Below are 180,034 nucleotides of genomic sequence, written 5' to 3'. Positions count from 1 at the left end.
CGTGCGGCACCGAGGGTGCGCTGATCGGCTGGACGGACGACCCGCCGTGCGACGACGAGCGCGAGCTGACCCTCCAGGAGCGCATCAGCGGGGACCCCGAGCCGGACGGGCGGGTCTGGCGAATCTATACCGCGCCACTGCCGCCGTCGACGGCTCGGCGCTGGGCGCGCGCCTGGCGGCTCGGTCATCGCGGCAGCGCCGTCGTCGAGATCCCGTGAGGGGCGGGGGAGCGGTCAAGGCTCCCCGCCGACCACTCTGCTCAGTGGTGCGGGCGGCACGTCGTGGTGCCCCTGCAGATCCACCCGGTGGATGCCGCACGCCGTGCACCGCACGTAGAGCACGTGGCCCGCCGACGTCGGATGGCGGGACTCCGTCGCCCAGGAGTGCTCGTGCCGGACGGCTGCCACGTGCTGGGACTCGGGTGCGCCGGTGCGCGGAGTGGTGTGGGTGTGGATCGCGGTCATGGATCCCACGATGATGTAATGGCCTTGTGCATCTCAACCCTTACGGCGAGTACGCCGTCCTGCTGGCCGCGTCCCTGGCGAACGAGTGGCCGGACGACCGGGCCGGGATCGAGGCGCGGACGCGCGACTTCGGCATGACGATGGAGTTCCAGGAGGAGCCCGAGGACCACGCGCGCTCGCGTCTCGTCATCGACGACTGGCTGCGGATCGTGGACACGGCCGATCCCGAGGGGCGCGCCGCGCTGCTGAACGCCCAGATGGCCGCGACCGCGGCCTACCCACGTCTCACCGATCACGACGGGGAGGGGTGGCACTTGCACTACCGGGACGAGAACCAGGTGCTGTCGTCGGTACTGCGGGCGGTGATCAGCGTCGGGACGTCGCTCCACCTGGTCACTCGCGGGATGCACAGGCTGGCGCGCTGCGCGTCGGAGCCCTGCACGGCCGTGGTGGTCGACGTCACGCGCAACGGGCGGCAGCGGTACTGCTCTGTGCGGTGTGCGAACCGGGCGGCGGTCCGGCGGCATCGGGAGCGGACCACTCTGTAACGCCGCTCCGTGACGCACGGCGTCTCGACGATCGGCAACGTTATATCCGTCAGTGTTACCAAATTGTGATTAATCACGCTTGACCGGACGTATGCATCGCTCCTACCCTCATGTTCACGTTAACTTGTTATCGTTAACATGAGCGACGATGCTCGATGGGCCTTCAACGGAGAGTGGCGCATGAAAGAGAACCCGGTCGACGCGCCGGCTGAACGGCAGTCGCTATGGCTGCCGCGCTGACGCAGGAGCGCGTCCAGCCGCGCGAGACATCAACGACAAAGAAGCCGAAGTCGCTGCTGAGAAGCATCGTCCGCAACAGGGTGCTGCTCCTCATGTGCCTGCCGGCGATCCTGTTCTTCGTCGTCTTCAGCTACGCCCCGATGCCGGGGGCGTGGATCGCGTTCACGAACTTCAACTACCGGGACGGGATCTTCGGGAGCCCGTTCGTGGGGCTGCGGAACTTCGAGTTCCTCATTCAGTCCGGGCAGCTCTGGCTGCTCACCAAGAACACGGTCCTCTACAACCTGGCCTTCATCGTGCTGGGGAACTTCCTCCAGATCGCGATCGCCATCATGCTGAACGAGGTCAGGTCGAAGTACTTCAAGAAGATCAGCCAGGCCGTCATGTTCCTGCCGTACTTCATCTCGGTAGTCCTCATCGGCGTGATCGCCTTCAACCTGCTGAACTACGACACCGGGTACGTCAACGCGCTCATCACACAGACCGGCGGCGACCCGATCAAGATCTACAGCATCGCCGGCGCCTGGCCGATCATCATCATCCTCTTCCAGCTCTGGCAGAGCACCGGGTACGGATCCATCGTCTACTTCGCCGCGATCATGGGCATCGACAACTCCCTGTTCGAGGCGGCCGCGATCGACGGAGCCTCGGCCTGGCAGCGAATCCGATACGTCATACTCCCGAGCCTGAAGCCCACGTTCATCATTCTTCTGCTGTTCTCGCTGGGCGGGATCATGAACGGCAACTTCGGGCTGTTCTGGAACCTGGTGGGAAACAACGCGGCGCTGTTCCAGACGACGGACATCATCGAGACCTCCGTCTACCGGATGATCATTTCCCAGAACAATTTCACGTCGTCCACAGCGGTCGGGCTGTACCAGTCCCTGTTCGGGTTCGCACTCGTCATGCTGGCCAACTGGATCGTGCGAAAGATCAACGAAGACTATGCGCTGTTCTGACCCCATGCGCTGTTCTGACCCGGAGGATGCACGATGAGTCACGTCGTCGCGGCGAAGCCGCCACGCAAAGCGGAGCCGCCACGCACAGTGAAGCCGCCACGCAAGGTCAGGCTCGACAGGAGCGACTACGTGCTGCGGGGTATCTCATACCTCACGGTCGCGACGTTCGCCACCTTCTGTGCGCTGCCCTTCATCCTCATCATCTCGGCGTCCTTCTCCAGTGAGTCGGCGATCATGAGGGACGGCTTCGGCCTGCTGCCCCGGGAATTCACGTTCGCCGCCTACGAGTACATTTTCCGAGCCCCTAGGCAGATCATCGGCTCGTACGTCGTCACGATCGTGATGACGGTGGCAGGCACGGCGATCGGCCTGTTCGTCATCGCGATGACGGGGTACGCCCTGCAGCGCAAGGACTTCCCGTTCCGGAACTCGATCTCGTTCTTCATCTACTTCACGACTCTCTTCTCGGCAGGGCTGGCGCCGACCTTTATCTGGGTCTCGCGCTACCTCGAGCTAAGGGGGAGCTACCTGGCGGTGTTCCTCCAGCTGCTGATGACCCCGTGGCTCATCATCCTGATGAAGAACTTCGTACGGTCCGTGCCCTACGAGATCGTCGAGTCCGGGAAGATCGACGGAGCGGGCGACTTCCGGATCTTTCTCCGGCTCGTGCTCCCCATGATGAAACCCGCGCTGGCCACCATCGGCCTCTTCCTGGCCCTGGGGTACTGGAACGAGTGGTATCTGTCCTCGCTCTACCTCGGGAGCACCGTGGAGTTCAAGCCGCTCCAATACCACCTGTACAACATCATCAACACGGCGAACGCGCTGAGGAATTCAGTGGCCGGCTCGAACGTCAGCATCACGGAGCTGCCGAGCAACACCCTGAAGATGGCGAGCGCAGTGGTTGCGACAGGTCCGATCGTGCTGGCCTATCCGTTCGTCCAGCGGTACTTCGTCAGCGGCATCACGGTCGGAGCGGTCAAGGGCTGACCGCTGACGACGGCAAAGACCCGTAGTACCCAACAAGTCAAAGCAGTCACGAAAACAAAGCAGTCACGAAACAGAGCAGTCACGAAACAAGGGAGTCTCAACGATGAGAAAGCCTCTGGCGAGGGTCGCGGCGGCAACGCTGGCCCTGGGCATGAGCGCGGCCACCCTGGCCGCCTGCGGACCGGCCGGCGATGAAGCCGAGTCCGGGGAACCGACCGAGATCACGATGCTGGTGCTGGGTGACAAGCCGACCAACGGTCGCCTCGAGGCGATGCTGGAGGAGCTGAACCCGATCCTGACCGAACAGGCGAACGCCACGCTGGACTTCTTCTACGTGGAGTGGGCCGACTGGCAGACCCAGTACAACACCCAGCTCCTCTCCGGCGACGACAACGTGGACCTGATCACCACCGCGACGGACTGGCTCTTCGCCTGGGAGAACGCGGAGAAGGGTGCCTTCCTGCCGCTCTCCGAGGAGATGCTGCAGGAGTACGCCCCGAGGACCTGGGAGCAGGTCGACGCGGAGGGGCACTGGGAGCTGACCAAGCTCGACGACGGGCAGATCTACTTCATTCCCGAGGACAACTTCACGCAGTGGACGAACCACGGGTTCTTCTACCGCGGTGACTGGGCCACGGAGGCCGGCTTCGAGGACGGCACGATCACGAAGTTCGAGGACTTCACGACGTACTTCAAGTGGGTCAAGGAGAACAAGCCGAAGGCGTACCCCTGGGACGTCTCGCTGTCCATCGACGCCGCGCTGACCGGGTACCTCCAGGGGCACACCGACTTCCAGACGATCCAGGGGATCAGCGCGGGCAACTACTTCCCCTTCCAGACCACCGAGGCAGACCCCTACACGGTGACCTCCTGGTACATGGAGGGCGACGAGCTCGTGGAGGCCGCCGAGCTGGCGAAGGAGTGGAACGACATCGGCGTCTGGCGCGAGGACGCGCTGAACTACGACGGCCAGACACGCGAGCAGTTCTTCGCGGGTCTCTCCGGCGCGGACCAGCACCACGCGCAGACCTTCATCGGCACGATCGTCGACAACATGAACAAGAAGCAGCCCGGGTCCGACCCGAAGTTCTTCTACTGGGGCCTGGAGAACGGGAACTACTTCAGGGACATCCTCACGCACGGCGCCATGGCCGTGAACGCCACCTCGGCCAACCCCGAGAAGGCGCTCGAGGTCTACGACGTCCTGCGGAACGACGAGGAGGCCTACAAGCTGCTCAACTTCGGCATCGAGGGCACCGACTACGTCATGACCGACGACGGCAAGCTCGGCTACCCCGAGGGCTACGACTCCTCCACCGACGCCCTGGGGTCGAACTTCTGGGCGGGCCGCATGGACGAGTTCGAGCCGGACCGGGTCACGGACGCCCCGAACAAGCAGGAGATCTACGACCAGCTCGACGCGGGGGCCAAGGACTACCCGTACTCGACGCTCATCGTGAACAAGGACCTGATCGATCCCACGCTGGCGGCCATGGGCGGCGTGCTCTCCGAGTACATCCCCCAGCTCCAGTACGGCAAGTTCGAGGACCCGGCCGCAGCCGTCGCCGAGATGCGGCAGAAGCTGATGGACGCGGGCTACGAGGACGCCAGGGAGTCCATCCAGACCGACCTGGACGCCTGGGCCGAGACCCAGGGCTAGCACGCCGTGCTGTCGGTGGTCGGGCGAGCTCGACCACCGACAGCGAGCTCGACCACCGACCACCCCCAGAGATAGGGCGATCGTGCGCAGAATCTTCGACGCGGACTCACCGCTCATGCGGTTCCTGACCAACGTCGCGGACCTGATGATCCTCAACCTCCTGTTCGTCTTTCTGTCCCTCCCGGTCGTCACGCTCGGGGCCACGCTGACCGCGCTGAACCACACCGCCATGAAGGTCGTGACGGGCGAGTGCGAGTCCGTGACGGGCGAGTTCCTGCGGTCGTTCCGGGCGAACTTCAGGCAGGCCACGATCCTCGGGCTGGCCGTCGGGTGCCTGGCGCTGGCCCTGGCGGGCTGGTACGTCGTCGTCGAGAACCTGGCCGTCCCCGCCGTCGTGCGGCTCGTCCTGCTGGCGGTCTTCTTCCTGGTGGTGTTCCGGTTCGTGCTGACCGCGCTCTACGTCTTCCCGTATCACGCGAAGTTCGAGAACAGCGTCTGGGAGGTGCTGAACAACTCGCGCCGGATGTCGGTCCGGCACCTGTTCTCGTCGCTGACCGTCCTCGCGGTCACGGCTCTGCCCGTCGTCATCACCGTCTTCTATCCGCGGATGACGGTGTACGGGCTGCTCTGGTTCCTCATCGGCTTCGCCGGGATCGCCGTCGTGAACGCGGTCCTGTTCACGAGGATCTTCGGCACGTACATCCCCCGTCCGGTTGAAGCGAAAGGTTGATATGACGACGCAGACGGACACCGCCGTCGAGCTGCGGGCCTCCGGGCTGGTGCTGGACGGCGCCGAGCAGGTGCACCTGTGCGCCTCGCTGTTCTACTTCCGGCTGCCGCGCGAGGTCTGGGCGGACCGCCTGGCGCAGGTGGTGGCGTCCGGCTACACGCTCGTGGACGTCTACGTCCCGTGGAACTTCCACGAGACGGCGCCCGGCCGATGGGACTTCACCGGGCGGCGCGACGTCGGGGCGTTCCTCGACCTGGCTCGCGACGCCGGGCTCGGCGTGATCGCCCGCCCCGGACCGTATATCTGCTCCGAGTGGGACGGCGGTGCGCTGCCCGCGTGGCTGACCCTGGAGGACGGCCTGGCGCCGCGGCAGGCCGAGCCGCGCTACCTCGCGCACGTGGCGGCCTGGTTCGACCAGGTCATGCCGCTGCTCGCGGCCCGGCAGCGCGACCGCGGCGGGGCGGTCGTCGCCGTCCAGGTGGAGAACGAGCTCGACTTCTTCGACACTGCCGACCGCCCGGCCTACCTGACCCGGCTGCGGGACCTGGCGCTGCGGCACGGCGTCGGCGTGCCGCTGGTGGCGTGCGCCGGCCAGGGCGACCTGCTGGGGGCCACCGGCGGGGTCGACGGGATCCTGCCCGCGTTCAACTTCTATCCCGACGACCGGTCCCGGTTCGTCGAGCCCGAGGTGCGGCGATACGCGGAGCTGGTGGCCGGGCGGGGCGAGCCGCTGCTGGTGACGGAGACGAACCGGCTGCACGCGACGCTGCGCCGGCTGCTGGTCAGCGGGGCGAAGCTGCTCGCCCCCTACCTCCAGGCGTCCGGGTTCGACTTCGGGTACACCCCGTCGGTGGGCAACTGGGGCGACCCGGGCGGGTACATGTCCCACGACTACGACTTCGGCGGGTACCTCGACCCCGTCGGCGCGCCGCGCCCCGAGATGGCCGACGCCCGGGTCCTCGCGAGGGTGCTGCGCACCCTCGGGCCCGCGCTCGCCAGGGCCACCCCCGCATCCGCCGACGGCGCGTACCGGGCCGACGTCACCACCAGCGCCGCACCGTCGCGGCTCCTGCTCGACGGCGGCGGCGAGCTCGTCGGCATCCCGAACCTGACCGACGACGCCGGGACGGCGGTGCTGCCGGCGTGGTTCGGTGGCCCGGAGGTGTCGGTACCGCTGCCCGCGGCGTCGTGCCTGCTGGTGCTCCGCGACCTGCCGCTGGACTCGTTCGGGCTGCCGGGCACGCTGCGCCTGGCGAGCGCCGACCTCGTGGGGGCCGGGCCGGACGGGCTCGAGCTGTCGGCGGTCGCCGCGAGCGTGATCGTGCTGGAGAGCCCGGACGAGGAGCCGGTGCTGACGGAGCTCGCCGCCCCGACACCCGGCGCGCCGGTCCGGGCCCGGGTCGACGCCGGTGTTGTGGGTGTGGGGTGGGATGTCGTCGTCCGGCACCCGCTGGACCTTGACGTGGACCTTGACGTGGACCCTGACGTGGACCCCGACTCGGACATTGCCGCATCCGCGGCGACCGACATCGGTCCGGCGGCCGAGCACCCGCCCCTCACCGTCCTGACCAGGCTCGATCTCGCCACGCGCACCGGGTCCACGGCGCGGCACGACCTGCCGCCGACGTCTGAAGCACTGGGCGTCTACCGCGGGCGTACGCACTACGCGGCCGACGTCGGCGGGGCCGACGAGCTGCTGGTCGAGGGCGCGTCCGACATCGTCGACCTCGCGCTGGACGGCGTCGCCCTGCCCACGGTCGCCGGCTTCGGGGCCACGTTCCTCCTGACCGTGGCCGGGGCGGCGCGCCTGGATGCCATCGTCGAGACCTGGGGGCACGCGAACTTCGACGACGTCCGCCTCCCGGCCCTGCGCCTGGGCGCGCTCCGCGGGATCGGCCGGGTGTGGTCGGTCGTCGGCCGGTCCGACGTCTCCGCGCTCTGGCAGGTGAGCGGGCAGGTGAGCGCCGCCGGCAGCTGGCCGGGCGATCCGGCCCCGCTGCGCACGCTCGGCGGATGGAGCAGCACGCGCGCGGGGGAGCCGATCACCTATACGCGCGGCCTGCCCGTCGACGGGACGCACCACCACGCCCTGCGCCTGGACGGAATCGCGGGATCGGTAAGCGTGACCGTGGACGGCGTGGCGCGCACCGTGACCGAGCACGACCCGTGGCTGCACCTGACACCCGGCGAGGGGCACGACGTCGCGATCACCGTGCCGCACCTGCCGGGAGCTTCGCCGGCCGCCGAGCTGCTGCTCCTCGAACCCGTCCGCGGCTGGGACGTGGAACCGCAGCCCGACGAGGCGATCCTCGCCCTCTCGCTCGCCGACGCCGTCGGCGAGCCGGTGCCCCTGCCGCTGGAGCTCAAACCCGGCGAGGAACGATGGTTCGACGCAGCGGTGCCGCCCGGCGGGCTCTCGATCGGGTTCGAGGGCGCCCAGGTCCGGGTCAGCGCGTTCGCCGGCGGGGAGCTGCTGGGCCGGGTGTGGCTCGACGACCCCGCGCGCCCACGCTTCACGGGCGGTGACGCCGGCCGGTTGTGGCTGCCCGCCGCGTGGAACGCCGGGACGATCCGGTTCCTGGTCCATGGTACCCGGGGGGAGGAGTCACCGGTCCTGAGCGGCGTGCGGCTCACCGCGACCCGGGAGTGAGGTCCTGCCTCTACCTCACGGCACGACACCCGGCGCCTGGACTCTCACGCCCCGCCTGACTCGCCTGACCCGCCTAGCCTCGCTCACGCCCGCCGCCCGTCACGCGCGAGCGCACCGGCGAGGTCCTCAGCCGTTGTCACCGGGCGGTCGCACACGAATCCCCTGCACACGTACGCGGCCGCTCGCCCGTCGACGAGCGGGCGGCCGGCGAGCAGGGGCATGCCCGGGGCGTCCGGCTCGCCGACGGCGACCACGAGCCCTGGCGTGATCGCGGCCCGCGCCACGTGCTCGAGCGCGGCGCGCGGCTCGTCGTCGTGCCCGACGACTGCGACCTGCAGTGGGCCGGCGGCCAGCGCCTCCGCGACGGCGAGCGCCCATCCCGCGAATCGTGGCGCCTGCCGGGCCAGCCCGCCCGCCGCGGCGACCGCGACCTCTGCGGCCTCGCGATGCCGGGGCGAGCCGGTCAGTGCGGCGAAGGTGCACAGCGCGCCGGCGAGAGCCGACTGCCCAGCGGGCTCGGCCCCGTCGGCGGGGTCCTTCGGCCGGCTCACGAGGCGCTCGGCGTCGTCGGCCACGTCGAAGAAGCCGCCGACGCCGTCGCCGAACCGAGCCAGCGCTACGTCGAGAAGGCCGCCCGCTGCTTCGAGCCACCTTGCCTCGCCCGTCGTCTGGTGGAGCGCGAGGAGCCCTTCGGCTAGGTCGCCGTAGTCGGCGGCGACGCCGGGAGCAGCCCCGACGACGCCCGCGCGCGACGCCCGCCGCAGTCGGCCGTCGACCAGGTGGAGCCGCAGGACGAGGTCTGCGCAGTCGCGTGCGGCGGAGACGTAGCCCGGGACGCCGAGCAGGATGCCCGCCTCGGCGAGCGCGGCGATCGCCAGGCCGTTCCACGCGGTGACGACCTTGTCGTCGCGGGCGGGCTGGGGCCGCGTGGCGCGGGCCTCGGCGAGCCGCGCCCGCACCCCGCTCCACCAGCTCGGTTCGGGGTCGTTGTGGAGCTGCAGCGTCGAGGTGCCGTGCTCGAACGTCCCCTCGGGCGTGACTGACAGGACCCGCGCGGCGCGGGCGCCGTCGTCGGGCCCGAGGACCTCGGCCAGCTGCTCGGGCGTCCACACGTAGGTGAGCCCCTCGACGCCGTCGGTGTCGGCGTCGAGCGCCGAGGCGAAGCCGCCCTCGGGCGTGCGCAGCTCCGCGCGGAGGAAGTCGGCGGTCTCGCGGACGACGCGCTCGGCGAGCGCCGAGCCGGTCGCGCGGTACAGGTGCAGGTAGACGCGCAGGAGCTGGGCGTTGTCGTACAGCATCTTCTCGAAGTGCGGCACTACCCAGGCGGCGTCCACCGCGTAGCGCGCGAACCCGCCGGCCAGCTGGTCGTAGATGCCGCCGCGGGCCATGGCCTCGCACGTGCGCTCGACGAGGCGCAGCGCCTCGGGGTCGCCGGTGCGGGCGTGGTGGCGCAGGAGGTGCTCGAGCGTCATCGACGGCGGGAACTTGGGCGCGCTGCCGAACCCGCCCCGTACCGGGTCGGCGTAGCGCGCCATGAGCCGCGTGGCGCGGTCGAGCGCGGCGTCGTCGAGCATCTCGGGCGTCAGCCGCGAGGTCCTGCGCGCGACCGCATCGGTGATCGCCGCCCCCTGTTGCACGACCGCGTCTCGACGCTGCGTCCACGCCTCTGTGATGGCGTCGAGCAGCGCGAGGAAGTTCTCGCGCGGATAGTAGGTGCCGCAGTAGAACGGTTTGCCGTCCGGGGTGAGGAAGCAGGTCATGGGCCAGCCGCCCTGCCCCGTCAGCTCGGTCGTCGCGGTCATGTAGACGGCGTCGACGTCGGGACGCTCCTCCCGGTCGACCTTCACCGCGACGAAGCGGGCGTTGACGGCCGCGGCCACACCTGCGTCCTCGAACGACTCGTGCGCCATGACGTGGCACCAGTGGCACGCGGCGTAACCGACGGACAGCAGGACCGGCACGCCGCGCCGCCGGGCCTCGGTGAACGCGTCTTCGCCCCACTCCCACCAGTCGACGGGGTTGCCCGCGTGCTGCAGGAGGTAGGGGCTCGTCGCGGTCGCCAGTCGGTTCGGCATCTCTCCAGCCTGGCACCCCGCGCCCGCAGTCGCGCCCTTGACCGCCGCCGGCGTGACGGGCGCGACGTCGCAAACGCGTTCCGCCGTCAGTCGAACAGGCGCCGGAACACGTTCGTGTCGGCGAGGTCGACGAGCTCGTCGCCGCGTCCCGACAGGATCGTGCGGATCGCGTAGAGCGTGAAGCCCTTGACCTGCTGGGCGGTGATCGCCGGCGGGATGGACAGCTCCTGCCGGGCGGTGACGACGTCGACCAGCGCCGGGCCCTCGTGGGCGAACGCCGCCTTCAGGGCGCCCTCCAGGTCGTCCGGCTGCTCGACCCGCTGGCCGTGGATGCCCATCGCGTTCGCGACGTCGGCGAAGTTCGGGTTGTCGAGCTCGGTCCCGAAGTTGACGAAGCCGGCGGCCTTCATCTCCACCTCGACGAAGTTCAGCGAGGAGTTGTTGAACACCACGACCTTCATCGGGAGCTTGTTCTGCCGGAGGGTCAGCAGCTCGCCGAAGAGCATCCCGAGCCCGCCGTCCCCCGACAGGGCGACCACCTGGCGGGAGGGGAACGCCGACTGGGCGCCGATGGCGTGCGGCACGGCGTTCGCCATGGTTCCGTGGCTGAACGACCCGATCAGCCGGCGCGCGCCGTTCATCGTCAGGTAGCGGGCCGCCCAGACGACGGGGGAGCCGACGTCCGGGACGAATACCGCGTCGTCGGTGGCCAGCTCGCTCACCAGCCGCGCGAGGTACTGCGGATGGATCGGCTCGCGGTTGCGGTCGTTGTCGGCGAGCTCGTCGAGGTCCTTGCGGGCCTTCACGTAGTGCTTGAGCGAGGCGTCGAGGTGCTTCCGGTTGGTGCGGTCGTCGAGCAGGGGCAGCAGCGCGTCCACGGTGTCGCCGACGTCGCCGACCAGCCCGAGGTCGACCGGTGCGCGCCGTCCGAGCTGCTCGCCTCGGATGTCGACCTGCACGATCTTCGCCTTCGACGGGTAGAACTGCTGGTAGGGAAAGTCGGTGCCGAGCATCAGGAGCGCATCGCAGTTCTCCATGGCGCGGTAGCCCGAGGAGAAGCCGAGCAGCCCCGTCATGCCGACGTCGTAGGGGTTGTCGTACTCGAGGAAGTCCTTGCCGCGCATGGCGTGCACGATGGGCGCCTTGAGCTTCTCGGCGATCTCAAGCACGCGCTCGTGGGCGCCCGCGGTGCCCGCGCCGCCGAGGATGGTCACCCGCTTCGCCGAGTTCAGGATCTCGGCCGCCTGCCTGAGCTCGTCGTCGCCCGGGCGGACGACGCTCTGCGTGGCCCGGATCGGCGCCGACTTCTTGCGGCCCGCGCTCTCGGCGAGGAACACCTCGCCCGGGATCACGACGACGGCGACGCCGCGCTTCTCGACCGCGGTGCGCATGGCGATCTCGAGCACGCGCGGCAGCTGCTCAGGCATGCTCACCAGCTCGGTGTAGACGCTGCACTCGCGGAACAGGTCCTGAGGATGCGTCTCCTGGAAGTAGTTGCTGCCGATCTCGGCGGCCGGGATCTGGGCGGCGATCGCGAGCACGGGCACCCGGCTCCGGTTGGCGTCGAAGAGCCCGTTGATCAGGTGCAGGTTGCCCGGTCCGCAGCTGCCGGCGCACACGGTCAGCTCGCCGGTGAGGGTGGCCTCGGCGGCCGCCGCGAACGCCGCCGTCTCCTCGTGGCGCACGTGCTGCCAGGTGACGCCGTCGATGGTGCGGATGGCGTCGGTGAACCCGTTGAGGGAGTCACCCGGGAGGCCGTAGACCCGCTCGACCCCCGCATCCTTGATGATCTCCACGATGGTCTCGGCAACATTCGGCATCGCGTGCACTCCTTGGGTGGGTCCGAGCAACGGTTCGAACATAAACCGGGTCGCAACCGGTCGCACAGTCGGAAGCGCACCTCGCGCGGCGGCCCGTCGTGCTGGCGCTCCAGCACCGATTTCACCCGGGTGACTCTGCCGTCGTCCGGGCGGTTTTCGGGTAACTGCTTCGGCGCGGCCCGTAGCCTTTTTGCTCGTGAGAGCGCCTGCTGCTCCGGTTGAACACCTGTCAGCCATGGGCGCGTCGGGTCGCGGCGAGGGGGAGCATGGTGGACGGTCGGGAGCCGGTTGACGGGCGCGAGCCCGAGCCGGCGCAGGATCTCGGATTCGCGATGCCGGACTCTTCGACGTCGGGCACGCGCCTGCCGGTGACGTCCGCGCCGCCTGACATCGCTGCCCCTACCGCTGCGCCCACCACTGCGGCGCCGTCCGGCATCCCTGGCCCTGCCGCGCAGGGGCCACCGATCCACCAGGCGCCGCCTCCGTACGGGCCGTACGCGCCCGCCGCCGGATCGAACACCCCGAGCAACCCGCAGGCGACCGCGAGCCTGGTCCTCGGGATCGTCTCGCTGGTCCTGAGCTTCCTGTTCGTGCCCGCGATCGTCGGCGTCGTGCTCGGCATCGTCGGGCTGGTGCGATCCGGGCGTACCGACCCGCCGACGGGCCGCGGGTCGGCGATCACCGGCATCGTGCTGTCGGTGACCGGTGCGGTCCTCGGCGTCGTCATCGTGGTGGTGGGGGCGAACGCGATCTCCGACCTGGCGGAGACGATCGCGGAGGAGAGCGCCTCCACGTCTGCGGACGGCGACGGTTCGGCCGGCCGCTCGGAGGCCGACGCCCCGGCGTTCGATCCGAAGGACTTCGAGACGGTCGACGCGGCGCAATGGAAGTCGATAGAGAAGCGTCCCGGCCGCGCCGAGGGCCGTGCGGTCGTGGTGTTCGCCGAGGTCGTGCGATTCGACAGCAGCACGGGTCCCGACCGGTTCCTGGCCGTCGCCGGCGTCGACCAGCCCGGCGCTGAGTTCGAGCTGCAGTCCAGCTCCGTCTTCATCGGGGAGGAGCGGCTGCTCGATGGCGTGGAGAACGGCGACGTGCTGAAGGTCCACGCGGTGGTGACCGGCTCGCTGGAGCTCGAGACGTCGCTCGGCGGCGTCTCGACGGTCCCGATGCTGACGATCGCCCAGGTCGAGGACGTCGGTCTGGCGGATCTGAGCAAGGACTTCACGCTGGGCAAGGCCGAGCGCAATCAGCTCGGCTTCGTCTCGGTCCCGGTCACCGTGACGAACAGCGGCGGGCAGACCTTCACCTACGCCGCCGAGGTCGTCGCCGAGAGCAAGGACGGCAAGACCGCCTACGGGAGGGGGACGGTGTTCGTCGAGAGCATCAAGCCTGGGCAGAAGCCGGAGGTCCTCGTCGACTTCTTCGAGGAGATCCCGGCCGACGCCGTCTTCCGCGTCGAGACGGCAGAGCGGTACATCGAGTGACGGCAGCGGAGTGGCACCCGGACCGCTCACCTGGCTGGAGGAGCGCAAGGAACGCGCCGAGGCCGCGGCCGGGTACACGACGACGGTTGGCGTCGCGACTGCCGACGAGGTGATGGTGGAGCGCGACGTGGTGGATCCGCGGTCCGCACGGGTGATCCGGCTGGCGGGCGAGCGGATGCCGAAGGTGTTCTTCAACGACCGGAAGGCGTTCATGCGGGAACGCATCCGTCAGGTGCGTGCGGTCGCTGCGGCGGCGGCCGATGAGAGTCGGCGTTGACAGGGCCGTGGGTCGGATGTCCGACAATGGGTCGATGATCTCCACCGAGCTTGCCACGAAGCTGCGTGACGCCGGCCTGGTCTGGAACCCGGCCGATGGCGACCAGTTCCGCATCGCCGCGCCCGAGCTCGCGGGCGACGTCTTCACCGTGAGCACGATGACCATCGAGGCGCACGAGTTCCCGACGGGCACGATCCTCGGCTTCAACGGCACGACCGAGTGGGCGCTCGACTCGGTGGCGATCGAGGACGCCCTCTGGCTGCCCCGCGAGGACCAGCTTCGCGCGCTGCTGCGTTCGAGCTTTCGCGCCCTGCGCCAGGTCGACGGCGTCTACGAGGTCGAGATCGAGACCCTCGGCCGGCGTCAGGTCTTCGCCGAACCCGAGCCGGCCGACGCCTACGGCCAGGCGCTGCTCGCGCTCATCGAGCTCAGTCGCTGACCGTGTGGTCGGCGTCGCTGACCGCGTGATCGGCGAGCCGGACGACGGCGTCCGCGATCCTCGGCCCGAACATCACGGCGTCGTTGTGCCCCGCCCCCGGGAGCACGACGTGCTCGACCAGCCGGGGCGCGGCGCGCGCCACGGCCTCGCTCTGGGCCGGCGGAACGACGTCGTCGCGGTCGCCATGCACGACTGTGACCGGGACCGGCGTCTCGGCCACGTGGCCCAGGACCGGGTAGTCGTCTCGCAGCAGAACCTTGACGGGCAGGAAGGGGTAGTGGTGGGCGCCCATGTCGGCGAAGGACGTGAACGGTGAGCGCAGCAGGATGCCGGCGGGCCGGACCTTGGCCTGGAGCGCGGCGACGACCCCGGTGCCGAGCGACTCGCCGAAGTAGATGGTCCGCTCGGACGGGAAGCCGCGCTCGGCCAGCGCCCGCTGGGCAGCCTGCGCGTCGAGCGCCAGCCCGGCCTCGGTCGGACGTCCGGGGTTCCCGCCGTAGCCGCGATACTCCAGTAGCAGGACGGCGAACCCGCGTTCGGCCAGCAGCTCGGCGAGCCCGGCGCGTCCGAGCCGGTTGCCGGCATTGCCCGGCGCGACCAGGACGGCGGTCTCCCGGTCACGGGTCTCGCGCGCGGGCGGGACGAACCAGGCCGTCAGCTTGAGCCTGTCGGTGGTGGCGAGGGTGACGTCGACGCCGCCGTCGAGCACGGACGCCGCAGGGCCTGGTGACGAGGGGTCGGGGTGGTACACGAGCGAGTCCTGGCCGAGCCACGCGCCGCCGACTGCTAGACCAGCGAGCCCTGCGACGACGCCGGCCGTCAGAGCCGCTGTCCGCATCGCGTGTCGCATCGCTGCCATGCCTTCATCGTCCGACGCCGTGGGGCTTTGTCGCCAGGTCCGTGCCGAATAGTGTGCCAAGCGGCCGGAAGGGTGTGCTGGAGACCGGGTGGGTGTTCACCGACGCCCGCGGCCACCGCATCCGCCTCCCCGACCCCATCGACGCTCTACCCCCGCCCACCGACCCGACCACGGAGCCACCGGCCGCCGAAGCCGCCTGACCTACGGGTCGACTGGCTCGGCGGCCTGACCGGCCGGACCGACAGACGCGGCCGGAACGGACCTGGTGGGCCGGCGGCCGGCCTGCCAGCACGTCCTCGACACCCAGCTGCCGGGCCGGACCCCGGCGACGCCCGGGCATGCCATGTCAGTACCGCACGCCGCGTCAGTACCGCTTGACGACGGTCCCGTCCTGGATGACGGCACTCAGCCGGGAGTCGGCCAGGACGTTGATGTCGGCAAGAGGGTCGGCGTCGGTGATCACGAAGTCTCCCGCCGCACCCGGGGCGATCACGCCGAGCTGGTGCTCGCGCTGCAGCAGGCGGGCGGCGGTCACCGTCGCGCCGCGGATCACGTCGATGGCAGGCATCACCTTGGCGCGGATGGCGAACTCCTTGGCCTGGTGGCGCTGCATACCGCCGAGCAGATCCGTGCCGAAGGCCAGGTTCACGCCGGCCCCGTGGGCCTTGTGCAGGGAGTCCATCCCGCCGTCGAGGACCGCGGCGACCTTTTCCCAGTTGGACTGCGACAGCCCGTACTTCCGCCCTTCGTCCTGCAGCGCCCAGTAGGTCACCAGGTTCATGGTGAGGAACGCGTCGTGCTCCAGGAAGAGCTCGATCGACTCGTCGTCGAGAAGGTTGCCGTGCTCGATCCCGCGCACTCCCGCCCGCAGCGCCCGGTTGATGGCGCGGCCCGTGTAGGCGTGCGCCGTGACGTAGCGGTTGGCGGCTGTGGCCTCCTCCACGACGGCCTCGATCTCGGAGACGGAGTACTGGGTGGAGTCGACCCGGTCGGTGGGGGACGCCACCCCGCCGCCGGCCATGATCTTGATGTGGTGGGCGCCCTTGCGCAGCTCGTCGCGGGCAGCCTGCCGGACGGCGTCCACGCCGTCCGCGATCCGCCCGAGGCCGGCGCAGCACTGGTGGGGGTCATAGGAGTGCTGACCTCGGGAGCGGCTGTCGCCGTGACCGCCGGTCTGGGTCAGCGCCTTGCCGCCGAAGAACACCTTCGGGGCTCGTAGCAGTCCCTCCGCCTGCGCGTCGTGGATACCGAAGTCGGCGCCGGCGACGTCGCGCACCGTGGTGAAACCCCGGTCGAGCATCTCGCCCATCAGCTTGGCCGCCCCGTAGGCCACGTAGCTGGGCGACCACTCGGTCAGCGCCGCGAGATCCGCCGTCACGGCCGTCACGTGGACGTGGCAGTCGATGAGGCCCGGCAGCACGTACTTCCCGGAGGCGTCGAACCGCGGGTGGTCCGACGGGGCCGCGCCGCCGTCGATGCCGCCGTCGATGCCGCCGTCGATCTGCTGGATCACACCGTCGACGACCCGGATGTCGCCCCGCCGGTACTCACCCGCCGGCACGTCCAGGTAGGTGGCATTGGTGATCGTCAGGCTGTCGCTCACTGAGGCTCCTCGCTCATCTCGTTGCTGCTCATCTCGTTGATCGTCGCTGCGACGACGTCCGCGGACCGGCTCGCGACCGCCAGTGCCTTCTCGACGTCGTCGTCACCGTAGGCACCCTCGGCGTCGAGGATGTTCAGTGCCCCGATGGTCAGGCCGTCGCGGACGACTGGCGCGTTGATGATCGAACCGCAGCCGAGGCTCTCGATGAGCGCCGAGTCGGCGAAGATGCGTCGCACATCGTCCCGCGTCCGCCCGAAGTACGGGGCCTGTTCGTCCACGCAGCGGGCGAGCCAGTCCGCGGCGACGTCCCTGGTCACGTCCTTCCTGCCGCCGACGGGGTACTCGTGCGGGTGCGACGAGTAGATGCGGTGCATCGTCCTGCCGCCGTCGGTGAACGCCAGGATCGTGAACAGCCTCGCGCCGGTCTCGGCCAGAACTGCCCGGTGGATCTCGACCAGGCTGCTGAGATCCGAAGAGCCGCCGAGGCCGGGAGAGTCAGGCATGGCTGCCTCGCTCGACCTTCGGCTCAGGCTCCGTTGGTGCGGTGGCCCCGAGCACTTCCTTCATCGTGATGTCCTCCAAAGACCGGTCCCTGGTGCGGACCGCGAAGAGCAGGGTGCAGGTGATGCCGAAGGCGAGCACCGCCGTCGTCATGCCGAACACGCCCGCGAAGCCCCACTGGACCGCGAAGACCCCGATGATCAGTGGCGCGGTGATGGACCCGATGCGCCCGAACGCAGAGCTCAGGCCGACGCCGGTTGCCCTGAGCCAGGTGGGGAACACCTCCGGGGTGTAGGCGTAAACACCGGCGTAGGTGCCGTTGAGGAAGAACGAGAGGGCGATGCCGGCGGCCATGATCAGCGCGGGCTCTGTCATCTGGCTGAGCCAGAGCGCGCTCACGGCGGATCCCCCGAGGTAGATGGCGATCGTGTACTTGCGGTCCAGCTTCTCGTTGACCCAAGCGGCGCTGAAATAGCCGGGGATCTGGGCCAGGTAGATGAACAGCGAGTAGGTGAAGCTGGTGGTGACCGTGAGGCCCTTGTCGACCAGCAGCGTGGGGATCCAGGAGAAGAAGCCATAGTAGGCGAACGTGATGCTGAACCAGATCAGCCAGGTCACCGAGGTGATCCGCCACATCTTCGGGCCCCACAGGTATCGGAGCGCCCGGCCGAGGGAGAACTTCTGTGGCGCCGGTTCGGCGGCGTGGTCGGGGTCGACGGGTGGGAGCTCCGCATCCGTGGCGCGCCGTACCCGCCCTTCGATGTCGGCCACCACCGCCTCGGCCTCCTTCGTCCGGCCGGCGTTGAGCAGGTACCGCGGGGACTCGGGCAGGTTCCTGCGCCACCACAGGAGCATCAGGATGGGCAGGAAGGTGATCACCTGGGCCCAGCGCCAGCCCTCGGGGAAGACGGGGACCACGAAGCGGCCGATGAGCGCCGCCGCGACGAACCCGAAAGAGAAGAAACCGGCGAGGGCGCCGATGAACCATCCGCGGCGGTGGCTGGGCACGAACTCGGCCAGGAACGGTGCGATGATGGCGCTCTCCGCGCCAGCGCCGGCACCGGCGACGATGCGGGCGCCGAGGAACACCTCGAAGTTCCAGGAGGCCGCCGCGAGGAGGGACGCGATGGCATAAACCGCGAGGGCGTACATCATCACCTTCTTGCGCCCGAGCCTGTCGCCGAGGTATCCGGCGAAGAAGGCGCCGAACAGGAAGCCGAAGGGGGCCGCCGAGGCGACCAGCCCCAGCTGGCCGTTGGACAGGCTGAAGACCTCCTTGACGTCGGGCATCAGGAAGGCGACGACGGCGCTGTCCATGCCGTCGAAGGTGTAGCCCAGGCCGCCGATGAGCAGGAGCAGCCAATGCGGCCGGGACAGTGGAAGCCGGTCGAGTCTTGCCGACAGACTGCCTGCGTGGGTTCCGAGCGACATGTGCAGCTCCTCTGCGGGGACGCGATGGAGGAAGACGGGGCGGAAAAGTAGGATGAGATTAGAGTGCAAGAGATTTTGCAGTCAATGGTTCTGTGGAATTGATCTTGCAGAAACATGCCGGTCACGGGAGGTTCGATGACTGACCAGACCACGCAGACTGAGCCGCTGGACGGGGCGGACACGGGGGAGGGGTGGCTGCGCACGCTGCTGCCGGACAAGGGCCCCGCGGCGCTCGGGGCCGGCGGCCTGCGCGTGTTCAACCAGTTGCTCGCCCTGCCCGGCAACGGCAGCTACGCGACCGCTACCGAGGTGGCGGACCAGGCGGGGACCAGCGTGTCCAGCGTGACGCGGCTGGCCCAACGCCTGGGCTACAAGGGCTGGCCGGACCTGCAAAGAGATTTGCGCGCCCACCACCTGGCGCACCTGTCCCTCACGGATGTCGCCAACGCGCACGGCGACAACGACACGCCGTTCCAGGCTTCGCTGCGGCAGGACGCGGACTCGCTGGCGGCCAGCCTGCGCAACCTGGACGAGGGGCAGGTGGTGCGTATCGCCGGGCGCCTGGCCGATGCGGCGAACATCTACGTGGCCGCCCAGGGCAGCTTTGCGGCGGTCGGTCTCTCCCTGATCCACAACATTCGGCTCGCCGGGTACCCCGCTCGGGCCCTGCTGGACGACCCCGCCGCTCTCGCGAACCACGTCGCTCAGTTCGGGTCCGAGGACCTGCTGATCATCTGCTCCTACTGGCGGCTGTACGACGTGGACGTCATCGCGGCGGCGGAAGCACACCGCCGCGGCGCCACCGTGATCGTCATCGCCGACAACATCTCACCCGCGCTCGAGGAGTCCGCGGACGAGGTGCTGCTCGTGCCCGCCGAGGGGACCTCCTTCTTCCCGTCCCTGACGGCGGCCATGTCCGTCCAGCAGGGGCTCGTGGCGACGCTGGCGCGGGTGGACCTGGAACGCACGCGCCGGAGCATCGATACCGCCGAGACCTCCTGGCAGCAGTTCAAGCTGCTGCACCGCTCGGTGCCGCGCATCGTCCGGGAGCCGTAGCCGAGTCCCGGACGGCTCGCGGGCCGACAGGTCGCACAGATACGCCCTCCGACGTACACGTGCGGCTCTGATCCGCGAAATGGTCGAGCGGTGACAACTCGCTGACGACACGCGATCGAAGAACCCGCTCGAAGGAAACGGAGAGGAACATGCGAAAAGTAGTGCTCTACGAGCTGCTGTCCCTGGACGGGGTCGCCGAGGAACCGGGCGACTGGATGCGCGACAGCGACCGGCCCATCTTCGACAATCTGGCAAGGGTCATCGAGCGGCAGGACGACGTTCTGCTCGGCCGAGGCACCTTCGACTACTGGGCGGGCTACTGGCCGGCGTCGGACGTCGAACCGTTCGCGAGCTTCATCAACGGAACGCCCAAGCACGTCTTCTCCTCGCATGAGCTGACGCAGCACTGGGCGAACACGCTGGTCGTCGACCGGCCGGCCGAAGAGTACGTCGCGGAGCTCAAGCAGGCGGACGGCGGCGACATCGGGATTCACGGCAGCATCTCCCTGGCCCAATCCCTGCTGGCCGCGGGCCTGGTGGACGAGCTCCGCCTGGTCGTCGCCGCCTCCATCGCCGGCAGTGGCCGCCGGCTGTTCGACGACGTGGGCAAACGGGACGGGCTCGAGCTGGCGGCCGCCGACCGGACACCGAAGGGAACTCTGCTCCTGACCTACCGCAGCGCCGGCTGAACCGGACCGACCGGGGCTGAGGCAGGAGAGAAGCAGGCCGGCGGCCGGACCCGAGCCGGGCCCATGCAGCCGGCACCCTGATCAGCCCCGGGCCGCTGGTGCCTGCCCGGCCAGCTCGCGCGCGACCTCGACGGCGATCTCCATGGTGCGGGCCGCGAGCGGCGACCGGGTGCCACGTCCGGCGCGCCAGTGGAGGTAGATCTCGCGCGTGGGGGTGGGATCGAGCTCGTGAACCTGCAGGTCCGGCCAGCCTTCCGGCCCGTGGATCGCCCCGCAGTCGCGGCATACGACGTGGTGGATCGCGAGCCAGGGCAGGACGGCGAGCCCCATCCCGGCGCGCACCATCGACAGTATCGTCTCGTCGCCGCCGGACCGGAACACGATGCGCGGGTGCGCGCCCGCGTGCGCGAGGGACTTCTCCAGCCGGGGCTGGTCGCTGGTCGCCGGCCAGGCCACCATCGCCTTCCCGTCCAGCTGCTCCACGGGCACGGGGCCGTCCGGCAGGTCCCCTGGCAGCGCCACCACCAGGTAGGGGTCTTTCATCAGCAGGACGTGTTCCGCCCCGTCGCCGATCGGTCCGTCGTAGAACAGGAGGTCGAGGTCGCCGATCCCGGCGTCGTCCGGTTCGGCTTCGGAGAGCCTGATCTCGGAGGTGGGGTGCTCGTCGCGAAGGCGGCGCAGCACGGCGGGCAGGATCACGTTGGAGACGCCCTGCAGGGTGCCGATGTCGATCCGGCCGTCGCCGGCCTTGAACCGGTCGACGGCGTGCCCCAGCGCTTCGGCCCGGGACAGCACCTCCCGGCCGTGCTCCAGCACCACGGCCCCGAGGGGAGTGAGCCGCACGGGCCGCGGACCTCCGGGCCGGTCGAACACCGTGCCGCCGAGCGCCCTCTCCAGCGCTGCGATGTGCTGGCTCACGCTCGACTGGGTGTAGCCCAGCCTGGTCGCGGCGCGCGAGAAGGTCCCCTCTTCGGCGATCGCGATCATCGTCGTCAGCTGTCGCAGGTCGACGTCGGCCATGGCCCTTGTATAACACAATGCGATGGACTTGATCGGAAACGTTCGCTTTTGTCGATCGCCCAACCTTCGTAGTGTCGATGGCATCGCAGTTGCCACACCGAGCCACACCCGAGACACCTCGAGACGAAGGGAAGTACCGATGACCACGATGACCGACAGCGAGTGGCGATCATTCCTCGCAGCGGGAACGAGGCTCGCCCACGTCGCCCTCACCCGCGCCGACGGGCGCCCCCACGTGACCCCGGTCTGCTTCATCGTCGACGGCGCCGAGCTCGCCTTCGCCCTGTCGCCCGGGAGCGTCAAGAGCAGGAGCCTGGCGCGGGACGGGCGCATCGCCGTCTGCGTCAGTGACGAACGGCAGCCCTACGCCTTCGTCTCTCTCGAGGGCCGGGCGCGGACCTCTGCCGAGCCGGAGCAGATCAGGCACGTCGGCACGGGCATCGCCGGCCGCTACTACCCCGATCAGCCCGCGGACGCCGTCGCCGAGTCGTTCGTGCAGGAAGGGTTCACCGCGGTTCGGATCACCATCACCAACGTCGTCGCGCGATCCGGCCTCGGCTGACTGTGAGGCTCCGGCCCGTGGGGCTCCGGGCTCACAGCGCGCGGCCCTACGTCGGCGCCTGCCCGACCACAGGGTCCCCGGCGCAGACCGGGCGCCTCCTCGACCTCGTGGTTCACGCGCTGCGCACACCTGGGGGTGCAGGTACGCCGACGAACGCGCCATGATGGCCGGTAGCACCCAATGGCGGGAGGCCTCATGGACGCGGCATCGACCACAAGTCACCGGACCGTCGCTGTCGTCGGCGCGTCGGGCTCCGGCAAGACAACGCTCACGGAGGCGCTGCTGCACCGCGCCGGCGCGATCCCTCGCGCGGGCCGCGTGGAGGACGGCAGCACGGTGACCGACCACGAGCCCGAGGAGATCGCGCGGGGCATCTCGCTCGGCCTCGCGCTCGGGACGCTCACCTGGACACGCCCCGACGGCACCGCGAGCATCCTGACCCTGGCGGACGCGCCCGGCCATCCGGACTTCACGGGGGCCGTCGACACGGCCCTGTCGATAGCGGACCTCGCGCTCGTCGTCGTCAGCGCGGTGGACGGCGTGCAGCCCGGCACCCGGACCGCGTGGACGACCGCCGAGGCCCTCGGCGTCCCGCGCCTCGTCGTCGTGACGCAGGAAGACCGAGCGCGCGCCGACTTCCGGCGTGTCCTCGCCGAGCTGCGCGAGGCGTTCGGCGAGCGTCTCTGGCCCATCGAGCTGCCGCTCGGCGAGGAGCAGGCGTTCGGCGCCGTCGCCGACGTGCTCGGCGAGCGCGCCCTCGTGTACGACGACGCAGGCCGGCACCACGACGAGGACCTGCCGCCCGAGGTCGTCGACGAGGAGCACCGGATGCACGTCGACGTGACCGAGGAGCTCGTGTCGCACGACGACGAACAGCTCGACGCGTACCTGTCGGGACGGGAGCCGGCCGTGGCCGACCTCGAGCGTGACCTCGCGCGCGAGGTGGTCGCGGGGGAGGCGGTGCCCGTCGTGGTCGCCTCGGGCGTGACCGCCTGCGGCGTCGACCGCCTGACGGACCTGCTGTGCGAGCTGGCGCCCTCGCCGGCCGATCGCGACAGCCGCATCGTCGTCGGCTCGGGCGCACCTGACGGCACACCCGCCGGCACGCCCGACGGCGACGGCGACCCGGGGCGCACCGTCGCAGTGGCCGCCGACCCGTCGGGCGTGCCGCTCGTGCACGTCTTCCGCACCGTGGTCGACCCGTTCGTGGGGCAGGTCTCGATGCTTAAGGTGCTCTCCGGGGTGGTGCACACGTCCGACCGGCTGCGTAACGCGACGACCGGCGCCGAGGAGCGCATCCACGGCCTGTTCCGGCTGCAGGGCAAGGAGCACATCCCGGTCGGCAACCTGTCGGCGGGGGAGGTCGGCGCCGCGGCCAAGCTGGGCGGATCACCGTCGGGCACGCTGCTCTGGTCGCGGACGTCGGGCCGGGCGCGACCGTTCCTGCCACCGCCGCGGCAGCCCGTCTACGCCGCGGCGCTCGTGCCCGCGTCGCAGTCGGACGACGAGCACCTGCCGACGGCGCTGGCCCGGCTCGTCGCAGAGGACCCGACGCTTGTCGTCGAACGGGTGGGCGACGCGACCGTGCTGCGCGGCCTCGGCGACACGCAGCTGGACGTCGCGATCGAGCGGCTCGCGCGCGTGTTCGGCGTCCACACCGAGCCCGGGCCGGTGCCCGTGGCGTACCGGGAGACGATCGCCCGGGCCACGCAGGCCGAGGGCAAGGTGAAGAAGCAGTCCGGCGGGCACGGCCAGTTCGCCGTGGTGCAGCTGCGGGTGGGCCCGCTGCGCGAGGGCGGCTTCGAGTTCGTCGACTCGGTGGTGGGCGGTGCGGTGCCGCGGCAGTACATCTCCGCCGTCGAGAAGGGGGCGCGCGACGCCATGGCGGCCGGAGGGCCGCAGGGTTACCCCGTCGTGGACCTGCGCGTCGAGGTGTACGACGGCAAGTCCCACTCGGTGGACTCGTCCGACATGGCGTTCCGCAACGCCGCGGCCGCGGGTGTCAGGGTCGCGCTGGCCGAGGCGGGGACCGTCCTGCTGGAGCCCGTGGCGACGGTGACCGTGACCGTCCCGCCCGACCACCAGGGCGCGGTGCTCACCGACCTGTCCGGACGGCGCGGGCGCGTCTCGGCGACCGAGCTGGCCGACGACGGCCGGGCGCGCCTGGTCGCGACCGTCCCGGAGGCGGAGCTCGCCCGCTACGTCCTCGACCTGCGATCGCTGACCGGCGGTCGCGCCGAGCTCACGATCCAGGACGCCGGCTACGAGCGGGCGCCAGGGAGGAGCCGGTCCCGCGCCTCGTCCTGAGCGATTTTGGCGCGGGTGCGGGACTCCGGCCCGCAGCTCTGCTGAGGATTCTGCTACTTGCGCCGAAATTAATCGTCACTCCCGCGTCATTTCGCCGAAACGGACCGTCCCTACCTTCATGAGTGGACACACGACGAGTGGGTTCGAATTCGCTACTAGTCAGCACAATGCTGCCTGGTGGCGCGCCCGCTCCGGGCTCTCACGATAGGAGTCTCCGTGCCGCTCTCCCGAAACCTGCTCTCCCGAAACGTGACGGCCCGGCTCGCCGTCGGCGCGGCCGTTGCCTCGGTCCTCGTGCTCACCGGCTGCGGCCGTAGCGCCGAACCCGCGTCGTCCGCGGCGTCGGCAAACGTCGACGACGGGTCCGCCACGGGCACCGTCGAGCTGTGGGCCCCGGACGGTGACGCGACGGTGCTCGACGACGTCCTCGCCTCCTTCAAGGAGGACAACCCGGACCTCGACCTGCAGATCACGCTCGTCCCGGCGGACGAGTACACGACCAAGCTGCAGTCGGCGGTCGCCGCGGGCGGCGGGCCCGACGTCGCGCAGCTCTACACCGAGTCCCAGGCACAGTTCACCGTGGGCGGCGCCTTCGCCCCCGTGCCGGAGGGACTGGTCGACAGCGACTCGTTCTTCCCCGGCGCGTGGGAGTCCGGCGTCGTCGACGGCGTCGCCTACTCCGTCCCGTGGTACGCCTACACCTACGCGCTGGTCTACCGGTCCGACTTCGCCCGGGCCGGCGGTGTCGAGGCGCCCGCCACCTGGGACGACGTCGTCCCGTTCTTCGAGGGCCTGCAGGACGGCGGGGCCGACAAGGGCCTGGGCGCGGACGTCGGCTGGGACGTCTACAACGGGCAGGACGTCACGCAGTATCTGTGGCAGGCCGGCGGCCGGCCGATGTCGGACGACGGCACCGAGTGGACCCTCGACACCCCCGAGATGGTCGACGCGCTGACGTACAACGAGTCCTTCTTCACCTCCGGGATCGCCGACCCCGACGCGCCGGGCTTCCTCGACGCCCAGCCGTACTTCGTCGAGGGCAAGACGGGCGCCATGATGACCGGCCCCTGGGTGATCGGGCAGCTCGACGACGTCGCCGGCGAGGAGGGCTGGACGCAGGAGCACGTCGCGACCGCCGTCCTGCCGGGTGATGCCGGAGGCGGCGTCGGCGCGATCGCGGGCGGGAGCTGGGGCGTGCTCGCCGACAGCGACAACGCGGACGCCTCCTGGAAGGTGCTGCGCCACCTCGCCGCACCCGAGACGCAGGTCGCCCAGTACGAGGCGGGGGCCTCGCTGCCCGCCGTCCGCTCCGCGTGGGAGGACCCCGCGATCGCGGACCAGCCGCTGCTGGACGCCTTCTTCGAGCAGCTCGAGAACACCGAGACCTACCCGCAGGTGCAGACCTGGGCGCAGATCGCGACGCAGCTCGGCGTCGAGATGGAGGCGGTGGCCAAGGGCAGCCAGACCCCGGAACAGGCCGCGACGGCCATCCAGTCGTTCGCCGAGAGCCTGGGCACCGGGGAGTAGACGCTCATGACCACGACCGTCTCGCAGACCGGTCCCCAGGGCACGGCGGTGAGCGCACGGCCCTCGCGACGTGCGAAGAGAACCGGCGCTCACCGCCGCACCCTGGTCGCCTGGCTGTTCCTGCTGCCCTTCCTGGCGGTGTTCGTCGTCTACACGGCGATCCCGACCGTCGCGGCACTGGGCTTCAGCCTCACGGACCTGCGGGGAACCGACTTGCGCAACCCCTTCGCCGTCGAGTTCGTGGCCCTGAGCAACTACGCCTGGCTCTTCTCCGACGGCCGGTTCGTCCGCGACCTCGGGAACACCGCGATCTTCGTGCTGGTCGGGGTCCCGCTCACCATGCTGCTGGGGTTCGCGCTCGCCCTCGCGCTGGACGCCGGGGTGCGGCGGCTGCGCGGCGTCTTCCGGACCATCTTCTTCGCGCCCGTGGTGACCAACGTCGTGGCGGTCGCGCTCATCTGGCAGTACGCGTTCAACAGGAACGGCACCGTCAACGAGGTGCTCTCGAACATCGGGTTCGCCGGCCCGAACTGGCTCGGCGACCCGAACCTGGCGATGCCGGTGGTGATCCTGCTCGGCGTCTGGCGCAACTTCGGCATCGCCATGGTGCTCTTCCTGGCCGGGCTGCAGGGCGTGCCGGAGGACGTGCACGAGGCGGCAGCCCTGGACGGCGCGGGGTGGTGGCGTCGCCTGTGGCACATCACGACGCCGCTGCTCGTGCCGACGATCCTGCTCGTCTCCGTGCTGCTCACCGTGTTCTACCTGCAGGTGTTCGACGAGCCGTACCTGCTCACCGACGGCGGCCCGCTGGGCTCCACCGAGTCGGTGGCGCTCTACACGTACCACCAGTTCGGCTTCGGCCAGTTCGGGCTCTCGTCCGCCGCGTCGTTCGTGATCCTCGTCCTGGTGGCCGTCGTGAGCATCATCCAGTTCAGATTGCTGAGGCCCCGCGCATGACCGTCGTCGCGTCCCCCGAAGTCGCTGATCAGGACGTCCCTGCAGAAAAGGGCGCGGCGGAGCGGGGCTCCCGCCCCGGGCCGCGCACGGTCCGCCCGTCCGAGGCGCTGCTGTACGCGGCGCTCGTGATAGTCGCGTGCCTCACGCTGCTGCCCTTCGGCTGGGTGGCGAGCGGCTCGCTGCGCAGCCTGGCCGACATCCGCGCGGATCCCGGAGCGTGGCTGCCGAGCGAGGTGACGTTCGACAACTTCGTGCGCCTGTTCGCGACCGAGGGGTTCAGCGCCTACCTCGTGAACAGCATCGTCGTCGCTGCCCTCGTCGTCGGGGGCAACATCGTCGCAGCGTCGGCCGCGGGGTATGCGCTCGCCAAGTTCGACTTCGCCGGCAAGCGGCTCGCGTTCGGCGCCGTCATGGCGGCGCTCATGGTGCCGTACACGGCCACGTTCGTCCCGCAGTTCGTCGTCACCATGAACCTCGGCCTCGTCGACACCCTCACCGGTATCGCCCTGCCGGCCATGGCCCTGCCGATCTCGATCTTCATCATGCGGCAGTACGCGTCGGCGGTCCCGGACGAGCTGCTGGAGGCGGCGCGTATCGACGGCGCGGGCGAGCTGCGCATCTTCTTCCGGATCTTCCTGCCGCTCGCCGGTCCCGCGCTCGCTACCGTCACGATCATGTCCTTCCTCGCCGCGTGGAACAACTTCATCTGGCCGCTCGTCGTGGCCCAGAGCACCTCGACCTACACGCTGCCGGTCGGGCTGGCCGCCACGAGCAACGCCGCGAACAACGTCACCGACTACGGGCTCATGCTCGCCGGCGCCATCGTGGTGATGCTGCCCGTGCTCGTGCTGTTCCTCTTCCTGCAGCGCTACTTCGTGCAGGGCGTCGCGGCCACGGGGCTGAAGTGACGGGGCTGAAGACGCCAGGGCTGAACCAGAGCGGCATCCGCCGGGTCAACACCTCCGCCGCGCTGCGGGCGCTCGCGGTCTCCGCCGAGGCCCTGACGATGACGGCGCTCGCCGAGCGCACCGGCCTGTCGCGGCGCACCATCGAGCTGATCCTCGACGCGCTCGTCGAGGCGGGCTGGGTCGCCGAGCTCGACCGGGTGCCGCTGACCGGCGGCGCCGGCCGGCCTCCGCGGCGGTTCGAGCTCCGGGCCCAGCACGCCCTGGTCGCCGCGGTGCGGGTGAACACGCTCGAGGGCGCCGCTGTGGTGTCCGACGTGCGCGGGAACATCCTCGGCCGGGCCCACCGCGCGCTGCGGGATTACCACGACCCGCCGTCCACGCTCGACGACGCCGCAGTCCTCGTGCGCGAGGCCTTGGTGGACGCAGGCGGGACCATCGAGCGCCTCCGCGCCGGCGCCGTCGCGAGCGGTGGCGCCATCGACGGGGACGGCGTCGTGCGACGGCTGGTCTTCACCGAGCACTGGCCGGGCGTGGACCTGCCCGCCGAGCTCGGCCGCCGCATCCGCATCCCGTGGTTCGCGGACAACGACGCCAACCTCGGCGCGCTCGCCGAGCGCTGGCGCGGAGCGGCCCGCGACCACGACGACGTCGTCTGGGCGCAGCTCGGCAGCCGCGCGGGCGTGGGCATCCTCATCCGCGGCACCGTGCATCGCGGCTTCGAGGGCGCTGCGGGAGAGATCGTCGAGGCCGTGTCGATGTCGGTCGGGTCGATCGAGGACCATCCCATCGCGTGGCTCACCTCCCCGGTCCAGGAGCAGCGCGGGTTCGCGCACGCGCGGGTGGACGCCGCGCGGGCCGGGGACGCGGCTGCCCTGGCCGAGATCGACGTGTTCGTCGAGCACATCGCCTCGGTCCTCACCACCCTGTCCTGGACGATCGCGCCGTCGCTCATCGTGCTCGGCGGCGGCATGGAGGACGCGGCGGATGTGCTCCTGCCGCGCGTCCGGGACCGGATGCGCGCGGCCCGCACCCCGGAGATCGAGCTGCGGCCCACCTCGCTCGGCCCCGACGGCCCGCTGGTCGGGGCGCTCAAGTTCGCCCTCGACCGCATGGATACGACGTTGTTCGGCCCGATCGTGCACGACGCGTGACAACCCACCCCTAGGAGCTGTCTCTTGACTCACTTCCGCCTGACTCATTCGGGCACGGCCGACGTCGTGGCCGACGGCGTGGCCGACGTCCTGATCGTCGGCAGCGGCATCATGGGAGCGACGGTCGCCCGGCTGGTCCGGGAGGCCGACCCGGCCGTCCGCATCCTCATGGTCGACGCCGGTACGACGATCGGGGACACTCCCGGCCTGCACCTGCACGACGTGCCCGACCCCGAGCTGTGGGAACGCTACAACGAGCGCGTCGCGAGCGGCATCCAGGGCATGTACACCGGGGCCGCCGTCGAGCGGGAACCGCTGGGCGACGTCGTCCAGCTTGGGCCGGGGATGTTCCACGCGCTCGCGTTCGGGGAGGACGCCGAGGCGATGCCGGGCGCCGCGATCGCGTGGAACGCGGGCGGTATGGGCGTGCACTGGACGGCGGCGACCCCCTGGCCCGCCGGTGCGGAGGTGTTCGACGGCGGCGACCCGGACGGCTGGTCCGCCGACCTGCGGACCGCGCGCCGCGTGCTGGGCGTGCATCCCAGTCCGATCGGGCCGACCAAGGCCGGGCAGGTGGTGCTCGACGTGCTGGGTGAGCACCTCGCCGGCGTCGGCCCGGACGAGCGGGCGCCGCAGCCGATGCCGATGGCGGTCGCGCCGGCCGCCGAGGGCCCGCTGGCGCGCACAGGTCCCTCGGTGATCTTCCCGCCGATCGCGTCCGGGGGCGACGACGGTTTCGAGCTGGTCACCGGCGCCCTCGTGACCGAGCTGCTGGTCGACGGCGACGGTGATGGCGGCCGGGTGCGTGGCGCCCGGATCCGGCGGGTCGCCGACGGGACGGAGCAGGAGGTGCTCGCGAACACCGTGGTCGTGTGCGCGGACGCGCTGCGGACGCCGCAGCTGCTCTTCGCCTCGGGAATCAGGCCGTGGGCGCTCGGGCGCTACCTGAACGAGCACGCGTTCGTCACCGGGCGTGTCCTGATGGACGTCGACCGGTTCGGGCTCGACCTCGCGACGCTGCCGCTGCCGCGGGTGGGGGAGTTCTGCACCGACTCGCTCTGGATCCCGCAGAACGGCCCCGACCAGCCGTTCCACGGGCAGATCATGAACACCACCTACGTCGACGCGCACGGCCGGCCACTGGCCCACTCGGTGGGCCTGTCGTTCTACTCGCCGGTTCAGTCGCGGCCGGCGAACCGCCTGGTGTTCTCCGAGACCGAGACGGACGCGGCGGGCATGCCGCGGATCAGCATCGAGTTCGAGTACTCCCCGGTCGACCTCGGGCTCATCGACCGTGCGCTCGCCCAGGTGCAGGAGATCGCGGAGCTGTTCGGGCCCTTCGACCCCGAGACGGAGCGGGCGCTTCTGGCGCCCGGGTCCTCGTTGCACCTCACCGGCACGGTCCGGGTCGGGGAGCACGACGACGGCACGAGCGTCGCGGACACCACCGGACGGGTCTGGGGCTTCGAGAACCTGTACGTCGCCGGGACCGGGGCGGTGCCGACGCCCGTCGCGGCGAACACCACGCTCACCGGCGCGATCACCGCGGTCCGGACGGCCCGTGCCGTCGCGGGCAGGTCTGCGGCGCTCGCTGACTGACTACCTCGCCCTGCTTCGCCACTTGACTACTTAGCCAGCCGACTACTTCGCGGAACTGAACAGAGGATGCCGAACATGCTTGCGCAGGACATCACCACCGAATACCGCTTGACCCTGCCTCCATGGGTGCGGGACGAGCTCGCCGACGTCCCGGACAGCATCCCGGGGGTGGACGACCGGATGCGGCTCGTGCACCGCCTGGCCGACCGGAACTGGCGGGAGGGGAACGGCGGCCCGTTCGCCGCGCTCGTCGCCGAGAGCGAGACCGGTCGCATCGTCTCGGTAGGTGTGAACGTCGTGCTCTCCAGCGGGGTGTCGAGCGGCCACGCGGAGGTCGTCGCGCTGGGGCTCGCCCAGACGCGGCGCGAGACGTGGGACCTCGGCGGCGCCGGGATGCCCGCGCACGAGCTCGTCGTCAACTGGCGGCCGTGCATCCAGTGCTACGGGGCGGCCATGTGGTCCGGCGTGCGCACCCTGGTCGTCGCGGGCGAGGGGCCGGAGCTCGAGGAGATCACCACGTTCGACGAGGGCCCGCTCGGCGGCGACTGGGCCGACCAGTTCGAGCGCCGCGGCATCCGCGTGGTGCGGGACGTGCTGCGGGACGAGGCGCTCGACGTCTTCCGTGCCTATCGCGCGGCGGTCGACGCGGATGCGCTGACCGTGTACAACGCCCGCCAGGGCGCGGCGGGGGGAGAGGCATGAGCCTGCGCGCCGACCGGGTGGCACTGAACCCGATCCAGTGGGTCAACGTCAAGGCCGATCCGTCCGACCCGGACAGCGAGGATCTCTGGCTCTTCGCCGAACCGTCCTTCCGGGACGACTATCCCGGTGTGCTCGCCCAGGTGCGGGCCGCGGGATTCTCCGCGGTGATGATGGAGGTGCTCGACACCCAGACGCTGCAGTCGTACGAGCGGATGGCGGGCGACGCGGGCCTGGTCCTCGCGCCCGGCTACGCGAGCGTCGCCCTGCCGGAGGACCACGGCGTGCTGCTGGCGCCGGGAAGCGCCGAGCAGGTGCGCTGGTACGACGGCATCCGCCGCAAGGCCGAGGAGTCGGCCTACTTCGGGCTGGACACCGTCTTCCTCTCGCCCGAGATGAGCTGGGCGCCCGGGACCCGGCGCACGCTGGAGCAGACGGCGGTCGGGGCGGACTTCGACGGCTCCCGCCTGGACCGACTCATCGACGTCCTCGGAACAGCGGCCGAGGTGCTTCGCGAGGAGGGCGTGCGCGCGGGGCTGCACAACCACGTGGGCACCTGGATCGAGACCGAGGACGAGATCGAGCGCGTTCTCGCCGCGATTCCCGCGTCCTCGCTGGGCGCCTCCTTCGACATCGGGCACCTGGCGTGGGCGGGGATCGATCCGGTGGGGATGCTGCGGCGGCATGCCGACCGGCTCGTCGACCTGCACATCAAGGACCTCGACCTCAGCGTCGCGGCGGCCAGCCGCGCCGAGCCGACGTCGTACAACGCGGCCGTCGACCGGGGCCTCTTCCGCGAGCCGGGGCTCGGGGATCTCGACCTGGACGCGGTGCTCGCGGCACTGCCGGACGGGTGGGACGGCTGGCTGATCGTCGAGGTCGACCGGGCGTCCATGGAGCCGAAGGCGAGCGCGGAGGTGAGCTGGGCCTGGATCGAGGAACGGCTGGGGGAGTAGTCGCCGAGGACCAGCTTCAGAACTGCTTCTCGAACTTCTTGGAGCGCTGCCCGTAGCCGAGCCGCTCGTAGAAGGCGTGGGCGCTGGAGCGGTGGAACGACGACGCGACGGTGGCGCGGAGGCTGCCCGCTGCCTTCGCCCACTCCTCGAAGGCGGCGACGAGTGCCCGGCCGGCCCCGCCGCCCCGGCTCCGTTCGGTGACGACGAGGGCGGTCAGCTCCGCCACGGGCCTGTCGAGCTCGTAGGGCCAGAAGAGGTGCCCCGCGGCGAATCCGAGGAGACCGTCCTCGGAGTGCGGATCGACCGCGACCCACGCGGGGTCGCTCTCGCTCTCGGCGAGGCGCGCGAACCGGGTGGTCACCGCCTCCACGGAGGTCGGGTACCCCAGCTCGCCGAGCAGCGGGGCGACGGCGGGAGCGTCGTCAGGGAGAGCACGTCGGACGAGCACGCTTCATCGTAGGCAGTGCTCGACCTATGCGGTACCCGAGGCCGCGGGGTGTGCCGCTCCCGTCGACTCCCGCCAGACGATGCGCTGGAGGTCGGATCCGCGCGGCGGCTCCTCGCCACGCAGCGTGGCGAGGAGGAGCTGCATGGCGTGGCGCCCGGCCGCCTGGAAGTCGACGTCCACGGTGGTGAGGGACGGCATGGTGTAGGCACCGAACTGGGCGTTGTCCCAGCCGGTCACGACGACGTCGCCAGGTGCGGACCACCCGCGCTCGGCGGCGGCGCGTAGGGCGCCCACCGCCAGGACGTCGTTGGCCGCGATCACGGCGACCGGTGGTGCGTCGTCGGGCAGCCCGAGCAGGGCCTGGCGGCCGGACTCCGCCGTCCAGTCCCCGCCGAGGACGCCGAGCGACTCGACGCCGAGCTGTTCGACGCAGGCCAGGTAGACGTCCCGGCGCGCGCGGGCGGACGTGAACTCCAGGTTCCCCGCGACGTGCACGAACCGGCGGTGGCCGGCCGCGGCGAGCGCGCGGACGAACACCTCCAGCAGGCTCGCGTCGGCCAGCTCGCCGGCGCTGTGCATCTTCTCGTCGAACGCCGTCGCGGCCAGGACCGGAGGCGTGCTCCGACCGTCCGACAGCGCGGCGGGCAGCACCGGGACGAACGTCAGCATGCCCTCGTACTGACCACCGGCCGCCAGCTCGAGCACCCGGTCGGTCCGGTCCTCGACGGTGCCGTCGACGCTGTGGGTCTCCATGATGTAGCCGGCGTCATGGGCCACCCGGCTCGCGCCGGTGAGCAGGCGGATCTGGTTCTCGTAGGCGACACCGGTGATCACGGCGAGACGTCCGGAGCGGCGCGTGCGCATCGACCGCGCGGCGAGGTTCGGGCGGTAGCCGATCGACTCGGCGACCTTCAGCACGTGCTCACGGGTGGCCGGGGAGATCGCGCCCTTGCCCGTGAGGACGTAGGACACCGTCGTCTGCGAGACGCCGGCAAGGCGCGCGACGTCGCGGCTCGTTGGCGGGCTCGTTGGCGGGCTCGTTGGCGGAACTGGCACGCTCACAATTCTCCATCCCCTTGACAGTGGCCGGTGCCACCACAACCATAGTGACACGTATCACCGGTGACACGTATCACCAACGCTGCCCGCACGCGGGCCATGACCCTCAAGGAGGAGGTGTCCATGTCTGTCGCCGAGCTGCAACGGCTGACCCGAAGTACGTCACGCATCCCGCAGGCCACACCGGACAACAAGGCGGCGCTCGCCTTTCTGGGCCCCTGGGTGCTCGGCGCGGCCGTGCTCACCCTCGGCCCGATCCTGGCGTCCCTGTACCTCGCGTTCACCGACTACAACCTGCTGCAGAACGCGAACTGGATCGGGCTCGCCAACTTCGAGCGCATGCTCACCGACACGCGACTGCACCAGTCGCTGGTCGTCACGTTCGTCTACGTACTGGTGGGGGTGCCGGGCCAGCTCCTCGTGGCGCTGGCGCTCGCCCTGCTGCTCGACCGCGGGCTACGCGGCCGGGCGCTCTACCGGTCGGCCTTCTACCTGCCCAGCCTGCTCGGCGCCTCCGTGGCGATCGCGGTGCTCTGGCGCCTGGTGTTCGGCGGCTCCGGTCTGGTCAACGCGATGCTCGGCGTGGTCGGCATCCATACGACCACGAGCTGGATCGGCAGTCCCGACACCGCCCTCGGGACGATCATCCTGCTGCACATCTGGACGTTCGGCTCGCCGATGGTGATCTTCCTGGCCGGCCTCCGGCAGATCCCGGTCGAGCTCTACGAGGCAGCCGCGACCGACGGCGCCGGGCCGTGGCGCCGGTTCCGAGCGATCACGCTGCCGCTGCTGACGCCGATCATCTTCTTCAACCTGGTGCTCGCGACCATCAACTCGTTCTCGTCCTTCACCCAGGCGTTCATCGTCTCGGGCGGAACGGGCGGGCCGTCCGACTCGCTGCTGTTCTACACGCTCTACCTCTACCAGGAGGGCTTCTCGTCCTTCCGCATGGGGTACGCGTCGGCGCTCGCCTGGCTGCTCGTCCTGATCATCGGCGCGTTCACCGCCATCAACTTCTGGCTCTCGAAGTACTGGGTGCACTATGAGAACTGACTCCACGAACCGACCCGGGGCGCACGCCGCCGTCGCGACGGCGCCAGCGGTGCCGCCGAGCGCCGCCCGGCGGCCCGTCGACGGACGCCAGGTCAGGCTGACGCTGCGCAGGGCGGGCAAGCACACCTTGCTGATCCTGGGCGTCCTCACCACCCTGTACCCGGTGCTGTGGATGGTCGTCAGTTCCCTGCGGCCCGACGGCGACATCTTCGGCAACCCGTCGCTGCTGCTGACCACCTTCCACGCGGAGAACTACGTCTACGGCTGGACGGCGCTGGGCAGGCCCTTCAGCGCGTACCTGCTCAACTCGGCAATCGTCGTGATCGGCTCGATCATCGGCAACCTCGTGAGCTGTTCGATGGCCGCCTACGCCTTCGCCCGCCTGCGTTTCCGGTTCCAGCGTCCGGCGTTCGCCTACATGCTCGTCTCGATCATGCTGCCGATCCACGTCGTGATCGTGCCGCAGTACATCCTGTGGGCGCAGGCGGGGCTCGTGAACTCCTTCTGGCCGCTCATCGTGCCCAAGCTGCTGGCCACCGACGCGTTCTTCATCTTCCTGATGATCCAGTTCATCCGGGGCCTGCCCCGCGAGCTGGACGACGCCGCCCGCATCGACGGGGCCGGGCACGGCCGGATCTTCTTCCTGATCATCCTGCCGCTGATGAAACCGGCCCTGGCCACCACAGCCATCTTCACGTTCATCTGGACGTGGAACGACTTCTTCTCCCAGCTCATCTACCTGACCGACCCACAGAAGTACACGGTCCCGATCGCGCTGCGCTCGTTCATCGACGCGCAGTCGACCTCGTCGTTCGGCGGGATGTTCGCGATGAGCGTCGTCGCCATCGTGCCCCTCGTCCTCGCCTTCGCGCTCGGCCAGAAGTACCTGGTCCAGGGCATCGCCACCACCGGGCTCAAGTGAGCCCCCGCACCAGAAGGAACCCGTCATGAACCGGATCCGTCGTACCGCCGTCGGCAGCGTCGCCGCGGCTATGGCCCTCGCGCTCGCCGCGTGCGGCGTCGCACAGCCCCAGGGATCGACCGAGCTCGCCGACGAGCCCGTCACCCTGCGCGTCACCTGGTGGGGCGGCGACACCCGCCACGCGCGCACCCAGGAGGTCTTCGACCTGTTCGAGGAGAAGTACCCCGACATCACGATCGAGCCGGAGTTCTCCGACTGGACCGGGTACTGGGAGAAGCTCGCCACGGCCACCGCCGGTGGCAACGCGCCCGACGTCATCCAGATGGACCAGGTCTACCTCGCCTCGTACGCCTCGCGCGGCAGCCTCGTCGACCTGGGCGGCCTGTCCCAGCTCGACACGTCGCGCCTCGACCAGCCCGTGCTCGACATGGGCATGTGGAACGACACGCTCTACGCGATGCCGATCTCGACCACGTCGACCGGCCTGCTGGTGAACATGGACCTGATCGACGAGCTCGGTACGCCGCTGCCCGACACCTCGACCTGGACCTGGGACGAGTACGAGGCCTGGGCCAAGGAGGTCACCGAGAAGTCGCCGGACGACACGTACGGCACCGGCATCATGACCAACGAGTTCGCCCTGCAGCTCTTCGCCCGCCAGCAGGGCGACCAGCTCTTCTCCGAGGACGACATCGTGATCAAGCCCGATACGCTGGCCGGGTACTTCCAGCTCGCCCTGGACTGGACCAAGAGCGGCGCCGCGGCGCCGGCGTCCGCCCAGGCCGAGAACGCCAGCCTCGCACTCGACCAGACGCCCTTCGCGACCGGGAAGACCGCGGCCATCTTCACGCCGTCGACCATGATCACCGCGTACGCCGCAGCCAGCGGGGCCGAGCTGGAGCTGCTGCCGCTGCCGACCCCCGACGAGGACACGACGAAGTACGACTACTACAAGCCAGGGATGTACTGGTCGGTGTCGGCCAAGTCCGAGCACCCGGCCGAGGCAGCGCTGCTCATCGACTTCCTGGTCAACGACCCCGAGGCCGCCACCATCATCGGCACCGAGCGCGGCATCCCGGCCAACCCGCAGACGCTCGTCGACCTCGGCGACGACCTCACGGCCGAGGAGCGCAAGGCCGCCGACTTCGCCGAGCAGCGCAAGCCGCACCTCGGCGAGGCGCCCGCGATCGTCCCGAACGGTGCCTCGGACATCGAGACGATCCTGGCGCGCTACATGCAGGACGTCATGTTCGAGGAGCAGACCCCGCTGGACGCGGCCAACGCGCTGATCGCCGAGGTCCAGGGCTCCACCAACGCCGCCAAGTAACCGGAGGAACAGTGCTCAAGATCGGGATCATCGGGACCGGCGGCATCGCCGCCACCCACATCGACGGCTACCTGCGCTTTCCGCAGGAGTGCGAGATCGTCGCCCTGTGCGACGTCGCGCCAGGCAGGGCCGCCGCGCTGCTCGCCGAACCCAGCCTCACGTCCGCGCGGGCGTACGAGCGGATCGAGGACATGCTCGCCGCCGAGGACCTGGACCTCGTCAGCATCGCGACGCCGCCGTCCACCCACGCCGAGCTGACGATCGCCGCGCTGCGGGCCGGCGTCGACGTGCTCGTCGAGAAGCCCATGGCGCCGTCGCTCGAGGAGTGCGACGCGATGATCGCGGCCGCCGCCGAGAACGGCCGGATCCTCTCCGTCGTCGCGCAGAACCGCTTCCGCGACGACATGGCCACCCTCAAGACCGTGCTGGACTCGGGCCTGATCGGGCCCGTCTCCCACGCCCAGGTCTCCTCGGCCTGGTGGCGCGGTACCGCCTACTACGACCTGTGGTGGCGGGGCACGTGGGAGTCCGAGGGCGGCGGGTGCACCCTCAACCACGCCATCCACCACCTGGACCTCACGCTCTGGATGCTCGGCGCGCCCCGCGCCGTCACCTCGGTGCTGACCAACGCCGCCCACGAGAACTCGGAGGTCGAGGACCTGTCCGTGGCAGTCCTGCAGTACGACCGCGCGCTCGCCGAGGTGACCAGCTCCGTGGTGCACCACGGGGAGGAGCAGGCGATCGTCGTGCAGGGACGGCACGCCCGGGTGTCCCAGCCATGGAAGGTCGTCGCCGACACCGCCGGCCCCAACGGGTTCCCCCTGCCCGGCGGGGACCCGGGCCGCGCCGCCGAGATCGAGGCGCTCGCAGCGGCGCACAGCCCCCTGGAGCACGAAGGCCACCCCGGGCAGATCGGGGACGTGCTCGGTGCGGTGCGCGAGCGCCGTCGGCCGGTCGTGGACGGCGCGGACGGACGCCGCGCCATCGAGCTCGTGACCGCGATCTACGTCGCGGGCATCGAGCGGCGCACCGTCGACCTGCCGCTGCCGGCCGACGACCCGTACTACCGCGCGGGCACGCTAGTGGCGCGCGCTCCGCACTTCTTCGAGAAGACGGCGGCGGTGGCCGACCTGCCCGGTGCGATCACCGTCGGCAGCTCCGCCGTCGACGACTGAGCTTCCACGAGTTCCACGAGTTCCACGAGTTCCACGAGAGAAGGACCAGAGAACTGATGACGACGACCAGTGGCGCCGCCTACGCGCCGGCACCGATCCCCGCACCCGTGGTCGGCCCGGGAGAGTTCGTGTTCGGCGCGGTGCGTCTCGACCACGGGCACATCTATGGGATGAGCGAGGGGCTGGCCGCCGCGGGCGCGACCCTCAAGTGGGTCTACGACCCGGACCCGGCGAAGGTCGCCGCGTTCTGCGAGCGGTTCCCCGACGTGCGGGTCGCCCGGAGCGAGGAGGAGGTGTTCGACGACGACGAGGTCCGCCTCGTCGCCGGTGCAGCGGTCACGTCCGAGCGCTGCGCGCTGGGCCTGCGGGCCATCGAGGCCGGCAAGGACTACTTCACCGACAAGGCGCCGCTGACCACGCTCGAGCAGCTCGCGGCGGCCCGGGAGGCGACGGCACGGACCGGGCGCAAGTACGCCGTCTACTACTCGGAGCGGATCCACGTGGAGGCCGCCGTCCTGGCCGGGCAGCTCATCGACGCCGGCGCGATCGGCCGCGTCGTGCAGGTGATGGGGCTCGGCCCGCACCGCCTGGGTACCGGCCGGCCCGACTGGTTCTTCGAGAAGGAGAAGTACGGCGGGATCCTGTGCGACATCGGTAGTCACAACTTCGAGCAGATGCTCCACTACGCCGGTGCCAAGGACGCCGAGGTCGGGTACTCGGCGATCGCCAACTACCACCACCCCGAGCATCCCGAGCTGGACGACTTCGGCGAGGCCACCATCGTCATGGACAACGGCGCGACCGGGTACTGCCGGGTCGACTGGTTCACCCCGGACGGCCTGAGCACGTGGGGCGACGGGCGCACGTTCGTGCTCGGCACCGACGGCTACCTGGAGCTGCGCAAGTACGTCAACGTCGGCACACAGGAGGGACCCGGCCACGTGTTCCTGGTGGACGGGAAGGACGAGCACCATCTCGTCGCCGACGGGAACGTGGGCTTCCCGTTCTTCGGCGAGCTCATCGTCGACTGCCTCGAACGCACCGAGACCGCGATGACGCAGGAGCACGCGTTCAAGGCCGCGGAGCTCAGCGTGCGGGCCCAGCTGGGTGCGAGGTCCCTGACGGCGTGATGTTGTCGGCAGGCGGGCGTCCGTCGGGGCGCCCGCCTGCCGTTAGGCTCTGCCGGTGTTCTCCGTAGCGCCCGACCGCGCGTTGTACCAGGTCATGACGGGCATCTCGCAGCGAGTCCTCGCGCCCGGCAGCGACCCGTACGAGATCGGCCTGGAGGCGATGGGCGAGATCGTGCACGGCGTGATCGACACCGCGGAGCACGGCGCCGGGGCGTACATCCTGTGGGCCGAGCTCACGGACGTCGCGGACCACCCTCGTATCTCGGCCCGGTCATGGTGCGTCGCGCTCACGAGGCTGGCCGCCGGCGAGTGGCTCGAGGTCGATCCGAAGGACCGCGAAGCCGTCGTCCGGTACTTCGACCGGTGGCAGGACCCGATGCTGCGCACGCGGGACCTGTCCGACGAGCCGGACGGCGGCTGGCGCCTGGAGTACTACGCGTTCCTGGAGCGGACCATCCGCGAGGTTCTCGGCGACGCCGGCGACCTGCTCGCACCGGTCGACGCGGAGATCGCCGTGGGCTATCTCGACGTCGGCGACTACGGGCTCGCGCTCGACTACGTGGCCCTCGTCCTGTGCGAGTACGAGATCCCGATCCCGGACCGCACGCTGCGGCGGCTGGGCCACGTCGCCGACATCATGTCCAGCGACCAGGCACTGCGGGACATCGCGGAGATCCCGGTGGCGGGCTAGCGCTCGCGGCCCCGGCCGCCCTCAGGGGACGACCGCCAGCGGATGCACGGCGCCGGTTCCGGCGTCGATCAGCGCGGCGTGGGTCATCGTGCAGGTCAGGGGCACGATCTCGTAGGCTGCTTCGAGGACCAGCGGGGTCTGCTCCAGGCGCACGCGTGTCGCCAGGGTGACGTGCGGCGTCCAGATCCCCGGGACGTAGTGTTTGTGCAGCTCGTCCTCCGACGCGCCGAGCGCCTCGACCACCTGTTCCTGGCGTGCCGCGAGAGTGCTCGTCACGGCCGGGACCAGGCTCATCCGGCCGCGTCGGAAGGCCGCGACGGCGTCGAACCGGACGGTGGTCGGGCCGGCGTCGGGCAGCGCCTCGATGGCGGCGCGCACCTTGTCCAGGTCCCAGGAACGCAGCACCGCCAGCGACAGGTGCGGCACGTGCCGGCCGTGGGTGTGCGTGGCGAGCGTCGGCACACCCTTGTCCTCGAGTCGCTGCCACAGCTGCCGCAGGACTCGTTCGGTCGGCCTGTCGAACAGCAGGCATACGGCCAGCGCCACGAGGCCAAGCCTATGGCGCGGGAGCCCTGCCCGCGCTGAGCGCGCCGAAGCACACCAGCGCGACGAGCTCGGCCCCCGCGGCGACGAGCATCGCGCCGGGCAGGTCGGACGCGAGCACAGCGGCTGCGGCTCACCGCGCACGGTGGGACGGCCCGGCACCTCCATCTCGACCGCGACGACGACGGCCCGATCGGCGAGTGGTTCCTGGCGTCGGCCTGCCTGGCGATGGCCGTACTGATCTGGGACCGGCAGCAGCTGCCCGGTAGGGTCTGCCAGGCGACCGGCTGCGATCACGTCTTCCTCGCTGTGGGCAGCGGGCCGGACCAGCGCTATTGCTCCCGGCGATGCGCGACCCGGGAGCGGGTCGCCGCCCATCGCGCGAGGGTTGCCGGTCGTGCGAAGCCGCTTGACGCCTCAGCCGGGGAACGCCTTGCCGGGGTTCAGCAGCCCGCGCGGGTCCAGCGCGTCCTTGATCGCCCGGTGCATCGCGAGCGTCACGGGGCTGAGCTCCGCGGCCGCACCCGGGAGCTTGAGAAGCCCGACGCCGTGCTCGCCCGTGACCGTGCCGCCGAGCGCCCGGCACTCGTCGACGATCCGGTCGAAGGCGGTCTTCGCGCGGGCCTTCGCCGCGTCGTCGCCGTCGGGCGCGATGATGAGCGGGTGCAGGTTGCCGTCACCGGCGTGCGCGATGTTGGCGATCACGACGTCGGCCTCCGCGGCGATGCTCTCGATGCGGCTGAGCATCTGGGGGACGGCGCCGCGCGGGACGCAGACGTCCTCCGTGAGCACCGGGCCGAGCCGTTCGAGCGCGGGGTACGCGAGACGGCGGGCGAGGAAGAGCCGGTCGACCTCGTGCGCGGTGAAGGCGCGCTCCACGTGGGTGCCGCCCGCGTCCTCGAAGAGGGCGGCGACCTGCTCCGCCAGGACTTCTCCAGCCCCGCCGGGCTCGTCCACCTTCGCGAGGAGCAGGGCGGCCGCACCCTCGGGGAGCGTCCACTCCTGCCAGTCGGCGACGGCGCGCAGGCAGGTGCTGTCGATGAGCTCCAGCGCCGCCGGCACGATGCCCGCGGCCGAGACGGCGGCCACGGCGTCGCCGGCGTCCGACAGCGACGGGAACCAGCCGACGATCGCCCGGTCCTCGCGGCCACCGAGCGGGCGGAGCTTGAGGGTCACGTCGACGATGACCCCCAGCGTGCCCTCGGAGCCCACCAGGAGCCCCGTCAGGTCGTAGCCCGTGACGCCCTTCGCGGTGGTCCGGCCCAGCCGGGCGACCGAGCCGTCGGCGAGCACCGCCGTCATCCCGAGCACGTAGTCGCGGGTCACGCCGTACTTGACACAGCAGAGCCCGCCCGCGTTCGTCGCGACGTTGCCGCCGATCGTCGAGATCGCCTGGCTCGCCGGGTCCGGGGGATACCAGAGCCCGTGCCCGGCCACGTGCTTGCGGAGGTCGTCGTTGAGCACGCCGGCCTCGACGACGGCGTAGCGCTCCGCGGTGTTGACCTCGAGGATCCGGGTCATGCGTTCCAGCGACAGCACCACGGCGCCGGCCATCGCGTTCGCACCGCCGGACAGGCCCGTGCCGGCGCCCCGCGGGACGACGGGCGCGTCGTGCTCGGCGGCGGTCCGCACGGCCGCGACGACGTCGTCGAGGCTGGTGGCGAGCACGACGGCGGCGGGCGTCGCGTAGTCGGCCCACTCGGCGTCGTCGTGGGCGTAGGCCGCTACGGCTTCAGGGTCGGTGAGCACGGCGCCGTCGGGCAGGGCGGTCTGCAGGGCCGCGGCCAGCGCGGACGATTCGGTACGGATCATCGGTCTCGGATCGTATCTTCCCGGCGACGTGGGCGGTATGGACGCCACATCTGACCGATCTCGCCGTCGGAAAGGGTGCATGGGACCGAAGTCACCGGCTGGAGGAGGCCCGTCAGTCCTCGCGCCGGGGCTTCGACGACCGCAACCGCTTGGTCGCGGACCGCTGCTTCTTGGCGGTCAGCCGGCGCTCCTGCGAACCGCGGGTGGCACGCGTGGGGCGGCGGGTTCGCGGGGGAGGGGCCAGTGCATCGGCCACGAGACTCGCGAGGCGCCGGGCGGCGGCGTCGCGGTTGCGCCGCTGCTCCCGGTGCTCGGAGGCGACGACCGTGAGGACGCCGTCGACGAGGCGGTCCGCGCGCCGCTCCGTGACGCGCTCGCGCTGGATATCGCTCAGGACGGCCGACCGGCCGACGTCCCAGGACAGCTCGACGCGCGAGTCCGTGGTGTTGACGCCCTGGCCGCCCGGGCCGGAGGAACGGGAGAACCGCTCGGTGAGCTCGGCCCGGGGGATGGCCAGCGCCGGGGTGACCGGAAGGCCGGGGCGCACGGGTGAGGGCATGCGCCCATCGTCTCAGGCGGTCGGGTCTCAGGCGGTCCGGGGCGTCACCGCCGTGCGCCCGGCGCGTAGAACCAGCCGTGGAACGCCGAGCGCGCGGGCTGCGGCAGCAGCCAGGCGGTCGCGACCATCGCCTTGGCCTGCAGGCCGGGAGCGATCTCCGCCCGGCCGTCCAGGAGCGCGTCGACCGCGCGGCGGGCCACCATCCGTGGACTGGCCTTCGGGGCTCGCCCGATGTGCGTGCGTTCCATCTCGGCCGCCCGGAAGAAGGGCGTGCGGGTCGCTGCCGGCAGGACGGTCGTCACCGTGACGCCGGTGCCGGCCAGCTCGTCGCGCAGCGACCAGGCGAACGAGCGGAGGAAGGCCTTCGACGCCGCATACGTGGCGAAGAGCGGGGCGGGCATGGTCGCGGCGATCGACGACGTGACGAGGATCCGCCCCGTGCCTGTCCGGACCAGGTCGGGGACGACGAGGTGCGCGAGATGCACCACGGAGCGGACGTTGAGGTCCACGACTCGCAGCTCGTCCTGCAGCGTGGTGTGCAGGAAGGGTCCATGGACCCCGATCCCGGCGTTGAGCACGAACGTCCGCGCCCCGAGGTCCCGTGCCCGAGCCACGGCCTCCTCGACGCCGGAGGGCGTGGCGAGGTCGACCTCGAGGCCGGTCACCCGGGCGTCCATGTGCTCGCTCAGCCCGCGCACGGCCTCGTCCACACCACGCTCGGCCACGACGATCACGTCGTGACCCCGCCGCGCGAGCTCATGCGCCATGGCGAACCCGATACCGCTGGACGCGCCCGTGACAAGCGCGGCCTCGGGCAGCTCCGCCGGTTCCTTGTCCTCGGTCATCGGGCGCTCCCGTTCTCGTGTCCGCTCCTCGTTTCGAAGCCCGTCCTGCTGACCTTGGCACGGACTGCATCCGCCCGCACGCCGCCCCACGTCGTTCGCCCATGTGCGGCCGTGGGCCGTACCTGTGGCCAGTTGCCAGTGCCCGGTACGCCGCTACAGTCGGACCATGGTGACCGTCACGCGGACTGCCCGGTGCACTCCTGGCGCGGTCCTGGCGGTGCTCGCCGACGGCTGGTCGTACTCGACGTGGGTGGTCGGCACGGCGCGCATCCGGGCTGTCGACCCGACGTGGCCGGAGACCGGCAGTCGAATCATGCACTCCGTGGGCATGTGGCCCGTCCTGCTCGACGACGAGACGGTCGTACGCGCGTGGGACCCTCAGCGCTCGATCGAACTGCAGGCGCGGGGCTGGCCCGCGGGCGAGGCGCGGGTCCTGATCGAGGTCGACCCCGCACCGACCGGCAGCGGGTGCCGGATCCGCGTCACGGAGGACGCGAACAAGGGTCCCGGCATGCTCGTGCCCAGGCCGGTCCGCAGCGCCGTGATCAAACCGCGGAACGTCGAGACGCTGCGGCGACTCGCGCTCATCGCGGAGCGACGAGCTCCCGAGCAGCACCCGGGCTGACCACTGACCACCAGGCAGGAAACCGTGCGGCGGGTAGTGCGGCGCACGGCGAGGCCCGCCCTCAGACGTCGCGCAGCAGCCGCCCCCACGCGCTGCGCACGAGCGCCCGCGGGAGCACGCCCCACCGGTTCGACGCCGCCAGCGCGACGCGCGCGGCGTTCCACCCGCAGGCGCCGTGCACACCGCCGCCGGGGTGGGCCGACGCGCTCGCGAGGTACAGCCCATCGACCGGCGTCTCCGGTCGGCCGAGTCCCGACGTCGGCCGGAAGACCAGCTCCTGGTGGACCGCCGAGGTGCCGCCGTTGATGGCGCCGCCGACGAGGTTGGCGTCCGCGGCCTCGAGGTCCACCGGGCCCTGGACGCTCCGGCCGGCCACGGTGTCGCGGAAGCCTGGCGCGACACGGTCGAGGGCGTCCTCCATGCGGTCCGTCTGCTCGGCGACCGCGTCCGCCGTCCAGTCGACGCCGTGGGGCACGTGCGCGTACGCCCACGCGGACTCGGTGCCGCGAGGGGAGCGGGTCGGGTCCGCCGTCGTCATCTGCCCCAGCACGAGGAACGGCCGCTCGGGGACCTCGCCCTTCGACAGTGCGGCGGCGACGTCGACGAAGCCGTTGCGGTCCACGCCCAGGTGCACCGTCCCGGCATCCCGTGCCGCCTCGGCGGCCCATGCCAGCGGGCGGTCGAGCGCCCAGTTGACCTTGAACGTCGGGTGGTCCCACTGGAAGTGGTCGAGGTCGCGCACCAGGCGGGGCGGCAGATGCGCCGTCCCGACGAGGTCCCGGTACAGGGCGGGGGCACTCACGTCGGCGAGCACCGCGCGCCGGGCCCGGATCCGCTCGCCGTCCGCGGTCCGGACGCCGACCGCCCGGTTGCGCGCGACCAGCACCCGCTCGACGCGCGACCCGGTCACGACCTCGCCGCCGCCGGCCCGCACCCGCGCGGCGAGTGCGTCGGCGAGCGATCCGGCGCCGCCCACCGGCACCGGGAAGCCGACGTCCTGGCCGAGCATCGCCAGCAGCCAGCCGAACAGGCCGCTCCCTGCCGCGTCAGGCGGGACGTCGGCGTGCATCGCGTTGCCCGTGACGAGGAGCCCGCCGCCCTCGCCGCGGAAGGTCTCGTCCGCGAACCGCCGCACGGGCAGGACGGCGAGGCGGCCGAGGTCCAGCGCTCCACCGACGCGGAGCCGGCGGAGCAGCCGCAACGCCGGGCGCGCTGCCAGCAGTGGGCTGAACAGCGCGTCGAGCAGCGGGTCGCGCACACGCTCCCAGCCGGCGAACATCTTCAGCCACGCGTCGCCGTCGCCCGGGGCGTCTGCGTCGAGGGCCGCGGCGGTGTCCTCGGGCTCGGCGTGCAGCACGGCGGCCCGGCCGTCGTCGAGCACGTGGGCCAGGACGGACGGTGCGCGCGACCACGCGAGCCCGTGGTCCTCGAGGTGCAGGTCCCGGATCACCGGCGAGCCGGCGGCAAGCGGGTAGAACGCGCTGAACAGGTCCGTACGAAAGCCGGGCGCCGTCACCTCGGCGGTGCGTACCGCGCCACCCAGGGTGTCCTGCGCCTCGAGCACCAGCACGTCCCACCCGGCGTCCACGAGCGCGTTCGCCGCCACCAGCCCGTTGGGCCCGGCCCCGACGACGACCGCGTCCACGACGATGTCCACCATCCGCCTTCCCCCTCGGCTCCGGTCCAGCGTGCCCACGATCGACGCCCGTCGCCAGTGCGCCACGCCAGGTTCAGCGGGCCACCGCGATGTCCGTCGCCGCCAGGGCCAGCAGCACCACGCACACCACGGCGACCCCCATGCTGAGGGCGAACGGTGCACGGCTGTGCGGCCGCGCCAGAGCGATGGCACCCGCGGTGAGGGCGAGGCAGGCCGCGACCGCGCCGCCGGCCCACGCGGCGGGTCCCGGGGAACCGGCCGGGCCGGTGACCACCACCGCGACCGCCGTCACGAGGACGCACGGAGCGAGCACGCCGGAGGCGCGGCGGCCCAGCCGATGCGGCAGGCCGCGCACCCCCGTCGCGGCGTCGTCCTCCAGGTCCGGCAGGGTGTTCGCGACGTGTGCCCCGACGCCGAGCAGCGCCGCCGCTACCACGGCCCAGCCCGCCGGGACGCGTGACCCGGGCGCCGCCAGCACGACGAACACCGCCAGGAGCCCGAAGGACAGTGCGTAGGGCAACCAGGACCACACGGTCGCCTTGAGGCGGGCGTTGTACGCCCAGGCGCCGCCCACCGCGACGAGATGGGCGGCCCCTGGCACGACGCCCAGCGCCAGCGACGCGACGACGCACGCGGCCAGCGCCGCGAACGCCGCCGTGCGCAGGATGCGGGCGGTGACCAGACCGGCCACGACCGGCTTGTCGGTGCGCCCGACGGCGATGTCGCGGGCCGCGTCGATCCAGTCGTTGGACCACCCGACCGAGAGCTGGCCGGTGCCGACCGCCAGCGTGACCAGCACGATCGTGAACCCGTCGGAGCCGAGCGCGGCGGCAAGGGCCGCGGCCAGCCCGGTCACGACGACGGCCGGGGCGGCGTGGCTCGCGACCACGAGGCCGCGGGCCAGGCGGCGGGTCTCCGTGCCGGTGAGCATGGACCGCACGCTAGTCGTGCCGGGGCCTCGCCGCGCGGGTGGTCGGGTCCTGCGTCACCATGCTGAGATGTCGTATGTCGTGGCGGTCGAGCCCGTTCTGCCTGGGAATGTGTACGCCCAGGAGGCGATCACCGACGTCGTGGGGCCGCTGGTGACGCCAGATCCGGCACGGATCACGCTGCTGCGCCGGCTCCACGCGAGCGCCGGAGTCGATCACCGGCACCTGGTGCTACCGCTGGAGGAGTACGCGGGGCTGCACTCCCTGGGTGCCACCAACGCGGTCTTCGTCCGGGAGGGCGCCCTGCTGGCGGAGCGCGCGTGCCGGCGGGCGCTGGCCGCCGCCGGGCTCGAACCGGGGGACGTCGACCATGTGTTCGCCACCTCGGTGACCGGGGTCGCGGCACCGTCGCTGGACGTGCTGCTCGCCGAGCCGCTCGGCCTGCGCAGCGACGTGCGGCGCACGCCGTCGTTCGGTCTCGGCTGCGCGGGCGGCGCCGGTGGGCTCGCGCGCGTGCACGACCACCTCCTGGGCCGGCCGAGCGACGTGTCCCTGCTGGTGTCCGTCGAGCTGTGCTCGCTGACCCTGCAGCACGGCGATGCCTCCACGGCCAACGTGGTGGCCTCCGGGCTGTTCGGTGACGGCGCCGCGGCCGCCGTCGTGGTCGGTGCGGCGCACCCCCTGGCCCGGGCCGAGCCGGGTGACGGTGCACCGCGGCAGGCGGCGGGCCGACGGCGGCGCACGGCCACCGTGGTCGACACGCGCTCGCGGCTCTACCCGGGCACGACGGGCGCGCTCGGCTGGGAAGTACGCGACACCGGGTTCGCGATAGTGCTTTCCGCCGGGCTGCCGGACCTGCTGCGCGCGCACCTGCTCGCCGACGTGAAGAGCCTGCTCGCCGAGCACGACCTCACGCCCGCCGAGGTGCCCACCTGGGTGGTGCACGCGGGTGGGCCGCGCGTGATCGACGCCGTCCGGGACGCCCTCGGGCTGCCCGAGGACGCCGTCCGGGAGAGCCGGGCGAGCCTGGCCTGCGCGGGCAACCTCTCGTCGGCGTCCGTGCTGGACGTGCTGGCCAGGACGCTCGCGCACTCCGACGCTCCGCCCGGTTCGCCCGCCGTGCTGATGGCCTTCGGCCCGGGCGTCTCGTGCGAGCTCGTGCTGCTGAACCTGGGGGACCGCTGACATGCTCGGGTTCTACATCGCACTGGTGGGCGCGACGGCGGTCGAGCGCCTTGCCGAGCTCGTCGTGTCGACCCGCAACGCACGGTGGTCGTTCGCCCGCGGCGGTGTCGAGTCGGGGCGGGGACACTTCCCGGCGATGGTGGCGCTGCACAGCGGGCTCCTGGTGGCCTGCGTCCTCGAGGCCGTGCTCGCCGACCGGCCGTTCCTGCCATGGCTCGGCTGGCCGATGTTCGTGCTGGTGCTGGCGAGCCAGGCGCTGCGGTGGTGGTGCGTGGCGACGCTCGGGCACCGCTGGAACACCCGCATCATCGTGGTGCCGGGGCTGCCGCTCGTGTCCGCCGGACCGTACCGGTGGATGCGTCACCCGAACTACGTGGCGGTCGTGGTCGAGGGCTTCGCGCTCCCGCTGGTGCACACGAGCTGGGTCACGGCTGTGGCCTTCACCGTGCTGAACGCGATGCTGCTGGCCCGCTTCCGCATCCCGGCCGAGGAGCGAGCGCTCCGGTCGGCCCCGCGCGGGGCCATGGACGCGGGCCCGGACGGCGCCGTGGACGCGACCCCGGACGGGGCACGGTGAGGAGCGTGCGCCACGGCGGCCTGGACGCGGATGTCCTGGTGGTGGGTGGCGGACCGGTCGGACTGGCGGCGGCGATCCACGCGCGGGCCGCCGGGCTCGACGTCCTGGTCACGGACCGGCGGACGGGCACGCTCGACAAGGCATGCGGAGAGGGTCTGTTCCCCGGCGCCCTGTGCGCCGTGCAGGCGCTCGGCGCCGACCCGCCGGGCCATCCGCTCGCCGGGATCAGCTACCGGGCCCCCGGCCGGCACGCCGACCACCGGTTCGCCGCCGGGCCGGGCCGCGGCGTCCGGCGCACCGCTCTGCACGAGGCCCTGTGGAAGCGCGCGGCCGACGTCGGTGCGTCGTTCCTGCACGGCCGGGTCACGGGCCTGCGGCAGGACGCCACGGGGGTCGAAGCCGAGGTGGCGCCCGGCGGCGCGGACGGCACAGGCGCGCACGGCGTCGGTGTGGACGGCGTCGGCGCGGGACGAGCCCCGGTCACGCTGCGGGCCGGCTGGGTGCTCGGGTGCGACGGCCTGCACTCCACGGTTCGCCGGCTCGCTGGGCTCGACGTCGGCACCGGCCCGCGCGCCGCCCGGCCGGCGTCCCACCGTTACGGCCTGCGCCGGCACTTTCAGGTCCAGCCGTGGACCGACCTGGTCGAGGTGCACTGGTCGCCGCACGCCGAGGCCTACGTGACACCGGTTGGCGCCGATACCGTCGGCGTCGCGCTGCTCGGGCCTCGTGCGGTGCTCGGTACGGGGTTCGACGCGCTGCTGCGTGCGCAGTTCCCGGAGCTCAGCGCACGGCTCGCCACCGCGACGGACACCGGTTCGCTGCTCGGTGCGGGTCCCCTGCGCCAGCGCTCGCGTCGGCGTTCCGCCGGACGGGTGCGGCTCGTGGGCGACGCGTCGGGCTACGTCGACGCCCTCACCGGCGAGGGCGTCCGGGTGGGGCTCGCCCAGGCGGACGCCGCCGTCCGGCACCTCGACGACGCCGACGCGTACGAGCGCGCGTGGCGGACGGCTACCCGCGACTACCGCGCGCTCACCACCGGGCTGCTCGCCTGGGCCTCCAGCCCTGCCCGCCGGGCCATCGTGCCCGCCGCGTCGCGGGCGCCGTGGCTCTACGGCGCCGTCGTCGAGCGGCTGGCACGCTGACCTCCGGCGATGTGGTCCTGCTCAGGACACGACGCCGGTAGGGTTTCGACGTGAGCCGGTGCGGAGGTCGGCGCGGAGAACGAGGGGGCGGGCCGTGAGCGTGACGTTGCAGGATGTCGCTCGCCTGGCCGGCGTCTCGACCAAGACCGTGTCCAACGTGGTGCACGACTTCCCGCGGGTCGCCGACGAGACGCGACGCCGGGTGCAGTGGGCGATCGACGAGCTCGGCTACCGGCCGAACCTGTCCGCGCGGGGGCTGCGGTCGGGCCGGACGGGTGTCATCGAGCTGTCGGTGCCGGAGCTGCGGCAGAACTACTTCGCGGAGCTCGCCGACGAGGTCATCAGGGCCGCGGAGCAGCGCGGCCTCGGTGTCCTGGTGGAGCAGACCGGTGGCGACCGGCAACGCGAGATCGATGTCGTGACCCGTCGGCGGCCGTACCTGACGGACGGGCTGCTCTACGCGCCCGAACGGCTCGGGACCGAGGACAAGGAGCTGCTCACCGACCGGTTCCCCAGTGTGCTGCTGGGCGAGCGCATCTTCGGCGGGCCGACGGATCACGTCACCATGCACAACACGAGCGCGGCGAAGGCCGCCGTGCAGCACCTGATCGAGGTGGGGCGCAGCCGCATCGCCGTCATCGGCGCCCATCCGGACGGTCAGGTGCAGATGCGCGCGGCCGACCTGCGCATCAAGGGTTACCGCGAGGCGCTGGCTGAGGCCGGGCTGCCCGACGACCCCGAGCTCGTCCGCGTGGCGGCGCCCTGGTTCCAGTGGAACGGCGCGGAGGCGACGCGCGAGCTGCTCCGCTCCACGGTGCCGTTCGACGGTCTCTTCTGCCTCAACGACGGCCTGGCGCTCGGCGCCCTGCGTGAGCTGGCCGCGGCGGGCGTGCGGGTGCCGGACGACGTCGCGGTCATCGGTTTCGACAACATCGACGAGAGCCGGTTCTCCGTCCCGTCGCTGACGACCGTGGACGCGGGGCGGGCCGAGATCGCGCGGATCGCCGTCGACCTGCTCGTGGAGCGGATCGACGAGCAGGGGCCTCGGCAGGAGCCGAGGCTGATCAAGCCGCCCTTCCGGATCGTGCGCCGGGAGTCCACGGGATTCGCCGAGCCGGACGCCGCCGACGCCGCGGTGTAGGTGAGCCCTGTGCTCGACGCTCTTCGACGCGATGGACACCGCCCAGCAGGCGGTCCTGCTGGGCTCCGTCGACGAGGCGCTGCGGGACGTCCAGGACCAGGTCCAGCCACAGATGGAGCAGTACTGTCCCTACGCGCTGCCGAGCGACTGCCGGCAGGGTGCCCGAACGAGGTAGACGCCGTCGGCCCGGATCCCGGTGCGACGCCTCAGCGGCCCCTCGCCGTGAGGAACTGTTCCGGCCGCAGCGCGCGGGAGACGATCCTCGTGTCGCCGATCCAGCCGTAGAAGCCCTGCTCGTACCGCTCGGCGGACTGGGTGGCGCCGATGACGAACGGCTTGCCCAGCGTGGAGATGCCCCGCGACTCCTCGGCGGCGTTGCGCACGATCTTCGAGCCGTCGACGTACATCACCGTGTGCCGCCCGTCGTTGACTATCGCGACGTGCATCCACCGGCCCACCGGGATCGCGTGGCTCCAGGAGGTGGGGTCGGCGTCGACCGGGACCGGATAGACGACGAACTGCAGGAACCGCTCGCCCGACAGGTTCAGGCTGCACGTCGGCTCGTCGTCGGACCAGCCGCTGTGCTTGCCCGCGTCGCCGGCACGACCCTCCCAGCTCAGGATGCCCATCCAGGAGTGGTCACCCTCGAACGGCTCCGGCAGCTTGAGGAACGTCTCGATCGTGTAGCCGGACTCGAACTTCGCGCTGTTGATCGGCGAGTCGGGGCCGGTCCGCAGCACCGCGCCGCGGTCGGGCTGCTTGCCGCCGTCGAACCGAAGGCTCGCGTGCGCCGGCTGGGCGTCGTGATGCTCGGCCGACCAGGTCAGCGCCTCCGGGCGGCTGGTGTGCAGGAGCTCGGAGGTCAGGTCGTTGCCGTTGCCCGTCAGGTCGCGGGCGACGGTGCCCGGCGCCACCGGGGCGCCGTCGGCCACCGCCGCGGCGACCCCCGCCTCGTCGAACCGCCAGTACGCGACGGTGCCCCGCGGCATGACGGCCGACGGCGGGCGCGGCGCCGGCAGCAGCGGCGGGGCGAACGCGGCGAACCGCTCGTCGAAGTCGATCTCGACGGTGAACCGGTCGACATCGCCGCTGAGCTCGACGTGCTCCGCCTCGAGCGGCGTCGGATCGCCCTTGGCCAGCAGCCAGGGCGAGAACGTCTCGACGTCGATCACGCCGCGGGCCAGGTCGAAGGAGTAGTACCGCACCATGCCCGCGCCGCCGTAGTAGCGGTCCTGGTAGTTCGTGATGTGCAGGTGCACGGGGTTGCCGTCGTCGTTCGTCATCGTCGTGCGGCCCGACGGCCAGTAGTGCCCACCGAGCGCGAGGAAGATCTGGTCGTTGCCCCGGATCAAGCGGTCCCAGAGGCGCTGCCCGTGGTCGGACAGGTGGGCACGGCCGTCGTCCTCGGCCCAGACCAGGTCGTGCGTGGTCAGGATCGCCGGCAGCGTGGCGTGCTCGTCCAGCACCCCCTGGGCCCAGGCGAGCCCGGCGTCGGACAGGCGCCAGTCCAGCGCCAGGACCAGCCACTCCCGCCCGCCGCCGCGGACCACGTGATAGCTGTTGTAACCGTCGGCGGACGAACCGCCGTAGGTGCTCATCCGCGAGAACCGCTGCGGCCCGAACGTGCGCAGGTACGGTGTGTCACCCCGCTGGTCGTCACCCGAGACGTCGTGGTTGCCGGCCAGCACGCTGTACGGCAGCCGGCCCGCGGCGTCGAACGCGCGGCTCGCCGCCCGCATCTCGGTCGCGGTGCCGTGCTCGGTGACGTCGCCGAGGTGGGTCATGAAGACGACGTTGTCCCGCGCCTGCCCGCGCACCAGGTGGCGCAGCGTGGCATGCACCGGCTCGGCGTCGGAGCCGCCGTCGTCCAGGAGGTACTGGGTGTCCGGCAGGACGGCGATCGTGAACTGCGGAGCGGTCGTGTCGGGCCGGCCGCCGTTCGGCGTCGTCGGCGCGGCGGGTGCCTGCGCGGCGGACGCCGACGTCGTCGCGGCGCTCGCGGAGGCCGCTGAGATGATCGGGACAGCCGCTGCGGCCCGGAAGAGGGACCGGCGGGAGAGCTTGTTTTCCACGCCTCGATCGTGGCGGGGCTTGCTGGCGCCGGGGTGACGCGCAGTGGAACGGGGGCTGACCAATCAGGGCGGCGGTGTCACTCGCGCCGCCCGCCCCGTCGTCAGGGTGAACACGTATTCACCACAGGACGGGAACACTTCATGACCAAGACGTGGTTCGTCACCGGTACGTCGCGGGGCCTGGGCCGCAGCTTCGTCGAGGCCGCGCTGTCCCGGGGCGACAGGGTGGCTGCCAGCGCCCGGGACGTCACCAGCCTGGACGATCTGTCGCCACCCGGAGCGGCAAGAACCCGGACCCGCTCGACAACGGCCACATGGCCACGCTGAACCCGGCCTACGACGGGCTGCGCGTGCGCCTGGCCGGAGTCATGAAGGACCAGCCCGCCGGCGATCCGGCAGCCGCGGCGCAGGCCCTCCTGAAGGTCATCGGCGCGGGACTGCCCCGCACGGGCACCAGCTCGCTCGAGGCGGCTCTGGATCGCCCCGGGTTCGGGCCCACGTAACACATGTTCGAGCTCACGCGGCATCCCGAGGCGAACGGGCATAGCGCGAGAACCGCGGCGTCGTGGGCGTGTGCCCACGACGCCGCGGCCTGCGGACTGAACGCGGCTCAGACTCAGCGCGGCTCAGTACGAGCAGTTCAGTACGAGCAGGTGTTGAGCATGCTCTGCAGCGCGGACTTCTCCGCGGACTGCAGGTGCAGGCCCCAGCTGTACTTGGTGTGGATCCACCACTTCGAGTACGCGCAGCGGGCGCCGGACCGCGGCGGCTGCCAGGTGGAGGGGTCCTGATCGCCCTTGGCCTGGTTCACGTTGTCGGTGACGGCGATCAGCTGCGGGCCGTTGAGGTCGTTGGCGAAGCTCTGTCGCTTGCTGGTGGTCCAGTGCTGGGCGCCGGAGCGCCAGGCCTCGGCCAGGGCCACGATGTGGTCGATGTCCAGGTCGGAGGCCTGGGTCCAGGTGGCGCCGTCGTAGTAGCTGTACCAGCTGCCGGAGGTGGGGTAGCAGTCGGCGCCGACGGTGACCGAGTCGGCGTCGCGCTTGAGCACCGTCTCCCGCGTGTTGCAGTTGCTGCCCTGGCTGATCCAGTGCGGGAACAGGTCGCGGGAGTAGCCGGTCATCGACTCCTCCGAGCGGACGGTCAGGGCGTTGAGCTCGGACTGTGCGGTGGCCTTGGACGGCGTCCCGGGCGGCAGCGCACCGGCGGGCGGGGCGGCGACGAGCGTGATCGCGGCGAACAGCAGCAGCGTGATGACGGCGGTGAGCAGACTGTTCAGGGAGATTCTCGGCGAGAGCGTCACTGGGGACCCTTCGGGCAGACGATGCGACGCTCACACTGTGCCCGCCTCGGGTAAAGAGTCCGTTTTGTGGCAATGGCGCGGGTGTGAAATCTTCGCGCGGCGGTTCCGGCGCAGGTCGCCAAAGCCGACCTAGGGGCCCCAGCACGGAGCGAGCTGACCACAGCACTTTCTGCCAGGCGGGGTCCCCTTCCGGCAGAAAGTGCTGTGGTCAACTTGGGTCAGACGACACGACGATTCTTGGAGGCTGGCAGCGTGGGACTGGTGGACGATGCGGCGCTGATTCTTGACGACCTGGTCGCCCTGCGGCGGAGGCTCCATCAGCACCCCGAGCTGGGCCTGCACCTGCCCAAGACCCAGGCGGCGGTCCTCGAGGCGCTGGGCGGTCTGCCGCTGGAGATCATGACGGGTGCAGGGCTCAGCTCGGTGGTGGCCGTCCTGCGCGGGGACCTCCGAGGGGCGGCGGGGCAGACGCCGACCGTGCTGCTGCGCGGCGACATGGACGGCCTGCCGATCGTCGAGGACTCGGGCGAGCCGTTCGCCTCGACCACCGGAACCATGCACGCGTGTGGGCATGACCTGCACGTGGCCGGCCTGGTCGGCGCCGCGCGGCTGCTCAGCGCGCGGAAGCACGAGCTCGCGGGCAACGTCGTCTTCATGTTCCAGCCGGGCGAGGAGGGTCCCGGAGGGGCGCTCCCGATGATCGAGGAGGGCGTTCTCGATGCGGCCGGCACGCCCGTCGACGCCGCGTTCGGGATCCACGTCACGGGCCTGTACAACAGGGGACTGTTCGTCTCGAAGGCGGGCCCCGCCTGGGCCGGCAACGGCATCCTGAGCGTGACAGTCCGCGGGAAGGGCGGTCACGGCTCGTCGCCCTGGATGGCGGTCGACCCGGTCACGGTCGCGGCTGAGGTCGTCATGGCGCTGCAGTCCTACGTGACGCGGCGGATCAACGTGTTCGACCCGGTGGTGATCACGGTGGGCCAGTTCCATGCGGGAACGGCGTCGAACGTGATCCCGTCGACGGCCCAGCTCCAGGCGTCCGTGCGGACCCTGTCGAACGCGTCGCTGGAGCAGCTCGCGGCCGAGCTGCCGCGGCTCGTGCAGGGCGTGGCGGGCGCGCACGGCTGCACCGCTGACGTCGACTTCCAGCAGGAGTACCCGGTGACGGTCAACGACGTCGACATGTGGGAGCACGCGAAGACCGTCCTCACCGGGCTGTACGGGGCGGAGCGGGTCTTCGAGCGGCCCGACCCGATCATGGGGGCGGAGGACTTCTCCTTCGTCCTGGAGCGGGTGCCCGGATGCTTCATCCAGCTCGGCGCCCGGCCCGACGACGTGTCCGCGGAGGGCGCGCCGTCCAACCACTCGGCGACCGTCCGGTTCGACGACTCACTGCTCGGCGAGCAGGCGGCGGCCCTGGCCGAGCTGGCGGTCACGACCTTGGCGAAGCTGGTCGAGCTCCGGCCGGACGCCGCCGCCGGCGTTGCGCACTAGGCCCTAGAACGACGGGGTAGGCGCCTTTCGACTTCGGTCGGTTGCACGGTACTGGTCTGACTTCGGTGGGTTGCGCGGTGGCTGGTCCGACCGAAGTCGGATCAGCCACCGTGCACTGCCGTGGTCAACTCGCGGGGTCAGCCCCGGCGCCAGAGCTGGGCGTTTGCGCCGTTGCAGGTGTACATCGACAGGCGCGCGCCGTTGGCGGTGTCCCACTCGTAGTTGTCGAGGCACAGCCCGCTGGTGCGGTTGCGCAGCGAGAACCAGCCGTTGCCCCGGTCGATGACCGACCAGTCCTGGTTGGTGCCGCCGGTGCAGGTCCAGAGGCCGACGTCGGCGTTGAGCGCCGTCGAACCGTTCAGGTTGTCCAGGCACTTGGCCGCGTGGAGGTTCTTGATGCGGTAGTACCCGCCGACGTAGCTGAACTCCCACTTCTGCGCCGCAGCGTTACTGCACGTGTAGAGCTTGACCAGGGCGCCGTCGGCGGTGTTCCACTCGTAGTCGTCGACGCACTTGTCGCTGTGCCGCCCACGGATGCCCGGCTGTCCGGAGCCGGTCGCCTGCGGCTGGCCGAAGAACGGGTGGCCGTCGGCCGCCCAGTAGAGCTGCTGGACCCGGGTGTGCCGATTGGGGTCCGTCAGGGCGTCGGGGTTCGGCGTCGCGTAGTTGCGGGCGTGGTAGACGAGGATGTCCGTGACGCCGTCCTCGGCGACGGTAAAGCTTCCGTGGCCGGGCCCGTAGACGCCGTTCGCCGTCTGGAAGACCGGCGTCGACCGCTTGGTCCACGAGGACGGCGACAGCAGGTCGGCCGACGCCGACGCGGACACCACGCCGAGCTTGTACCGGGAGTCGGTGGCGGACGCCGAGTACGCGACGAAGACCCGCCCGTTCTTGACGATCGGGGACGGTCCCTCGACCACGCCGGCGACCCCCTCCATCTCCCAGGAGTGCGTCGGCCGGGCGATCTCGATCGCGGTGGCGGTGTCGATCGTCGTCGGCGACGTCATGCGCGCCAGGTACATGTGGCTGTTGTAGCTCGTGCTGGGGCTGTCCTGCGCCCATGCGAAGTACCGGGTGCCGTTCAGGGTGAACGACGCCGGGTCCAGCTGGAAGGACTCCCAGCCCGTCGTCATGCGCTGCGGTGCCGACCAGGTGCCCGTCGTCGGGTTCGCCGACGTGTTGCGGATCCAGTACAGACGCTGCGCGAACCGCGACGAGTCCGGCGACGCCGAGAAGTACATGTACCAGGCGCCGTCGACGTACTGGATGTCGGGCGCCCAGATCCAGCCGCTCAGGCTGCCGCTGGACGGCGCGGTGAACGCGGTGACCGGGGTGGCCGAGCCGAGGCCCGCGAGGGTCTGCGAGCGGCGCAGCTCGACGCGCTTGTAGTCCGGCACGGACGCGGTCATGTAGTAGTAGCCGTCGGTGTGCTTGTAGATCGCCGTGTCGGCGCGTTGTTCCACGATCGGGTTCGGGACGTCGATGTACTGGGCGGACGCCGGAGCGACGGGTATCAGGGCGAGGGCCACGAGGGCGGCGGTGCCCGCCGCGAGCAGCCGACGGCACAACCGCGGCAGTGCGGTGGCGAGGGGCGATGAGGGCACGGGATGACTCCTTCGTCATCGGCGATGTGAGCGCTAACATGGCGAACTCTGGCGGAGTCGGGGCTGTTTGGTCAAGGCGGATGGTGCGCGGGTTGCTGCGCCGACGAGCGGTTCATGGGGCGCGACGTCTGGTGAGCAGATCAGCATCGCTGACGATCCCTGCCAGGTGCACCGCCAGCCGCAAGATTGTGCGGGGCGATACCGCGGAGGCGACGCGGTTGGGACCCCTCCCGGGTGCGAGTCGGTAGAAACGCAGATGTCGACCGACCAGGAGGATCTGATGCTTCGCCACCCTGCCCCGCTCGTCATGGCCGGGCTCGCCCTGGCGCTCTCCGCGTGCACGGGCGGTGCCGCTCCCGATGCCGTCCCGTCTGCGCAGGACCCGACGCCGTCCGTGTCGTCACCCGCCCCCACGGCGTCCGCCGCAAGTCCCACGCCGGAGCCAGAACCTTCGTCACCGGAGCCCGAGCCGAAGCCCGAGCCGCTCCGCGCTGCCGACGGCCAGCGGTACAAGGCCTGCGCCGATGGCGCGTGCGAGGTGCTCGTGACGGTGGGGACGAAGTTCGCGCTGGACCCGAGCGTCGCCGGCGGCATGGAAACGTTCGAGATCACCGATATCGAGAAGGACAGCGTAGGTGCGGACTTCGACGGTCCGGGTCAGAACATCCACGCCGTCGGTGTGGTCGGGGGCTTGTTCACGGCGAACGGCCTTCCCTATTCGGTCGTCGACGTGCGGGGCAACCAGGCGGTGATCCGTCTCGGCAAGTGACGAACGCAGTCGGGCACGGCACCCGACCCGCGACGAGGGATGACATCGAGTCAACCGTCGTCACAGGTCAGGCGCCGCGCCCGTAGTGGGAACCTCAGGGCTCCTGGTGCTCCCCTTCCGAACCGGACGCCGCCAGCTCAGCCTGCCCACCTGCGCGCCGGTACCGGGACCACAGGATGAGCGCCGCGCCCGCAGCGATCAGCAGGCTCGCGACCAGCACCGCAGTACCGGTACCCGACGAACCGGTCGCGGCGAGCTCACCGTCGTCGGGGCCGTCCGCGCCGTCCGCGGGCGGCTGCACCGGGTCCTTGGTCGGCGACGGCTCGGGCTCAGGGCCGTCCCCGGTGCCGGGCGGCGGAGCCGGCGTCGGCGGACCGGACGGCGGGGGCGTCGTCGGCGTGGGCTTCGGGCCGGGATCGCTCACGACCACGGTGTCCCCACCGAGGTAGCCGGTGCTGCTGTCGGTGTCGCCGTACCGCACGGTCTCCAGCGTCGACTGGCTCGTGGTGACCGGCATCTCCGGGTGTTCTGCCTGGAAGCGCACCCGGTTGATGTTCTCCTTGGGCTGCTTGTCGAACATCACGCCACCCGTGTAGAACTCGTACTCGAGCACCACGCCGTCCTCCTCGTACTCCCGGGTGAAGTGGAAGTCGCCCTCGTAGTACGACTTGCGGTACTCGGCGAAGATCTCGTCCCGGTCCCATTCGGTGCGGGACGGCCACTCGGTCGCGTCGTCGGAGCCGATGATCGAGTTGTAGGCACCAGCACGCTCCGCGTTGCGCTCCTTGACCCACTCCGCTGCCACACGGGACGTGTAGACCGTGCGCAGCTCGGCGTACCGCGCGTCCGCGTTCACGATGTCCTCGACCTCGGGGGCGATGATCTCCTGGATCTGGCGGTCGTTGTGGTCCTGGACCCACTGCGGCTGGTCGCACGCCGGGCCAGGAAGCGTGTCCCACGGCTCGACGCTGACGTTCAGCGGGGCGTCGATGATGTAGAACCTGCCGTCCTCCTCGCGGACCTGCGCCGGGTGGGGCTCGATCCACATGCGGTACCCGCTCCAGCACGGGGCCCCGTTCTCGTGCTCGAGGGAGTCCCAGAAGCGGTCGCCGACCGGGTTGCCCGGCGCCATCAGGCGGGCGAAGTCGTGCTTCATCTCCAGGTCCGCCTCCAGCAGGACCCGCCCCGCGTCCGTCTCGGCGAACTTGTCGTCGACGATCACGTCCGGCTGATCGGGGTGCAGGTTCACCCAGAAACGGTTCGGGTGCAGCGCGAGCCAGGTGAAGAACGAGTCGGACGCCAGGTCGAGCCTGCCCTGGCCGCCCCAGGACGGGTTGGCCTCGTCGTCGTTCAGGCCGGCCTTGAAGGAGTACTCCATGCCCTCGCCCTCGACGGGCTCGGTGATGTACCGCAGCTCCAGCGAGGTCCAGTCGATGCCGCCCGGGGCTCGGACGGCGTTCCCCGCGCTCGGCGCCCTGCGGAACGCGTCAGCGATGCGCCGGGCGTCGTCGGGGGTCCGGCCGGACTGGCGCGCCAGATCGGCCACCGGGCTCTGGGGGAACATGTGCAGGTTCGCCCCGGGGATCCGGTGCGTCCGGAACGCGTTCGGCACCGCTGTGGACTTGGTGGGCACGTAGACCCTGCGCTCGACCGGGGCGTACGTGTGGTGCCCGATACCACGGCCGGCGAGCCGCTGCTGGTCGGCGGGTGTGACGTTCCGGCCGACGACGGTCGCCCGGGCACTGGTCTTCTGTGCGAGCTTCTGGTCGAACCGCTCCTGCCACGCGTTCTGCACCTTGCCGGCCTTCGCGTCCATCACGTGCTTGATGTTCTTGGCGGCGTCTCGCCGGGCGAAGTCGACCACCCGGTCCTTCTTCACGAACTTGTCTGCGAGCCTCTTGGCCTCGCGGTCGGTCTTGCCCGCCGCCTTGTGCCGATCGAACTCCTCCTTGTGGATCTCCGCGCGGATCTCCTTGAAGAGCTTGGGGTGGTTCTCCTTGATCGAGTACTGGCAGTACCACTCGTCACCGCCGAGCTCCATGAACTCCGCGACGTCCTGCTCGTACGCCGGGCCTCGGCGGCCGTTCCCCTCACCGTTGATGTAGCTGTACGCGAGGTAGTCCTCGAACGTGCCGGGGTCGGTGCCCTTCTCCGTGTGCTTGTCTACGTGCTTCTTCCAGTGCTGGTAGGCGTGGTCCGGCGTCGCGTTGTCGTACTTCTTGTCCACGTCGATCTTGGCGAGCTGGCCGCGTGTGGGCGGCTTCAGGCCGGACAGCGCCAGACGGGGCCAGTTGAGGTCGTACGTCCGCGCGATGTCCCCCTGGCTGCGGTACTGGTACGGACCTCCCGGGCGTTCGCCCGGCAGAGTGCCGGGCCTCGGCGTGCCCTTGACGTTGTACGTGTCGCGGCAGGTCTTGGCCACCTTCGGAGCCGCGAGCGGGTCGATGCCGTTCGGGTCGTCCTGGGCGCTAGGACCCTTCGCCGCGGGACGCTCACCGGCCTTGCCGGTCTCGTCGGCAGGCTCCGAGGCGCCGTCGGTCGGGTCCGGCGTGCCGCCGGCCGCCGGTTCGCCGTCGCTGCTGGACGGGCTCGGAACGGGGGAGCTGCTCCCCGGATCCGGCTCGTCGCTCCCAGGCCCGACGAGCCCGTCGAGAAGCCCGTCGAGCAGGCCGCCCTGGTCGTCCGAGGTCTCTGCCTGCACCGACTTGGCCTGCACCGACTGGGAAGCCGACGCCGTTGCCAGGCCCGGCGACAGCACCAGCAACGCTGCCAGGATGCCGACGAACCACCGTCTTGGTCGGCCGCCGAATCTGTCACTTCTCCGCACCATCACGCGCCCCTGTCTGAGGGCACACCGACGACTCAGCGCGATGTGCGTGCCCTCTGAGGCAACACCGCCGCGGATCAAGTTACGGGCGAAATGGTGGCATTGCCACGAAATTCGGTCAGGCCTGAAGTTGGTCGATCGATCGGGCGATGCCTTCGGACATGAGGGCCGAGAACAAAGGCTTCCGTCGTCCTGGTGGTACTCGCCGGTGTTGATCGCCCTCCCTACGGATATCGGAAGGTCCCGAACTGTCGGAGGAGCCCGACATGGGTGAAAACACGAGCCCGCCGCCCGGCCCGGTCCCTGCTGCGGTCACCGACGATGTCGACCGGGTGCGTGCCGCCATTGCGGCCCAGATCCCCGCCAAGGCGAGCAAGAACTTGTTGATCGGGACGTGGAACCTGCGCGCGTTCGGCGACCTCACCCACAAGTGGCAGTCGACCCAGGACGACAGTCCCAAGCGTGACTGGCACGCCTTGGCCTGCATCGCCGAGGTGGTCCAGCGGTTCGACGTGACCGCAGTGCAGGAGACCCGGCGCAACACCACGGCCCTGTTCGCGCTGCTGAACCTGCTCGGCCCGCGCTACAAGGTCATCGCCTCCGACGTCACCGAGGGTGGCCCCGGCAACGGCGAGCGTCTGGCCTACGTGTACGACGCCGAACGTGTCCAGCCCTCCGGCCTCGTGGGCGAGATCGTCCTTCCCGCGGAGGCGAGCAGCGACGTCGACCAGTTCGCCCGCACGCCGTACGCCGCCGGCTTCGTGCGCGAGGCGACCGAGTTCATCCTGACCACCGTGCACGTGCTGTGGGGCAAGTCGCCGGCCGACCGGATCGGCGAGCTGACCGCCTTCGCCGAGTGGATGCGCGGGTGGGCCGACCGGCCCGACGACTGGAACCGCAACCTGCTGGTCCTGGGCGACTTCAACCTCGACCGCATCGACGACCCGCTCTTCGACGCCTTCATCTCCACGGGGCTCTGGCCACCGGCCGAGCTCAACGACGTCCCGCGCACGATCTTCGACGACGACAAGAATCATCACCAGTACGACCAGATCGCGTGGTTCAGCGACCCCACCCAGCCCGACGCGCCCTCACTCCTGCAGGGCCTGACCTACACCGGGCACGGCGGCAACTTCGACTTCATCCCGCACGCCCTGCGCGACCTGACCAAGTCCCAGGCGTCCTGGCGCATCAGCGACCACTACCCGCTGTGGCTGGAGTTCGTAACCGAGTAGCCGAAAGGGAGTGAGCCCTTTCATCATGGTTATTTCCGCGGCGGAACCAGGTAGAGTCCGACGACATCGGTCGCCTCGCCCACCAGCTCGGAGTGATGGGAAACTGGTAGGACTCAGCCGGCCATGGCTCCGGGTCGTACGCGCGCCAGCTGGGGCCAACCCTCGCAGGACTGGTTTTCACCCGTGTTCACGGAAACATCCCGGCGGCGTGTCACTATCGGCGTGAGCGCGGAGTCGCGGGCGGCGCAGGCGGGACGCCGCGCGGTGACACCGGAGGCCGATCAGAGCGCCCCGGCCCGGGCTACCTGCCGCACGGGCCGGGTGGTCCGCTGCTCGCCGTCCTGGGCGCGCGGACGTGGCATGGCGCGCAGTACCGCAGGTGCATGAGGGATGTAACGAAGGAGGAGATGTGGCACGACCAGGCCAACGCCGGTCCGGTCGCACGCGGACCGAGTCCGGCGCCAAGCGCCGGGGCGCCGCGCGGCCCGCTGAGCAGGGGATCATCCCGGTGCTCGCACAGGTCGCGCGGGACGTCGACGGTGCTGTGCGGCGACCTCCGACGCGCCAGGCGGTGCGCACGAAGTTCCAGGTCGTCGCGCTGCTCATGCGCGAGGAGCGGGCCCGGGTCAGGAGCGACAGCACCCTGACCGAGTCCAAGCGGACGCAGCAGCTCAAGCGGCTCGACTCGGTGGCGACGCTGCTGGCGCGGATCGCTGCTCGGGACACCTCGCTGCTCGAGCTGCTCGCCGAGGACGCGCGCGTCTCCGACGCGGCGCGTGCCTACAAGGCGACGGTGATGCGCGCCGGCGGACTGGAGCCGCCCGAGGAGCCCCCGCCGGCCGCGCCGCCCGCTCCGGCGCCCGGTGCCGAGAAGCGGGTGGTGCCTCGTTCGGTGATCTCCCGCCAGATGGCGAACCCGTTCCTCGCCCCGGACTTCGCGGCCGCGGCCGAGCGGGTGACCCCGCAGGTCCGCCGGCTGGCCGGCTGGGAGCTGCTCGAGCCGCTCTTCCGGTCCTTCGAGCACGCCGGCCCGGGCGCACCCGCCTGCATGCCGCTGCCCGAGCCCCGCTCGGTGTCCGCCGCCCACGGCCGGAAGCTGATGCCGCACCAGGCCCAGGTCGTCGAGGCCACGGCCCGCGGGCATCGCACCTTCCTGCTCGCCGACGAGCCCGGGCTCGGCAAGACCGCCCAGGCACTGCTCGCCGCCCAGGCGGCCGACGCATACCCGCTGCTGGTCGTGGCGCCCAACGTCGTGAAGACGAACTGGGCGCACGAGGTCGACATGTGGACGCCGAAGCGTCGGCCGACGGTGGTCCATGGCGACGGCGATCAGGTCGACGGTTTCGCGGACGTCGTGATCGTGAACTACGAGATCCTGGACCGGCACGTCGGCTGGCTCGGCGACCTCGGTTTCCGCGGCATGATCGTCGACGAGGCGCACTTCATCAAGAACAAGGGCTCCCAGCGCTCCCAGCACGTGCTCGCCGTCTCCGAGCGCATCCGCGCCCGGACCGGCCGGCCGCTCCTGATGGCGCTCACCGGCACCCCGCTGATCAACGACATCGAGGACTTCCGGGCGATCTGGCAGTTCCTCGGCTGGATCGACGACACGAAGCCGCTCGCCACGCTGCTGAGCTCCCTCGAGGACACCGGGCTCACCCCGGCCGACCCGGGGTTCTACTCCGCCGCCAGGACCCGCGTGATCGACATGGGCATCGTGCGCCGCCGCAAGGCGGACGTCGTCGCCGACATCCCCGCCCGCCGGGTCGCGGACCTGCCGGTCGAGCTCGACAGCGCGGCGGGCCGCTCGATCCGTGCCTCCGAGGACGCGCTCGCCCGCCGTCTGGTCGGTCGCTACCGCTCCGCGGTCGAGGCGCGTGCCGACGACGCCGTCGTCGACGGGGCCGTGGACGCCGCCGTGGGCGGGATAGACCTCGCCCTCGCGCGCCGGGTCGCGGCGGCCGAGCTCAAGGACTCGAGCTCGAAGGCCGGTGGCGAGAACGTGTTCACCATGGTCCGCCGGATCGGCCAGGCCAAGGCCGGGCTGGCCGCCGACTACGCCGCGCAGCTGGCTCGCAACGTCGGCAAGGTGGTGTTCTTCGCCAAGCACGTCGACGTCATGGACCAGGCCGAGCAGACCTTCGCCGACCGCGGCATCGGCTACGTCTCGATCCGCGGCGACCAGACGCCCAAGGCGCGCGAGAAGAGCATCGCCGCGTTCACCGGCGACCCCGACGTGTCGATCGTGGTCTGCTCCCTGACGGCCGCCGGCGTGGGGCTGAACCTTCAGGTGGCCTCCAACCTGGTGCTGGCCGAGCTGTCCTGGACCTACGCCGAGCAGACCCAGGCCATCGACCGGATCCACCGGATCGGCCAGGCCGAACCTGTCACCGCGTGGCGGATCATCGCGGCCCAGACCATCGACTCCACGATCGCCGAGCTCATCGACAGCAAGTCCGGGCTGGCCGCGCGGGCACTGGACGGGGCGGGGGAGGAGGACGTCGACTCGTCCACGGACGTTCAGCTCGAAGCCCTCGTCACGCTGCTGACCGACGCGCTCGCGGGCGAAGGCACCGCCTGAACCGACTGAGTCCGCCTGATTCGTCATCGGGTCGGTCTCGCGCCAGACCCCGGCGCGTCGAGGACGGACGACGACCGGGTGTCACTCGCGGCGTACCTGTGAGGGATCCTTGTCCTCGCGCCTTCCGCGCCATCGGGGTTGTCGCAAGCGACCGTCGTTGGTCCACTCCGCGAACTCGACCTCTCCGACCAGGCGTGGCGTGACCCAGTGGGCATCGCGCGCATCTGCCCTGGGGATGTCAGCGAACGGTGAGGTCTTGCGGGTGATTCGTTCGAGCCGGTCGTGCAGGTCGTCGAGGTCACGCTCGGAGAATCCGGTCCCGACCCGGCCTATGTAGCGCATCCGGCTGTCGCCGTCGCTGACCCCGAGCAGGAGGGAACCTACGGTCCCGGCGCGGCGCCCTCTACCCGGTCGCCAGCCTCCGATCACGGCCTCCTGTGTGCGGACGTGCTTGACCTTGATCCACGTCCGGGTCCGGCGCCCGACGGCGTACCGCGAGCTGCGGCGCTTCGCTATCACGCCCTCGAGCCCGAGATCCTTGCTGCTCTCCCATGCGCCGTCGAAGTCCCCTTCGAACGCAGGCGGGACCTTGACGGCGTCGTTCTCCGTCACGAGCGCCTGCAGACGCTCGCGCCGTTCCGTGTAGGGCAGATCCACGAGCGGCTCGCCGTCCTGCTCCAGGACGTCGAAGAGGAACAGCTGCGCCGGCACACGCTTGACAGCCCGGCCGATCTCTCGCGGATCGGCGAGGTTCATGCGCTGCTGCAGCCGGGCGAAGCTCGGCCTGCCTCGCGTGTCGAGCGCCACGATCTCGCCGTCGAGCACCGCCTTGCCGCTCACGGCGCGCCCGAGTCCGTCGACGATCTCCGGGTAGCCAGGGCCCTGGTCCTTGTGGTTGCGGCTCGTCAGACCAACGGCTGTGCGCCCGTCCTGTTCCTCGACGCGGGCCATGGTCCGGATGCCGTCCCACTTCATCTCGAACGCCCATTCGTCCGGATCGCCCTGGCCGATGACGTCGTCACGGTCACCCAGCGTCGCGAGCATCGCCTCGTACGTGGTTCGCAAGTTCGTTGACACCCTCATCCCAGATCGTCACGGTACCGACGCCGAACTGCCCGCTCGCTCATCTCTCCCGACAACGCCGGCGCGACCCGGCGCGGGTTCGGTGAGCGGGTCGCCACGCCGGCCGATGCGACGGAGGACCTCGCCGAACTCGAGATGCCGCAGGTGCGGAGAACCCAGCTCACGCCAGGTCCTCGGAACCGCGACCCAGGGCCTTGCCCTGCCGCGCAGCGAGTAGGGCGCGACGGTCGTCCTGCTGCCGTTGTCCTGCGACCAGTCGACCAGAACCTTCCCCGCGCGCAGCGACTTCTTCATGTCGCTCACCACGAGGTCGCCGTGGTCGGCCTCGAGAGTGCGTGCCAGCTCGCGCGCGACCGCGGTGATCTGCTCATCGGTCGCGTGTCCGTCCAGCGGGGCGTAGAGGTGGATTCCCTTGCTCCCGCTCGTCACGGGTACCGGATCCAGCCCCATCTCCCGCAGGATCCTGCGGGCAAGCCGCGCTACCTCCACGCACTCCCCGAGGCCGGCCCCCTCACCGGGGTCAAGATCCAGCACGAGGCGGTCGGGCTTGCGTGGCGCTCCGTCCTTGGTCACCGGCCGGCCGAATCGCCACTGCGGCACGTGGATCTCCAGCGCGGCCGTCTGCGCCAGCCAGACGAGCGTCGCCGCGTCCTGCACGAGCGGGTACGTCGACGTGCCGGTCTGGTGTTCGAGGTTGCGACGCACGACCCATTCGGGCGTGCCCCGACCGAGATCCCTCTGGAAGAACGAGTCGGCGCTCACGCCGTCCGGCCAGCGCTTGCGGGTCGCGGGCCGATCCCGCACGTGCGGCAGGATCGTGTCAGCGACCGCGGCGTAGTACTCGATGACGTCGCGTTTGGTGGTGCCGGTCTCGGGATAAAGGACCTTGGACAGATGCGTCAGGCGCACGTCGTGGGCGCCCACGCGCACGATCTGGGTGTCATTGTCGCCGTCGGTAAGCATCGCTCCCCCTCACGGGCGGCACCAATTTCCACCATTGCAGGTTTGATCCCGCCCGCAACCCGCCTCGTTGTGCCACCTCGTGCCGGGCTGTGGCAGCCTGGCAGCGTCACTTCAGGTAGTCCGAAGGGTGCAGCGTGCTCGATATCAGCCCACTTGCCTGGGCCGGAACCATCGGCCTCATCGTTCTGCTGCTGGCAGTGGACCTGATCCTCGCTGCGGCGCGGCCGCACCACGTGGGGTTCAAGGAGGCCACCGCCTGGTCGGTGTTCTACATCGCGGTGGCGATCGGGTTCGGCGTCTGGTTCGGTCTGCAGTACGGGAGCACCGCGGGGACCGAGTACTTCGCGGGCTACCTCATCGAGAAGAGCCTGTCGGTCGACAACCTGTTCGTGTTCGTGATCATCATGAATACCTTCGCGGTCCCGGACAGGCATCAGCACAAGATCCTGGTCTTCGGCATCGTGCTCGCACTGGCCATGCGTGCCGTCTTCATCGCGTTGGGCGCGTCCCTCATCAGCCTGTTCTCGTTCACGTTCCTGCTGTTCGGGCTGCTGCTGCTGTACACGGCGGTGCAGCTGTTCCGGCACCGGAACGAGGACCCCGACATCGAGAGCAACGTGCTGGTGCGCGGCGCGCGACGGTTCCTGCCCGTCAGCGAGGGCTACATCGCGGGCAAGCTCTTCGCGAAGGAGGACGGTCGCGGGGTCGTCACACCGCTGTTCATCGTGCTGATCGCCATCGGCAGCGTCGACCTGCTGTTCGCGCTCGACTCCATCCCGGCGGTGTTCGGTGTGACGCAGGAGGCGTACGTCGTCTTCACCGCGAACGCCTTCGCGCTGCTGGGCCTGCGGGCGCTGTTCTTCCTCGTCAAGGGGCTGCTCGACCGGCTCGTGTACCTCTCGGCGGGCCTGGCGATCATCCTGGGGTTCATCGGCGTCAAGCTGATCCTGCACTGGGCCCACGTCGATATCAACGAGTCGGTCCCGGAGATCTCGACCCCGCTGAGCCTCGGCGTCGTCCTCGGCGTCCTGGGTGTGGTGACCGTCGCGAGCCTGATCAAGACCCGCGGTCTGCCGGATCAGAAGGCCCACGCCGGGTCGCTCTTCGCGACCAAGATCGAGGTCCGGCAGAAGGACGAGGCGTCGGAGTAGGCGAGCCGTGCACCTTGGGAGTGATGGGCGCACCTCGGCGGCGGAGGCCGGCGAAGTGGGACTCCCCGTGGGCGAGCCAGTAGAGCAGGGTCAGCTTCCATTTCCCGCCGATCGCGGTGAACGCCGCCGCCATCGGGCAGCCCGGCAGCGGATTGGGACGAGAGGGGTTACCCGCAGTGCCTTCTTGTTCATGGATGTGCTCCGCTCAATAGTCGGACCATGACGATCCATACAGACGGATCCTGACCGTGGGCCTCGCCGCCCTCGTTCTGCTCGCGACGGCGGCATCAGGCCAAGCTTCGCCGCCTCCCGCGTCGTCGACCATCGCCGATGGCCAACGGGACTTCAACTGGGAGATCGGTACCTAACGCTCCAGCGTGCAGGTCCTCGCCGACCCGCACTCGGAAACCCCGGACGAATGGCTCGAGTTCGCCGGCACCAGCACCGTGCGCCCGCTGATGGACCGGCGGGCCAACGTCGTCGAGTTCGAGGTGTCAGGGCCGAACGGCAGTATCGAGGCGCTCAACCTGAGACTGTACGAGCCGCAGGCGCAGCGGTGGAGCCTGACCTTCGTCAACATGCGCGACGGTCTGCTGACCCCGGCGGTGTACGGCGGGTTCCGCGACGGCGTCGGCGAGTTCTACGGCGACGACCAGCTCGGCGGCCGTCCGATCAAGGTGCGGTTCCTCATCACTCGCCCGAGCCAGGACAAGGCAAGGTTCGAGCAGGCGTTCTCGGCCGACGGCGGAACGACGTGGGAGACGAACTGGATCGCCGTGGACCGCCGAGTCCGACGCTGAAGGCGGCTTTCGTGGGCGGGTCAGCTGGGCGCGGGAGGTGTCGCGTGGGCGTCGTCCGGTTGCGCGGGCCGGGGCGCGAGGTGCTCGACCAGGGCGAGGATCCGCGCGGACATGAAGCGGGCCGTTCGAACCGGCGTGCCGCCACGGGTGACCTCGGTGACCTCGATGATCCCGCGGCCCTGCGTCACTTCGACCCGTCGGCCGCCTCGGGTGGCCTCGACCTCATAAGTTCGGGTCGCACCGCCGGCGTCGATGACGACCTCGACACGATCACCCTTCACGGCGCCTCTCCCTTCGCCCTGGCACCGGACGGTCAACGAGTGGGGGTCGAAGAGTCCCGATAGCCCAGCACTTGATACAACCGGAGATCGGCAGCTGGTCTTCCCACCCGACGCCGCGGACGACCAGGAGGTGCACCCGGCCGGTGAATGGTCCAGGCTGCGAAGTACGGGGCGCCAGTCCCGGAAGGAGGCGGACATGAGTCCCACCAACGACATCGCACGGTCCATCGCGACTGCCCGCACATACCTGGCCGAGCACCCCGACGAAGCCCGTTATACCGACTCGCCCGCATCCGCCGTCGTCGAGGACGGGCTCCGGTGCCGGGTCGAGGGACCGCACGGCTTCGCGCTCTCCACCGACATGCCGAGCGGTGTCGGCGGGAACGCGACAGGACCCTCGCCCGGCTGGGTCGCTCGCGCCGCGCAGGCCGCCTGCGACGCGACGGTCATCGCCATGAGGGCGGCCGAGCTGGGCATCACGCTCCAGCGCCTGGAGGTGGTCGTAGACGGTGAGTCCGACGATCGGGGGTTGCTGGGTATGGACGACGGTATCCCGGCAGGCCCGTTCAGCTCCCGCATCCAGGTCCGGATCTCGGCCGACGGCGTGGATCCTGCCACGCTCCGCGACCTCGTCCTCTGGGCCGATGAGCACTCGCCCGTATCCGACGCGTTCCGCCGGGCGGTACCCACCAGCGTCGAGCTGGACACCTCGGGCTAAGAGAGCGCAAGGAAGTAGGTCAGCGTCTGCAGGTGCCGCAGGAACGCGGACTTGCCGCCTCCCCACTCGCCCAGGACGGCCACGGCGTACGACGGCGGCGCCGTGCGCGCTGTGACGAGGTGCGCCGGGGCCTCGACGTGGGGCCGCAACCCGAGGTCGTCGCGCACGCCGGTCGAAGTCACAAATCCTCCTGAGCTGGACAAGGGACGCAGGCTAGCGCACTGCGGGGCGCGCCCCCGGCGGCGTTCTCCGTGGCCTGCGCACGTCAGGTGATCATGCGCGATACGTTGGCGCCATGGCAGTCGTCCTCCATCGCGCTCCGCGCACGGACGTTCTCGCGCGGGCGCTGGGGGACCTGCTGGCGGCGCCGCTGGAGGACCCGTTCGCAACCGAGGTCGTCGTGGTGCCCGCCCGCGGTGTCGAGCGCTGGCTCGCGCAGCGCCTCAGCCACCATCTCGGTGCCGCTGGCGGGCGGGACGACGGGGTGTGCGCGGGCGTGGACCTGCGCTCGCCGCATTCGCTGTTCGCCGAGGTCACGGGCACGCGCGACGATGACCCGTGGGCGCCGGACGCACTGACCTGGCCTCTGCTCGCCGCGATCGACGCGAGCCTCGACGAGCCCTGGGCGGCGCTGCTCGCCCAGCACCTCGGACACGGCATTCCGGGGGAGGAGGGGGACCTGCGGCGCGGCCGCCGGCTCTCCGTCGCCCGCCGGCTGGCGCGGCTGATGGCGGGCTACGCCACGCAGCGCCCGGCGCTGGTCGCGGACTGGGCCGCCGGCCGCGACACCGACGGGTGCGGGCGGGCGGTCCCCGCCGACCTCGCGTGGCAGCCGCCCCTGTGGCGCGCCCTGGCCGAGCGGGTCGACGCCGAACTGCCGCACGTGCGGCACGCCGCCGTCGTCGAGCGGCTGGGCGCCGAGCCGGACGCCTTCGACCTGCCGGGGCGGCTGTCCCTGTTTGGCCACACGCGCCTCGCCGCGAGCGAGGTCGAGCTGGTCGGCGCGCTCGGGGCCCACCGCGACGTGCACCTGTGGCTGCCGCATCCCTCGGCGGCGCTGTGGTCGGCGCTCAAGGACCTCGGCGGGCCCGTCGACCGGGCCGGGGACCGTTCCCACGAGCGTGTCGGGCACCGGCTCCTGGCCACGCTCGGCCGCGATACGCGCGAGCTGCAGCGCACGCTGTCCGCGATCGAGCTGCGGGACGAGCCCGTCGCGGGCGGGCCGGCCGTGGACGCCGCCGCCGTCGAACCGCCGTCGACCCTGCTGGGGATGCTGCAGCACGACCTGCGCGCCGACGCCGTCGGCGAGGCGGGCACGCGCCTGCTCGACCCCGCCAACCGCTCGGTCCAGGTGCACGCCTGCCACGGCCCCGCCCGGCAAATCGAGGTGCTGCGCGACGTGCTGCTCGGCCTGCTCGCCGACGACCCGACGCTCGAGCCGCGCGACGTGCTCGTCATGTGCCCCGACATCGAGACCTACGCGCCCCTGGTCACCGCCGCGTTCGGCCTGGCCGACGTCGTCGGGCCGCACGGCCACCCCGCGCACGGCCTGCGGGTGCGGCTCGCCGACCGCGCGCTGGACCGGACCAACCCGCTGCTCTCCGTCGTGGTGCGCCTCCTGGACCTCGCCGGCGGCCGGGCGGGCGTCGGCGACGTCGTGGACCTGGCGCACGCCGAGCCCGTGCGCCGCCGCTTCGGGTTCCGCGACGACGACCTGGAACAGCTCGCCCAGTGGGCGCGCGAGACCGGCGTGCGATGGGGGTTCGACGCCGAGCACCGCGCCGACTTCGGCCTGGCCGACTACGGGTCCGGCACCTGGCAGGAGGGCGTGGACCGGCTGCTGGCGGGAGTCGCGATGTCGGACGACACTGGGGCCTGGCTCGAGCGCACCCTGCCGCTGGACGACGTCGGCAGCGGGCAGGTCGAGCTCGTCGGCCGGCTGACCGAGCTCGTGGAGCGGCTCCGGGACGTCACCGACGCGCTCGTCGGCGGGCACCCGCTCGAGCACTGGCTGACCGCCCTCGAGGACGGCGTCGCGGCGCTCACCACGGTCTCGACCACCGACGCGTGGCAGCTCGCGCAGGTGCGGCGCGAGCTCGCCCGCGTGCGCGCCGACTCGCCCGACTCGGCGGTGTCCCTGCGGCTGCCGGACGTGCGCGCGCTGCTCGCCGACCGCGTCGCGGGCCGGCCGACCCGGTCGAACTTCCGCACCGGCACGCTGACCGTGGCCACGCTCGTGCCGATGCGGTCGGTACCGCACCGCGTCATCGCCCTGCTGGGGCTCGACGACGGCGTGTTCCCGCGCGTCGGCATCACCGACGGCGACGACGTGCTGGCCCGCGAGCCGAGGACGGGCGAGCGCGACCCGCGCAGCGAGGACCGGCAGCTTTTCCTCGACGCGATCCTCGCCGCCACCGAGACCTTCGTGGTCACCTACAGCGGCGCCGACGAGTACTCGGGCCAGGAACGTCCGCCCGCGGTGCCGCTGGGTGAGCTGCTCGATGCCCTCGACGAGACGGCGCGGACCCCCGACGGGCGCCCGGTGTCCCGGGCGGTGACCGTCCGGCACCCGCTGCAGCCCTTCGACCGGCGCAACGTCGAGCCCGGCGCGCTCGTGCCCGGCAGCGCCTTCACGTTCGACCGCGCCGCCCTGGCCGGAGCCCGTGCCGCGACCGGCCCGCGCACCCCAGCGGGTCCGTTCCTCGCTGCGCCGCTCGCACCGGCGCCGGTCGCGGCCGGCGACGACGGCGTCGTCGCCCTCGACGACCTGCTCGCGTTCTACCGCTCGCCCGCGCGCGGGTTCCTCGTCCAGCGCCTCGACGTCGGCCGGTCCTGGGAGGAGGAGCCGCTCGACGACGGGCTGCCCGTCGAGCTCGACGGGCTCGGCCGCTGGGCCGTGGGGGAGCGGGTCCTGCGGGACGTGCTGTCCGGCGCCGCGGTCGCCGACGCCGTGCAGAAGGAGTGGCGCCGCGGGCAGCTGCCGCCCGGACGCCTGGGCTGGCGCCCCCTGGTCGGCATCGCCGAGGAGGTGGGCCCGCTCGCCGACGCCGCGGGAAACCTGCGCGCGAGCCCCGCGCGAGTCGTGGACATCGACGTCGACCTGCGTGACGGGCGCAGCCTGCGCGGCTCGGTGCCCGGCGTGCACGGCGACCGCCTCGTCGCGGTGTCGTACGCACGGCTCGGCGGTCGGCAGCGCCTGCAGACGTGGATCCGGCTGCTGGCGCTCGCGGCGTCCGACGACGACCGCCCCTGGGTCGGCTACACGCTCGGCCGGCCGACCAACCCGCGGTCGCGCACGACCTGGCAGGGGTCAAGGCTGGGACCGCTGGACCATACGGCTGTCGACCTGCTGCGCGACCTCGTCGCGCTGCGCGACCGCGGGCTCGCCGAACCGCTGCCGCTGCCGGTCAAGGCCTCGGCGGTCTACGCCGAGGCGCGCGGGAGCCGCGCGGATCCCGCCGACGCGCGGTTCCGGGCCGGGCAGGCGTGGACCGGGCAGAGGGGGTTCGGCGGACGCTTCGACGGCGAGTGCGCGGACCCCGAGCACGTGCGCATCCACGGTCCGGGCGCCCCGCTGCCCGCGACGGACGAGGAGCCGCGGCCCGGTGAGGAGCATCCGGGGGAGACGACCCGGTTCGGCGCGCTGGCGATGCGCGTCTGGAGCCCGCTGCTGGAGAACGAGAGGTTCAGCGACTGATGGACGTCTTCGACCTGGCGGGGCCGCTGCCGCGGGGCGCCGCGCTGCTGGAGGCGAGCGCGGGCACCGGCAAGACCTTCGCGATCGGCGCGCTCGTGACCCGGTACGTCGCCGAGGGCGTCGTGCCGCTCGACCAGATGCTGGTGGTGACCTTCGGCCGCGCCGCGACCCAGGAGCTGCGCGACCGGGTGCGCGGCGCCCTTCTACGAGCCGAGCGCACCTTCGCCGCCGACCTCGCGGGCCGCGACACCGGCCCGGTGGACACCGTCCTGGCGGCGCTGCTCGACGTCGACGACGCCGAGCGGGCCGCCCGCCACCGGCGGCTGGCCGACGCCCTGGCCGCGTTCGACCACGCCACCATCGCCACGATCCACCAGTTCTGCCAGCTCGTGCTGCGCTCGCTCGGCGTCGCTGGCGACACCGAGCCCGGGGCCGAGCTGGTCGAGTCCCTGACCGAGCTCACCGTCGAGGTGGTCGACGACCTCTACCTGCAGCGGTACGGCAACGCCCCCGAGCCGCCGCCCTTCGACCGGGCCGGCGCCCTCAAGGTCGCGGTCGCCGCGATCGAGGACCCGCGCGCAGCGCTCGCCGACGCCGACCCGGCCGACGCCGTCGGCTCGGCACGCGTCTCCTTCGCCCGCGAGGTGCGTGCCGAGATGGAGCGGCGCAAGCGGCGCCTCGGCATCCTGTCCTACGACGACCTGCTCGGCCGGCTCGCCGACGCCCTCGACCCGGCATCGGCTGACGGTGGCAGCGCCGTCGGCGCGCGGATGCGCGAACGCTGGAAAGTCGTGCTCGTCGACGAGTTCCAGGACACCGACCCCGTGCAGTGGCAGGTGCTGGAGCGGGCCTTCGGCTCCGGCCCGTCGGAGTCGCAGGCCGAGGCCATGGTGCTGGTCGGCGACCCGAAGCAGGCCATCTACGCCTTCCGCGGCGGCGACGTCGTCGCCTACCTCGACGCCGCGCGGCACGCCACCACCCGCGCGACGCTCGGCAGCAACTGGCGCTCGGACGCGCCGCTGGTCGACACCCTTGGCGTGCTGCTGGGTAACGCGGCCCTCGGCCACGAGGAGATCGTGGTGCACCCGGTGACGGCCGAGGGCGGGGCCAGCCGGCTGTCCGGGGCGCCGCACCCGGCGCCGCTCCGGCTGCGGCAGGTGCTGCGCGAGGGTCTGCCCCAGTACAAGGGCCTCATCAAGGCCGCCCCGGCACGCGAGCACGTCGCGACGGACCTCGCCGCTGACGTCGCGGGCCTGCTCGCCTCAGGCGCGACGTGGGACGGACGCCCGCTGGTGCCCGGCGACGTCGCCGTCCTCGTCTCGGCGCGGGCGCACGGCCGGCTCGTGCAGGACGCGCTCGCCGAGCGCGGCGTCACGGCCGTGATGCCCGGCGGCGACGTGTTCGAGACGCCCGCCGCCGACGAGTGGCTGACACTGCTGGAGGCCCTGGAGTCCCCGCACCGCTCGGGGCTCGTGCGCGCCGCGGCCCTCACGCCCTTCCTCGGCCGCACTGCCGCCGAGCTCGACGCGGGCGGCGAGGACCTGACCGCCCGCGACGCCGACACCCTGCGCGGCTGGGCGCTCCTGCTCCGCCACCGGGGCGTGGCCGCTCTCCTGGAGGCGGCCGAGGAGCGCGGGCTGAGCAGCCGGGTGCTGGCGCAGGCCGAGGGCGAGCGGCTGCTGACCGACGTCCGCCACCTGGGGCAGCTCTTGCACGAGGTGAGCGTCACCGAGTCGCTCGGCCTGACCGCCCTGCTGGCCTGGTTCCGCGACGAGCGGCGCCGGACGGGCACGGCCGAGCGGCCGCGCCGTCTGGACTCCGACGCCGCGGCCGTGCAGATCGTCACCGTGCACGGCAGCAAGGGGCTGCAGTATCCGGTGGTGTACCTGCCGTTCGGCTACGACAACTACGCGCGCCCGGTCGAGATCGCGCTCTACCACGACGAGCGCGGCGCCCGCACGATCGACGTCTCGGGCTCGGGCGCGCGCTGGGACGCCCATTGCGCCGCGCACCGTGCGGAGGAGGACGGCGAGGAGCTCCGCAAGCTCTACGTGGCCCTGACCCGCGCGCAGTCGCAGGTCGTGGCGTGGTGGGCGCCGACGTCGAGCACCCCGACCAGCGGGCTGCACCGCCTCCTGTTCGGCCGGACCCCCGGAACGCGGGAGGTGCCCGGCACGCAGCCGGTCAAGGACGACACCTACGCCACGCGCGTGCTGGGGCTGCTCCAGGAGCTCGGCGGTCCCGCGGCCGAGCTCGCGGTGCCCGCCGAGGCGTCCGCGCCCGCCCCGGCGGACCGGCACGCTCCGTTCGAGGCGCGCACCTTCGACCGCGCCGTCGACACCGGGTGGCGGCGCACCTCCTACAGCGGCCTCATCGCGGCCGGCGACGACGGTTCGGGAGCGGGCGGGGGAGCGGGCGCGGGTGTGAGCAGCGAACCCGAGGCTGCCGGCAAGGACGACGAGCCGGACGCACCCGAGACCGGCATCTCCGGCGTCGACGAGCCGGCCGTACCCGACGCCGCCGAGACGTCACCGATGGCCGACCTGCCCATGGGCGCCGCCTTCGGGTCGCTCGTGCACGCGGTGCTGGAGGACGCCGACCCGTTCGCGCCCGACCTGCGCGCCGAGCTCCTGGGTCACGTCACCGAACAGCTGCGCTGGTGGCCCGTCCAGGCCGACCCCGCGGCGCTCGCCGAAGGGCTCCTGCCGCTGCATCACACGCCGCTCGGCCCGCTGGCCGGGGGGCTGACACTGGGCGAGATCGGCCTGCGGGACCGGCTCCGCGAGCTGACGTTCGAGCTGCCGCTGACCGGGGGCGACCTCGGCGGGCCTCGCCGCGGTACTGGTCGGGCCGAGGCGAAGCTGGGGGACCTCGCGCCGATGCTGCGTGCCCACCTGCCCGCCGACGACCCGCTCGCCGCCTACGCCGACCGGCTCGAGCAGCCCGCCCTGGGGGACCAGGCGCTGCGCGGCTACCTCACGGGCTCGGTCGACGTCGTCCTCAGGCTGCCGGCGGGGAAGTTCGTCGTCGTCGACTACAAGACGAACTTCCTCGGCCCCGCCGTCGCCGACTACTCCCGGGACCGGATGGCCGAGGCCATGCTGCACTCGCACTACCCCCTGCAGGCCCTGCTCTACGGCGTGGTGCTGCACCGCTACCTGCGCTGGCGGCTGCCCGGCTACGATCCCGAGACTCACCTGGGCGGGGTGCTCTACCTGTTCGTGCGCGGCATGGCGGGGCCGGACACACCCGAGGCGGGCGGCGGCCCCGGCTCGGACGGCAGTCCCGCGGGCGTGTTCTCGTGGCAGCCGCCGGCGGCGCTCCTGGTGGCGCTGTCGGACCTGCTCGCCGGCGCCGCAGCGGAGGAGGCCGCATGAACCCGGCGATCGAGCGCTGGACCAGCGACGACCCCTTCGACGCCCGACTGGCGCGTGGCGCGACCGGGCTGCTGCGCACCTTCAACGAAGCCGGTGTGCTCACCGGGGCCGACGTGCACGTCGCCCGCCGCATGGCAGAGATCGTCGGCGAGGACGACGAGACCGTGCGGCTCGCGATCGCGCTCGCGGTGCGCGCGGTGCGGCAGGGTTCGGTGTGCGTGGACCTCGGTGGGTTCGGCGACGGCTCGGCCGAGGGCGGGGCCTCCCGCGGGAGCGGGCCGGACGAGGCAGCGCTGCCCTGGCCGCCCGCCGACAGCTGGCTCGACCGGGTAGCGGCCAGCCCGCTCGCCGAGCGTTCGGTGGTGCGAGCCGACCTCGGCCTGCTCTACCTCGACCGGTACTGGCGCGAGGAGCGGCAGGTGCGAGACGACCTCGTCGCCCGGCTCGCGGCGCCCGCCCCGGCGGTCGACGACGCCCTGCTCGAGGACAGCGCGGCGCGTCTGTTCCCCGGCGACGCGTACGCCGAGCAGCGCACGGCGGCACTGTCCACCGCGCGTCGCCTGACCACCGTGCTCACCGGCGGCCCCGGCCGCGGCAAGACGACGACGGTCGCCGGCCTGCTCGCCCTGCTGGCGGAGCAGGCCGAGCACACCGGCGGACGCCGCCTGCGCATCGCGCTCGCCGCGCCCACCGGGAAGGCGGCCGCGCGGATGCAGGAGGCGGTGGCCGATTCCCTCCGCGCTCACCCGGTGACCGGCCGACCGGAGTTCACCGCCGACGACCGGCGTCGGCTCGCCGGGCTCCAGGCGGGCACGCTGCACCGGCTGCTGGGCTGGCGGCCCGGGTCGAGCACCCGGTTCCGGCACGACCGCTCCAACCGCCTGCCGCACGACGTCGTCGTGGTCGACGAGACGTCCATGGTCTCGCTCACCCTCATGGCCCGGCTGCTGGAGGCGGTGCGTCCCGACGCGCGGCTCGTTCTGGTGGGCGACCCCGACCAGCTCGCGTCCGTCGAGGCCGGTGCCGTGCTCGCCGACCTGGTCGCCGGGCTCGGGGAGCACGACGACGGCGTCGTGGCGGCCCTGGTCACCGACCACCGGTCGGAGAGCGCGGCGATCACGCGGCTGGCCGCCGCGATCCAGGACGGCGACCCGGAGGCGGTGCTCGCCGCGCTGACCGCGGACGACGGCGTCGTGCAGCTCGTGCGCCCTGACGACGCCGCCGGGCTCGCCCGCCTCCAGGACGAGCTGGCGCGGCATGCGCTCGACGTCCGCGGCCTGGCGCTCGCGGGCGACGCGGCCGGGGCGCTCGACATGGCCGAGCGGCACCGGCTGCTGTGCGCCCACCGGGAGGGCCCGTGGGGCGCGGCGCACTGGAACCGGCAGGTCGAGCGCCGGCTCGGCGAGGCCTCCGGGGCCTACCTCGGCGCCGCGGTCGGCACGGAGTGGTACGCGGGGCGGCCGGTGCTGGTCACCGCGAACGACTACAGCCTGGGCCTGTTCAACGGCGACACCGGCGTGGTGGTCGCCGAGGGCGAGGCACTGCGTGCCCACATCAGCGGGGGCGCGTCGTTCGCGGTCTCCCGCCTGGGCGATGTCGAGACGCTGCACGCCATGACGGTGCACAAGAGCCAGGGCAGCCAGGCCGAGGCCGTGACGGTGCTGCTGCCGGACGAGGCCTCGCCGCTACTCACGCGCGAGCTGTTCTACACGGCGGTGACGCGGGCGCGACGGCGCGTGCGGGTTGTCGGGACGCCGGAGGCGGTGCGGGCGGCCGTTCTGCGGCGGGCGCGACGGGCGAGCGGGCTGGCGGTGCGGCTGGGAGCGGAGCCGGGCCGGCTCCAGGCTGGCGCACGGCGGTAGCCCTCGCCGGGGGAGGGCTACCGCCGTCGGCCTCCGTGGACGGGTCAGACCGCGTCCACCTCAGCGTAGGTAGCTGACCAGAGACAGGTTGTGTTCGCGGACTCCCTCGACGACCAGGTCAGCCATCTTCCCGGCGCCGTACTCGGAGAAGTGGGTGTCGTCCTTGTAGCCGTCCTCGGCCAGCCGCAGGTAGAGCCTGGCGGACTCGCTCGGACCCAGCGACTCCACCAGCGCCTTGCTCTTGGCGGTCAGATCGATGACCGGCACGTCGAGCGTGGTGCCGAGCCGGCGCATCTCCGCCGGCAGGTCGACGCCCACGCCGTTGACGTGCTGCGCGGTGGGCGTGAGCCGGTTGCCGTCGAAGTGCCGCCGCACCGGTGGTGTGACCAGCACGGGTACGCCACCCCGTTCCCGCACCTGGTTGATCATGGACGTGAGGTTGCCGCGGAACGCCGAGGCCGACGTGGACTTGTCGTTGTGTCCGAACTGGATGAGGACCAGGTCGTTCCGCTTGATCAGCGGCTTCATGGTCGGGAACAGTGCCGAGTTGCCCAGGAAGCTCCCCGAGCTCTCGCCGGAGTCCCCGTAGTTGGCGACGACTGCGCCCCCCGCTACCTGCGCGGGCAGGAGCTGTCCCCAACCGGTCCACGGTGCGACCGCCTGGTCACATGTCGTGGAGTCACCCGCCAAGTACACCACCAGGGGGTTCGTGGCGGCCTGCACGGTCAGGCCGGACAGCTTCGGCGCCGAACCGGCGAAGGTGATGTCCAGCCCGGGGTTACCCGTCCCGCCCTGGCCGGTCGGCTGGCCTTCTGGCTGCCGGACGTTGATGGTGAAGGTGTGCTGGGTGATCGTGCCGGCCGCGGTGCTGACCGCGGGCAGGACGCGTCGGCGGGCCTCCACCGACATCGAGGTGTTGCCGGCCGTGTCACGGTCGCCCATCCATGCGGTGACGGTGTAGTTGCCGGGAGCGACGTCGAAGTGACAGACGATGGGCGTGCTGCGGGCGCACTGCGTCGGCCAGCCGGGTGGCTGGGTCGACGAGCCGGCCTCGACGTCGAGGCGGTCGACATTGGGCAGGCCGGTGGCGCTGGTGGGGCTGAGCCGGATCGTGTTGGTGCCCTGGTTCAGCTGCACGGCTGCCGTCTTCGTGGTCCAGCCGGTCCAGCCGCCGGTGGGCTCGAACGGCATCGACAGCGCGGTGACGCCGTTGACCACAACGTCCGTGGGACGGTTGGCAGTCGCGCCGTTGGCATAGCGGACGGCGATCGTCGCCGTGCCGGCGGCCGCCGCACTCACCGTGAACTGCGCCGCCGCGCCGACCTCGTTGGCGGCGTTGCAGAACCCGGTGCCGGTATAGCCGGTGTGGTTGGACTCGATGAGCCCGTCGCAGGTGGCCGGCGCCGCTTCGGCCTCGTAGCGCGTCTCCGCCACGGCGGCGGACGCCACGGACGGGATGGCCATGAGACCGCCGCCGACCAGTGCTGCGGCAAGTCCTGCAGAGAACAGCACGGCACGCTGCCTGGGTGAACGCATGATTGACCTCCGGAAGAGTGATCGAATCGCCTGGACGACAGGGCGCCCGGACGACGGGGGCGCGCAGCTTGCCGGGGCACTGGTACTGCCCTGGGAGGTGCCCGACGAGTGGTGGGGCAGGACCGGGTCATCGGCCCGCCCCACCACACGGCAGGCGCACGTCGGACGGGCGTCAGACGCTGCGGCGGGTGAAGCGTTGGTTGGGGCCGCCGCTGTAGGTGTACTGGGAGATGCGGGCGCCGTTGGCGGTCGAGTGCTCCCAGACGTCCATGGCCAGGCCGGACTGCCGGTTGATGATGCTGACGACGCCCCCGCCGTGCTCCGTGAGGCGCCAGTGCTGGCTGGTGGCGCCGGTGTCGGCCTGCTGGGTGATGTCGGCCCCGCTGGTGTTGCTCGCGACCTGGAGGACCAGGCCCGAGTGCCGCGCTTTGATCTTGACGTGGCCGTCGCCGGCGTCGATGAACTCGAACTGCTGGTTGTTCCCGCTGGTGGACGACCACTGTTGCAGCAGGGCCCCGGCAGCCGTGGAGATCCCGGCGATGTCGGCGTGCTTGCCGCTGTGCTGGGCCACCAGGGTGTAGAGACCGGGGCCGCCGGGCGTGTCGCCGCCCAGCTGGGCCTCCCACCTGGTGTTGGCGCCGGCCGCGTCGGCGGGGAGACGATCCCGGGCGGCGGTGTCGCCGTACATGGTCCAGCGGGCCCAGTCGACGACGGTGGTCGGGAAGCGGTTGTCGCTCCAGAAGCTGGTGTGGCTGCCGCCGACGAAGGTGAGGAACGCCTTGGGCCAGCTCATCTCCGTGTAGGCCTGCCGGGCCGAGGAGTACTGCGTGAGGTCGTCGCGGTCGCCGTGGACGAACAGGACCTTGGCGGAGACCGAGGCGGCGGGGTTGCCCATGTCCTCGCAGGACTGCGGGTTGGCGGAGATGATCCGGCTGTCGGGCCAGGCGGTCAGCAGGCCGTGGGTGATCATGCCGCCCAGGGAGTGGCCCGAGACCCCGACGCCGATGCCGGTGTTGATGTGCCCGGCCAGCGGTCCGCTCGTGTTGAGCGCCAGGGTGTTGGTGATGGCCTGGGAGACGTCGCGGGAGGCGTTGCCGTTGTTGACGTCCTCGAAGTTGTGGTTGAAGTGCGGGGCAGGGACGACGAAGCCCGCCGCGGCCAGGGCCCGGATGATGAACAGGGAGTTCTGGGGGCTGCTCTGGAAGCCGTGGGTGAAGTTGTAGACCGGGAAGACACCGTCGGCGACCGGGGCGTCCGTGACGGGGTTGCCACCAGGGGTACCTGCGGCGGGGTAGTAGACGTAGGTGGTGACCGCGCGGCTGCCGCGGGTCCAGTTGTACCGGCGTACACCGACCCTGAACGGTGTGGTCGGTGCCGTGTCCAACAGCCCGGCGCCGGCCGCCGGTTTGACGCCGAGCGCCGGTCCGGCGCCCAGCGCAGAGCCCGCGCCGAGCAGGGACAGGCCCACGCCCGCCGCTCCGGCCGCGCTCACGCGGAGGAAAGTCCTTCGTTGCATCGTCATCGTTGACTCCTTGGATGTAGGGAACATGTTGGGGTTCAGCGGACTGCGAGAGGGGTGCTGGCGGCAGACGTCAGACAGCGGCAGCTCCGACGTCGAGGTAGTCGATGTTGGTCAGTCCGGCTGCCGTGGTCGGATTCAACCGGATGGTGTTGCTGCCGGCGTTCAGCGGCACGGTCACCGTCCTGGTGGACCACGTCGACCATCCGCCCGTGGGCTCGAACGAGACCGTCCCCACCGTCGCCCCGTTGACGACCACGTTCGCCGACCGCGCACCGGTGCTGCCGTTGGCGAACCGCACCCCCACCGTCGCCGTGCCCGCTGTCGCCGGGGTCACCGTGAACTGCGCGTAGGCACTCAGGGTGTTGTCGCCGTTGCAGAACCCGCTGCCGGAGTAGCCGGTGTGGTTCGAGTCGACCGTGCCCTGACACACCGCGGGCGCGGTCTCCGCCTCGTAGCGCTCCCCGGGCGGTGGTCCGTCGCCGCCCTGCTCGAAGGCGCCGAGGTCTGGTGCGGTTCCGTTGTACGGCAGACCGACGTCGGTGCCCTTGTCGATCAGCTCGCTGTTCGCCGCGAGACGGAGGTGGGGCAGCACCGGCAGACTTCCGTCGGCCTGACGGGGCGCGTCCCAGCCAGACGTCGACACACTCTGGAACTGGGAGTCCGACAGGCTGACGCCGAGGTTCCAGGAGTTGTGTGAGGCGTTGGTGCCGTTCAGGTACGACGTCGCCGTTCCGGTGTAGGCCACGTTGTTGCGCAGGTTCCCGCGGCCGACGGCGTTGCCGCTCGAGTCGATCCCGCGCATGTTGAAGTTGGGGTGGTTTCCGTAGCCGGTGTTGTTGAAGTAGTCGTTGGCCACCGGGTGGTGGTTGGAGTAGAAACCCGCGGACTTGTTCAGGAACGCGACCGAGAAGCGGACGGTGTGCTTCACCGCGCGGGTGTCGTAGTCGCCACCGAAGCCGCCGACCTTGAAGCCGGCTCCGTTGCCGGAGGGCGTCGTCGTGCCCGGCTGGTATCCGTTGCGCCAGGCCCACGAGCGGTCGATGAGTACCGGCGAGTACGTGGAGATGAGGTCGTACCCGTCATCGGCGTTCCACCACGCGCGACAACCCCGGAACACGTTCGCGGGCCGGCCGGCCGGCGTGTAGTGCGAGCCGAAACCGTCGGCGTTCTCGCCGGGCCCGTCGCTGCTGCGCGGGTCGTAGTTGTCGTGCGAGTCCGTGTTGAGGACGAGGTTGCCGGCGCCACCGTTGATGAACAGGCCGGTCCCCATGTGATGGTGGAGGTCGAGCTGCTCGAACGTGTTGTTGCTTCCCGAGACCCAGATACCCCAGGACTCTGCATTGAGATTGTTGTTCTGCGGCACGCCGGTGACTTCCAGCCCTTTGAGGTGGAGGTAGTTGCCGGTGACGCTGAAGCCCTTGATCCGGCAGTTGTCCCGCATGCCGGAGAAATCGAAGACCGGCCTCTCGCCCGGGTAGGCCCAGTAGCGGATCGGGTTGCCCGAGCTTCCGCTCTTGTTGAGGGTGATGGCGTCGACCCTGGCGGTCTGACTCGAGCAGCTGCTGTTGGCGCGGGTGTAGGCATAGGTGCCGCCCCGGAAGTAGACGGTGTCACCGGCCTGGGCCACGGACTGCGCACGGGCGATCGACGCCCAGGGAGCGGCCTGCGTACCCGCCGCGCTGTCACTGCCGTTCGGTGCCACGTAATAGGTCTGTCCGGCCGCCGCGTAGGCGGGGGCCGTGAGCGGGGGCGCGAGCGTCCCCACCAGAGCCGCCAGGGCGGCCGTCACGACCAGCTTCGCTAGTGGTTTCATCAACACTCCTCAGTGGGCAGAGCGACCGGGGGAGCAGGTCAGGGGGATGTGGCCGAGCCGGTGCGGTCAGGGGGGTGCCGAACACCCGAGACCCTCCTGACCGCACCGGTGACGGTGACTACGCGCCGGGGCCGACGTCGAGGTAGTCGATGTTGGCCAGTCCGGCTGTCGTGGTCGGATCAAGCCGGATGGTGTTGCTACCGGCGTTCAGCGGCACGTTCAGGGATTTGGTGGACCACGTCGACCACGCACCGGTGGGCTCGAACGAGACCGTCCCCACCGTCGTCCCGTTGACGACCACGTTCGCCGACCGCGCACTGGTGGCACCGTTGGCGAACCGGACCCCGAGCGTCGCCGTACCAGCGGCCTCCGGGGTCACCGTGAACTGGACGACGGACCCGACGGCGTTGTCCCCGTTGCAGAACCCGCTACCGGAGTAGCCGCTGTGGTTCGAGTCGATCGTGCCGTCACACACGGCCGGTGCGGTCTCTGCCTCGTAGCGCTGGCCCGGCAGCGGCGGGTCGTCGTCGGAGGTCTTGACGAGCGAGAGCTGGTCGACGACGACACCGCCCGAACCCGACGCCCGCACGGTGACGGTGACGGCCCCGCTGGGCAGCTCGATGCCGGTGAGCTCGCGCTTGGCCCAGCCGCTCGACGACGGGATGCTGAGTGTGCGCTGGCTCCCGTTGGCGCCGGTGATCACCACCCGTCCGGCGCTGCCCCGAGCGTGCAGGCCCAGGGCGTAGGTGCCTGCGGGCACCGACTCTCTCCGCTGCTCGACGCCGCCGCTGTTGCTGATCTGGAGGGCGAAGCGAGATCCGTTCACACCACCGTTGACGTTGGTCACGGAGCCGCCGAGGTTCCGCCATCCCCGGACGCTGGAGACGATGATGCGGTCGGCCTGGATGTCCGGGTTGAGGATGTAGTTGTTCGCCGGCCCGACCCGCCACTCTCCGGTCGTGACGTTGAACTGCCACTGGCTCACCGAGTGGAACTGCGGCCGTGCGCCCGACTTGGTGATCGGCACCCACTGGTTGTAGCCGATACCGTTCCAGGCGAAGTCGGCCCAGCGGTCGCCGGCGTAGATCACCGTGCTCTGCTTGGTGCCGTTGACCGTGACGAAGAACCCGGTCTGCGTCACGTGGCTGTAGTCCATCTCGGTGCCGGCCAGGACGTACTCGCTGCTGTAGGAGCCCTGGACGTTGCTGCTGGTGGACTCGTTGACGTAGTTGACCGAGGTGTTCCAGCCGTGCAGGTCCGACGCCGCGTGGTAGTACTTGCCGTCGAGCTTGAACATGGCGTTGCCCTCGCGACCGTCGCCGCGGCGGATCTCCACTCCTGGCTCGATCCGCAGCGAGTCGGACTCCCGGAACTTGGCGACGAAGCCGCGCGAGCGTCCCTCGCGGTTGGAGAAGATCAGGTAGTCCTTGCCGTCGTCGTCGGTGAAGACGGTCTGGTCTCCGGTGCCGGTCGTCGGCGAGTTGGTGATCTGGGTCTGGAAGTAGCCGTAGTCGAAGGTGTCGGTCGGCGAGTCGCCCTGCAGCAGCAGGACACCGTGCCCGCCCCTGCTCGTGTGCCACATCTGCACGGCGAGCACGTACTTGCCGGTGTTCTCGTTGTACGAGACCCCGAGCCGCCCGACCCAGCCGGCACCCCCCAGGTTGGCGCCGTCGCCGACACCGGTGGAGCGCGTCGCCACCCGGTTCTCGAACTTCCAGTTCACCAGATCCTTGGACGAGTACACGGGGATCGAGACGAAGGAGACCTGGTTGTCGTACTTCTGTGTCGGGTTGGCCCGGTAGCTCTCGGCGCCCGTGTAGTGCACCCCGTACCAGTAGTAGGTGTCACCGAACTTGAACACGCCGCCACCCTGCGAATAGATGGGGTTGCCGCTGGTGTCGTTCCAGAAGGTGTTGTTCGTGATGGTCTGGAACGTGCCCTCGTCGGCGGCCTCCAGGTCGGCGGCGGTGGTCATCAGGGCCGTCTTCGCGTCAGCGACCTCCGACGTGGTGGCCGACGTGTCGTCGGCGACATCGGACGCGGTGGTCAACGCCTTGGCGAAGGGCGCCCAGGAGTCGGCCGTGTACTTCGTCGGAACACGGGTCTCGTAGTCGGATACCAGGAACTCGAGGCCGCGATCCACGTCCGGTGCATCAGCGACACCCTGGTTCCGGACCTCCGTGACGGGTGCCTCCGCCGCGGTGGTGCTCACCGCGAACGGCACCGCCAACACCACGGACAACGCGGCGGCGGCTCCGAGTATCGAGAACTTTCTGAGCTGTTTGGTCATTTCCTTCCGATCCTTCCGATGCATGGGTTGGGGAAGGTGTTGCGTGGTTCGTGCTTGGTTCCGAGTCACCTCCCGGGGTAGGTGATGTCCGGCCGGGGCGGCCGGGCCATGCCCGCGCCGAGGAAGTAGTCGACGTGGTGGGACTGCATGTACCCCTTGAGCGTCATGGCGTTGCGGTAGGCGGGGTTGTGCGCGAGCGTGTACAGCCGGGTGCTCGACGGCTGGTTGGTGGTGAAGATGATCAGCTGGTCGTAGCTCGCGTTGGTGTACACGGCTTCCTCACGCCAGTCGCCGAGGATGTCGCCGTAGAAGGTGGGCTGGACGTCCTGGCTGGCGTCGACCGCTCCGTAGTTCGAGGTGGTGAGCAGCCGTGGCAGGCTGTTGGTCGGCTTGGGATCGTTGGGGTCCCACTTCTCGAACTTGCCGTCGTTGAGCAGCTCCATCGTGATGTCGCCGTCCCACCACAGGCCCAGCTGCGGCCATGGCCGCAGCGAGGTGTTCGGTTCGGCAAGGCGGTTGGTGGATGCGTTGTAGAGGCCGGAGAAGGCCCAGACCTCCATGCCCGGGAAGCGCGGGTCGATGTCGCCGGCCATGCCGCGTCCCACGTCGGCGGTGCCGGACGCGCTGTGTCGCCAGATCATGCTGCCGGTGGCGGCGTCGTAGTAGTAGTCGCGCAGACCACTGGGGTTGTTCTGCTGGACTCCGTAGCCCTCCAGGCCTGGCCGGCTCGGGTCCATGTCGGCGATGTGGAAACGGTCTCCGTGGACGATGCCCTGCGGCCCCAGTGAGTACTTGAGCGTGCCGTTGCCGTTGAGGACGAACCCGATCTCGGCGACCTCGTCCCGGCCGTCGCCGTCGACGTCGATGATCCGGGTGTTGTGCCCGTCCGGCAGGTCCTGGTTGCCGCGGAGGAACTTCCACTGCCGGGTCAGGGTGGTGCCGGTGAACCGCCAGGAGGCGAACATGAGGTTGAACCCGCCGTCGCCGATCCGGTTCTTCATGAAGGCGACCAGGCTGGGGTTGACGCCGTCGAGGTAGCCGACGCCGAAGCGCGCGTACATCGGACCGTCGGACACGTAGTCGGTAGGCACCGGCGCCGTGGCGCGCGCCGCCCCGGTCATGCCGTCCAGGACGGCGATCGCCTGCCGGGTGTTGTCAGGCAAGGCGTTGTACGTGGTGCCGTCGCCGAAACGGACGCCGTTGGCGATCCGCACGGCGACCTCGGCGCGGCCGTCGCTGTCGAGGTCGGAGACGGTGACACCATCGTTGTGGCCGACGTCGATCGTGGACGAGCCACCCTCGATGTTGTTCTGGTTGGTGCTGTTCGGCCCCATGTTCACCGACCAGAGGAACTGGCCGTTGCTCCGGTAGGCCTCGATCGTCTGTGGTGAGGTCTGGCGGTCCAGCACGTAGTCGTACTCGCCGTCACCGTCGAGATCGCCGACCCAGACGAACTTCACCGGGCCGCCCGCGCGCAGCGGAACCCGGACGACCGGCTCGGTGGCGTGGTTGGCGGTCAGCGTGAACGCGCCGCTCGGTGGCTGCTCCGCGCCGTCGATCACCGGCCGTACCCGATAGGTGTTGGCCTGCGCCAGATTGGCCGTCGAGTCGACGTAGTTGGTGCCTCCGGTCAGGACCGAGGAGTTGAGCTTGGTCTCCGGGCCTCCGGCAGCGGATCGGTACACATTGAACCCGATGCCGTCCGGGTCTAGTCCGAGCAGCCGCCACGAGACCAGAACACTGGTGTTGCTGGACCGCACGGCCACGACCCCGCGGCCAAGACTCTCCAGCCGCCTGCCGTCGCCTGGCTGTGGGCCGCTGCCGTCCGCGACGTCGAGATAGTCGATGTTGGGCAGGCCGGTGGAGTCCGTCGAGACGAACCGGACCGTGTTGCTGCCGGCCCGCAGCTCCGCCGTCACCGTCTTCCAGGCCCAGGTGGACCACGCGCCGGTGGCCTCGAACGACGTCGACTGCACCCTCGTGCCGTTGACGAGAACGTCCGCGGACCGGCTCCCGGCGCTCCCGTTGGCGAACTTGACCTCCAGGGTCGCGGACTTCGCCGTCGAGGCGCTCACCGTGAACTCGACCGCGGCACCGGTGGTGTTGCCGGCGTTGCAGAATCCCGAGCCGGAAAAGCCCGAGTGGTTCGAGTCGATGGTTCCGTCACAGATGGCCGGAGCGCTCTCCGCCTCGTACCGGGTCGCCGCGGCGGCCGCAGCGGCCGTACCGACCACGGACGCCGTTGCCGTGGTGGACAGCAGGGCGGCCAGGGCCGCCCCGACGATCGAAACCTTGATGAACCGTTTCATTGATCTGCTCCAGGCTGGTTGGAGTAGTGCAGGACGGTGTCAGGGAACGTGGTGGCCGGTGTGCGCGAGGTGCCGGGTCGCGGGCACGTGGCACACCGCATCGGTCGCAGCCGCGCCGAGCAGGCGGCGGCGGGAAAGCTCGGGCATCGTGCCCTCCACGACGATGTGGAAACGCTTACTAAGTTGGGAGGAGAGTAGCCAGCCGAGCCACCTCTGTCCATACCCTCTGGAACCGTTGTCGGTATGACGTACCACCGGATCGATTCGCCCGGAACGATTCGTTTGGATACCGCTCGCCGTGTAACCGTTTTAACTTTCTCCCGCTCTGTCCCGAACGACACGTCCGCCTCCGATGAGCGGGCGCGCCCAGCGCGGGCGATGTCTGACACCGGCCGGCAGGGGGTATAACTGATCCTGTAACCGTTTCCTGAAACACATGCTCCGACGCGGCGGTGCTGGGAAGGTCGGTGGAGGATGGTGCGACGGGTGAGCGATACCGGGGACGGCCAGCGGCGGTCCACGATCCGGGAGGTGGCGGACCGCGCAGGCGTGTCGATCGCCACCGTGTCCCGCATCATGAGCGGTGACTACCCGGCCTCGCCCGCCACGCGGAAGCGCGTCATGCGCGCCGTCGAGGAGCTGGACTATGTGGCCAACGCCCATGCCCGTGCTCTCGCCGGTACGTCCGCGAAGAGCATCGCCATCGTGCTCAACTCGGTGGTCTCGCCGCACTACGCGCATGTCGCCCAGGGCGTGGAGGCACAGACCGCCGCCGAGGGCCGGTTGTGCCTCATCGGCACGACCGGCGGTGATCCCGAGCGTGAGCTCGCCATGGTGAAGTTCATGCGGGAGCAGCACACCGAGGCGGTCATCCTGGTCGGCAACGTGGTCGCCGACGAGAAGTACCACAGGCGCATGGGCCGCTATGCGCACGCCCTGGCCGCCGTCGGCTCCCGGCTGGTGCTGTGCGGCCGCCCGCCGCTCGGACCTGACGTGCCCGCGGTCGTCGTCGAGTACGACAACGCAGGCGGCGCGTTCGCGGCGACCAGCCACCTGCTGTCCGCAGGGCACGAGCGGGTCCTGTGCCTCGGCAGCCGTCCCGGGTACACCACGGCCGACGGACGGGTGGCCGGATACCGCCAGGCGCTGGCCGCGCACCGCGTGCCGCACGACCCGGCGCTCGAGGTCGAGGGCAAGATGGAGTGGCACGAGGGCTACCGGATGATGAAAGAGCGGCTGGCCACCGGTGCCCACGACTTCACCGCCGTCTTCGCCCTCAACGACCTTGTCGCCGGCGGCGCCGTCCGAGCGCTGGCCGAGGCCGGGCTCAGGGTGCCCGACGACGTGTCGATCGTGGGATTCGACGATCTTCAGCCCTCGCTCGACCTCGACCTGACCACCGTGCACATGTCGCACGAGGAGATCGGCCGCACCGCCGTGCGTCTCGCCCTGGAGCACGGGGTACGCGGCGGCACGCCTCCGCACGTCGTGCTCGGCACGCACCTCGTGATACGCAGCTCGGTCCGTCCCCGCTCCGCGTCCTGACGCCTGGCTGGCGAGTCTCATGGGCGGCAGGGTGTCAGCCGGACTCGAAGCGCTTCGATAAACCTGTTGAGACTTCGCTGATGGCTCCGCTGGCCGATCGGACCCTGTATGCAGACTTTGGGGGGTTGCGTACCTTCTGACTGAGGTCCTATCTTGTTGAAGCGCTTCGAGGGAATGGCCCGTCGAAGCAAATGCTGGGCTGCAATGACGCGGCGAGCGATCGTCGCTCACAACCACAGCGCGCTCGACGGCGAGCCAACCGTTCGTCGAGTGCCACCCGTGCGCGAAGAAGGGCACACCGTGAAGAAGCTCCCCTGGAAGAAGCCTCTGGTGAGGCGAACGGAAACTCTCAGACGTCTGATCACCGGGTTCGTCGCCGCGACGTTGGTGGTCGGCGTACCCGTCACCAGCGGGGCGACCCGCGCGTCGGCTGACACCGTGACACCGCTGAACGCCGCACAGATCGTCGCCGACATGGGTGCCGGCTGGAACCTGGGAAACAGCCTCGAAGCCAACTCCAACGGGTACCCGAGCGAAACCGCGTGGAACAACCCGACTGTCACCCAGGCTCTGATCGACAGGGTGCAGGCGGCGGGGTTCAAGACGATCCGGATCCCGGTGTCCTATCTGAACGCCATCGGATCCGGTCCGAACTACACGATCGACGCTGCTTGGCTGAACAGAGTCCAACAAGTCGTCGACTACGCCTACAACCGGGGCATGTATGTGGTGATCAACATGCACGGTGACGGCTACAAGAGCGTCACCGGCTCGTGGCTGATCTGTGACTCGTCCAACCAGACGACGATCAAGGCCAAGTACCAGAAGGCATGGCAGCAGATCGCCACCCGGTTCCAGAGCTACGACGAGCGCCTGATCCTCGAGTCGATGAACGAGGAGTTCGACGGGCAGTACGGCAACCCCACCCAGCCGTGCTACTCGAACATCAACAGCTACAACCAGATCTTCGTCGACACCGTGCGGCAGGCCGGCGGCAACAACAGCTCGAGGTGGCTGCTCGTTCCTGGCTGGAACACGAACATCGATTACACCGCCGGGGACTACGGCTTCGTGATCCCGACGGACAGCCACCGATCCCCGTCCATCCCCAGCAACGAGCGGCGGATCATGATCTCCGTCCACTACTACTCCCCATGGGACTTCGCCGGGGAGGAGAACGGCACCATCACCCAGTGGGGTCCTGGGGCGACCGATCCGTCGAAGAAGTCCACCTGGGGGCAGGAGGACTACATGGATGCGCAGCTGAAGTTGACCTATGACGCATTCGTCACGCGGGGTTACCCGGTCGTCGTCGGCGAGTACGGCTCGATCGACAAGTCGTCGCACGACTCGGCGAACAACCGGTACCGCGAGGACTTCGCACGCACTCTGGTGGCTACCGCCAAGAAGTACGGGGCCAGCACCATCTACTGGGACAACGGCGTCAACGGGCAGTACGGGTTCGGGCTGTTCGACCGGTCCGCCAACTCGGTGACGCAACCGGGAATCGTCAACGCCATCCTGAGCGGCCTTGGTGGCACGGGCCAGTCCGGCTCGACCGCGATCGTGGGTGCGGCGTCGAACCGCTGCGTGGACATCCCGAACTCCTCGACGACGAACGGGACGCAGGCGCAGCTCTGGGACTGCTCGCAGAGTTCCGGCCAGACGTTCGCCCGCACCTCCGCCGGTGAGCTGAAGGTCAACGGCAAATGCCTCGAGGCGGCAGGCTGGGGCTCGACCAACGGCACCAAGGCGGCGATCTGGGACTGCACGGGCGGCGCGAACCAGCGCTGGAGCGTGAACACGAACGGCACCGTCACCAACGTCCACAACAGGCTCTGCCTCGACGCCAACGGCGGAGGCACAGCGAACGGCACCAAGATCATCCTCTGGACCTGCAACGGCGGCAGCAACCAGCGCTGGACCCTTCGATAGGCCCGGCCGTACAGGCACCGGCTACTGCCGGCCTCGGGTCTGGGGCGGCACCGCGACGCGGTGCCGCCCTTGCCTTGCGCCAGACCTTGCCCGGAGTAGGGTTCGGCTACGTGTTGTACGAGCGCGGACAGACGGCATCTGCCAGCCAGTTCGGGAGAAACAAGGTGCCCATTAAACGCCTGGTGAGCTACGTCGATGCTCACGATGAAGGTGACACCGAAGACGTTTCATTGGCGGTCCGATTCGAAGCAGAACTCGACGACGGAGAGCTTTTCCCGGTGCTGGACGATCGCGGCTGGAGCTCCAGCGGAACATGGTCGCAGGTGTCATCGACGGAGATCGAGGAGACGGCGCGTGTCGTCGTGGGCCCGGACGAGCCACGTGACGACGAGACCTGGCAAGAAGCGGAAGCCAGCTATTGGGCCTACGTTCGCGAGCTCCTGGTCGAGCAGGGAATCGAGATCGATGTCGCCAACCTCCGATTACTTCCGCACGACGTCATCCTCACCAGACGGCTGCTGGATCGGATCGAGGCAAGCTCCGACGGCCCCGATCCTGACGCGAACTAGTTGCGAACGGCGTCGGCCCGGGTAGGCCGACGCCGTTCGGTGTCTCAGGTCAGGCTTTCTCAGGTCAGGCGCTGGCGCGCAGCCATTGCTGGTTGGTGCCGCCGTTGCAGGGGTAGATCTTCAGGATCGTGCCGTTCGCCGTCGACCATCCGGGGACGTCGATGCACTTGCCGCTGCGCCGGTCGACGATCTCGACGTAGCCGTTGCTCGTGCTCCGGAGCGTGAACTGCTGGTTGGTGCCGTTGTAGCAGTCGTACTGCTGGACTTCGGAGCCATCCGCGCTGCCGGAGACGTCGAGACACTTGCTGGAGTGGATGGAGCGGATCCGGACGTAGCCGGAGCCGGCGTCCTCGAAGGCCCAGCGCTGCCAGTTCTCGCCGTTCCACGCGTACTGGCCGACACGGGCGTTGTTGTTCAGGTTGGGGTTCTGGACGTCCATGACCAGGCCGCTGTGCCGGTTGGTGACGCGCTCGCCAGCTGCCCCGGCGTAGGTGGTGTCCAGAATGACGGTGCCGTGCCGGCAGCCGGCGCAGCCGACCTGGGACAGGCCGCTCCAGGAGGTGAGGTCGGAGCTCGTGGAGGTCCACATGCCGCCGTTGGTGTACCGGTCGATGTAGGCGCGGTACGTGCCGTCCGCCTGCTGCACGACCGACGGACCCTCGTGGTACTGCTGCCACAGGTTCCCCTGGTTGGTCCAGGTGGTGAAGTTGGTCGAGGTCCACCGTTCGATCCACTTGGAGCTCTCGTTCTTCACGAACGCGTGGTAGGTCGAACCGCGCTTCACGATGTACGTGTCGATGTGGTTGGCGGGGATGCCGAGCCGGGTCGGGCCGCTCCACGAGGTCAGGCCCCCGTTCTGGGCCGTGTACACGTACGGCGTGAACTGGTGGTCCGAGGTGCCGAGGCTGACGACGACGCGGATCGTGCCGCCCTCGACGTAGAACTCGGGCGCCCAGGTGTAGGCCGTGCCGCTGACGCCGGCCGGGACGGAGGCCACATGCGTCCAGTTCCGCAGGTCGGTGCTGCGTGCGATGTTGAAGTGCGTGGACTGCGTGGTCCAGGACTGGACCGTGTAGGCGATGTAGTAGGTGCTGCCCGACTTGATGATGCTCGGGTCACGCAGCGCGCCCGAGGGGCCCCGGAAGTTGGTGTCCGCGAGGGTGCTGAAGCTGGTCGCGTTCGAGGACGTGTAGACCCACAGCTCCTGGTCGGCGGCGGCGTCGCCCTTGAACGTGGTGTAGATGTACGCGGTCGCCGCGTGGGCCGGGGGTGCGTTCACGACGTGGGTCACGGACAGGGCGATGGCGAGCGCCGCGAGCAGCGCGAGTACTCGGTGGCGTGCCGAGAGCGTGGGGACGGCGTATGTCATGTGGACTCCTTTGTCTCGTGCCCGGCAGGGCCGGGCGCCGTCGGTCTGGTGGGAGGTCAGTCGACCAGCCGGAACGTGGCGTCCTGGCGGGCGGTTTCGGTGCCGATGGGATCGATCCGGAGCGCGTAGTCGGAGTGGCGCACGTACCGGTCGGGGAAGTTGTACGACTGGAACGAGGACCAGCCGGAGCCGGCCAGGCCGGCGACCTGCTTGAACGTCGCGTCGCTCCGATACGTCGAGGACCCGTCGTTCGGGGCGAGCCTCAGCACGTAGTTGTCGTGCCGCAGGTAGTGGCCGGGGTAGTTCTCCGACTCGAACGAGACGTACTCGGAGCCGCTGTTCGCCAGGCCGGCGACGACGCGGAACCTGCCGTCGAGCGCCGGGCTGACGTTCGGGTCGATGCGCACGGCGAAGTCCGCGTGGCGGACGTAGCGGTCCTGGAAGTTGTAGGACTGCAGACGGCGCACCGGGACGGCGCCCGCGTTGTTGTTCTCGCCGGACGGGCCGGCCAGGGTCGTGGAGGTCGAGACCGGGACGCCGAGGTTCGGGGTGCCGTCGGGGTTCCACGAGATCCGCTGCGCCCGGCTGGTGCGCGTGGTCCCGCACCCCTGGGACGCCGCGGAGTTGGCGTGGTAGACGATCCAGTCCTCGGTGCCGTCGGGCGACTTGAAGAACGAGTGGTGGGCGGGCCCGTACACCCCGTTGGCATCGCTGCGCTGGAACAGCGGCGTGCTCTTCTTGGTCCACGAGCTCCTGCTGAGCGGGTCCGACCCGGTCAGCTCCAGCATGCCGATCTTGTAGTCCGGGGTGGCGCAGAAGCTTGCCGAATAGGTGAGGAAAGTACGGCCGCCGCGCTGCAGCACGTACGGGCCCTCGTTGACCGGGTTGCCCTGGGTCTCCCACGAGTGCGTGGGCTGGGAGATCAGCGTGCCGTGGGCGGCGACCGTCCACGGATTCGTCATCCGGGAGATGTACAGGTTCTGGGTGGCTCCCGACTCGAAGCTGCCGTTGTTCGTGAAGGCGGAGAACACGAAGTAGTTCGTTCCGGCCACGGTCATGACGCTGCCGTCGATCGCCCAGCCGTCGTTCGGCATCAGGTTGAGCTTGGCCTTGTAGGTGTACGGACCCATCGGGTCCGAGCCCGCGCTCTCGAGCACGTGCTGACGCTGGCCGCCGCAGCACGAGCTGGGACCGGCCGAGTAGTACAGGTACCACTTGCCGTTCAGCTGGTGCAGGCTCGGGGCCCACATGTTCGACGTCGCGTTGGGCTGCGACATCTGGAACACCCGGGTCTCGGTCGCGGTCTTCAGGCCGGACAGGGTGGGCGACTTACGGATGTAGATGCTTCCGGTCCAGGTCGTGGCCGCGTAGTAGTAGTTGCCGTTGTGGTAGCCGAGCCACGGGTCGGCGCTGTTGGGTGTGCCGACTATCGGGTTCTGGAACGTCGAGCCGGGCGCGGCTGTGGCGACCGGGCCCGACACGGTGAAGGGGAGCAGGACTGCCAGCGTTGCGAGAGCGGCAACGAGCAGAGCCGCGCCACGACGCCGGCGGAGCGGATTCTGGCGTGGCTGATCGATACGTGCGTTCATGTCTCTCCTCCTTGAGAGATATGTGAGCGCTAACATTCGCCCGAAGTCTCGCGGGTCGGCGAGGGCCTGTCAATGCCTTCCGACAAAGAACGACACGCCTGGTCACAGGAGTGCTCCCGGCATCACGACGCGCCACCGTCCGCACTGTCTCGGACGACTGGGGCGCACGGTCAGAGCCGGTTGAACGGGGCGGCGTAGCGGAACTGTCCCGCGTACTCCGCGCGCCACGCGCTCAGGGTGCGCGCCTGGAAGTAGTCGCCCCACGCGGGGTCGGGTGCCTCGATCCCGAGACCATGGGCAGGCACGAACCCGAACCTGGAGTAGAGCGCCGGGTCGCCGAGCAGCACCACGACTGGTTCGCCCATCGCATCGGCTGCGCCGAGGAGCGTGTGCATCAAGGCGGACCCGATCCCGCGGCCCTGGTGGGCGGGATCAACGCTGAGCGGGCCGAGCCCGAGTGCCGGCCGGTCCGTGAGCTGTCCGTGGGTGGCGACCACGTGACCGACCACCTCGGTCCCGGAAGCACCGGACTCGGCGACGAGCGACAGCTCCGGCACCCACCCGGGGTCGTCACGTAGCCATCCGACGAGGGTGGCCTCACCGGGCACGCCATCGGCCTCGATTGGTGGGGCGGCGTGCGCGACCCTTTCGAAGGCCGCCGCGGTTACTGCCCGGACCGCCTGGGCGTCGGACGGACGCTCTTGTCTGATCAGCATCCCGACACTCTCGGAGGAACCCGGGCCGAGTAGCAACACAAATTCCACGACTCTCGGTCTGTCCCGCAGCAGCCGCGGAGGCAGGTGCTTGTTGCCGAGGTCGGGACACTCAACGCAACGTCGGCCCTTCCACGTTCACCGGCCCGGGTGCGACCGGGTGCTCGATCTGCAGGTTGACGGTGCTGCGCGACGTCGGGATCACCGCGAGCTGGGCCTCGCTGCCATGTGCGTCGATAGCGCGCACGTGCACGTGCCCGTCCTTGAGGCGGATCGCGAACTGGTCGGCCCCGGCGACGAAGCGCACCTCGCTGTCGTCGTTGATCACGATGGGGCCCGAGGGCAAGGTCTTCGGCATGGGTACAGCATGCCTGGTGCGCAGTCGAGCGGGCACGTTCCAGGTCGCACGACGGCGCATGGCACAGTGGCCGCATGCCCACGCCACGCATCGTGATCACCTACTGCACCCAGTGCCGCTGGCAGCTGCGTGCACAGTGGTACGCCGGGGAACTGTTGCAGACGTTCTCGGACGAGATCGGCGAGGTGGCGATCGTGCCGTCCTCGGGCGGAGTGTTCCGGATCGAGATCGGGGACGAGCGGGTGTGGAACCGCAAGCGCGACGGTGGGTTTCCTGAGATCACGGAGCTCAAGCGCCGCGTGCGGGACATCATCGCTCCGGGCCGATCCCTGGGACATTCCGACAAGGCTGACTGATCCGCTACGACGTTCACCTGGGCATCGTGGCGGGTTGTGCCGCCATCACCTCGGTGAGGAGGCGGAGGATGCGGTGGGCACCGGATCGGTCGGGATCCTGGTCCGGATCGTAGATGGCCAGGCTCATCCCGAGGCATCCTCCTCGCTCCACGGCAGCCGTGAGGGTTCGGGTGAGCTGGTCCCAGGTCAGCCCATTCGGCTCGTCCTCGAACTCGGGCAGCCCCTGGGCGGGGAACTCCTCGGGATCCAGGACGTCGAGGTCCACGTGCAACCACCATCGCTCTCGGCCCCGCCTCAGGTAACCGGCAGCGGCCGCACCTGACGCCTGCGGGTCGGCCGCGAGCTCGGGCCAGTCTCGCATCCACACCCCGGCGTCCCGGAGGGAGTCGACGTTGAACTGGCGACGCCATTCGAGGTCACGCGGTCCGAGGATCGCCAGCTCGTCACGTCGCAAGGCCGGCATGCGTTCGGCGAGGCGGCCGCGCATCAGGCGTCCGGTCAACCCGAGCAGCAGTCCTATCTCGCTGTTGGCCGCCTCACCGTCCTCGGAGACGTCCAGCGGCATCGTGTCCTCGTGTCCGTCCACGAACAGCAGACCCACTGGTTTCTCCTGGCGGAGTGCAGGGACGATGCCCAGCAGGCTGCTGCAGTCCCCGCCGAGGACCAGAGGGAAGCGGCCCGCCGCCACCGCGGCCGAGACGCGGTCGCCGACCTGTTCGGTCATGGCCAGCAGCGCCGGCTCGTTGATCAACGACGTGTCCGGACCACGGCCAGGGACACCCGCCGGCAGCACCATGGCATCTGCCTCGACCACCTCGTGCCCCGCCAGCGCAGCCTCCAGCCCCGCCTCACGAAGCGCCTCAGCCGCACCGGCCTGGTGCCCCGGCCGGCCGTAGCCATCGAAGGGGACCCCGATCAGCTGGACGAACGCCATGGAACCAGGCTCGGCCCGGGCCCACCCATTGGCAACCCACCACCGCCGCGCTGTTGCCAGTGCGGGCGTCCTCCTTATCGTGGAGGTCAAGATCAAGACTCGGCCCGCGCCACGACGGAGGTCCGGCATGACGTCACGCACCGGGCTCGTCGGGGACTGAGGTTGCCATGCGCTCGTCCTGGTACACGGACGCGGTCATCTATCAGCTCGACCCGCGCCTCTTCGCGGACTCGAACGACGACGGCTGGGGTGATCTGCGCGGCGTCACGGAGCGCCTGCACTACCTGCGCGGGCTCGGGGTCACGTGCGTGTGGCTGCTGCCGTTCTACGTCTCACCCTTCCGTGACGGCGGCTACGACGTCGTCGACCATCTCGCGATCGATCCCCGCCTCGGTGACCTCGCCGACATGGCCCACCTGCTGGAGGCCGCCGAGGATCTCGGCCTGCACGTCCTGGTCGAGCTGATCACCCAGCACACCTCGGACCAGCACCGCTGGTTTCAGGAGGCGCGGCACGACCGCAGCTCGCGGTACCGCGACTACTACGTCTGGGCCGACGAGCCGAACAACGACATCAAGCCGATGTTTCCCGACGTCGAGCCCAAGACGTGGACCTGGGACGACGAGGCGCAGCAGTTCTACCGGCACGCGTTCTACTCGCACGAGCCCGACCTGGCGCTCGACAACCCGCGCGTGCGCGACGAGCTGTACCGGATAGTGTCGTTCTGGCTGCGCATGGGGGTCTCGGGCTTCCGCGTGGACGCCGTCCCGATGATGCTCGAACGCGCCCGTGCCGCCCGCCCGGACACCGACGGGCAGTGGCTCGTGCGCGACCTGCAGACTGCGGTGTCCAAGCAACGCACGGGCGCCGTGCTGCTCGGCGAGGTCGACGTCGCGCCCGACGAGTACGCCCACTACTTCGGGACCGACGGTCGGGGCATGACGATGCTGCTCGACTTCTGGTCGAACAACCACCTTTTCCTCGCCCTGGCGCGCGGTCAGGCCGAGCCCCTGGAACGGGCGCTGCGCGCCCAGCCCGCTCCGCCGCCCGACTCCGCGTACGCGCACTGGCTGCGTAACAACGATGAGCTCGACCTGGAACGGCTCTCGGAGGGCGAGCGCAAGGAGGTGCTGGACGCCTTCGCCCCCGACGACTCGATGCGGGTCTACGGCCGCGGCATCCGCCGCCGCCTGGCCACCATGCTCGACGGCGACCCGCGCCGCATCGCCCTGGCGCACGCCGTCGTGCTCTCCCTGCCCGGCCCGCCGGTCCTGCGGTACGGCGACGAGATCGGGATGGGTGATGACCTCGACCGGCCCGAACGGGAGGCCGTCCGCACACCGATGCAGTGGTCGACGACGCCGTCCGCGGGTTTCTCGACGGCTCCTCAGGACCGGTTCCCGGCACCCGTGATCATCGGCCCCTACGGTCCTGACCGGGTGAGCGTGGACGAGCAGAACGTGCACGAGGGTTCCCTGCTCCACCGGGTCGGCGGACTGGTGCGCGCCCGGCTGGGGTTGAGCGAGCTCGGCCGGGCTCGCCCGGAGCCGTGGGACATGGACGCATCGTCCGTCCTGGCGCTGCGTTACGAGGACGCGGAGTCCAGCGTGCTCCTGCTGGCCAACCTCGCGGACGAGGAGGTGGTCGCGAGCCTGCCGGCCGACGAGGTCCTCGCGCTGCAGGCAGGCGCGGTGCGCTACGTCGACGTGCACGTGGACCAGGACTACGCCGTCGTGGAGGCCGACGGCCGGATCCCCATCGCCGGGTACGGCTACCGGTGGCTGCGGCGCACGGTCGACGGCGACGCGATCGGTGGCGGGGAGGGCGCATGACCACGGTCGGTTTCCATGTCTCCCACGAGCAGCTCCACCCGGCCGAAGGGCTACGTGCGGCGCGGCTCGCCCAGGACGCCGGATTCGACGCCGCGATGTGCTCCGACCACCTCGCTCCGTGGAGCGAACGGCAGGGCGAGTCCGGTCTGGCATGGCCTTGGCTCGGTGCCGCACTCGCCACCACCAGGCTGTCGTTCGGCACGGTGTGCGCACCCGGCCAGCGCTACCATCCCGTGATCGTGGCGCAGGCAGTGGCGACCCTCGGAGCGATGTTCCCGGGCCGGTTCTGGGTCGCCCTCGGCTCTGGCGAGAACCTCAACGAGCACGTGACGGGGGACCCGTGGCCGCCGAAGCCCGAGCGTGACGCTCGACTGGCGGAGTGCGTCGAGGTGATCCGGGCGCTGCTGCGGGGCGAGGAGGTCGACCATGTCGGTCGGGTCGTCGCGCACCAGGCCAGGCTGTGGACACTGCCGGAGATCGTGCCCCTGCTGGTCTGCCCGGCGCTGACGCCGGCCACTGCCGGCCGGCATGCCGCCTGGGCGGACGGCCTGATCACCGTGAACCAGCCGGTGGAGCGGCTGCGGCGGATCATCGGGGCTTACCGGGAAGCAGGTGGTGCCGGTGAGGTCGCCGTCCAGGTTCATCTCTCGTGGGCCCCGACCCTCGCGGAGGCGGAGGCGGTGGCGCTCGACCAGTGGCGCTCGATCACGGGCCCGCCTCCGGTGATCGAGGACACCCCGACGACCGCAGCGTTCGACGCCCTCGGCCGCGACGTCGGGATCGCGGAGATACGCCGGGACGTCCTGGTCTCCGCCGACCTCGGCGATCTCACCGCGCGCCTGGTGGACCTGCGGGATGCGGGCGCCGACCGTCTCTACCTGCACCACGTCGGGCGCCGCCAGGACGCGTTCGTCGAGGCGTTCGCCGAGCACGTCCTGCCTGCGCTGCGTTGATCGACCGGCCCGGCTCCGCACGGTGAACTGCCTCAGTGCCTACCGGCGGCTGGAGGACGAATACGCCGCGTGCATCCGGCGCGGCGGCGGTGGACCTGGCTCACGCCCCGGTGCTCGCCTGACCTCGGCCCGCTCACGCCGCTGAGATCGCGGTGATGAGGCCGGTCGCGGCGGCGGTGACCAGGGCCGTCCACAGCACTATCGCGATCACCTGCCACAGGATGACCCAGCTCTTGCTGACACCCGAGGCGACGAGGGTCGCGGCGGTGAGGTGGGTCGGGAGCGCCAGCGGGCCGAGGAGGCTCGCGCCAGGAACACCAAAACGCACCAGCCAGCGACGCAGCCGCTTGCGACCCTTGGCCCGGCGGCCGGACGGCTCGTTCTGCTTCTCGGCCGGTCCCTCCTCGGTCGGTTCGTCGTCCGTGCCGCGCACGCTCCCGAGGGCCGCACCGGAGGATCCGGCAACGGTCACCGGGGACGGTGCGGCGACGGCCGCCGCGGCGCGGCGCTCCCGGCGAGCCAGGGCGGCGTCGCGCGCCCGCGAGCTGAGCAGGACGACGAGCACGACGGCGAGGATGTTTCCTGCCGCGCCTGACACGGCGGCGACCAGCGGGTGGATGCCAGCGAAGACGCCGAGCGCCGCCGATCCCTCACCTTCGACGTACGGGATCGCACCGGCGAGCGCGACGATGAACGGCTGCACGAGCTCAGGCACATGTCCGACAAGATCCTGCAGCCACTCGTACGGGTTGGAGCCTGACATGGGTGTCTCTTTCGACGTGGCGCTGCTGGGCGCCGGGAACGATGACACGCGTCAGTAGAAACCGTGTTGTCGGAACATGGTCAACAGGGCTGAGGACAGCCCGCCGCCTAGGTTCGGCCCTATCCGAAAGACGTTCTCGGAGGGCCGCGACCGTCCTACGGTCTCATCGGGCCCTGAGAGCCTGGAGACGAACTGTGCGACGTAATTCGCAGGGCTCGCAGGTTTGACAGCTACGGAGGAACTACATGCTTGGTGATCACCCCATGGATGTCCTGCTCTTGGCAACCGACCTGCAGGCCTCTCGGGACTTCTACGCGCAGAAGATCGGTCTCGAGATCGTGCAGGAAAAAGAGGATGCCGTCTGGTTCAAGTGCGGCGGTGGTAGCCGCCTCGCAGTAGGGAGGAGCACGATCGGTACTGCCGATACGCAGGACCAAGCCACTTGGCGGGTCGACGACGTGGCCGCAGAGGTCGCGCAGTTGCGTGCCCGCGGTGTCGAGATCCTGGACGTTGATCTGCCGGACATGGGAATTAGGACGGTGGATGGAATCGCGGATGTTGGGCATGCATTTGCGGCATGGTTCGTCGACCCGGGTAAGAATTCGCTCTCAATCCTCCAATTCAAGTGACGGTCTACCTGTTCAAGAAGTGCAACAGGACGGGAAGTCGGGCGTTGCGGTCATCAGAGCTCCAGGGTGTTCTCGGCAAGGTTTGCCAGGTCGAGGGGGAGCGTGCTCGACGTGCACCGTCGGACGCCGGCTTCGCGTTGCCGGGGCGCCGCGCGAGGACGAAACTTAGAGATTGCGACCACCTGGTCAGTGCCGACCAGCACCCCGGGCGCGCCGCGCAGAACGATCCATCCAGCTGAGGAGCGTCATGCGCAGGATCAACGTCGCCGCGACGGTCGCCGCGGCATTCACAGCACTACTTCTCCCGACGCTGGCCCAGGCCGCGCCGATCACACCCGGCGGATCGACGGAAGTCACTGTCGGCAGCAATGACCAGCTGTTCTCGCAGAACAAGCAGAACGAGCCAGGTTTGGCCGTGAACCCGGTCAACCCCGAGATACTCGCGGCGGGAGCCAACGACAACATCGACCTGGAGGCGTGTAACGCCGGCGATGACCGCACCTGCCCGTTCACCCCGGGCGTTGGCTTGTCCGGCGTCCAGTTCTCAACCGACTCCGGCCGTACGTGGACGCAACCTACGTACACCGGCTTCTCGGCGCGCGTCACGCCGTCCTGCCTCGGCGCTCCAGACGTCGCGCCGGGCCAACCTCCGGCAGGGGACACCGGCTGCATGCCCGATCCCACCGGCCCGATCGGCACACTGCCCAACTACGCCGTCAATGGCATGGTCTCCAACGGTGACCCGGAGCTGGTCTTCGGTCCCGTTCCCGACGCATCGGGGAACTTCTCCTGGGACAACGGGCAGCGGCTGTACTACGCGAACATCGCCACCAACTTCCCGGGCAGTCCCGGCTTTGCCGGCGACGCTGCGATCGCGGTGTCCCGCACCGATGACCTGGCGGGCGCTATCGCCGGTGACAACGACGCCTGGATGGACCCTGTGGTCGTGACCAGGCAGAACGAGGCCCTCTTCAGCGACAAGGAACAGGTCTGGGCCGACAACGCCGAGAGCAGCCCTCACTTCGGCAACGCGTACGTCTGCAACGTCGGGTTCCGCGGGGCCGCCGGATCCGAACCGGTCCTGTTCGCCCGTTCGACCGACGGCGGTGACACGTGGACCACGCGCCAGCTGTCCGCGGCGACCAACAACAACCAGACCGGCGGACGGCAGGGCTGTGCCATCCGGACCGACAGCCAGGGCGTGGTCTACGTGGTGTGGATCGGCACCGACATCCGGACCCGTCAGGGCGTCTTCTTCCAGGCCCGGTCCTTCAACGGTGGCGAGAACTTCGAGCGACCCAGGGCTGTTGTCTCGGGCCTTGGCGGAATCGGGCAGTTCGATCCGGCGCAGGGCCGGTTCACCATCGATGGCATCGCCGGTGCCCGGACCAATACCTTCCCGTCGTTCGACATCGCCAACGGTGCGCCGACCGGCGAGGACGCCACCGACCAGATCCTGCTCACCTGGTCTGACGACAGCCAGGGAACCAACCTCGAGAAGGCGTTCGTGGTGAGCTCGACCAACGGGGGCAACACCTACACGGACAAAGTGGTGGTCAGCGAGGGCAGCGACCGCGCCAACTTCCCGGCGGTGGCCATCTCCCCTGACGGCACGGACGCGTGGCTGGTCTACAACGCCTGGCTCGACCCGTGGCGCGACGACACGACCTCGGATCGCCGGGTGCTGGGCGTGGTCCGCCACGCCGACATCGCAGGCACGGACACGATCGGCGCGTTCAGCACCGTCCTGCGCGGAGCCGTCGGAGATGGGCGTGCGGCCAGCGCCAACGGCCTGACCTCGGAGTTCCTCGGCGACTACAACTACGCCGTCGCCACCCGGGACTACGGCGCCGGGGTGTGGAACGACATGCGCAACGGAGCCGTCTGCCCCGCCATCAACGCCTACCGGCAGGCGTTCGTCGAGGATGTCCTGGCCGGCACCACAGAACCCGTCGTCGGAGACAAGAAGGAGGACCAAGAGGCGGCAGCTGAGCTGCCGGCCACGCACTCCACGGAACTGCGACCCGGTCCGAACACCGACTGCCCCGCGACGTTCGGCAACTCCGACCACTTCGGCGGAACCTTCAGCGACGACTCCTGAGTGCTTTCGAGCCGTTGCCGCACAACTACCGACGGTCGCCGAGGTGGGCGACCGTCGGTAGTGGCGCTAGGGGTCCAGGTGACCACGAACGGGGTCGCGGATGAGCGCGCTGGCGCAACCGGTGGGCGTGGCGACGGGCGGGACCGCAACAACGTGGCCGTCTGTGCGGCAACTCAGGTCAGCACCCTGGGGTGCGTCGGTTCCGCGTTGATGGCGATCATCTTCCCGGCGTCGCCCATCTGCGGGCTGACGCCGGCGCTGTGCACGACGGTTCGTCGAGGCGTTGCAGGTCGACGTCGGCGATGACGACGCGGTGGTCGCGGCCGAGGATCTTCGCTGTCGCCAGCATCCCGGACCGACGTCGACCGTCGGGTGACAAACGCTCACCGGAACCCATCCTGGATCGTCGCCCAAGCTCGTTCCTGCCTACCTATAGTCGAATGATGAGCGATATCGCCGACACGGCCGGGAGGAGTCCCGAGGATGACCCGGTCTACACCCGGCTCATCGCGCTCGCGAGGGACTGGGCAGAGGCCATCGTCTCCAACGACGCCACCCGGATCGGTAGTTTCATGGCCGATGACTGGGTCATGGTCTCCGAGTCAGGCGTCTCCGCCAAGGAGCAGTTCCTCTTGCTCGTCGAGTCCGGGGAGCTGACCCACTCGGCGATGACCAGTGTCGGCCAGCCGAGGATCCGGGTGTACGGAGATACCGCGGTGTCCACTGGGCGGGTGACGAACACAGCGCACTACTTGGGTCAGCGCTTCGACGCGGACGAGTGGACGACCGACGTGTTCGTGAACCGGAACGGCCGCTGGCTGTGCGTGCTGAGCCATATCACAGCGAGAGCTACGGACTGAGATCCACCCGTGATCGTCCTGAGGCTCGGCGTTCTAGCGGGCCGGCAGCGAGCGGGGTAGTCCGAACCATGGCAGGGCGGTGTTCTCGAATCGCGTGATCGCTGAGATGTGGTCGCCGGAGAAGGTAAGGACGAGGAGACCGGATCCGTGGCGGACCTGACCGGTCGGATCGGACAGGTAGGCGCCGAAAGCCGGCTGTCCGTTGGCTCGGGTCGGGACGAGGTGGTACCTGCGGTCGGTGCGCATCAGGCTGTCGTAGAAGCCGGCAACGGACTCGCGGCCGTGGTACTCGAACGGAATCGGTGGCATGGAAACCAGGACGTCGTCGGTGAGCAGAGCGACCAGGGCTTCGACGTCGCCGGTTTCGTAAGCCCGGACGAACTTGGCAACGAGTGACCGCTCGGCAAGCGATGTGGGGGCCGGAGGCGCGTCAGATTCGCCGGTCGCCGACATGTGCCGCTGCAGGGCTGCACGGGCACGTTTGAGGGCGCTGTTGACCGAGTCGGTCGTCGTGTCGAGCATGTCCGCGACCTCTGCCGCGCGGAACGCCAAGACCTCACGCAGGACGAGCACCGCGCGTTGCCGAGCGGGCAGCAGCTGCAGGGCGGTCACGAAGGCCAACGAGATGGCTTCGGTGCGTTCGTAGTGTGCCTCCGGGCCAGGCATTGAGCTGACCGCATCTCCGAGCCGGGCGTCCGGAAAGGGCTCGAGCCAGGTGACCTCACCGAGCCGCGTCGGCTCGGGTGGTTCGATCTCGGTCATGTCCCACTCCTTGATCGGCCGCCGACCGGCTGAGCGAAGCGCATTGAGGCACCGGTTGGTGGCTATCCGATACAGCCACGTGCGAACTGACGCTCTGCCCTCAAACCTGTTCAGGCCCTGCCAGGCAGCGAGCAGGATCTCCTGAAGGACATCCTCGGCGTCCTGGACGGATCCGAGCATCCGATAGCAATGCACTTCCAGCTCCCGTCGGTGGGGATTGGTGAGTTCCCGGAAGGCGTCGCCGTCGCCGGCCCGCGCCCTGGCGAGCAGGTCAGTTGCGGTCACGGATTACCACTCCCTACGGGCCTCGTCCGCTGTCTGAAAGTTTCGCTGTCGTTGTTGTGACACCGGCCAGACCAAAAACTGGGCGCACCACACGCGCCCAGTCTCCCGATTCCCCGTTGTCTACCCCGTTGACAGCCAAACGCAAGCGGGTAGGAGGACGCAGTGAGTGTCGCGGACAAGACAGTTCTCATCACAGGTGCGAATCGAGGAATCGGACGAGCGCTGGTCGAGGAGGCCCTCGACCGGGGAGCCCGAACGGTGTACGCCGGTGTACGGCAGCCCACCGACTTCCTCGACAGCCGGGTAACGGCGCTGAGGCTCGACATCACCGACGCCGAGCAGATCCGAAGCGCTGCCGGGGCCGTTGCTTCGCTCGACGTCCTCATCAACAGTGCGGGCCTGTACGGCTACGAAGACCTGGCCGATCGAGCCGCCTTGCAGCGACATCTCGAGGTCAACCTCTTCGGCCCCTATGCCATCACTCAGACGTTCCTGCCTCGGCTCGTCGAGTCGCGGGGAGCGATCGTCAACGTGCTGTCCCTGGCTGCACTGGCGGCGTTGCCCATGACCCCGGCCTACTCGATCTCGAAGGCCGCCGCGTTCTCCCTGACGCAGTCCCTGCGTGCCACCCTCGCAAGTCAGGGCGTAGACGTTCATGCCGTGCTGCCCGGACCCGTGGACACCGACATGGTGCGCGACCTCGAGATCCCCAAGGAGTCTCCACGGGTGGTAGCCCGAGCAATCTTCGAGGCACTGGAGCGAGGAGAGGAAGACATCTTCCCCGACCCCTTCTCGCAGTCCCTCGCCGAGAGCTGGCGCGCAGGCGCGGTGAAGGCGCTGGAGCGCCAGAACGCCTCACTTCTGCCGACGGGACCCTCCGACGTCTGACTCGAGCAGCGCGATCTCATCTCTGGGCACCGTGCAGAGCACCCGCCTGACCTGGTTCGCACCAGAGATCACCCGTTGGTGCGTCTATGGGAGCGACCGTGTCTGGCGAGCCGCATCTCGAACGCGCAGAGCGACTGGTTCGTGAGCCAGTCTCTGACCGCTCCGTGGCAAGGCGTGCGGTCCGACGCAAGCTTGGCTGATGCCGGCCCCGCCCTTGAGGAGGGCTTGTACTCGGCCGCAAGTGTCGGGGGCAACGTGTCCGTGCTCGTCATCGGGGTCAGCCGTCAACCAGGAGGAACGCATCGCCACCTCAGTCCTCGGGATGGGCGTGGTCGCCCGTCCTCGGGTTCAGGGAGTCCGGGTCGGCGTCCGCATCGGGCTCGTCACCGACGGTCTGCGGGGCAGGGGCGTCGCCCACGCCCGCTGCCGCGCCGGTGCGCGGGTTGAGCTGGTCCGGGTCGGCGTCGGAGTCCTCGGCAGGGTCGTATCCCGGCTGGTCGGTCATCGTCGTCTCCTGTCCGGTGAGCGTGGTCGGTGCTGGACCACTGTCCTCCTCTCGCACCGTGGCACGGGACCGGGCGGCTCGCACGCCGCGTCTCAACGCGTCTGAGGACGGCACGGCTCAGTTGGCTCTCGCGATGGCCAGGGTTCCCTTGAGGCCTTGGACCAGACCACTCTCGACCTCTGGCTCGACGGGGTGACGCATGATCAGCGGACGGCGACCGGCGACTTCCTGCGCTGGGCGACGCGGCGACGGCTCGCGCCTCATCTGACGGTTAGCTACCCCGAGGCTCGAGAGCCCACGATCTTGATGTCCGACGAGGAGCGGTGGGCTGAGCGGCGCCGGTGCCTCACCGACACGGCCATCCCTGTCGACGTCCGGGCAGCAGACGGCTGCGAGCACATGCGATCGGGCACGAACCAGCGTCAATGCGCGAGCACGAGGCCCGTTGTTGGGCACGTCTCGTGGGCGGTCATGTGGCTACAGCTCAGCCGTTCGTCCCGCCGCTACCACGCGCCTGATCTCGACGTGCGAGTGATCGGACCGGTTATGACAGTGGAGGAGCCGTTCGCAAGGGTAGCGGGACAAACGCAGCACTCCATGAGCACGACGACTTCGAGGGAGCAGGCCCATGTTCTTCCATCGTCAGGAACTGCAGCACAAAGCCACACCGGACAAGCCGGACGCGGTCTACGCCCACAAGCTGCAAGAGGTGCTCGGCGGCCAGTACGGCGAGATCACCGTGGCCATGCAGTACGGCTTCCAATCCTGGAACGCCCATATGCCAGGCAAGTACCGCGACCTGCTCTACGGCATCGGCGCCGAGGAGATGGGCCACGTCGAGATGCTCGCGACGATGATCGCCCAGCTGCTCGAGAAGGCACCGCTCGGTGTCACGGAGGGAGCCATGCAGAACGACCCGACGGTCGCGGCGATCATCGGCGGCACCGACCCGCAGCACGCGATCGTCGCGGGTGCCGGCGCGCGCCCCGTGGACTCCAACGGCAATCCCTGGACCGCCGGCTACGTCACAGCCAGCGGCAACATGCTGGCCGACTTCACCGCCAACGCGAACGCCGAGATGCAGGGCCGGCTCCAGGTTTCCCGGCTCTATCACATGACCGACGACGCAGGCGTGCGCGACCTGCTCGCGTTCCTCCTGGCGCGCGACACGATGCACCAGAACCAGTGGATCGCCGCGGCCCAGGAGCTGCGCGAGGAGGGCATCGAGGACTTGCCGGTGCCGAGCACGTTCCCTCTCAGCAAGGAGCACCGCGAGGCCTCCTACCAGTACATCAACTTCTCCGACGGCCAGGCCGCGAGCGAGGGCAGCTGGGCGAGCGGGCCGACGCCGGACGGGAAGGGCGAGTTCGAGTATCTGGCCGAGCCGCCCGCCGGCGTGCCCGCACCACCGCCCACCAAGCCCGACGTGCGCTTCCACGGCACCACCGGCATGCCCGAACCGGTGGAAAAGGCCATGGGCGTCGCCCAGGACGCACTCCACAAGGAGTAACGCGTCAGGAGCGACAGGTGAGCGGCCGTGCGACCGGCGAACACTGTCGGATGGCCGCTCCCGCCGGAGTTCCGCGAGAGGCCCTGATCGGCCTGCCGTCCGAAGGGAAGACGCATGATGCTGCGCGAGGTCGCCGACGGCGTGCATCGTCTCGAGCATGCCTACGTCAACGTCTACGTCGTGGAGCAGGAGGGGCGGCTGCTCGTGGTGGACACGGGTCTGCCGGCCACCTGGCGGGTGCTGGGCGAGGCCTTGCGCCGGCTCGGGCACAGGCCGTCGGACGTTGCCGCGGCGGTGCTGACGCACGCCCACTTCGACCACACCGGCTCGGCCGCCATGGTGCGGTCGCGACTAGGGGTGCCGATCTGGCTCCACGAGGAGGACTTCACGATCGCGGCCGACCCGTACCGGTACGCGCACGAGAACGCCCGGGCGATCTACCCCCTGCGGTACCCCCGCTCGCTGCGGGGCCTTGCTTCGATGACGGCCGCTGGGGCGCTGAGTGTGCGCGGTGTCGAAGGACTGCGACCGCTGCGGCCGGGCGTTGAGCTTCTCGTGCCGGGCAGGCCGCAGGTGGTCTTCACGCCTGGCCATACCTTCGGCCACTGCGCGCTCCACCTGGCTGAACGGGACGTGCTGATCACCGGGGACGCGTTGGTCACCCTCGACCCGTACACAGGGCGGCGGGGACCGCAGATCATCGCCGGGGCCGCGACGGCCGACAGCGCGCAGGCACTGGCTTCGCTGGAACGGCTGGTCCCTTGCGATTCCGGTTCGACGGTGCTGCTGCCCGGTCACGGCGAGCCATGGTCCGGTGGGGTGGCAGCCGCGGTCGAGCGGGCGCGTGCGGTGGGTGCGCACTGACCCGTCCGGTGGTCCTTGACACGGCGGACATGACGCTCCGGGGGCATCCCTGCCGGAGAGCTCAGAGGAAGAGGTCACAGATGGAGAGCAGAGCAAAGGCTGCGGGGCATGCGATGCACCAGCAGCTGGTCGTCCTACCCCTCGGGTTGCTCGCGACGGCGGTCGCGTTCGACACGATCGGTCTCGTGACCCATGACGGTCGCCTGGCGTACGCGTCGTACCTGATGATCGTTGTGGCGGTCGTGACAGGCTTGGTCGCGTCGGCCTTCGGCCTGATCGACTATCTCGCGATACCGCGCGGCACACGGGCCAAGCGGGTCGCGCTCCTGCACGGTAGCGGAAACCTCGTCATGCTCCTGCTGTTCACCGGGAGCTCGCTGCTCCGTGCCGGGAGCCCGGACTACATGCCTCGCCCTACGTCCTTCGTGCTGGCCCTGGTCGCGCTGGTCATCGCGGCAGGCACCGGGTGGCTGGGCGGCGAGCTGGTCGGCAGGCTGGGCGTCGGGGTCGACGACGACGCCGGACTGGACGCGCCGGCACGCCTCACGACCGGGATCTCGGTACCGCGGGGGCCGCAATGAGAGCGATGGTGTATCGCGGACCGTACAAGATCCGCGTCGAGGAGAAAGACCTGCCGCTGATCGAGCACCCGAACGACGCGATCGTGCGGGTTACGACGGCGGCGATCTGCGGGTCGGACCTGCACCTCTACCACGGCCTCATGCCGGACACCCGGGTGGGGTCGACGTTCGGGCACGAGTTCGTCGGCGTGGTGCATGAGGTCGGACCGTCGGTGCGCAACCTCTCCGTCGGGGACCGCGTGATGGTGCCCTTCAACATCTACTGCGGGACGTGCTACTTCTGCGCGCGAGGCCTGTACTCCAACTGCCACAACGTGAACCCGAACGCCACGGCGGTGGGCGGCATCTACGGCTACTCGCACACCACCGGCGGCTACGACGGGGCACAGGCCGAGTACGTCCGGGTTCCCTTCGCCGACGTCGGCCCCACGATCGTGCCCGACTGGATGGACGAGGAGGATGCGGTCCTGTGCACGGACGCGCTGGCCACCGGCTACTTCGGTGCCCAGCTCGCCGACATCGCCGAGGGCGACGTCGTCGTCGTGTTCGGCGCCGGCCCGGTCGGGCTGTTCGCCGCCCGGTCGGCCTGGCTGATGGGCGCCGGCAGGGTCATCGTCGTCGACCACATCGAGGACCGGCTGGAAATGGCCCGCTCGTTCGCCTATGCCGAGACGGTGAACTTCACGCAGCACAAGGACATCGTCGTGGAGATGAAGCGCACCACCGGATGGCTCGGCGCCGACCGGGTGATCGACGCTGTCGGCGCAGAGGCGGACGGGCACCTGCTGCAGCATGTGACGAGCGCGAAGCTCAAGCTGCAAGGCGGATCGCCGGTCGCGCTGAACTGGGCGATCGATTCCGTGCGCAAGGGCGGCACGGTCTCGGTGATGGGCGCGTACGGGCCGATCTTCAGCGCGGTGAAGTTCGGCGACGCCATGAACAAGGGCCTCACCCTGCGCATGAACCAGGCGCCCGTGAAACGGCAGTGGCCTCGGCTGTTCGAGCACATGCGCAACGGCTACCTCACACCGAGTGACATCGTGACCCACCGGATCCCCCTGGAGCACATCGCCGAGGGGTACCACATCTTCTCCGCCAAGCTCGACGGGTGCATCAAGCCGCTCGTCGTGCCCGGCGCAGCCTGAGAGGAGGCCACCGTGCCGTACACCGCCGACAAACCGCCCCTGCCCGAGACACCGGAACAGCTGCGCGCCCGCATACCCGGCTGGGGTGCAGACCTCGACCCTGCCGACCGGCCCTCCTCCCCGCGCGAGGTGCGCGGGCTGAAGACCGGCGCGCACTGGGACCTGCCGGAGCAGCAGGAGGAGCACCAGCCCAGGGAGCGCTCGATCGAGCACGCACGACTGACGCCGGTCTTCGGCACGTCGGTACCGCTCAAAGGTCTGTCGGGTGTTGTCCGGAGGTACGCGTACGAGCGGTTCAGCGAGGCGCGCGCAGCGCACTGGCTACTGCTCATCGCGGCCGACCGGGTGGACGCCGTCGAGAGCCACCTCGCGTCCCTCTTCACCCGCCGCCCGGACAACCCGCTGACGGAGACCGGCGTGCTCGCCGAGCCGTCGTACCACCCGGTCCGGTCCCGGGCAGGACGGGTCGACGTGCGCCACCAGATTCTCGACCCCGTCATCGTCGTGGGCCCGTGGGTGCTTGCGGGCGTCGTCGTCTACCGGCGCGTCCGGGCCATGGTGCGGCGGGCACGGACATGAGGTCCGGGGTCCGCATGGCGCGGGTGGTGGGCCTCGCGCTCGGCGCCTTGGTTGCCGTCGCGCGCAGGTGGCGGCCCCGGCCGCTTCACCCGACCGGTGTCGTGCTTGCCGGGACACTGCGTCTCGAGTCCCATGACGCGCCGGGCGGCGCCGCGCTCGGCGCACCCGTGGTCCACCCGGTGGTCGTGCGTGTCTCGCGTGCCGCGGGTCTGCCTACTTCGCTGCCCGACGTCTTCGGCCTAGCGGTGCACTGGACGGCAGGCGACCGCTCGCAGGACCTGCTGCTGTCGGCGACCGGCCTGGGCCGGGCCACCCGCTTCCTGCTGGCACCGCGCCTCCGCCCGCTCGCAGGTGGGTTCGGCACGCTCATGCCGTTCCGCGACACCGACGGCCGCCCCGTCCTGCTCGCCGCGGCTCCCACCGAGCCCTCGCCACGCGCCCGCAGCGGCACCGGCACCGGACCCTCTGCTCTCGTCGGCGCAGAGCTCAGGCTGCTGTCCGCGCACCCGGGTGGGAGGTGGCACCGGCTCGGCACACTCCGCTGCGGTGCGACCACCATGACGGACGCGCCACGACTCGATCCGGTCCAGAACGTGCCGGGCGCTCTGGGCACCTACCCCTGGACGGCCGCCCTGCGGGCACCCGCGTACCGGGCTGCTCGCAGCGGGCATCCCCGTGGAGATGTGGGAGGTGCAGTGTGACCAGGAGAAGTTCCCACCGGCAGGGCGACGGCTACGGCCCGCTGTCGGCGCACGACCGGGGGCTCACCAGGTGCTAGTGCACGACGCCCTGTCCCTGGTGGCGGCCGGCGACCCGGCGGGCCTGCTCCCTGCGCGCCAGCAGATGGCGTTCACGCTGGGGTGGCACATCATCCTGGCGTCGTTCGGTGTGGCCTTCCCGGCGATGATCTTCGTGGCCCACTGGCGGGGTGTGGTGCGCGACGACGCGACCGCGCTCGTCCTCGCGGAGCGGTGGGCCAAGGTCTCGGCCGTCCTGTTCGCGATCGGCGCGGTGTCGGGCACGGTGCTGAGCTTCGAGATGGGTTTGCTGTGGCCCGGCCTGATGGGCACCTTCGGCGACGTGCTCGGCCTGCCGTTCGCCCTCGAGGGGTTGTCATTCTTCGTCGAGGCGATCTTCCTGGGCATCTACCTCTACGGCTGGGGGCGCATGCCGCCGCGTCGTCACCTGCTCATGGTGGTCCCCATGGCGGTCGCCGGCGTGGTCGGCACGTTCTGCGTCATCTCCGTGAACGCGTGGATGAACACCCCCGCCGGCTTCCGTATCGTCGACGGCCAGGTCACCGACGTCGACCCCTGGGCGGCGATGTTCAATCCCATCGCCGGGCTGCAGTTCGCCCACATGTGGCTCGCGGCCTACATGCTCGTCGGCTTCAGCATCGCGGGCGTCTACGCCGTCGGCATGCTGCGCGGGCGACGCGACGGGCACCACCGGCTCGGCTTCCTCGTGCCCTTCAGCTTCGCCAGCGTCGCGGCAGTGCTCCAGCCGGTGGTCGGACATCTGCTCGGCGGCGGCCTCGGCGACCGGCAGCCCGCCAAGCTCGCCGCGTTCGAGCTCGCCACGACCACGGAGAGCCCGTCACCGCTGCGGATCGGTGGCGTGCTGGTCGACGGCGAGGTGCGCTGGGCGCTCGACATCCCGGTGCTCGGGTCGCTCATCGCGCAGAACTCCCTGACTGCACCGGTCCGCGGGCTGGACACCATCCCGCTGCGGGACCAGCCGCCGGTCAACATCACTCACTGGGCGTTCCAGACGATGATCGGGATCGGCACGCTGCTCGCCCTGGTCGTCGTCGTCTTCTGGGCACTTCGCTGGTGGCGCGGGCGGGACCTGCTCCATCACACGTGGTTCCTGAGGTTCTGCGCGGTGTCGGGGCCGCTGGCCGTGATCGCCGTCGAGGCGGGCTGGATCGCGACCGAGGTGGGGCGCCAGCCGTGGGTGGTCTACGACGTCATGCGCACCTCCGAGGCAGCCGGGGACTACCCGGCCCTGTGGTGGCTGCTGGCCACCACCGTGGTGGTCTACACCGGCCTGACCGTCGGCGCAGTGCTCGTGCTGCGGTCGATGGCCCGCCGCTGGCGGCAGGGCCAGCAGGATCTGCCGAGCCCGTACGGGCCGCAGGCCAGGCTCCACGACGAGAGCTCCGGACGGGACACGCCGTGACCGTCGAGCTCGCGGTGGCCATGGCCATGTTCGTAGGCCTGGTGGCCTACGCGGTGTTCGGCGGCGCGGACTTCGGCTCCGGCCTCTACGACATCACTGCGGGAGGCGCTGCCCGCGGCGCAGAGCTGCGCACGGAGATCGACCACAGCATCGGCCCGGTGTGGGAGGCCAACCACGTCTGGCTGATCTACGTCCTCGTGACCTGGTGGACCGGCTTCCCGACCGCCTTCGCCGCCGCGATGTCCACCCTGATACTGCCCTTGCTGTTCGCGCTGCTCGGCATCGTGCTGCGCGGCGCCGGCTTCGCCTTCCGCAAGTACTCCCCGACGCTCTCGCAGGCTCGGCTCTACGGCGCCCTGTTCGCCGGCTCGTCGCTCATCGCGCCGTTCTTCCTCGGCACCGTCGCCGGCGCGATCGCCTCGGGCCGGGTGCCGGCGGACGGCCAGGGCGACCGCTGGTCGTCCTGGCTGAACCCGACCTCGCTCCTGACCGGTGCGATCACGGTCGCCTGCTGCACGTTCCTGGCCGGCACGTTCCTCACCGCCGACGCGAGCCGGGCGGGTCACGAAGCGCTCGCCGCCCAGCTGCGTCGCCGCACCCTGCTCGTCGGGACGGTCACGGGTGCCTTGGTGCTCGGCTCGCTCCTGCCCATCACCCGGGACGCACCGACGCTGGCGCAAGGCCTGACCGGGCGGGCAGCGCCGTTGATCGTCACGTCGATCCTCGGTGGGATCGTGGCCCTGGTGCTGCTCTTCCGGCATCGGGCGGGCGCCGCGCGCGTCAGCGCCGTCATAGCAGTCGCCTCGGTCGTCGTCGGCTGGGGCGCCGCCCAGTACCCGTGGCTGCTCGTCGACCAGATGACCATCACCGATGCAGCGGGAGCCCCCGCCACCCTGCGGGCGCTCCTGCTGGTCGCGGCGCTCGCCGGGATCATCGTGATCCCGCCCCTGGTGTACCTGTTCCGGCTGACCCAGACCGAGCAGTGGACCCATGACTAGCGTGCGGGTCGCAGGCCGTCTGCGCCTGCGCATGTTGCCGGGACGAGTGGTGCGGCGGCGTGATGGTCAAGATCACGCCGCCGCACTACGACAGTAGGGCGCGTGCCGGTCGCCCGCACCCAGAGTGCGGATCAGGGCGTCCGCGGTCCGGGAGAAGTGGTGCCGGCCTGGCGACGGGGCCACAGCGCGATGGCCAGGCCGGCCACGACGCTCAAGATGTGCAGCCAGTTGTCCGCCGCGTTGATGTTGAGGAAATTGATGTCGGGGTTGTTCACCGCGATCAAGCCGTAGACGAACGCCGCGCCGTACCCGATGACCAGCAGCCAGCCGAACGTCCGGGCCCGGTCTGGCGTGGACCACATGGTCACACCGAGGAGCCCGATCAGGAGATGCACGATGTTGTGCAGCGGGTTGACAGCGAATCCGAGCAGCGTCTGGTCGTGGTCGTGCTCGGCGAACCCGGTGAACCCGGTGACGAAGAATCCTGCGATTCCGACCAGGAGGTAGACCACGCCGATCGTCAGGGCGAGCCATTGGTGGGGCGCCCGGGTGTGCGTGGCGGAGGTGGACTGTGTCATGGCGTTTCTCCGTTCTGAAGAATGACCGGCAAGATCACTTTGTGGTGGTGCCGTTCCACTCGCATCTGGCGCCTTCGCCCCGGGAGACTGTGAGACGTGGATCCGGTCTCCAGGCGCCCACGAGTGCCTCCTCAGGACGGTCATACTCTCGTCGACGGTCTCGTGGTCGCCGAGGGCTAGGTAGGACGCCGTCGTTTGAGTTCTTGCGCCCGCCGACCGACCATGGACTGGTCGCGATCTCGCTACAGGGATCTCGCTACAGGCTCGTGCCCAGCATGCTCAGGACTGGCAGTGCCGCCCGGCGGCCGCCATCAACGCAAGACATTCGGCCTGTGGTCAGTTCTGCATATTCGCGCTCCTTGTAGCTCTGGGAGCGCTCCCACCGTTCTGTAATTGCTCTGGGTGGTTACGGCATGTCTATCGATTCGCACCAAGGCATCCTCGAACATCCCGGTCCAGAGGGGATCGGCATGCTGATCCGCATCGCCCGTCGGCGGCGTGGATGGAGTCAGGACATGCTGGCCGCTCGGCTGGTCAGGGTGGGCTTGGACAGCGCCGATCGGATCCAGGTTTCCCGCTGGGAACGCGATGAGCGCATCCCGGGTCCTCACTCCCGCGAGAGATTGGCCCTCGTACTGGACACGCCGGCTGATCGGCTCGAGCAGGCCGCACGCGTCAGCCGGGCGCGCCGGCGCGCTCTGAACCGCAAGTAGACATCTCAGCGGCCGATGCCGCCCGGCGCACCCGCAGCGGCGAACTGCCCGAGATCGGTCGTGTCGCGAAGACGGTCACGTTCCCAAGCGGTGGGGATGTAGCCGGCCTGGTCGATCAAGCGGCGCAGCCAGGATCGATCGTCGTCGTCCCAAGCATCGTGAGCCCTGACGGCGAGCTCACTGCGGGCGAGCGCGAGGGCATGGGCGGCGTGGACCCTGAGCGCCCACCGGCCACCGCGAACCCGCTGCCACCAGGCTTGTGCGGGGAGATCTGCGGCAGGTCCGATGTGGAGGGCGAGCAGCCAGCGGCGGGCCAGGTGCCGCGACTCGGCGTCGGCGCTGTCGACGTACGCATCGACGATGTCGGCGGCGGCCTCGTCGAGCCGGGGCGGGGCGGAGGCCATGATGATCGCGGCCTGTTCGCGGGCACGCGTGGCAGTCAGTTGGGGCGGCGTTCCAGTGGGGGCCTCTCGGCTCTGAGGGCCGGGACCGGGGTGCGAGGGCAGGGCAGTGGTGTAGTACTCCAGGTCGCCGTCGCCGTTGACGGCGGCGACCAGCACGCCCCTGCTTCGCGCGGCCTCGATGTCGGCGGAGCTATCGAGTCTATGGCCGGGGGAGTCGGGTCCGAAGACTTCGGTCGGATCGATGAGTTCGGTTCCCGTGTCCGCTGCCCGGGCGATCGAAGCTGCCCGGTTGGTCTGGTAGGCGTGGCGGGCGGTGTACTCGTCGATGGCGCGGTCGACGGTGGTGATCCAACGGTCAGGTCCGGTGTCGGCAAGGAGACGCCAGACGCCGAGCATCGCTAGTTCGACGAGCCGAAGTCCATCCTGCCATGCGTGCTCTGGTCGTGGCGTCGCTCACGCCCTACCTCGGCGACGGCGTGATGATCGGCAGCGTCACTGCCAACCGGGATGCGCCCGAGCTGACACATACGATCGGTCTCTTGAGCGACCACGTGCCCGTCCGGGTCGATCTGCAGGGGAACCCATCGTTCGGCGAGCTCGCGGCCCGCGTTCATGAGGCGACCAGACAGGCGCACCTGCACCGCCTTCCGGTCGGGGTGCTGCGCCACGAACTGCCCTCGGCGCCCCATGGGAACGGCTCGTTGTTCGACCTGTCGATCAATTACATGCCGCATGCCCCCACCAAGGCCGCGACGGTCACGGCACCGGATGGCAGCCACATCAGGATGGAGCCCCGGACACTGCCCACGAACACGCTCCGGCCGAGGATGATGTCGGCATTCAGCGGGGCTGTGAGTCTCGGCTTTCAGCTCCGCCATTCGCACGACGGCTACGTTTCCGGCGATCTGTGGGCACATTCCCCGGCATTCACCACGAGAACAGTTGACCGGCTGTGCCGAGACCTCGGCCGTACAGCGCGGGAAGTGCTCTCCTCTCCTCAGCGCAGAATCCGGGACCTCGCCGTCCACGGGAGGGAGAAGGACTAGTCACGGCGACGTCGCCATCGCGCGCCGCTGCTGGGCTGCCCAGGCCTTCGCGGTCATGGCTATCTGGATCTCGGGGTCAAGTAGCCAGGCGGTCTCCAGGCCGTTGATGAAGGCGATGATCTCGATGGCCTTGAGCCGCGTATCGACGTCTCCACGGATCTCGCCACGATCTTGGGCAGCCGTAAGGACCGAACTGATCCGGTCAGCAGTCAGGTGGTATCGGCGGGCCAGCCGAGGGTGGAGAACGCCGTCGTCGCCAAGGTTCTCGACAACCAGCACGGTATGCATGCCTACCGCGTGCGAATGGCTGGCCCAGCGGGTGACGTTGTACGCGATAGTGTCGAGTATGCCGAGACCTGAGTCGGTGTCTTGCCACAGAATCGCGTCCTCGGCCTCGTCGCGTTGATCCAGCACCGCATTGAGCAGTTCCTCCTTGCTCGGGTAGTGATAGAGAAGGCCGCTCTGTGAGACCCCGGCCTCGGCGGCGATCTCCGCAAGATTGGTGCCGCGGGATCCGTTGCGGGCCACAAGCCGAGTAGCGGCCTCGACGATCAGCTGCCTCCGCGCCTCGCCCTTTGCTGATACCGATTTCTTGACGCCCTCGGGCCCTTTTGCCACCTGGTGGTCGTCTCGTCGTCTCATACTCTTATCCTAACGTGCTTACTTGACAGCTCCTTGGAGAAGGGCTCTGACAAAGTGGCGCTGAAAGAAGAGAAATACGATCAGGGAAGGGGCAATGATGAGCAATGAACCGGCGCACAACAATGCAATGTTGGTACCATGCTCACCTTGGAAGGCACCCAGGCCGCCGGCGACAGTACGCATCGTTGGATCGTCGATGAGCACAAGCGGCAGCAGGTACTGATTCCAGGTCGCCAGAAAGAACAAGATCGTGAGCGCCGACACGGCCGGCACTGCGAGCGGCAGCTGGATCCGGCGGAAGATCTGCCACGGGTTGGCGCCGTCGATCTTGGCGGCCTCTGTCAGGGCTGTCTCTACCGTGAGAAAGCTCGCTCGCATCCAGAACACTCCGAAGGGCATGAGCAGCCCGATGAGAGGCAGGATGACGGCCCAACGAGTGCCGAGCAGCCCCATGTCGCGAATGTTGTAGTAGAGAGGCGTGATAAGCGCCTCGAACGGCAGAGTCAGTCCGACAAGCAAGATGGCGTTGACGAACTTGCCGCCAGGCACGTTGAGCTGCGCGAGTCCGTATCCGGCCGCGGTGGCCATGGCGACCGCAGCAGGAACGACGCCCAGCACGATAAGGACGCTCGACTGGAAGAGCGCCAGAAAGTTCGCGGCGGTCCATGCGTCGACGAAATTGTGCCATTGCGGATCCTCGGGCCAGGCGAGCCCGGGCGGCGTGCTGTTCTGGGGTGCGAGCGCCGCGGTCAGCATGCTGAGCAGAGGCACGATCGCGAAGAGCATGAGCGCCATGAGGATGACGGCGCGGGAGATGCGTTGGTGCACAGTTGACGAGCTGGCGCTCATTCGTGCCTCCCGATTCGTTGAATGGGCCAGATGACGAGGAGTACGAGTGCCGCGAGGAATACAGCGAGGGCTGAGGCTTGCCCGATCCGCTGTTCCAGGAAGGTAAGCCGGTAGATCTCCACACCCGGCACCATCGTCTGATAGCCCGGGCCGCCCTGGGTCGCGATCTGGACCACGTCGAAGCTGGCCAGTGCCGCTATCGTGGTGATCGTTGCGCAGACAGCGATCTCTTGACGGAGCCCTGGAAGCGTGACCGCGAAGAACTCGCCGATGCGGCCGGCTCCGTCCAGGCGGGCCGCCTCATAGAGCGACGGTTCGATCTTGCCGATACCGGACAGTAGAAGGACCGTGCAGAAGCCGAGCGACAGCCAGAAGCCGATGACGCCGACTGCTGGCAACGCGAACGTGAAGTCTCCGAGCCACGCGCGGGTCAGGGACTCCAGACCAACCGCTCCGAGGGCCTGGTTGACGAGCCCTTCGGTGGAGAACATCCAGGTCCATGCGATGCCTGCCGCCACGGGGGGCAGCACTTGCGGGATGAACAACACGACCCGTGCTGCGGTGTTGAATGTTCCGACCCGGAGCTCCCGGATGAGGCTTGCTGCGACAAGCCCGAGGCTGACCGGCAGGACGGTGTAGAAGATGATAAGGATGAACGCGTTGATGACCGATCCGAACAGCTCGGGTTCCGTGAAGATTGCCCTCCAGTTGTCCAGTCCCGCAGGTGTCGCCGGCCCGATGCCGTCCCATTTGTAGAATGAGAACTGCACGGACTGGCCCAGCGGGTAAAGTACGAACACGGAATACATGACCAGCGCAGGCGCTACCCACACCACACCAATCCACCGATGTGTTGGACGTCGTCGCCGAGCAGGACGCGGCGGAGGGGGCGACTCCTCCGAATTGAGACTCGGCTTCACTGGGATCGACTTGATCGTCATGGTTCCACCTATTGCTCTGCGTCATTCTCGTAGCCGTCCTGGATGGCTGCGGAGAACTCGGCGGGGGACGTCTTCCCAGCCACGAGAAGTTGCGTCTGCGGGATCAGGGTGTTCGCGTGCATCGACGCAGTCGAGTTCGACATGAAGTCGACGAGGCCGTCGCTCTCGAGCAGCGTCTGGAAAGACTCGACGGTGCTGGCGACCAGGGATCCCGGCTCGGAGTCCGGCATGGGTGCGTCGGAGGGCCCGGCGGGTGGGAGGCCGAGAAGATCCAGGGTGCTCTGGCGGGCGTCGGTGTCCGTCTGGATGAAGTCGAGGAATGCAGCCGCCGCATCCCGCTGCGAGGACTTGGCGGGAATGGCCAGGACGCCGGCGGCGGTCATCGCGGTAAAGGGTTCGTCCGTCTCCTCGGGTGGGAAGAGGAAGAACCCGATCTCATCCTGGCCTGTTTCCTGCAGTGCTGGTGCCTGCCAGTTTCCGCTCGGGAAGAAAACACCCTCGCCCGCCGCGAACCTCGCGGGAGCCTGTGTCTGATCGATACTGTTCACGTCCTCCGGCAGATATCCCTCCTCGCCCCAGCGCTGGATCGTCGCGGCGGCGTCTACCAGTGCGGATGTATCGATGGTCGCGCCCGGCTTGTTGTAGTTCCAGTCCTGGACGACCTGCGTACTGCCTGCATAGTTCATCTGGAGGTTCTGCAGCGGATACGCCAGTCCTCCGTCCTTGCCGTTGACCATGATCGGCAGGAGACCTGCGCTCTTCGCCTCTTCCAGGCTTCTTTCAAAGGCGCCGAGCGTGGCTGGCGGCTCGGTCATCCCGATCTGAGCCGCGAGCGACTTGTTGTAGTACACGCCGGTCAATCCGAAACCTGGCCCGGCGCCGTACAAGTGCCCGGTGCCACGCTGTTGCCCGTCATCGGCGACGCGGGTGGATGCGAACTGCGACTGTGGCCACTTGGTCCATCCGTACGCCTCGGCGTACGGATCGAGATTGGTCAGGAGGTGGTCCTTGACCAGGTTCCCGAAGGATGCGAGCCGGACCAGGTCTGGCACCTCGGTGCCCGATATCAGGCGAGGTACGTTTGTCGTGAGGTTGTTGAAGTCCTCGCCGGTCACCTGCACGGTGACATTGGCATGCTTCGCATGGAAAGCTTCGCCGAGCTCCTCATAGAGCGGCACGTCAGGTGTTGACACAAGTACCTTGAGGGTGACCGGCGCGTCACCGATGCTCGTGCTCACGGTCGCTGGCCTGTCAGAAAGAGGAGCCTGTGCGCCGGGGGGAGCACACGATGCCAGGAGGGCAGCAAGGATGACCGGCAATGCGATCCGATAGTTCGGTCGCCTACGTTGCCGGGACAGAGTGTTGGTACGCATGGTCAGCTCCTCACGACTGAATTTCGGACGACGGTGGCCCTTGCCACGCCGTTTCACGGGACGATTGATGGTCATAGTCCGCGTCGGACGACTGGTGCGAGCCGATCGACTGTGTGTTGATCGCGAAGCTTGCGCGATCCGATTCTCGGTTGGCGAATGCTCGCCGTAGTGCCGAGCCAGCCTTTTCTATGGCGTCTATCGCGTCTGTCATGACGCCCAGCTTCTCGATGAATCCGTGGATCTGACCGACGTAGTCGTGGATCTCGACAGGAACCTGATCCATTTGCAGCCGCCTGGCATACTCGACGGATTCTCCACGAAGAATGTCGTGTTCGGCGGTGATAACGATCGCCGGAGAGACGCCGCGCAACGCCTCAGCATGCAGTGGCGAGACGACGGGGGATCGCCGCATCAGGTCGTCTGGGACGTAAGCGTCCCACAAGTACCTGATCCGCTCCCACGTGGTTCTGCCGTAATCGCCCGTCCCCGCGAAGTTCGAATACGATTCCACGAATCGCCGCTTGATCGTGGTGTCCATGGTGCTGTCCAGCACCGGGTACACCAATAGCTGCAGCGCCAGATCAAACTGGGTGTCCCTCGCTCGGAGGGCGGCCGCTGCCGCGAGATTGCCGCCGGCGCTGTCGCCCCCTACGGCGACCTGGGAAAAGTGCAGTCGGGCCCAAGTGATCGCGGTCCATGTGTCGTCGAATGCCGCTGGAAAAGGGTGCTCGGGTGCGAGCCTGTAGTCGATCGTGAGGACGGCGCATCCGGCACGGTTCGCGAGCGCTCGGGCGATGCCTTCGCAACAGTCCAGGTCGCCGAGCATCCAACCGCCGCCATGGATCCAGACCAGGACGTCCTGTTCGTTGCCTCGCGGCCGGTAGAGCCTCGAGGAGACCCCTCCGGCATTGACCGTATCCACCGAGGTCACGGGTTCCAGCGGACCGCGAAACGCCAGTGCGTGATCGCGGGCCTGCTTCCGCAGCGCGGAGAGGTCGCGACCCCAGTAGTTCACTTGGGGTGCGAGGGACTCGAAGTACCTGCGCACCTGCGCGCTAGGCACTGGGCCGATCGATGTCGTCATAGAACTCCTCCTTGAGCTGAAATGGCGTGCGTCACCACGCACCGGGCCACAGCGACCACTCCTTAGTGGGCACTTTGGGTCGATGCGGAGCCTGCGGTCGGTCACGTGGCCGCGAACCAGGCAGCATGCGACCGACAGGGCCGGTGCCGATGCCGCTGGGTGAGCGGGCTGCTGGTCGCGCCCGACCGTTCGGGAGACGTCGCGACCCCAGCAGTTCACATGGGGTGCGAGGGGCTCGAGCTACCTGCGCACGTGCGCGCCAGGCATCGAGCCGATCCGTGTCGTCATAGAGCTCCTCCTTGAGCTGAGGTGGCCGGCGGCGTCACCAGGCATCGGGCAAAGCGACCACCTCGTCGTGGGCACTGCGGGCGTCGATGTAGAGCCTGCGGTCGGTCATCGGTGGCCGCGAACCTGGCGGCATGCGACCGACAGGGTCGGTACCGATGCCGCTGGGTGAGCGTGCTGCTTGCTGCTGCTCAGTCCGTTCGGGTCTACGGAGCGTGGCAACATCCGTTATGACACTCGCCGGACCCGTGCTGCGGGTTGCAGCACTGCCTCGATACCGACTGAGTGGTCAGTCTGTTCTGTGCTTCTGAAGGTACCCCGCAGTCGGTCAGGCGTCCAAGGCGCAGGGAGTGGTGTAACCGTTTCGTGATCCCTCTGGCTTGGTGGCGTTTCGCCAGGTTCGTGCCAGTTGTCGAAACTCAGAGCTCCGGCAAATCGCCGAGCACGAAAGCGACCTGCGTCGTCACAGGATGGTCGGGTGCGTGCGTGGTCTGAACAGGTCGGATCACTGGTTCCTACACCTTCGGCCCACTCCTGGACCAGGCTCGCGCATGCGACCCTGGTGTATCGCTGCGCCCGGATGATGTCCCCGCGGCCGGTACCGGGCCAGGTGAGCTCCCGCCCGCGCAAGGCTGCGTGGTCGGGAACGACGGCGGCTGTTCGCCTCGCCGGACGCCGGAGCCGCGCTCCGGGCCTCAGTCGTGCGTCCGACGGCGCTGCCCGACGACTCCTGTCACGAGCGTCGGTATGGTGTGGAGGCTGATTTCGGAGGGGCCGATGGTCGCAGCGGTGGGCGAGTGGGCGGGGCGAGAGCTGGAGGCGTTGCGCCCCGCCGATTGAGTCAACGCCAGTGCGCCGCGCATCTGGGTTTGAGCGATGTCGCGCTTTCCAGTGCCGAGCGTAGAGGCGCCGCGATGCAGCTGGGGATGGAGACGCGACAGATCCTGGACACGGACCTGGAGCGTGCGTTCGGGAGCGATTCTGGCTTCTGCTCGACGGGCGGGAGGGCGACGGACCTGGGGGCGTCGTCGACCGCGCGGACGGCGTCAGCGGGGCCTCGAAGCAACAACTGAAACGACTGGGTTCGCGCGGTCACCTGGCGGGCGTCGCGGCGTTCAGCTGGATCTCTAGCCCGTCGAGCAGGTAGCGCAGGCCGGTGTTGAAGCTGCCGTCCCAGTCGTCGTCGTAGAGATATCGCTGGCTGGCAAGGGTGGGGTATCGGTCGGCTTCGGTCTGGAGTCGTTCTTGGCCGAGTTGGCGTTCCTGGTCGCTGATGTGGAGCGCGGTCTCGGCGGATGCCGATCCCATGACGTGGTTGTACAGCGCCCAGGTCGCGGCGCGGAGGGCGTCGCCCTTGAACCCGGTGCGGACCAGGGTGGCCTGGAGCGTCTCCATCTGCGTCAAGAAGTTCGGTCCCAGGCTCGGTCGGCGTCGGGCCGTCACCGCGGCCGCCCACGGATGGCGCAGCAGCGTGGTTCGCCAGGCCGTGAGCAGGGCCGTGATCTCGTCCCGCCATTCGGCGGCCGGCTCGTTCCGGGGGAGCAGCTCGCCGAAGATTGCGTCGACGGCGAGGTCGACCACGTCGTCCTTGGTGCTGACGTGCCAGTACAGCGAAGGGGCGGCGACCCCGAGGTGTTGGGCGAGCCGACGCATCGAGAGCTTCTCGATGCCGTCCTCGTCGAGGACGGCGACGGCGGCCTCGACGATGCGCTCGAGCGAGAGCGGGGGCTCCTCTTTGGCTGCGCGCCTGGGCCGCAGCCAGACGCTGTGCACCTCCGTGGCGTCGCTTGTGCTGTTCACAGTGCCCTTCCGTCGATTCGCCGCTGATCCCCTGACGCTACGCCGGTGCCTCACTGTAGTACGCTGCTCGATGCCCCTAACAGTGTTAGATGCAATGGAACGCTGTTCGCGAAGATGGATGTGAGAGCGAGGCGGCATGAGTGAGGCACGTGCAGGACGGGCATGGACATTGCCCGTAGTGGCGGCAGCGCAGCTGATGGTGGTCCTGGACGGGACGATCGTGAACATCGCCCTGCCTTCGGCGCAGGATGAGCTCGGCATGAGTGATGCGAGTCGCCATTGGGCGATCACCGCTTACCTTCTGGCCTTCGGCGGCCTCCTGTTGATCGGCGGCCGTAGCAGTGGGATCCTCGGCCACCGCAAGGCATTCACGGTCGGGTTGCTCGGGTTCGCCGTCGCATCCGCAGTCGGCGGCCTCGCCGCGAACCCGGGGATGCTCTTCGGCGCACGCGCGCTACAGGGCGTTTTCGCGGCGCTACTCGCGCCAGCCGCGCTCGCGCTCCTGACGACGACGTTCACCGAGGCCCGTGAACGGGGTCGGGCCTTCGGTGTGTTCTCGGCGATCGGCGCGGCAGGATCAGCAGTCGGCCTGATCGCCGGCGGCCTCCTGACCGAGTACGTGAGCTGGCGGTGGTGCCTCTACATCAACGTGCCGATCGCGGTGCTCGCCCTGTCCGGAACGCTCCTGGTGCCCAAGGTCCCGCCGGTGCCCCGCGCGGGCCGACTCGACGTCCTGGGGGCTGTCCTCAGCACGGCGGGCTTCGCCGCCGTCGTCTACGCGTTCACCGAGGCCGAGCCGCGCGGATGGGCATCACCCACCGTCCTGGGGCTGCTGGTCGGTGGCGTGCTGCTGCTCGCGGTCTTCGTGGCCGTGGAGCTCAGGACGCCGAACCCGCTCCTGCCGATGCGCGTCCTGGCGCACCGGGTCCGTGCAGGGGCGTTCGCGGCTGTCACCCTCATGTTCCTGGCGATGTTCGGTTTCTACCTGTTCATGAGCTACTACACCCAGGCCGTGCTCGGATACTCGCCCGTTCAGGCCGGTATGACCCTCATCATCAACGCGGTCGTGGCGCTGGTCGGCTCGATGCTCATCGCGGGCAGGCTATACGGCCGTGTGCCGAGCGCAGGGCTGATTCTTCCCGGCCTGATCATTGCCGCTGCCGGAATGTTCCTACTGACCGGGCTGGAAGCCGGGACGGTGAACGTGCTTGCTCTCTACCTCGTCCCGGCCATGGTGCTCACGGGAATCGGCCTCGGGCTCGTCATCACGCCGACGGCGATCCTGGCCACCACGGGTATGCAGGGGCACGAGGTCGGCGCCGCGTCGGCGACCTACAACGCCTGCCAGCAGCTCGGTGCGGCGCTCGGCATCGCGCTGCTCAACACCGTCGCGACGACCGCGACCGCGTCCCACCTCGCGGCCGGTTCCAGCATTTCGCCGAACGCGGCGTCCATCCATGGCTACACCGTCGCCCTGACTGTTGCCGGCGCGATTCTGATCGGATGTGCCGTGGTCTCTGCGCCGCTCCTGAGAGCGCGACGGCCATCCGCGCCGGACGCGAGCGAGCACCGGGAGGACGCCGTCACGACGTCGTACTAGGGCCTGGTCCCGTGCTGCCCGAGATGTCGACTGCGAGGACACCGCTCGTCAATGCCTGCACTCGGCGACTCTCGGATGCAGCAACTGCCTCTGGACTTGATCCGGAGCATGGACCACGTCGAGCACGATTCGACTGTTCAGATCCCATGTCCGGATGGTTCGTGACCGGTCGAGATGATGCGCCTTCCATCTGGTGCTGCGGTCGTCAAGCAGCGCCGCTGGCCGTGACGTCAAGCAATCGCTGGCGGTCCGGGCGGACGCCGGGGTGAGCCCAAGGTGGTCTGCCAGCCCTGCGACAACAAGTCCGCGTGCGCCCGCCGACCTGCTTGAGCCGTCTGACGAACCTGCTGGCTAAAGTCTGCAGCCGCTCTAGCGAGCACCAGCGACGCCGCACCGCTGTGGCCGCCATAGTGAGCTCGCACACGGCACGGCGGAACAGCGACCGTTCGGAAGATCGGACGTTGACAGGTGTCTGTCCGGATACCGAGGGTCAGTAGGGTGACGCCACCCCACTTCACCGGCCAGCCGACGGCGTAGTGGCCGATCGTAGGGACAGCGGCTCGGCGCACGAATTACGACCTGATGCGGGCTTATCGCACCGGGCCAATGCCCAGGACGAGTTGGCGTCTCGTCCGGGCTGCTGCCGCTGACACTGGCGGCCGGCCTTCCGGCGCAGGAGCCGCGCACGCACCTGCTCGTGCCCATGCCAACACGCAGCGCGCGTCAGCCGACCGGGCGGACGAGGTCCGGGTTGTCGTTGCGAACGTTGCCGACAGCGAGGTCGACCTTGATCGGTGTCAGGTGGGGCTCAGGGACGGACGCGATCAGCGCATCGACCTGGTCACCATCGGTCAGCTGCGGATCGAGCCAGGTATCCCACAGGTGATCGGGTAGCAGCAGTGGGGAACGGTCGTGAACATGTCCATGGGCGTCGGTCGTTCTTGTCGTGATGACCGTCAGGGACCACAGCCAGCGGTCTGGGTCGTCGTCGCTCTTGGTCGGGTCCCGCCACAGCTCGTACAGGCCAGCCGCCGCCAGCGGCTCCCGGTTGGGGTCGACCAGGTAGAAGGGCTGTTTGCGTCCTGTTCCCGACTCAGGCGCCTGCCACTCGTAATAGCCGTCCATCGGCACGATCAGCCGCCGTCGTCCGGCTGGCTTGCGGAAGGCAGGCTTCTTGGTGATTGTCTCGACCCTGGCGTTGATCATCCGGGATCCGATCTTGGGGTCCTTGGCCCAGGATGGCACCAGGCCCCAGCGCAGGGTGCGGAGCTGCGGCATGGTGTGCCCGCCCTCGTCGCGCTCGAGAACGGCGCGTACGTCATGCGTCGGCGCGACGTTCCTCGACGGACCGAGCTCCTCGCCGATGAGCTCGGCGATGTGGAATCGGTCGGCGAGTTCCTGGTCCCCACGCGCGTTGGCGTACCTGCCGCGCATGCCTGCAAGTCTGGCATCCGGTCCGTGCAGGAGCCCGACGCGGTCGGCCGTCCCGATCCAATGCCGCTGCTCGTGCCGGAGCAGGTCGATCAGCACGTCGGAGACATCCACGTCCAGCGGCACGTTCGTCCCGTCATCGCGCTGCGTGGTCTGGGCGCGCAGGACCGCGACCAGGCTCGCCGCGTGCAGGTCCAGGACCCGGCCTCGCCCGCGCTCGCGTCCGCCTAGGCGGACCTGCGGTGCGGGGATGCTACCTGCTCGTAGCGTTCTGGTTGGCGGTAACCGGACTTCGTTGTCGCCCTCCTTCTAGGTATCGGTAGTTCCCGGACGTCGGAGGGGCCTGACATGGGTACAACGCCCACCAGCTGGAACCGAAGGCTCGACGGTGACCTGACGAGGTCGAAGGCGTGACGTCCCGCCCAGGATTGACTCGACACTCGACACTCGACGCCGGCGGTGCGTCATGACTTCGACCACCGCACCGCCGCCGGGGCCGATACCCGGTGCGGTCACCGACGATGTCGACCGGGTGCGTGCCGCCATTGCGGCCCAGATCCCCGCCAAGGCGAGCAAGAACTTGTTGATCGGGACGTGGAACCTGCGCGCGTTCGGCGACCTCACCCACAAGTGGCAGTCGACCCAGGACGACAGTCCCAAGCGTGACTGGCACGCCATGGCCTGCATCGCCGAGGTGGTCCAGCGGTTCGACGTGACCGCAGTGCAGGAGACCCGGCGCAACACCACGGCCCTGTTCGCGCTGCTGAACCTGCTCGGCCCGCGCTACAAGGTCATCGCCTCCGACGTCACCGAGGGTGGCCCCGGCAACGGCGAGCGTCTGGCCTACGTGTACGACGCCGAACGTGTCCAGCCCTCCGGCCTCGTGGGCCGAGATCGTCCTTCCCGCGGAGGCGAGCAGCGACGTCGACCAGTTCGCCCGCACGCCGTACGCCGCCGGCTTCGTGCGCGAGGCGACCGAGTTCATCCTGACCACCGTGCACGTGCTGTGGGGCAAGTCGCCGGCCGACCGGATCGGCGAGCTGACCGCCTTCGCCGAGTGGATGTGGGATCGCGACCTGACCAGGTCCCAGGCGTCCTGGCGCCTCAGCGACCACTACCCCCTGTGGCTCGAGTTCGTAACCGGGTAGCGCAACCCACGCTCCGGTCGACACGCCTCCGATCGGCAGGCTTTCCTCGTCCTCGCAATTCTCAGCCCGCCTGAGCGGCAAGCTGGCCAGACTCGGTTGCTCAAGACGAAGGTGTCGCCTGGACGGGCGCTTGCACGGTCACCCGATCAATCACAAATCATGATCACGCGAAGGTTTCTCATGACGGAAAACCAAGGGTGTGAACTTCTTTGAGTTCTCGCGCCGGATCGAACGACCATGGGGTGGTTCCTTGCGTCGGAGAGAATCACCGGCGATCAAGAGAAGCCGATGCACACACAACTATCTCCCTGGAGCGATTTTTTTGTCTGCCTCGGATTCGACCGACGCCGCCCCAGGGCTCCGCAGCCCGGACCGGGCGCTGCGGCTGGTCGAGCACCTCAGCCGCAGCCCGCAGGGGCTCACCGCCAAGCAGCTCGCCCGTCGCACGGGCATCCCGGTGAAGACCGTCTACCACCATCTGAAGACGATCATCGACCGCCAGTGGGCCTGGCGAGGCGAGGACGGCCGCCACTACTTCCTCCCGAACGCCCTCGGCTCCGCCACCGACGTGACTGCGCGTCTCGACCGGGTCCAGCCGGTTCTCCAACGGCTGGCAGTCGACTCCCGGTGTGGGGTGTTTCTGACCTCGCTCCGCGATGAGCAGCTGACTGTGATCACCCATAGCGAGATCGGCGGGGCCCCGCGCCTGGACGACATCGCAGAGGGCCTACCTGAGGCGGCCCATGCCACCGCCGCGGGACGCGCGCTGCTTGCCGCGATGCCTTCCCACCATCGCCACCGCTACCTGAAGGCGTCCGGACTACGGCCCTTCACCAGGCAGACCGTTCGTAGCGAGGACGAGCTGGACGAGGAGCTCCGCACGGCCGCTGAGACAGGGCTCTACACCGAGTTCGGCCAGTGCCGGAGCGACATCGCATGCTCCGGGGTGATCGTGCGCTCTGGACCGCGCACATCCGACAACCTCGCGCTGGCCACAGCTATGCCCATCGACCTGCCTGACGACAGACGGCGCGCCGCCGACCGGCTCCTGCGGCTGGCCGTGGCAGACCTTGTCCCGATACTGGGGCCGGCGCTCACGCCCAACGAGCAGTCCCGCATCGGAGACTGAGTGTCGACGAGGAGGCTTTGTTCTCACAGTCTTAACACGGCCGCCACCTGGAATTTATAATTCTCCGTCTGCGGCCGGTCGCTGCAATTATCGGCCGCAAGATCAGCGCGGAGCGTACAGGCCAGCGACGATTTGGCGAATAGCATCATAGGCATGCCGGATTCCCGGCAACCCGACATGTTTGGGGTCGGAAACGCCATGAATGAGAGGATGCGAAAGCCATGCATGTGACGCGCGCCAGTAAGGAATTCGAGAAAGTGTCGCGCGGCCTTGATGTTGAGGGAACAATGGCGTTCTCATCTCCGGCCGCCGGAACGGCCTCCACGATGAGGAGCATCCCCGAACTCATGGAACTCCTTAAGGACTCAACCGTCATCGCGGTGTCCGAGAGCAACAGCATGCGCAACGTCGGTGACCACTGGTCGGCAGTGGGCAGAACGGTCCAGTGGGTCGAGCGTCTCGGTCAGACAATCAGCCTTTACGAGGCGGCTTCCCTCGAAGATCTGGGCAAGCATTCACCCCTTCAGGGAAAACTCGTGATCATCGGCGGGAGCGGCCTGGTCGGGCCAGGAAGATTCGAGTCCTGTGTGGAGTCGATCTTCAGCCAGCGGCCGGCATCTGTTGCACTGTGGGGTATCGGCCACAACTTCCAGCAGGGCGTTCATCTCGATCCGACCACCGGGTGGCGCAGGCGCGTGCTGAAGGATGGCATCACCAGGATCTGGCCGGAGTGGCTGGCCAAGGCCGACGTGGTGGGCGTTCGTGACTGGGACGCAGGCATGCCCTGGGTGCCGTGCGCCAGTTGCATGCTGCCGGCGTTCGATGTGCTGCGAGAGCGCGAGCCGGAGCACGAGTTCATCGTCCTCAACCACTACGAACGAGGCATCGACACGACTCAGCCGCTGGCCTCGGGGCTCGAGTTCGAGCACATCACGAACAACACCGAGGACATCTTCGAAACCTTGACCCGGCTCGCGTCGGCGAAAGTCGTGGTGTCGAATTCCTATCACGCCCTGTACTGGGCGATGATGCTGGGCCGCGGCGCGGTCGCGGTCGAGCCGAACTCCACACGGTTCCACGGGTTCAGGTGGCCGATCTCGTACGCGAGCCAGGCTGACTGGCTCATGGCGGTCGAACACGCACAGCCAGCTCCCGAGGCGCTCGAGCAGGCTCGGGACGCGAACGTCGAGTTCTCGCAGAGGGTGCTCCAGATCGGACGCAATCTTGGCCTCATCGATCCAAAGGAAGCGATCGATCCAGCCGCGGGAGCTCGGCTTGAGGCGCTGACCGCTTTCTGAGCTCCGTGTGGGAGTGGGTACGGCTGCTGGGCGACCGGGCACTGCGGTGGTATTGGCTGGGACGGCTTCTGTCCCTGGTCGCTGCCTCCGTGGTCCTGGTCGCCACGCCGATGGCCGTCTATCAGCTGACCTCCTCAGCTCTGTGGGTCTCGGCGCTGGTTGCTGTCCACGGCATTCCGTACCTGGTGCTGGGGCCGGTCGCCGGTGCGGTCGCCGACCGGAACGATCGGTCGCTCATACTCCGGTCCTGCGAACTGATCGTCGCGCTGGCCATAGGTACGATGCCGGTCGCGGCGGCATTCGATCGGCTAACGCCAGTGCACATTGTCATCGCAGTGGCCGTCGCGCGTACGGCGTTCGTCTTCGCGGATGCGGCCAACTTCGGGCTGGTGCCCGCGCTGGCGCCTCCGGGGCGCCTCGCCGCAGTGACGGCGCTGCTCTTCGCCACGAGCAGCGTTGTAGAGATGGTTGGCCCCGGACTCGTCGGCGCGATGTCGGCCTTCTTGCCCGCCTCGTCCACCATGGCCTTCGGCGCGTCAGCTTCGGTGTTGGCATACCTCTGCTTCTGCCTCGGGCGTCTCCCACGCGGCAGCTCGGGATCCCAGGTGCCACGGAGTATGTATCGCGCCATACTCGACGGCGCCCGCTGGCTGGTTTCGCATTCAAGGGTGCGGTCGACCATCGTGCTCGGCGTCGCGGCCACGGTTGGCCAGGGAGTGTTCGTCTCCCAAGTGGTCCCCTGGGCCGTGCGGCGGCTCGATGCTCCGGCTGACGGAGGTGCGACCGGGATGCTGTTTGCAGCGTGGGCCGTTGGCGGCTTGGTGGCCACCGTGGTCGTTCCCGCGGCGACACGCAAGAAGAGTGAGCAGTCTGTCGCGTTCGCGGGCATGTGGGTCGCAGCGGCCGGTGCGATCGGATGCGCGTTCGCGACGGTGGTGCCGGTGGCGCTGGCCTTGACCGTGGTCTGGGGCGCGGGTTATCTCTCGGTCGTGCTGGCGACGGTCGTGTGGCGTCAGCTCAGCACTCCCGACCACCTCAGGTCACGGGTGAACACGGCGGCCCGTATGGCGGCCTACGGCGTTGGTTACCCGCTGGGCGGGCTGCTCGGAGGGTGGGCCACGACTCTCTCCGGACCGCACGTGGCGATAGGTGGGGTGGGAATCGTCCTCGTCGGTTTCGCCGTGCTTGGTCTGCGGGGGATGCGAGGGCGGGCGTGAACCGTCACAGATCGTGGCGCTGTGACGGCCCAGACCGCAGGGCAGCGAACTGGAGAACTGGTTAGGTTCGTGAGGTGGAAGTCCGCAACTCGGTAGGCGCCAGGCCGGTCGATTCCTTTACTTTCCGGGAGAAGTGGAAGCTGGTCTTGAACCCACAGCGGGCGGCGATGGAACCGACCGGAAGTCCGGTGGAGGTCAACAGTTCGACTCCGAGGGAGATGCGACGGTCCCACAGGTAGTGGATCGGCGTGGTGTCCATGTGGGCACGGAACATCCGAACCAGATGAGCCGGGGTGACCGACGCGGCCCGAGCGATGTCGGTGAGAGTGATCGGCTGTTCGAGGTGCCTGTGGATGAACAGCCGGGCGTCCTCGATCGATCCCGGCAGCGCGGCGGGAAGATTCCTGAACTCCGCTATGAAGCGCCACAGCAGCGCCGTCGCGAGCGCGTCTACGAGCGCTCCGTCGGCAGTGAGCCTCGTCCGTTCCGTTGTGACGGCTTCACGGGCCAGATAGGTCAGGGCGGACGAGAGCGTCCTGGTGGGCCGGAGCGACTCAAGCCACGTGCGCATCTGTGCCGTCGCGTTCTCCATCCGCCCCCGGACCAGCGTTTCACTGGTGTCGAGATGCTCGTCGAACGTGATCTCTTCGGTGTGGCCCGGCAGGAGGAGGCAGATCTCGCCGGATGACACGTGACGAGGGGCACCGTCATCGAGACACAGGTCCATCGACCCCGAATGGATCAGCATGAGCTGGATCTCCTGCTGGCGGCGAGGCCCGATCCTGGAACCAGCGGGCTGCACAAAATGTCTCGCCGTCGCGTCTGTGACACGGAGGCGACGCGCGTTGGCATCAAACTGAGACACAGACCAGTGTATTGCAGTCATGTTAATGGTGGTCAAATCCTGGTGTCATGATTCCTATGCATGAAACTGAGACACAGCTCCTCGTAGTCGGGGGCGGCGTAGGCGGCGTCATGGCCGCCGTCACCGCTGCCCGCCGCGGCATTCGCGTGATGCTCACCGAACCAACCGATTGGCTGGGCGGAGTGCTGACCGCTCAAGCGGTTCCGCCGGACGAACACGTCTGGATCGAGCAGTTCGGCAGCACTGCGACATATCGCGACTACCGAAACGCCGTGCGCGAGTACTACCGACGGCACTACCCCCTGACCGACGCTGCGCTGCGACGGCGCGCGTTCAATCCCGGCGGCGCGAAGGTCTCCGATCTCTGCCACGAGCCTCGGGTCACGGTGGCCGTGCTCGAGAGCCTGGTCGCGCCGCTGCGGGGCTCGGGGCAGCTGCGCATCCTCATGGAGCACGAACCTCTCGCCGCCGAGACCGAAGGCGACCGCATCACGGCGGTGACGGTGCGCAGCAGTCAAACCGGCGTGTCGACGGTGATCTCCGCCCAGTGGGTCATCGACGCTACCGAGACCGGTGAACTGCTGCCGCTGGCCGGCGTCGAGTACGTGACAGGCTCCGAGGCCCAAAGCGAGACCGGTGAACCGCATGCCGCCGACGTCGCCGACCCGCTCAACATGCAGCCGGTTTCAGTGTGCTTTGCACTCGACTACCGGCCCGAAGAAGATCACACCATCGACAAACCGGAGGCATACGACCGGTTCAAGGCCGACCGCCCCGTCGACTGGCCGAACGGCCAGCTCTCGCTGACCGCGCCGCACCCGAAGACGCGCAAACCGATCCAGCACCAATTCTGGCCGAATCCCGACGACGACCCGACGGTGATCCGACCCGACTACGCGGACCAGCGGGTGGGTTCGATGGACCGAAACCTCTGGACCTTCCGCCGGATCGCGGCCAGGGCGAACTTCCAGCCGGACACCTATCCAAGCGACCTCACCCTGGTCAACTGGCCACAGATGGACTACTGGGGTGGGCCGGTCTTCGACCATCCGGAGGCCGACGCGCACGCGCGTGCCGCACGGGAACTGAGCCGCTCCTTCCTCTACTGGCTGCAGACCGAAGCGCCCCGACCAGACGGCGGCACCGGATGGCCGGGGCTGCGCCTGCGCGGCGACATCCTCGGCGACACCGACGACGGCTTGGCGAAGACGCCCTACATCAGGGAGTCTCGCCGCATCCGAGCCGAACACACCATCGTGGAACAAGAGCTCTCCCTCGCGGTGAGGGGCGTGGCCGGCGCCGTCTCATACCCGGACAGCGTCGGCGTGGGGATGTACCGGATCGACCTGCACCCCTCCACCGGGGGAGATCCGTACATCGACATCGGATGCTGCCCGTTCGAGCTACCGCTGGGCGCACTGATGCCGATCCGTGTCGAGAACCTGCTTCCGGGCGCGAAGAACATCGGCACAACACACATCACGAACGGCGCCTACCGAATGCCGCTCATGGAATGGAACATCGGCGAGGTCACCGGCCACCTGATCGCATTCTGCGTGCAACACAAAACATCGCCGCGGCAGGTCAGAGCCGATGAGGAACTGCTGGCCGATTTCACACAGGAAATCGAAGAGGCCGGCATCGAGCGGCACTGGCCGCGAATCACCGGCTACTGAACGGAAAGCAGCTGGTGACGTCGAAGACGACGACAACCCTTCAATTCACGAAGAGATCATCAAAGGAGATGATGTCATGGACAAGGCTAGAAGGACGACAGTGGCAACCGTTTCGGCAGCTGCCTTGCTGGCAGGTGTCGCGGGATGCAGCTCCGGTCCGGATGCTGCCGACTCGGGCGAGGTGGTGGTCACCTGCGCCACCTGCCAGGAGAGCCCGACCGATCCGTTCCTGCAGTACAACTACGAGGCCGCACAACGGTTCAACGAAGAGTTCGCTGGCGACTTTCGGATCGAGACCATCGAGAACCCGAACGCCGGCTCCGGCGATGACCGGCTGCAGTATTACCAGCGACTCGCCCTCGCCGACGACCTGCCTGATCTCTTCCAACTCAACTCCGGCGAGATCAAGGCGATGCAGGAGACCGGCAAGCTCCACGACTTCGCGTCGAGCCTGGAAGCCGACGGCGACTGGGCGGCAAGCTTCCAGGACCAGGCGTTCGACGCACTGACAGGCCCGGAAGGCCAGATCTGGGCGATCCCGCAGCAGCGCGACGCGATCGGGATCTACTACAACTCGGCACTGCTCGAAGCCGCCGGATACGACCGGTTCCCGGCGACCTGGGACGAGCTCGAGGATCTGGCTGCAGAGCTCAAGCAGCAGGACAAGATCGCGATCGCACTGGACGGCGACTGGGCGACGAAGCTGATGTGGGCCAACCTGATCGGGACCCAACCCGGCGGCGACGAGTTTCTCGGCGAGAAGATCGTCGAGCTGGAGGACTGGGGGGAGGACCCCGCGGTGGTCCAGGCGACCGAGCGCCTCCGGGACTGGCACGTCGAGGGCTACGTGAACGCTGACGCGTTCTCCGGCGATTTCCAGAACGCGGCCGCCCCGTACCTGACCGAAGAAGCGGCGATGGTTCCCAACGGACCGTGGTTCGTCAAGACCAACCTCACGACCGAGGCGGCTCCGGGCCTGTACGAGAAGACGGGCTACGCCCCCGCACCAGGCTGGTCGGATGGCGGCCAGGGCACGGTCGTCGTTTCGGGTGCGGGATGGGTATCCGGTACGACAGACGAGCGAAAGCTCGAAGCGGTCGAGACCTTCGTCAAGTTCATGACGTCTGAGGACGAGGTGCTCGCGCAGGCACAGGCGACGGGCGCCAACCCGCCAGTGCAGGTCGATGCTGCGGCGACCGAAGCCGCAGACCTGGAACCGCTCGCGACTGGGCTGATCGAGCAGACCGCCGATCTGACGTACAGCTACCCGCACGCGCGCGTGCACGGACCGGCTGGACTCGATACGTCATGGAAGAACCTGTGGCCCGCCTACGTGAAGGGCGACATGGACACCGACGAGTTCCTGCAGCGCTTGACCGACGACTCCGCGTCGAGTGCGCAGTAGGCGGCTGACGATGAGCGTTCTCACAAGGCACCGGCCGCCGCATTCCGCCTCCGGCAACGAGCGGGCCGCCTCGGCCGAGCGCGCGCCCGTCGGGGGGCAGGTGGAGCGGCGATCTCTCAAGCGGTCTGCCAGGCCTGTCTCGGGGACGAGGATCCCGCGGGGCATGCGCGGGCCGATCGTGGTCTCACTGCTACCTGGGCTGCTCCTGTTCGGCACGTTCTTCTTGGTGCCGTTCTTCGTCCTAACGGGAACGGCGTTCGCTCGATGGAGTGGTCTGGACTTCGCTTGGGTGGGGTTGGACAACTACCGGCAGATGTTCCAGGACCCGGTCTTCTTCAAGGCGATAGTCAACACGCTGTTCTATGCCGCAGCCTCGGTGTTCATTCAGGTCCCGCTCGGCGTCGGCGTCGGCATGGTGCTCGCGCTGCGGCCTCGCGGGTGGAAAGCTCTGCGGACGATCGTCTTCGTGCCGTTCGTGATCTCCGGCGCGGCCTACGCCGTCATCTTCTCCATGTTCTACAACCCGAGGGCGGGATTGCTGAACAACGCCCTCGGCGCGCTGGGCCTTCCCGGGGACAGGGACTGGCTCTTCGACACCGCGACGGCGCGATGGGCCGTGGCGGGGACCTTCGTGTTCATCATCGGGTTCGTCGTCGTGCTGGTCATGGCCGAGATCGCGTCGATCCCGAACGAGCTGTACGAGGCAGCCTCGGTCGACGGCGCCACGACATGGCAGCAGCTCACGCGGATCACCTTGCCGCTGCTGCGCAACGTCATCGGGACCGCGATCCTCATCCGACTCCTGGTGGACATCGGCATGTTCGACCTGGTGTTCATTCTGACGGCCGGCGGGCCGGACGACGCGACGGCGACGCTGGCGCTGTACGCGTACCGGGCCTATCTGAGCGGCGAATGGGGTTACGCCAACGCGGTCGGCTCGGTGATCATCGTCATCGGCCTGGTGCTGATCATCACCGTCCGGCGGGCATTTCGAATCGGGGAGCGAGCATTATGAGCGAGACAGGAAATACCAGAATCGCGCGTCGATCCGTGTGGGCAAACATCCTGATCTACGGATTCCTGGGTATCGTCGTGCTGCTGGCACTGGCACCGACGGTGTGGGTGATGCTGTCAAGCTTCAAGACCGGGAACCAGATCTTCTCCGGGAATGGGTTCTGGCCATCGCCGTTCACACTCCAAGGATTCATCGACGCGTTTACCCAGATCCACTTGCACGAATACATGTTGAACACGCTCATTTACGCAGGGCTTGGAACGGTCGGTGCGCTGGGGACGGCGTTCCTAGCGGCTTACCCGCTGGCGCGGTTCTCATTTCGCGGGCGCAACGCACTGGTCGCGTTGTTCTCCTTGGCGCTCGCGTTGCCCCTGGTCGGTCTGGCGACTCCGGTGTTCTTCGTGGTGCGGGAGCTGGGGATGTTCGACTCGCGGCTCGGGATGGTGATCTTCTACTCGGCGCTGCAGTTCCCGTTCACGTTCGTCGTGCTGCGGGCCTTCCTCGTCTCAACTCCGCCGGAGCTGGAGGAAGCCGCGATGATCGACGGCGCGGGATACTTCACAACGCTGTTCCGCATCGTGCTGCCGTTGACGCGACCCGCGTTGGCGACCGTCGCGGTCGTGGCGTTCGTGAACATCTGGAACGAGTTCTTCTTCGCCAACCTCTTGCTGGTATCGGAGGAGAACCGGAACGTTCAGCTTGTGCTGGCCGGTTTCAAGTCGCAGTTCGGATTCAACGTCACCGGGGCGGTGGCCGGCGCGACCTTGGTGATGCTGGTACCGATCTGCCTCTTCCTGATCTTGCAGCGCCAGGTGATCGCCGGCCTCACCGCCGGAGCCGTCAAGTAGGGAGAGCGGCGGACCGTCGGCGGTGCCAATACTGGGGATCACGCTCCATGGGCGACCTACGAGTCGAGGCAACCGATCGATCTCCGCCATGCACGACACGCGGGGACTACCGAGGCGCGGAGGAAGGCGAGACAGGATCAGTAGCCATCGCGGCCGCGCTGCAAGGTCACCGATGGCAGCTCGCCGAAGCGCCGGCGATACTCAGCAGCGAAACGCCCCAGGTTGGTGAACCCGAGCCGGGACGCGATCGCGGTAACCGTGGTCTCCGCGCTGGGGTCGGCGGTCCGAAGCTCGATCCAGGCACGTCGCAGCCTGATCTGCCGCTGATAGTCCATGGGGGTGGTCCCCAGCCACCGGCGAAATCCGTCAAACAGAGCCCGGGTGCTCGTGTTCGATGCTCGTGCCAGGTCGGGCACCGTCCAGGTGCGATGCGGAAGCTGTTCGATCAGATCGACTGCGCGGCGCAGCCATTCAGGGCCGATCGGTGATGGCTTCTCCCATAGCTGGCTCGAATAGTTGTGCGGCATGGCGAGCAGCAGCCCGACCATCAATCCTCGCTCGGCTACGGAAGCCGCGGCGGGGTGGCGGAGCATCGGTGTTGATGAATCAAGGTCTTCGACGAGGTTGTCGACAGCAGTCCACCAGCTGGCGGCCGGCATGTCCCAGACGTTGACGACGGGCTGGAAACGCAGGGGGACGCTCGGTTTGGCATCGACCCACGTTTCAAACTCTGCTTCCATTGCGGTGCGGTCGATGGTGATCACCATCATGACGCTCCCGGGCTGCCACCTGATGCGGATAGGCTTGCCGGGCGTGGATACTGCTGCGGTACCGGGCCGAACGGCGACCGACTGACCGCCGATACTGAACGTCGCTCGTCCGACGAGTGAGTGGGCGACGATGAACGAGGCATCGGCACGCTCGGCGACGAGTTCGACTTCGGCCCCATAGGCCAGGACGGTGATACTCACCGCCCGAAGTCTGGCGTTGCGGATCGAAGCCTCGAAACGGCGAGTGTCACCTTTGAGGTGTAGTTCGTGAGGGAAGAGCGCCCGAGATACTTCTTCACGGGCGATATTGGGATCGGCGGTTTTTAAGAGCTGATGTTCGGCAAGCGGGATAGGGTATTCGGCAAAGATTTCTTCCAGCTTGCTCTCATATTCTGGAGACTCGATTCCTGACACAGGATCTGTAGCCACCGATTAATCATCGGTCGCGCGGCGCCTGGTGGCAATCAAAAACGTGGACAGGAAGACCAAGATTGTGAGAACGCTCCCACGGTTCCATAGAGCGGGGTCGTGGAACGTGATCGACCCGCCGAGGCTGAGGAACGTCCAGCGACGTCTGGATACGGGAGTCACGGGAATCCGCCCGAGGCTCTGACCAGTGAGAACGCGCTTGACCTGGTCGGACGGCCACCATCCCAGAAGTCACACAGAGAAGTACTTCGCCTCCGGGTGGTGGAACACGAACGCATCCGTCGACTGCTCCGGATGCAGCTGCAGCTCGTCCGACAGCGTCACCCCGACCCGCTCCGGCCGCAGCAGCTCCACCACCTTGTGCCGGTCCTCCATCTGCGGGCACGCCGGATACCCCAGCGAGAACCGCGCCCCGCGGTACTCCAGCTTGAACATCCCCTCGACCCCGGCCGGCTCCTCGGACGCGAACCCGAGCTCGTCCCGCACGCGCGCATGCCAGAACTCGGCAAGCGCCTCGGTGAGCTGCACGGAAAGCCCGTGCAGCTCCATGTACTCCCGGTACTTGTTGGCTTCAAAGAGCCGAGCGGTATGCGCGGAAACGGAGTCCCCGACCGTCACGAGCTGCACCGGCAGCACGTCGAACCGCCCGGTCTCCTCGACCCACGACCGCGGCCGCACGAAGTCGGCGAGACACAGGTGCCGGTCCCGCCGCTGCCGCGGAAAGTTGAACCGCAGCCGTTCGGTCCCGACAGCACCACCGGACCCGCCGTCGGGCGCGCCGATCCCGGCGAGCTCCCCATGGTGCGCCACAACAACGGAATCCCCCTCGGACCACACCGGGAAGTACCCGTACACCACCGTCGGGTCCATGATCTGGTCGGTCAGGATCCGGTCCAGCCACCCCGCGAGCCGCGGCCGCCCCTCGGCCTCGACCAGTTCTTCATATGACGCCCCGTCCGAAGAGCGCCCCGGCTTGAGCCCCCACTGACCCATGAACGTCGCCCGCTCGTCCAGGAAGGCGGCGTACTCGGAGAGCTGCACGCCCTTCACGATCCGCGTGCCCCAGAACGGCGGGTCGGGCACGGGATTGTCGGCCGCCACGTCAGACCGAGAAGGCAGGTCCTCGACAGCCGTCTGCGTCACCGTCACCACCGCGTGCCGCCGCTTCTTCAGCGCCGGCAGTCCGACGTCGTCCGGCGAAGCGCCCCGGGCAACACGCACGAGAGGCTCCATCAGCCGCAGCCCCTCGAAGGCGTCCTTCGCGTACCGCACCACCCCGGGAAAGACCCCGGCCAGGTCGTCCTCGACATAAGTCCGAGTCAGCGCAGCCCCACCCAGCAGCACCGGCCACCGCTTGTCGTACCCGCGTGAGGCGAGCTCCTCCAGGTTCTCCTTCATCACCACCGTCGACTTCACCAGCAGCCCCGACATGCCGATGACGTCGGCGTCGTGCTCGATCGCGGCGTCGATCATGGCGCTCACCGGCTGCTTGATGCCGATGTTCACCACCTTGTAGCCGTTGTTCGTCAGGATGATGTCCACGAGGTTCTTGCCGATGTCGTGCACGTCGCCACGCACGGTCGCCAGCACGATCGTGCCCTTGGTCTGGTCGCCCTCGACCTTCTCCATGTGCGGCTCCAGCAGCGCGACAGCGGCCTTCATCACCTCCGCCGACTGCAGCACGAACGGCAGCTGCATCTCGCCCTTGCCGAACAGCTCGCCCACCACCTTCATGCCCTCCAGCAGGTGGTCGTTGACGATGTCCAGCGCCTTCATGCCGGCGCCCAGCGCCTCCTCGATGTCGGGCTCGAGCCCCTTGCGGGCGCCGTCGATGATCCGCCGGGCCAGCCGCTCGCCCACGGGCAGCCCCGCCAGCTCCGCAGCCCGGGCATCCCGGATCGCCCCCGCATCCACACCCTCGAACAGGTCGAGCAGCTTGGACAGCGGGTCGTAGGTCAGGTTGCCGTCGGCGTCCCACTCGCGCTTGTCCCACACCAGGTCGAGCGCCGTCTGCCGCTGCTCGTCCGGGATCGAGGACAGCGGGAGGATCTTCGCCGCGTGCACGATCGCCGAGTCCAGGCCCGCCTCGGTCGCCTCGTGCAGGAACACCGAGTTCAGCACGGCGCGCGCCGCCGGGTTCAGGCCGAACGACACGTTCGAGACGCCGAGCGTGGTGTGTACGCCGGGGTACTTGCGGGTGAGCTCGCGGATCGCCTCGATGGTCTCGATCGCGTCGCGCCGCGTCTCCTCCTGGCCGGTGGCGATCGGGAAGGTCAGGGCGTCGACGATGATGTCGTCCACGCGCATGCCCCAGTCGTTCACCAGGGTGTCGATCAGCCGGGAGGCGATCGCCACCTTCCCATCGGCGGTCCGCGCCTGGCCTTCCTCGTCGATGGTCAGCGCGACGACGGCGGCGCCGTGCTCCACGACCGCCGGCATGATCCGCCCGAACCGGGAGTCCGGCCCGTCGCCGTCCTCGAAGTTCACCGAGTTCACAACCCCGCGGCCGCCCAGCAGCTCCAGGCCCGCGCGGATCACCGCCGGCTCCGTGGAGTCGATCACGAGCGGCAGCGTGCTCGCCGAGGCCAGCCGGGAGACCACCGCGCGCACGTCCTCGACGCCGTCGCGGCCCACGTAGTCCACGCACACGTCCAGCATGTGCGCGCCGTCGCGGGTCTGGGCCCGTGCGATGTCGACGACGTCGTCCCAGCGGCTGTCCAGCATCGCCTCCCGGAACGCCTTGGAGCCGTTGGCGTTGGTGCGCTCGCCGATCGCGAGGAAGCTCGTCTCCTGCCGCAGGTCCGTGGCGGAGTAGAGCGAGGCGACGGCGTTCTCCCGCACCGGCTCGCGCTGCCCGACCGGCGCCCCGCCCACGGCCTCGACCACCAGGCGCATGTGTTCCGGCGTGGTACCGCAGCAGCCGCCCACCAGGCCCAGGCCGAACTCGCGCGCGAACTGCGTGTGCGCGGCGGCCAGCTCCTCCGGCGTCAGCGGGTAGGAGGCGCCGCCCGGCCCCAGCACCGGCAGGCCCGCGTTCGGCATGCAGGTCACGGGGATCTCCGCATGCTGCGACAGGTGCCGCAGGTGCTCGCTCATCTGCTCCGGGCCGGTCGCGCAGTTCATGCCGATCGCGTCGATGCCCAGCGCCTGCAGCGCCACCAGCGCCGCGCCGATCTCCGAGCCCATCAGCATGGTCCCCGTGGTCTCCACGGTCACCGACACGATGATCGCGACCCGCTGCCCGACGTCGGACATCGCCTGCCGGCAGCCCGTCACCGCGGCCTTGGCCTGCAGGAGGTCCTGGCTCGTCTCGACCAGGAGCGCGTCCGCGCCGCCCTCGATCAGGCCCGCCGCCTGCTCCGCGAACGTATCCCGGAGGTGCGCGTACGTGGTGTGGCCCAGCGACGGCAGCTTCGTGCCTGGGCCCATGGAGCCCAGCACCCAGCGCGGGCGGTCCGGCGTCGAGTACGCGTCCGCTCGCTCTCGGGCCAGCGCCGCACCCTTGCGGGCCAGCTCGCGGATCCGGTCGTCGATGCCGTAGTCCGACAGGTTCGACCAGTTCGCACCGAACGTGTTCGACTCGATGGCGTCCACGCCCACCTCGAGGAACCCGTCGTGCACGCCTGCGATGATGTCCGGCCGCGAGACCGTGAGGATCTCGTTGCAGCCCTCAAGACCCTCGTAGTCCTCCAGGGTCGGATTCGCCGCCTGGATCATCGTGCCCATGGCGCCGTCGGCCACGACCACGCGCGTGCGCATGGCCTCCAGCAGGGCGGCGGAGCGTTCGCCGAGGGCGGGCAGGGCGGCGGGAAGAGCTGTCACCCCGGCAGCGTAAGCCCCCACCCGACGACGGCGCCGCGCGTGCCCGTTGCTCGGTATCGTCCCCGCCATGACAACACGCGACTACCTGGCCTCCCTGTTCTCCCTGGAGGGCCGCACCGCCGTCGTGACCGGCGGCAGCTCCGGCATCGGACGGGGAATCGCCACCGCGCTGGCGCTCGCTGGGGCTCACACCGTGCTCCTCGCACGCGGCGCCGAACGGCTGGACGAGGTCGCCGGCGTCCTGCGGGAGCGTGGCTGCACGATCGAGACGGTGGTCGCGGACCTCGGTACGCGCGACGACATCCACGCCGCAGCCGACGACATCGTCGCCGTCGCTGGGGAGCCCGACATCCTCGTCAACAGCGCCGGCATCAACCTGCGCCCGCACATGGACCGGATCGACGAAGAGATCTGGGACATCACGATGACCGTCAACCTCGAAGCCCCGTTCCTGCTCGGCCAGCGGTTGGCGCCGGGCATGGCCGAGCGCGGATTCGGCCGGCTCATCCACGTCTCCTCGCAGCAGGCCCACCGGTCGTTCGTCGACAGCGGCGCCTACGGCGTCTCCAAGGGCGCGCTCGAGTCCCTCGCCCGCTCCCAGTCCGAGGCCTGGTCCGCCCGCGGTGTCACCGCCAACACCCTCGTGCCCGGGTTCGTCCTCACGCCCCTGAACCAGCGCCTCCAGGACGACGCCGGGAAGGTCGCGGCGCTCGCGGCCCGCACCACCGTGGGCCGCAACGGCGTACCCGAGGACTTCGCGGGCGCCGCCGTCTTCCTCGCGAGCGCCGCGTCCGGCTATGTCACAGGCCACTCGCTGTTCGTCAACGGCGGCTTCTCCGTGCACTGACGGCGGTGGTCTGACGCTCCCGGCTGCGTACGTCGTTACCTGGGCGGGCATCCAGGAGGCGTGGGTCGGCGTACCGGACCTCGTAGCGCGCAGTAGGCTCGCGGCCGTGAGTTTCGACTTCCCCGGACTGGGCACCCTCATCAACGTCGCACTGATCGTCGTGGGGTCGCTCCTCGGGATGGCCGTGGGGCACCGGCTGCCCCAGCGCACGCACGCCGTGGTGACCGATATCCTCGGCCTCGTCACCCTGCTGGTCGCCGCGCTGTCCGCGATGGCGGTGACCGACGCCGCCTTCGTCGCGGCCACCGGCAGCGGCGCCCCCGTCCTGATCGTGCTCGGGTCTCTTCTGATCGGCGGCATCGCCGGGTCCCTGCTGCGGATCGAGGCGAGGCTGGAAGGGCTGGCCGGCACGATCCAGGCCTGGCTGGCCAGGCGCACCGGCGGTGCGCGCGCCGGGCGGCGTCGCGGGCTGATCGACGCGAGCGAGGCGGGTCAGGACCATGCGGCGCGCGAGCGTTTCATCGAGGGATGGCTCACCGCGTCCCTGCTGTTCTGCGTCGGGCCGCTCGCCATCCTCGGGTCGCTGTCGGACGGGCTCGGCCGCGGCATCGACCAGCTCCTGCTGAAGTCCGTCCTCGACGGCTTCGCGGCGCTGGCGTTCGCGTCGTCGTTCGGGGTCGGGGTGCTGCTGTCCGCGGTGTCGGTCGCTGTCGTCCAGGGCCTGGTGACGCTGGCCGGCGTGCTGCTCGGGTCGGTGCTGCCGGACGCGCACATCTCCGCGCTGACGGCGACCGGCGGCCTGCTGCTGGTGGGCATCGCCCTGCGGCTGCTGAACGTCAAGCAGATCCCGGTGGGCGACCTGCTGCCCGCCCTGATCGTGGCGCCGCTGCTGACGCAGCTCGTGATCGCGCTGCGCTGACGCCGCCGGACAGGACGGTCAGCCCCGCACCGGCACCGCCAGCCGCACCTGGCGCCCCGGCTCGTCCTGCCCGTCGAGCTGCCGCGTGAGCAGGTCCATCGCCGTCCGGCCCAGCTCCTCGCCGTCGACGTCGATGGCCGGCGTGTGCTCCAGGCCGAGCGCCTCGATGACCGTCGGCTCGGTGCTCACCACGAGGTCGCGCGGCACGTCGACGCCGCGCGTGCCGAGCGCGAGCAGCAGGCCCAGGCCGATGGACGTCGCGTACGGGACGACGGCGGTCGCCCCCGTCTCGAGGACGGCGGGCGTCACCTCGACGCCGGCGGTGAAGGTCGCCGGGCAAGGGCCGAGCACGGTGAGCTCGCTCCCTGCCTGGCGCGCGGCGTCCCGCACAGCGGCCGTACGCTGCCGGTCCTGCCACGAGCCCGGGGGGCCGCCCACGTAGACGATCCGCGAATGGCCCTCGGCCGCGAGCCGCGTGGTCAGCGTGCCGAAGGCGCTGGCGGTGTCAGCCACGACCGACGTCATGCCGTCGATCTCGCGGTCCACCAGGACCGCGGGCTTGGCCGAGCCGGAGCTCGCCACCAGGGTGTCGTTGCCCCGCGGGGCGACGACGAGGAAGCCGTCGACCTGGCGGGCGAGCCGGTCGAACGCGCCCGCGGCGTCGAGCGCGTGCACGGCAACGGTGAGCTGCAGGCCGGCCTCCTCGGCCCGCGCCTGGGCCCCGGCGATGATCGGCGTGAAGAACGCGTTGTCCAGCGTGGGGACGACGATGGCGATGATGCCGCTGCGCCCGCGGGCGAGCTCGCGCGCCGCCCGGTTGGGCACGTACCCGAGCCGGGCGGCCGCCGCCACGACCCGCACGGCGGTCTCGGCGGCGACCAGGCCGCTCCCGTTGAGCGCGCGCGACGCGGTCGCCTTGGAGACGCCGGCCACCGCGGCGACGTCGGACAGATCGGGCAACGTTCCTCCTTTGTCGGTGGGAACACTGTAGACGTTGATTGCAACCGTTTCCGCTGCGCGCGACACACGATGTAACAGGAAGTTAACCAAGGGATTGCAGGAGCACCTCCGCCTATGCCTTAGGGTCCTCTGCAACCGGTTCCATCAACGAAAGACGGCTCGTGCGAGCACGCTCCTCCCTCCTCCTGCTCCTGCCGGGGCTGGCATTCCTGCTCGTCGGCTTCCTGCTGCCGGCGGTCGCGATGCTGTTCGCGCCGCCCGGCGTGGGCTTCGCCCAGGTGCTCGAGCGCATGGCCACGATGCTCACCGACCCCTACGACCTGGGGATCATCTGGCGCACCGTGCGCATCGGGCTGATCGTCACCGCGCTGTGCGTGGTGCTCGGGTTCCCGATCGCCTCGCTGCTGGCCCGCTCGCAGTCGCGCTGGGCGGGGGTGCTGCTCGCGCTGGCGATCTTCCCGCTGCTGCTGAGCAACGTGGTGCGCACCTTCGGCTGGCTGGTCGTGCTCGGGTCGAACGGCGTGATCGGGCAGGTGCTGACCGGCCTCGGCATCGTCGAGGAGGCGCCGCAGCTCCTGTACACCGAGCTGGCGATCGTGCTGGGCCTCGTCCAGCTCTTCCTGCCGCTCGCGGTCATCACCTGCTACTCCGCCGTCGCGCAGGTCGATCCCGGGCTGGACGAGGCGGCCCGCGGGCTGGGCGCCAGCCGCACCCGCGCCTTCTGGACGATCCTGGTGCCGCTCTCGCTGCCGGGCATCGTGGTGGCGGCCACGCTGGTGTTCGCGGGGTCGGTGACCGCCTACACGACCCCCTACCTGCTCGGCGGGTCCAGCCAGCGTCTGCTCTCCACGCAGCTGTTCTCGTACGCGAGCGTCACCGTCGACTGGGCGGCGGCCTCCGCCACCGCGATCGTCATGACGGTGCTGGTCTTCCTGGTCTCCGGCATCTCGACGCTGGCCGGGCGCAAGGGGGCCACCGCATGAGCGCCGTCCTGAGCCGCACCGCGAAGCTCCGCCATCCCGTCGCCGGCACGCTCGCCGTCCTGGGCTACGTCGTGATGATCGTGCCCATCCTGTTCGTCGTCGCGACGGCGTTCACGGCGGGTAGCACGCTGCGCTTCCCGCCCGACGGGCTGTCCCTGCGCTGGTTCGGGGAGGCGGTGGCCTACTCGCCGTTCCTGGAGGCGGTGGTCTCCAGCCTGGAGCTCGCCGTGCTGGCCACCGGGCTCGCACTGCTGCTCGGCGTGCCGGTCACGCTGGCGATCCACCGCGGCCGGCTCCCGGGCAAGGACCTGCTCGAAGGCCTGTTCCTGTCGCCGCTCGTGGTGCCCGAGCTGGTGGTGGGCCTCGCGCTGTACCAGCAGCTCATGATCGGTCTGCGCCTGGACAACTTCACGACGCTGCTGCTCGGCCACACGGCTCTGCTCCTGCCCTACGCGGTGCGCGTCACGGGCGCCTCTCTCGCGCTGGCGGACCCCGCTCTGGAGGAGGCCGCCCGCGGCCTGGGCGCCTCGCCGCTGCGGGCGTTCGTCACCGTGACGCTGCCGATGCTGCGGCCCGGCCTCATCTCGGCGGGCCTGCTCGGGTTCGTCACCTCGTTCAACAACGTGCCGCTGTCGCTGCTGCTGCAGACCCGCGACTTCCGGACGCTGCCACCCGCGATGCTCGACTACGTCCAGCAGAGCTACGACCCCATGGTGGCGGCCGCGTCCACGCTGGTGCTGGCTGCGACGGTGGTCGTCGCCGTGGTCGCCGAGCGCACCGTCGGCTTCGCCAAGATCTTCGGAGGAATCAACCGATGACCACCCCCGCCGCCGCGCTCGTCGGCGTGACCCAGCAGTTCGGCGGCTTCACCGCCGTCGACTCGATCGACCTGAAGATCCCGCGCGGGCGCCTGACCACGCTGCTCGGCCCCAGCGGCTGCGGCAAGACGACGACCCTGCGCATGCTCGCCGGGTACAGCGCGCCGACGTCGGGCCGGATCCTGATCGACGGCGAAGACGCGACCCGGACGCCGCCCGAGAAACGCAACCTGGGCATGGTCTTCCAGTCCTACGCGCTGTTCCCGCACATGACCGTGGCGGACAACGTCGCCTACGGGCCGAAGATGCGGGGCGTGCCCGGCGCCGAGCGGCGTCGCCGGGCCGGAGAGGCGCTCGAGCTCGTCGGGCTCGCGCACCTGGGCGACCGCAAGCCCAAGCAGCTCTCCGGCGGCCAGCAGCAGCGCGTCGCGCTGGCCCGGGCGGTCGCCATCCGACCGCGGCTGCTGCTCCTGGACGAGCCGTTGTCCAACCTCGACGCGCGGCTGCGGGTGCAGATGCGCGCGGAGATCCGCCGCATCCAGTCGGAGACCGGGCTGACGGTCGTCCTGGTCACGCACGACCAGGACGAGGCCCTGGAGATGTCCGACGAGATGGTGCTCATGCGCGCCGGGAAGATCGTGCAGACCGGCGCGCCGCGCGACGTCTTCCCCACACCGGCCGACCGGTTCGTCGCGGAGTTCCTCGGCTACGAGAACTTCCTGACGCTCGCGGACGGGCGGCAGGCCGCCGTCCGCCCGGAGCACCTGCGCGTCGTCCCGCTGGACACGCCCGCGGACGGCGCCGTCGCCCTGGACGCCACCGTGCGCGACGTCGCCTACCGCGGCGTCGACCTGCTCGTGACGCTCGACGCCACCGACCCGGCCGGCACCGCCGTCCGCCTGCTGGCCGACCACCGCACTGACGCCGCCGCCGGGCCGACGCCGTCGGCCGGTGACCGGGTCCGCCTGCTCGCGCCGGAGGCGCGGCTGGCCCTCCTGCCCGCGCTATCCGAACCCGAACTCGACCCCGTCACCGAAGGAATCTCATGAACCGCACCCTGAGAGCTCGCCGCACCGCGGTGCTCACCACCGGCCTCGTGACCACGTCGCTGCTCGCCGCCGGCTGCTCCGCCGGAGACGAGGCCACTGCCGAGGACACCATCGTCGTCTCCACGTTCCCGTTCGGGGTCGAGGAGTTCCAGGAGGCCGTGATCGACCCGTTCACGGCCGAGACCGGCATCGAGGTCGAGGTGGAGACCGGCTCGAACGCCGACCGGCTCTCCCAGCTCGAGGTCGCCGCGGGCGACTCCGGCATCGACGTCATGCTCATCTCGGACTACTACGCCGCGCTCGGGCAGGAGAGCGACCTGTTTCAGGAGGTCGACGCCGCCCAGGTGCCGTCGCTGGACCAGGTCGCGGACTTTGCGCTGGAGGAGGGATACGCCGGGCCGGCCTACAGCTACCAGCTCAACGGCACGCTCTACTCGACCGAGGCGCTCAGCGCCGCCGAGGCCGCCGAGTGGGACCTGTACGGCGACGCCGCGCACGCCGGGAGCCTCGCGCTGCCGGACATCTCGGTGACGGCGGGGCAGCTCATGATCTCGGGCGTGGGGGAGACCTACGGCGACGGGCCGTACGACATCGACACCGCCCTGACGACGCTCGGGGAGTGGGCGCCGGGGATCCTGCAGTTCTACTCGTCGTCCACCGAGGTGACGAACCTGCTGACGCAGGGCGAGATCGTCGCGGCCGACTCCCTGAGCGGCTTCGCGACCGAGCTCGTCGCCTCGGGCGAGCCGTACGCGTGGACTCCGCCGGCCACCGGGCGCTACATGGCCACGAACCGGGCCATGATCCCGGCCGGTGCACCCAACGCCGACGGCGCGCACCAGTTCATCGACTACCTGCTGTCGGCCGAGGCGCAGACGGCGTCCGCGGAGCTGGTGGGCGACCTGCCCGTCAACCCCGACGCGACGGTTCCGGACTCGATCTCGGCCGTCGTCGGCGACATCGCCGCCGACCCGGTGGCCGAGGGCTACGCGACCCTCGACCCGGCCGAGCTCGTGCCCACGCGGGCCGACTGGGTGGACCGGTTCGCCCGAGAGGTGACGGCCGGCTGACCGGCGCCCCATGAACACTCTCACCACCATCGACCGGATGCCGAAGGTCGACCTGCACTGCCACCTCATCGGCACGGTCCGGGCAAGCACCTTCGCGGAGCTCGCCCGCCGGGAAGGGCTCGTGCTGCCCGCCGAGCCCGAACGGATCTACGCCGACGTCAACTCTCAACCGCCGGACCCGGACCTCTACCGCGACACGCGGATCCCCGTGCCGCAGGGGCGCGGCGCCGACGAGCCCGCGGTCTCGTACTCGCTGTTCCAGGTCTCCCGCTGGGTGACCCAGGTGCTGCGCACCGCCGACGACCTGACCCGGATCACCTACGAGGCGTTCGAGGCGGCGCACCGCACCAGCGCCACGCGTCACCTGGAGGTGTCGTTCGACTCCGTACCCGGGCACCTCGCGTCACTGGGATACCTGGGCTCGGTCGAGGCGTACGCCGAGGGCATCCGGATGGCCGAGCGCGACTTCGGCATGACCGGCCGGCTCATCGCGGGCATCGACCGCAGCGGCTCTGGCGAGGACGCGCTGGAGCGGGTGCGCACCGTCGTCGACCACCCGCACGAATACGTCGTCGGCATCGGGCTGGACAACCTCGAGACGGCGGGCCCGCCCGAGCGGTTCGCGGCCGCCTACCGGCTCGCGGGGGAGGCCGGCCTGGGCCGGACGGCGCACTCCTCCGAGCACGCCCCGGTCGCGGTCAACACCGTGACCTGCCTGGACGTGCTCGGCTGCGACCGCATCGACCACGGCTACTTCGTCCTGCAGGACGACGACGTCGTGGCGCGGGTGCGCGACGAGCAGGTGCCGTTCACCGTCATCTCCACGACGTCGCGGCGCTCCTGGCGGCCGTGGCGACGGGCGTCGATCGCGGCGATGCTGGACGCCGGGCTGAACGTGATCCCGGCGTCCGACGACCCGGGGATGTTCCCCACCACGCTGGCCGGCGAGTACCGGATCCTCGCCGAGGACCTTGCCGTGCCCGCCGAGCGGCTGCGCGCGATGGCGCTGGCCGGGGTGGAGGCATGCTGGCTGCCGCCGGCGGAGAAGGCGGCGCTGCGCGCGCGGGTCACGGCGGAGCTGGACGCGGCGGCGGGGGAAAGATGACGCAGCCGGGTAGGTAACGGAGCCGTAGCAGTGCTACCTGTGTGTTACCTACCCGGCCGTGCAAGTCTTGCTCCCGGTCGAGAACCGCCCCGCAAAATCCCGTGCCCGGCGAGGTGCGGTCGCTTAGTTTGGCCGTATGTCCACGCCCGCGTCCGGCCGCCTTTCCGCCGTGTCCGAGTCCTCGCGACCCTCGATCGCCGCGCGTGCCGCCGCGCCGCGCGCACTGCCGGTCCCCACCGCGGGCGGCCTGACCTGGCGGACCTGGACCCGGCAGGACGTGCCCGCGCTCGCGCAGCTCCTGCGCGCGGTCGAGCAGGCCGACGGCCGGGACTGGTTCACCTCGCCCGAGGAGATCGCGGAGAGCTTCGACGCCCCCGTGTTCGACGCCGCCGCCGACACCCTGGTCGGCCTCGACGCCGACGGCGCCATGCGGGCCTACGCCTGGGCCGAGCGGTTCCCGACCGACGGCGCCAGCCTCCTGCGGGTCACCGTGCACGGCGGGGTGCACGCCAGCCGGCGCGGCGAGGGCATCGGCACCGAGCTCCTCGCGTGGGGGACGGCACGTGCGCGGCAGGCGCTCGCGGCGTCGGCCGGCGACCCGTTGCTCGACCACCTGCCCGCGCGGATCTCGGTCCACACCGATGACACGGACCCCGCCGAGCGCCGCGCACTGCTGCGCGCCGGCGGGTTCGAGCCGATCCGCTACTTCGCCAACCTGGTCCGCGACCTGAGCGCGCCGGTGCCCGCCGTCGGGCTCGAGCCGCCGCTGCGCCTGCTGCCCTGGTCCGACGCGCTGGAGGACGCCGCGCGCCTGGCCCGCAACGACGCGTTCCGCGAGCACTGGGGCAGCCAGCCGCGGACCGCCGAGTCGTGGCGGGCGCACCGCAGCCACTTCGTGCCCGAGTGGTCCTTCGTGGTGGTCGACGAGTCGGTGGAGTACGAGGGATCCGAGTCCGAGCAGCCGGGGGACGTGACGGTCGCCCCGGGCACGCCATACGTCGTCGGGCTGCACCGGGCCGAGCGGTACGAGCACGACTGGGAGTCGCAGGGGTACACGGCGGGCTACACGGGCCTGCTGGGCGTGCGCCGCGCGTACCGCGGACGCCGCATCGCGGCCGCCCTGCTCACGCACGCCATGCACGTCTACGCCGCCGACGGCATGCAGTACGCCGAGCTCGACGTCGACGCTGACAACCCGACGGGGGCGCCCGCCCTGTACGCACGGCTGGGCTACACCAAGAGCGACGGCTCCACCGTCTACTCGATCGAACTCTAGGGACCGCCATGACCACGCAGACCCCCACCCTCGCCCCGATCGCCGAGCGCGCCGCCGCGCCGGCGACCCTGACCCTGCCCATGGCCGGCGGCCTGACCTGGCGCGCCGCCACCCGCGAGGACGCGCCCGCGTGGCTCGCGCTGCGCAACCGCATCGCCCCGGCCGACGCCCAGCCGTACGTCGAGACGCTGGAGGAGATCGAGGAGATCTTCGACGGCGAGTGGCGCGACATGGCGGCGGACTCCCTGCTCGGGTTCTCCACCCGCCCGGAGGACGACGGCGTCCTCGTGGCCTGGGCCCAGGTCGAGTGCCCGCCCGGCGACGTGACCGTGGCTCGCGCGTTCTGCTGGGGCGGCGTGCACCCGGACCGCCGCGGCGAAGGCATCGGCCGCGAGCTGTTCGCCTGGGAGACGGGCCGCGCCCGGCAGCTGCTGGCGGCGTCGGGCAAGGACGTGCCTGCCCGGATCGCCACGTTCGCCGACGACGACGCCCCCGCGACGAAGCACCGGCTGTATGAGCGAGCCGGGTTCGGCGTGCGCCGCTACTACTCCGACCTCGCGCGGCCGCTCACGGGGCCGGACGCCGCCCCGGTGCCCGAGGTGGCGCTGGCCGGGTCGCTGCGCCTCGTGCCGTGGTCCACCGACCTGGACGAGCCCACCCGCCTGGCGCACAACGACGCCTTCCGGGACCACTGGGGCAGCCAGCCGCAGACCCGCGAGCAGTGGGCGCAGCGCGCCGGGTTCGCGCCCGAGTGGTCGTTCCTCGTGATCGACGAGGCGCCCGACGTCGACGCGCTCCTGGCCTCGCCGGACACCGACGCCGACACCGCCGCCGCGCTCCGCGCCGGGGAGCCGCTGGTGGTGGGCTACGAGCTGGCCGCCCGGTACACCGAGGACTTCGCGGTGCGCGGATACTCCTTCGGGTACACCGACATCCTCGGCGCACGTCGCGGGTACCGGGGGCGCAAGGTCGCCCTCGCAGCGCTCGCCGAGGGCATGCGGGCGTTCGCCGCCGAGGGCATGCAGTACGCGGCCCTCGACGTCGACACGGCCAACCCGAGCGGTGCTCACGGCCTGTACGCGAGCCTGGGCTACGTCAAGACGTCGGGCTCCCGCATGTACTCGATCGAGCTGTAGCCCCGGCGCCGGCAAGTCCGGGACGGCGAGCCGGCACGCGTCCGTTGCGGGCGAGCGGGGCTCGTGGTTACGTCGAAAGCATGGGCAGACCCGACGGCCGGACGTGCAACGTGTTCGTGCTGGGAATGACCGACCTCCAGCGGGAGGAGCTGGGACGCATGCGGCACGCGGCGCGCTTCACGTTCCGCTCGCTGCTCGACTACGAGAGGCTCGTCCGCGACACCGAGTACGACTTCGATGCGCTGCTCGACCAGGCGCGCGCCCAGCTCGCCGACTTCCCGGGGCCGATCGACGCGATCGTGTGCCACTGGGACTTTCCGAGCTCGCTCCTGGCGCCCATCCTGTCCCACGAGCACGGCATCCCCGCTCCGTCCGTGACGAGCATGCTCAAGTGCGAGCACAAGTACTGGAGCCGGCTGGAGCAGTGGCAGTCGGTCCCCGAGGTGGTCCCCGGGTTCGCCGCGTTCGACCCGTTCGCCGACGACGCCCGGGACCAGGTGCACCTGTCCTACCCGTTCTGGGTGAAGCCGGTCAAGGCGCACTCGTCGAACCTGGGGTTCGAGATCCACGACGACGAGGAGTTCGAGTCGGCCCTCGACCAGATCCGGTCGGAGATCACCGACGTCGGCGACGCCTTCAACCAGGTGCTGAGCCGGGTGGAGCTCCCGGAGGCCATCCGCGGAGCGGACGGGAACACCTGCCTCGCCGAGGAGATCATCACCGGGGTCCAGGTCGCCCCCGAGGGTGTGGTCGCGCGGGGCCGGTTCAGCGTGCACGGCATCGTCGACATGCACAAGGATCGGGCCGGGCACAGCATCGACCACCTGGACTACCCCGCCGTGACCGTCCCCGCCGAGGTGCAGCAGCGGATGGTCGACACCGCGGAACGTTTCCTGCGACACATCGGCTATGACGACGGGGCCTTCAACGTCGAGTACATGTGGGACCGGGAGACCGACGTCCTGCGACTCATCGAGGTGAACACGCGCATCTCGCAGTCCCACACCGAGCTCTTCCTCAAGGTCGACGGGACGTCCAACCATGAGCTGGCCATCGACGTCGCGCTGGGCGAGCCCCCGGAGATGCCGTACCGGCAGGGCCGGTTCGCCGTCGCTGGCCAGTGGCACATCTTCCACGACGCCGACGCGGTCGTGCGCAGGATCCCCGGCGAGAGGGAGCTGGCCGCCCTCCAACGCGCCCTGCCGGACACGAAGGTCACCTTCCAGGTGGCGCCCGGCGACCGGCTCTCCGACCTGCCCAACCAGGACAGCTACCGGTTCAAGCTGGGCTGCGTCTACCTGGGGGCCGACGACCACGACCAGCTCGTCGACCGGTTCCGCCAGGCGGTGGACCTGTTGCCCTTCGAGCTCGACCCCGTCCCCGAGGAGGACCCTGGATGAGGACAGTCACCGACCTGCCGCACGAGGTCGAGACCGTCGAGAACGTGTTCATCCCTCTGCGCGACGGTCAGCACGTGGCCGCACGGATGTGGGCTCCGGTCGACGCTGCGACGCGCCCCGTACCCGCCGTCATGGAGTACATCCCGTATCGCAAACGGGACGCCACCCGTGGCCGGGACGCGTACAACCACCCGTACATCGCCGGGCACGGGTACGCCTGCGTGCGGGTGGACCTCCGGGGCAGCGGCGACTCCGACGGCGTGCTGGTGGACGAGTACCGCACGCAGGAGCTCCACGATGCCGAGGACGTTATCGCCTGGCTCGCGGAGCAGCCGTGGTGCGACGGCAACGTCGGGATGATGGGCATCTCCTGGGGCGGCTTCAACAGCCTCCAGGTGGCCGCCGTCGCGCCTCCGGCGCTCAAGGCGGTCGTCAGCGCGTCGGCCACCGACGACCTCTATGTCGACAACATGCACTACATGGGCGGCTGCCTGCTCGCGGACAACCTGTCGGAGGCGACGGTGATGTTCGCGTTCAACAGCCTGCCGCCCGACCCCGCCGTCGTCGGCGACCGGTGGCGCGAGATGTGGCGCGAACGCCTCGAGGGCAGCGGGCTCTGGCTCGACACCTGGTTGCGGCACCAGCGTCGGGACGACTACTGGAAGCCCGCGTCGGTCTGCGAGGACTACTCCCGGGTGCGGTGCCCGGTGATGGCCGTCGGTGGCTGGGCCGACGGCTACACCAACGCCATCTTCCGGCTCCTGGAGCACCTCGACGTTCCCCGCAAGGGCCTGGTCGGCCCCTGGGGGCACCGCTATCCGCACCTCGGCGTGCCGGGCCCGGCCGTCGGCTTCCTCCAGGAGGTGGTGCGCTGGTGGGACCACTGGCTCAAGGGCGTCGACACCGGGCTGGAGGACGAGCCGATGCTGCGCGCGTGGATGCAGGACAGCATCCCGCCCAGCGCCTCCTACGAGGACCGGCCCGGCCGCTGGGTCGCCGAACCGAGCTGGCCGGCCCTCGGGGTCCAGGACCGGGAGTACCGGTTCACGCCTCACCACCTGGCGCCGGTGGGTGGCGCCCAGGTCGCGCCGGAGGCCGGCGAGGACGACGAGGCCCGCGAGCACCAGGTGCGCCTGCGCTCACCCCTCAGTGTCGGGATGTTCGCCGGCAAGTGGGCGTCCTACTCCGCGGTGCCGGACCTGCCGTACGACCAGCGCGAGGAGGACGGCGGGGCCCTCGTGTTCGAGACGGAGCCGCTCGCCGAGCCCCTGGAGCTCCTCGGGCTGCCCCGCGTCGCGCTCGAGGTCTCGTCCGACCGTCCGGTGGCACAGCTCGCGGTCCGGCTGTCCGACGTCGCCCCGGACGGGGAGGCGACCCGCGTGACGTACGGGGTGCTGAACCTGACGCACCGCGAGGGCAGCGAGAGCCCGCGGGCGCTCGAGCCCGGCCGCACCTACCCGGTGACGGTCCAGCTCAACGGCATCGGCCAGGCCCTGCCTGCCGGGCACCGGCTGCGGGTGTCGATCTCGACGTCGTACTGGCCGCTGATCTGGCCGGCCCCGGAACCGGCGACCGTGACGATCACCACCGGCAGCAGCGCCCTGTACCTGCCGGTCCGCCGCCCTCGTCCCGAGGACGAGCACCTGCGGCCCCTCGGTGCCCCGGAAGCTGCCGAGGAGGGGGAGACGACGGTGCTCGCCACCGGCGAGCACTCGTGGCGCGTCACGAGAGACCTCGCCACCGACGTCTCGCGGCTGGAGATCGTCAACGACCAGGGCACCTTCCGGATCGAGGACACCGGCGCGGTGATCCACCGGGACACCCGCGAGTGGTACAGCTTCCGGTGGAACGACGTCACCTCCGCACGCGGTGAGACCCGGACCGTCCGCCGGCTGGAGAACGGCGCCGACTGGCGCGTCGAGGTGGTCACCCGCACGGTCCTGACGTGCACGGCGACCGAGTTCCTCATCAACGCGCAGCTCGACGCGTACGAGCTCGACGAGGAACAGGGGCACCCGCGGGTCTACGCGCAGAACTGGCAGCGACGGATCGCCCGGGACCTGGTCTAGCCGTTGGCCAGGCGCTGGCGGCGCGCCTCGTAGAGCACTACCGTCGCCGCGTTCGCCGCGTTGAGCGAGCTCGCCGAGCCCGTCATCGGGATGCTGAGGGTCACGTCCGCGGCGTCCAGCCAGGCTCGGGTCAGGCCGCCGGTCTCGCTGCCGACCAGCAGCAGGACCGGCTGGGTGAGGTCGAACGCGGAGACGTCGGCGTCGCCGTGCTCGTCCGTCGCGACGACGACGATGGGCAGGCCCGCGGCGCGGCGCTCGCCGACCCAGGCCATGACCTCAGCCGAGGACGGCGCCCGCACCACCGGCGTCGCGAAGAACGACCCGGTGGTGGCCCGCACCGCCTTCGGGTCGTAGGCGTCGGCCGCGTGCCCGGTGGTGATCACGCCGTCGGCCCCGAACGCGTCGGCCGAGCGCACGATCGCGCCGATGTTGCCCGGCTGCGTGGGCCGGTCGAACACGACCCCCAGGAAGTCCGGGCCCGTCTCGATGCGGTCCAGGGTGTCGGGCCGCATCCCGACGACGGCGAGCAGCTCGGCCTCGTCCTTCTCGGCGAGCTCCGCCAGCAGGTCGGGCGCCATCTTCACGTGCTCCACCTGCGGGTGGGCCGCGAGCACGCCCCGGGCCCACTGCGAGAGGTGGCGCTCGGCGTCGTACAGGAGGGAGTGGATCTCCCAGCCGTGCTCGACCGCCATGGTGATGGGCCGCACGCCCTGCACGATGAACTCGGCGGCCCGGTGCCGCTTGTTGCGGTTGGTCAGCAGGGTCTGGAGCTGCTGGAAGCGTGCGTTGCGCGAGGAGATCCGGATGGCCACACCCCATCCAAGCACCCCGGGCGGGCGGTCGCCGTCAGCGCTTCAGCACCTTCGCCATCGCCGCGCGGGCGGGCTCCGAGCCGAACAGCTCGGCCGACGTCGCGACGGCGTCCTCCACGTGCGCGTCGAAGCGGGCCAGGGCGTCCGCGTTGAGCAGCTCCTTCGTGGCGGCCAGCCCCTGCGGGTCGCCGGCGGCCAGCCCGGCCAGCACCGCCGCGACCTCCTCGTCGATGTCGTCGAGCGGGACGGTGCGGGTCACCAGGCCCCAGGCCGCGGCGTCGGCCGCCGAGAACGGCGCGCCCGTGAGGAACGTGCGCGACGCCGCCCGCGGCGTCATCCGCGGCAGTACCGCCAGCGAGATGACGGCGGGCGCGAGCGCGAGGCGGGCCTCCGTGAAGGCGTAGGTGATCTGGTCGGCGCTGATCGCGACGTCGCACGCGGCCACCAGCCCGATACCGCCGGCCCGCACCGGCCCGTGCACGCGCGCGACGACGGGCCGGGGCAGGGCGAGGAGCGCGCGCAGTACCTCGGCGAGCCGTCGCGCGGACCGGGTCATGCCGTCGGCCAGGGCCTCCGTGAGGTCCGCCCCGGAGCAGAACGCGGGGCCGTTGGCGGCCAGGACGACGGCGTGGACGTCGTCGCCCGCGGCGCGGTCCAGAGCCGCCTGGAGCTGGTCGAGCACGGCGTACGAGAGGGCGTTGCGCCGCCCCGGGTTGTCGAGGGTGATCCGGGCATACGGGACGGGCGGAGCGTCGGACAGGTCGAGCTCTACGACGTCGTAGGCGACCTGGCTCTGGTGCGGCATCGGGAACTCCTCCGGGTGGGGCCTGGCGCAGCGAGGTTAATGATGGTTAACCTCTGTGACATGCCTAACATGCATACCTCACCAGAGAACCCGGGGCACACCAAGCTCCGGGACGCGGTACGGAACTTCGCCGACCGCGAGATCGCGCCCCACATCGCCCGATGGGACAGGGAGAGTCGCCTGCCCGTCGAGGTGGTGCACCAGATGGGGGAGCTGGGCCTGTTCGGCCTGACCGCCCCGGAGGAGTACGGCGGGTCCGACCTCGGGCTCACCGGCCTCAGCATCGCCGTCGAGGAGATCGGCCGCGTGGACCAGTCCGTCGGCATCACGCTCGCGGCCGGCGTCGGCCTCGGCGTCGGCACCCTGCTGACCTACGGGACCGAGGAGCAGAAGGCCACCTGGCTGCCCGACCTCGTCGCAGGCCGCCGGCTCAGCGCGTTCGGCCTCACCGAACCCGGCGCGGGCAGTGACGCCAACGCCATGGAGACCACCGCGGAGCTCGTGGACGGCCAGTGGGTCATCAACGGCGCCAAGCAGTTCATCACCAACTCCGGAACACCGATCACCAGCGTCTGCACCGTCGCGGCCCGCACCGGCACCCTGCCCGACGGCCGGCCCGAGCTCAGTGCCGTCCTCGTGCCCACCGACACCCCCGGGTTCGTCGTCGAGCCCCTGCACGACAAGATGAGCTGGCGCTCCTGTGACGTCCACCCGCTGCGCTTCGAGGACGTGCGCGTCCCCGAGGCCAACCTGCTGGGCGTGCGGGGCGACGGGTTCAAGCAGCTCATGATCTGCCTCAACGCGGGCCGGGTCGCCGTCGCGGCGCTGGCCACCGGCTGCATCCAGGCGATGCTGGACCTCACGGTGGAGCACGCCGGCGTGCGCCCCACCTTCGGCGGCCCGATCGGCCGCAAACAGGGCGTGGCGTTCCAGATCGCCGACATCGAGGTGATGCTCCAGGCGAGCCGCGCGCTCACCTATCGGGCCGCGGCGCTGAAGGACGAGGGTGCGCCGCTCGACGAGTTCCGGCGGGCGTCGTCCGTCGCCAAGCTCTACGCCGCGGAGTCCGCCGTGACGGCCACGCGCATCGCGGCGCAGGTGTTCGGCGGGTACGGCGTCATGGAGGACGGCCCGATCGCCCGCTTCTACCGCGACGCCAAGGTCCTGGAGATAGGCGAGGGCACGTCAGAGCTCCAGCGCATGCTGATAGCGAGGGGGCTGGGTCTCCCTGTGGAGTAACGGTCACGGGGAGGGGAGGAGGGCCGCGCGGGCCATGGTCGTCAGGAGACGGCGCATGGCGTCGCGGCCGATGCGCGCGCTGTGCGGGGTCGAGTTCAGCAGGCCGAACGCCGCCTGCACCGCGGCCCGCGCCTGCGGTGCCGACAGATCGGGGCGCAGCGGCCGCAGCGCGTCGCACCATACGTCTACGTAGGCGAGCTGCCGCTTGCGGACCTGCGCCCGGGTGTCCGCGCCGAGCGCGCCCCACTCCCGCTCCTGCACGACGATCAGGGCCGGGTTGTCGAGCGCGAAGTCCGCGTGCCGGGCGATCAGCGCCTCCAGGGCCGCCGCGGCCGCGGCGGGGTCCGGTTCCGGCTGTCCGACGGCGGCCTCCGCCTCAGGAGCCGGCTGTCCGACGCCGGTGCGTGCACCGCCGTCGGACAGCAGCTCCCGGGCGCCCGCGAGGAGCTGGTCGGAGGCGTGCAGCAGGCACTGCCCGAGGATGTCCTCCTTGCCCGCGAAGTGCTTGTACAGGGCGGGGCCGGAGACACCGACGGCGGCGCCGATGTCTCCCATGGAGACGCCGTGGAAGCCACGGTCGGCGAACAGGTCGGCTGCCGTGCTCAGGATCTGCTGCCTGCGCGGGGTCACGGGAAGCAGTCTAGGAGTGCGGCCGCCAGGCAGTCCGGGCTGGTCAAGGGCTGGGCTCAGGGCCCCAGATGCCGCGCCGCTGCGGGTGCGACGTCGTCGTCGGACCGGAAGGGCTCGACCCAGTAGACGAGCTCCTGCCCGTCCCGGAAGGGCTCGACCACCTCGAAGTTCTCGTAGGAGACGCCGCCGGGGACGGGTGCCGCGCTCGCCCAGTAGGCCCAGCGGCCGTTGACCAGGACCCGGAGCTCGTCGCTCGGTTCGGGGACGCGCCAGCCCTGTACCGCCTTCTCGCCGGTGTACCGCCAGTGCTCGGCCGTCCCCTCGGCGTGCTCGGCCTCGTGCGGGGCGGCTTCGTCCGGCGTCGCCCATACGCTGATCGTCCCGCCGGACTCGACCAGGTCCGCGCGCTTGAAAACGCCGTGGGCGGCGAAGCCGGTACCGGTGAACCCGGGCCACAGCTCGGCGGGCGTCACCACCCGGTCGCGCAGGTGGAGCCGCCGCAGCCGGGCGAAGTTCCCCATCGTCGCAGTGAGCACGCACGACTCCAGCGGGACCGAGCCCTCCCGGAGCGACGTCGCGACCGACACCTCGTGCGGGCGGTCGGCCCGGAAACGGACCCGCACCACCACTTCGGCGCCGTTCTCGAAGCGCTCGCTGTGCACGTAGACGGTCAGGTGCTCGACGCCGTCGATCCGCTCGGTCACACCGCGGGCCGGGCGCCGCGGGTCGCGCGGGGCCGGGTCGTCCGGGGTGTCGGCGCTCCAGAACCGCTTGCCCGGCGCGTCGTCCAGGGCGCTGTTCTCCAGCTCCGAGTAGCCGCGCTCCGTCGCCCCCTGAGGGATCGGCTCGACGGCGATGAAGTTGAGCAGCCGGTCGCGCGGGTGCCCGAGGTAGGGGGCGTAGACGCGCAGCAGCCCGCGCGGGCCGCGCAGCGGGTGCAGGCCCACCTGCAGGCCGTCGGCGAAGCCCCAGCGTGGTTCGGCAAGGGCCGCGCCCCCGGGGCGGAGCCACGGTTCGGAGAAGCCGTCGGTGCCGGCGGTGGTGTGTGCCATCAGACCTTCCAGACCTCGCTCGGGAGGGGCGTCGTCACCCGCGCACACCGTAGCCAGAATAGAAACCGGTTTCAAGTTCGGCGTCGCTAGGTGAGGCCCAGGCGGCCGCCAAGCACGGCACTTGACGATGAAATCGGTTTCTGCCAATCTGGGGACTATCGCCATCGATCAAGGAGGATTCATGGCACGCAGGCTCGGACGTACCGCGCTCGTCGTCGCCCCCGCGGTCGGCGCGCTGTCGCTGGTCGCAGGTGTCGGCTCCACTGCCGTCGCCGGGCCGGACGGCGCCGACGGCCTCGACAGCCGCGACGAGGGATTCGTGCTCACGGACGTCACCGACGTCGAACGCGTCGGACAGATCACCGGCGCCGAAGGCCCCGGCGACACCACGCAGTACTCGGTGAACTTCACGGACCTCGGCTCGATGTTCGAGGCCGACGGCAAGGTGTGGTTCGCGTTCGGCGACACCTTCGGCGAGCGCGACGACGACATGACGGGCGGCGGGGGCTCCCTCTGGCGCTCGAACACCCTGGGCTGGACCACGGACGCCGACCCGTCGGACGGCATCACGATCGAGGGGATGATCCTCGACGACGCCGGAGTCGCGAAGGAGCTGCTGGCTTCCAAGAAGGTCGACGGCGACGAGATCACCGTCATCCCCACCCACGGCTTCGCCACCGATGCCGGGATGTACCTGCACTACATGTCGGTACGGCAGTGGGGGACGCCGGGCGAGTGGGAGGTCAACCATGCGGGCCTCGCGAAGTCGACCGACGAGGGGCAGACCTGGGAGAAGCTGGACGCGCCCCGATGGGGCGGCGAGTCCGGCTTCGTGCAGATCAGCCCGGCCCACGTGACCGTCGGCGGCCGGGACTGGCTCTACGTCTGGGGCGTCACGCACGGGCGGTTCGGCGGCGTCTCGCTCGCCCGGGTGCCGGCCGCGCAGGTGGAGGATCCCGCGGCCTGGCAGTACTTCGCGGGCCTGGCCGACGGCGGCGCGGGCAGCGGCGCCGACGCCGCCCCGCGCTGGGCCGCCGACCCGGTGGACGCGGCCCTCGTGCTCGACGACACCGTCGGCGAGCTCTCCGTGGTCTGGAACGACCACCTCGACCGCTGGATCATGACCTACCTCGCCGAGGGCCGCGGCATCGTCCTGCGCGAGGGACTGTCCCCCTGGGGCCCGTGGGGCGAGCCGTTCGAGCTCGTCGGCGCCACCGAGGTCCCGGGGCCGTACGCGCCCTACATGCTTCCCCGCTACACGGAGGACGGCGGGCGGACCATCTACTTCGCCCTGTCGATCTGGGATCCGTACAACGTGTTCTGGTACCGGGCCGAGCTGGCCAGGGACTGACGGCGCGACGACCGCGCACGCGGACCACAGCGAATCACTCACGAGTTCACACCACGAGGAGATACCCATGTTCAGCAAGCGATCACGCCGCGCCATCGGAGTCGCGGCCGCCGTCGTCACGGCCTTCGGCCTCGCCGCGTGCGGGAACGGCGGCAGCCAGGCGGCGGACGGCCGGGTGCACGTCACGTTCTGGCAGCAGAAGTTCGAGGACTACCAGCAGGCCTGGTTCAAGGAGAACGTTGAGGCGTTCAACGCCTCGCAGGACGAGATCACCGTCGACCTCCAGGTCGTGCCCGCTGACACGTGGGAGCAGAAGCTGCAGGCGGCGCAGGCCGCGGGCAAGCAGCCGGACGTCGCCACGACGAACTACGGCAGCATCAAGCCGGGCGTCGCGGAGGGCAAGTTCGCCCCGCTGGACGAGCTCCTCCCGGCCGAGGCCTTCGACGACGTCAAGGAGAACGTCGCCCCGTTCGTCACCGTGGACGACCAGCACTACGCGTACCCGATGCTCGTGGAGCCCTCCACGGTCCTGTACTACCGGACCGACCTCGCGAAGGAGGCGGGCCTCGACCCGGACAGCCCGCCCGAGACCTGGGACGAGCTGCTCGAGTGGTCGAAGGCCCTGACGAAGGGCGACGTCAAGGGGATGACCGTCGCGTCGACCGCGGCCGACCTGAGCTGGTCGAGCTGGGGCCTGCAGCTCAACGCCTGTGGGTACCTGCCGATCGCCGACGACTGGTCGGCGGGCCGGGCGACCGAACCGTGCTTCGCGGACCTCGCGAACTTCTACAAGGAGCTCTACCAGGAGGGCCTCATCCCGCAGCAGCCCAAGGTGGCCTACGCGGACGGCCAGCCGTACGGCGAGGGCGAGGTGGCGATGATGCAGGGTGGCTCGTGGGTGGTCGGCCAGCTCAAGAACGACTTCCCGGACGTCGTCGACAAGACCATGGTGGCCCCGTTCCCGTCAATCGACGGCGACCTGACGAAGACGACGGCGACCCTCGGCGGCTGGACGCTCACACTCGACTCGAAGTCCGAGGCACCCGAGGAGGCGGCCCGGTTCATCGAGTACCTGCTGGCGGGCGACCCGGAGATCATGGCCGGCTTCTTCAAGGAGACGGGCTACTCGAAGTACACGGTCCGCGACTCGGTCGACGAGGTGCTCGCGGACGACCCCGAGGCCTCCGCCGACCCGTTCATGGCGGTCATCTCCGACGAGATAGTGCCCTACGGCCAGGCCGAGCCCGCGTACCCGTACGACATCGCGATGGCCTTGGGGACGGCGCTCGAGTCGGCCATGAAGGGCACCACCGACGTCGACGGAGCGCTGCAGACCGCGGACGACGCGATCAACGACGTCATCGACAAGCAGAAGCTCGCGGGCGCGGCGACGGACTAGGGAGAAGCACAGTGTCCATCACCGCGGACCAGCAGCCGCGCACCATGCTCGGCGCTGCCGAGGCGCCTGCTGTGAAGCGCTCGCGCCCACGGGACGACCTCACCGCCTACCTGATGATCGCGCCCATGGTGATCCTGCTCGGGATCTTCGTGATGTGGCCGCTCGTCTACGCGTTCTACCTCAGCGGGTTCGAGATCAGCTTCTACCAGGCCCCCGAGTTCGTCGGCCTGCAGTTCTACCGGTACGTGCTCGAGGACGAGCGGTTCTGGGCGTCGCTCGGCGTCGGCCTCTACTACGCGGTGCTGGTCGTCCCGGCCGGGATGTTCGTCTCGCTGCTGATCGCGAGCTTCATCAAGACCCTGAGCGTGCGTATGGCGAGCTTCCTGAAGACGACCATCTACGTGCCCGCCGTGGTCTCCACGGTGGTCGCGTCGGTGCTCTTCGTCTTCATCTACCAGGACCAGGGGCTGGCCAACTGGCTGCTGGGGCTGCTCAACGCCGGGCCGGTCGCGTGGCTGAACAGCCCGGCGCTCGCGCTGCCGGCCATCGCCGTCCCGGGCATCTGGCTGGGCCTGGGCCTGACGACGCTGATCATGCTGGCGGGCCTGCTCGACATCCCGGACAGCTACTACGAGTCGGCCCGGCTCGACGGCGCGTCGTTCGTCCAGCGCACGTGGTACATCACCCTCCCGCTGCTGAAGAACGTGCTCCTGTACCTGTTCGTCACGGGCACGGTGGCGGCGCTCCAGATGCTCGACCTGCCGCTGATCATGACGAACGGCGGGCCGGTCAACGCGACGACCACGCCCAACCTGTTCATCTTCAACACCTTCCGGGACGGGAGCGAGTACTCGGTGAGCTTCTCGCTGACCGCCGCCCTGCTGCTGTTCCTCGTGCTCGGCGGCATCTCGGCCCTCGTGTTCCGGCTCATCAGCTCCGAGAAAGCGATCGACGGATGACCAGATCTCTGCGCACCGCCCTCGTCAAGTGGGTGCTGCTCGTGCTCATCTCGCTGAGCGTCCTGTTCCCGCTCGCCTGGATGGCGATCGCGGGTTTCAAGGGCAAGACGGAGGTGCTCTCCAGCCCGTTCCAGTTCTTCCCCGAGATCTGGAACGTCCAGAACTACGTCGACATCCTCGCCGACCCGCAGTTCGCCCGGTCCATGGGGGTGACGCTGCTGGGCGCGGTCATCTTCACGGCGGCCAGCCTCGTCGTGAACTCGATGGCCGCGTACGCGCTGGCCCGCCTCGACTTCGCCTGGAAGCGGTTCTGGTGGGTGTACTGCATCCTGCCGATGTTCGTGCCGATGATGGCGATCCTGCTGACGTCTTTCGTCGTCGTCACCGAGCTTGGCATGCTCGACACGCTGGCCGTCCTCATCATCCCGGGGGTCGCGTCGTCGGTGCAGATGTTCTTCATCCGCCAGTTCTACCTGGGCATGCCGATGGCGCTGGAGGAGGCCGCCCGTATCGACGGCGCCACGCGATGGCAGATCTTCACGAAGATCTTCGTGCCGCAGTCGGGCTCGGTGTTCGTCGTCGTGGGCATCGGGTCGTTCCTCGCCTTCTGGAACGCCTACGTCTGGCCCATCCTCACGATCACGGACCCGGGCCTCATGCAGATCATGCAGTTCCTGGGCACGTTCCGGTCGGAGCGGGGCAACGAGTGGGGCCTGCTGATGGCAGGCTCCACGCTCGCGGCCCTGCCGACGATCGTCCTGCTGCTGTTCTTCCAGCGGTTCGTCGTCGCCGGGGTGCGGATCTCGGGGATGAAGTGACCTACTTGATCCCCGTGCTCGCGATCCCCTGGACGAACGTCCGCTGGAAGACGAGAAACACCACGAGCAGCGGCACGACGGCGACCGTGGCCACCGCCATCACCGCGCCCCAGGGCGAGCTGAACGCCGGGTTGTTGGTCAGCGTGGACAGCCCGACGGGCACCGTCAGGCTCTCGTTGCCCTGCAGCACCACGAGCGGCCACAGGAAGTCGTTCCACCGGTTCATGAAGCCGAGGATGACGAGCACTCCCACCAGCGGCCAGCAGGTCGGGAGCACCACGCGGAAGAACGTCCGCAGCTCGCCGGCGCCGTCCAGCCGGGCGGCCTCGATGAGCGCGTCGGGCACGCCGAGCATGAACTGGCGGGCGATGAAGATGCCCACGACGTCGAACAGGGTCGGCAGGATGACGGCCCACGGCGAGTCCACCAGCCCGAGCCGCGCCGTCACGAGGAACGCGGGCACGAGCGTGACCTGGATCGGGATCATGATCGTCACCAGGAACGCGGCGTACAGCAGGCCGCGGCCGCGGAACCGGTACTTGGCCAGGGCGTACCCGGCGCCCAGCGACACGCAGACCGACAGCGCCGTGCCGACGGACGCGACGAACGCCGAGTTGCCGAGCCACTGCCACACGGGCTGCGTGGCGAACACCTCGGTGAAGTTGTTGATGGTGGGTGCGTCGGGCCAGAGGTAGAACTCGCTGCTCTGCGACTGCCCGCCGGGCGTGAGCGCGGAGACGATCATCCAGTACAGCGGGAAGACGACGACGATCGCGACGGCGGTCAGGACGGCGGTGAGCAGCCAGCGCCGTCGCCGGGCGTGCCGTTCCCGCAGGGGCGGGGTGGGGCGCGCGGGCCGGGCGACCCGGGCTCGGGTGTTGGGAACAGTCACAGGAGCTCCTCCGCTCGCTTCGTGGCGCGCTGCCGCAGCAGCGTGAACACCAGCAGGATCAGCACGAGCAGCAGGCCGAGCGCCGCTGCGTAGCCCATGCGCGCGTCGGCGAACGCGGACCGGAACACGTACTGGATCAGGACCGTCGTCGAGAACCCGGGCCCGCCGCCGGTCATCACGTAGATGACGTCGAACGACTGGAGCGAGAACACGACGTTGAGGATGAGCAGGATCGACGTGGTCGGCGCCAGCATCGGCACCGTGAGGCGCCTCAGCCGCTGCCAGCCGCTCGCGCCGTCGATCGCAGCGGCCTCGCGCAGCTCCGCCGGGATGGACTGCAGGGCGCCGAGGTAGATCACCATGCAGAACCCGATCCGCGTCCACACGACCACGGCGATCAGCGTGAACATCGCGGTGTTCGGGGAGGTCAGCCAGGGCAGGCCGGACAGTCCCAGGGCGGCGAGCGCGTTGTTCGCGACGCCGTAGTCCGGGTTGAAGATCCACGACATGATGACGCCGACCACGACGCCGGCGGCGATCATCGGGACGAAGAACAGCGCCCGCAGCAGGCCGCGCCCCGGCAGCGGGCGGTTCAGCGCGACCGCGAGGGCCAACCCGATCGCCATCGCCGTCGGCACGGTGCCGACCGTGAAGACCAGGGTGTTGAGCAGTGCGGTGCGCAGCAGCGGGTCGCCGAGCATCGTCTCGTAGTTCGCGGCGCCGACCCACTCGCCGTCGCCGAGCGTCGCCGTGTCCTGGAAGGACAAGGTGATCGCGATGACGATGGGGAGCAGGGAGAAGGCGAGGAAGAGCAGGCCCGCCGGCCCGACGAACAGGTAGGGCGCCCAGCGGGGCTGGCGTGCGCCGTCGTCGGGCCGGCGCGTGAGGACTTCATCGCGTGGTGACACTGCGCATCGCCTCCGTCATCTGGGTGCCGCACTCGGCGGGGGAGAGCTCGCCGAGGAAGCACAGGTCGAGGTAGTCGGCGAGCACCGAGTTGAGGGAGCTGAAGTACTGGCCCGACTCCGCACGCACCATCGACAGGGGGATGGTGGTCGCCTGGTCGATGAACTGCTGCATGGTGCCGGCGTGCCGCTCGTAGCCGATGTCCGCGGCGTCGAGCGAGGACCGGGCGGGCAGCCAGTTGCCCCGCTTGCAGAACTCGACGACGTTGGCCCGGCTGGTGATGTACGCGACCAGCTCGGCCGCGAGCTCCGGATGCTTGCTGGACTTCGTGACCGCCAGCGCGTTGCCGCCCAGGTCGGACGCCTCGCCGGTGTTGCGGATCATGGGCGCGGTGCCCCACTCGTCGGGCAGGCCCTCGTCCAGCGGCGCTATGGACTCCGGGTTGTCGAGCAGGAGGCCGATCTGCCCGGTGAGGAAGAGATCGCGGCCCGGCGTGCCGCCCGACTTGCTCATGTTCGCCGGGGACACGAGTCCCTCGCTGTACCAGCGGCGCCCGAAGTCCAGGGCCCCGACCGCCTCGGCGCTGTCCATCGACGGCGTCTCGCCGTCCTCCCCGAGGAAGGTGCCGCCGTTCTGGTAGACGATCGGCAGCCAGCGGTACGCCGTCTCCGCGCCGCCCCAGCCGTAGCCGAAGCCGTAGCCGCCCGTCACCTTCCGGGCCTCGCGGGCGATCTCCAGGAACTCGTCCCAGTGCCAGGCGTCCGCCAGCGACGACGGCGGCGTCACGCCGATCTGCTGGACCACCCGCCGGTCGTAGTAGGTGATGAAGTTGTCGGTGTGCTGGAAGACGCCGTACAGGCCGTCCTCCCGTGCGCCGATCGCCCAGAACGGTTCCGAGTAGTCGTCCTGGTACTCAGCGGGTACCGCGCCCGTCAGGTCCACCAGGCTGCCGTTGGCCGCGTACCGGCCGATCTGCTGCGGGGTGATCCGGATGATGTCCGGCGCGAGGTCCGCGGCGAGCCGCGTGATGAACCACTGGTGGAACTGGCCGGTCGTCACCTCCACCGCCACGCTGGTGCCGGGATGGGCCGCCACGAACTCGTCGGCGATCACCTGGTAGGACTCCAGGTCCAGCGGGATGTTCCACGAGGACAGGCGCAGGTGCTTGGTCCCCGTCGGGGCGCCGGAGCAGGCGGCGAGGGCGCCCGCCACGCTGATCCCCGCGACCGCGAGGAAGGTGCGGCGGGACAGCCGCCGTCCGCCGGGCGCCCGGGGCACCGGATGGGTGGGCATATCGTCTCCTCTTCGTTGAGGGTGGTCGGCGCGGTGCCCGCGGGCGTCGTCGCCCGGGGGCACCGCGTGTGCTCAGCGCACCAGCGCGGCCGGCAGCAACGCCGCGTGCGCCTCCAGCAGCTCGTCGGTCATCGCGCGGATCTGCTCCAGCGTGCAGTGCGCGGAGGTGAGCGGGTCCATCGCCACGGCATGGTGCACGTGCTCGACGTCGCCGGTCAGCGCCGCGCGGACCGCGAGCGTCTGCACGTTGGTGTTCGTGCGGTTGAGCGCCGCGAGCTGCGGTGGCAGGTCCCCGACGCTCGTGGGCTGCACACCGTTCGCGTCGACCAGGCAGGCCACCTCGACGCACGCGTCGTCGGGCAGGTTCGTGATCACGCGGCCCGCGTTCGGCACGTTCCCGTACACGACCGCCGGCACGCCCGTGACCACGGCGTTCACGATGGAGGCCCCGTACTCGACCGACGGGCTCAGATCCGCCTTCAGGCGCGCGAGCTGCTCGTCGACGTCGCCCTGCTCGTCGTGCGCCGCGCAGATCTCGTAGTAGTCCCAGCGCTCCGGGATGTACTCCTTCGTCGTGGTCGCGTCCTTGCGGAAGTACGGCACGTACTCCGACGCGTGATGGCTCGACTCCGTCTCGAAGTACCCGAAGTGGTTCATCAGCGTGGTGCGGACCTGCTCGTTGCCGCCCTCGTAGTTGCTGGCGGCCAGGGCCTCCTCGGAGTGGTCCCCGTCGTCGGACAGCAGGTCGGCCGCCGCACGGCCCCGCCGGTGGCGGTCCGTCATCACCTCGCGCAGCCGCGGGTAGAGATCCTCCGAACCCCGGCGGAACTCCAGGACCCACGCCTGGTGGTTGATGCCCGCGCAACGGAAGGACACCTCCTCGTACGGCACGCCGAGCGTGCGCGCCAGCATCCGGGTGGTGCCCTGCACGCTGTGGCACAGCCCCACCGTCCGCAGGCCCAGCGCGTTCAGGTACGCCGTGGCCATCGCCATCGGGTTGGCGTAGTTGATGAACTGCGCGTCCGGGCACACCTCCAGCGCGTCGGCCGCGATGTCCTCGTACGCCCTCACCGAGCGCAGGAACCGGAACACCCCGCCCGGCCCCACCGTGTCGCCCACGGTCTGGTCGACGCCGTAGCGCCGCGGGATCTCGACGTCGTGCCGGTAGGACTCCACACCGCCCACCTGGAACGTGATGATCACGAAGTCCGCGTCCCGCAGCGCAGCGCGCCGGTCGGTCGTCTGCTCCACGACCGTCGGCAGGCCGTGGTGGGCCACGAGTTCGCGGGTGGCGCTCGCCACCCGGTCCAGGCGGCCCGCGTCGAGGTCCATGAGGCTGAGCGTCGCCCCACGCAGGGCGGGGAAGCTGAGCAGGTCGCCGATGAGCCGGAACGGGAAGACGAAACCACCGGCGCCGATGATGGTGATCTTGGGGGAGGAAGCCATACGGCGACGCTAGGCGCGAGGAAAACGGCGAAGCCTCCGGCTGCGTGCCCCGCCTCTCCGGAATCCTTCGATCGTGCGCTCCGCCCGCAGGGCACCTATGCTCCCGTCCCATGGCGCTCGCGGACGACGAGGTGGAGCTGGCCGAACCCGCACTGTGGGTGCGGCAGGGCGCGCCGCCCGTGATGCAGCGGCCCCACCGGCACGACGACCTCGAGCTCAACCTCGTGCACACCGGGCGGCTCGACTACCTCTTCGGCGGCTCGTACCTGCGGGTCGAGGCGGGCCAGGTGGCGCTGTTCTGGGGCGGCACCCCGCACCAGCTCGTGGACCAGGGAGCGACACCGACCGACGGGTCGTGGGTGCACATCCCGCTGACGGAGGTGCTGAGCTGGGCACTGCCTACCGAGCAGGTGGCGGTGCTGCTGCAGGCACGGCCCATCGTCGCGCCGGCGACGGCTCTGGTGCGGGACGTCGCCGCCCTGTTCGCGAGCTGGCACCACGACGTCCTGGACGGCGGGCACGACACGGTGGTCATGCTGGAGGCCCAGGCGTTCGTCCGGCGGGTCCTGGCGGGCGCGGCCCGCTCCGAGCCGGAACCCGGGCCGGTCGCGGAGTGCGTGCCCCTCCCGCAGTCCGGCGCCGCCGAACGCGCCGCGGCGATGGCACAGTTCGTCGCCGAGAACTACCGCTCGCCGATCACCGCCGCCGACGTCGCCCGCGCCGTCCACCTGAGCCCGAGCCACGCGATGACCCTGTTCAAGCGGGTGATCGGCACGACCGTCGGCACGTATATCGCGCGCTGCCGGGTCGCGGAGGCGCAGCGCCTGCTCATCACGTCGGACCGTACCACCGCCGAGATCGCGCACGCCGCGGGTTTCACGGCCCAGAGCAGCTTCTACGAGACGTTCCGCCAGGTGTGCGGAACACCCCCGGCCACCTACCGCCGCACCTACCGCTAACCCCCCTTTTTGTTGTGGACGGGGTCAGGTCAGGTCGGGGACCGCGGCTTTTCCGCGGTGCACCTCCATGCCGTCGGCCGACGGCGGCGCCGGGCGGTGCGCCTTCGGCCGGTCCAGGTAGAACAGGGCGGTCGAGGCGATGTCGTCGTGCAGCGGCAGGTAGCGCCACCCGCTGCGCCAGCCGAGGGCCTGGATGTCGACGCGCAGCCGCTCGGCGAAATGGATCGGGTCGGTCACGTGCCAGCGGTACATGCCGAACCGCTGCTGGCTCACGTACAGCCCGTCGGGCCGGAGCACCTGGGGCATGCCCAGGTAAGGCGTCGAGAACTCGGTGTAGCCCTGACCGGGGACGTCGAAGTTCCAGGCGCCGCCGAAGTAGTCCTCGGTGCCGGTGCCGCAGATCGTCGGGTAGTCCTCGTCGGCGTCGAGGTAGAACTTGATCTCGCCCTCGCCCCACCAGCCGTTCGAGTTCACGCCCCACGCGATGTAGGTGCCGACGTAGTGCCCGGACCCCTCCACGCCCTCCACGATGGTGTGCGGCACGCGGTCCGCGAGCGGGTTGCTGCGGCGCCACTGCGCGTGGAAGTAGCCCTCGTCCGAGTAGTCGCCCCCCTGCTCGTAGGTGACCTGGTAGTACACGCGGACGTCCTTGTCGGACGTGTTCTCCAGCGTCAGCCGGGCGCCCGTACGGAACGGCATGGGCCAGTAGGAGTTGAACCCGCCGTGCGGGTTGGCGGCGATCATCTGCGAGTCGACCTGCGTGAACACGCCCCAGCCGCTGCAGAAGAAGTCGCCGTACGGCACCTCGACCGCGGGCTCGGTGGCGTCGTCCCAGAACGCGCGCAGGATGAGCGTGCGCCAGTTGTCGGTGTGGGTGGTGATCCAGATGTGCGTGATCCGCCCGGCGCCACGGATCGTGGCCAGGTCGAACGTCTCGCCGGCCTTGATGTCGACGCTCGGCGAGATCTTCCACCCGGGACCCAGGTCACGCGCCGAGGCGGCACCGGTGCCCTCCGTGGCGCGCCCGCCGCCGCCCTCGGAGCCGTCGAAGTTCTCGGGGCTGATCGATCGGGTCCGGACGTCGCGGAGGGTCGAGACGCTGCGGAGGCCAGGGTCGAGCATGTGGAACCACGCTTCCTCGTGTGAGGGCCCGCGGAGGGCCTTCCTTGTGAAACCGATTTCACCAATGTAGGGTCGGCATAGGCCCGTGTCAACCAGCCCGGGAGCGCACGGCTGCCGCCGTGTTTCAGCACTTGCCGGAGGGACGTCGATGGCCACGATCTACGAGGTCGCCGAGCTCGCGGGCGTCTCCCCGGCGACGGTCTCCCGCGTCTTCAACGGCACCCGGGTGTCGCCCGGCAACGCCGAGCGGGTCCGCGAGGCGGCGAAGAAGCTGAACTTCACGCCGAACCGCACCGCACGCACCCTGCGCCGGCAGCACTCCGAGGTGATCGCCCTGGTCATCCCCGACATCGAGAACCCGTACTTCACGGAGATGGCGCGCGGCGTCGAGGACGTCGCCCAGGAGGCGGGGTTCTCGGTGGTGCTGTGCAACACCGACTCGCAGCTCGCCAAGGAGGCGACGTACTTCCAGATCGCGCTCTCCGAGAGCATGGCGGGCGTGATCGTCGCCCCGGCCTCGAGTCGGAGCGACCTCACCGACGTCATAGCGCGGGGCCGCCCGGTCGTCACCGTCGACCGCACCACCGACTTCGACGTCGACGCGGTGGTGATGTCCAACCGGCCGGCCGGCCGGGCCGCGACGGATGCGCTCTACCAGGCTGGATACCGTCGGATCGCCTGCATCACGGGCCCGGCCGACATCGAGACGGCGTACGAGCGGGCCCAGGGCTGGAAGGACGTCGTCACCCGGCACGAGATGTTCGACGACCCCGAGGAGTACCTGCGGTACTCGACCTTCGGCGTGGACGGCGGCGTCAAGGTGATGACCGACCTGCTCGCCCTGCCCGAGCCGCCGGACGCGCTCGTGGCAGCGAACAACCTGCTGGGCGTGGGGGCGCTGCAGGTGCTCACCGACCGCGAGCTGACGCCGCTGCGGGTCGGCGTCGCCGTCATCGGCGGGCTCCCGTTCACCACTCTGCCGCCCAGCGCGGTCACCGTGGTGCGGCTGCCCGCCCGGAACATGGGCGTCACGGCGGCGCGGATCCTGATCGAGCGGATCAAGGGCGACACCCAGCCGGCCCGCACCATAGTGCTGCGCAACCAGCTCGTGCCCGGGCGGCACCGGGCGGCGACCTGACCGACCGCGGGCCCGGCACGACGGCCCCAGGACCGCCGTTCTGGCACCTTGAACGTGAAATCGATTTCTGACACAGTGGTCAGAAGGCACGCATCAGATGAGGGAGCACCACATGTTCTACGACCTTCCCGCCGTCACCTCGCGTCCCCAGGCGGCGCCGAAGACGGCCTACCTGGTCGCCAGCGGCGACCTGCGCGAGTCGGCGAACCAGGCCGGCTGGCCCACGCAGGCCGCCATGGAGGCCGACATCACGGCGGCGTTCGCCGAGCTCGGCTGGACCGTCGTACGCGCCAACGACGTCGACCCCGCCACGGGGCACGGGTTCATCAGCTCGCAGCGAATGGGGCTCGAGGTGTTCCGCTCGGTCCCGCCGACCGCGCCGCTGATCGTGGCCGAGGCCGTCTGGCAGTACAGCCATCACGTGCTGGCGGGCCTGCGCACCCACGAAGGCCCGATCCTCACGGTCGCGAACTTCGTGGGCGACTGGCCCGGCCTGGTGGGGCTGCTCGGGCTCAACGCCGGGCTGACCAAGATGGGCAAGCCGTACTCGACGATCTGGAGCGTGGACTTCACGGACCAGTGGTTCCGCGACGGCATCCGGCAGTGGCTGGAGACGGGCGCGATCGAGCACGACGCCTCGCACGTGACCGACGCGCCGGCCCTGCCCGCCGGCCCGCAGGCCGACCTCGGGCGCGCCCTGGCCGACCAGCTCCTGCGCGACAAGGCGATCATCGGCGTCTTCGACGAGGGCTGCATGGGCATGTACAACGCCATCATCGACGACGAGCTGCTCAACCCGATCGGCATCTACAAGGAGCGCCTGTCCCAGTCCGCGCTGTGGGCGGAGATGCAGCGGGTGCCGGACGCCGAGGCCGACGCCGTCCAGGCCTGGCTGGAGGACGCCGGCATGACGTTCCGCCTGGGGCAGGACGAGGCCACCGACCTCACCGCCGCGCAGCTGCGCTGGCAGCACAAGATGTACGTCGCCGCGCTGCGCATCGCCGACGACTTCGGCCTGGACGCCGTCGGCATCCAGTACCAGCAAGGGCTGAAGGACCTCAGCCCCGCCTCCGACCTGGCCGAGGGCCTGCTGAACAACGTGGTCCGGCCGCCGGTCACCTCGCGTGACGGCGAGCGCGTGCTGTGGGACGGCCGCGCGCTGCCGCACTTCAACGAGGCCGACGAGGGTGTCGCCGTGGACGCGCTGGTGACCAACCGGCTGTGGACCGCGATGGGGCTGGACCCGGCCACGACCCTGCACGACGTGCGCTGGGGCGAGGAGTACGACGGCGAGTTCGTGTGGGTGTTCGAGATCTCGGGCTCCGTGCCGCCGTCGCACCTGGAGGGCGGCTATGCCGGCGCGCAGGGCTGGCGGCAGAACCCGGTGTACTTCCCGCTCGGCGGCTCCACCATCAAGGGGGTCTCCAGGGCGGGCGAGATCGTGTGGTCCCGCGTCTACATCGCGGCCGGCCGGCTGCACGTCGACCTCGGGCGCGCCTCCGCCGTCGCACTGCCCGCGGAGGAGACCGAGCGCCGCTGGCAGGCCACGAACCCGGAGTGGCCGATCATGCACGCCGTGCTGCACGGCGTGAGCCGCGACCAGTTCATGGCCCGGCACAAGGCCAACCACCTCAACGTGGCCTACGCGCCGGACGCCGCGACCGCCGACGGCGCGCTGGTCGCCAAGGCCGCGTTCTTCGAGGGTCTGGGCGTGGAGGTGCACGTCTGCGGGGAGGTCGGGGCGCTGGCATGAGCGGTGCGGTGGGGTGTGGCAACACACCCAGGGGTTAACGATCATTAACCGGCGGACTATGCTGCGACACGTGGCCATCAACACCGCCGTTGGAACGGATCTCCGCACCCTCACCGCGCAGCTGCGTGAGCGGATGGCGCGCGTGCGCGAGGGCGGTTCGCCCGCCGCGCGCGAGAAGCACACGGCGCGCGGCAAGCTGCTCGCCCGCGACAGGGTCGACCGGCTGCTCGACCCCGGGTCCGCGTTCCTCGAGGTCGGGGCGCTGGCCGCCTACGACATGTACGGGGGCGAGTGGGCGGTGCCCAGCGCGGGCATGGTCACGGGGATCGGCCGGGTCGCGGGGCGCGAGTGCGTGATCGTCGCCAACGACGCGACGGTCAAGGGCGGCACCTACTACCCGATGACCGTGAAGAAGCACCTGCGTGCCCAGCAGATCGCCGCGGAGAACCACCTGCCGTGCCTCTACCTGGTCGACTCGGGCGGCGCGTACCTGCCGATGCAGGACGAGGTGTTCCCCGACCGGGAGCACTTCGGGCGCATCTTCTACAACCAGGCCAACCTGTCCGCGCGCGGCATCCCGCAGATCGCGTCGGTCATGGGGTCCTGCACCGCCGGCGGGGCGTACGTGCCCGCGATGAGCGACGAGGCGGTCATCGTGCGCGACGAGGGCACGATCTTCCTCGGCGGGCCGCCCCTGGTGCAGGCCGCCACGGGCGAGATCGTCACGGCAGAGGAGCTCGGCGGCGGCCTGGTGCACACCACGACGTCGGGCGTCGCGGACCACCTGGCCGACGACGACGCGCACGCCCTGCGCATCGTGCGCGAGATCGTCGGCACCACCCGGGCCGGCGCGCCCAGCCTGGACCGGGCCGCGCCGGAGGAGCCAGAGCTCGACCCCGACGGCCTCTACGACGTCCCCTCCGACCCGCGCACCCCCTACGACGTGCGCGACGTGATCCGGCGGATCGTCGACGGCTCCCAGCTCGCCGAGTTCAAGGCCCGGTACGGCGAGACGCTGGTGTGCGGGTTCGCCCGCATCGACGGCTACCAGGTCGGGATCATCGCGAACAACGGGATCCTGTTCTCTGAGTCGGCGCTCAAGGGCGCGCACTTCGTGCAGCTGTGCGACCAGCGGCGCATCCCGCTGGTCTTCCTGCAGAACATCGCCGGGTTCATGGTCGGCAAGGAGTACGAGAACCGCGGCATCGCCAAGGACGGCGCCAAGCTCGTGACCGCCGTGGCGTGCACCTCCGTGCCGCGGTTCACCGTGGTGCTCGGCGGCTCGTTCGGCGCCGGGAACTACGGCATGAGCGGCCGCGCCTACGACCCCCGGTTCCTCTGGATGTGGCCCGGTGCCCGCATCTCCGTGATGGGCGGCGAGCAGGCGGCGTCCGTCCTCGCGACCGTGCGCCGGGACCTCGCGCCCGAGGACGTCGAGGCGTTCAAGGACCCGATCCGTGCCCAGTACGAGGCCCAGGGCAACCCCTACTACGCCACGGCCCGCCTCTGGGACGACGGCGTGATCGACCCCGCCGACACCCGCCGCGTCCTGGCCCTCGGCCTGGCCGCCGCGGCCAACGCCCCGATCGCCGAGCCGTCCTACGGCATCTTCCGGATGTGATCACGATGCCCACGCTGCACACCCTCCTGATCGCCAACCGCGGCGAGATCGCCCTGCGGATCATCCGCACCGCGCGCCGGCTCGGCCTGCGCACGGTCGCCGTCTATTCGGACGCCGACGCCGGTGCGCCGCACACGCGCGCCGCCGACGTCGCCGTCCGGATCGGGCCCACGCCCGCGGCCGAGTCCTACCTGTCGATCCCCGCGCTGCTCGCGGCCGCCAAGGAGACCGGCGCCGACGCCGTCCATCCCGGATACGGGTTCCTGTCCGAGCAGGCCGACTTCGCGCGCGCGGTTGTCGGCGCCGGACTGACCTGGGTGGGGCCGCCGCCCGACGCGATGGACGCCATGGGGCGCAAGGACACGGCGCGGAAGATCGCGGAGAAGGCGGGGGTCCCGGTGCTGCGGTCGCTCGGGAACATCCGCGGCGGGTGGTTCGCCGCTCAGGGAAACCTCCCCTTCCCGCTCCTGGTCAAGGCCGCCGCCGGCGGCGGCGGAAAGGGCATGCGCGTCGTCCGCGAACAGGCCGAGCTCGCCCCCGCCGTCGCCGCCGCGGGCCGGGAGGCCGCCGCCGCGTTCGGCGACGACACCCTGCTCATGGAGCCCTACGTCGAACGGGGCAGGCACGTCGAGGTGCAGATCCTCGCCGACGAGCACGGCAACGTGCTGCACCTGCACGAGCGGGACTGCTCCGCCCAGCGCCGGCACCAGAAGGTCCTGGAGGAGGCCCCGGCGCCCGACCTCGACCCGGTGCTGCGCGACGCGCTGCACACCTGGGCCGTGGACCTGGCCCGCGAGGTCGGCTACGCCGGCGTGGGGACCGCCGAGTTCCTGGTGGACGCCGCGCAGGGCGCCCACGGCGCCTGGTTTCTCGAGATGAACACCCGCCTCCAGGTCGAGCACCCCGTCACCGAGGAGGTCGTCCGGGTGCGCGGCGAGCGCATCGACCTCGTCGAGCAGCAGCTCGGCGTCGCGGCCGGCGAGCAGCTCGGCTTCGCGCAGGACGACGTCGCGGTCGTCGGCCACGCGATCGAGGCGCGGATCTACGCCGAGGACGCCTTCGGCGGGTTCCTGCCCCAGGCCGGGACCGCGACGCGGGTGCGATGGCCCCAGGACGCCCGCGTCGAGGCCGGCATCGAGGACGGCACCGTCGTCCCCGCCGCCTACGACCCCATGATCGGCAAGGTCATCACCCACGGCCCCGACCGCGAGGCCGCCCGGCGCGGGCTCGTCGACGCGCTCGACGCCACCGCGATCGGCGGCCTGGTCACCAACACCGGGTTCGTGCGGGCGCTCGCTGACTCGGGGGCGTTCCGCGACGGGGAGGTCCACACCGCGTGGCTGGACACCCACGAGCTGCCGCCGCCGGATCCGAGCCCCGCGCTCGTCGCGGCCGCCTGGTCGGTCGCGGCCGCCGCAGCGGCCGACGGCGGCGACGGCTGGCGCCTCGGCGGGCCGCCCGCCGACACATGGGTCGAGCTGGACGACACGGTGCTCCGGGTGAGCACCGCCCGAGGTGAGGTGCGCCGCGAGGGTGAGCCGCCGACGTCGTGCCGCGCGGTGGGCGTCACAAGAGGCGGCACGGAGAGCAACGCAGGGGGCAACACCGGGAGCAACGCAGCGGGCGACGTCCGCCTCGCGCTGGACGGCGTGACCGCGCGGTTCGCGATCGACGTGACACCCCGGTCCGTGGAGGTGAGCACCCGCGGGCACACGTTCCGGTTCGTCCGGCCGAGCGCGTCGAGCGCCGCGGCCACCGAGCTGTCCGACGGCGTCGTCCTCGCCGTGATGCCCGGCTCGCTGGCCCGGGTCGAGGTGGCCGACGGCGACCTGGTGACCGCCGGGCAGCAGCTCGGCGTGCTCGAGGCGATGAAGATGGAGGTGGCGCTCGTGGCGCCGTCGGACGGTGTGGTGCGCGTGCGCGCGGCGGCCGGGGACCAGGTGGCGGCCCGGCAGGTGCTCTTCGAGATCGAGCCGACGTCGGACGAGCAGGAGGTGACCCATGACTGAGCAGCTCCGCAACCCCCAGGTGGTGCCCGACCCGACCCTGCCCGGCCGCGTGACGATCTACGAGGTCGGCCCACGCGACGGCCTGCAGAACGAGAGGGCAGTGGTCCCGGCGGCGGTGAAGGTGGGTCTGGTCGAGCGGCTGCTCGACGCCGGCCTGCCGTACGTCGAGGCGACGAGCCTCGTGCACCCGCGCTGGGTGCCCCAGCTGGCCGACGCCGAGGAGGTGCTCGCCGCGCTGGTGGACCGGCTCGGCGACCGCGCCCGCGACCTGCCCGTGCTGGTGCCCAACGAACGCGGCCTGGAGCGGGCGTACGACCTGGGACTGCGGCACATAGCCGTCTTCGCCAGCGCCACCGATACGTTCGCGCGGCGGAACCTGAACCGGTCCCTGGACGAGCAGTGGGCGATGTTCGAGCCGGTCATGACGCGGGCCCGCGCGGCGGGGATGCGCGTGCGGGCGTACGTCTCGATGTGCTTCGGCGACCCGTGGGAGGGCGATGTGTCGCTCGACCAGGTGGTCGCGGCGGGCAAGCGGCTCATGGACCTCGGGGCTGAGCAGCTCTCGCTCGGCGACACGATCGGCGTCGGGACGCCGGGGCACGTCGTCGCGCTCCTGGACGCCCTGAACGACGCCGGACTGAGCGACGACGTGCTCGCGCTGCACGCCCACGACACCTACGGGCAGGCGCTCGGCAACGTGGCCGCCGCGCTGCGGCACGGCGTGACGACGTTCGACACGTCGGCGGGCGGGCTCGGCGGGT

153 protein-coding genes and 3 pseudogenes (1 of these 156 only partly in view) are annotated in these 180,034 nt (G+C 70.0%); 97 read left to right on the top strand and 59 right to left on the bottom strand.

Annotated elements, in window-relative coordinates; all coding sequences use genetic code 11:
- Positions 1-218: hypothetical protein (locus tag EW117_RS29355; RefSeq protein WP_207211799.1), on the top strand; the 218-nt coding region annotated here is incomplete at its 5' end.
- A gap of 15 nt (positions 219-233) precedes the next feature.
- On the opposite strand, the gene EW117_RS07890 is transcribed toward EW117_RS29355, so the two are convergent.
- Positions 234-464 (bottom strand): hypothetical protein, encoded by a 231-nt coding sequence (locus tag EW117_RS07890; protein WP_129785379.1) that lies wholly within the window; start codon positions 462-464, stop codon positions 234-236.
- A 26-nt stretch (positions 465-490) separates the two neighbouring features.
- Between EW117_RS07890 and EW117_RS07885 the strand changes: the two genes are divergently transcribed.
- The 6 genes from EW117_RS07885 (at position 491) to EW117_RS07860 (ending at position 8,241) form a co-directional block, all read left to right on the top strand.
- On the top strand, positions 491-1,012 hold the full coding sequence (locus EW117_RS07885; RefSeq protein WP_129785377.1) for a CGNR zinc finger domain-containing protein: 522 nt from the start codon (positions 491-493) through the stop codon (positions 1,010-1,012).
- A gap of 224 nt (positions 1,013-1,236) precedes the next feature.
- Positions 1,237-2,211 carry an ABC transporter permease gene (locus EW117_RS07880; protein WP_129785375.1) on the top strand — a complete coding sequence of 325 codons (975 nt, stop codon included), beginning with the start codon at positions 1,237-1,239 and terminating at the stop codon, positions 2,209-2,211.
- A gap of 33 nt (positions 2,212-2,244) precedes the next feature.
- Positions 2,245-3,201 carry a carbohydrate ABC transporter permease gene (locus tag EW117_RS07875; protein ID WP_129785373.1) on the top strand — a complete coding sequence of 319 codons (957 nt, stop codon included), beginning with the start codon at positions 2,245-2,247 and terminating at the stop codon, positions 3,199-3,201.
- Between the two features lie 103 nt (positions 3,202-3,304).
- Positions 3,305-4,861: a DUF3502 domain-containing protein gene (locus tag EW117_RS07870; RefSeq protein WP_129785371.1), complete on the top strand. Its 1,557-nt coding sequence runs from the start codon at positions 3,305-3,307 to the stop codon at positions 4,859-4,861.
- Positions 4,862-4,943: 82 nt separating this feature from the next.
- Positions 4,944-5,591, top strand: coding sequence for a YesL family protein (locus EW117_RS07865; protein WP_129785369.1), 648 nt, complete (start codon positions 4,944-4,946; stop codon positions 5,589-5,591).
- A gap of 1 nt (position 5,592) precedes the next feature.
- The gene (locus EW117_RS07860; RefSeq protein ID WP_129785367.1) at positions 5,593-8,241 is read left to right on the top strand and encodes a beta-galactosidase; all 2,649 of its coding nucleotides are present in this window, start codon (positions 5,593-5,595) and stop codon (positions 8,239-8,241) included.
- 83 nt (positions 8,242-8,324) lie between these two features.
- On the opposite strand, the gene EW117_RS07855 is transcribed toward EW117_RS07860, so the two are convergent.
- Both EW117_RS07855 and poxB read right to left on the bottom strand, forming a co-directional pair.
- Entirely contained in the window at positions 8,325-10,316 is a 1,992-nt protein-coding gene (locus EW117_RS07855) for a thioredoxin domain-containing protein (protein WP_129785365.1), read from the bottom strand.
- Between the two features lie 86 nt (positions 10,317-10,402).
- Positions 10,403-12,136 carry a ubiquinone-dependent pyruvate dehydrogenase gene (poxB, locus tag EW117_RS07850; protein WP_129785363.1) on the bottom strand — a complete coding sequence of 578 codons (1,734 nt, stop codon included), beginning with the start codon at positions 12,134-12,136 and terminating at the stop codon, positions 10,403-10,405.
- 266 nt (positions 12,137-12,402) lie between these two features.
- Here poxB and EW117_RS29700 point away from each other — a divergent pair, with 266 nt between their 5' ends.
- From EW117_RS29700 to EW117_RS07835, 3 genes are read left to right on the top strand one after another with little or no spacing between them, the layout of a single operon-like run.
- Positions 12,403-13,620, top strand: a complete 1,218-nt coding sequence (locus tag EW117_RS29700; RefSeq protein ID WP_207211798.1) for a DUF4190 domain-containing protein — start codon at positions 12,403-12,405, stop codon at positions 13,618-13,620.
- Positions 13,621-13,630: 10 nt separating this feature from the next.
- Positions 13,631-13,897 (top strand): hypothetical protein, encoded by a 267-nt coding sequence (locus tag EW117_RS07840; protein WP_129785361.1) that lies wholly within the window; start codon positions 13,631-13,633, stop codon positions 13,895-13,897.
- A gap of 34 nt (positions 13,898-13,931) precedes the next feature.
- Positions 13,932-14,336, top strand: coding sequence for a pilus assembly protein CpaE (locus EW117_RS07835; protein WP_129785359.1), 405 nt, complete (start codon positions 13,932-13,934; stop codon positions 14,334-14,336).
- Here EW117_RS07835 and EW117_RS07830 read toward each other — a convergent pair.
- The 4 genes from EW117_RS07830 to EW117_RS07815 form a co-directional block, all read right to left on the bottom strand.
- Positions 14,326-15,195 carry an alpha/beta hydrolase gene (locus EW117_RS07830; RefSeq protein WP_242504148.1) on the bottom strand — a complete coding sequence of 290 codons (870 nt, stop codon included), beginning with the start codon at positions 15,193-15,195 and terminating at the stop codon, positions 14,326-14,328. The two genes, EW117_RS07835 and EW117_RS07830, sit on opposite strands and share 11 nt — an antisense overlap.
- A 364-nt stretch (positions 15,196-15,559) precedes the next feature.
- Positions 15,560-16,798: a metal-dependent hydrolase family protein gene (locus EW117_RS07825; RefSeq protein ID WP_129785357.1), complete on the bottom strand. Its 1,239-nt coding sequence runs from the start codon at positions 16,796-16,798 to the stop codon at positions 15,560-15,562.
- Entirely contained in the window at positions 16,795-17,301 is a 507-nt protein-coding gene (locus EW117_RS07820) for a GAF domain-containing protein (RefSeq protein ID WP_207211797.1), read from the bottom strand. The genes EW117_RS07825 and EW117_RS07820 overlap by 4 nt, the downstream gene beginning before the upstream one ends.
- On the bottom strand, positions 17,294-18,730 hold the full coding sequence (locus tag EW117_RS07815) for an MFS transporter (RefSeq protein WP_129785355.1): 1,437 nt from the start codon (positions 18,728-18,730) through the stop codon (positions 17,294-17,296). Before EW117_RS07815 ends, EW117_RS07820 begins: the two co-directional genes overlap by 8 nt.
- A 135-nt stretch (positions 18,731-18,865) precedes the next feature.
- Between EW117_RS07815 and EW117_RS07810 the strand changes: the two genes are divergently transcribed.
- Entirely contained in the window at positions 18,866-19,786 is a 921-nt protein-coding gene (locus tag EW117_RS07810) for a MurR/RpiR family transcriptional regulator (protein WP_129785353.1), read from the top strand.
- 149 nt (positions 19,787-19,935) lie between these two features.
- Positions 19,936-20,475: a dihydrofolate reductase family protein gene (locus tag EW117_RS07805; protein WP_129785351.1), complete on the top strand. Its 540-nt coding sequence runs from the start codon at positions 19,936-19,938 to the stop codon at positions 20,473-20,475.
- Positions 20,476-20,556: 81 nt separating this feature from the next.
- Here EW117_RS07805 and EW117_RS07800 read toward each other — a convergent pair whose 3' ends face one another.
- Positions 20,557-21,495, bottom strand: a complete 939-nt coding sequence (locus EW117_RS07800; protein ID WP_129785350.1) for a LysR family transcriptional regulator — start codon at positions 21,493-21,495, stop codon at positions 20,557-20,559.
- Positions 21,496-21,634: 139 nt separating this feature from the next.
- Between EW117_RS07800 and EW117_RS07795 the strand changes: the two genes are divergently transcribed.
- The 9 genes from EW117_RS07795 to EW117_RS07755 all read left to right on the top strand — a co-directional run bounded on the left by EW117_RS07795 (position 21,635) and on the right by EW117_RS07755 (position 32,161).
- A complete protein-coding gene (locus tag EW117_RS07795) occupies positions 21,635-22,057 on the top strand; it encodes a PPOX class F420-dependent oxidoreductase (RefSeq protein WP_129785348.1) in 423 nt (140 codons plus the stop codon).
- Between the two features lie 195 nt (positions 22,058-22,252).
- The gene (locus EW117_RS07790) at positions 22,253-24,364 is read left to right on the top strand and encodes an elongation factor G (RefSeq protein WP_129785346.1); all 2,112 of its coding nucleotides are present in this window, start codon (positions 22,253-22,255) and stop codon (positions 24,362-24,364) included.
- A gap of 216 nt (positions 24,365-24,580) precedes the next feature.
- On the top strand, positions 24,581-25,891 hold the full coding sequence (locus tag EW117_RS07785; RefSeq protein ID WP_207211796.1) for an extracellular solute-binding protein: 1,311 nt from the start codon (positions 24,581-24,583) through the stop codon (positions 25,889-25,891).
- Positions 25,892-25,897: 6 nt separating this feature from the next.
- Entirely contained in the window at positions 25,898-26,848 is a 951-nt protein-coding gene (locus EW117_RS07780) for a carbohydrate ABC transporter permease (RefSeq protein WP_129785344.1), read from the top strand.
- Entirely contained in the window at positions 26,845-27,756 is a 912-nt protein-coding gene (locus EW117_RS07775; protein ID WP_129785342.1) for a carbohydrate ABC transporter permease, read from the top strand. Before EW117_RS07780 ends, EW117_RS07775 begins: the two co-directional genes overlap by 4 nt.
- Positions 27,753-28,907: an ROK family transcriptional regulator gene (locus EW117_RS07770; protein WP_207211795.1), complete on the top strand. Its 1,155-nt coding sequence runs from the start codon at positions 27,753-27,755 to the stop codon at positions 28,905-28,907. Before EW117_RS07775 ends, EW117_RS07770 begins: the two co-directional genes overlap by 4 nt.
- Before the next feature lie 24 nt (positions 28,908-28,931).
- Positions 28,932-30,506 carry a GMC oxidoreductase gene (locus tag EW117_RS07765; RefSeq protein WP_207211794.1) on the top strand — a complete coding sequence of 525 codons (1,575 nt, stop codon included), beginning with the start codon at positions 28,932-28,934 and terminating at the stop codon, positions 30,504-30,506.
- Positions 30,507-30,581: 75 nt separating this feature from the next.
- Positions 30,582-31,208, top strand: coding sequence for a nucleoside deaminase (locus tag EW117_RS07760; protein ID WP_129785340.1), 627 nt, complete (start codon positions 30,582-30,584; stop codon positions 31,206-31,208).
- On the top strand, positions 31,205-32,161 hold the full coding sequence (locus EW117_RS07755; protein WP_129785338.1) for a sugar phosphate isomerase/epimerase family protein: 957 nt from the start codon (positions 31,205-31,207) through the stop codon (positions 32,159-32,161). Before EW117_RS07760 ends, EW117_RS07755 begins: the two co-directional genes overlap by 4 nt.
- Before the next feature lie 16 nt (positions 32,162-32,177).
- Here EW117_RS07755 and EW117_RS07750 read toward each other — a convergent pair whose 3' ends face one another.
- Both EW117_RS07750 and EW117_RS07745 read right to left on the bottom strand, forming a co-directional pair.
- Positions 32,178-32,609, bottom strand: coding sequence for a GNAT family N-acetyltransferase (locus EW117_RS07750; RefSeq protein WP_129785336.1), 432 nt, complete (start codon positions 32,607-32,609; stop codon positions 32,178-32,180).
- Between the two features lie 24 nt (positions 32,610-32,633).
- Entirely contained in the window at positions 32,634-33,665 is a 1,032-nt protein-coding gene (locus EW117_RS07745; RefSeq protein WP_129785334.1) for a LacI family DNA-binding transcriptional regulator, read from the bottom strand.
- 102 nt (positions 33,666-33,767) lie between these two features.
- On the opposite strand from EW117_RS07745, the gene EW117_RS07740 reads away from it, so the two are divergent.
- The 6 genes from EW117_RS07740 to EW117_RS07715 are packed head-to-tail and all read left to right on the top strand — an operon-like array spanning position 33,768 to position 39,966.
- Entirely contained in the window at positions 33,768-34,721 is a 954-nt protein-coding gene (locus EW117_RS07740; RefSeq protein ID WP_129785433.1) for a carbohydrate ABC transporter permease, read from the top strand.
- Complete coding sequence (locus EW117_RS07735; protein ID WP_129785332.1) at positions 34,711-35,643, top strand: carbohydrate ABC transporter permease; 933 nt, start codon at positions 34,711-34,713, stop codon at positions 35,641-35,643. The genes EW117_RS07740 and EW117_RS07735 overlap by 11 nt, the downstream gene beginning before the upstream one ends.
- Before the next feature lie 25 nt (positions 35,644-35,668).
- Positions 35,669-36,970: an ABC transporter substrate-binding protein gene (locus EW117_RS07730; RefSeq protein WP_129785330.1), complete on the top strand. Its 1,302-nt coding sequence runs from the start codon at positions 35,669-35,671 to the stop codon at positions 36,968-36,970.
- Positions 36,971-36,981: 11 nt separating this feature from the next.
- Positions 36,982-38,145, top strand: a complete 1,164-nt coding sequence (locus EW117_RS07725) for a Gfo/Idh/MocA family protein (protein ID WP_129785328.1) — start codon at positions 36,982-36,984, stop codon at positions 38,143-38,145.
- A gap of 56 nt (positions 38,146-38,201) precedes the next feature.
- Positions 38,202-39,275 (top strand): Gfo/Idh/MocA family protein, encoded by a 1,074-nt coding sequence (locus EW117_RS07720; RefSeq protein WP_129785326.1) that lies wholly within the window; start codon positions 38,202-38,204, stop codon positions 39,273-39,275.
- A gap of 55 nt (positions 39,276-39,330) precedes the next feature.
- Positions 39,331-39,966: a hypothetical protein gene (locus EW117_RS07715; protein WP_129785324.1), complete on the top strand. Its 636-nt coding sequence runs from the start codon at positions 39,331-39,333 to the stop codon at positions 39,964-39,966.
- A gap of 21 nt (positions 39,967-39,987) precedes the next feature.
- Here EW117_RS07715 and EW117_RS07710 read toward each other — a convergent pair whose 3' ends face one another.
- Complete coding sequence (locus tag EW117_RS07710; RefSeq protein ID WP_129785323.1) at positions 39,988-40,512, bottom strand: 2'-5' RNA ligase family protein; 525 nt, start codon at positions 40,510-40,512, stop codon at positions 39,988-39,990.
- Positions 40,513-40,737: 225 nt separating this feature from the next.
- Here EW117_RS07710 and EW117_RS30760 point away from each other — a divergent pair.
- Positions 40,738-40,884, top strand: a pseudogene (locus EW117_RS30760) (CGNR zinc finger domain-containing protein); the annotation flags it as partial.
- 42 nt (positions 40,885-40,926) lie between these two features.
- Here EW117_RS30760 and EW117_RS07700 read toward each other — a convergent pair.
- From EW117_RS07700 to EW117_RS07690, 3 genes are all read right to left on the bottom strand, one after another.
- On the bottom strand, positions 40,927-42,321 hold the full coding sequence (locus tag EW117_RS07700; RefSeq protein WP_207211793.1) for an FAD-binding oxidoreductase: 1,395 nt from the start codon (positions 42,319-42,321) through the stop codon (positions 40,927-40,929).
- A 112-nt stretch (positions 42,322-42,433) separates the two neighbouring features.
- On the bottom strand, positions 42,434-42,880 hold the full coding sequence (gene arfB / locus EW117_RS07695; RefSeq protein ID WP_129785321.1) for an alternative ribosome rescue aminoacyl-tRNA hydrolase ArfB: 447 nt from the start codon (positions 42,878-42,880) through the stop codon (positions 42,434-42,436).
- 44 nt (positions 42,881-42,924) lie between these two features.
- Entirely contained in the window at positions 42,925-43,725 is an 801-nt protein-coding gene (locus tag EW117_RS07690; protein ID WP_129785319.1) for an SDR family NAD(P)-dependent oxidoreductase, read from the bottom strand.
- Positions 43,726-43,891: 166 nt separating this feature from the next.
- Between EW117_RS07690 and EW117_RS07685 the strand changes: the two genes are divergently transcribed.
- A complete protein-coding gene (locus EW117_RS07685) occupies positions 43,892-44,350 on the top strand; it encodes an SRPBCC family protein (protein ID WP_129785317.1) in 459 nt (152 codons plus the stop codon).
- A 61-nt stretch (positions 44,351-44,411) separates the two neighbouring features.
- Here EW117_RS07685 and EW117_RS07680 read toward each other — a convergent pair whose 3' ends face one another.
- Together EW117_RS07680 and EW117_RS07675 are read right to left on the bottom strand one after the other, a co-directional pair.
- Positions 44,412-46,010: a phytoene desaturase family protein gene (locus EW117_RS07680; RefSeq protein ID WP_129785315.1), complete on the bottom strand. Its 1,599-nt coding sequence runs from the start codon at positions 46,008-46,010 to the stop codon at positions 44,412-44,414.
- A gap of 70 nt (positions 46,011-46,080) precedes the next feature.
- Positions 46,081-46,938: a UbiA family prenyltransferase gene (locus EW117_RS07675; RefSeq protein ID WP_129785313.1), complete on the bottom strand. Its 858-nt coding sequence runs from the start codon at positions 46,936-46,938 to the stop codon at positions 46,081-46,083.
- 67 nt (positions 46,939-47,005) lie between these two features.
- Here EW117_RS07675 and EW117_RS07670 point away from each other — a divergent pair, with 67 nt between their 5' ends.
- The 5 genes from EW117_RS07670 to EW117_RS29350 all read left to right on the top strand — a co-directional run bounded on the left by EW117_RS07670 (position 47,006) and on the right by EW117_RS29350 (position 51,156).
- On the top strand, positions 47,006-48,121 hold the full coding sequence (locus EW117_RS07670; RefSeq protein WP_129785311.1) for a type III polyketide synthase: 1,116 nt from the start codon (positions 47,006-47,008) through the stop codon (positions 48,119-48,121).
- Position 48,122: 1 nt separating this feature from the next.
- On the top strand, positions 48,123-48,698 hold the full coding sequence (locus EW117_RS07665; protein WP_129785309.1) for an isoprenylcysteine carboxyl methyltransferase family protein: 576 nt from the start codon (positions 48,123-48,125) through the stop codon (positions 48,696-48,698).
- A gap of 5 nt (positions 48,699-48,703) precedes the next feature.
- Positions 48,704-49,840 carry an NAD(P)/FAD-dependent oxidoreductase gene (locus EW117_RS07660; RefSeq protein WP_242504146.1) on the top strand — a complete coding sequence of 379 codons (1,137 nt, stop codon included), beginning with the start codon at positions 48,704-48,706 and terminating at the stop codon, positions 49,838-49,840.
- A gap of 94 nt (positions 49,841-49,934) precedes the next feature.
- Positions 49,935-50,981: a LacI family DNA-binding transcriptional regulator gene (locus EW117_RS07655; protein WP_129785307.1), complete on the top strand. Its 1,047-nt coding sequence runs from the start codon at positions 49,935-49,937 to the stop codon at positions 50,979-50,981.
- Positions 50,982-51,012: 31 nt separating this feature from the next.
- Complete coding sequence (locus tag EW117_RS29350; RefSeq protein ID WP_165362569.1) at positions 51,013-51,156, top strand: hypothetical protein; 144 nt, start codon at positions 51,013-51,015, stop codon at positions 51,154-51,156.
- Positions 51,157-51,187: 31 nt separating this feature from the next.
- Here EW117_RS29350 and EW117_RS07650 read toward each other — a convergent pair whose 3' ends face one another.
- Positions 51,188-53,053, bottom strand: a complete 1,866-nt coding sequence (locus EW117_RS07650) for a LamG-like jellyroll fold domain-containing protein (RefSeq protein ID WP_129785305.1) — start codon at positions 53,051-53,053, stop codon at positions 51,188-51,190.
- 141 nt (positions 53,054-53,194) lie between these two features.
- Here EW117_RS07650 and EW117_RS29345 point away from each other — a divergent pair.
- Positions 53,195-53,320: pseudogene (locus EW117_RS29345) on the top strand (short-chain dehydrogenase/reductase); the annotation flags it as partial.
- 47 nt (positions 53,321-53,367) lie between these two features.
- On the top strand, positions 53,368-53,556 hold the full coding sequence (locus tag EW117_RS29340) for a sulfotransferase (protein ID WP_207211791.1): 189 nt from the start codon (positions 53,368-53,370) through the stop codon (positions 53,554-53,556).
- A gap of 137 nt (positions 53,557-53,693) precedes the next feature.
- On the opposite strand, the gene EW117_RS07640 is transcribed toward EW117_RS29340, so the two are convergent.
- Positions 53,694-54,353 (bottom strand): HNH endonuclease family protein, encoded by a 660-nt coding sequence (locus EW117_RS07640; protein WP_242504145.1) that lies wholly within the window; start codon positions 54,351-54,353, stop codon positions 53,694-53,696.
- Between the two features lie 252 nt (positions 54,354-54,605).
- Here EW117_RS07640 and EW117_RS07635 point away from each other — a divergent pair, with 252 nt between their 5' ends.
- Positions 54,606-55,847 (top strand): M20 metallopeptidase family protein, encoded by a 1,242-nt coding sequence (locus tag EW117_RS07635; protein ID WP_129785303.1) that lies wholly within the window; start codon positions 54,606-54,608, stop codon positions 55,845-55,847.
- A 137-nt stretch (positions 55,848-55,984) separates the two neighbouring features.
- On the opposite strand, the gene EW117_RS07630 is transcribed toward EW117_RS07635, so the two are convergent.
- Complete coding sequence (locus EW117_RS07630) at positions 55,985-57,451, bottom strand: family 43 glycosylhydrolase (RefSeq protein WP_207211790.1); 1,467 nt, start codon at positions 57,449-57,451, stop codon at positions 55,985-55,987.
- A gap of 280 nt (positions 57,452-57,731) precedes the next feature.
- On the opposite strand from EW117_RS07630, the gene EW117_RS07625 reads away from it, so the two are divergent.
- A complete protein-coding gene (locus EW117_RS07625; protein WP_129785301.1) occupies positions 57,732-58,220 on the top strand; it encodes a hypothetical protein in 489 nt (162 codons plus the stop codon).
- Between the two features lie 94 nt (positions 58,221-58,314).
- On the opposite strand, the gene EW117_RS07620 is transcribed toward EW117_RS07625, so the two are convergent.
- Positions 58,315-60,984 (bottom strand): hypothetical protein, encoded by a 2,670-nt coding sequence (locus EW117_RS07620; RefSeq protein ID WP_129785299.1) that lies wholly within the window; start codon positions 60,982-60,984, stop codon positions 58,315-58,317.
- Between the two features lie 329 nt (positions 60,985-61,313).
- Between EW117_RS07620 and EW117_RS07615 the strand changes: the two genes are divergently transcribed.
- The gene (locus tag EW117_RS07615) at positions 61,314-62,282 is read left to right on the top strand and encodes an endonuclease/exonuclease/phosphatase family protein (RefSeq protein WP_129785297.1); all 969 of its coding nucleotides are present in this window, start codon (positions 61,314-61,316) and stop codon (positions 62,280-62,282) included.
- A 409-nt stretch (positions 62,283-62,691) separates the two neighbouring features.
- Positions 62,692-64,863, top strand: coding sequence for a DEAD/DEAH box helicase (locus EW117_RS07610; RefSeq protein WP_129785295.1), 2,172 nt, complete (start codon positions 62,692-62,694; stop codon positions 64,861-64,863).
- 81 nt (positions 64,864-64,944) lie between these two features.
- On the opposite strand, the gene ligD (EW117_RS30635) is transcribed toward EW117_RS07610, so the two are convergent.
- Together ligD (EW117_RS30635) and ligD (EW117_RS30630) are read right to left on the bottom strand one after the other, a co-directional pair.
- On the bottom strand, positions 64,945-65,928 hold the full coding sequence (ligD, locus tag EW117_RS30635) for a non-homologous end-joining DNA ligase (protein ID WP_207211789.1): 984 nt from the start codon (positions 65,926-65,928) through the stop codon (positions 64,945-64,947).
- An 84-nt stretch (positions 65,929-66,012) separates the two neighbouring features.
- Positions 66,013-66,909, bottom strand: a pseudogene (ligD, locus tag EW117_RS30630) (non-homologous end-joining DNA ligase); the annotation flags it as partial.
- A 134-nt stretch (positions 66,910-67,043) separates the two neighbouring features.
- On the opposite strand from ligD (EW117_RS30630), the gene EW117_RS07595 reads away from it, so the two are divergent.
- Positions 67,044-68,060 (top strand): TerC/Alx family metal homeostasis membrane protein, encoded by a 1,017-nt coding sequence (locus EW117_RS07595; protein ID WP_129785289.1) that lies wholly within the window; start codon positions 67,044-67,046, stop codon positions 68,058-68,060.
- A gap of 377 nt (positions 68,061-68,437) precedes the next feature.
- Positions 68,438-68,860 (top strand): hypothetical protein, encoded by a 423-nt coding sequence (locus EW117_RS07585; RefSeq protein ID WP_207211788.1) that lies wholly within the window; start codon positions 68,438-68,440, stop codon positions 68,858-68,860.
- 20 nt (positions 68,861-68,880) lie between these two features.
- Here the strand turns inward: EW117_RS07585 and EW117_RS07580 are convergent, their stop codons facing one another.
- Entirely contained in the window at positions 68,881-69,141 is a 261-nt protein-coding gene (locus EW117_RS07580) for a hypothetical protein (RefSeq protein WP_129785287.1), read from the bottom strand.
- Between the two features lie 196 nt (positions 69,142-69,337).
- Between EW117_RS07580 and EW117_RS07575 the strand changes: the two genes are divergently transcribed.
- Complete coding sequence (locus EW117_RS07575) at positions 69,338-69,859, top strand: OsmC family protein (protein WP_165362567.1); 522 nt, start codon at positions 69,338-69,340, stop codon at positions 69,857-69,859.
- Here EW117_RS07575 and EW117_RS07570 read toward each other — a convergent pair.
- Positions 69,856-70,041 (bottom strand): hypothetical protein, encoded by a 186-nt coding sequence (locus EW117_RS07570; RefSeq protein WP_129785283.1) that lies wholly within the window; start codon positions 70,039-70,041, stop codon positions 69,856-69,858. The two genes, EW117_RS07575 and EW117_RS07570, sit on opposite strands and share 4 nt — an antisense overlap.
- A gap of 113 nt (positions 70,042-70,154) precedes the next feature.
- On the opposite strand from EW117_RS07570, the gene recC reads away from it, so the two are divergent.
- From recC to recD, 3 genes are read left to right on the top strand one after another with little or no spacing between them, the layout of a single operon-like run.
- Positions 70,155-73,556, top strand: a complete 3,402-nt coding sequence (gene recC, locus EW117_RS07565; protein ID WP_129785281.1) for an exodeoxyribonuclease V subunit gamma — start codon at positions 70,155-70,157, stop codon at positions 73,554-73,556.
- Entirely contained in the window at positions 73,556-76,933 is a 3,378-nt protein-coding gene (locus tag EW117_RS07560) for a UvrD-helicase domain-containing protein (protein WP_129785279.1), read from the top strand. The genes recC and EW117_RS07560 overlap by 1 nt, the downstream gene beginning before the upstream one ends.
- Positions 76,930-78,795 carry an exodeoxyribonuclease V subunit alpha gene (recD, locus tag EW117_RS07555; protein ID WP_129785277.1) on the top strand — a complete coding sequence of 622 codons (1,866 nt, stop codon included), beginning with the start codon at positions 76,930-76,932 and terminating at the stop codon, positions 78,793-78,795. Before EW117_RS07560 ends, recD begins: the two co-directional genes overlap by 4 nt.
- Before the next feature lie 60 nt (positions 78,796-78,855).
- On the opposite strand, the gene EW117_RS29680 is transcribed toward recD, so the two are convergent.
- From EW117_RS29680 to EW117_RS07525, 5 genes are all read right to left on the bottom strand, one after another.
- Positions 78,856-80,331, bottom strand: a complete 1,476-nt coding sequence (locus EW117_RS29680; protein WP_207211787.1) for a GDSL-type esterase/lipase family protein — start codon at positions 80,329-80,331, stop codon at positions 78,856-78,858.
- Between the two features lie 172 nt (positions 80,332-80,503).
- Positions 80,504-81,853 (bottom strand): RICIN domain-containing protein, encoded by a 1,350-nt coding sequence (locus EW117_RS07540; protein ID WP_129785275.1) that lies wholly within the window; start codon positions 81,851-81,853, stop codon positions 80,504-80,506.
- A 70-nt stretch (positions 81,854-81,923) separates the two neighbouring features.
- Positions 81,924-83,666, bottom strand: coding sequence for a right-handed parallel beta-helix repeat-containing protein (locus tag EW117_RS07535; RefSeq protein WP_165362565.1), 1,743 nt, complete (start codon positions 83,664-83,666; stop codon positions 81,924-81,926).
- Between the two features lie 118 nt (positions 83,667-83,784).
- The gene (locus tag EW117_RS07530) at positions 83,785-85,956 is read right to left on the bottom strand and encodes a family 43 glycosylhydrolase (RefSeq protein ID WP_207211786.1); all 2,172 of its coding nucleotides are present in this window, start codon (positions 85,954-85,956) and stop codon (positions 83,785-83,787) included.
- Between the two features lie 65 nt (positions 85,957-86,021).
- Positions 86,022-88,265, bottom strand: a complete 2,244-nt coding sequence (locus EW117_RS07525) for a rhamnogalacturonan lyase family protein (RefSeq protein ID WP_129785271.1) — start codon at positions 88,263-88,265, stop codon at positions 86,022-86,024.
- Positions 88,266-88,751: 486 nt separating this feature from the next.
- Here EW117_RS07525 and EW117_RS07520 point away from each other — a divergent pair, with 486 nt between their 5' ends.
- The 3 genes from EW117_RS07520 to EW117_RS07510 all read left to right on the top strand — a co-directional run bounded on the left by EW117_RS07520 (position 88,752) and on the right by EW117_RS07510 (position 92,314).
- Positions 88,752-89,810 carry a LacI family DNA-binding transcriptional regulator gene (locus tag EW117_RS07520; RefSeq protein ID WP_242504144.1) on the top strand — a complete coding sequence of 353 codons (1,059 nt, stop codon included), beginning with the start codon at positions 88,752-88,754 and terminating at the stop codon, positions 89,808-89,810.
- A gap of 330 nt (positions 89,811-90,140) precedes the next feature.
- Complete coding sequence (locus tag EW117_RS07515) at positions 90,141-91,745, top strand: cellulase family glycosylhydrolase (RefSeq protein WP_207211784.1); 1,605 nt, start codon at positions 90,141-90,143, stop codon at positions 91,743-91,745.
- Between the two features lie 110 nt (positions 91,746-91,855).
- Positions 91,856-92,314 (top strand): NUDIX hydrolase, encoded by a 459-nt coding sequence (locus tag EW117_RS07510; protein WP_129785267.1) that lies wholly within the window; start codon positions 91,856-91,858, stop codon positions 92,312-92,314.
- Between the two features lie 64 nt (positions 92,315-92,378).
- Here the strand turns inward: EW117_RS07510 and EW117_RS07505 are convergent, their stop codons facing one another.
- The 4 genes from EW117_RS07505 to EW117_RS07490 form a co-directional block, all read right to left on the bottom strand.
- Positions 92,379-93,683 carry an RICIN domain-containing protein gene (locus EW117_RS07505; RefSeq protein ID WP_165362563.1) on the bottom strand — a complete coding sequence of 435 codons (1,305 nt, stop codon included), beginning with the start codon at positions 93,681-93,683 and terminating at the stop codon, positions 92,379-92,381.
- 56 nt (positions 93,684-93,739) lie between these two features.
- The gene (locus EW117_RS07500) at positions 93,740-95,272 is read right to left on the bottom strand and encodes a family 43 glycosylhydrolase (protein ID WP_165362561.1); all 1,533 of its coding nucleotides are present in this window, start codon (positions 95,270-95,272) and stop codon (positions 93,740-93,742) included.
- Between the two features lie 170 nt (positions 95,273-95,442).
- On the bottom strand, positions 95,443-95,988 hold the full coding sequence (locus EW117_RS07495) for a GNAT family N-acetyltransferase (RefSeq protein ID WP_129785265.1): 546 nt from the start codon (positions 95,986-95,988) through the stop codon (positions 95,443-95,445).
- Between the two features lie 109 nt (positions 95,989-96,097).
- A complete protein-coding gene (locus EW117_RS07490) occupies positions 96,098-96,343 on the bottom strand; it encodes a hypothetical protein (protein ID WP_129785263.1) in 246 nt (81 codons plus the stop codon).
- 74 nt (positions 96,344-96,417) lie between these two features.
- On the opposite strand from EW117_RS07490, the gene EW117_RS07485 reads away from it, so the two are divergent.
- Positions 96,418-96,699 carry an Rdx family protein gene (locus tag EW117_RS07485; RefSeq protein WP_129785261.1) on the top strand — a complete coding sequence of 94 codons (282 nt, stop codon included), beginning with the start codon at positions 96,418-96,420 and terminating at the stop codon, positions 96,697-96,699.
- A gap of 13 nt (positions 96,700-96,712) precedes the next feature.
- On the opposite strand, the gene EW117_RS07480 is transcribed toward EW117_RS07485, so the two are convergent.
- A complete protein-coding gene (locus EW117_RS07480; RefSeq protein ID WP_129785259.1) occupies positions 96,713-97,633 on the bottom strand; it encodes an arginase family protein in 921 nt (306 codons plus the stop codon).
- 167 nt (positions 97,634-97,800) lie between these two features.
- Here EW117_RS07480 and EW117_RS07475 point away from each other — a divergent pair, with 167 nt between their 5' ends.
- Both EW117_RS07475 and EW117_RS07470 read left to right on the top strand, forming a co-directional pair.
- A complete protein-coding gene (locus EW117_RS07475) occupies positions 97,801-99,465 on the top strand; it encodes an alpha-amylase family protein (RefSeq protein WP_129785257.1) in 1,665 nt (554 codons plus the stop codon).
- Entirely contained in the window at positions 99,462-100,418 is a 957-nt protein-coding gene (locus EW117_RS07470) for a TIGR03885 family FMN-dependent LLM class oxidoreductase (RefSeq protein ID WP_129785255.1), read from the top strand. The genes EW117_RS07475 and EW117_RS07470 overlap by 4 nt, the downstream gene beginning before the upstream one ends.
- Positions 100,419-100,551: 133 nt before the next feature.
- On the opposite strand, the gene EW117_RS07465 is transcribed toward EW117_RS07470, so the two are convergent.
- Entirely contained in the window at positions 100,552-101,181 is a 630-nt protein-coding gene (locus EW117_RS07465; protein WP_129785253.1) for a small multidrug efflux protein, read from the bottom strand.
- A 263-nt stretch (positions 101,182-101,444) separates the two neighbouring features.
- Here EW117_RS07465 and EW117_RS07460 point away from each other — a divergent pair, with 263 nt between their 5' ends.
- The 3 genes from EW117_RS07460 to EW117_RS07445 all read left to right on the top strand — a co-directional run bounded on the left by EW117_RS07460 (position 101,445) and on the right by EW117_RS07445 (position 104,771).
- Positions 101,445-101,810, top strand: coding sequence for a VOC family protein (locus EW117_RS07460; protein WP_165362559.1), 366 nt, complete (start codon positions 101,445-101,447; stop codon positions 101,808-101,810).
- 247 nt (positions 101,811-102,057) lie between these two features.
- Positions 102,058-103,911: a sialidase family protein gene (locus tag EW117_RS07455; protein WP_129785249.1), complete on the top strand. Its 1,854-nt coding sequence runs from the start codon at positions 102,058-102,060 to the stop codon at positions 103,909-103,911.
- A gap of 443 nt (positions 103,912-104,354) precedes the next feature.
- A complete protein-coding gene (locus EW117_RS07445) occupies positions 104,355-104,771 on the top strand; it encodes a nuclear transport factor 2 family protein (RefSeq protein WP_207211783.1) in 417 nt (138 codons plus the stop codon).
- Between the two features lie 33 nt (positions 104,772-104,804).
- Here the strand turns inward: EW117_RS07445 and EW117_RS07440 are convergent, their stop codons facing one another.
- On the bottom strand, positions 104,805-105,818 hold the full coding sequence (locus EW117_RS07440; RefSeq protein ID WP_129785245.1) for a sigma-70 family RNA polymerase sigma factor: 1,014 nt from the start codon (positions 105,816-105,818) through the stop codon (positions 104,805-104,807).
- Between the two features lie 162 nt (positions 105,819-105,980).
- Between EW117_RS07440 and EW117_RS07435 the strand changes: the two genes are divergently transcribed.
- On the top strand, positions 105,981-106,706 hold the full coding sequence (locus tag EW117_RS07435) for an SDR family NAD(P)-dependent oxidoreductase (RefSeq protein ID WP_129785243.1): 726 nt from the start codon (positions 105,981-105,983) through the stop codon (positions 106,704-106,706).
- A 310-nt stretch (positions 106,707-107,016) separates the two neighbouring features.
- Here EW117_RS07435 and EW117_RS07430 read toward each other — a convergent pair whose 3' ends face one another.
- On the bottom strand, positions 107,017-107,211 hold the full coding sequence (locus EW117_RS07430) for a hypothetical protein (protein ID WP_129785241.1): 195 nt from the start codon (positions 107,209-107,211) through the stop codon (positions 107,017-107,019).
- Positions 107,212-107,839: 628 nt separating this feature from the next.
- On the opposite strand from EW117_RS07430, the gene EW117_RS07425 reads away from it, so the two are divergent.
- The 8 genes from EW117_RS07425 (at position 107,840) to EW117_RS07390 (ending at position 115,069) form a co-directional block, all read left to right on the top strand.
- The gene (locus EW117_RS07425; protein ID WP_129785239.1) at positions 107,840-108,721 is read left to right on the top strand and encodes a manganese catalase; all 882 of its coding nucleotides are present in this window, start codon (positions 107,840-107,842) and stop codon (positions 108,719-108,721) included.
- 114 nt (positions 108,722-108,835) lie between these two features.
- Positions 108,836-109,585 carry an MBL fold metallo-hydrolase gene (locus tag EW117_RS07420; protein ID WP_129785237.1) on the top strand — a complete coding sequence of 250 codons (750 nt, stop codon included), beginning with the start codon at positions 108,836-108,838 and terminating at the stop codon, positions 109,583-109,585.
- An 80-nt stretch (positions 109,586-109,665) separates the two neighbouring features.
- Positions 109,666-110,166, top strand: a complete 501-nt coding sequence (locus tag EW117_RS07415; protein ID WP_129785236.1) for a DUF2231 domain-containing protein — start codon at positions 109,666-109,668, stop codon at positions 110,164-110,166.
- Complete coding sequence (locus EW117_RS07410) at positions 110,163-111,311, top strand: zinc-dependent alcohol dehydrogenase (RefSeq protein ID WP_129785234.1); 1,149 nt, start codon at positions 110,163-110,165, stop codon at positions 111,309-111,311. Before EW117_RS07415 ends, EW117_RS07410 begins: the two co-directional genes overlap by 4 nt.
- A gap of 12 nt (positions 111,312-111,323) precedes the next feature.
- The gene (locus EW117_RS07405) at positions 111,324-111,890 is read left to right on the top strand and encodes a hypothetical protein (RefSeq protein ID WP_129785232.1); all 567 of its coding nucleotides are present in this window, start codon (positions 111,324-111,326) and stop codon (positions 111,888-111,890) included.
- Complete coding sequence (locus EW117_RS07400; RefSeq protein ID WP_129785230.1) at positions 111,887-112,591, top strand: hypothetical protein; 705 nt, start codon at positions 111,887-111,889, stop codon at positions 112,589-112,591. Before EW117_RS07405 ends, EW117_RS07400 begins: the two co-directional genes overlap by 4 nt.
- A gap of 70 nt (positions 112,592-112,661) precedes the next feature.
- A complete protein-coding gene (locus tag EW117_RS07395; RefSeq protein WP_242504143.1) occupies positions 112,662-114,071 on the top strand; it encodes a cytochrome ubiquinol oxidase subunit I in 1,410 nt (469 codons plus the stop codon).
- A complete protein-coding gene (locus EW117_RS07390; protein ID WP_207211782.1) occupies positions 114,068-115,069 on the top strand; it encodes a cytochrome d ubiquinol oxidase subunit II in 1,002 nt (333 codons plus the stop codon). The genes EW117_RS07395 and EW117_RS07390 overlap by 4 nt, the downstream gene beginning before the upstream one ends.
- A 131-nt stretch (positions 115,070-115,200) precedes the next feature.
- Here the strand turns inward: EW117_RS07390 and EW117_RS07385 are convergent, their stop codons facing one another.
- Positions 115,201-115,647: a DUF4383 domain-containing protein gene (locus EW117_RS07385; RefSeq protein WP_129785228.1), complete on the bottom strand. Its 447-nt coding sequence runs from the start codon at positions 115,645-115,647 to the stop codon at positions 115,201-115,203.
- Positions 115,648-116,060: 413 nt separating this feature from the next.
- Here EW117_RS07385 and EW117_RS07380 point away from each other — a divergent pair, with 413 nt between their 5' ends.
- A complete protein-coding gene (locus EW117_RS07380; RefSeq protein ID WP_129785226.1) occupies positions 116,061-116,360 on the top strand; it encodes a helix-turn-helix domain-containing protein in 300 nt (99 codons plus the stop codon).
- Positions 116,361-116,365: 5 nt separating this feature from the next.
- Here the strand turns inward: EW117_RS07380 and EW117_RS07375 are convergent, their stop codons facing one another.
- A complete protein-coding gene (locus tag EW117_RS07375) occupies positions 116,366-117,160 on the bottom strand; it encodes a hypothetical protein (protein ID WP_129785224.1) in 795 nt (264 codons plus the stop codon).
- A 32-nt stretch (positions 117,161-117,192) separates the two neighbouring features.
- Between EW117_RS07375 and EW117_RS07370 the strand changes: the two genes are divergently transcribed.
- Positions 117,193-117,810 (top strand): condensation domain-containing protein, encoded by a 618-nt coding sequence (locus EW117_RS07370; protein WP_129785222.1) that lies wholly within the window; start codon positions 117,193-117,195, stop codon positions 117,808-117,810.
- On the opposite strand, the gene EW117_RS07365 is transcribed toward EW117_RS07370, so the two are convergent.
- The 6 genes from EW117_RS07365 to EW117_RS07340 form a co-directional block, all read right to left on the bottom strand.
- A complete protein-coding gene (locus tag EW117_RS07365) occupies positions 117,811-118,452 on the bottom strand; it encodes a TetR/AcrR family transcriptional regulator (RefSeq protein ID WP_129785220.1) in 642 nt (213 codons plus the stop codon).
- Between the two features lie 18 nt (positions 118,453-118,470).
- The gene (locus EW117_RS07360) at positions 118,471-119,301 is read right to left on the bottom strand and encodes a carbohydrate ABC transporter permease (protein WP_129785218.1); all 831 of its coding nucleotides are present in this window, start codon (positions 119,299-119,301) and stop codon (positions 118,471-118,473) included.
- Entirely contained in the window at positions 119,298-120,242 is a 945-nt protein-coding gene (locus tag EW117_RS07355; RefSeq protein ID WP_129785216.1) for a carbohydrate ABC transporter permease, read from the bottom strand. The genes EW117_RS07360 and EW117_RS07355 overlap by 4 nt, the downstream gene beginning before the upstream one ends.
- Positions 120,243-120,250: 8 nt before the next feature.
- The gene (locus tag EW117_RS07350) at positions 120,251-121,480 is read right to left on the bottom strand and encodes an ABC transporter substrate-binding protein (protein WP_165362558.1); all 1,230 of its coding nucleotides are present in this window, start codon (positions 121,478-121,480) and stop codon (positions 120,251-120,253) included.
- A gap of 145 nt (positions 121,481-121,625) precedes the next feature.
- The gene (locus EW117_RS07345) at positions 121,626-122,699 is read right to left on the bottom strand and encodes an alpha/beta hydrolase (protein ID WP_129785212.1); all 1,074 of its coding nucleotides are present in this window, start codon (positions 122,697-122,699) and stop codon (positions 121,626-121,628) included.
- 1,377 nt (positions 122,700-124,076) lie between these two features.
- Positions 124,077-124,784 carry a TetR/AcrR family transcriptional regulator C-terminal domain-containing protein gene (locus tag EW117_RS07340; RefSeq protein ID WP_242504142.1) on the bottom strand — a complete coding sequence of 236 codons (708 nt, stop codon included), beginning with the start codon at positions 124,782-124,784 and terminating at the stop codon, positions 124,077-124,079.
- A 178-nt stretch (positions 124,785-124,962) separates the two neighbouring features.
- On the opposite strand from EW117_RS07340, the gene EW117_RS07335 reads away from it, so the two are divergent.
- Positions 124,963-126,384 (top strand): MFS transporter, encoded by a 1,422-nt coding sequence (locus EW117_RS07335; RefSeq protein WP_242504141.1) that lies wholly within the window; start codon positions 124,963-124,965, stop codon positions 126,382-126,384.
- Positions 126,385-127,107: 723 nt separating this feature from the next.
- Here the strand turns inward: EW117_RS07335 and EW117_RS07330 are convergent.
- Positions 127,108-127,914 (bottom strand): SOS response-associated peptidase, encoded by an 807-nt coding sequence (locus tag EW117_RS07330; RefSeq protein ID WP_242504140.1) that lies wholly within the window; start codon positions 127,912-127,914, stop codon positions 127,108-127,110.
- Between the two features lie 764 nt (positions 127,915-128,678).
- Here EW117_RS07330 and EW117_RS30095 point away from each other — a divergent pair.
- The 4 genes from EW117_RS30095 to EW117_RS07310 all read left to right on the top strand — a co-directional run bounded on the left by EW117_RS30095 (position 128,679) and on the right by EW117_RS07310 (position 132,607).
- On the top strand, positions 128,679-128,963 hold the full coding sequence (locus EW117_RS30095; RefSeq protein ID WP_242504139.1) for a hypothetical protein: 285 nt from the start codon (positions 128,679-128,681) through the stop codon (positions 128,961-128,963).
- A 199-nt stretch (positions 128,964-129,162) separates the two neighbouring features.
- On the top strand, positions 129,163-130,092 hold the full coding sequence (locus EW117_RS07320; protein WP_129785206.1) for an IclR family transcriptional regulator: 930 nt from the start codon (positions 129,163-129,165) through the stop codon (positions 130,090-130,092).
- Between the two features lie 221 nt (positions 130,093-130,313).
- Positions 130,314-131,390: a glycosyltransferase family protein gene (locus EW117_RS07315; RefSeq protein ID WP_129785204.1), complete on the top strand. Its 1,077-nt coding sequence runs from the start codon at positions 130,314-130,316 to the stop codon at positions 131,388-131,390.
- Positions 131,391-131,395: 5 nt separating this feature from the next.
- Positions 131,396-132,607: an MFS transporter gene (locus EW117_RS07310; protein ID WP_165362556.1), complete on the top strand. Its 1,212-nt coding sequence runs from the start codon at positions 131,396-131,398 to the stop codon at positions 132,605-132,607.
- 61 nt (positions 132,608-132,668) lie between these two features.
- Here the strand turns inward: EW117_RS07310 and EW117_RS07305 are convergent, their stop codons facing one another.
- Entirely contained in the window at positions 132,669-133,355 is a 687-nt protein-coding gene (locus EW117_RS07305) for a helix-turn-helix transcriptional regulator (RefSeq protein WP_340641075.1), read from the bottom strand.
- 164 nt (positions 133,356-133,519) lie between these two features.
- Between EW117_RS07305 and EW117_RS07300 the strand changes: the two genes are divergently transcribed.
- The 4 genes from EW117_RS07300 (at position 133,520) to EW117_RS07285 (ending at position 138,416) form a co-directional block, all read left to right on the top strand.
- Positions 133,520-135,148, top strand: coding sequence for an FAD-dependent oxidoreductase (locus tag EW117_RS07300; RefSeq protein ID WP_277986451.1), 1,629 nt, complete (start codon positions 133,520-133,522; stop codon positions 135,146-135,148).
- A 76-nt stretch (positions 135,149-135,224) separates the two neighbouring features.
- On the top strand, positions 135,225-136,553 hold the full coding sequence (locus EW117_RS07295; RefSeq protein ID WP_165362552.1) for an ABC transporter substrate-binding protein: 1,329 nt from the start codon (positions 135,225-135,227) through the stop codon (positions 136,551-136,553).
- A gap of 163 nt (positions 136,554-136,716) precedes the next feature.
- Positions 136,717-137,568 carry a carbohydrate ABC transporter permease gene (locus tag EW117_RS07290; protein WP_165362550.1) on the top strand — a complete coding sequence of 284 codons (852 nt, stop codon included), beginning with the start codon at positions 136,717-136,719 and terminating at the stop codon, positions 137,566-137,568.
- Between the two features lie 35 nt (positions 137,569-137,603).
- Complete coding sequence (locus EW117_RS07285) at positions 137,604-138,416, top strand: carbohydrate ABC transporter permease (RefSeq protein WP_165362548.1); 813 nt, start codon at positions 137,604-137,606, stop codon at positions 138,414-138,416.
- 137 nt (positions 138,417-138,553) lie between these two features.
- Here the strand turns inward: EW117_RS07285 and EW117_RS07280 are convergent, their stop codons facing one another.
- The gene (locus EW117_RS07280; protein WP_129785190.1) at positions 138,554-139,615 is read right to left on the bottom strand and encodes an AraC family transcriptional regulator; all 1,062 of its coding nucleotides are present in this window, start codon (positions 139,613-139,615) and stop codon (positions 138,554-138,556) included.
- Between the two features lie 231 nt (positions 139,616-139,846).
- Positions 139,847-143,374: a methionine synthase gene (gene metH / locus EW117_RS07275; RefSeq protein WP_242504151.1), complete on the bottom strand. Its 3,528-nt coding sequence runs from the start codon at positions 143,372-143,374 to the stop codon at positions 139,847-139,849.
- A gap of 130 nt (positions 143,375-143,504) precedes the next feature.
- On the opposite strand from metH, the gene EW117_RS07270 reads away from it, so the two are divergent.
- The gene (locus EW117_RS07270; RefSeq protein WP_129785186.1) at positions 143,505-144,284 is read left to right on the top strand and encodes an SDR family NAD(P)-dependent oxidoreductase; all 780 of its coding nucleotides are present in this window, start codon (positions 143,505-143,507) and stop codon (positions 144,282-144,284) included.
- Positions 144,285-144,390: 106 nt separating this feature from the next.
- Positions 144,391-145,203: a DUF554 domain-containing protein gene (locus EW117_RS07265; protein WP_207211781.1), complete on the top strand. Its 813-nt coding sequence runs from the start codon at positions 144,391-144,393 to the stop codon at positions 145,201-145,203.
- An 18-nt stretch (positions 145,204-145,221) separates the two neighbouring features.
- Here EW117_RS07265 and EW117_RS07260 read toward each other — a convergent pair whose 3' ends face one another.
- Entirely contained in the window at positions 145,222-146,163 is a 942-nt protein-coding gene (locus EW117_RS07260; RefSeq protein WP_129785182.1) for a LacI family DNA-binding transcriptional regulator, read from the bottom strand.
- Between the two features lie 161 nt (positions 146,164-146,324).
- On the opposite strand from EW117_RS07260, the gene EW117_RS07255 reads away from it, so the two are divergent.
- The 9 genes from EW117_RS07255 to EW117_RS07215 all read left to right on the top strand — a co-directional run bounded on the left by EW117_RS07255 (position 146,325) and on the right by EW117_RS07215 (position 157,069).
- Positions 146,325-147,146, top strand: a complete 822-nt coding sequence (locus tag EW117_RS07255; protein ID WP_129785180.1) for an ABC transporter permease — start codon at positions 146,325-146,327, stop codon at positions 147,144-147,146.
- On the top strand, positions 147,143-147,964 hold the full coding sequence (locus tag EW117_RS07250; protein ID WP_242504136.1) for an ABC transporter permease: 822 nt from the start codon (positions 147,143-147,145) through the stop codon (positions 147,962-147,964). Before EW117_RS07255 ends, EW117_RS07250 begins: the two co-directional genes overlap by 4 nt.
- Positions 147,961-149,013, top strand: a complete 1,053-nt coding sequence (locus EW117_RS07245; protein WP_129785178.1) for an ABC transporter ATP-binding protein — start codon at positions 147,961-147,963, stop codon at positions 149,011-149,013. The genes EW117_RS07250 and EW117_RS07245 overlap by 4 nt, the downstream gene beginning before the upstream one ends.
- On the top strand, positions 149,010-150,083 hold the full coding sequence (locus tag EW117_RS07240) for an extracellular solute-binding protein (RefSeq protein ID WP_129785176.1): 1,074 nt from the start codon (positions 149,010-149,012) through the stop codon (positions 150,081-150,083). The genes EW117_RS07245 and EW117_RS07240 overlap by 4 nt, the downstream gene beginning before the upstream one ends.
- 10 nt (positions 150,084-150,093) lie before the next feature.
- Positions 150,094-151,188 (top strand): adenosine deaminase family protein, encoded by a 1,095-nt coding sequence (locus tag EW117_RS07235; protein WP_242504135.1) that lies wholly within the window; start codon positions 150,094-150,096, stop codon positions 151,186-151,188.
- Between the two features lie 136 nt (positions 151,189-151,324).
- A complete protein-coding gene (locus EW117_RS07230; RefSeq protein WP_129785174.1) occupies positions 151,325-152,464 on the top strand; it encodes a GNAT family N-acetyltransferase in 1,140 nt (379 codons plus the stop codon).
- 8 nt (positions 152,465-152,472) lie between these two features.
- Positions 152,473-153,600: a GNAT family N-acetyltransferase gene (locus tag EW117_RS07225; RefSeq protein ID WP_129785172.1), complete on the top strand. Its 1,128-nt coding sequence runs from the start codon at positions 152,473-152,475 to the stop codon at positions 153,598-153,600.
- An 80-nt stretch (positions 153,601-153,680) separates the two neighbouring features.
- Complete coding sequence (locus EW117_RS07220; RefSeq protein ID WP_129785170.1) at positions 153,681-155,000, top strand: ATP-grasp domain-containing protein; 1,320 nt, start codon at positions 153,681-153,683, stop codon at positions 154,998-155,000.
- The gene (locus EW117_RS07215; protein WP_129785168.1) at positions 154,997-157,069 is read left to right on the top strand and encodes a CocE/NonD family hydrolase; all 2,073 of its coding nucleotides are present in this window, start codon (positions 154,997-154,999) and stop codon (positions 157,067-157,069) included. The genes EW117_RS07220 and EW117_RS07215 overlap by 4 nt, the downstream gene beginning before the upstream one ends.
- On the opposite strand, the gene EW117_RS07210 is transcribed toward EW117_RS07215, so the two are convergent.
- A complete protein-coding gene (locus tag EW117_RS07210) occupies positions 157,066-157,881 on the bottom strand; it encodes an RNA methyltransferase (RefSeq protein WP_129785166.1) in 816 nt (271 codons plus the stop codon). The two genes, EW117_RS07215 and EW117_RS07210, sit on opposite strands and share 4 nt — an antisense overlap.
- A 34-nt stretch (positions 157,882-157,915) precedes the next feature.
- Positions 157,916-158,686, bottom strand: coding sequence for an enoyl-CoA hydratase-related protein (locus tag EW117_RS07205; protein WP_129785164.1), 771 nt, complete (start codon positions 158,684-158,686; stop codon positions 157,916-157,918).
- 60 nt (positions 158,687-158,746) lie between these two features.
- On the opposite strand from EW117_RS07205, the gene EW117_RS07200 reads away from it, so the two are divergent.
- Positions 158,747-159,925: an acyl-CoA dehydrogenase family protein gene (locus EW117_RS07200; RefSeq protein WP_422890406.1), complete on the top strand. Its 1,179-nt coding sequence runs from the start codon at positions 158,747-158,749 to the stop codon at positions 159,923-159,925.
- 3 nt (positions 159,926-159,928) lie between these two features.
- On the opposite strand, the gene EW117_RS07195 is transcribed toward EW117_RS07200, so the two are convergent.
- A complete protein-coding gene (locus tag EW117_RS07195; protein ID WP_129785160.1) occupies positions 159,929-160,555 on the bottom strand; it encodes a TetR/AcrR family transcriptional regulator in 627 nt (208 codons plus the stop codon).
- A gap of 56 nt (positions 160,556-160,611) precedes the next feature.
- Positions 160,612-161,607, bottom strand: coding sequence for a hypothetical protein (locus EW117_RS07190; RefSeq protein WP_129785158.1), 996 nt, complete (start codon positions 161,605-161,607; stop codon positions 160,612-160,614).
- A 181-nt stretch (positions 161,608-161,788) separates the two neighbouring features.
- Between EW117_RS07190 and EW117_RS07185 the strand changes: the two genes are divergently transcribed.
- From EW117_RS07185 to EW117_RS07170, 4 genes are all read left to right on the top strand, one after another.
- Positions 161,789-162,958 (top strand): DUF4185 domain-containing protein, encoded by a 1,170-nt coding sequence (locus EW117_RS07185; RefSeq protein ID WP_129785156.1) that lies wholly within the window; start codon positions 161,789-161,791, stop codon positions 162,956-162,958.
- A gap of 67 nt (positions 162,959-163,025) precedes the next feature.
- The gene (locus EW117_RS07180) at positions 163,026-164,357 is read left to right on the top strand and encodes an ABC transporter substrate-binding protein (RefSeq protein ID WP_129785154.1); all 1,332 of its coding nucleotides are present in this window, start codon (positions 163,026-163,028) and stop codon (positions 164,355-164,357) included.
- Between the two features lie 11 nt (positions 164,358-164,368).
- The gene (locus EW117_RS07175; protein ID WP_242504134.1) at positions 164,369-165,316 is read left to right on the top strand and encodes a carbohydrate ABC transporter permease; all 948 of its coding nucleotides are present in this window, start codon (positions 164,369-164,371) and stop codon (positions 165,314-165,316) included.
- Positions 165,313-166,134, top strand: coding sequence for a carbohydrate ABC transporter permease (locus EW117_RS07170; protein ID WP_129785152.1), 822 nt, complete (start codon positions 165,313-165,315; stop codon positions 166,132-166,134). The genes EW117_RS07175 and EW117_RS07170 overlap by 4 nt, the downstream gene beginning before the upstream one ends.
- A gap of 1 nt (position 166,135) precedes the next feature.
- On the opposite strand, the gene EW117_RS07165 is transcribed toward EW117_RS07170, so the two are convergent.
- The 4 genes from EW117_RS07165 to melA form a co-directional block, all read right to left on the bottom strand.
- Positions 166,136-167,026, bottom strand: a complete 891-nt coding sequence (locus EW117_RS07165; protein ID WP_242504133.1) for a carbohydrate ABC transporter permease — start codon at positions 167,024-167,026, stop codon at positions 166,136-166,138.
- On the bottom strand, positions 167,023-167,934 hold the full coding sequence (locus EW117_RS07160) for a carbohydrate ABC transporter permease (RefSeq protein ID WP_129785150.1): 912 nt from the start codon (positions 167,932-167,934) through the stop codon (positions 167,023-167,025). Before EW117_RS07160 ends, EW117_RS07165 begins: the two co-directional genes overlap by 4 nt.
- Entirely contained in the window at positions 167,918-169,225 is a 1,308-nt protein-coding gene (locus tag EW117_RS07155; protein ID WP_129785148.1) for an ABC transporter substrate-binding protein, read from the bottom strand. Before EW117_RS07155 ends, EW117_RS07160 begins: the two co-directional genes overlap by 17 nt.
- Positions 169,226-169,297: 72 nt before the next feature.
- Positions 169,298-170,671, bottom strand: a complete 1,374-nt coding sequence (melA, locus tag EW117_RS07150; RefSeq protein ID WP_129785146.1) for an alpha-galactosidase — start codon at positions 170,669-170,671, stop codon at positions 169,298-169,300.
- A 110-nt stretch (positions 170,672-170,781) separates the two neighbouring features.
- On the opposite strand from melA, the gene EW117_RS07145 reads away from it, so the two are divergent.
- Positions 170,782-171,630, top strand: a complete 849-nt coding sequence (locus EW117_RS07145) for a helix-turn-helix domain-containing protein (protein ID WP_129785144.1) — start codon at positions 170,782-170,784, stop codon at positions 171,628-171,630.
- Between the two features lie 24 nt (positions 171,631-171,654).
- Here EW117_RS07145 and EW117_RS07140 read toward each other — a convergent pair whose 3' ends face one another.
- Positions 171,655-172,752 carry a glycoside hydrolase family 172 protein gene (locus tag EW117_RS07140; protein WP_129785142.1) on the bottom strand — a complete coding sequence of 366 codons (1,098 nt, stop codon included), beginning with the start codon at positions 172,750-172,752 and terminating at the stop codon, positions 171,655-171,657.
- Between the two features lie 148 nt (positions 172,753-172,900).
- On the opposite strand from EW117_RS07140, the gene EW117_RS07135 reads away from it, so the two are divergent.
- The 5 genes from EW117_RS07135 to EW117_RS07115 all read left to right on the top strand — a co-directional run.
- A complete protein-coding gene (locus tag EW117_RS07135; protein WP_129785140.1) occupies positions 172,901-173,890 on the top strand; it encodes a LacI family DNA-binding transcriptional regulator in 990 nt (329 codons plus the stop codon).
- A 112-nt stretch (positions 173,891-174,002) separates the two neighbouring features.
- Positions 174,003-175,643, top strand: a complete 1,641-nt coding sequence (locus EW117_RS07130; RefSeq protein WP_129785138.1) for a fucose isomerase — start codon at positions 174,003-174,005, stop codon at positions 175,641-175,643.
- Between the two features lie 58 nt (positions 175,644-175,701).
- Entirely contained in the window at positions 175,702-177,264 is a 1,563-nt protein-coding gene (locus EW117_RS07125) for a carboxyl transferase domain-containing protein (protein WP_129785136.1), read from the top strand.
- 5 nt (positions 177,265-177,269) lie between these two features.
- The gene (locus tag EW117_RS07120) at positions 177,270-179,273 is read left to right on the top strand and encodes an acetyl/propionyl/methylcrotonyl-CoA carboxylase subunit alpha (RefSeq protein ID WP_129785405.1); all 2,004 of its coding nucleotides are present in this window, start codon (positions 177,270-177,272) and stop codon (positions 179,271-179,273) included.
- A protein-coding gene (locus EW117_RS07115) for a hydroxymethylglutaryl-CoA lyase (protein ID WP_129785134.1) crosses the window boundary here: on the top strand, positions 179,266-180,034 show its 5' portion. It continues 179 nt past the right edge of the window; only the first 769 of its 948 coding nucleotides appear in the window; its start codon is at positions 179,266-179,268; its stop codon lies off the right edge, out of view. The genes EW117_RS07120 and EW117_RS07115 overlap by 8 nt, the downstream gene beginning before the upstream one ends.

It is taken from the genome of Promicromonospora panici, assembly GCF_900608595.1.
GTDB classification, from domain to species: Bacteria; Actinomycetota; Actinomycetes; order Actinomycetales; family Cellulomonadaceae; genus Promicromonospora; species Promicromonospora panici.
The sequence above is the reverse complement of the archived record's forward strand: the minus strand, read 5'-3'. Positions and strand labels throughout refer to the sequence as shown.

Coding starts and splice junctions, on each gene's coding strand:
- EW117_RS07890 (WP_129785379.1), bottom strand. CDS start 464: ATGACCGCGATCCACACCCACACCACTCCGCGCACCGGCGCACCCGAG.
- EW117_RS07880 (WP_129785375.1), top strand. CDS start 1,237: ATGGCTGCCGCGCTGACGCAGGAGCGCGTCCAGCCGCGCGAGACATCA.
- EW117_RS07875 (WP_129785373.1), top strand. CDS start 2,245: ATGAGTCACGTCGTCGCGGCGAAGCCGCCACGCAAAGCGGAGCCGCCA.
- EW117_RS07870 (WP_129785371.1), top strand. CDS start 3,305: ATGAGAAAGCCTCTGGCGAGGGTCGCGGCGGCAACGCTGGCCCTGGGC.
- EW117_RS07860 (WP_129785367.1), top strand. CDS start 5,593: ATGACGACGCAGACGGACACCGCCGTCGAGCTGCGGGCCTCCGGGCTG.
- EW117_RS07855 (WP_129785365.1), bottom strand. CDS start 10,316: ATGCCGAACCGACTGGCGACCGCGACGAGCCCCTACCTCCTGCAGCAC.
- poxB (WP_129785363.1), bottom strand. CDS start 12,136: ATGCCGAATGTTGCCGAGACCATCGTGGAGATCATCAAGGATGCGGGG.
- EW117_RS29700 (WP_207211798.1), top strand. CDS start 12,403: ATGGTGGACGGTCGGGAGCCGGTTGACGGGCGCGAGCCCGAGCCGGCG.
- EW117_RS07835 (WP_129785359.1), top strand. CDS start 13,932: ATGATCTCCACCGAGCTTGCCACGAAGCTGCGTGACGCCGGCCTGGTC.
- EW117_RS07830 (WP_242504148.1), bottom strand. CDS start 15,195: ATGGCAGCGATGCGACACGCGATGCGGACAGCGGCTCTGACGGCCGGC.
- EW117_RS07820 (WP_207211797.1), bottom strand. CDS start 17,301: ATGCCTGACTCTCCCGGCCTCGGCGGCTCTTCGGATCTCAGCAGCCTG.
- EW117_RS07815 (WP_129785355.1), bottom strand. CDS start 18,730: ATGTCGCTCGGAACCCACGCAGGCAGTCTGTCGGCAAGACTCGACCGG.
- EW117_RS07810 (WP_129785353.1), top strand. CDS start 18,866: ATGACTGACCAGACCACGCAGACTGAGCCGCTGGACGGGGCGGACACG.
- EW117_RS07805 (WP_129785351.1), top strand. CDS start 19,936: ATGCGAAAAGTAGTGCTCTACGAGCTGCTGTCCCTGGACGGGGTCGCC.
- EW117_RS07800 (WP_129785350.1), bottom strand. CDS start 21,495: ATGGCCGACGTCGACCTGCGACAGCTGACGACGATGATCGCGATCGCC.
- EW117_RS07795 (WP_129785348.1), top strand. CDS start 21,635: ATGACCACGATGACCGACAGCGAGTGGCGATCATTCCTCGCAGCGGGA.
- EW117_RS07790 (WP_129785346.1), top strand. CDS start 22,253: ATGGACGCGGCATCGACCACAAGTCACCGGACCGTCGCTGTCGTCGGC.
- EW117_RS07780 (WP_129785344.1), top strand. CDS start 25,898: ATGACCACGACCGTCTCGCAGACCGGTCCCCAGGGCACGGCGGTGAGC.
- EW117_RS07775 (WP_129785342.1), top strand. CDS start 26,845: ATGACCGTCGTCGCGTCCCCCGAAGTCGCTGATCAGGACGTCCCTGCA.
- EW117_RS07760 (WP_129785340.1), top strand. CDS start 30,582: ATGCTTGCGCAGGACATCACCACCGAATACCGCTTGACCCTGCCTCCA.
- EW117_RS07755 (WP_129785338.1), top strand. CDS start 31,205: ATGAGCCTGCGCGCCGACCGGGTGGCACTGAACCCGATCCAGTGGGTC.
- EW117_RS07740 (WP_129785433.1), top strand. CDS start 33,768: ATGACCCTCAAGGAGGAGGTGTCCATGTCTGTCGCCGAGCTGCAACGG.
- EW117_RS07735 (WP_129785332.1), top strand. CDS start 34,711: ATGAGAACTGACTCCACGAACCGACCCGGGGCGCACGCCGCCGTCGCG.
- EW117_RS07730 (WP_129785330.1), top strand. CDS start 35,669: ATGAACCGGATCCGTCGTACCGCCGTCGGCAGCGTCGCCGCGGCTATG.
- EW117_RS07720 (WP_129785326.1), top strand. CDS start 38,202: ATGACGACGACCAGTGGCGCCGCCTACGCGCCGGCACCGATCCCCGCA.
- EW117_RS07700 (WP_207211793.1), bottom strand. CDS start 42,321: ATGATCCGTACCGAATCGTCCGCGCTGGCCGCGGCCCTGCAGACCGCC.
- arfB (WP_129785321.1), bottom strand. CDS start 42,880: ATGCCCTCACCCGTGCGCCCCGGCCTTCCGGTCACCCCGGCGCTGGCC.
- EW117_RS07690 (WP_129785319.1), bottom strand. CDS start 43,725: ATGACCGAGGACAAGGAACCGGCGGAGCTGCCCGAGGCCGCGCTTGTC.
- EW117_RS07685 (WP_129785317.1), top strand. CDS start 43,892: ATGGTGACCGTCACGCGGACTGCCCGGTGCACTCCTGGCGCGGTCCTG.
- EW117_RS07680 (WP_129785315.1), bottom strand. CDS start 46,010: ATGGTGGACATCGTCGTGGACGCGGTCGTCGTCGGGGCCGGGCCCAAC.
- EW117_RS07675 (WP_129785313.1), bottom strand. CDS start 46,938: ATGCTCACCGGCACGGAGACCCGCCGCCTGGCCCGCGGCCTCGTGGTC.
- EW117_RS07670 (WP_129785311.1), top strand. CDS start 47,006: ATGTCGTATGTCGTGGCGGTCGAGCCCGTTCTGCCTGGGAATGTGTAC.
- EW117_RS07665 (WP_129785309.1), top strand. CDS start 48,123: ATGCTCGGGTTCTACATCGCACTGGTGGGCGCGACGGCGGTCGAGCGC.
- EW117_RS29350 (WP_165362569.1), top strand. CDS start 51,013: ATGGACACCGCCCAGCAGGCGGTCCTGCTGGGCTCCGTCGACGAGGCG.
- EW117_RS29340 (WP_207211791.1), top strand. CDS start 53,368: ATGGCCACGCTGAACCCGGCCTACGACGGGCTGCGCGTGCGCCTGGCC.
- EW117_RS07625 (WP_129785301.1), top strand. CDS start 57,732: ATGCTTCGCCACCCTGCCCCGCTCGTCATGGCCGGGCTCGCCCTGGCG.
- EW117_RS07615 (WP_129785297.1), top strand. CDS start 61,314: ATGGGTGAAAACACGAGCCCGCCGCCCGGCCCGGTCCCTGCTGCGGTC.
- EW117_RS07575 (WP_165362567.1), top strand. CDS start 69,338: ATGAGTCCCACCAACGACATCGCACGGTCCATCGCGACTGCCCGCACA.
- recC (WP_129785281.1), top strand. CDS start 70,155: ATGGCAGTCGTCCTCCATCGCGCTCCGCGCACGGACGTTCTCGCGCGG.
- EW117_RS07560 (WP_129785279.1), top strand. CDS start 73,556: ATGGACGTCTTCGACCTGGCGGGGCCGCTGCCGCGGGGCGCCGCGCTG.
- recD (WP_129785277.1), top strand. CDS start 76,930: ATGAACCCGGCGATCGAGCGCTGGACCAGCGACGACCCCTTCGACGCC.
- EW117_RS29680 (WP_207211787.1), bottom strand. CDS start 80,331: ATGCGTTCACCCAGGCAGCGTGCCGTGCTGTTCTCTGCAGGACTTGCC.
- EW117_RS07540 (WP_129785275.1), bottom strand. CDS start 81,853: ATGACGATGCAACGAAGGACTTTCCTCCGCGTGAGCGCGGCCGGAGCG.
- EW117_RS07535 (WP_165362565.1), bottom strand. CDS start 83,666: ATGAAACCACTAGCGAAGCTGGTCGTGACGGCCGCCCTGGCGGCTCTG.
- EW117_RS07530 (WP_207211786.1), bottom strand. CDS start 85,956: ATGACCAAACAGCTCAGAAAGTTCTCGATACTCGGAGCCGCCGCCGCG.
- EW117_RS07525 (WP_129785271.1), bottom strand. CDS start 88,265: ATGAAACGGTTCATCAAGGTTTCGATCGTCGGGGCGGCCCTGGCCGCC.
- EW117_RS07505 (WP_165362563.1), bottom strand. CDS start 93,683: ATGACATACGCCGTCCCCACGCTCTCGGCACGCCACCGAGTACTCGCG.
- EW117_RS07500 (WP_165362561.1), bottom strand. CDS start 95,272: ATGAACGCACGTATCGATCAGCCACGCCAGAATCCGCTCCGCCGGCGT.
- EW117_RS07495 (WP_129785265.1), bottom strand. CDS start 95,988: ATGCTGATCAGACAAGAGCGTCCGTCCGACGCCCAGGCGGTCCGGGCA.
- EW117_RS07490 (WP_129785263.1), bottom strand. CDS start 96,343: ATGCCGAAGACCTTGCCCTCGGGCCCCATCGTGATCAACGACGACAGC.
- EW117_RS07485 (WP_129785261.1), top strand. CDS start 96,418: ATGCCCACGCCACGCATCGTGATCACCTACTGCACCCAGTGCCGCTGG.
- EW117_RS07480 (WP_129785259.1), bottom strand. CDS start 97,633: ATGGCGTTCGTCCAGCTGATCGGGGTCCCCTTCGATGGCTACGGCCGG.
- EW117_RS07475 (WP_129785257.1), top strand. CDS start 97,801: ATGCGCTCGTCCTGGTACACGGACGCGGTCATCTATCAGCTCGACCCG.
- EW117_RS07470 (WP_129785255.1), top strand. CDS start 99,462: ATGACCACGGTCGGTTTCCATGTCTCCCACGAGCAGCTCCACCCGGCC.
- EW117_RS07465 (WP_129785253.1), bottom strand. CDS start 101,181: ATGTCAGGCTCCAACCCGTACGAGTGGCTGCAGGATCTTGTCGGACAT.
- EW117_RS07460 (WP_165362559.1), top strand. CDS start 101,445: ATGGATGTCCTGCTCTTGGCAACCGACCTGCAGGCCTCTCGGGACTTC.
- EW117_RS07455 (WP_129785249.1), top strand. CDS start 102,058: ATGCGCAGGATCAACGTCGCCGCGACGGTCGCCGCGGCATTCACAGCA.
- EW117_RS07445 (WP_207211783.1), top strand. CDS start 104,355: ATGAGCGATATCGCCGACACGGCCGGGAGGAGTCCCGAGGATGACCCG.
- EW117_RS07430 (WP_129785241.1), bottom strand. CDS start 107,211: ATGACCGACCAGCCGGGATACGACCCTGCCGAGGACTCCGACGCCGAC.
- EW117_RS07425 (WP_129785239.1), top strand. CDS start 107,840: ATGTTCTTCCATCGTCAGGAACTGCAGCACAAAGCCACACCGGACAAG.
- EW117_RS07420 (WP_129785237.1), top strand. CDS start 108,836: ATGATGCTGCGCGAGGTCGCCGACGGCGTGCATCGTCTCGAGCATGCC.
- EW117_RS07415 (WP_129785236.1), top strand. CDS start 109,666: ATGGAGAGCAGAGCAAAGGCTGCGGGGCATGCGATGCACCAGCAGCTG.
- EW117_RS07410 (WP_129785234.1), top strand. CDS start 110,163: ATGAGAGCGATGGTGTATCGCGGACCGTACAAGATCCGCGTCGAGGAG.
- EW117_RS07400 (WP_129785230.1), top strand. CDS start 111,887: ATGAGGTCCGGGGTCCGCATGGCGCGGGTGGTGGGCCTCGCGCTCGGC.
- EW117_RS07385 (WP_129785228.1), bottom strand. CDS start 115,647: ATGACACAGTCCACCTCCGCCACGCACACCCGGGCGCCCCACCAATGG.
- EW117_RS07380 (WP_129785226.1), top strand. CDS start 116,061: ATGTCTATCGATTCGCACCAAGGCATCCTCGAACATCCCGGTCCAGAG.
- EW117_RS07375 (WP_129785224.1), bottom strand. CDS start 117,160: ATGCTCGGCGTCTGGCGTCTCCTTGCCGACACCGGACCTGACCGTTGG.
- EW117_RS07370 (WP_129785222.1), top strand. CDS start 117,193: ATGCGTGCTCTGGTCGTGGCGTCGCTCACGCCCTACCTCGGCGACGGC.
- EW117_RS07365 (WP_129785220.1), bottom strand. CDS start 118,452: ATGAGACGACGAGACGACCACCAGGTGGCAAAAGGGCCCGAGGGCGTC.
- EW117_RS07360 (WP_129785218.1), bottom strand. CDS start 119,301: ATGAGCGCCAGCTCGTCAACTGTGCACCAACGCATCTCCCGCGCCGTC.
- EW117_RS07355 (WP_129785216.1), bottom strand. CDS start 120,242: ATGACGATCAAGTCGATCCCAGTGAAGCCGAGTCTCAATTCGGAGGAG.
- EW117_RS07345 (WP_129785212.1), bottom strand. CDS start 122,699: ATGACGACATCGATCGGCCCAGTGCCTAGCGCGCAGGTGCGCAGGTAC.
- EW117_RS07315 (WP_129785204.1), top strand. CDS start 130,314: ATGCATGTGACGCGCGCCAGTAAGGAATTCGAGAAAGTGTCGCGCGGC.
- EW117_RS07305 (WP_340641075.1), bottom strand. CDS start 133,355: ATGCTGATCCATTCGGGGTCGATGGACCTGTGTCTCGATGACGGTGCC.
- EW117_RS07300 (WP_277986451.1), top strand. CDS start 133,520: ATGATTCCTATGCATGAAACTGAGACACAGCTCCTCGTAGTCGGGGGC.
- EW117_RS07295 (WP_165362552.1), top strand. CDS start 135,225: ATGGACAAGGCTAGAAGGACGACAGTGGCAACCGTTTCGGCAGCTGCC.
- EW117_RS07290 (WP_165362550.1), top strand. CDS start 136,717: ATGCGCGGGCCGATCGTGGTCTCACTGCTACCTGGGCTGCTCCTGTTC.
- metH (WP_242504151.1), bottom strand. CDS start 143,374: ATGCGCACGCGCGTGGTCGTGGCCGACGGCGCCATGGGCACGATGATC.
- EW117_RS07270 (WP_129785186.1), top strand. CDS start 143,505: ATGACAACACGCGACTACCTGGCCTCCCTGTTCTCCCTGGAGGGCCGC.
- EW117_RS07250 (WP_242504136.1), top strand. CDS start 147,143: ATGAGCGCCGTCCTGAGCCGCACCGCGAAGCTCCGCCATCCCGTCGCC.
- EW117_RS07245 (WP_129785178.1), top strand. CDS start 147,961: ATGACCACCCCCGCCGCCGCGCTCGTCGGCGTGACCCAGCAGTTCGGC.
- EW117_RS07240 (WP_129785176.1), top strand. CDS start 149,010: ATGAACCGCACCCTGAGAGCTCGCCGCACCGCGGTGCTCACCACCGGC.
- EW117_RS07235 (WP_242504135.1), top strand. CDS start 150,094: ATGAACACTCTCACCACCATCGACCGGATGCCGAAGGTCGACCTGCAC.
- EW117_RS07230 (WP_129785174.1), top strand. CDS start 151,325: ATGTCCACGCCCGCGTCCGGCCGCCTTTCCGCCGTGTCCGAGTCCTCG.
- EW117_RS07225 (WP_129785172.1), top strand. CDS start 152,473: ATGACCACGCAGACCCCCACCCTCGCCCCGATCGCCGAGCGCGCCGCC.
- EW117_RS07220 (WP_129785170.1), top strand. CDS start 153,681: ATGGGCAGACCCGACGGCCGGACGTGCAACGTGTTCGTGCTGGGAATG.
- EW117_RS07215 (WP_129785168.1), top strand. CDS start 154,997: ATGAGGACAGTCACCGACCTGCCGCACGAGGTCGAGACCGTCGAGAAC.
- EW117_RS07205 (WP_129785164.1), bottom strand. CDS start 158,686: ATGCCGCACCAGAGCCAGGTCGCCTACGACGTCGTAGAGCTCGACCTG.
- EW117_RS07200 (WP_422890406.1), top strand. CDS start 158,747: ATGCCTAACATGCATACCTCACCAGAGAACCCGGGGCACACCAAGCTC.
- EW117_RS07190 (WP_129785158.1), bottom strand. CDS start 161,607: ATGGCACACACCACCGCCGGCACCGACGGCTTCTCCGAACCGTGGCTC.
- EW117_RS07185 (WP_129785156.1), top strand. CDS start 161,789: ATGGCACGCAGGCTCGGACGTACCGCGCTCGTCGTCGCCCCCGCGGTC.
- EW117_RS07180 (WP_129785154.1), top strand. CDS start 163,026: ATGTTCAGCAAGCGATCACGCCGCGCCATCGGAGTCGCGGCCGCCGTC.
- EW117_RS07170 (WP_129785152.1), top strand. CDS start 165,313: ATGACCAGATCTCTGCGCACCGCCCTCGTCAAGTGGGTGCTGCTCGTG.
- EW117_RS07155 (WP_129785148.1), bottom strand. CDS start 169,225: ATGCCCACCCATCCGGTGCCCCGGGCGCCCGGCGGACGGCGGCTGTCC.
- melA (WP_129785146.1), bottom strand. CDS start 170,671: ATGGCTTCCTCCCCCAAGATCACCATCATCGGCGCCGGTGGTTTCGTC.
- EW117_RS07145 (WP_129785144.1), top strand. CDS start 170,782: ATGGCGCTCGCGGACGACGAGGTGGAGCTGGCCGAACCCGCACTGTGG.
- EW117_RS07140 (WP_129785142.1), bottom strand. CDS start 172,752: ATGCTCGACCCTGGCCTCCGCAGCGTCTCGACCCTCCGCGACGTCCGG.
- EW117_RS07135 (WP_129785140.1), top strand. CDS start 172,901: ATGGCCACGATCTACGAGGTCGCCGAGCTCGCGGGCGTCTCCCCGGCG.
- EW117_RS07130 (WP_129785138.1), top strand. CDS start 174,003: ATGTTCTACGACCTTCCCGCCGTCACCTCGCGTCCCCAGGCGGCGCCG.
- EW117_RS07125 (WP_129785136.1), top strand. CDS start 175,702: ATGCTGCGACACGTGGCCATCAACACCGCCGTTGGAACGGATCTCCGC.
- EW117_RS07120 (WP_129785405.1), top strand. CDS start 177,270: ATGCCCACGCTGCACACCCTCCTGATCGCCAACCGCGGCGAGATCGCC.